Origin of the sequence: Pantoea sp. A4 (assembly GCF_000295955.2) — a bacterium.
GTDB lineage: Bacteria > Pseudomonadota > Gammaproteobacteria > Enterobacterales > Enterobacteriaceae > Pantoea > Pantoea multigeneris.
Genome location: NZ_ALXE01000025.1, coordinates 1 through 217,108 on the forward strand (window position 1 = coordinate 1; position 217,108 = coordinate 217,108).

General features: G+C 54.0%; 200 protein-coding genes, 2 tRNA genes, 1 pseudogene and 1 riboswitch. Of the genes and pseudogenes, 116 read left to right on the plus strand and 87 right to left on the minus strand.

Translation table 11 applies throughout. The features are described from left to right. The 3 genes from B880_RS0111070 to B880_RS0111080 all read left to right on the plus strand — a co-directional run. Nucleotides 1-1,172 (plus strand): N-6 DNA methylase (locus B880_RS0111070; RefSeq protein WP_017347475.1); only part of this gene is annotated, 1,172 nt, incomplete at its 5' end. Next, nucleotides 1,172-2,524: a restriction endonuclease subunit S gene (locus B880_RS0111075; protein ID WP_017347476.1), complete on the plus strand. Its 1,353-nt coding sequence runs from the start codon at nucleotides 1,172-1,174 to the stop codon at nucleotides 2,522-2,524. The genes B880_RS0111070 and B880_RS0111075, both read left to right, overlap by 1 nt. Beyond that, entirely contained in the window at nucleotides 2,521-5,769 is a 3,249-nt protein-coding gene (locus B880_RS0111080) for a type I restriction endonuclease subunit R (RefSeq protein WP_017347477.1), read from the plus strand. Before B880_RS0111075 ends, B880_RS0111080 begins: the two co-directional genes overlap by 4 nt. 395 nt (nucleotides 5,770-6,164) lie before the next feature. On the opposite strand, the gene B880_RS0111085 is transcribed toward B880_RS0111080, so the two are convergent. Both B880_RS0111085 and B880_RS0111090 read right to left on the minus strand, forming a co-directional pair. Further along, nucleotides 6,165-6,240: transfer RNA gene (locus tag B880_RS0111085), tRNA-Ile, on the minus strand. Between the two features lie 202 nt (nucleotides 6,241-6,442). Then, nucleotides 6,443-7,225, minus strand: a complete 783-nt coding sequence (locus tag B880_RS0111090; protein ID WP_017347478.1) for an SDR family NAD(P)-dependent oxidoreductase — start codon at nucleotides 7,223-7,225, stop codon at nucleotides 6,443-6,445. Nucleotides 7,226-7,360: 135 nt separating this feature from the next. Here B880_RS0111090 and B880_RS0111095 point away from each other — a divergent pair, with 135 nt between their 5' ends. Further along, nucleotides 7,361-7,948 (plus strand): TetR/AcrR family transcriptional regulator, encoded by a 588-nt coding sequence (locus B880_RS0111095; protein WP_026042576.1) that lies wholly within the window; start codon nucleotides 7,361-7,363, stop codon nucleotides 7,946-7,948. After that, nucleotides 7,945-8,463, plus strand: a complete 519-nt coding sequence (gene mug / locus B880_RS0111100; RefSeq protein ID WP_017347480.1) for a G/U mismatch-specific DNA glycosylase — start codon at nucleotides 7,945-7,947, stop codon at nucleotides 8,461-8,463. The genes B880_RS0111095 and mug overlap by 4 nt, the downstream gene beginning before the upstream one ends. A gap of 57 nt (nucleotides 8,464-8,520) precedes the next feature. Here the strand turns inward: mug and rpoD are convergent, their stop codons facing one another. The 3 genes from rpoD to rpsU form a co-directional block, all read right to left on the minus strand. After that, nucleotides 8,521-10,365 (minus strand): RNA polymerase sigma factor RpoD, encoded by a 1,845-nt coding sequence (gene rpoD, locus B880_RS0111105; protein ID WP_017347481.1) that lies wholly within the window; start codon nucleotides 10,363-10,365, stop codon nucleotides 8,521-8,523. A gap of 299 nt (nucleotides 10,366-10,664) precedes the next feature. Further along, a complete protein-coding gene (dnaG, locus tag B880_RS0111110) occupies nucleotides 10,665-12,410 on the minus strand; it encodes a DNA primase (protein WP_017347482.1) in 1,746 nt (581 codons plus the stop codon). Nucleotides 12,411-12,520: 110 nt separating this feature from the next. Beyond that, nucleotides 12,521-12,736, minus strand: a complete 216-nt coding sequence (gene rpsU, locus B880_RS0111115; RefSeq protein ID WP_001144069.1) for a 30S ribosomal protein S21 — start codon at nucleotides 12,734-12,736, stop codon at nucleotides 12,521-12,523. A gap of 279 nt (nucleotides 12,737-13,015) precedes the next feature. On the opposite strand from rpsU, the gene tsaD reads away from it, so the two are divergent. Continuing rightward, on the plus strand, nucleotides 13,016-14,029 hold the full coding sequence (gene tsaD, locus B880_RS0111120) for a tRNA (adenosine(37)-N6)-threonylcarbamoyltransferase complex transferase subunit TsaD (RefSeq protein WP_017347484.1): 1,014 nt from the start codon (nucleotides 13,016-13,018) through the stop codon (nucleotides 14,027-14,029). A gap of 36 nt (nucleotides 14,030-14,065) precedes the next feature. Here tsaD and plsY read toward each other — a convergent pair whose 3' ends face one another. After that, nucleotides 14,066-14,677, minus strand: a complete 612-nt coding sequence (gene plsY, locus B880_RS0111125; protein ID WP_017347485.1) for a glycerol-3-phosphate 1-O-acyltransferase PlsY — start codon at nucleotides 14,675-14,677, stop codon at nucleotides 14,066-14,068. A 106-nt stretch (nucleotides 14,678-14,783) separates the two neighbouring features. Here plsY and folB point away from each other — a divergent pair, with 106 nt between their 5' ends. Both folB and bacA read left to right on the plus strand, forming a co-directional pair. Then, nucleotides 14,784-15,143: a bifunctional dihydroneopterin aldolase/7,8-dihydroneopterin epimerase gene (folB, locus tag B880_RS0111130; RefSeq protein WP_017347486.1), complete on the plus strand. Its 360-nt coding sequence runs from the start codon at nucleotides 14,784-14,786 to the stop codon at nucleotides 15,141-15,143. A 196-nt stretch (nucleotides 15,144-15,339) separates the two neighbouring features. After that, entirely contained in the window at nucleotides 15,340-16,161 is an 822-nt protein-coding gene (gene bacA, locus B880_RS0111135) for an undecaprenyl-diphosphate phosphatase (RefSeq protein ID WP_017347487.1), read from the plus strand. Here bacA and B880_RS0111140 read toward each other — a convergent pair. Both B880_RS0111140 and B880_RS0111145 read right to left on the minus strand, forming a co-directional pair. Further along, nucleotides 16,158-17,384, minus strand: a complete 1,227-nt coding sequence (locus B880_RS0111140; RefSeq protein WP_017347488.1) for a multifunctional CCA addition/repair protein — start codon at nucleotides 17,382-17,384, stop codon at nucleotides 16,158-16,160. The genes bacA and B880_RS0111140 overlap by 4 nt on opposite strands. Before the next feature lie 153 nt (nucleotides 17,385-17,537). Further along, nucleotides 17,538-18,158, minus strand: coding sequence for a TIGR04211 family SH3 domain-containing protein (locus tag B880_RS0111145; RefSeq protein ID WP_017347489.1), 621 nt, complete (start codon nucleotides 18,156-18,158; stop codon nucleotides 17,538-17,540). 205 nt (nucleotides 18,159-18,363) lie between these two features. On the opposite strand from B880_RS0111145, the gene B880_RS0111150 reads away from it, so the two are divergent. From B880_RS0111150 to hldE, 3 genes are all read left to right on the plus strand, one after another. After that, nucleotides 18,364-19,668 carry a CYTH domain-containing protein gene (locus B880_RS0111150; protein WP_017347490.1) on the plus strand — a complete coding sequence of 435 codons (1,305 nt, stop codon included), beginning with the start codon at nucleotides 18,364-18,366 and terminating at the stop codon, nucleotides 19,666-19,668. A gap of 39 nt (nucleotides 19,669-19,707) precedes the next feature. After that, the gene (gene glnE / locus B880_RS0111155) at nucleotides 19,708-22,545 is read left to right on the plus strand and encodes a bifunctional [glutamate--ammonia ligase]-adenylyl-L-tyrosine phosphorylase/[glutamate--ammonia-ligase] adenylyltransferase (RefSeq protein WP_017347491.1); all 2,838 of its coding nucleotides are present in this window, start codon (nucleotides 19,708-19,710) and stop codon (nucleotides 22,543-22,545) included. Between the two features lie 82 nt (nucleotides 22,546-22,627). After that, complete coding sequence (gene hldE / locus B880_RS0111160) at nucleotides 22,628-24,055, plus strand: bifunctional D-glycero-beta-D-manno-heptose-7-phosphate kinase/D-glycero-beta-D-manno-heptose 1-phosphate adenylyltransferase HldE (RefSeq protein WP_017347492.1); 1,428 nt, start codon at nucleotides 22,628-22,630, stop codon at nucleotides 24,053-24,055. 47 nt (nucleotides 24,056-24,102) lie between these two features. Here hldE and ubiK read toward each other — a convergent pair whose 3' ends face one another. Further along, nucleotides 24,103-24,405: a ubiquinone biosynthesis accessory factor UbiK gene (gene ubiK / locus B880_RS0111165; protein ID WP_017347493.1), complete on the minus strand. Its 303-nt coding sequence runs from the start codon at nucleotides 24,403-24,405 to the stop codon at nucleotides 24,103-24,105. Nucleotides 24,406-24,575: 170 nt separating this feature from the next. Continuing rightward, nucleotides 24,576-24,724: riboswitch (FMN riboswitch) on the plus strand. 109 nt (nucleotides 24,725-24,833) lie between these two features. Between ubiK and ribB the strand changes: the two genes are divergently transcribed. Continuing rightward, entirely contained in the window at nucleotides 24,834-25,490 is a 657-nt protein-coding gene (gene ribB, locus B880_RS0111170; RefSeq protein WP_017347494.1) for a 3,4-dihydroxy-2-butanone-4-phosphate synthase, read from the plus strand. A gap of 8 nt (nucleotides 25,491-25,498) precedes the next feature. Here ribB and B880_RS0111175 read toward each other — a convergent pair whose 3' ends face one another. Continuing rightward, nucleotides 25,499-25,909 carry a cell wall hydrolase gene (locus B880_RS0111175; protein ID WP_017347495.1) on the minus strand — a complete coding sequence of 137 codons (411 nt, stop codon included), beginning with the start codon at nucleotides 25,907-25,909 and terminating at the stop codon, nucleotides 25,499-25,501. 270 nt (nucleotides 25,910-26,179) lie between these two features. On the opposite strand from B880_RS0111175, the gene ygiD reads away from it, so the two are divergent. Beyond that, entirely contained in the window at nucleotides 26,180-26,965 is a 786-nt protein-coding gene (gene ygiD, locus B880_RS0111180; protein WP_017347496.1) for a 4,5-DOPA dioxygenase extradiol, read from the plus strand. Nucleotides 26,966-26,969: 4 nt separating this feature from the next. On the opposite strand, the gene B880_RS0111185 is transcribed toward ygiD, so the two are convergent. From B880_RS0111185 to tolC, 3 genes are all read right to left on the minus strand, one after another. Further along, entirely contained in the window at nucleotides 26,970-28,130 is a 1,161-nt protein-coding gene (locus B880_RS0111185; protein WP_017347497.1) for a glutathionylspermidine synthase family protein, read from the minus strand. A gap of 8 nt (nucleotides 28,131-28,138) precedes the next feature. Further along, nucleotides 28,139-28,801: a DUF1190 family protein gene (locus B880_RS0111190; RefSeq protein ID WP_017347498.1), complete on the minus strand. Its 663-nt coding sequence runs from the start codon at nucleotides 28,799-28,801 to the stop codon at nucleotides 28,139-28,141. A 146-nt stretch (nucleotides 28,802-28,947) separates the two neighbouring features. Next, entirely contained in the window at nucleotides 28,948-30,411 is a 1,464-nt protein-coding gene (tolC, locus tag B880_RS0111195) for an outer membrane channel protein TolC (RefSeq protein WP_017347499.1), read from the minus strand. Between the two features lie 212 nt (nucleotides 30,412-30,623). Here tolC and nudF point away from each other — a divergent pair, with 212 nt between their 5' ends. Genes nudF through parE form a run of 5 tightly spaced genes read left to right on the plus strand, consistent with a single transcriptional unit; the run spans nucleotide 30,624 to nucleotide 35,080 of the window. Further along, nucleotides 30,624-31,259, plus strand: a complete 636-nt coding sequence (gene nudF, locus B880_RS0111200) for an ADP-ribose diphosphatase (RefSeq protein WP_017347500.1) — start codon at nucleotides 30,624-30,626, stop codon at nucleotides 31,257-31,259. After that, nucleotides 31,256-31,681, plus strand: coding sequence for a DUF1249 family protein (locus B880_RS0111205; protein WP_017347501.1), 426 nt, complete (start codon nucleotides 31,256-31,258; stop codon nucleotides 31,679-31,681). The genes nudF and B880_RS0111205 overlap by 4 nt, the downstream gene beginning before the upstream one ends. Before the next feature lie 43 nt (nucleotides 31,682-31,724). Continuing rightward, nucleotides 31,725-32,552, plus strand: a complete 828-nt coding sequence (cpdA, locus tag B880_RS0111210) for a 3',5'-cyclic-AMP phosphodiesterase (protein WP_017347502.1) — start codon at nucleotides 31,725-31,727, stop codon at nucleotides 32,550-32,552. A gap of 2 nt (nucleotides 32,553-32,554) precedes the next feature. Further along, on the plus strand, nucleotides 32,555-33,136 hold the full coding sequence (gene yqiA, locus B880_RS0111215) for an esterase YqiA (protein ID WP_017347503.1): 582 nt from the start codon (nucleotides 32,555-32,557) through the stop codon (nucleotides 33,134-33,136). 48 nt (nucleotides 33,137-33,184) lie between these two features. After that, a complete protein-coding gene (gene parE / locus B880_RS0111220) occupies nucleotides 33,185-35,080 on the plus strand; it encodes a DNA topoisomerase IV subunit B (protein ID WP_017347504.1) in 1,896 nt (631 codons plus the stop codon). 189 nt (nucleotides 35,081-35,269) lie between these two features. Here parE and B880_RS0111225 read toward each other — a convergent pair whose 3' ends face one another. The 5 genes from B880_RS0111225 to ptsJ form a co-directional block, all read right to left on the minus strand. After that, the gene (locus B880_RS0111225) at nucleotides 35,270-35,548 is read right to left on the minus strand and encodes a hypothetical protein (protein WP_017347505.1); all 279 of its coding nucleotides are present in this window, start codon (nucleotides 35,546-35,548) and stop codon (nucleotides 35,270-35,272) included. Nucleotides 35,549-35,800: 252 nt separating this feature from the next. Next, nucleotides 35,801-36,283, minus strand: a complete 483-nt coding sequence (locus B880_RS25645; RefSeq protein ID WP_017347506.1) for a pentapeptide repeat-containing protein — start codon at nucleotides 36,281-36,283, stop codon at nucleotides 35,801-35,803. After that, nucleotides 36,283-40,962: an RHS repeat-associated core domain-containing protein gene (locus tag B880_RS24955; RefSeq protein WP_017347507.1), complete on the minus strand. Its 4,680-nt coding sequence runs from the start codon at nucleotides 40,960-40,962 to the stop codon at nucleotides 36,283-36,285. The genes B880_RS25645 and B880_RS24955 overlap by 1 nt, the downstream gene beginning before the upstream one ends. Nucleotides 40,963-41,426: 464 nt before the next feature. Continuing rightward, nucleotides 41,427-42,146 (minus strand): type 1 glutamine amidotransferase, encoded by a 720-nt coding sequence (locus B880_RS0111240; RefSeq protein WP_017347508.1) that lies wholly within the window; start codon nucleotides 42,144-42,146, stop codon nucleotides 41,427-41,429. Nucleotides 42,147-42,170: 24 nt separating this feature from the next. Beyond that, complete coding sequence (gene ptsJ, locus B880_RS0111245; RefSeq protein ID WP_017347509.1) at nucleotides 42,171-43,478, minus strand: MocR-like B6 salvage transcription factor PtsJ; 1,308 nt, start codon at nucleotides 43,476-43,478, stop codon at nucleotides 42,171-42,173. A 66-nt stretch (nucleotides 43,479-43,544) separates the two neighbouring features. On the opposite strand from ptsJ, the gene B880_RS0111250 reads away from it, so the two are divergent. Further along, nucleotides 43,545-44,357, plus strand: a complete 813-nt coding sequence (locus B880_RS0111250; RefSeq protein WP_157060547.1) for a YggS family pyridoxal phosphate-dependent enzyme — start codon at nucleotides 43,545-43,547, stop codon at nucleotides 44,355-44,357. A 27-nt stretch (nucleotides 44,358-44,384) separates the two neighbouring features. On the opposite strand, the gene B880_RS0111255 is transcribed toward B880_RS0111250, so the two are convergent. From B880_RS0111255 to B880_RS24960, 3 genes are all read right to left on the minus strand, one after another. Then, a complete protein-coding gene (locus B880_RS0111255; RefSeq protein ID WP_017347511.1) occupies nucleotides 44,385-45,209 on the minus strand; it encodes a sugar phosphate isomerase/epimerase family protein in 825 nt (274 codons plus the stop codon). Then, nucleotides 45,206-46,672 (minus strand): sugar porter family MFS transporter, encoded by a 1,467-nt coding sequence (locus tag B880_RS0111260; RefSeq protein ID WP_017347512.1) that lies wholly within the window; start codon nucleotides 46,670-46,672, stop codon nucleotides 45,206-45,208. Before B880_RS0111260 ends, B880_RS0111255 begins: the two co-directional genes overlap by 4 nt. A gap of 65 nt (nucleotides 46,673-46,737) precedes the next feature. Then, a complete protein-coding gene (locus B880_RS24960) occupies nucleotides 46,738-47,595 on the minus strand; it encodes a helix-turn-helix transcriptional regulator (protein ID WP_017347513.1) in 858 nt (285 codons plus the stop codon). 315 nt (nucleotides 47,596-47,910) lie between these two features. On the opposite strand from B880_RS24960, the gene B880_RS0111270 reads away from it, so the two are divergent. Both B880_RS0111270 and B880_RS0111275 read left to right on the plus strand, forming a co-directional pair. After that, nucleotides 47,911-48,927, plus strand: a complete 1,017-nt coding sequence (locus tag B880_RS0111270) for a LacI family DNA-binding transcriptional regulator (protein ID WP_017347514.1) — start codon at nucleotides 47,911-47,913, stop codon at nucleotides 48,925-48,927. 156 nt (nucleotides 48,928-49,083) lie between these two features. After that, nucleotides 49,084-49,710 carry a LysE family translocator gene (locus B880_RS0111275; RefSeq protein WP_026042578.1) on the plus strand — a complete coding sequence of 209 codons (627 nt, stop codon included), beginning with the start codon at nucleotides 49,084-49,086 and terminating at the stop codon, nucleotides 49,708-49,710. A gap of 49 nt (nucleotides 49,711-49,759) precedes the next feature. On the opposite strand, the gene B880_RS0111280 is transcribed toward B880_RS0111275, so the two are convergent. From B880_RS0111280 to B880_RS0111300, 5 genes are all read right to left on the minus strand, one after another. Continuing rightward, nucleotides 49,760-50,698, minus strand: coding sequence for a sugar phosphate isomerase/epimerase family protein (locus B880_RS0111280; protein ID WP_017347516.1), 939 nt, complete (start codon nucleotides 50,696-50,698; stop codon nucleotides 49,760-49,762). A gap of 35 nt (nucleotides 50,699-50,733) precedes the next feature. After that, the gene (locus B880_RS0111285; protein WP_017347517.1) at nucleotides 50,734-51,162 is read right to left on the minus strand and encodes a PTS sugar transporter subunit IIA; all 429 of its coding nucleotides are present in this window, start codon (nucleotides 51,160-51,162) and stop codon (nucleotides 50,734-50,736) included. A gap of 36 nt (nucleotides 51,163-51,198) precedes the next feature. Further along, nucleotides 51,199-52,212, minus strand: a complete 1,014-nt coding sequence (locus B880_RS0111290) for a Gfo/Idh/MocA family protein (RefSeq protein ID WP_017347518.1) — start codon at nucleotides 52,210-52,212, stop codon at nucleotides 51,199-51,201. A gap of 26 nt (nucleotides 52,213-52,238) precedes the next feature. Next, a complete protein-coding gene (locus B880_RS0111295) occupies nucleotides 52,239-53,648 on the minus strand; it encodes a sugar porter family MFS transporter (protein WP_017347519.1) in 1,410 nt (469 codons plus the stop codon). Between the two features lie 409 nt (nucleotides 53,649-54,057). Beyond that, nucleotides 54,058-54,603: a YbhB/YbcL family Raf kinase inhibitor-like protein gene (locus B880_RS0111300; RefSeq protein ID WP_017347520.1), complete on the minus strand. Its 546-nt coding sequence runs from the start codon at nucleotides 54,601-54,603 to the stop codon at nucleotides 54,058-54,060. A gap of 97 nt (nucleotides 54,604-54,700) precedes the next feature. Here B880_RS0111300 and B880_RS0111305 point away from each other — a divergent pair, with 97 nt between their 5' ends. Next, nucleotides 54,701-55,600, plus strand: coding sequence for a LysR substrate-binding domain-containing protein (locus B880_RS0111305; RefSeq protein WP_017347521.1), 900 nt, complete (start codon nucleotides 54,701-54,703; stop codon nucleotides 55,598-55,600). 60 nt (nucleotides 55,601-55,660) lie between these two features. Here the strand turns inward: B880_RS0111305 and B880_RS0111310 are convergent, their stop codons facing one another. Together B880_RS0111310 and B880_RS0111315 are read right to left on the minus strand one after the other, a co-directional pair. Beyond that, nucleotides 55,661-55,969 (minus strand): putative quinol monooxygenase, encoded by a 309-nt coding sequence (locus B880_RS0111310; protein WP_017347522.1) that lies wholly within the window; start codon nucleotides 55,967-55,969, stop codon nucleotides 55,661-55,663. A 31-nt stretch (nucleotides 55,970-56,000) separates the two neighbouring features. After that, entirely contained in the window at nucleotides 56,001-56,582 is a 582-nt protein-coding gene (locus B880_RS0111315) for an NAD(P)H-dependent oxidoreductase (protein ID WP_017347523.1), read from the minus strand. A 148-nt stretch (nucleotides 56,583-56,730) separates the two neighbouring features. Here B880_RS0111315 and B880_RS0111320 point away from each other — a divergent pair, with 148 nt between their 5' ends. The 4 genes from B880_RS0111320 to ftsP all read left to right on the plus strand — a co-directional run bounded on the left by B880_RS0111320 (nucleotide 56,731) and on the right by ftsP (nucleotide 61,928). After that, entirely contained in the window at nucleotides 56,731-56,967 is a 237-nt protein-coding gene (locus B880_RS0111320; RefSeq protein WP_017347524.1) for a hypothetical protein, read from the plus strand. A gap of 354 nt (nucleotides 56,968-57,321) precedes the next feature. Then, nucleotides 57,322-59,595, plus strand: a complete 2,274-nt coding sequence (gene parC / locus B880_RS0111325) for a DNA topoisomerase IV subunit A (protein WP_017347525.1) — start codon at nucleotides 57,322-57,324, stop codon at nucleotides 59,593-59,595. Between the two features lie 42 nt (nucleotides 59,596-59,637). Beyond that, nucleotides 59,638-60,375, plus strand: coding sequence for a 1-acylglycerol-3-phosphate O-acyltransferase (locus tag B880_RS0111330; RefSeq protein ID WP_017347526.1), 738 nt, complete (start codon nucleotides 59,638-59,640; stop codon nucleotides 60,373-60,375). A gap of 122 nt (nucleotides 60,376-60,497) precedes the next feature. Beyond that, nucleotides 60,498-61,928, plus strand: a complete 1,431-nt coding sequence (ftsP, locus tag B880_RS0111335) for a cell division protein FtsP (protein ID WP_017347527.1) — start codon at nucleotides 60,498-60,500, stop codon at nucleotides 61,926-61,928. 71 nt (nucleotides 61,929-61,999) lie between these two features. Here ftsP and dkgA read toward each other — a convergent pair whose 3' ends face one another. After that, nucleotides 62,000-62,827, minus strand: coding sequence for a 2,5-didehydrogluconate reductase DkgA (dkgA, locus tag B880_RS0111340; protein ID WP_017347528.1), 828 nt, complete (start codon nucleotides 62,825-62,827; stop codon nucleotides 62,000-62,002). Between the two features lie 192 nt (nucleotides 62,828-63,019). On the opposite strand from dkgA, the gene B880_RS0111345 reads away from it, so the two are divergent. Then, nucleotides 63,020-63,925, plus strand: a complete 906-nt coding sequence (locus B880_RS0111345) for an AraC family transcriptional regulator (RefSeq protein WP_017347529.1) — start codon at nucleotides 63,020-63,022, stop codon at nucleotides 63,923-63,925. A gap of 10 nt (nucleotides 63,926-63,935) precedes the next feature. Here B880_RS0111345 and B880_RS0111350 read toward each other — a convergent pair whose 3' ends face one another. Both B880_RS0111350 and metC read right to left on the minus strand, forming a co-directional pair. Then, nucleotides 63,936-64,598, minus strand: a complete 663-nt coding sequence (locus B880_RS0111350; RefSeq protein WP_017347530.1) for a DedA family protein — start codon at nucleotides 64,596-64,598, stop codon at nucleotides 63,936-63,938. Between the two features lie 104 nt (nucleotides 64,599-64,702). Beyond that, on the minus strand, nucleotides 64,703-65,893 hold the full coding sequence (metC, locus tag B880_RS0111355) for a cystathionine beta-lyase (protein WP_017347531.1): 1,191 nt from the start codon (nucleotides 65,891-65,893) through the stop codon (nucleotides 64,703-64,705). Nucleotides 65,894-66,165: 272 nt separating this feature from the next. Here metC and exbB point away from each other — a divergent pair, with 272 nt between their 5' ends. From exbB to B880_RS0111370, 3 genes are all read left to right on the plus strand, one after another. After that, complete coding sequence (gene exbB, locus B880_RS0111360) at nucleotides 66,166-66,885, plus strand: tol-pal system-associated acyl-CoA thioesterase (RefSeq protein WP_026042580.1); 720 nt, start codon at nucleotides 66,166-66,168, stop codon at nucleotides 66,883-66,885. 4 nt (nucleotides 66,886-66,889) lie between these two features. Further along, complete coding sequence (gene exbD, locus B880_RS0111365; RefSeq protein WP_017347533.1) at nucleotides 66,890-67,312, plus strand: TonB system transport protein ExbD; 423 nt, start codon at nucleotides 66,890-66,892, stop codon at nucleotides 67,310-67,312. A gap of 264 nt (nucleotides 67,313-67,576) precedes the next feature. Next, nucleotides 67,577-68,899, plus strand: a complete 1,323-nt coding sequence (locus B880_RS0111370) for an MFS transporter (protein ID WP_017347534.1) — start codon at nucleotides 67,577-67,579, stop codon at nucleotides 68,897-68,899. On the opposite strand, the gene B880_RS0111375 is transcribed toward B880_RS0111370, so the two are convergent. From B880_RS0111375 to B880_RS0111395, 5 genes are read right to left on the minus strand one after another with little or no spacing between them, the layout of a single operon-like run. Further along, nucleotides 68,900-69,862 (minus strand): Csu type fimbrial protein, encoded by a 963-nt coding sequence (locus B880_RS0111375; protein WP_017347535.1) that lies wholly within the window; start codon nucleotides 69,860-69,862, stop codon nucleotides 68,900-68,902. After that, nucleotides 69,859-72,303: a fimbria/pilus outer membrane usher protein gene (locus B880_RS0111380; protein ID WP_017347536.1), complete on the minus strand. Its 2,445-nt coding sequence runs from the start codon at nucleotides 72,301-72,303 to the stop codon at nucleotides 69,859-69,861. The genes B880_RS0111375 and B880_RS0111380 overlap by 4 nt, the downstream gene beginning before the upstream one ends. A 10-nt stretch (nucleotides 72,304-72,313) precedes the next feature. Beyond that, nucleotides 72,314-73,012, minus strand: coding sequence for a fimbrial biogenesis chaperone (locus B880_RS0111385; protein ID WP_017347537.1), 699 nt, complete (start codon nucleotides 73,010-73,012; stop codon nucleotides 72,314-72,316). Between the two features lie 16 nt (nucleotides 73,013-73,028). Beyond that, nucleotides 73,029-73,511 carry a Csu type fimbrial protein gene (locus B880_RS0111390; protein ID WP_026042581.1) on the minus strand — a complete coding sequence of 161 codons (483 nt, stop codon included), beginning with the start codon at nucleotides 73,509-73,511 and terminating at the stop codon, nucleotides 73,029-73,031. Between the two features lie 40 nt (nucleotides 73,512-73,551). After that, complete coding sequence (locus tag B880_RS0111395) at nucleotides 73,552-74,118, minus strand: spore coat protein U domain-containing protein (protein ID WP_017347539.1); 567 nt, start codon at nucleotides 74,116-74,118, stop codon at nucleotides 73,552-73,554. A 531-nt stretch (nucleotides 74,119-74,649) separates the two neighbouring features. Here B880_RS0111395 and B880_RS0111400 point away from each other — a divergent pair. Then, nucleotides 74,650-76,743 carry a putative bifunctional diguanylate cyclase/phosphodiesterase gene (locus tag B880_RS0111400; RefSeq protein ID WP_026042582.1) on the plus strand — a complete coding sequence of 698 codons (2,094 nt, stop codon included), beginning with the start codon at nucleotides 74,650-74,652 and terminating at the stop codon, nucleotides 76,741-76,743. A 141-nt stretch (nucleotides 76,744-76,884) separates the two neighbouring features. Further along, a complete protein-coding gene (locus B880_RS0111405) occupies nucleotides 76,885-78,963 on the plus strand; it encodes a putative bifunctional diguanylate cyclase/phosphodiesterase (protein WP_017347541.1) in 2,079 nt (692 codons plus the stop codon). A 105-nt stretch (nucleotides 78,964-79,068) separates the two neighbouring features. On the opposite strand, the gene B880_RS0111410 is transcribed toward B880_RS0111405, so the two are convergent. The 7 genes from B880_RS0111410 to B880_RS0111440 are packed head-to-tail and all read right to left on the minus strand — an operon-like array spanning nucleotide 79,069 to nucleotide 85,291. Then, nucleotides 79,069-81,171, minus strand: coding sequence for a flagellar biosynthesis protein FlhA (locus B880_RS0111410; protein WP_017347542.1), 2,103 nt, complete (start codon nucleotides 81,169-81,171; stop codon nucleotides 79,069-79,071). After that, entirely contained in the window at nucleotides 81,164-82,291 is a 1,128-nt protein-coding gene (gene flhB, locus B880_RS0111415; RefSeq protein WP_017347543.1) for a flagellar type III secretion system protein FlhB, read from the minus strand. The genes B880_RS0111410 and flhB overlap by 8 nt, the downstream gene beginning before the upstream one ends. After that, nucleotides 82,291-83,064 carry a flagellar biosynthetic protein FliR gene (locus B880_RS0111420; protein WP_017347544.1) on the minus strand — a complete coding sequence of 258 codons (774 nt, stop codon included), beginning with the start codon at nucleotides 83,062-83,064 and terminating at the stop codon, nucleotides 82,291-82,293. Before B880_RS0111420 ends, flhB begins: the two co-directional genes overlap by 1 nt. Nucleotides 83,065-83,066: 2 nt before the next feature. Continuing rightward, a complete protein-coding gene (gene fliQ, locus B880_RS0111425; RefSeq protein ID WP_017347545.1) occupies nucleotides 83,067-83,339 on the minus strand; it encodes a flagellar biosynthesis protein FliQ in 273 nt (90 codons plus the stop codon). Beyond that, a complete protein-coding gene (fliP, locus tag B880_RS0111430; RefSeq protein WP_017347546.1) occupies nucleotides 83,336-84,076 on the minus strand; it encodes a flagellar type III secretion system pore protein FliP in 741 nt (246 codons plus the stop codon). Before fliP ends, fliQ begins: the two co-directional genes overlap by 4 nt. Then, on the minus strand, nucleotides 84,073-84,438 hold the full coding sequence (locus B880_RS0111435) for a FliM/FliN family flagellar motor switch protein (RefSeq protein ID WP_017347547.1): 366 nt from the start codon (nucleotides 84,436-84,438) through the stop codon (nucleotides 84,073-84,075). Before B880_RS0111435 ends, fliP begins: the two co-directional genes overlap by 4 nt. Then, nucleotides 84,431-85,291: a hypothetical protein gene (locus B880_RS0111440; protein WP_017347548.1), complete on the minus strand. Its 861-nt coding sequence runs from the start codon at nucleotides 85,289-85,291 to the stop codon at nucleotides 84,431-84,433. The genes B880_RS0111435 and B880_RS0111440 overlap by 8 nt, the downstream gene beginning before the upstream one ends. Nucleotides 85,292-85,570: 279 nt before the next feature. On the opposite strand from B880_RS0111440, the gene B880_RS0111445 reads away from it, so the two are divergent. From B880_RS0111445 to B880_RS0111475, 7 genes are read left to right on the plus strand one after another with little or no spacing between them, the layout of a single operon-like run. Continuing rightward, complete coding sequence (locus B880_RS0111445; protein ID WP_237761010.1) at nucleotides 85,571-86,566, plus strand: sigma-54 interaction domain-containing protein; 996 nt, start codon at nucleotides 85,571-85,573, stop codon at nucleotides 86,564-86,566. A 2-nt stretch (nucleotides 86,567-86,568) separates the two neighbouring features. Continuing rightward, the gene (locus B880_RS0111450; RefSeq protein WP_017347550.1) at nucleotides 86,569-86,892 is read left to right on the plus strand and encodes a flagellar hook-basal body complex protein FliE; all 324 of its coding nucleotides are present in this window, start codon (nucleotides 86,569-86,571) and stop codon (nucleotides 86,890-86,892) included. 9 nt (nucleotides 86,893-86,901) lie between these two features. Further along, nucleotides 86,902-88,494 carry a flagellar basal-body MS-ring/collar protein FliF gene (gene fliF, locus B880_RS0111455; protein WP_017347551.1) on the plus strand — a complete coding sequence of 531 codons (1,593 nt, stop codon included), beginning with the start codon at nucleotides 86,902-86,904 and terminating at the stop codon, nucleotides 88,492-88,494. Further along, entirely contained in the window at nucleotides 88,469-89,509 is a 1,041-nt protein-coding gene (locus B880_RS0111460) for a FliG C-terminal domain-containing protein (protein ID WP_017347552.1), read from the plus strand. The genes fliF and B880_RS0111460 overlap by 26 nt, the downstream gene beginning before the upstream one ends. 3 nt (nucleotides 89,510-89,512) lie before the next feature. After that, complete coding sequence (fliH, locus tag B880_RS24965) at nucleotides 89,513-90,187, plus strand: flagellar assembly protein FliH (RefSeq protein WP_017347553.1); 675 nt, start codon at nucleotides 89,513-89,515, stop codon at nucleotides 90,185-90,187. Next, nucleotides 90,165-91,493, plus strand: a complete 1,329-nt coding sequence (locus B880_RS0111470; protein ID WP_026042586.1) for a FliI/YscN family ATPase — start codon at nucleotides 90,165-90,167, stop codon at nucleotides 91,491-91,493. Before fliH ends, B880_RS0111470 begins: the two co-directional genes overlap by 23 nt. Next, complete coding sequence (locus tag B880_RS0111475; protein ID WP_017347555.1) at nucleotides 91,483-91,908, plus strand: hypothetical protein; 426 nt, start codon at nucleotides 91,483-91,485, stop codon at nucleotides 91,906-91,908. The genes B880_RS0111470 and B880_RS0111475 overlap by 11 nt, the downstream gene beginning before the upstream one ends. Here B880_RS0111475 and flgN read toward each other — a convergent pair. Together flgN and flgA are read right to left on the minus strand one after the other, a co-directional pair. Further along, nucleotides 91,896-92,327, minus strand: a complete 432-nt coding sequence (gene flgN, locus B880_RS0111480; RefSeq protein ID WP_017347556.1) for a flagellar export chaperone FlgN — start codon at nucleotides 92,325-92,327, stop codon at nucleotides 91,896-91,898. The two genes, B880_RS0111475 and flgN, sit on opposite strands and share 13 nt — an antisense overlap. A 107-nt stretch (nucleotides 92,328-92,434) precedes the next feature. Further along, nucleotides 92,435-93,190, minus strand: coding sequence for a flagellar basal body P-ring formation chaperone FlgA (gene flgA, locus B880_RS0111485; RefSeq protein WP_017347557.1), 756 nt, complete (start codon nucleotides 93,188-93,190; stop codon nucleotides 92,435-92,437). 86 nt (nucleotides 93,191-93,276) lie between these two features. Here flgA and B880_RS0111490 point away from each other — a divergent pair, with 86 nt between their 5' ends. From B880_RS0111490 to flgL, 11 genes are all read left to right on the plus strand, one after another. Beyond that, nucleotides 93,277-93,627, plus strand: a complete 351-nt coding sequence (locus tag B880_RS0111490) for a flagellar basal body protein (RefSeq protein ID WP_017347558.1) — start codon at nucleotides 93,277-93,279, stop codon at nucleotides 93,625-93,627. Nucleotides 93,628-93,629: 2 nt separating this feature from the next. Then, nucleotides 93,630-94,055, plus strand: a complete 426-nt coding sequence (gene flgC, locus B880_RS0111495; RefSeq protein WP_017347559.1) for a flagellar basal body rod protein FlgC — start codon at nucleotides 93,630-93,632, stop codon at nucleotides 94,053-94,055. Continuing rightward, nucleotides 94,055-94,744 (plus strand): flagellar hook capping FlgD N-terminal domain-containing protein, encoded by a 690-nt coding sequence (locus B880_RS24970; RefSeq protein WP_017347560.1) that lies wholly within the window; start codon nucleotides 94,055-94,057, stop codon nucleotides 94,742-94,744. The genes flgC and B880_RS24970 overlap by 1 nt, the downstream gene beginning before the upstream one ends. 12 nt (nucleotides 94,745-94,756) lie before the next feature. Next, nucleotides 94,757-95,947, plus strand: a complete 1,191-nt coding sequence (flgE, locus tag B880_RS0111505) for a flagellar hook protein FlgE (protein WP_017347561.1) — start codon at nucleotides 94,757-94,759, stop codon at nucleotides 95,945-95,947. 2 nt (nucleotides 95,948-95,949) lie between these two features. Continuing rightward, nucleotides 95,950-96,681, plus strand: a complete 732-nt coding sequence (locus B880_RS0111510) for a flagellar basal body rod protein FlgF (RefSeq protein WP_017347562.1) — start codon at nucleotides 95,950-95,952, stop codon at nucleotides 96,679-96,681. A gap of 14 nt (nucleotides 96,682-96,695) precedes the next feature. Continuing rightward, nucleotides 96,696-97,481 (plus strand): flagellar basal-body rod protein FlgG, encoded by a 786-nt coding sequence (gene flgG / locus B880_RS0111515; RefSeq protein ID WP_017347563.1) that lies wholly within the window; start codon nucleotides 96,696-96,698, stop codon nucleotides 97,479-97,481. An 8-nt stretch (nucleotides 97,482-97,489) separates the two neighbouring features. Then, nucleotides 97,490-98,137: a flagellar basal body L-ring protein FlgH gene (locus B880_RS24975; protein ID WP_051005701.1), complete on the plus strand. Its 648-nt coding sequence runs from the start codon at nucleotides 97,490-97,492 to the stop codon at nucleotides 98,135-98,137. Nucleotides 98,138-98,145: 8 nt separating this feature from the next. Continuing rightward, entirely contained in the window at nucleotides 98,146-99,240 is a 1,095-nt protein-coding gene (locus tag B880_RS0111525) for a flagellar basal body P-ring protein FlgI (protein WP_017347565.1), read from the plus strand. A 107-nt stretch (nucleotides 99,241-99,347) separates the two neighbouring features. Beyond that, the gene (locus B880_RS0111530) at nucleotides 99,348-99,551 is read left to right on the plus strand and encodes a rod-binding protein (protein ID WP_157060553.1); all 204 of its coding nucleotides are present in this window, start codon (nucleotides 99,348-99,350) and stop codon (nucleotides 99,549-99,551) included. After that, on the plus strand, nucleotides 99,548-100,912 hold the full coding sequence (flgK, locus tag B880_RS0111535; RefSeq protein ID WP_017347567.1) for a flagellar hook-associated protein FlgK: 1,365 nt from the start codon (nucleotides 99,548-99,550) through the stop codon (nucleotides 100,910-100,912). The genes B880_RS0111530 and flgK overlap by 4 nt, the downstream gene beginning before the upstream one ends. 11 nt (nucleotides 100,913-100,923) lie before the next feature. Further along, a complete protein-coding gene (gene flgL / locus B880_RS0111540; RefSeq protein WP_017347568.1) occupies nucleotides 100,924-101,829 on the plus strand; it encodes a flagellar hook-associated protein FlgL in 906 nt (301 codons plus the stop codon). A gap of 40 nt (nucleotides 101,830-101,869) precedes the next feature. On the opposite strand, the gene B880_RS26060 is transcribed toward flgL, so the two are convergent. Beyond that, nucleotides 101,870-102,406 (minus strand): winged helix-turn-helix domain-containing protein, encoded by a 537-nt coding sequence (locus B880_RS26060; protein WP_083482083.1) that lies wholly within the window; start codon nucleotides 102,404-102,406, stop codon nucleotides 101,870-101,872. 340 nt (nucleotides 102,407-102,746) lie between these two features. Here B880_RS26060 and B880_RS0111550 point away from each other — a divergent pair, with 340 nt between their 5' ends. The 12 genes from B880_RS0111550 to B880_RS0111605 all read left to right on the plus strand — a co-directional run bounded on the left by B880_RS0111550 (nucleotide 102,747) and on the right by B880_RS0111605 (nucleotide 116,341). After that, entirely contained in the window at nucleotides 102,747-103,604 is an 858-nt protein-coding gene (locus B880_RS0111550; RefSeq protein ID WP_071524397.1) for a flagellin N-terminal helical domain-containing protein, read from the plus strand. 284 nt (nucleotides 103,605-103,888) lie between these two features. Continuing rightward, entirely contained in the window at nucleotides 103,889-104,278 is a 390-nt protein-coding gene (fliS, locus tag B880_RS0111555; protein ID WP_017347572.1) for a flagellar export chaperone FliS, read from the plus strand. Continuing rightward, nucleotides 104,275-105,288: a flagellar hook-length control protein FliK gene (locus B880_RS0111560; RefSeq protein ID WP_017347573.1), complete on the plus strand. Its 1,014-nt coding sequence runs from the start codon at nucleotides 104,275-104,277 to the stop codon at nucleotides 105,286-105,288. The genes fliS and B880_RS0111560 overlap by 4 nt, the downstream gene beginning before the upstream one ends. Continuing rightward, nucleotides 105,289-105,756, plus strand: a complete 468-nt coding sequence (locus B880_RS0111565) for a flagellar basal body-associated FliL family protein (RefSeq protein WP_017347574.1) — start codon at nucleotides 105,289-105,291, stop codon at nucleotides 105,754-105,756. Further along, nucleotides 105,753-106,463 (plus strand): FliA/WhiG family RNA polymerase sigma factor, encoded by a 711-nt coding sequence (locus B880_RS0111570; protein WP_017347575.1) that lies wholly within the window; start codon nucleotides 105,753-105,755, stop codon nucleotides 106,461-106,463. The genes B880_RS0111565 and B880_RS0111570 overlap by 4 nt, the downstream gene beginning before the upstream one ends. 2 nt (nucleotides 106,464-106,465) lie before the next feature. Beyond that, entirely contained in the window at nucleotides 106,466-107,332 is an 867-nt protein-coding gene (gene motA, locus B880_RS0111575) for a flagellar motor stator protein MotA (protein ID WP_017347576.1), read from the plus strand. Continuing rightward, nucleotides 107,329-108,216: a flagellar motor protein MotB gene (locus B880_RS0111580; protein WP_017347577.1), complete on the plus strand. Its 888-nt coding sequence runs from the start codon at nucleotides 107,329-107,331 to the stop codon at nucleotides 108,214-108,216. Before motA ends, B880_RS0111580 begins: the two co-directional genes overlap by 4 nt. 195 nt (nucleotides 108,217-108,411) lie before the next feature. Further along, on the plus strand, nucleotides 108,412-110,136 hold the full coding sequence (locus B880_RS0111585; protein WP_017347578.1) for a lysophospholipid acyltransferase family protein: 1,725 nt from the start codon (nucleotides 108,412-108,414) through the stop codon (nucleotides 110,134-110,136). Nucleotides 110,137-110,206: 70 nt separating this feature from the next. Further along, a complete protein-coding gene (locus B880_RS0111590; RefSeq protein WP_017347579.1) occupies nucleotides 110,207-111,274 on the plus strand; it encodes an ABC transporter ATP-binding protein in 1,068 nt (355 codons plus the stop codon). Nucleotides 111,275-111,289: 15 nt separating this feature from the next. Then, on the plus strand, nucleotides 111,290-112,291 hold the full coding sequence (locus B880_RS0111595) for an ABC transporter substrate-binding protein (protein ID WP_026042591.1): 1,002 nt from the start codon (nucleotides 111,290-111,292) through the stop codon (nucleotides 112,289-112,291). Between the two features lies 1 nt (nucleotide 112,292). Further along, nucleotides 112,293-114,035 carry an ABC transporter permease gene (locus B880_RS0111600; RefSeq protein WP_017347581.1) on the plus strand — a complete coding sequence of 581 codons (1,743 nt, stop codon included), beginning with the start codon at nucleotides 112,293-112,295 and terminating at the stop codon, nucleotides 114,033-114,035. A 215-nt stretch (nucleotides 114,036-114,250) separates the two neighbouring features. After that, nucleotides 114,251-116,341: a sensor domain-containing protein gene (locus B880_RS0111605; protein WP_017347582.1), complete on the plus strand. Its 2,091-nt coding sequence runs from the start codon at nucleotides 114,251-114,253 to the stop codon at nucleotides 116,339-116,341. Nucleotides 116,342-116,380: 39 nt separating this feature from the next. On the opposite strand, the gene ftnA is transcribed toward B880_RS0111605, so the two are convergent. Next, nucleotides 116,381-116,893 (minus strand): non-heme ferritin, encoded by a 513-nt coding sequence (gene ftnA / locus B880_RS0111610; protein WP_017347583.1) that lies wholly within the window; start codon nucleotides 116,891-116,893, stop codon nucleotides 116,381-116,383. A gap of 738 nt (nucleotides 116,894-117,631) precedes the next feature. On the opposite strand from ftnA, the gene B880_RS0111615 reads away from it, so the two are divergent. The 3 genes from B880_RS0111615 to B880_RS0111630 all read left to right on the plus strand — a co-directional run bounded on the left by B880_RS0111615 (nucleotide 117,632) and on the right by B880_RS0111630 (nucleotide 122,159). After that, nucleotides 117,632-119,779 carry an ornithine decarboxylase gene (locus B880_RS0111615; protein WP_017347584.1) on the plus strand — a complete coding sequence of 716 codons (2,148 nt, stop codon included), beginning with the start codon at nucleotides 117,632-117,634 and terminating at the stop codon, nucleotides 119,777-119,779. Nucleotides 119,780-119,930: 151 nt separating this feature from the next. Further along, complete coding sequence (mrdA, locus tag B880_RS0111625) at nucleotides 119,931-121,838, plus strand: penicillin-binding protein 2 (RefSeq protein WP_017347585.1); 1,908 nt, start codon at nucleotides 119,931-119,933, stop codon at nucleotides 121,836-121,838. A gap of 245 nt (nucleotides 121,839-122,083) precedes the next feature. Beyond that, a tRNA-Phe gene (locus B880_RS0111630) sits at nucleotides 122,084-122,159 on the plus strand. A gap of 125 nt (nucleotides 122,160-122,284) precedes the next feature. Here the strand turns inward: B880_RS0111630 and B880_RS27365 are convergent. After that, nucleotides 122,285-122,353: pseudogene (locus B880_RS27365) on the minus strand (IS1 family transposase); the annotation flags it as partial. 254 nt (nucleotides 122,354-122,607) lie between these two features. Here B880_RS27365 and B880_RS0111635 point away from each other — a divergent pair. From B880_RS0111635 to B880_RS0111675, 8 genes are all read left to right on the plus strand, one after another. Next, nucleotides 122,608-124,155 carry an ABC transporter substrate-binding protein gene (locus tag B880_RS0111635; protein ID WP_017347586.1) on the plus strand — a complete coding sequence of 516 codons (1,548 nt, stop codon included), beginning with the start codon at nucleotides 122,608-122,610 and terminating at the stop codon, nucleotides 124,153-124,155. Between the two features lie 154 nt (nucleotides 124,156-124,309). Next, nucleotides 124,310-125,035, plus strand: coding sequence for a hypothetical protein (locus B880_RS0111640; protein WP_017347587.1), 726 nt, complete (start codon nucleotides 124,310-124,312; stop codon nucleotides 125,033-125,035). Continuing rightward, a complete protein-coding gene (locus tag B880_RS0111645; RefSeq protein ID WP_237761011.1) occupies nucleotides 125,023-126,069 on the plus strand; it encodes an ABC transporter permease in 1,047 nt (348 codons plus the stop codon). The genes B880_RS0111640 and B880_RS0111645 overlap by 13 nt, the downstream gene beginning before the upstream one ends. Next, the gene (locus tag B880_RS24985; protein WP_017347589.1) at nucleotides 126,066-126,932 is read left to right on the plus strand and encodes an ABC transporter permease; all 867 of its coding nucleotides are present in this window, start codon (nucleotides 126,066-126,068) and stop codon (nucleotides 126,930-126,932) included. Before B880_RS0111645 ends, B880_RS24985 begins: the two co-directional genes overlap by 4 nt. Next, nucleotides 126,929-128,605, plus strand: coding sequence for an ABC transporter ATP-binding protein (locus B880_RS0111655; protein WP_017347590.1), 1,677 nt, complete (start codon nucleotides 126,929-126,931; stop codon nucleotides 128,603-128,605). Before B880_RS24985 ends, B880_RS0111655 begins: the two co-directional genes overlap by 4 nt. Nucleotides 128,606-129,015: 410 nt before the next feature. Further along, nucleotides 129,016-129,468, plus strand: coding sequence for an STM2901 family protein (locus B880_RS0111660; RefSeq protein WP_017347591.1), 453 nt, complete (start codon nucleotides 129,016-129,018; stop codon nucleotides 129,466-129,468). Then, on the plus strand, nucleotides 129,465-129,785 hold the full coding sequence (locus tag B880_RS0111665) for a DUF1493 family protein (protein WP_017347592.1): 321 nt from the start codon (nucleotides 129,465-129,467) through the stop codon (nucleotides 129,783-129,785). Before B880_RS0111660 ends, B880_RS0111665 begins: the two co-directional genes overlap by 4 nt. A 646-nt stretch (nucleotides 129,786-130,431) precedes the next feature. After that, a complete protein-coding gene (locus B880_RS0111675; RefSeq protein ID WP_017347594.1) occupies nucleotides 130,432-131,685 on the plus strand; it encodes a condensation domain-containing protein in 1,254 nt (417 codons plus the stop codon). 78 nt (nucleotides 131,686-131,763) lie between these two features. Here B880_RS0111675 and hepT read toward each other — a convergent pair whose 3' ends face one another. Next, complete coding sequence (gene hepT, locus B880_RS0111680) at nucleotides 131,764-132,189, minus strand: type VII toxin-antitoxin system HepT family RNase toxin (RefSeq protein WP_017347595.1); 426 nt, start codon at nucleotides 132,187-132,189, stop codon at nucleotides 131,764-131,766. Nucleotides 132,190-132,383: 194 nt separating this feature from the next. Here hepT and B880_RS0111685 point away from each other — a divergent pair, with 194 nt between their 5' ends. The 4 genes from B880_RS0111685 to B880_RS0111700 are packed head-to-tail and all read left to right on the plus strand — an operon-like array spanning nucleotide 132,384 to nucleotide 134,951. Then, nucleotides 132,384-133,097, plus strand: coding sequence for an SDR family oxidoreductase (locus tag B880_RS0111685; RefSeq protein WP_017347596.1), 714 nt, complete (start codon nucleotides 132,384-132,386; stop codon nucleotides 133,095-133,097). 10 nt (nucleotides 133,098-133,107) lie between these two features. After that, nucleotides 133,108-133,782 carry an energy-coupling factor ABC transporter ATP-binding protein gene (locus B880_RS0111690; RefSeq protein WP_017347597.1) on the plus strand — a complete coding sequence of 225 codons (675 nt, stop codon included), beginning with the start codon at nucleotides 133,108-133,110 and terminating at the stop codon, nucleotides 133,780-133,782. Next, entirely contained in the window at nucleotides 133,779-134,408 is a 630-nt protein-coding gene (locus B880_RS0111695) for an energy-coupling factor transporter transmembrane component T family protein (protein ID WP_017347598.1), read from the plus strand. Before B880_RS0111690 ends, B880_RS0111695 begins: the two co-directional genes overlap by 4 nt. Nucleotides 134,409-134,417: 9 nt before the next feature. After that, nucleotides 134,418-134,951 carry a biotin transporter BioY gene (locus tag B880_RS0111700; RefSeq protein ID WP_017347599.1) on the plus strand — a complete coding sequence of 178 codons (534 nt, stop codon included), beginning with the start codon at nucleotides 134,418-134,420 and terminating at the stop codon, nucleotides 134,949-134,951. Here the strand turns inward: B880_RS0111700 and B880_RS0111705 are convergent, their stop codons facing one another. Then, nucleotides 134,952-135,944, minus strand: a complete 993-nt coding sequence (locus B880_RS0111705; protein ID WP_017347600.1) for a zinc-dependent alcohol dehydrogenase family protein — start codon at nucleotides 135,942-135,944, stop codon at nucleotides 134,952-134,954. It abuts the gene before it with no gap. Between the two features lie 56 nt (nucleotides 135,945-136,000). Between B880_RS0111705 and B880_RS0111710 the strand changes: the two genes are divergently transcribed. From B880_RS0111710 to B880_RS0111720, 3 genes are read left to right on the plus strand one after another with little or no spacing between them, the layout of a single operon-like run. After that, complete coding sequence (locus B880_RS0111710; RefSeq protein ID WP_026042594.1) at nucleotides 136,001-136,417, plus strand: acyl-CoA thioesterase; 417 nt, start codon at nucleotides 136,001-136,003, stop codon at nucleotides 136,415-136,417. A gap of 5 nt (nucleotides 136,418-136,422) precedes the next feature. Further along, nucleotides 136,423-137,886, plus strand: a complete 1,464-nt coding sequence (locus B880_RS0111715; RefSeq protein WP_017347602.1) for a class I adenylate-forming enzyme family protein — start codon at nucleotides 136,423-136,425, stop codon at nucleotides 137,884-137,886. Beyond that, on the plus strand, nucleotides 137,883-139,088 hold the full coding sequence (locus B880_RS0111720) for a thiolase family protein (protein ID WP_017347603.1): 1,206 nt from the start codon (nucleotides 137,883-137,885) through the stop codon (nucleotides 139,086-139,088). Before B880_RS0111715 ends, B880_RS0111720 begins: the two co-directional genes overlap by 4 nt. A gap of 14 nt (nucleotides 139,089-139,102) precedes the next feature. On the opposite strand, the gene B880_RS0111725 is transcribed toward B880_RS0111720, so the two are convergent. Together B880_RS0111725 and B880_RS0111730 are read right to left on the minus strand one after the other, a co-directional pair. After that, nucleotides 139,103-139,882: an enoyl-CoA hydratase/isomerase family protein gene (locus tag B880_RS0111725; protein ID WP_017347604.1), complete on the minus strand. Its 780-nt coding sequence runs from the start codon at nucleotides 139,880-139,882 to the stop codon at nucleotides 139,103-139,105. Between the two features lie 21 nt (nucleotides 139,883-139,903). Continuing rightward, nucleotides 139,904-140,791: a LysR family transcriptional regulator gene (locus B880_RS0111730; RefSeq protein WP_026042596.1), complete on the minus strand. Its 888-nt coding sequence runs from the start codon at nucleotides 140,789-140,791 to the stop codon at nucleotides 139,904-139,906. 101 nt (nucleotides 140,792-140,892) lie between these two features. Here B880_RS0111730 and B880_RS0111735 point away from each other — a divergent pair, with 101 nt between their 5' ends. From B880_RS0111735 to B880_RS0111780, 10 genes are all read left to right on the plus strand, one after another. After that, nucleotides 140,893-141,489 (plus strand): short chain dehydrogenase, encoded by a 597-nt coding sequence (locus B880_RS0111735; RefSeq protein ID WP_017347606.1) that lies wholly within the window; start codon nucleotides 140,893-140,895, stop codon nucleotides 141,487-141,489. A 337-nt stretch (nucleotides 141,490-141,826) separates the two neighbouring features. Next, a complete protein-coding gene (arnB, locus tag B880_RS0111740) occupies nucleotides 141,827-142,963 on the plus strand; it encodes a UDP-4-amino-4-deoxy-L-arabinose aminotransferase (RefSeq protein ID WP_017347607.1) in 1,137 nt (378 codons plus the stop codon). Nucleotide 142,964: 1 nt separating this feature from the next. After that, nucleotides 142,965-143,951, plus strand: a complete 987-nt coding sequence (gene arnC / locus B880_RS0111745) for an undecaprenyl-phosphate 4-deoxy-4-formamido-L-arabinose transferase (protein ID WP_017347608.1) — start codon at nucleotides 142,965-142,967, stop codon at nucleotides 143,949-143,951. Continuing rightward, entirely contained in the window at nucleotides 143,948-145,930 is a 1,983-nt protein-coding gene (gene arnA / locus B880_RS0111750) for a bifunctional UDP-4-amino-4-deoxy-L-arabinose formyltransferase/UDP-glucuronic acid oxidase ArnA (protein ID WP_017347609.1), read from the plus strand. The genes arnC and arnA overlap by 4 nt, the downstream gene beginning before the upstream one ends. Beyond that, nucleotides 145,927-146,829, plus strand: a complete 903-nt coding sequence (gene arnD / locus B880_RS0111755) for a 4-deoxy-4-formamido-L-arabinose-phosphoundecaprenol deformylase (RefSeq protein WP_017347610.1) — start codon at nucleotides 145,927-145,929, stop codon at nucleotides 146,827-146,829. Before arnA ends, arnD begins: the two co-directional genes overlap by 4 nt. Continuing rightward, nucleotides 146,826-148,478 carry a lipid IV(A) 4-amino-4-deoxy-L-arabinosyltransferase gene (arnT, locus tag B880_RS0111760; RefSeq protein WP_017347611.1) on the plus strand — a complete coding sequence of 551 codons (1,653 nt, stop codon included), beginning with the start codon at nucleotides 146,826-146,828 and terminating at the stop codon, nucleotides 148,476-148,478. The genes arnD and arnT overlap by 4 nt, the downstream gene beginning before the upstream one ends. Beyond that, a complete protein-coding gene (arnE, locus tag B880_RS0111765) occupies nucleotides 148,475-148,798 on the plus strand; it encodes a 4-amino-4-deoxy-L-arabinose-phosphoundecaprenol flippase subunit ArnE (protein WP_017347612.1) in 324 nt (107 codons plus the stop codon). The genes arnT and arnE overlap by 4 nt, the downstream gene beginning before the upstream one ends. After that, the gene (gene arnF / locus B880_RS0111770; protein WP_017347613.1) at nucleotides 148,795-149,178 is read left to right on the plus strand and encodes a 4-amino-4-deoxy-L-arabinose-phosphoundecaprenol flippase subunit ArnF; all 384 of its coding nucleotides are present in this window, start codon (nucleotides 148,795-148,797) and stop codon (nucleotides 149,176-149,178) included. Before arnE ends, arnF begins: the two co-directional genes overlap by 4 nt. A 230-nt stretch (nucleotides 149,179-149,408) precedes the next feature. Beyond that, nucleotides 149,409-151,277: a PTS beta-glucoside transporter subunit IIABC gene (bglF, locus tag B880_RS0111775; RefSeq protein WP_017347614.1), complete on the plus strand. Its 1,869-nt coding sequence runs from the start codon at nucleotides 149,409-149,411 to the stop codon at nucleotides 151,275-151,277. Nucleotides 151,278-151,292: 15 nt separating this feature from the next. After that, nucleotides 151,293-152,687, plus strand: coding sequence for a glycoside hydrolase family 1 protein (locus B880_RS0111780; RefSeq protein ID WP_017347615.1), 1,395 nt, complete (start codon nucleotides 151,293-151,295; stop codon nucleotides 152,685-152,687). Between the two features lie 32 nt (nucleotides 152,688-152,719). Here the strand turns inward: B880_RS0111780 and licT are convergent, their stop codons facing one another. The 4 genes from licT to aroP form a co-directional block, all read right to left on the minus strand. Next, entirely contained in the window at nucleotides 152,720-153,583 is an 864-nt protein-coding gene (licT, locus tag B880_RS0111785) for a BglG family transcription antiterminator LicT (protein WP_017347616.1), read from the minus strand. A gap of 167 nt (nucleotides 153,584-153,750) precedes the next feature. Next, a complete protein-coding gene (locus B880_RS0111790; protein WP_017347617.1) occupies nucleotides 153,751-155,028 on the minus strand; it encodes an acid phosphatase in 1,278 nt (425 codons plus the stop codon). A gap of 164 nt (nucleotides 155,029-155,192) precedes the next feature. Beyond that, on the minus strand, nucleotides 155,193-155,378 hold the full coding sequence (locus B880_RS0111795; RefSeq protein WP_017347618.1) for a tautomerase family protein: 186 nt from the start codon (nucleotides 155,376-155,378) through the stop codon (nucleotides 155,193-155,195). A gap of 244 nt (nucleotides 155,379-155,622) precedes the next feature. After that, nucleotides 155,623-156,978, minus strand: coding sequence for an aromatic amino acid transporter AroP (gene aroP / locus B880_RS0111800; RefSeq protein ID WP_017347619.1), 1,356 nt, complete (start codon nucleotides 156,976-156,978; stop codon nucleotides 155,623-155,625). 521 nt (nucleotides 156,979-157,499) lie between these two features. On the opposite strand from aroP, the gene pdhR reads away from it, so the two are divergent. The 4 genes from pdhR (at nucleotide 157,500) to lpdA (ending at nucleotide 164,294) form a co-directional block, all read left to right on the plus strand. Further along, the gene (pdhR, locus tag B880_RS0111805; protein WP_017347620.1) at nucleotides 157,500-158,264 is read left to right on the plus strand and encodes a pyruvate dehydrogenase complex transcriptional repressor PdhR; all 765 of its coding nucleotides are present in this window, start codon (nucleotides 157,500-157,502) and stop codon (nucleotides 158,262-158,264) included. A 103-nt stretch (nucleotides 158,265-158,367) separates the two neighbouring features. Continuing rightward, nucleotides 158,368-161,034, plus strand: coding sequence for a pyruvate dehydrogenase (acetyl-transferring), homodimeric type (aceE, locus tag B880_RS0111810; RefSeq protein WP_017347621.1), 2,667 nt, complete (start codon nucleotides 158,368-158,370; stop codon nucleotides 161,032-161,034). 14 nt (nucleotides 161,035-161,048) lie between these two features. Beyond that, nucleotides 161,049-162,665, plus strand: coding sequence for a pyruvate dehydrogenase complex dihydrolipoyllysine-residue acetyltransferase (gene aceF / locus B880_RS0111815; RefSeq protein WP_017347622.1), 1,617 nt, complete (start codon nucleotides 161,049-161,051; stop codon nucleotides 162,663-162,665). A 204-nt stretch (nucleotides 162,666-162,869) separates the two neighbouring features. Next, nucleotides 162,870-164,294, plus strand: coding sequence for a dihydrolipoyl dehydrogenase (gene lpdA, locus B880_RS0111820; protein ID WP_017347623.1), 1,425 nt, complete (start codon nucleotides 162,870-162,872; stop codon nucleotides 164,292-164,294). A gap of 127 nt (nucleotides 164,295-164,421) precedes the next feature. Here lpdA and B880_RS26070 read toward each other — a convergent pair whose 3' ends face one another. The 3 genes from B880_RS26070 to B880_RS0111830 form a co-directional block, all read right to left on the minus strand. Next, on the minus strand, nucleotides 164,422-164,685 hold the full coding sequence (locus tag B880_RS26070) for a Txe/YoeB family addiction module toxin (RefSeq protein WP_071524398.1): 264 nt from the start codon (nucleotides 164,683-164,685) through the stop codon (nucleotides 164,422-164,424). Then, nucleotides 164,682-164,927: a type II toxin-antitoxin system Phd/YefM family antitoxin gene (locus B880_RS0111825; protein WP_017347624.1), complete on the minus strand. Its 246-nt coding sequence runs from the start codon at nucleotides 164,925-164,927 to the stop codon at nucleotides 164,682-164,684. The genes B880_RS26070 and B880_RS0111825 overlap by 4 nt, the downstream gene beginning before the upstream one ends. 369 nt (nucleotides 164,928-165,296) lie before the next feature. Beyond that, entirely contained in the window at nucleotides 165,297-166,205 is a 909-nt protein-coding gene (locus B880_RS0111830) for a LysR family transcriptional regulator (protein ID WP_017347625.1), read from the minus strand. Between the two features lie 98 nt (nucleotides 166,206-166,303). On the opposite strand from B880_RS0111830, the gene B880_RS0111835 reads away from it, so the two are divergent. From B880_RS0111835 to yacL, 5 genes are all read left to right on the plus strand, one after another. Further along, on the plus strand, nucleotides 166,304-167,302 hold the full coding sequence (locus B880_RS0111835) for an aldo/keto reductase (RefSeq protein WP_017347626.1): 999 nt from the start codon (nucleotides 166,304-166,306) through the stop codon (nucleotides 167,300-167,302). A gap of 242 nt (nucleotides 167,303-167,544) precedes the next feature. Then, on the plus strand, nucleotides 167,545-170,142 hold the full coding sequence (gene acnB, locus B880_RS0111840; RefSeq protein ID WP_017347627.1) for a bifunctional aconitate hydratase 2/2-methylisocitrate dehydratase: 2,598 nt from the start codon (nucleotides 167,545-167,547) through the stop codon (nucleotides 170,140-170,142). Nucleotides 170,143-170,339: 197 nt separating this feature from the next. After that, entirely contained in the window at nucleotides 170,340-171,089 is a 750-nt protein-coding gene (locus B880_RS0111845; protein WP_017347628.1) for a hypothetical protein, read from the plus strand. 33 nt (nucleotides 171,090-171,122) lie between these two features. Further along, on the plus strand, nucleotides 171,123-172,511 hold the full coding sequence (locus B880_RS0111850) for a hypothetical protein (RefSeq protein WP_017347629.1): 1,389 nt from the start codon (nucleotides 171,123-171,125) through the stop codon (nucleotides 172,509-172,511). A gap of 158 nt (nucleotides 172,512-172,669) precedes the next feature. Next, a complete protein-coding gene (yacL, locus tag B880_RS0111855; RefSeq protein ID WP_017347630.1) occupies nucleotides 172,670-173,044 on the plus strand; it encodes a protein YacL in 375 nt (124 codons plus the stop codon). A gap of 41 nt (nucleotides 173,045-173,085) precedes the next feature. Here yacL and B880_RS0111860 read toward each other — a convergent pair whose 3' ends face one another. From B880_RS0111860 to B880_RS0111900, 9 genes are all read right to left on the minus strand, one after another. Further along, nucleotides 173,086-173,769, minus strand: coding sequence for an SDR family NAD(P)-dependent oxidoreductase (locus B880_RS0111860; RefSeq protein WP_017347631.1), 684 nt, complete (start codon nucleotides 173,767-173,769; stop codon nucleotides 173,086-173,088). Further along, the gene (locus tag B880_RS0111865; protein ID WP_017347632.1) at nucleotides 173,766-174,956 is read right to left on the minus strand and encodes a sialidase family protein; all 1,191 of its coding nucleotides are present in this window, start codon (nucleotides 174,954-174,956) and stop codon (nucleotides 173,766-173,768) included. The genes B880_RS0111860 and B880_RS0111865 overlap by 4 nt, the downstream gene beginning before the upstream one ends. Nucleotide 174,957: 1 nt before the next feature. Beyond that, nucleotides 174,958-176,379, minus strand: a complete 1,422-nt coding sequence (locus B880_RS0111870; RefSeq protein ID WP_017347633.1) for a sodium:solute symporter family protein — start codon at nucleotides 176,377-176,379, stop codon at nucleotides 174,958-174,960. A 100-nt stretch (nucleotides 176,380-176,479) separates the two neighbouring features. Further along, nucleotides 176,480-177,523 carry a cyclase family protein gene (locus B880_RS0111875; RefSeq protein ID WP_017347634.1) on the minus strand — a complete coding sequence of 348 codons (1,044 nt, stop codon included), beginning with the start codon at nucleotides 177,521-177,523 and terminating at the stop codon, nucleotides 176,480-176,482. Beyond that, nucleotides 177,520-178,854 carry an MFS transporter gene (locus tag B880_RS0111880; protein ID WP_017347635.1) on the minus strand — a complete coding sequence of 445 codons (1,335 nt, stop codon included), beginning with the start codon at nucleotides 178,852-178,854 and terminating at the stop codon, nucleotides 177,520-177,522. The genes B880_RS0111875 and B880_RS0111880 overlap by 4 nt, the downstream gene beginning before the upstream one ends. An 83-nt stretch (nucleotides 178,855-178,937) precedes the next feature. Continuing rightward, complete coding sequence (locus tag B880_RS0111885) at nucleotides 178,938-180,257, minus strand: MFS transporter (protein WP_017347636.1); 1,320 nt, start codon at nucleotides 180,255-180,257, stop codon at nucleotides 178,938-178,940. Between the two features lie 135 nt (nucleotides 180,258-180,392). Further along, nucleotides 180,393-181,346 carry a phosphoglycerate dehydrogenase gene (locus tag B880_RS0111890; protein ID WP_017347637.1) on the minus strand — a complete coding sequence of 318 codons (954 nt, stop codon included), beginning with the start codon at nucleotides 181,344-181,346 and terminating at the stop codon, nucleotides 180,393-180,395. Nucleotides 181,347-181,401: 55 nt separating this feature from the next. Continuing rightward, a complete protein-coding gene (locus tag B880_RS0111895; RefSeq protein WP_017347638.1) occupies nucleotides 181,402-182,283 on the minus strand; it encodes a dihydrodipicolinate synthase family protein in 882 nt (293 codons plus the stop codon). Between the two features lie 14 nt (nucleotides 182,284-182,297). Next, nucleotides 182,298-183,446: an iron-containing alcohol dehydrogenase gene (locus tag B880_RS0111900; RefSeq protein WP_017347639.1), complete on the minus strand. Its 1,149-nt coding sequence runs from the start codon at nucleotides 183,444-183,446 to the stop codon at nucleotides 182,298-182,300. A 207-nt stretch (nucleotides 183,447-183,653) separates the two neighbouring features. Here B880_RS0111900 and dtnK point away from each other — a divergent pair, with 207 nt between their 5' ends. The 12 genes from dtnK to deoD all read left to right on the plus strand — a co-directional run bounded on the left by dtnK (nucleotide 183,654) and on the right by deoD (nucleotide 196,336). After that, nucleotides 183,654-184,952, plus strand: coding sequence for a D-threonate kinase (gene dtnK / locus B880_RS0111905; protein WP_017347640.1), 1,299 nt, complete (start codon nucleotides 183,654-183,656; stop codon nucleotides 184,950-184,952). Further along, nucleotides 184,945-185,925 carry a D-threonate 4-phosphate dehydrogenase gene (locus tag B880_RS0111910; RefSeq protein WP_017347641.1) on the plus strand — a complete coding sequence of 327 codons (981 nt, stop codon included), beginning with the start codon at nucleotides 184,945-184,947 and terminating at the stop codon, nucleotides 185,923-185,925. Before dtnK ends, B880_RS0111910 begins: the two co-directional genes overlap by 8 nt. 6 nt (nucleotides 185,926-185,931) lie before the next feature. Further along, entirely contained in the window at nucleotides 185,932-186,699 is a 768-nt protein-coding gene (locus B880_RS0111915) for a DeoR/GlpR family DNA-binding transcription regulator (RefSeq protein WP_026042597.1), read from the plus strand. A 167-nt stretch (nucleotides 186,700-186,866) separates the two neighbouring features. Further along, a complete protein-coding gene (gene prfC / locus B880_RS0111920; protein WP_026042598.1) occupies nucleotides 186,867-188,456 on the plus strand; it encodes a peptide chain release factor 3 in 1,590 nt (529 codons plus the stop codon). Nucleotides 188,457-188,920: 464 nt separating this feature from the next. After that, a complete protein-coding gene (gene osmY / locus B880_RS0111925; RefSeq protein ID WP_017347644.1) occupies nucleotides 188,921-189,517 on the plus strand; it encodes a molecular chaperone OsmY in 597 nt (198 codons plus the stop codon). A gap of 101 nt (nucleotides 189,518-189,618) precedes the next feature. Then, nucleotides 189,619-189,780 carry a DUF1328 domain-containing protein gene (locus B880_RS26075; protein WP_017347645.1) on the plus strand — a complete coding sequence of 54 codons (162 nt, stop codon included), beginning with the start codon at nucleotides 189,619-189,621 and terminating at the stop codon, nucleotides 189,778-189,780. Between the two features lie 223 nt (nucleotides 189,781-190,003). Then, nucleotides 190,004-191,053, plus strand: a complete 1,050-nt coding sequence (locus tag B880_RS0111935) for a patatin-like phospholipase family protein (RefSeq protein WP_026042599.1) — start codon at nucleotides 190,004-190,006, stop codon at nucleotides 191,051-191,053. Then, complete coding sequence (locus B880_RS0111940; RefSeq protein WP_017347647.1) at nucleotides 191,050-191,823, plus strand: metal-dependent hydrolase; 774 nt, start codon at nucleotides 191,050-191,052, stop codon at nucleotides 191,821-191,823. Before B880_RS0111935 ends, B880_RS0111940 begins: the two co-directional genes overlap by 4 nt. Before the next feature lie 141 nt (nucleotides 191,824-191,964). After that, nucleotides 191,965-192,744 (plus strand): deoxyribose-phosphate aldolase, encoded by a 780-nt coding sequence (deoC, locus tag B880_RS0111945; RefSeq protein WP_017347648.1) that lies wholly within the window; start codon nucleotides 191,965-191,967, stop codon nucleotides 192,742-192,744. A 56-nt stretch (nucleotides 192,745-192,800) separates the two neighbouring features. Further along, on the plus strand, nucleotides 192,801-194,123 hold the full coding sequence (deoA, locus tag B880_RS0111950; RefSeq protein WP_017347649.1) for a thymidine phosphorylase: 1,323 nt from the start codon (nucleotides 192,801-192,803) through the stop codon (nucleotides 194,121-194,123). Nucleotides 194,124-194,356: 233 nt separating this feature from the next. Next, nucleotides 194,357-195,589 (plus strand): phosphopentomutase, encoded by a 1,233-nt coding sequence (deoB, locus tag B880_RS0111955; protein ID WP_017347650.1) that lies wholly within the window; start codon nucleotides 194,357-194,359, stop codon nucleotides 195,587-195,589. Between the two features lie 33 nt (nucleotides 195,590-195,622). Then, the gene (gene deoD / locus B880_RS0111960; protein WP_017347651.1) at nucleotides 195,623-196,336 is read left to right on the plus strand and encodes a purine-nucleoside phosphorylase; all 714 of its coding nucleotides are present in this window, start codon (nucleotides 195,623-195,625) and stop codon (nucleotides 196,334-196,336) included. A 94-nt stretch (nucleotides 196,337-196,430) separates the two neighbouring features. Here the strand turns inward: deoD and B880_RS24990 are convergent, their stop codons facing one another. The 5 genes from B880_RS24990 to mutY form a co-directional block, all read right to left on the minus strand. Then, nucleotides 196,431-196,646, minus strand: coding sequence for a hypothetical protein (locus tag B880_RS24990; protein WP_017347653.1), 216 nt, complete (start codon nucleotides 196,644-196,646; stop codon nucleotides 196,431-196,433). After that, complete coding sequence (locus tag B880_RS0111975) at nucleotides 196,646-197,548, minus strand: Rpn family recombination-promoting nuclease/putative transposase (protein ID WP_017347654.1); 903 nt, start codon at nucleotides 197,546-197,548, stop codon at nucleotides 196,646-196,648. The genes B880_RS24990 and B880_RS0111975 overlap by 1 nt, the downstream gene beginning before the upstream one ends. 135 nt (nucleotides 197,549-197,683) lie before the next feature. Next, nucleotides 197,684-198,763, minus strand: a complete 1,080-nt coding sequence (gene mltC / locus B880_RS0111980) for a membrane-bound lytic murein transglycosylase MltC (protein WP_017347655.1) — start codon at nucleotides 198,761-198,763, stop codon at nucleotides 197,684-197,686. Nucleotides 198,764-198,814: 51 nt separating this feature from the next. Then, nucleotides 198,815-199,087, minus strand: a complete 273-nt coding sequence (locus tag B880_RS0111985; RefSeq protein ID WP_017347656.1) for an oxidative damage protection protein — start codon at nucleotides 199,085-199,087, stop codon at nucleotides 198,815-198,817. Next, nucleotides 199,084-200,160, minus strand: a complete 1,077-nt coding sequence (gene mutY / locus B880_RS0111990; RefSeq protein WP_017347657.1) for an A/G-specific adenine glycosylase — start codon at nucleotides 200,158-200,160, stop codon at nucleotides 199,084-199,086. The genes B880_RS0111985 and mutY overlap by 4 nt, the downstream gene beginning before the upstream one ends. Before the next feature lie 153 nt (nucleotides 200,161-200,313). On the opposite strand from mutY, the gene trmB reads away from it, so the two are divergent. Both trmB and B880_RS0112000 read left to right on the plus strand, forming a co-directional pair. Next, on the plus strand, nucleotides 200,314-201,033 hold the full coding sequence (trmB, locus tag B880_RS0111995; protein WP_017347658.1) for a tRNA (guanosine(46)-N7)-methyltransferase TrmB: 720 nt from the start codon (nucleotides 200,314-200,316) through the stop codon (nucleotides 201,031-201,033). A 42-nt stretch (nucleotides 201,034-201,075) separates the two neighbouring features. Beyond that, nucleotides 201,076-201,792, plus strand: coding sequence for a DUF2884 domain-containing protein (locus B880_RS0112000; protein ID WP_017347659.1), 717 nt, complete (start codon nucleotides 201,076-201,078; stop codon nucleotides 201,790-201,792). A gap of 34 nt (nucleotides 201,793-201,826) precedes the next feature. On the opposite strand, the gene B880_RS0112005 is transcribed toward B880_RS0112000, so the two are convergent. The 7 genes from B880_RS0112005 to B880_RS0112035 all read right to left on the minus strand — a co-directional run bounded on the left by B880_RS0112005 (nucleotide 201,827) and on the right by B880_RS0112035 (nucleotide 208,139). Continuing rightward, complete coding sequence (locus B880_RS0112005) at nucleotides 201,827-202,699, minus strand: ABC transporter permease (RefSeq protein ID WP_017347660.1); 873 nt, start codon at nucleotides 202,697-202,699, stop codon at nucleotides 201,827-201,829. 4 nt (nucleotides 202,700-202,703) lie between these two features. Next, nucleotides 202,704-203,543 (minus strand): ABC transporter ATP-binding protein, encoded by an 840-nt coding sequence (locus B880_RS0112010; protein WP_017347661.1) that lies wholly within the window; start codon nucleotides 203,541-203,543, stop codon nucleotides 202,704-202,706. Between the two features lie 19 nt (nucleotides 203,544-203,562). Beyond that, nucleotides 203,563-204,606, minus strand: coding sequence for an ABC transporter substrate-binding protein (locus B880_RS0112015; protein WP_017347662.1), 1,044 nt, complete (start codon nucleotides 204,604-204,606; stop codon nucleotides 203,563-203,565). A 518-nt stretch (nucleotides 204,607-205,124) separates the two neighbouring features. After that, nucleotides 205,125-206,264, minus strand: a complete 1,140-nt coding sequence (hemW, locus tag B880_RS0112020) for a radical SAM family heme chaperone HemW (protein WP_026042600.1) — start codon at nucleotides 206,262-206,264, stop codon at nucleotides 205,125-205,127. Then, entirely contained in the window at nucleotides 206,257-206,850 is a 594-nt protein-coding gene (locus tag B880_RS0112025) for an XTP/dITP diphosphatase (RefSeq protein ID WP_017347664.1), read from the minus strand. The genes hemW and B880_RS0112025 overlap by 8 nt, the downstream gene beginning before the upstream one ends. A 14-nt stretch (nucleotides 206,851-206,864) precedes the next feature. Next, nucleotides 206,865-207,419, minus strand: a complete 555-nt coding sequence (locus B880_RS0112030) for a YggT family protein (protein ID WP_017347665.1) — start codon at nucleotides 207,417-207,419, stop codon at nucleotides 206,865-206,867. Between the two features lie 12 nt (nucleotides 207,420-207,431). Then, nucleotides 207,432-208,139 carry a YggS family pyridoxal phosphate-dependent enzyme gene (locus B880_RS0112035; protein ID WP_017347666.1) on the minus strand — a complete coding sequence of 236 codons (708 nt, stop codon included), beginning with the start codon at nucleotides 208,137-208,139 and terminating at the stop codon, nucleotides 207,432-207,434. Nucleotides 208,140-208,154: 15 nt separating this feature from the next. Between B880_RS0112035 and B880_RS0112040 the strand changes: the two genes are divergently transcribed. Next, nucleotides 208,155-209,156 (plus strand): type IV pilus twitching motility protein PilT, encoded by a 1,002-nt coding sequence (locus B880_RS0112040; protein ID WP_017347667.1) that lies wholly within the window; start codon nucleotides 208,155-208,157, stop codon nucleotides 209,154-209,156. Between the two features lie 210 nt (nucleotides 209,157-209,366). Here B880_RS0112040 and ruvX read toward each other — a convergent pair whose 3' ends face one another. The 5 genes from ruvX to B880_RS0112065 all read right to left on the minus strand — a co-directional run bounded on the left by ruvX (nucleotide 209,367) and on the right by B880_RS0112065 (nucleotide 212,893). Beyond that, a complete protein-coding gene (gene ruvX / locus B880_RS0112045) occupies nucleotides 209,367-209,786 on the minus strand; it encodes a Holliday junction resolvase RuvX (protein ID WP_017347668.1) in 420 nt (139 codons plus the stop codon). Further along, nucleotides 209,786-210,349 carry a YqgE/AlgH family protein gene (locus tag B880_RS0112050; RefSeq protein WP_026042601.1) on the minus strand — a complete coding sequence of 188 codons (564 nt, stop codon included), beginning with the start codon at nucleotides 210,347-210,349 and terminating at the stop codon, nucleotides 209,786-209,788. Before B880_RS0112050 ends, ruvX begins: the two co-directional genes overlap by 1 nt. Before the next feature lie 92 nt (nucleotides 210,350-210,441). Further along, nucleotides 210,442-211,386, minus strand: a complete 945-nt coding sequence (gshB, locus tag B880_RS0112055; RefSeq protein ID WP_017347670.1) for a glutathione synthase — start codon at nucleotides 211,384-211,386, stop codon at nucleotides 210,442-210,444. A 70-nt stretch (nucleotides 211,387-211,456) separates the two neighbouring features. Continuing rightward, nucleotides 211,457-212,188, minus strand: a complete 732-nt coding sequence (gene rsmE / locus B880_RS0112060; protein ID WP_017347671.1) for a 16S rRNA (uracil(1498)-N(3))-methyltransferase — start codon at nucleotides 212,186-212,188, stop codon at nucleotides 211,457-211,459. 132 nt (nucleotides 212,189-212,320) lie between these two features. Beyond that, nucleotides 212,321-212,893 carry a GNAT family N-acetyltransferase gene (locus tag B880_RS0112065; protein WP_017347672.1) on the minus strand — a complete coding sequence of 191 codons (573 nt, stop codon included), beginning with the start codon at nucleotides 212,891-212,893 and terminating at the stop codon, nucleotides 212,321-212,323. Nucleotides 212,894-213,263: 370 nt separating this feature from the next. Here B880_RS0112065 and B880_RS0112070 point away from each other — a divergent pair, with 370 nt between their 5' ends. Further along, the gene (locus B880_RS0112070) at nucleotides 213,264-213,719 is read left to right on the plus strand and encodes an Hcp family type VI secretion system effector (protein ID WP_017347673.1); all 456 of its coding nucleotides are present in this window, start codon (nucleotides 213,264-213,266) and stop codon (nucleotides 213,717-213,719) included. Nucleotides 213,720-213,728: 9 nt separating this feature from the next. Further along, a complete protein-coding gene (locus B880_RS0112075; protein WP_017347674.1) occupies nucleotides 213,729-214,439 on the plus strand; it encodes a hypothetical protein in 711 nt (236 codons plus the stop codon). Between the two features lie 986 nt (nucleotides 214,440-215,425). Here B880_RS0112075 and endA read toward each other — a convergent pair. Both endA and B880_RS0112100 read right to left on the minus strand, forming a co-directional pair. Next, nucleotides 215,426-216,136 carry a deoxyribonuclease I gene (gene endA, locus B880_RS0112095; RefSeq protein ID WP_017347678.1) on the minus strand — a complete coding sequence of 237 codons (711 nt, stop codon included), beginning with the start codon at nucleotides 216,134-216,136 and terminating at the stop codon, nucleotides 215,426-215,428. 180 nt (nucleotides 216,137-216,316) lie between these two features. Beyond that, entirely contained in the window at nucleotides 216,317-216,844 is a 528-nt protein-coding gene (locus B880_RS0112100; protein WP_157060551.1) for a SprT family zinc-dependent metalloprotease, read from the minus strand. Nucleotides 216,845-217,108: the final 264 nt, after the last annotated feature.

The window sequence follows — 217,108 nt, forward strand, 5'->3', positions numbered from 1 at the left end:
ACACCGGCATTGCCACCTACGTCTGGATTATCTCCAACAAGAAAGCGCCTGAGCGTAAAGGCAAAGTACAACTGATTGATGGCACCAACCTGTGCGGAAAAATGCGTAAATCTCTGGGTTCCAAGCGTAATCTGATGGGCGAAGACGACATCAAACTGATCACCCAGACCTTTGGTGAGTTTGAGGTGGTGGATGCCACAACTCTGGAAGAGTTGGGTCTGGAAAAAGCCGCCGAGCAAAAGTCTAACCGTGGCCGCCAGCCTGCTACCGCCAAAACCGAAGCGCCGAAAACCTTCGCCAGCAAAATCTTTAACAGCACCGACTTTGGCTATCGCCGCCTAACCATTGAGCGTCCGCTGCGTTTATCTGCTCAGGTGACGGATGAGGCGATTGCGACTCTGCGCTTCGCGCCGAAGCCGTTCAACGCGCCAATGGAACGTCTGTATGAAGAGTTTGCAGCCCAATGGCAAGTGGATAACTTTGGTGATTTTTCCGAACTGGAAGCAGAAGCACGCGCCATCATTAAAGCCGAATTTGCTGAATTAAAAGAGAAACAAATTAAAGATCTGCTCGATAGCAAACTGTGGCTGGCGCAGCGCGCCTTAATGGAAAAAGCACAGCAGATTCAAACTGCGTTGGGTACGCAGGCAGGTGGCAAAACGCAGGTGAGCAATGACTTTAACCAGTTCCAGTTGACCCTGAAAGGGGCCATCAAAACCGCTGAGGTGAAGCTGGATGCAAAAGAGAATAAGCAGTTTATCGATGCCATCACCACGAAAAACCCGGATGCCGAGCCGGTGGTGAAGAAGGTGTTGAAAGAAGCCGCCCAGCCGCTGTACGGAGCATTTGAGTATAAAGGCAAGGTTGTTGAGTTTGAACAGGACGGCGAGCTGCGTGATAACGAAAACGTGCCGCTGAATCCGGCAGAGTCCACCAGCGACCTGATTGAAAACTACTTTAAAGCGGAAGTGCTGCCGCATGTGAATGACGCGTGGATCAACGCCGATAAGCGCGATGCGAAAGATAATGAGGTGGGGATTGTCGGCTACGAGATTCCGTTTAACCGTCATTTCTATATCTATCAGCCCCCGCGCCCGTTGGAAGAAATTGATGCCGATCTGGATGCGGTCAGCGCCGAGATTATGAAGCTGCTGCAGGAGGTACATTCCTGATGGCTAAGTATAAGGCGTATCCGGAGTATAAAGAATCTGGAGTTGAGTGGTTGGATAAACTTCCACTAAATTGGTCCACAGAAAAAACAAAAAGAATGTTTTCTTTAAAAAGAAACTTGGTTGGACATCTATCTAGTTCTTTTCAACTTCTTTCATTAACTCTAAATGGGGTAGTCCCTCGCGATATATCTTCTGGAGAAGGGAAAATTCCTGCAAGTTTTGATACATACCAGTCAGTACAAGCCGGTGATTTGATATTTTGTTTATTTGATATTGATGAAACACCCAGGACTATCGGTCTTGCAGAACAGGATGGGATGATCACTGGTGCTTATAATGTGTATAGTTGCATGGATAAATGTTTACCAAACTATGCATATTATTATTTTTTACACATCGATTCATTTAAGGGGTTAAAGCCTTTTTATACTGGATTGAGAAAAGTTGTGAGAGCAGAAACATTCGGGTGTATTGAAATGCCGAATCCTTCACTTTCAGAACAAGAAAAGATTTGTATATTCCTCGATCACGAAACCGCAAAAATCGATAACCTTATCGAGAAACAGAGTCAACTGATTGATATACTTAAAGAAAAACGACAGGCAGTGATTAGCTATGCCGTTACCAAAGGACTAAACCCTGATGTGCCGATGAAAGATTCTGGTGTTGAGTGGTTAGGGGAAGTGCCGGATCATTGGAACAAAATAAAGCTTAAACATATTACCATTCAAATAATTGATGCCGAACATAAAACCGCAGAATATTTTGATGATGGTGAATATTTAGTTTGTCGCACAACAAATGTAAAAAATGGGAAGCTTCATTTAGATGGAGGTCTATATACAAACGCGGATACATATAAAAAATGGATAAAGAGAGGTAAGCCAGAAGCTGGGGATATTTTATTTACAAGGGAGGCTCCAGCTGGGGAAGCATGCGTTTACTCGGGCGAGATACCACTTTGCCTAGGGCAAAGGATGGTGTTGTTTAAGTTGGATCTAGCTCGTGTTATTCCTGAGTTTATTTTATACTCTATTTACTCAGGTTTGTCTGATGACTTTGTAAAACAGTTATCACAAGGTAGTACTGTTTCACATTTTAATATGTCTGATATTCAGAATATACCTCTTTATGAGCCGCCATTCAGTGAACAGAAAGAGATAGAAAAATATCTAAAATATCATTTATCTAAACACGATGTTTTAATTTCATCTGTGCAAGATATGATTTTCCTGATGCAAGAACGCCGTACCGCCCTTATCTCAGCCGCCGTCACCGGAAAAATCGACATCCGCGACTGGGTTGCCCCTGACAAGCAGGACATTCAGGAGCTACAGGAGGCCAACGCATGAGCATGGATAGCACCAAAGAACTGATTTTTCAGGATGAAATGATTGCGCAGATGGTCGATCGCGGCTGGATTGTTGGCAAAGCTGACGGCTACGATCGCGAACGTGCGCTGTATTCGCAGGATGCACTAACCTTCGTGCAAACCACGCAGCCGCAGGAGTGGGAGAAATTTGCCAAAATTTACCCTACCGATACCGAACGTCATTTCCTCGATGCGCTGGTGGCGCAGCTGAAAAAAGCGGATATCAACGCCACCGATGTTTTGTCTCGCACTTACGGCACGCTCGGCGTGCTGCGTCATGGTATCAAAAGCCATAATGCGCGTTTTTCCCTGTCCCAGTTTAAGCCGGAGCATAACCTCAATCCGGAAACCCTGACACGCTACAAACAGAATATCTGCCGCATCGTGCCGGAGCTGGTTTACAGCCCGCACGCCTCGAACGCCGCATTTGAAGAAACGGGCGTTAAGGCAAAGAAATGGCGTATCGACCTAGTGTTGTTCGTTAATGGCTTGCCGATAGCGACCCTGGAACTGAAGTCTGAATTTAAGCAGACGGTACAAAACGCCATAACGCAATATAAGAAAACGCGTTTGCCAAAGGATCCTGGCACCAATAAACCTGAGCCGCTGCTGACCTTCAAACGCGGCGCGCTGGTGCACTTTGCTGTCAGCCAGTATGAAGTGTTTATGGCGACCAAACTTGATGGCGATAAAACCTTCTTCCTGCCGTTTAACAAAGGCACCCATGACGGCGGCGCGGGTAACGACATCCCGGAAGACGCCAACGACTACGCCACCAGCTACCTGTGGAATGAGGTGCTGCTGCCGGACAATCTGCTGAAAATTCTCGCCAGCTTCGTGCATCTGCAAATCGTAGAAAAAGAACATGCCAATGGCCTGAAGTACAAAAGCGAAAGCCTGATTTTTCCGCGCTATCACCAGTGGGATGTGGTGAACAAACTGATTACCGCTGCCACGGTGGAAGGCACTGGCTATAAATACCTGATTCAGCACAGCGCGGGGTCGGGCAAATCAAACTCTATCGCCTGGACGGCCCACCAGATTTCCCGCCTGTATGATGAAAATGGCGAGAAGCAGTTCCACTCGGTGATTGTGGTGACGGACCGCACCGTGCTGGACGACCAGCTGCAGGACACCATCTATCAGTTTGAACATCAGGATGGCGTGGTCGGGCGTATCAATAACAAAGAGGGTGACGGCTCTAAATCGGAGAAGCTGGCCAGCGCGCTGGAAAACTCGCAGCCGATCATTATCGTCACCATTCAGACCTTCCCGTTTGTCCTGAAAGCGATTGAAAACAGCGTCAGCCTCAAGCAGCGCAAATATGCGGTGATTGCTGATGAAGCGCACTCCTCGCAGAGCGGCTCTACGGCGCGTCAGTTGAAAGAAGTGCTGATGACCGAAGAAGCGGATGACGATGTGGAGATATCTTCAGAAGATATTCTGGATGCCACCGTCGCCGCGCGTAAAGGCAGCAATAACCTCAACTATTACGCCTTCACCGCTACACCGAAAGCCAAAACGCTGGAGCTATTTGGCCGTCGTCCTAATCCGCAGGAACCGGCTTCAAAAACCAATAAGCCGGAAGCGTTCCACGTCTACTCCATGCGTCAGGCTATCGAAGAAGGCTTTATTCTAGATGTGCTAAAGAACTACACCAACTACAAGGTGGCTTACAAGCTGCTGCAAAAGCTGGACGATCCTGACCGGGAGGTGGACAGCAAGAAAGCGAAGATCAAACTGAACCAGTGGGTTTCGCTGCATGATCATAACGTGTCGCAGAAAGTGAAAGTGATTGTTGAGCACTTCCGTAAGCATGTGATGCACTTACTGGCTGGTCAGGCGAAAGCAATGGTCGTAACCAGTTCGCGTAAAGCGGCGGTGCGCTACAAGCTGGCGTTCGATAAATATATCGCCGAGCATAAGTACGACAAGATAAGCGCAATGGTGGCGTTCTCCGGTGAAGTTGAGTTCCATGAAGATGACCACAATAGCCTTGCGCTGCTTCACCAGAAGTTCACTGAAATCAATATGAACCCAGGGCTGAAAGGCCGGGATATGCGCAAAGCATTTGATACCGATGACTACCAGGTGATGCTGGTGGCTAACAAATTCCAGACCGGTTTTGACCAGCCCAAGCTGTGCGCCATGTATGTGGATAAAAAGCTGGGCGGCGTTGAGTGCGTACAGACCTTGTCGCGCCTGAATCGTACCTATCCGGGGAAGGCACAGTCCGGCACGTTTGTGCTCGATTTCTACAATGAACCCGACGAGATTTTGGGTGCTTTCCAGCCGTACTACCAGACAGCGGAACTGACGGATGTCAGCGATCCGCAGCTCGTCTTTGAGCTGTTTGAAAAGCTGCGTACCAGCGGTATTTTCCTGTGGAACGAAGTCGAGCAGTTCTGCGAGGCGTTCTTCAGCAAAAACAAATCTAACGCGGCCATCAGCAATATTTGCAAGCCTGCGGTTGAGCGCTGGAAGCATCGCTACAACTCTGCGATTGATGCGTATGTGCTGGCCAAAGAGATGTTTGAACGCACCAGGAAGACCGGTGATGTCGTGCTGATCACCAATGCGGAAAACATCTTTAAGGACTGCGAGAAAGAAAAAAGTAAGCTGGATATCTTCAAGAAAGATCTCGGCAGCTTTGTCCGCTTTTACGAGTTTATGTCGCAAATTGTCGATTACGACGATAAAAACCTGGAAAAGTTGAGTCTGTTTGCTCGTCACCTGCGTCCGTTGCTACATGAACAGCGTATCGAAGAAGATGAGATTGATTTAAGCAACGTAGAGATGAGTCATTATCGCCTGTCGAAGCTTCACGAACAGCACCTACAGCTACAACAGGATGCTGAAGAATACAAAATCACGCCGGGGAATGATGTCGGTACGGCGAAGCCGAAGGACAAGAAAGAAGAGTTTCTGTCGAATATTCTGTCTCGCCTTAATGAGCTATTTGTCACCGATAATCTCACTGATAAAGACATGATCAATTATGCCTTCGCGGTGCGCGACAAGCTGTCAGAAAACCAGGCGGTGATGACCCAGATTGCGAATAATACGCGCGAACAGGCGATGTTGGGTGATTTCCCGAAAGCCATTGATGATGCCGTGATGGACAGCAACGACGCCCAGCAAGAGATGATGGTGCAATACCTCTCTAACCCTGAACTGGCGAAAGGCTTTGCCCGCGTGGTGTTTGATATGTTGAAAGGGGCTTAATTGGTGTACTGATTTGGAGCAACAAGGCAGGTAATCACCGAGAACAGATGATGTGCCTGCTTTGTTCCTTCTCACTTGTTGAGTTAGTTGGGCTCATTAGTCGAGCTTAGCCAACATGAACGCCTTCATCCTGTTGCGAATTCTATTCTGGCCATCGAGGGATGAGAGGTTATGGGAGCCGATAGCAGATAATCCATTCGCTAATGAAAAAGAGGCGTAGCAAGCAACATTTCAGGACTGGGAGCAGCGACAAGAATCATGCTGGTTGAACCAAAAATCCGGAAGAGAAAAACTTAGGGGACAAAAAGGGGACACTTTTGCGACACTCCGTACATCACCAACAAAAAAGCCACCCATTAAGGTGGCTTTAATCTGCTGATTTCACAGCTAAATTTTGGTGGCCCCTGCTGGGCTTGAACCAGCGACCAAGCGATTATGAGTCGCCTGCTCTAACCACTGAGCTAAGGGGCCAGCGGTGCGGGGATTATAAGGTATCTCTACCGGGTGATCCAGCCTTCGCCAGTTGATTGGTGAAAATAAGAACAATTCGTGAGTTATTGATCTCAAAACAAAAATCCCTTTCTGTTATTGATGATTGCCCAATCACTACGCAGTCATTGCTGGTTTTTGAGACAAGGCTGGTTTGCTGCCTTGTCTCCGCAGCGCTCAGGCTCTACAGATAGCGTGAAGCGGGCTTATTCAGGGAGATAAACGGCAGCAGCGCGCCACGGGCTTCATCCAGCTTCTGCCACAGCCCCATATCTTCCACGGAGGGGAGGGTAATCAGCTCGCCATTGTCCAGGCCGCGCAGTGCCGCAGCCACCAAATCATCCACTTCCATCATCTTCTCTGCGGGGATATCGCTCATCGATTTTCCAGCACGATCAAAGATTTCGGTGCGGGTAAAGCCGGGTAGCACGGCCTGTAGGACTACGCCGCTGCCTGACAGCTCACGATCCATATTGCGCGTCAGCGACAGCACATAGGCTTTACTGGCGTTATAGGCACCATTCATTGCCTCGTGTACCAGTGCGACCACAGAGGCGATGTTCACGATGGTGCCCCGTCCACGTGCGCGGAAGGCCTGCGCGGCGCTGTGGGCCAGTTCGGTTAGTGCAATGATGTTCAGCGATAGCATGGTTTGCAGCGGCTGAATGTCGGCATCAGTAAACTCACCTTCTACCACCATGCCGGCATTGTTTACCAGCAGGGTGATGTCGTGGTTATCACGCAGTTCACGGGCCACTTTTGCCAGGTCATCCGCTTGAGTGAGATCCGCTGTCAGCACGCTGACGTCTACGCCGTGTGCCTCCCGCAGAGAGTGTGCCAGCTGGTTGAGGCGTGCTGCATCGCGCGCCACCAGAATCAGATTGCTGCCGCGCGCGGCCAGTTGTTTTGCGTAAGTAGCCCCAATACCGCTGGAGGCTCCGGTGATCAACGCCAGTTGTTGTGTCATGGTCGGTTCCTGTAAATGATGGTTGTCATATCTGATGCTCTTAATATGACGATCATCATATTTTTCGTCAAGCTGGTATATGATGATCGTAATAATTACACTAATTGCCATTAACGATGAGCAGGATGAGAAATGATGGAACAGCTGAGCCACAAAGCGCGTACGCGGCAGCGCATACTGGATGAAGCCGCGGTGGTGATGCGCGAACACGGCACCGAAGGTATTGGCGTAGCGGCGCTGATGAAGCGGGCGGGTTTAACGCACGGCGGTTTCTACGCGCACTTTGCTTCACGTGAAGCGCTGGTAGAAGCGGTGATTGCCGAAATGTTTGCCGATTCTGCTGCGCGTTTCGCGGCCATCACCAGTCTGAAAGATCCCGCTGAGCGGCTGACCCAGCTCATCGATAACTATCTCTCGTTGCATCATCGCAACGCGCCGGGAGAGGGATGCCCCATGCCGGCTTTGGTGAGTGAGATGGCCCATCTACCGCTGGAAGCACGCACGTTGTTTTCTCAGCGCCGTAATGCGGTGCAGCAGCTGCTGGCACAGGCACTGCATGAACTCAACCATCCTCAGGCGGATGAGGTCGCTGTCAGCATATTGGCGGAGATGGTCGGCGCAGTGGCATTGGCACGAGCTTGCCCGGATGAGGACGAAGCAGGTACCCTGTTGGCAGCCAGCCGCCGTGCGGTAAAACAGCGCGCGGGCCTGGAGGGCGCATGATCGAACACGATATTCAGGACATCATCGCGCCGGATTTACAGGTGCTGTTCTGTGGTATCAATCCGGGTAAATCTTCGGCTCACACCGGTTTTCATTTTGCGCATCCCGGTAATCGCTTCTGGAAGGTGATTCATCAGGCGGGATTTACCCAGGAACAGCTCAAACCAGAGCAGGAACAGCGTCTGCTGGAAACCGGCTGCGGCATCACCATGCTGGTGGAGCGGCCCACGGTGCAGGCGAATGAGCTGGAGGGCGATGAGCTGCGTGATGGCGGGGTTCGCTTGCAGCAGAAAGTCTTGCAGTGGCAGCCGCGTGCGTTAGCGGTGCTGGGCAAAGATGCGTTCAGACGCGCTTTTGGGCAGCGCAAAGCGGAGTGGGGCAAACAAGCGGTGATGCTGGGCGAGACGGAAATTTGGGTGCTACCCAATCCCAGCGGGCTGAACCGGGCTTCGTTAGAAGAGATGGTATGGGATTACCAGAAGCTGTGGCTGGCGTTGCATTCGGAACAGCGCTAAGCGGCGCAAACAAAAATGGCCTCACAAGGAGGCCATTTACACTCAACAAAGCAGCGATTAGTCGTCGAGGAAGCTACGCAGCACTTCTGAACGGCTTGGGTGACGCAGTTTGCGCAGTGCTTTGGCTTCGATCTGACGGATACGCTCACGCGTTACGTCAAACTGTTTGCCTACTTCTTCCAGCGTGTGGTCGGTGTTCATATCGATACCGAAACGCATACGCAGCACTTTTGCTTCACGTGCAGTCAGGCCAGCCAGAACGTCGTGGGTGGCAGAACGCAGGCTCTCAGAGGTGGCAGAGTCCAGCGGCAGCTCCAGCGTGGTGTCTTCGATAAAATCACCCAGATGTGAATCTTCATCATCACCAATCGGCGTCTCCATAGAGATCGGCTCTTTAGCGATTTTCAGCACCTTACGGATCTTATCTTCTGGCATCAGCATCCGCTCAGCCAGTTCTTCCGGCGATGGCTCACGGCCCATCTCTTGCAGCATCTGGCGCGAAATACGGTTGAGCTTGTTGATGGTCTCAATCATATGCACCGGAATACGGATGGTACGCGCCTGGTCAGCGATAGAGCGGGTGATAGCCTGACGGATCCACCAGGTTGCATAAGTTGAGAACTTATAACCACGGCGATATTCAAACTTATCAACGGCTTTCATCAGGCCGATGTTACCTTCCTGAATCAGGTCGAGGAACTGCAGACCACGGTTGGTGTATTTCTTCGCGATAGAAATAACCAGACGTAAGTTTGCTTCCACCATCTCTTTCTTCGCGCGACGTGCTTTCGCTTCACCAATCGACATGCGACGGTTGATGTCTTTTACCTGCTCGATAGTCAAACCGGTTTCAGTTTCGATCTGAACCAGTTTCTGCAGGCAACGCTGAACGTCTTCTTCAACTTCTTTCAGTTTCTCTGACCAGGGTTTATTCATGGCCAGTGCCGCTTTGAACCAGCTCTCGCTGGTTTCATTACCGGTGAACAGGGTAATGAAGTTTTTCTTCGGCATTTTGCAGATTTCAATACACAGCTTCATGATGATGCGTTCCTGAGTACGGACGCGCTCCATCATTTCACGCATATTGTTTACCAGGTAATCGAACTGCTTCGGTACCAGGCGGAACTGCTTGAAGACATCAGAGAGATTCTGAATTTCAGCTACGGCATCAGCGTGGCTGCGGCCTTTGCTCTTGATGACGTTACGAGTCTGTTCGTACTGCGTACGCAGCTCGACGAATTTTTCGCGTGCCAGCTCTGGGTCGATGCTGTTGTCATCGTCCGAGCTGTCGTCGTCGCCATCTTCATCTTCGTCTTCGTCGTCATCACGATCTTCTTCAGCCAGTTCTGAACCCACGTGGGTTGCAGTCGGGGCCAGATCTTCTTCAGCGTTAGGATCGACAAAACCGGTGATCAGGTCGGAAAGGCGTGATTCGCCCGCTTCCACTTTGTCATACTGATCCAGCAGGTATGTGATCGCTTCCGGGTATTCAGCAACAGAGCACTGGACCTGGTTAATACCGTCTTCGATGCGCTTCGCGATGTCGATTTCGCCTTCGCGCGTCAGCAGTTCAACGGTACCCATCTCACGCATATACATGCGCACAGGGTCAGTGGTGCGACCAATTTCAGATTCAACGCTGGATAACACCTGAGCGGCGGCTTCCGCTGCATCTTCATCCGTATCGGTGCTGTTTTCATTCAGCATCAGATCGTCGGCATCAGGGGCTTCTTCAACCACCTGAATACCCATGTCGTTAATCATCTGGATGATGTCTTCGATCTGATCGGAGTCGACGATATCTTCCGGCAGATGGTCATTGACCTCAGCATAGGTCAGATAGCCTTGCTCCTTACCACGAGTGACAAGAAGTTTGAGCTGTGACTGCGGGTTTTGCTCCATAAGACGGTATCCACACTTCTGTTAATAAGATTGGTGTCGGTCGGCAGCAAGCCAACAATAGCAGTGGAAGGCGTTGATTCTTGCCGCGGCCTTCAAACGCGGCTGTGGGGTCTTCCCACTATATATCGGCACTCAAGCCGCTTAAATTTAATACAGCATGGCGGATTGTTCCGTCATCGCCGTTTTGCGGCAGCGCTCGCAAGTAAGTTAAACAACTAACAAGCCGCATCTGCCTTGTTCAGTTTGTCCGGTCTGACATAATGCCGTTTCCACGGGGTAGATGCCGAACAGACACAGATCTATTTCTTTGCCAGAGCCTGGCTCAGCGCCCAGTATTCACGGCGCTCTTCGGCACTCAGGCCCTGCGTTCGCTCCTGCGCCAGCAGCGTTTCAAGGCGTTGCTCAAGGGCGGAGTCATAAATACTGGCCAGCGAATCCTGAAATACAGATTCTGCTTCCTCATCCACTATCATGTGGTCCCAGGTTGCCAGTGTTTCAAGCGTCTGAATAAAATTTGTTCCGCGATATAACTCTAGTAGCTGACCGGTGGTCAAGCCAGGGTTCTCGTTACATCTCACAACTAACTCTACAAACAGCGGTAAACCCGCCATTTTTGACTGCGTCAACCCATCCAGAGAAGGCACCAGTTCCGCCATCTGCGGATTCTGGACCAGTAACGCTACCACAACGCGCATCGTAGTCCGCTTTAACGCTGGCGCGGCCGACGGTTGATTGCTGGCGGCCTGCTTTGGCATCAGCTTATCTAACTGCGCATCATCCAGAATACCCAGCTTATTGCCTAACGTCTGACGCAGATAAATGCGTAGCGTTTCGCCGGGCACTTGCGTAATCAGCGGCAGAGCAAGGGCACTTAAACGCGCCTTACCATCACGCGAACTCAGATCAACCTGTGGCAGCAGCGTTTCAAATAAAAACTCGGAGAGCGGCATTGCCTGCTCCATCCGCGCTTCAAACGCCGCTTTCCCCTCTTTACGCACCAGCGTATCGGGATCTTCGCCATCGGGTAAAAACATAAAGCGTAGCTGACGACCGTCATTCATGTAAGGCAATGCGGTTTCCAGCGCACGCCATGCTGCTTCTCTTCCGGCGCGGTCGCCGTCATAACAGCAAATGACCTGCTCGGTCGTGCGGAACAGCAGTTGGATGTGTTCCGCCGTGGTCGAGGTTCCCAGTGAAGCAACGGCATAATCGACGCCAAACTGTGCCAGGGCCACCACATCCATGTAACCTTCCACCACCAGCAAACGTGCTGGCTGAGGATGGCGTTGATGCGCTTCATACAGGCCGTAAAGCTGACGACCTTTATGGAAAATAGGGGTTTCTGGTGAGTTCAGGTATTTTGGCGTGTCGTTCGTCAGAACGCGTCCACCAAAACCAATCACCCGACCACGTTTATCGCGAATCGGGAACATTACCCGCTCACGGAACCGGTCGTAGGTACGGCCTTTATCATTCGACACCAGCATCCCGGCTTCCATCAGCGATTCGCGATCTTCGCGCTGCTGACCAAAGCGTTTCAGGACGTTGTCCCAACCTGGCGGCGCGTAACCAATCGCAAAGTGACTAATCACTTCTTCGCTCAGCCCTCGATGGACGAGGTAATCACGCGCAGGCTGTGCCTGACTCTGTTGCAGGCTCTGCTGATAAAAACCATTGAGCTTGTCCATCAACTGATACAAGCTTTGACGCTGATGGCGCTCCATCTGGTTTGGACCGTTACCCGCTTCATAGGGCACTTCCAGACCGTTCATGGTTGCCAGCTCTTCGACGCTCTCAACAAACTCCAGTCGATCGAAGTTCATCAGGAAATCGATAGCGTTACCGTGTGCACCACAGCCAAAACAGTGATAAAACTGTTTATCGCCGTTCACGGTGAACGAAGGGGTTTTCTCATTATGGAATGGGCAGCACGCGTGGTAGTTCTTACCCTGCTTCTTCAGCTTAACGCGGGCATCGATAAGATCCACGATGTCCGTGCGGGCAAGTAAATCACTAATAAATACGCGTGGAATTCGTCCAGCCATAAGCCCCGGATGTTCAGCTCATAAACGGCAATAAGCCGCGCTTCCTTTCGGAAAGCACGGCCTCTTACTTTACTCGTTGCTGAAGACCAGGCTCCAGCCAGAGCAATAACTTAGTACAGACGAGTGCGGCGTGCGTTTTCGCGAGCCAGTTTCTTGGCATGACGCTTAACAGCAGACGCTTTAGCGCGCTTACGCTCTGTAGTAGGTTTTTCATAGAACTCGCGACGACGAACTTCTGCCAGAACGCCTGCTTTTTCGCAAGAACGTTTGAAGCGACGCAGTGCTACGTCGAAAGGCTCGTTTTCACGTACTTTGATTACCGGCATGTAACTCTTACCTCGATAAAATTCGGTTTTGCTGCTGACTGCGGCGCCAGCACATTTCAAAATGGTGCAGCATTTTACCCCAACGGGCGTTGGAATGTAAAGCACCATGCGCAAATAGAAACCAGCGGCGGCGTGCGCCGTTGCGACTGCCGGTTTTTCACTGGGCGCAGAGTATAGCGCAAGATTTATGCCGCAGAAAATCACTTTTTGCACAGTTGCGGCTCTCCGTCGCACCAGTTTGCTGTGATACACTGCGCGCCGCAAAAAGAGGTAAGCATCATGCGAATTCTGGGTATTGAAACGTCCTGCGATGAAACCGGCATCGCAATTTATGATGATGAAGCCGGGCTGTTAGCCAATCAGCTTTACAGCCAGGTCAAAGTCCACGCCGACTACGGCGGTGTAGTGCCAGAGCTGGCATCGCGCGATCACGTGCGTAAAACCGTGCCGCTGATTCAGGCTGCGCTAAAGCAGGCCCAGTTGGCACCGGAACAGATTGATGCAGTGGCGTACACTGCTGGCCCTGGATTGGTTGGGGCGCTGTTGGTTGGCGCAACCGTCGGGCGCGCGCTGGCCTTTGCCTGGGGTGTGCCTGCTGTGCCGGTGCATCATATGGAAGGGCATCTGTTAGCACCGATGCTGGAAGACAATCCGCCAGAGTTTCCGTTTGTCGCGCTGCTGGTTTCCGGTGGGCACACGCAGCTGATTAGCGTAACGGGCATTGGCGAGTACGTGCTGCTTGGCGAGTCCATCGATGATGCGGCGGGTGAAGCGTTCGATAAAACCGCGAAGCTGCTGGGGCTGGATTATCCGGGCGGGCCGATGCTGGCGAAAATGGCGCTGCAGGGTACGCCAGGGCGTTTTACTTTCCCGCGCCCAATGACCGACCGCCCAGGGCTGGATTTTAGCTTCTCTGGCCTGAAGACCTTTGCGGCAAACACCATTCGTAATAACGAAGCCGATCCACAAACGCATGCTGACATTGCGCGTGCCTTTGAGGACGCAGTGGTGGATACGTTATCGATCAAGTGCAAGCGCGCGCTGGAACAGACCGGTTTCCGCCGTCTGGTGATTGCAGGTGGCGTGAGTGCTAACCGTACGTTGCGTGAAAGAATGGCGGTGATGATGCAGTCACGCGGTGGCGAAGTGTTTTATGCCCGTCCTGAATTCTGCACCGATAACGGCGCAATGATTGCCTATGCGGGGATGGTGCGACTGAAAGGTGGCACGCGTGGAGAGCTGGGTGTAACGGTTCGCCCTCGTTGGCCGTTAGCAGAGCTGCCTGCTATTTGATGGTTGTTCCAGGCAAGCCGCGCGGTGCGGTTTGCCTTAATCCTGCTGCTTTTGCTTCTTCTTCCTGCGCCAGATTTTACTCTCTTGCCCGCGCCACAGACGCTGAATATTGTCGTGATGACGCAGTAAAATCAGGCAGGAGAGCATAGAAACGGGAAAGGTAAACTGTGGTTTAAACCACCAGACGTAAAACGGGGCGATCAAGGCGCTGACAATCGCGCCGAGAGAAGAGTAGCCACTTAATAAAACGGTCAGTAGCCAGGTGCCCGTCATCAGGCCGGTAAGATCCCAGCCGATGGGTGCAATAGCGCCGAAGGCGGTTGCTACCCCTTTGCCACCGCGAAAACGAAAAAACAGCGGATAGATATGACCGAGGCAGGCACCGATGGCGGTTAACCCTAAGGCCAGTGGCGGTAGGTTCATCCAGTAGGCCAGCCACACCGGCAGCATTCCTTTAACCACATCAAACACCAGCACCGCCAGTGCGGCGAGTTTTCCGCCAACACGCAAGACGTTCGTCGCGCCCGGATTGCCGGAACCCTGCGTGCGTGGATCGGGCAGGCCCGCCAGCTTACACACCAGAATTGCACTCGATATCGAGCCGCAAAGATACGCGAAAATAATCATACCAAGCGCGATAGCACTCATATACCGTACCGTTCCTGTGGGGTCGTTTTGTTCTCGTTAACCGTGGATAATACGCATAAAGCGCCGGAAGTGGTATCCGGCACAGGCAAAAACAGAGACCAACATCATGGATATTGTATTTATTGATCAACTCACGGTGTTCACCACCATTGGCGTTTACGACTGGGAACAGGGTATCCAGCAGAAGCTGGTGCTCGATGTCGAAATGGCATGGGATAACCGCCAGGCGGCGGCTAGCGATGATGTGAACGACTGTCTGAGCTATGCCGATGTTTCCGAAGCGATTCTGAATCATCTGACCGGGCAACGCTTTGCGCTGGTCGAACGCGTCGCTGAAGAAATTGCCGACCTGTTGATGTCCCGTTTCAAAACGCCAGGCGTACGCATCAAAGTCAGCAAACCGGGCGCGGTAGCGCAGGCAGCACAAGTCGGAGTAAAAATTGAGCGGGGGATGATTCCGAAATAATTTTTCTGTGATTGCCATCACGATGAAACCAAACCAAATTATTGTGTGTCTTATCACGTGGTCGTTGCGAATTTTCTTGCTACGGCCATGCCGAATCTTAAGGTTATATTCAGGCTTTTTAAGGCAAACTCTTTCAGGCGGAAGCACCAGGCGACCGCCTTTTTAACGGTTTAAAACGGACAGAGGATGACGTTTGATGGCAGATATTCACCAGCTTTGGATCGCCGCGATCCTTGGGGTTGTGGAGGGGTTAACCGAATTCTTACCGGTCTCTTCCACTGGCCATATGATTATTGTTGGACACTTGCTTGGGTTTGAAGGTCAAACCGCAGATACGTTTGAAGTAGTCATTCAGTTAGGTTCGATTCTTGCTGTCGTCGTCATGTTCTGGCGTCGTCTGTTTGGCCTGATTGGCATCCATTTCGGTGAAGTTAAGCATGAAGGCACCGGGAAAGGGCATCTGACGCTGATCCACATCCTGTTAGGCATGGTGCCTGCGGTGGTGTTGGGGCTGCTGTTGCACGATGTCATCAAGTCGCTGTTCAATCCGGTTAACGTCATGTACGCGCTGGTGGTCGGGGGCGTGCTGTTGCTGGTGGCTGAAAAGCTCAAGCCGAAAACGCCAAAAGCCGTGGGTCTGGATGATATTACCTATCGCCAGGCGTTTATGATCGGATGCTTCCAGTGTCTGGCGCTGTGGCCGGGCTTTTCCCGTTCAGGATCGACGATCTGCGGCGGGATGCTGATGGGCGTCAGCCGTTTTGCCGCCTCTGAGTTCTCCTTCATTCTCGCCGTTCCAATGATGATGGGCGCTACGGTGCTCGACTTGTGGAAAAGCCGCGAGTTCCTCACCATGGGCGATCTGCCGATGTTTGCCGTCGGTTTTGTGGTGGCGTTTATTGTTGCGCTGATCGCGATTAAAGTCTTCCTTGAGCTGATCAAACGCATCTCCTTTGTCTCTTTCGCCTTCTATCGCTTCGCGGTGGCGATTGCCGTGTACTTCGTCTTCGTGCACTAAGACAGATTCAGTCCCTCTGCCACGGCGGCAATACGTCGCCGTGTCAGCTCTTCCCGCACCGCCGCCCCTTTGAATCCTGCTTCAACCACTGCCTTGGTCGGTACCGATCCCGCTAGCGTGAATGCACGACGCAGGTAATCCCCCTGCGGATAAGGCTGATGCTCCAATCCGGCTCGTCCACGCGCATCCGCTTCGCTGGTCAGCGCTACCTGCTCAACGCGATGAGGCTTGCGCCACGCATCTATCCGGTCGAACAATCCGACCAGCGCTTCAGCGCTCAGACGTTCAATGGTGTGCACCATGTCGTGGAATTCCGTGACGATCAGCGCCAGATCGCGAATATGATTCGGCACGCGTAGCCGCTGGCATAACGCTTCTACGAGCGGAACTCCAGCCAGGCCGTGTCCATGATGGCTGGGCCATTTCTCGGGCGGCGTCAGCGCCTTACCCACATCGTGGAAGAGTGCAGCAAAGCGGATATCCACTTCGTCTGAGAGCGTTGCGGCCATCTCTAGCGTCATCAGCGTGTGAATGCCGGTGTCGATCTCCGGGTGCCAGCGGGCAGGGGCAGGAATGCCAAACAGGTTGTCGATCTCCGGGAACAGCACGGCCAGTGCGCCACAGTCGCGCAGAACCTGGAAGAAGACCTGCGGACTGTGTGACAACAGGGCATTTTCGGTCTCTTTCCACACACGTTCTGCGGTGAGATGCGCCAGTTCGCCACTGCTGGCCATTTGCGTCATCAGCGCCATGGTTTCATCGGCCACGCGAAAACCGAGATGAGCAAAGCGGGCAGCAAAACGCGCTACGCGTAACACGCGCAGAGGATCTTCGTTAAAAGCAGGGGAAACATGGCGCAGCAGGCGCTGTTCTAAATCGGCTTCGCCGTGGTAGGGATCGAACAGTGCGCCGCTCTCTACATCACGCGCAATGGCGTTGATGGTCAAATCACGCCGCTGTAAATCTTGCTCCAGCGTGACATCCGGTGCGAACCAGGTGACAAAGCCGGTATAGCCATTGCCACTTTTGCGCTCGGTGCGTGCCAGCGCATGTTCTTCCCGCGTCTGTGGATGGAGGAAAACCGGAAAATCCCGTCCCACCTGTTGATAACCCAGCGCCAGCATCTCTTCAGGCGTTGCGCCTGTCACGACCCAGTCTTTATCCTTTACCGGCAAATTCAGCAGATCGTCCCGCACTGCGCCGCCAACCAGAAAACGTTTCACTCAACAACTCCAGCTTAAAACCCGCAAAAAAGGGCGCACCCTGATGTGCGCTTGTTGACATAGTGTTACACAAATCGGTGAATTGCGGGCAGAACAAAAGGGGCATCTGTCGATCCCCTCATAAAAAATGGTGTAAAGCCGGGATGTAGCGGCTTAGTTCATCCAGCGATCTTTCTTCTTACGACGCGGCACCATGTGCGGCAGAACCAGACCTAACACCAGGCCCATTCCGAGCACGCCGCCGCCGTACATAAACCACTGCATGATGATGGCGCGTTGCTTATCATCGAGCTGTACGTTGGCAGCATTCACCTTTTTCTGCGCCACGATCAGCTCGTTCTTCAGCTTCTGGTTTTCATCTTTCAGGCCATTGATTACGCTGTCGCTACTGGAGACTTTGTTCTGCATGTCTGAAGTGCGCTGGTTCCAGCTGTTATCAATGTTGGCCAGCTTGTCGGTGAGGTCTTTAACCTGCTGCTCAAGCTGCGGCACACGGGTACGCAGGCTAGGATCGGCACTCAGTTGTGACAGCGGAATCCAGTTGGTTTTGCCTTCAGAGTCGCGGATTTCGCCATAGTGGGAGTCATTATTGACCTGAAGCAGGGTGACTTGTTCGCCTGCATTAAGTTTGCCAACCAGGCGATACTGGTCGCCCGGACCGCTACGTACCCAAGTAGAAAGCTCATCGGAAATATAGCGTGTTTCATCGGCATGGGCAGGCGCAAGGCTGGAGAGCGCCAGCAAAGTAAGTCCAGCGAGAGTGATTTTTTTCATTCGATCTCGATTTACGTGATGTCTAAAAATTTACCGGCACAGTCTGGAGAGGCTTCGCAAAATTCTGAATAAGAACTATCCTGGTCTCATTTCGATGTGAAAAGAGCCGGGAAACCGTAAGAAAGCGAAGACAGTAAGCGGCTTCGTGCATTACTCTTCGACTGAATAACCTCTCAAGTGCCAGCAGCGATTGAATTAAGAAATTATGACCATTGAAATCGAACTAAAGTTCATTGCCACTCCTGAAGCGGCAGAAAAACTGGGTGAAGCCCTGACTCGTTGGCCACATCAGCATCAGGCTGCCCGTGAGCTGACCAACATCTATTTCGAGACAGAGGATAACCAACTGCGCCGTTGGGACATGGGCCTGCGTATCCGGGGCGTTGATCAGCGCTTTGAAATGACGCTGAAAGCCGCAGGTAAAACCATCGGCGGCCTGCATCAGCGACCAGAATATAACGTGGATCTGGAACAGCCTGAGCTACAACTGGCACAGCTCCCGCAGGAGATCTGGCCAGAAGGTACCGATGTTACCGCACTCCAGGCGCGCTTGCAGCCCTTGTTCACCACGCATTTCCAGCGTGAGCAGTGGCTGGTCACTTATGCGGGCAGCGAAATCGAAGTGGCATTTGACCGTGGCGAAGTCACGGCGGGTGAATTAAGTGAGCCGCTGTATGAGGTTGAACTGGAGCTGAAGCAGGGCAGCCGCGATGATTTAATGCAATTTGCCGCCGAACTAGGCGCTATTGGTGGACTGCGTCTGGGAAGCCTGAGCAAAGCAGCACGCGGTTATCAGCTGGCGCAGGGGAATCCTCCACGCCCATGTCAGCCATTCCCGCTGCTGAAAGCCGGGGCTAAGGCGCAGGTGGAAGAGGGGATGGTGGCTGCGATGTCTGCCGCCATGACGCACTGGCAATATCATGAAGAAGTGTGGCTGCGTGGAGATGCGCAGGCACAAGCGAGCGTGACGGAAGCGCTGGAGGCACTGCGTCAGGCATTTGCCCTGTTCGGCGCCCTGGTGCCGCGTAAAGCGAGCAGTGAACTGCGCCAGCAGCTCACCACGCTGGAAGAGTATTTAAACGAAGAGCCACGTGTTGCAAGTGAGAGTGTGTTCTCAACGCTTTCAGTGACCACCCAGTTAGCACTTACCAACTGGATTGTGGCGGCTCAATGGCAAAAATGGCTAGATGATAAGAGCCGCGCTAAGCTGCAAAGTTCGTTTAAACGCTTCAGCGATATCATGCTGAGCCGCCTCAATGCCGATCTCAAAGAGACGTTCGTCGACGTGCAGTTGGCGAATGAGTTCTATGACAAGTCCACCCGACTGACGCGCCAGCTGTTAGCGGCACATCTGCTTTCGGGTGCCTACCCGGCAGACAAAGTGCATGACTGGCTGTCTCCGTGGCAGGCATTGCAAACCGCCATTGCATCAAAACGTGAGCATGAGCTGCGTGCGCTGGCAAAGCTGGCAGTAAAACAGCCGGTATTCTGGTTGAGTAGCCAGAAATAACGGATATTGCATCGCTATTCATCAGGCAGGACAAGGACTATGACCGTATCTCTCCCGGCCCTGTTGCGCGCTCAGGCTGAGCGTGCCGCAGAGCAACTGGCGTTATCTGTCACTGAACTGAACGAGCAGCAGGTGGCTGCACTGGCGTTCAGTGACTTTATGGTAGAAAACCTGAAAACCCACCCGGAATGGTGGCAGCGGCTGCAACAACAGCCCGCTGAGCCTGATGAGTGGCAGCAATATGCTGACTGGCTGGCCGAAGAGATGACGCAGGTCAGTGATGAAGCAAGCCTGATGCGGGTGTTGCGTCTGTTCCGCCGCCACATGCTGGTGCGTATTGCATGGATGCAGTGTCTGGCGCAGGCCAGCACCGAACAGAGCCTGCAACAGCTGAGTGTGCTGGCGGAATTGCTGATCAGCACCGCGCGTGACTGGGTATATCAGGAGTGCTGCCGTGACTTTGGCACCCCCTGCAATGCGGCGGGTGAAGCGCAGCCCATGCTGATTCTTGGCATGGGCAAACTGGGCGGCGGTGAACTGAATTTCTCCTCGGATATCGACCTGATCTTTGCCTGGCCAGAAAATGGCACCACGCGCGGCGGCCGACGTGAGTTGGATAACGCGCAATTCTTTACCCGAATGGGACAACGGCTGATAAAGGTTCTCGATCAGCCCACGGTGGATGGCTTCGTGTATCGCGTTGATATGCGCCTGCGCCCATTTGGTGACAGCGGCCCGCTGGTATTGAGCTTCGCAGCACTGGAAGATTACTACCAGGAACAGGGACGTGACTGGGAGCGCTACGCGATGGTTAAAGCGCGATTAATGGGGCCAGAGCAGGATAGCTGGAGCCAGGAGTTGCAGCAGATGTTGCGCCCATTCGTCTATCGCCGCTACATCGATTTCAGCGTTATTCAGTCACTGCGTAACATGAAAAGCATGATCGCCCGTGAAGTGCGTCGTCGCGGGTTAACCAACAACATTAAGCTCGGCGCTGGCGGCATCCGCGAAAGTGAATTCATCGTGCAGGTGTTCCAGCTCATTCGTGGCGGACGTGAGCGCTCGCTACAGTTGCGTGCCTTGCTACCCACGCTGGATGCTATCGGCAATCTGGAATTACTGACCGCACAGCAGCTCTCAGATTTGCGCGCTGCATATCTGTTCCTGCGTCGGCTGGAAAATCTGCTGCAAAGCATCAATGAAGAACAGACACAAACCCTGCCAGAAAATGAGCTGGATCGTACGCGTCTTGCCTGGGCAATGGGCGCTGCCGACTGGGCCGCGCTCTGCCAGCAACTTGAACAGCACATGGCGGCGGTACGCGCGATTTTTGATGAGCTGATCGGCGAAGATACCCCGGAAATCGACGATCAACGTGGCATCAATGATTTCAGTGGCTTGTGGCAAGATACGCTGGAAGAGGCTGAGTTGGCACCGCTGGTGCCACAGCTGACGGAAGCGCAGTGCAGCGCGCTGTATCAGGCTCTGAACGCGTTTCGGCAGGATATCAGCCGACGCACCATCGGCCCGCGTGGACGCCAGGCACTGGACCAACTCATGCCGCGTTTATTAACCGAAGTTTGCCCACGGGAAGATGCTCCTACCGTGTTAGAGCGTTTAACGCCGCTGCTGCTGGGGATTATGACGCGCACCACCTATCTTGAGCTGTTGACGGAGTATCACGGTGCTCTGCGTCAACTGATTCGTCTGTGTGCTGCCTCCCCCATGCTGGCTGAACAGCTGGCGCGCTATCCACTGCTGCTGGATGAGCTGCTCGATCCTGCGACGCTGTATCAACCGACCGCAACGGATGCCTACCGTGATGAACTGCGTCAGTACCTGCTGCGTATTCCGGTTGACGATGAAGAGCAGCAACTGGAAGCGCTGCGCCAGTTTAAACAGGCGCAGATGCTGCGCATTGCCGCTGCCGATCTTGAAGGCACACTGCCGGTGATGAAGGTCAGCGATCATCTCACCTGGCTGGCTGAGGCGATGCTCGAATCGGTGGTGCAGCAAGCGTGGCATTTAATGGTGCAGCGCTATGGCCGCCCTTCTCATCTGCAGGATGAGCACACCCGCGGATTTGCCGTACTGGGTTACGGTAAGCTGGGCGGTTGGGAGCTCGGCTATGGCTCTGACCTTGATTTAGTCTTCTTACATGATTGCCCGGACGATGCAGTGACCACTGGTCAGCGCAGCATTGATGGCCGTCAGTTCTATCTGCGCCTGGCGCAACGCGTTATGCACCTGTTCAGTACCCGCACCTCTTCGGGCGTGCTGTATGAAGTGGATGCACGCCTGCGGCCTTCTGGTGCAGCGGGCATGTTGGTCAGCACCTTTGATGCCTTTGATGACTACCAGCGCAAAGAAGCCTGGACCTGGGAACATCAGGCGCTGGTGCGGGCGCGCGTCGTGTTTGGTGATGCCACGCTCTGTGAGCGATTCTCCGCGATTCGACGCGGTATTCTGTGCCAACAGCGCGACTTAGTTGGGCTGCAAACTGAGGTGCGCGAGATGCGTGAGAAAATGCGCCAGCACCTCAGTAACAAACACAAAGGACGTTGGGATATCAAAGCGGATGAAGGTGGTATCACAGATATTGAATTCATCGCGCAATATCTTGTCTTAGGCTACGCCGCCGAACAGCCTGCGCTCACACGCTGGTCTGATAACGTGCGTATTTTTGAACTGATGGCGCAGTATGATCTGATGCCAGAAGCAGAAGCGCAGGCACTGACTAAAGCGTATGTCACGCTGCGAGATGCGTTGCATCATCGGGCGTTGCAGTCTTTACCTGGCCACGTGGAGCCAGAGACGTACAGTGCTGAACGGCAAACGGTCGTGCAAAGCTGGCAGCGCTGGCTGGTAGCACCATAAACTCACAGCGCGCGGCGGCTGATGTTTTCTAAGCTTGTGGTATCATCCGCGCATTATTTTGACTGTAGTCTGGAGTGTCTGAATGAAAGTAACTCTACCCGCCTTTGGCAAGGCCGAAGTGCTGGTTGTTGGCGACGTAATGTTAGATCGCTACTGGTATGGCCCGACTAGCCGAATCTCACCTGAAGCTCCAGTGCCTGTGGTGAAGGTGGATACAGTGGAAGAGCGCCCTGGCGGCGCGGCCAACGTGGCGATGAACATTGCAGCACTGGGCGCGGCTTCACGCCTGATTGGTCTGACTGGTGCAGATGATGCGGCCCGTGTATTGGGTGAAACGCTGAAAGACGTCAACGTGGAGTGTGATTTTGTAACGGTGGCAAGCCACCCGACGATTACTAAGCTGCGCGTGTTGTCCCGCAACCAGCAGCTGATCCGCCTCGATTTCGAAGAGGGATTTGATCAGGTTGATCCTGAGCCGATCCACCAGCGGATGCGTAACTCCCTGGCCTCAGCCGGAGCGTTGGTGCTGTCAGACTATGCGAAGGGCGCTCTGAGCAGCGTTGAGAGCATGATTAAGCTGGCGCGTGAAGCTAACGTGCCCGTGCTTATCGATCCGAAAGGAACTGACTTTGCACGCTATCGTGGCGCGACCTTACTGACACCTAATTTGTCTGAATTCGAAGCGGTGGTGGGCAAGTGCAAAAGCGAAGATGAGATTGTCAGCCGCGGTATGCAAGTCGTGGCAGATTACGATCTGTCAGCACTGCTGGTTACCCGTTCTGAACACGGTATGACCCTGCTGCAACCGGGCAAAGCCCCGCTGCATCTGCCGACTCAGGCGCAGGAAGTTTACGATGTCACCGGTGCCGGAGATACGGTCATTGGTGTGCTGGCCGCTGCGTTGGCCGCAGGGAATTCGCTGGAAGAAGCGTGTTTCCTGGCAAACGCTGCTGCGGGTGTGGTCGTGGGCAAACTGGGCACGTCAACGGTCAGTCCAGTCGAACTGGAAAATGCCATTCATGCCCGTCCCGATCGTGGTTTTGGTGTGATGGATGAAAGTGCATTGAAAGCGGCAGTCGCACAGGCGCGTCAGCGCGGCGAAAAAGTGGTGATGACCAACGGTGTGTTCGACATTTTGCACGCGGGGCACGTCTCTTATTTGGCTAACGCGCGCAATCTTGGCGACCGTCTGATTGTGGCCGTAAACAGTGATGCTTCAACCAAACGCCTGAAAGGGGAAAGCCGTCCGGTTAACCCACAGGAAAACCGCATGATTGTGCTGGGTGCACTGGAGTCAGTGGACTGGGTAGTGATGTTCGAAGAGGACACACCGCAGCGTCTGATTGCCGAAGTATTACCCGATCTGCTGGTTAAAGGTGGTGATTACAAACCAGAAGATATCGCGGGCAGTAAAGAAGTCTGGGCGAACGGCGGTGATGTGCAGGTGCTGAATTTTGAAGATGGCATCTCAACCACCAATATTATTAAGACCATTCGCAGCCGCGACTAAAACAATCAGCGAGGCGTAAGCGCCTCGCTTTTCTTTCGCAACGCCGCTTACTGTGCGTTGTCGCTTTCCGCCGGTGCAGATGCCGCCGCCGCAGGGTGCAATTCTGCTGCCTGAGCACTTTCTAACTGCGCCAGACGTTGTTCCAGAGCCGCCAGCTTTTCACGGGTACGCAACAGCACCTGGGTCTGCACATCGAACTCTTCACGGTTGACCAGGTCCATACGCGTCAGCTGCGCCTGAAGAACCTGACGAATTTTCTTTTCGACATCGTCGCCAAATTCACGAATACCTTTTGGCATCGCGTCGTGGATTTGACGTGCAACTTGTTCAATTTTTTTCGTGTCGATCATGATGTTTTCCTGGTTACGTGTTGCCGGTGACGCTAAGCACAGGCGGATACATCCCTAAGTGTAATCCCAGAAACGAAAAGGTTAAACCTCAAATGCGTATCGCAAAAAATGCAAAAGCTTTTTAAGTCTTGATGATTGCCGCTCCTGGGGATTGGCGTTATAGTGATTTTGCTTATTCTCAGGGCGGGGTGTAATTCCCCACCGGCGGTAAATCAGCTTTCGCTGAAAGCCCGCGAGCGCTTCACAGTACAGCGTGAAGGTCAGCAGATCCGGTGTAATTCCGGGGCCGACGGTATAGTCCGGATGGGAGAGGGTAATGATATCAGCCCGGGCTTTGCCCGCGTCACGTTATTGCTATGTCTTTTAGACATCACTCCTTAAACACGCCCTGATTCTGGTAACTCATAGTCAATATAAGGTTTTTTACCATGAATCAGTCTCTATTATCTGAATTTGGCACGCCGGAAGAACGCGTTGAGCGTGCTGTTGCTGCGCTACGCGCCGGGCGCGGTGTTATGGTCCTGGACGACGAAGACCGGGAAAACGAAGGCGATATCATCTATGCAGCGGAGAATATGACCGTTGAGCAGATGGCGCTAACCATTCGTCACGGCAGCGGCATTGTGTGCCTGTGCATCACTGAAGAGCGTCGCCAGCAGTTGGATCTGCCAATGATGGTTGAGACCAACACCAGTTCCTACGGTACCGGTTTTACCGTGACCATTGAGGCGGCTGAAGGGGTGACTACCGGGGTTTCTGCGCAAGATCGCCTGACCACCATCCAGACGGCGATTGCCGATAATGCCAAACCCACCGATCTGAATCGTCCTGGTCACGTATTCCCACTGCGCGGGCGTGCGGGTGGCGTGCTGGAGCGTGGTGGCCACACTGAAGCCTCTATCGATCTGGCCGTGTTGGCCGGGCTGAAGCCCGCAGGTGTGCTGTGTGAACTGACCAACGATGATGGCAGTATGGCGCGGGCGCCGGAGTGCATCGCTTTTGCGAAGCTGCATGATATGCCGGTGATGACCGTTGACGATCTGGTGGCTTACCGCCGCCAGCATGAGACGCGTCAGGCGAGCTAATCGTGAGATTACGGGCCGGTTTTCCGGCCCGTTTGCATATAGGGGCCACGGTAAAAGATGTGGTTGCCAATCACGACGGTGCGACGCATTGATAAGCGCCACGGTGGGCTGACATGTTGTGCGTGGTAATGCGTGGAGCCGCGCGTCACATCCCGAACGCCACCCTGAATCGCATATTTCGCAATGAGCTGCGCGCGCTGCCAGCTCGGATCGCTGGCAGATGGGCGAAAGTGGGGGCTTTTCGTCAGGGTCCATGAGAACTGTTTCGGTGCATAAACAACGCTGCATACGGCACTGCTATCCTGCTCTGCACGATTCATAGTGACATTCGCTACCGCAACCTGTCCGATTACCGGCTCCCCGCGTGCCTCATGATAGATATTCAATGCCAGACAGAGCATTGCGGACTGCGCCAGCATACAACTCACCCTTTGTCTTTTTCAAAGAGCAGGGAGTTTAGGGAGAGTCGCGCGGGGAAAGTATCTGATGCGTCCTGATTAATCTGTAATGTTTTTCACACTGTCTGATTGCTCCCTTTCAACAGGAATGTTGTTGTTTCCTGCTTCAGTCGTACGGCAAATCTCTTATTCAAATTCTCTGATAATCATCATCACGCTTATCTGCGTTTTTCATTGGGCAAAAGCGCGTATCCTGGAATGAGTAATCACTTTCATCACTGGGGATGTCCGATGCTGTATCCAACTATGCCCGCTCTGTTCTTAGGCCACGGTAGCCCAATGAACGCGCTCGAAGAGAACCATTACACCGCTGCCTGGGAAAAACTGGGACGCGAGCTGCCACGTCCGCGTGCCATCATTGCGGTTTCAGCACACTGGTATACACGCGGTACCGCAGTGACGGCGATGAGCATGCCGCGCACGATCCATGATTTTGGTGGTTTCCCGCAGGCGCTGCACGATGTGCGTTATCCGGCACCCGGCTCACCTGAGCTGGCCCAGCAAATTGCTGAGCTACTGGCACCGATAGCGGTTCGCGCCGATCATGAGTGGGGACTCGATCACGGCTCATGGGGCGTTCTGGTGAAAATGTATCCGCAGGCCGATATTCCGGTGGTACAGCTCAGCGTAGATGCCACCCAGCCGCCACAGTGGCACTTTGAGTTGGGGCAAAAACTCGCAGCGCTACGCGATCAGGGCGTGATGATTGTTGCCAGCGGTAACGTGGTACATAACCTGCGTATGTTGCGTTGGGATGGCAAAGGGGATGTGTTCCCGTGGGCCAATGAATTCGACCACTACGTGCGGGATAACCTTAACTGGAGCGGCCCGATAGAGCAGCATCCGCTAGTGAACTATCTCGATCATCCGGGAGCAAAACTGTCGAACCCGACGCCAGAGCACTACCTGCCGCTGCTGTACATTCTCGGCACGCGTCAGCCAGGGGAAAGCATCTCAATACCGGTAGATGGTATTGAGATGGGTGCGATCAGTATGCTTTCGGTACAGGTTGGCTAAGGGATTAGCCAATAAAGCTGTGAGGATAGAAGCGTGACAGATCCTGAGTGATCAGCGCGCGATCCTCACGCAAGCCAATGCCTGCGGGTTGATCGTTGATCAACCAACTGCCGATCAGCGTGTAGCTGTCACCAAATTTTGGCAACGGATGGAACTGCTGCACGATCATGCCTTCTTCGCCATAGGGGCCGTCAACGCGAGCGATCTCCTGGCCGTGTTCGATGATGTGAATGTTCGCCCCTTCACGGGAAAACAGTGGCTTCACCACGTACTTTTCCATAGGGGGGAACTGATCTTCAGCGAAGTAAGCAGGAAGCAGATTTGGGTGATTCGGGAACATCTCCCACAGCAGCGGCAGCAGCGCTTTGTTTGAGATGATACTTTTCCACGCGGGTTCCAGCCAGCGTACGCCAGCGTCAGCCAGTTTGGTGGAGAACACTTCGCGCAGCATGAATTCCCAGGGATAGAGCTTAAACAGGTTGCCGATCACCTGATCCTGCGGATCGGTAAACTGGCCTTTCTCACCCAGGCCGATCTCTTCAATAAACAGAAATTCATTCGGCACGCCCGCTTCTGTGGCGCAATCCTGCAAATATTGCACGGTGCCACGATCCTCTTCGGTATCGCGGCAGCAGGCTAAGTGCAGCAGATTGAAGCCATGTTGTTGATGCAGCGTAGCAAAGCGCTCAATCAGCTTCTCTTGCAGGCTATTGAACTGGTCACTGCCCGCCGGAAGGTTGCCCGCGTTAAGCTGATCTTCCAGCCAGATCCACTGGAAGAATGCCGCTTCATACAGCGAGGTGGGAGTATCGGCATTGTTCTCTAACAGTTTGATATCACCCTTGCCATCCCACGCCAGATCAAGACGGGAATAAAGCGAAGGCTGCTGCGATCGCCAGGAATCGCGCACAAAATCCCAGGTGTGTTTTGGGATGCGGAATTTGGTTAGCAGCGCTTCGCTGTTAACCACTTTTTCCACCACCTGCAAACACATCTGGTGCAGTTCAGCGGTGACATCTTCCAGCTTTTCAATTTGTGCCAGGGAAAACTGATAGTAGGCATCCTCACACCAGTAAGGCTCGCCATACATGGTGTGAAATGCAAAACCGTATTCAGTGGCTTTTTCGCGCCAGTCCGGGCGTTCGTTTATCGCAACTCGTTGCATGCTATGGCTTAACCTCCGAGTGAGCGGCCGCTGCTGTGTGAGCTGGCGCTACTGCGTTGCATGCTGTTCTGTTTGGCGACCGTTTCACCAAAGCCACCGCGTGTGATGGTGTTGGTGGTGGCGGGTTTCGGTGCCATAGCGCTTTTTGGAACGTCCATGGTGCGGCCCGGCGTAGCATTGCCGTAGTTACGGCCAGATGCATCAACAAATTTGCCGTTAGCCGGACTGTTAGGCGTGCGCGGACTGAAGAGTGGCTGCTGAGCAAAGCCTGCGCCGCCGCCCATCATTCGGCCCATCATATAACCGGCCATCAGCGGCATCCAGAAGCTACCGCTCTGCTGCGGCTCAGCGCTGGTGCTGGCTTGTGCTGGCGCTTGCTGGCACTGGTTTTCACCAAATTCAGCGACGCAGTCAGCACGTGAAGCGTACTTAGGTGCCGTACGTTCCGCCTCTTTTAAGGCGTTGTTATAAGCCGTGGTGCACTGGGCGCTCTGGCCTGGATTGGCTTTGCTACAGTCATCTGCGTTTTGGTACAGCGTGACGGTTTCATCGGTTTTTTCACAGCCTGCCAGCATAAATGCAGCAGAAAGCGCCAGTGCCACAGGGGTCAAATGGCGTGCCTGCCAGCTTTTACGAAAAGCGGCATGACGGATATGTTTTGTCCGTTTCATTTATCTTTCATCCTTAGCCCAAAGGTGAGGCACAGGATAGGGGAAGGATGGTGAAAATTGAAGCAAATGGCGGGATAACGCGGGGATCTTTACGTTGCTATACGTTGAAAACAGAGACGGGCCGCAAAGCAGCCCGTCTGGGGATATCAGTGACCGAGCAGACGCGAAGAAGAGCGTGCTGCCGCCGGGCGAGCAGTCGCGGTGCCGCTGCCGGTTGGGCCATTGTCTACACTGGCTTCCTGCTGCGGATTTTCAGGTGCTACCGCATCTGGTGAGGTTGGCACTGGTTTGCCTAGCTGGCTGTTGAGCAGTTGCAGATCCTGTTCGTTCAACGTACCCAGCGCATACTTGATGTTCAGCTGGTTGATCAGGTAGCTGTAGCGCGCATCAGAGAGTTCCTGCTTGGCGTTATACAGCGTAGTGGTGGCATCCAACACATCAACGATGGTACGCGTCCCCACCTGATAGCCCGCTTCCATGGCATCAAGGGAGCTTTGCGCAGAAACCACGGCCTGCTTATAAGCGTTGATGCTGCTAATGGAGGCATTGACGTTGTTAAACGACGAACGCACGGTCTGTACTGCGCTGCGGTGTGCGCTTTCCAGCTGTTCGCTGGCGCTGACGAAGCTGTACTGTGCTTGTTTCACCTGTGAGCTCACAGAACCACCGCTGTACAGCGGCAGAGAGAAGCTCAGGCCAACCTGGTTAGAACCGCTAATCGAGTCACTGGTGCTTGAACTCTGATTGGCACGGCTGCCGCCGTATTTGCTGTTTGACAGGCCGGTTGAGGCGGTCAGAGAGAGCGTTGGCATATGGCCAGTTTCTGCTGAACGAATCTGCTCGCGGGCCAGATCCTGATTCAGACGCGCAGAGAGCAAGCTCAGGTTGCGGTTTTCCGCCTCTTTCAGCAGAGCGGCAACAGCATCGGGTTTGCTGGTTTTAAAGCGGTCAATATTCAGTGAAGCCAGGGCGAGGTAATCGTTCCCGGTGATCTGACGCAGTGATTCAACGCTGTTATCCAGCGTGTTGCGCGCCGTCACTTCATTTGCCAGCACGCTGTCATACTGCGCACGGGCGTTCTGTACATCGGTAATCGCGACCAGACCAACATTGAAACGCTGAGTGGTTTGATCCAACTCACGGTAGATCGACTGTTTCTGCGCTTCGGTGTAGGAAAGAGTATCGATCGCTTTCAACACGTTGAAATAGGCGGTGGCGGTATTCAGCAGCAGGTCCTGCATCGCAACCTGATAAGTCACGTCCTGAATGCCAGCGGTCTTTTCCTGGAGCGTCAGCGCGCGCCATTTTGACATATCAAAAATGGTCTGCGTTAATTGCAGCGAAGTACTGGTCGTGTTGGAATGAAGGCCACTACTGTCGCGATAGCCGCCGTTGTAGGTATAATCTGCACCCAGCCCCAGTTGAGGCAATAATGGGCTACGAGCTTCATTGATCTTCTCAAATGCTGCGTCGCGGTCAGCGGCGCTGCTGCGCAGATCCGGGTTGCTCACACGGGCTTGTTGCCATACCTGCAGCAGATCTTCGGCCTGGCTATTCAGGCTAATCGCACTCAGGCTGAGCCCAATGAGTAACGGGAGCAGTTTTTTCATTTGCATTCCTTTTGTAACAGCATGAAGCGTTGGTAGCGCTGCCGGTAAGCTGAAAAGTAATCGCCGATTCTAGCAGAGCGGGGCCGAGTCATAATGTGGCTGAATGTGCCTTCTGTACCTAATTTACGGAAATAATTCAAAAAGAACCACTCACAGCGAACAGCGGGTTTGGCTTTCCGTGTTCCATCCCAATCTACATAAGGACTCAGACGATGGCGGGTGAAAAAAAATCCCCTGTGACTTTCACAAAAAACGATGTAGAAATTATTGCACGTGACACATGTTATAACGGTTTTTTTCAGGTTGTACGTTACCGTTTTCGTCATCGTCTGTTTAATGGTGGAATGAGTGGTGAAGTGGTGCGTGAAGTTTTTGAGCGCGGGCACGCTGCCGTGCTGCTACCCTATGATCCTCAGCGTGATGAAGTGGTGCTGATTGAGCAAATTCGCATTCCCGCTTACGACAGCAGTCCAAGTCCGTGGTTGCTGGAGCTGGTGGCCGGTATTATCGAGCCAGGCGAGAGCACCGAAGAGGTGGGACGAAGGGAAGCGATGGAAGAAGCGGGGCTGAATGTGGGCCGCGTGAAACCGATACTGAATTACCTCTCCAGTCCAGGCGGCACCAGCGAGCGTCTGTCGATCATGGTAGGGGAAGTGGATGCCAGCCAGGCAGGAGGATGCCATGGTCTGGAGGAAGAGAATGAGGATATTCTTGTCCGCGTGGTGAGCCGTGAACAGGCCTGCCAGTGGGTGGAAGAGGGGATTATTGATAACGCTGCGTCTGTCATCGCCCTGCAATGGCTGGCGTTGCACCATAAGAAAATTCGTGAAGAGTGGAAGGTAAAATGAGACAGCGCTACACCCCTGATTTCCCTGAAATGATGCGACTGTGCGAAACCAACTTTGCCCAGTTGCGCCGTTTGCTACCGCGTCAGGATGAAGCAGGTGCTGCTGTTGTTTATCAGGTGAACGGTGCGCGTTACCAGATCACTATTGAAGAGTCGACCCGCTATACCACGTTGGTGGAGATCCGCCAGGTGGCTCCTGCTGTGAGCTACTGGAGCCTGCCTTCGATGTCCGTGCGGTTGTATCATGATGCGATGGTGGCTGAAGTGTGTTCCACGCAGCAGATCTATCGCTTCAAAGCGCGCTATGATTATCCTAATAAAAAACTGCACCAGCGTGATGAAAAACACCAGATTAACCAGTTTTTAGCTGACTGGCTGCGTTATTGTCTGGCGCATGGTGCCGTCGCTGTGGCAGTTTGCTAATGGTGTATCAACTCACAAATGGCGTGGAGAGTAAGGAATCGCTTTGGAAAGCCAGCTAACCCTTCCGGTGGCGCAAGGAGAGAGCATCAGCCTCCTGCAAATTACGGATACACACCTGTTCGGCGGAAAGCATGAATCGCTGCTTGGGGTAAATACCTGGGCTAGCTACAGTGCCGTGCTGGAGGCTATTACGGCACAGCAGCGTGATTATGCGCTGATTCTCGCGACCGGTGATTTAGCCCAGGACCACTCAGCTGAAGCCTACCAACATTTTGTTGAGGGGATTCAGCGTCTGCCTGCGCCTTGCGTCTGGCTGCCTGGCAACCATGATTTTCAGCCCGCGATGGTGGATACCCTGGCGGAAGCAAAAATCAGCCCGGCGAAGCATGTGTTGCTGGGGGATAACTGGCAACTAGTGTTACTGGATAGCCAGGTGTTTGGTGTGCCACACGGCATGCTGAGCGAGTATCAGCTGGAGTGGCTAGAGAAAGTACTGAGCCAGGATCTTCATCGCCACACGCTTATTTTGTTGCACCATCATCCGTTAGCCTCTGGCTGTACCTGGCTTGATCAACACAGCCTGCGTAATCCTCATCAGCTTGATGCCGTGCTACAGCACTTCCCGCTGGCGCAGACGCTAATTTGCGGCCATATCCATCAGGATATGGATGTAGAGTGGCGTGGCCGCCGCGTGCTGGCAACACCGTCTACCTGCGTGCAGTTTAAGCCACACTGCACCAGTTTCACCATTGATTCGCTGGCCCCCGGCTGGCGCTGGTTAACGCTCCATCCCGATGGCAGAATTGAAACCGAAGTGAACCGTCTGCAAAGCACCGCTTTCCGCCCGGATCTCGAGTCTGAGGGCTATTAAACATGGCGGCTCTGCTCTATCTACATGGTTTCAACAGTTCGCCAAAGTCTGCTAAAGCGACGCTGTTCGGTCACTGGCTGCGTGAGCATCATCCTGATATTGAGTTGCTGGTCCCGCAGCTTCCGACGTTTCCAGGCGATGCCGCAGAGATGTTAGAAAATTTAGTGATGGCGCAGTCAGGGTCGCCATTAGGGATCGTGGGCTCTTCGCTAGGGGGCTATTATGCCACCTGGTTATCGCAATGTTTTGTGTTGCCCGCCGTGGTGGTGAACCCAGCAGTAAGGCCGTTTGAGCTGCTAAGCAATTATCTGGGGGAAAACCGGAATCCCTACACCGGCGAGCAATATGTGTTAGAGTCACGCCACATTTATGATCTGAAAGTGATGCAGATTGACCCGCTGGAAGCACCCGATTTACTCTGGCTGCTACAACAAACCGGCGATGAAGTGCTCGACTACCGCCAGGCGCTCGACTACTACAGTGCGTGCCGTCAAACGGTGGAAGAGGGCGGCAATCACGCTTTTATCGGATTCGAACGTCACTTCTCACAAATGATGGATTTTCTTGCTCTGAACCGGGCGTAGTCCAGTGAGGCGTGTCATCATTTTCACACTTCAAATCAGACAGTTACCATGAGTCAATCTAGCTATAACGCCGATGCCATTGAGGTTCTGACTGGCCTTGAGCCCGTCCGCCGCCGCCCTGGCATGTATACCGATACTACGCGCCCGAACCATCTGGGCCAGGAAGTGATCGATAACAGCGTCGATGAGGCGTTGGCTGGCCATGCCAAACGGGTCGAAGTGATCCTGCATGCCGATCAGTCGCTGGAAGTCATTGACGATGGCCGTGGTATGCCGGTGGATATCCACCCGGAAGAGGGCGTACCGGCGGTTGAGCTGATCCTCTGTCGCCTCCATGCCGGGGGCAAATTCTCCAATAAAAACTATCAGTTCTCGGGCGGCCTGCACGGCGTAGGGATCTCGGTAGTGAATGCTTTGTCGACGCGTGTGGAAGTTAACGTGCGTCGTAACGGTGAAATCTACACGATCGCCTTCGAAAATGGCGATAAAGTGCAGGATTTAACCGTGACTGGCACCACCGGAAAGCGTAACACCGGCACCAGCGTGCATTTCTGGCCGGACGAACGTTTCTTCGATAGCCCACGCTTCTCTGTTTCACGCCTCAGCCATTTGCTGAAAGCAAAAGCGGTGCTGTGCCCAGGCGTCGAAATCATCTTTAAAGATTTGGTCAACAGCACTGAACAGCGCTGGTGCTACGAAGATGGCCTTAAAGATTACCTGTGTGAAGCGGTTAACGGCCTGCCAACCCTGCCAGAGAAGCCGTTTATCGGCAGCTTTGCCGGTGATGTGGAAGCGGTAGACTGGGCGTTGCTGTGGCTGCCGGAAGGCGGCGAACTGCTGACAGAAAGTTACGTCAACCTGATCCCAACCATGCAGGGCGGTACGCACGTTAACGGTTTACGTCAGGGTCTGTTAGACGCGATGCGTGAGTTCTGCGAATACCGCAATATTCTGCCACGCGGCGTGAAGCTGTCGGCGGAAGATATCTGGGATCGCTGTGCATACGTGCTGTCCGTCAAAATGCAGGACCCGCAGTTTGCCGGTCAGACAAAAGAGCGCCTCTCTTCACGTCAGTGTGCTGCGTTTGTTTCCGGTGTGGTGAAGGATGCTTTCTCGCTGTGGCTCAATCAGAACGTGCAAGCGGCTGAACAGCTGGCGGAGCTGGCGATTGCCAGTGCACAGCGTCGTCTGCGTGCCGCGAAAAAAGTGGTGCGTAAGAAACTGACCAGCGGCCCTGCGCTGCCGGGCAAGTTGGCGGACTGTACTGCGCAAGACCTGAATAAAACCGAGCTGTTCCTGGTAGAAGGGGACTCCGCAGGGGGTTCTGCGAAGCAGGCACGCGATCGTGAATATCAGGCCATCATGCCGCTCAAAGGCAAGATCCTGAACACCTGGGAAGTATCCTCAGACGAGGTGTTGGCTTCGCAGGAAGTGCATGATATTTCGGTGGCAATTGGTATCGATCCAGACAGTGAAGACCTGAGCCAGCTGCGCTACGGCAAAATCTGTATCCTCGCGGATGCGGACTCCGATGGCCTGCACATCGCCACGCTGCTGTGTGCGCTGTTCGTCCGCCATTTCCGTTCGCTGGTGAAAGGCGGTCACGTTTATGTCGCAATGCCACCGCTATACCGTATCGATCTCGGCAAAGAGGTCTATTACGCGCTGGACGAAGATGAGAAAGAGGGCGTGCTGGAGCAGTTGAAGCGCAAGAAGGGTAAACCTAACGTGCAGCGGTTTAAAGGGCTGGGCGAGATGAACCCATTGCAGCTGCGTGAAACCACCCTCGATCCAAACACTCGCCGTCTTGTACAGCTGACGATTAATGATGAAGATATCGATCAGACGCTGAAAGTGATGGATATGCTGTTAGCCAAAAAGCGTTCGGAAGATCGCCGCAACTGGCTACAGGAGAAAGGGGATACAGCGGATCTGGAAGCCTGATTATTCGGTTAGTCTGAAAGCGTGTCCTTAAGAAAAATGCCTGAGATTTCTCGGGCATTTTTTTGCTTTGGTATGGAAATAGTTAATAATACCAGTATAAAATCCATCCATAAATTTTACTTTTTTTTCTATGGGTTTTATTTTTCAGCATCGTAAGGCTGGAAGGGCTAACTCCAATTTTGCCATATTTCAATCACCATCTGCGATTATAACTTCATCATTTTCAATGGCATGATTGAAATATTCAATCAAGGAAAAAATTTCTTTGTCTTTAAAGGATTTTAGAGCATCTATTAGCATTTTTTGATGATCTGGATAAATTCTTGTTTTGCCATACGGATCAATATATACACCAGTATTATTTTTTAAATATAAAAATGCAATCTCTATTTTCTTAATTGTTCTATCATTCAGAATAAAAGATGGCTTAGTTCCATCATTGTCTGACAGATATGATAAGTCCAACATAATTAATCTCCTAGAGCTACCGGGTAAGATGTAATGACATTTTCTTTTGCTTGATTAATTGGCCCATGCTGCGTAACACCTTAAGGCCTTGGTGATCTTTCTCAAAAGTTGCCATTGGGGTGTTACGTCATCTTTCTCAGTAGGCCACTTGTTTAGGCATACCACTTTACTAGTGGTGAATTTATAAAATCATCGACTATGGAAATAACATTATGATAATAAACTTTTATTAATTCAATTGTATAGTGTCTTCTATGCAAGTATTAAACCCTTAAGGTCTGCTGAGAAATTTTCAGGCCAAATCGTGCTGTCATCATAAAGTGCCTTGTCAAAATAAGCGCTGTCAAAACGTTGTGCACCAGAAAAATTAGTGCCTCTTAAATCAGCACCATTGAATTCGGTATTAAATAAGTCTGCATGAGAAAAATTAGCCATCCTCATGTCAGTTTTAAAGAAACATGCCCCTGATAATTTTGAATAAGAAAAATCAGAGCTTATCAATACCGAATATGCTAAGTTGGCATTCATCAATAAAGCTCCCTCAAAAACTGCTCCTTCTAGATAGCACCTGGATAATTCAGCACTTCGTAGGTTTGATTTAATAAAGCTGGATTTATATAAGGAAAATCCACTTAATATTGCTGTATGCAATTGAGTGTTATCAAAGTTAACCATGTCAAAACCATTAAAGTCGAATTCTTTTTCTTCGCCTGTTTTAAATTTTATAGAGATCATTAGTAATTTCCCCAATCGAACTCATCTACTGTAGTTTCTGACATCGGTTTAATATGTTGTGCTTGGCTTGGTGACAAATTCCCTGGAACCGTTTCTGGCATTTTTCCAGCCACTTTACCTGCAACATATCGATGATTACCTTCGACAACGATATTACCATCAACTTTTATAGGAGGTGCTACATCACCTTTAAGTAATCGATCTACATAACGTTGAATAGCAGGAAGAGAAACACTGGCTTGTAGTGTTTGCATAGTGTCACCTTTCAATGATTCACGAACTATATCAGGTGTTACATCTGCACCACTATTGACTTTGCACAACCCCAGCGGATCGATCCAGCTTAACGCATTCGGCGCATACTGATACGGATTGATCCCGCCCAGTAGCCCGATCGGATCCGGCTGGGTAAAGCGGCCCGTCAGCGGGCAGAAGTACCGATGAAGATTGTAGTGCAGTCCGGTTTCATGATCCACATACTGGCCCTGCAGCGCCAGATTTTGCTGTAGCCAGGGACGGCGGTGGCGGCTGCCCATATCCTGTTCCAGCGCCATGCCGCCCCAGCCGCGCGGGATCCCCCACCAGGTCACGCGACCATTCGCATCGGTCAGCATTTCCGGGCGACCGTTGAGGGCGCAGTGATACCATTCCACGTCCTGTCGGCTGCCCTCACATACAATACGGGCCAGCGGCTCGTGGCTGTATTCGTGATACAGGTATTTCACCGCCGTGTCCGGCCAGAGGCTGCTGCGCTCCTCAGCCAGTCGCATGCCCTGCCAGACAAAGGTCACGGTTTCCGGCGGGATGGTTTCCCGCCCCGGCGGCGTGTGGCGATGCAGTATTTTGTGGCTGCGGCGGCCCAGCGCATCATAAAAGTAGTCGGCGTGGCTGAAGGTGCGGTCGCCGCTGAACTGCACCTGGCTGAGCTGATGTTCTGCGTTGTAGAACAGCCGCTGGCGGATGCCGCCGGGCAGGGTGCGCTGCCACACCCGGCCAAAGCCGTCGAAACGCTGTGCCACATTGCCCAGCCGGGTCAGCAGGTTGCGCCACACGCGCTGGTCGGCGCGTTCGCTCTGGTTGCCTGCCGCATCGTAGGCAAAACGTTCGTCCTCCTGCGCGCGGTAGTGCAGCAGGTCACCATCGGCACTGTAGCGGTAGCTGCGGTGCTGGGTAATACCGTCGATCTCCACCATTTCCGCGCTGAGGATATCGCCGGGATGCCAGTCGCTGCTGCGCATGATGGCCGGACTGTCGCGCCGCACGGTATGCCCGTCCATGTGATAGCGGGTGCGCTGGGTCAGCTGGCCCATGCTGCGCGATACCTCACGATGCAGCTGATCGCGCTCAAAGGCGGCTGTCTCCAGCTTTCCACCGTCATGCTCCAGCAAGCGCGTCAGCAGGTGGCCGCTTCCGTAACGCTGGAAATGCTCGCGGTCACCGTTTGGATGCTGCAACTGCGTCATATTGCCCAGCACGTCACGGTCGGCGCGCCATGCACCGTGCGGGCCGGACTCTTCCAGCCACTGCCCGGCGGCGTCATAGTTGAAGTACTGGGTCTCTTCCCATTCAGGTTCGTCGTGCTGCGGTAGCCCGGACTGCCGCACGCGCTGAATGCTGACCGCGTTACCGCTGTAACCGTAACGGGTATGGTGATCGGCGCTGTCTCGCGTGGTCAGCCGACCGTCGGCGTCATAGCCAAACCGCAGCGTGAGCGACGTCATGGCAGGCGGAAGCGCGTCTTGCCAGCCCGCATACTGCGGTGGTGGCGGCTCAGGACAGACAGGGCGCGGGGCTAGCGGTTCCTGCGTCCAGGCCCAGGGATCGGGCGGTGGCTCGGCCCCGGCTTCAATGGCGGCGCTGGAGGGTAAATCCGTCACTTCAGTGACGCGCCCGCAGGCATCGTAGTGCAGCCGCTGGCCGATACCGGCGTAATCGGTCTGCCCGCTGAGGCGTCCGGCCGCGTCACGCTCCAGAGACCAGCTTTCCTCATTAGGATTAACCACGGCGCTGAGTTCGCCGTTGCTGTCGTAGCGCCAGCGGGTAATGCGCCCGGCCGGGCTGGTGTGAGACGTCACCTGGCCGCGTGCGTTGTGAGTCAGAGCGGTGACCAGCAGATAGGTCTCTTCGCCGCAGTAGCGACCGCAGCCGTCGTAGCGGTAATGCGTCTTGATATGCGAGGGTGTTTCAGCTACCTGCAACCGGCCGGCCGTGCTCCACTGCCAGGAATGAATATTCCCGGCCTCATCGCAGGCGGCGATCAGCCTGCCGCGTGCGTCATAGCGCCACCAGGCGCTGTCACCCGAACAGTTGGTGCGCCGGGTCAGGCGGCCACAGCTGTCGTAGCGATATTCACGCAGGTTGCCTACCGCATCGGTCTCGGCTTTTACATCGCCGTAGTGGTTGACGGTAAAAGTGGTGGTGGCATCCCGCGCATCGGTCATGCTGATCATGTCGCCTTTGGCGTTGCGCTCACAGCGCCAGGTGCCACCGGCTTCATCTACTTCACTGACTGGCAGCGCCCACAGCGGATGCCAGCGGGTGCTGCGAGTGCGACCCAGCGGGCTGGTGATATCTTCCAGCCTGCCTTGCGTGTCGTAGCCATACTGCCAGCACGCGCCGTCTGGCATACGGGTGCTCAGCAGCAGTTCGTCGTGCGCGGCCCAGGTATAGTGCCAGGCGTGCTGCCACGGATCAACGTAGCGGGTGATGCGCTGGTGTTTATCCCACTCGTGACGGGTCGTGGCACCGCCCGCCTGCGTCACGGTGGCCCAGCGAGCCTGTTCATCCACGACGATGTACCAGCTTTCCAGCAGGCCACTACTGCCGGGCAGTGCGCCGGGGCCGGTCAGGGTGGCATCATTCGCTGAATCAGTAACTGAAGGGGGCAGCGGGCAGGCAGCGGCTTCAGCACGCCAGGCAATCTCCTCGTCTTGCGGCGTATCGTCATACACGCGATAGCCGCATACCCGCCAGTTCGTACCGGGCTGCCAGTCATAGCTGACGCGCAGCCCGCCCGCATAGCGGTGCGAGGACAGCAGGCCGTTGTGATGCCAGCCAAAGGCGCGGGTCACCACCAGGTCCGCATCGGTAACGCGCAGCAGCTGACCGGCCTCGTCGTAGTGGTACGCCACCAGCAGGTGCTCCGAGCCATCATCAACCACTACCTGATGCACTGTAGCCAGCCTGCCGCTCTCAGGGTGATAGCGCAGCCGGACTTTCATTGCCTCGTTATCGCCGGAGATGAATTCCAGCTGCCCGGCGCTGTTCCAGTCGAGGTACTGCACGTTGCCGTGCCGGTCGTGGATCTCCACTATGCGCCATTCGCCGACCCGCAGCGGGTCCGCCGCATAGCGCTGGCTTTCGCCCAGCTCGTTCTGCAACAGCAGCACGCCGTTGATGCTGCAGAACAGTGTCAGCCCGTCGACGGGGAACTGCACCACATCACCGGGCTCTACGGCACCCAGGCCGCATTCGCGTCCGCTCTGGTCGCGCCAGCGCAGGTACAGCGTGCCGTTTGCGTTTCTTTCGCCTAGCAGCCGGGTTTCCCAGGGTAGCATCCAGCCGCGCCCGAGCATGCCCTCGGCCGGGTTAAGGCTGTGGTAGATACGCTGCCAGCGCAGCGGGATTCGGTCATCAAGGATGAAGTCGAGCTCTTCTTCGGTGGCCAGCAGTTTGGCACCGGTGGCGAGGTTCACCGGGTGAGCTGTCTGCATGGCGCGGGCCGGAAGTTGCCCGAACCTGGCCGCAGTGCCCGCCGCATGGCCGCTGGCGTAGAGTGGACAGGGGATGTTTTTCAGCATGCGCGCGGTACGCACCCGGCGGTAGAGATGCTGCGCCAGCGCGGTGGCCCGTTGCAGCGCTTTGCCGCCCGACAGGGAGCCGATAAACCACGCCAGCGTGTTTTTGCCGCTGCGGATGTCGCGCACCACCACCGGGTCGCCGCCGATACGCACCCGATGATCCTCCAGCACTTTAATCATGGCTTCACAGGTGCTGCGGTCGCCGTGGCGTGCCGCAGGCTGGCCGTTGATAAACACCTTGCTGGAACCTTCTGCCAGCCACAGCGGGCCGGGAGCCAGGTGCAGTTTGCTGCACAGGATCTGGTCTTGCCCGGCGGGGGTGCTATGGGGCGCGGCGCTGGCCACCAGCGGCTGGACCATTTCGCTGAGCAGGGATTCCAGCAGCGCGGCGCTGTCAATGTCGCTCAGGCCCTTGCCCATCGCCGCCAGCAGCGGCTGCGGGTTCATCACCACTGCGCTTATCGTGGCCGCGATGGCCAGCGCCTGCTGTAGCGCGCTGCCACTGTCTGCAACGGCGGGCTGGTTGATCCAGGCTGGGTCGACAGTGCCCGCCGCACGGGCGGCCGGTTTGCCGCCAATCATCACGTCGGGTGAGCCGCTGACGATCAGACCATCGGGCGTGGGCGTCAGTCCGAGCAGGTCGGCCACCGCCTCCCCGGCGGCATTGCCCCAGCGTTCAGGAAACCCGTCCACCGCTGCGCTGACCACCAGCGCCACGCCAATCGCGGTGCCGACACCGCTGGCGGCCAGGGCGGTACCGCCAATAAAAGCGGCGGCGTAGAGTGCGCCTTCGGTGATGCCGCTGACGAAATCAGCCAGCACCGAAGGGTGCTCAAGCACATCACCAGCGCGCGCAGCTAGAGGGGCGTTACTGCTCATAGCGGACTCCGCAGGATAATTTTCCCGGGGCAGGAATATAAATCGGGCGCACAAAAAAAACGTGCTGCCTGAGCGTCAGGCAGCAAAAAGGAATATCAACGGGCATAGTTAATCCAGCGAGATTATTATGAACGTGAAAAAAGGTAATATTGATGAGGCGCTGAGTCTGGCAAAATAATAATGTTGTCGCCAGTGTTATTTTTCTGCCAGAAATGCATAGTGAAACAGCTAATTGCGTGAAGTCCTTGTGTGACAAGGGATTGATGGCAATAAGGCGTGAAATTAAAGATGGCGGGAATGGTCTGGGTTTTGTTTTTACTTCAATCGCTAATTAATAAGCTAACTTTCCGATGGAATAAATAAAAAGTTCACCTAAAAAATAATTATTTATTGCGGGAGGACACACAAATAATAGCTAATGGCCCCGCCACGATGAATTATTCACGTAACGGGGCCATTTAACATCAGGCTGTCTGGTAGCGAGCGATCAGTTTATCGAGGAAGGTAAACAGCAGCTGATTCATCTCACTGTAATCATGGGCGCGCAGTTGTTCTGGGGTATCGACGAAGCGAAACTCAGCAGCGCGGCTCAAATCACTTTGCGAATGAGCAATCAGCAGTTCAACCACCTCTGGCGTCAGCTCCATATGACACTGGAAGCCATAGACCCGGTCGGAGTAGGCGACGATTTGACGCGGACAGCCTGCACTGGCGGCGATGATTTTCGCGCCGGGTGTCAGGCCGGGCATGTCGTTGTGCCAGTGGCCCACCTCCAGAACGGCGGGGAAGTGGGAGAACAGTGCGTCGTGCTGTGCGTCTTCGGTCAGGGTTATCGGGAATTTGCCAATCTCTTTCTCTGGGCTATGGGCAAACGGCGCGCTCAGCGCTTCACCGATCAGCTGCGAGCCGAGGCAAATGCCCATCACCGCTTTACCGGCTTTTACTGCTGCGGCAATCACCGCCTGTTCGGCTTTGCTGTCAAAGTGCGCGCACTCTTCCAGCGTTGTCGCAGGGGACTGTGGACCGCCCATCACGATCAACAGATCGATATCGTTGACCTGCTGCGGCAGTGCTTCCCCTGCATAGACGCGCGACCAGCTGATGTGATGGCCTCGCTGGTTAGCCCAGGCTTCATAGGCACCGGGAGCTTCAAAATCTTCATGAACGATGAAATGGACCTGCATTGCGGATGACTCCATAAAATTAAATTAACCCCGGTGTGTTGCCAGCACGCTGGCAAGGGCGTGGGCGAAGTGGGAGATGTCTTGGTAATCGAGCTCAGCAACGGTGATACGGAGGCCAGAAGAGGAGCTGCCAAGGGTGAAAGCATCACCGCCGCGCACCAGCCAACCGCGCTGCGCCATTTTCAACACCACGTCGCTGCTGCCGTTTGCCAGTGGCACCCAGATATTCAGGCCGTCATGATGTTCAGAGACGCTAACCCCCTGTTGCATCAGGGTTTGTGTCATCGCCTCGCGCTGTTCGCAGTAGCGTTGACGTGTGGCTTGTAGCTGAGTTTGAGCCTGTTCGGCGATTAAAAACCCGGCAGCCATATCTTGCAGAATATGACTGACCCAGTTGGTGCCCGCGTTAAGTCGCTGGCGCAGGCGGATTGCGGTTTCGCTGTCACTGGCGATAACCGCCAGGCGTAAATCTGGCCCAAGGAATTTAGAGGTAGAGCGGATCAGCGCCCAGTTGCGGCTGCTCTCCGGCACAATGTGGTGGTAATCCTGGGTGGAGAGCAGCGAGAAGTGATCGTCCACCAGTACCAGCACTTCGGGATAGTGGCTGAGTAAGGCGCGGATCTGCTGTGCGCGGCTAGCGCTAAAGCCAAAACCCGTTGGGTTGTGCGCGCGTGGAGTGACGATCACGGCCTGAACGCCGCTAGCCAACTGGGCCGCCAGTGCGTCTACCAGCATGCCCTGTTCATCCATCACCACGGGAGCTGCGACAAGGCGGCTGTGTTGCAGCGTACTGATACTACTCAAAAAGCAGGGATCTTCGACCGCAACGCGATCGCCTGCGATCAAATAGCTGTTGAGTAACCGCTCGACGGCATCCACGGCACCGTGGGCCAGATTAAGCTCGAAGGGAACGGTTAAATCAGGCGCTAGCCACTGATGTGCAGCAGCGGCCAGATCTGGCCGGATCGGCGGTTCACCATACAGCGCAGGCGTACTGCGAATATGTCGAGCCAGTTCACTCAGTGCGGGCAGCGCGGACGCCGCCGGATTGCCGCTGGCAACATCATGCAGCACAGCATGCGGAGCGCTGCCTTCAACTTCCACGGGGCCGTTGCTGGCGCGGATCACCGTGCCATTTCGCCCGCGCGACCGGGCAAAACCCGCATCGGTCAGGCGCTTATACGCGAGGGCCACCGTGTTGCGGTTCACGTCCAACTCACCCGCCAGTTCTCTGACCGAGGGGAGAAGATCGCCCGCCGCCAGCTCGCCGGAATGGATCAGTGCGCGGATCTGGTCGAAAATTTCACCTGCGGTTTTACCGATTATCTTCATTGATCTGTGACAAATTAAAGTTTAGCCTAGGACAATGTTAAGCCAGCGGGGAGACCTTGTCCAGTGATGATCAAATCCACTCAACCAGTTGCATCAGACACAGCGTCTGATGCGCCAACCCAGCCTCGTCATGAAATGCACAATCGCTGGCCGCGCGCAGAGAGCGTCAGCGATTTTCAAGCCAATCTGGCGGCAGTGCAGGCGCGGATCGATGCTGCCTGTTTACGCGTAAATCGTGATCCGGCGCAGGTTCGCCTGCTGCCGGTGAGTAAAACCATGGATGAGGCGCACATTCGGCTGGCGCATCAGGCGGGCTGTTTCCTGCTGGGGGAAAACAAAGTGCAGGAAGCATGGGGGAAAGCGCAGGCAATGGCGGATTTAACGGACCTCCGCTGGTCGGTGATTGGTCACCTGCAATCGAATAAGGCGAAGCTGGTGGCGAAGTTTGCCAGCGAGTTTCAGGCGCTGGATAGCCTGCATACGGCGGAGATACTGGATCGTCGCTTGCAGGCCGAGGGGCGAACGCTGGATGTGTTTGTGCAGGTGAATACCTCAAACGAACCGAGCAAATACGGTCTTGCGGCTAATGAAGTGGCGGCTTTTATGCTGAAACTGCGGCCGTTTAGCTGCCTGCGTGTGCAGGGATTAATGACGCTGGCAGAGTTCAGCACCGATGCGGTGCGCGTGCGGGCCTGCTTTGTACGGCTCAGAGAATTAAGCCAGCAACTTGCGCAACAGCATGGTGCTTTGCAGCTCTCAATGGGCATGTCCGGCGACTTTGAGATTGCAATCGAAGAGGGGGCGAGCGTGGTGCGGGTGGGCCAGGCTATTTTCGGCGCGCGGTCGCTGCCAGATGACTATTTCTGGCCAAGCCGCTAAGCCCGGCCAAGCCGGGCCGTTACAGGTTCAACCGGTATAGTGACTCATATTCTGGTGGACGCGACGAGCCAGTTCCAGGTGATCCATCTCCCAACAGGCCGGGCTGAAGAGTTCGGCTGACCAGACGCCGTCGAATCCGGTCGTTTTTACTGCGTCAGTCCAGGCCTGAATATCAATCTGGCCTTCCCCTGGCATGTAGGCACGTAGCACCGTTTCCGCCCAGGCTTCGCCGGGTTCAGGCTTGCGGCCGTCACAGAAGTGCACGCCAAAAATCAGTTCTTTATTCAGTGCGGCGATGTCCGTTGGCGTACTGGCACCGGTAGCGAACAGGTGCCAGAAGTCGATGACCAGGCCGACGTTGCTTTTCCCCACGCGCTTAATCACTTCCAGCGCCTGGTTCAACGTATTGAACTGGGTGTGGGCAATCACTTCAATCTGATAACGCACGCCATACTGTTCACCAATCTGGGCAATTTCGCCGATGTTGTCGGTCATAATATCCATAATCTGCGCCTGCGGCAGATGATCGATGCCGTGTTGCGCCAGAATCTGAATGGTTGGGCACTCCAGCTCGGCGGCAACCTGTGTTAAGCGCAGCGCTTCTGCCAATAGCTGCTGTTTCTGCTTGCCCTGATAACGCTCAATATCGATCAGCGCATTGAGGCAGGAGGTCTCTAAGCCGTAGCCAGAAACGATTTTTTTCAGTGCGGGGGTGCTGCCGCCGTTATCGAGGTAACGCAGCAGTTGATAGTGCAAAAACTCCAGGCCATCGTAGCCCGTTTCTGCCGCAATACGACTTTGCGTAACCACATTACAGTGATGAGTGGAGATACCATGCAGGGCTTTGATCATGAGGAACTTCCTGGGGTTTTAGGATGAGTAAGTACGTCGGTGTGGGGCTGTGTCGCACCGGATAATTTTGCTAACCGCTGTGCCAGCAGTGCTTCTATCTCCTCCAGTGCGACGCCACGCGTCTCAGGGATATAGCGCGACAGGAAAAAGAAGCAGCAGATATTCAGCACCACAAAAATCCACATCGCGAACGCGCCGTTGAAATGCTGTTGCAGCAGCGGGATTTCGTTGATCATCGGGAAGAACTGAGTGACTAACACGTTGAACAACCACATAAAACTGACCGCCATTCCCATCGCATAGCCTTTGATGCGCGGCGGGAAAATTTCGCCAATCAATACCCAACAGCCAGACCCCCAGCTGATGGCAAACATAAACATAAAGACCAGCACCGCCGTGACCGCGACGTAGCCAGTAGAGTGGGTGTACATGCTCCAGGAGAGTGCCAACAAGCTGAGAATGGCACCAACAGTGCCGATTTTCATGACCGGCAGACGACCAAACTTATCAAACAGATTCATGGCAATAAAAGCACCGATCGCGTTCAGTAAGCCGATAAAGATGGTCTGGAACAGAATCACTTCTTTGCTGACATCACCGGTTTGTAAAATCAGCGGTGCGTAGTACATCACGATAATGGCCCCGGTCAGCTGTTGCAGTACCGCGACCATACAGCCAATCACCAGTGCGAAGCGCAGCGTACGGTTTTGCCAGATAAAGCGCAGGTTGATCGCATTGCTGCCCGCTGTGTGCGTTTTCTTGAGGCTAAAGACCTGGCTCGCCTCTTCGGCGTTGATTCCCGGATAAATTTTTCCGTAGATGCGCAACGCTTCTGTTTTACGGCCGTGGTTGATACACCACTGTGGCGATTCGGGCAGAATAAAAGTGCTAAAAATCATCAACGCCACTGGCACCAGCTGTGCGCCCATCATCCAGCGCCAGCCTTGTTCAACCAGCCAGGCGTCACTCATGCCTTTAGCTATCAGGAAGTTGACAAAGAACACCAGTGTTTGTGAACCCACAAGAGACAAGTTGAAGATGCCAGAAGCTTTACCCCTGATTGCTGCCGGTGAAATCTCGCTCATATAAATCGGGATAACGGTACCGGCCAGGCCAATGCCTAATCCGGCAACAATGCGTGAAAGTGAGAACAGCAGAAAAGAGTCAGCAAAGGTGCTGCCTAGTGAGGAGAGGGCAAAGGCCAGCGAAGCCAGCATAAGTGCCGGTTTACGCCCCAGTTTATCGGCGATACGCCCGGCAAACAGGGAACCAACAATACAGCCGACAAAAATACTGGAAACCAGCCAACCGGTGGCGGCAGAATTTAAATGGAAATAACCTTGAATCGAGTCAACCGTCCCAGAAATGACCCCGGTTGAGTAGCCAAACATCACGCCACCGAGCGTTGACAGGCAACAAAGCCCGTAAACGTATCCCGCATTAATTCGACTCTGTACAGACATCTGTTGTTCTCCTGAGTTTGTAGTGATGCTTAATGCGGTGAAATATCCCCAAAATTAAATCGGTATTACTGGCAATGCTTTATGTTTTCATCGAGCCAAAACTTGCGGTATTTGACGGGCGGTATCCCGACCAGTTTGCTGAACATCCGGTGGAAATTGTTGACGTTGCTGTAGCCCACGCTGTTGGCAATATAGGTCACGCCAGCATCTGTACCGAGCAGCAGCGACTGTGCTTCACCAATGCGCAGGCGCGCCTGATACTGTTTCGGTGAATAACCCGAAAATTTCTTAAATACGTGCACCAGATAAAACAGGTTCATGTTCAAGGCGCGCGTAATGGCATTAAGTTCAATTTCTTCACGGTAGTGGTTTTCGAGGTATTGCTGAATGCGATGCCCCAACACAAACTCCGAAGCCGAGAGCGTGGCGGGTTCCGCGTTAAACAGATCTTCCGCAATACACACAATCGCCTGTAACAAGGGTGCCGTCAGGCTGCTGACCCCGGCATCGTTATGCTGTAAGTGCTGCCACAGTGCATTAAACAGATGGAACACCTCCGCCTGGCGCACGCCACAGTTCCTTACTGCACGGGTATCACCCCGAATCAGATGATTTTCAGGCCGTCCCGCGAGCGACAACCCATTGATGCCACAGCTAAACGTATGGAGTTCCTCACTGGCTGTCGGGCTTTCGTCATGCCAGCTCCCGGCGTTGAAGATCAGCAGGTCTCCCTGTTGCACTGCATAGCGATGTCCGTCGATGGTGTAATGGCCAGATCCCCCGGCAAAAAACATCATCTCTAACCGCTCAGTATGGCGATGCATCACGCGGGGTATCGCTGCACAGGCCCCCTGTGCCTGGCAGAGAAACAGTAACTCCGGCGTTGAAGCGCCATTTTTTTCACTGTGGCCACGTATTAACATCGTTTTCCCTTCTCTGTGACGGCTATTTTTACATTGGTTTCTGGTAGGGTAGTCATGTGGTTTGCTTTTTTTTATTTATTATCGTATTGAATTTAAAGTGATTTATTTAGAGGTGATAACCCTGAATGATCCATCTTGCTTTCACAATGCTTAAGCCAGGCTCAGGGGTTGATGCAGTTCACAATTTTGCATACCCGCAACCCGAATAGTACAGGTTATGCTCTCGGGTGCATGGTATTCTCGCCAATGCTCGTAGCAAGGCAGAGAGTGGGGTAAGCCGGTTATTGTTTTCAGCCAGGGCAGGAAAAAATCAGTATGAAGAAGAGTGATTCTGAAAACGCGCGGATCAAAGCCACCGCCAGCGACGTTGCGAAGCTGGCAGGCGTCTCTAAATGGACCGTGTCGCGCGCATTTATTCCCGGTGCGCCGATCCTGAGCGAAACCCGTGAACGCATTCTCGCCGCCGCAGATTCACTGGGGTATCGCCCCAATTTGCTGGCGCGCAGCCTGTCACAAAAGCGCACTCATATTATTGGCGTAACGGTGGATGAAACTAAAAACCCGAATATGACGCTGCTGCTGGATGAAGTGACCCGGCAGCTGCAGGAGCGCGGCTATATGGCGCTGCTGCTCAATATCTCTGATAAGCAGAAATATAATGATGTGATGTCGCTGGCTTACCAGCTTCAGGTGGATGGCATTCTGTTTATGGCGACCTGGCTCACCGCCGAGCTGGCGGACGTTGCGCGAACCATGCATCACGTACCGCTGGTGCAGATTGGGCGCAGCACGGAAAATCCGGGTATTGATATCGTCAGCATCGATGGTCATCGTGCGGGCAGCGAAATTGCCGATCTGCTGCTGGCGCAGGGTCATCAGCGCTTCGGCTATATGAAAGGGCCAGACACTGCCAGCTCGCACCTGATGCGTTTTGACGGCTACCGGGATCGCCTGGTGGAGCGAGGAAAAGCGCTGGATGTGCATCTGATTGTCGGCAGCTACGACAAAATTCGTGGCTACCAGACGATGGTGAGCTATCTCGATTCAGTGCCGCCCGGGCAGTGGGTGGAAGCGATGTTCTGCGAGAATGATATTTTAGCCATTGGCGCATTGCAGGCGATCCACGATCGTCCAGGCTGTAACATCGCGATCGTTGGCTTTGATAACATTGATGAAGCGGCAGATCCCCATTGGCAACTCACCAGCTACGATCAGCGTAAAGATCGGCTGATTCACGAAGCGATCAACCGATTGATTAACAAAAAGCGGACCGATCAGGGTGCCTGGCGCTACGGCGAGCTGATCGTACGCGGATCTCATCGCAAAGCTTAAAGTCCTGTACGGCGAAAAAAACGCAGATCTGTACCTGTTATCGGCCACAACCTCATGTTGAACTAACCTCCAGCTTTTTCCGCTTAAAGCGGGCTGTTGGCGGGAAGCCAGTTACCACTGGTACCTCAGGGAAACACAGGATAGAGGGTAGGGATGATGTGGGATATGTCTTCGTTTTTTGCCGCCTTGCTGGTGTATAGCATTGGCACGGTTTCGCCAGGCCCCGGCAACTTATCCATTGCCAATACTGCCATGCACTATGGCCGCAGGGCCGGTTTTGTTCTGGCTACCGGGGTCATCTCCGGTTCAATTTGTTGGGGTATGCTCACTGCGCTGGGGATTTCAGCCATTTTGGTCTCGTCACAGAGTTTTATGGTGTGGCTGAAACTTTTAGGTGCGGCTTATCTCCTCTGGCTCACGGTGAAAGCTGTGCGCAGTGCCTTGCGTTCTGGCGATCTCGCGGCACGCCCAACCCGGCAGCATCAGCGCTTGCGGGGTTATTACCTGCAAGGATTTGGCCTGCATCTGACCAATCCCAAAGCGGCCTTAACCTGGTTTACCGTGACCAGCGTTGGGCTGAGCGCGAGCGCTCCGCAGTGGCGTGTTTATCTTCTGGTCGTGACCTGTGCGCTGCTGGGGGTGCTGATTTTCAGCCTGTACGCGCTGATCTTCTCGTCGCGCTCGGCGGAGAACTACCTCAATCGTGCCCGACGCAGTTTCGATGTGATCTGTGCGGGATTCTACGCGCTGGTCGCGATCGGCTTTCTGCTGTCATTGAGATAAAAAAACGCCCCTCTGCTGAGGCAGAAGGGCGCTGTTATTCAGGCGTTGATTAACGGCTCAGGGTGGCATTCAGCGCATCAATCGAGGTCTGCAACCCGGCTTCTACGCTCATGGTCAGGTCTTCCATCTCCAGAGAGACATAGCCGTCATAGCCGGTCATCCGCAGCACGGAGAAGAACTCTTTCCACCACAGCAGGTCTTTACCGCAGCCCACCGCCACGTAGTTCCAGGTACGGTTTTTGGTATCGGTGACGGGCTTGTATTCCAGCAGGCCATCCACGTCCGCCAGACCACGCTCAATACGCGCATCTTTACCATGCACATGGAATACCGCGCCTTCCAGTTTACGCGCCGCCGCAATAGGATCGGCACCCATGGCGATCAAGTGAGAAGGATCGAGGTTCATGCCGATCATCTCATCCACTTCACGCAGGCGCAGCAGTGTGGAAGGGTTGTACACCAACTGGCTCGGGAACTCTTCGATGGCGATCTTCTCTACGCCATGTTTACGCGCGTGTTGCGTAAACGCTTTCCACCAGGGAATAGCGACTTCGTTCCACTGATAGTCGATCACCCCTGGCATGTAGTCCGGCCAGGAAACGGTAGAGGTGATCCAGTTCGGGATCTTATCCTCTTTGCAGCCGCCCGGCAGGCCGCTCATCATGACGATTTTTTTCACGCCGAGTTTGCCAGCCAGCTCAACCGCTTTGTAGCTGCTTTCGCTGTGCTTCGCGCCCAGTTCGCCGGGTGCCAGCGGGTTACCGGAGCAGTTCAGCGCCACAATTTCAATATCACGCTTTTCCAGCTCAGCGCGGAACTGTGCCAGTTTTTCTGGCGAAGCCAGCAGCTCATTGGTATTGACGTGTGGGCAAGGAGACCAGCCACCGGCCGTCATTTCAACGCCAGAAATGCCGTAGCTTTTTACGCGATCTAACATCTCCGGGAAGGAGAGGTTGGCTAATACATCAGTACAGAGTGCGAGTTTCATTTTTGATCCTTATGAGCGTTGCCTGGCGCTGGTGTTTAGCGCTCGTGCAGAATGTCGAGAAATTGTTTGATCTCTTTGATCTGGCGTAAGCGTTCGGTTTTCACTTCATCACTGAACAGATCTGCCAGGTCCGCGATCACATCAATGTGATCGTTGTTATGCGCCGCGACAGCGACCACCAGACATGCCACTTTGCCTTCGCCCCAGCTGACACCCGCAGGGAATTGCAGGATCTGAAAGCCGGTCTTGAGCACCATTGACTGGCCTTGTTTGGTGCCGTGTGGCATCGCCACGCCAGATCCCAGATAGGTCGACAGGGCCTTTTCACGATCCATCATTGAGGTGAAGTAATCCTCAGTGACATAACCGTTCGCCACCAGTGAAGCCGCTGCAATCTCCAGCGCTTTGCGCTTGGAGTTGGCGCTACAGCCTAAAAAAATGTCTTGTTCTGCTACCGTTAACATAATCATGTCCTCACGCCGCCCTGAGGTGACGTCAGATTACTGACGATATAAGGCCGGGCATTCCGGGATGTTGACCGCGTGTTTTTCACCATCTTTCAGTGAAGCAAGACCGGCGTCGCACACCAGAGCCACGACGTAGCCATCCCATGATGAAGGGCCGGTCATTTCAGCGCCTGCACTCACCTGATCGACAAAGTTCTGCACTTCACGATCGTACGCGGTGGCAAAGCGTTCCATGCAGGTGGTGGTAATGTGGCGGCTGTTGCCGTGCTGGGTACGGGTGGTGGTCAACGCTTGCTCTGTCAGCGCAGTGATGCCATCTTCCCCGATCACTTCACAGCCGATGTCGTAACCGTAGTTACAGTTCACAAACAGCTCGTCATCAATACGCACGCCAGATTCGGTTTCGAAAATCACGATCAGCGGATCTTGCAGATGCGGCAGGGCACGACGTGTTTTCTTCGCGGGTTTATCAACGCGCACCGACACAATGTTTTCATCCAGCAGGTAGCGAATGATGTCGATTTCATGGGTAGCGGAGTCGTTAACCGCCATTTCCAGCGTGTAGCTTTCGGGCACGGAAGCGTTGCGGTGTGCGCAGTGCATCAGCAAGATTTCACCCAGTTTGCCGCTGTCGATGGTGGCTTTCAGGGCGTTGTAGCCTGGGTCGAAACGGCGCATAAAGCCAAGTTGCAGCAGGCGTTTGCCAGTGCGGACCTCGGCTTCAATGATCTCTTTGGCTTCAATGGCGGTTGGGGTCAGGGGTTTTTCACAAAACACCGGCTTACCGGCGTTAAATGCGGTGAGGATCTGCGCTTTGTGCACCGGGCCAATCGAGCAGATGAACACAGCATCCACCAGCTCAGAGTTGATCATCTCTTCGGCGTCGTAGAACGCGGTTGCGTTGTACTCTGTGGCAACGGCGTCGGCGGCGTTTTTATTGATGTCACAGACCGCTGTGACTTTGGCATTTTTAATGACGCTGCTAAAACGTTGCAGGTGATCGCGGCCAATCATACCTAAACCGATAAGACCAATTTTTACTGTCATGTCTGCTTCCTCAGGGATTCTCTGGTTCAAAAACGGAATTTCTTTTCAATCTGTTCAAGTGACAGGCCACGGGTTTCCGGCAGGTATTTCACCAGCAAAATCAACATCACGATGTTGGTCGCAGCGAAGAAGCCGAAGGTCATACCTCCGCCATAGTTGCTCAGTAGCAGCGGGAAGATGGACTGGATAATGAAGTCGAAGATCCACAGGCCGAAGACCGCAAAGCCCATGCCCAGCCCGCGCATCCGCAGCGGATAAATTTCAGCCAGCATCAGCCAGAAGACCGGTGCTATCCATCCCTGCATAAAGACCAGGAATACCAGCATCAGGCCAAGGATCACGTAGCTGGCACCGTCAAAGTTCGCGACCAGTGTTTCAGTGCCGTTGATCATTTCGTTATGGAAGAAGAACTTGAAGGCAAGGCCAATCAACACCAGGCTTAAGGTCACGCCTGACTGCCCAATAAAGAACATGCTGCGACGCGAGCATTTGCCGATCAGTGACATGCCGAGCAGGGTGGCAAGAATCGATACCACGCCGTTGGCCACGGCCCCAGTGACAGCCGCTGCATCACCCAGTCCGGTCGCTTTCAGTACCGTTGGTGCGTAATACATGATGGTGTTTACGCCGGTGACGCGGGTCGCGAGGACGATCATCAGGCCAATCAGAACCAGCTGGATCACCCAGGGCTTCTTCAGCTCCTGCGACAGCTTCAGTTTGTCCTTATCGATATCAATAACCTGTTGGATCTCTTTGATCTCGCGATCCACTTCTTCAGGCAGGCGCACCGTTTTCAGGACTTTGATCGCTTTGTCCGTCTCTCCACGGCGCATAAAGAAGCGTGGCGATTCCGGCATCGCCAGCATGCCAAACCACAGCAGCGCACCAGGGATCGCGGGGATCGCCAACATGATGCGCCAGTTATGCGACATATCTGGGTAGAAGTTGACGATGGCCGCATTGACGGAGTATGCGAGGAACTGACCGGTTACAATCATCAGTTCGTTGACGGTCACCAGGCTTTCACGCTGCTGCGGACGAGCCAATTCGGTGATGTAAACCGGCACTGTAACCGAGGCGCAGCCTACCGCCAGCCCGAGTACAAAACGGGCTACAATCATTGACTGAACGTCCCATGCCAGCGCAGTCCCCAACGCGCCGAAAATAAAGATCACCGCGACCCACAAAATGTTTTTGCGTCGACCCTGGCGATCCGAGAGATAGCCGCCAAGCAGTGAGCCTAAAGCCGCACCAAACAGCAGGAAGGAGGTGATAAACCCTTCCTGGACAGGTGTCAGATTGAGATCGTACTTCATGAAAATCAGCGCACCGGAAATTACGCCGGTGTCATAACCGAAACAGAGCCCCCCGAAGGTCGATACAAGGGTAATCAGTTTGATCCTGTTAGGGTTTTGCAGGTTCGTTTTGTTGTACATGTAACCATCCATTCTTGTGACGTATTATTGGATTAAGATGTTCTGTACTGCCTGAAATAACTTGTTATTCAAATATTTATAAATAATCCCGATGGGATGAATCGGGGTTTTGCCTGGTGGTTTGTGTCGCCATGCACCCAGGTGCATGGAAAGGCGGATTGCTATGCACCCAGGTGCATGGCCTTCCCAACGTTATACTCAAACGAAAAAAAAACACCATAATGATTAAAAGTGAAATTTCAATTTCGTGTCGCAGTTCAAATTTTTATCGCATTTGTCGCGGGTGATGTGACCCTGTGCACACTGCAAAAAAGTTGCGGTTGAATTCCCTAACTTGTTGTTAAGTTTATGGTGTGCGGGTTTGCGCGAGGGAGAGGTGCCGCATCTGAGCTCGACGCGGCATGCTGTGTTATGGATTAGCGAAGCTACCCACCAGAGTGGTCGCGGCCAGGGCATGGCCTTTTAATTTGCCGAACAGCTCGGGCTGGGTTAGTCCTGCGGGCAAGCTATTGGCTGGCAGGTCGGTTGCAATCAGCACAAAGTTATAGTGATGCAAGCCACTACCTGCGGGCGGACAAGGGCCATAATATTTATCGGTCCCTGGGGTGTTTTTACCGCCGGTGTAACCGTTACCCTGGGCCAGATCGCCCTGCGCGAAACTGCTGCGATCGGCCGCGATATTGTAGGCAACAAGGTGGGTTACGCCCAATCCTTTCGCACCGACCGGATCGGTGATCACCAATGCGAAACTTTTTGTCTCGGCTGGCGCATGTTGCCACTGTAGCTGCGGCGAGATGTTTTCGCCGGTGCAGGAAGGGTTGTTTTTGTTGTTACCTGCAAAGCGTTGTTGCAGTACGGTATTGTCTTTAAAGTCTTGGGATTGCAGGGTGAAAATCGGTGCAGCCAGAACGGGCAACGGTAGCAGCGCTGCGAAGAGCAGAGAGTTGAGTTTCATTTTCCGTGATCCTGTCGCAATAAAAAGGAAACGTCCCAGAGACGGGCATAACATCACCCGCGCCTTTAACTATAGGATCCACTGAGGAGTTGTCAGAGTGAAAATAACGCTGGAAGAGTTGCGTGCCTGGGTAGCGGTGGTGGATACCGGTTCGATCACCGCCGCAGCGGAGTTGCTGGATCAGACCAGTTCTGGCGTCAGTCGTGCATTAACCCGGCTGGAAGGGAAACTACAGACCAATTTGCTGAACCGCACGACCCGGCGGCTGGCATTGACGGAAGAGGGGCAAATCTTCCTTGAACATGCGCGGCAGATCCTGGCCTCAGTCGAGCAGGCGGAAACGCACATCGCCCAACGGCGCGAGATGCCCTCGGGTAAATTGCGGATTAACGCGGCTAGTCCGTTTATGTTGCATGTGATTGTGCCATTGGTGGATGAGTTTCGCCGCCGTTACCCGCTGATTCAGCTGGAGTTGAATACCGATGATGTGGTGATTGACCTGCTGGAGCAGCAAACCGATATTGCGATCCGTATTGGACAGCTGCGCGACTCCACGCTTCATGCCCGCCTGCTGGGCAGCACGGTGAGCCGACTGATGGCCAGTCCCGGCTATGTGGCCCGCTTTGGCGATCCGCAAACCGCCGCAGAGTTGGCACAACACACGTTAATTGGCTTCAGTGCGTCTGAAGTGCACAACCGTTGGCCGGTTCGCCATCAACAGCAAGATGTGTTGGCGATTAAACCCGATCTGGCGGCTTCCAGCGGGGAAACCATCCGCCAGTTGGTGATTGCCGGACAGGGCATTGGTCGGCTGTCTGATTTCCTGACGCGTAAAGACAGGCAGGAGGGCAAAATGGTACAGGTGATGATCAATAACACCAGCGAACAGCGTTTGCCGGTACATGCCGTGTTTTACCGCAACAATACGCTGGCGGCACGTACCCTCTGTTTTCTGGATTTTTTGCAGGAAAAGATTGTCGAGCAGGGGCTGTTATAACAAGGCAGGATGCCCCGAGGCGATAAATGCTCTGCCTCCGGGGACTCAATGGTGCAGAAATTACTTAGCGGCTTCCAAAATCAGGATTTTTACGTCCTGCACATCATCTTTAATACGGGCGCGATGGGTTTCCATATGCGCAGCCTGCTGATGTTGCTCAAGATGGCGTAAAGAGGTCCACTGCTCCAGCATGAAAATAGAGTCCGGTGAGTTATGCTTCCACGGCACCTGCGCCTGGTGATCCACCAGCGCGTCATACTGATGACAGCCCTCTTCGGCTAATACCAGCGGGATTACAGTGTTAATCGCATCCAGCACCGCCTGACGGCGGCCTGGCTTAATGCAAATCTCGGCAACAACAGTCAACATAACAGCATCCTCATAGGGTTCCTGCTTTCAGTTAAGCAAAAATTTCGTTCAGATGAGTCTGTAAACGTGCGATATCTTGCGGGATATCGGGCTGTTTAATCACATCATTACAGATGAATGTTGGCAGCGCTTCCATTCCCAGGAACTGATTGGCTTTGTGGAAGTGCAGATACAGCCCGTCGACGCCGTAGCCTTCGAAGAACTGGTCCGGATCGGTAAAGGCTTCCAGAGGTGCGTTCCAGGTCAGGGAGAGCATATATTTTTTGCCCTGTAGCAGGCCGCCAGAGCCATACTTTTTGCTGGCATCACTGCGCGAGCGCCCGTCGCTGGCATATAACGCACCGTGGCCTGCGGTGAAGATATCATCGATATACTTTTTCACCGTCCAGGGCTCACCCATCCACCAGCCAGGCATTTGCCAGATAATCACATCACTGTTAAGGAACTTCTGTACCTCATCGGCAATCACATAATCATCATCTGCGATGGTTACGCTTACCTGATGACCCAAATCACGTAGCTGGGCAGCAGCCACTTCTGTCAGTGTATGGTTGAGTTCACCTTTGGAGTGGGCAAACGTTTTTCCGCCGTCGATGATTAAAATGTTGCTCATGTTTTCTCTCATTCAATTGCATAATATGCGTTGCACTCTACCTGGCTGGCGCAGAGAGAAAAAGGTCGAGTAAAGCAGAATACTTTTGCCTGGCAGGCAACAATGCCTGACTTTTGTTAACCTGAAGTAACTGAAAGGACCTTCCGGGATGATGATGAAAAGCTACCCCCTGTTAGCACTTTTGCTGTTGGTTTCTACTCTGGCGCAGGGTCAGGATCGCTTCGGGCAGAGTGGACATTCTTTGCTGAAATGCAGAGAAAAAGCCTGCATGGTGACGCATACGCAAAGTAGCTGGCGGCAGGGGTTGGCCCCATGGAACCACCTGGGAGATTCCACCAGTGAGTTCGCACATATCGCGCGGCAGTGGATGGGCGTAATGAAATAGGGACCAATAGTCTTTCTTTCAGCTTCAGGCTGCGCACGCAAAGCTCAGCCGACGTAGTGTAACGTTACTGTGACGCTACTTTTTATTGTCGCTTCCTGGCTGAAATCCCCCTCCCAAAGACCCTCTGTACATGGCCACCTTCTCCTGCTGATTACGGGCTGCATAACTCCTTATCAGGACGATACAGAGGCAGTGAGTCCGAATCCCGGAGGGCGCTTATGACTCGCGTAAAAGTTGCTTTGATCGCAGGATGCAGGCCAGCCTGTGACTAAGCTCGTTGAATAGGTTACTATCCTCGCCAAACCACCGCAGGGTGGCTCGCACCGCGAGACACGAAGTGAGGACGAGAGATTAATGAGCGAATTGACGCAGGATGGTGCAGAGCGCCTTGCCCTGCACAAATTTACTGAGAACGCGTACCTGAATTACTCCATGTACGTGATCATGGACCGTGCTTTGCCCTACATCGGGGATGGCCTGAAGCCGGTACAACGCCGTATCGTCTATGCCATGTCAGAACTGGGCCTTAGCGCCAGTGCCAAATTTAAGAAGTCAGCCCGTACCGTGGGTGACGTATTGGGTAAATACCACCCACACGGTGACAGCGCCTGCTATGAAGCCATGGTGCTGATGGCTCAGCCATTCTCTTACCGCTATCCGCTGGTGGATGGTCAAGGGAACTGGGGGGCACCGGACGATCCGAAATCGTTCGCCGCGATGCGTTATACCGAATCACGCTTGTCGAAATATGCTGAAGTACTGCTCGGCGAGTTAGGTCAGGGAACGGTAGACTTTGCCCCGAACTTTGACGGCACCCTGCAGGAGCCGAAAATGCTGCCTGCACGCTTGCCAAATATTCTGCTCAACGGCACCACCGGCATCGCCGTGGGTATGGCGACGGACATTCCGCCACACAATCTGCGCGAAGTTGCGCAGGCCGCGATTGCCCTGATTGATAAGCCTGAGACGACGCTGGATCAGCTGCTGGATATCGTCCAGGGGCCGGATTATCCAACAGAAGCCGAGATCATCACCCCGCGTGAAGAGATCCGTAAGATCTACCAGAATGGTCGTGGATCGATTCGTCAGCGCGCTGTCTGGAAGAAAGAAGAGGGCGATGTGGTGATCACCGCATTGCCGCATCAGGTTTCTGGTGCTCGCGTGCTGGAGCAAATCGCCACCCAGATGCGCAACAAAAAGTTGCCGATGGTGGAAGATTTACGTGATGAGTCTGATCACGAGAATCCAACACGCCTGGTGATTGTACCGCGCTCTAACCGTGTGGACCTGGAACAGGTGATGAACCACCTGTTTGCCACCACCGATCTGGAAAAGAGCTACCGCGTTAACCTCAACATGATTGGGCTGGATAATCGCCCGGCGGTGAAAAACCTGCTGGAGATTATCAGTGAGTGGCTGGTATTCCGCCGTGATACCGTGCGCCGTCGTCTAAATTACCGTCTGGATCGGGTACTGCGCCGTTTGCACATCCTTGAAGGCTTGCTGAAGGCTTTCCTCAATATCGATGAAGTGATCCACATCATCCGTAGTGAAGATGAGCCGAAGCCAGTACTGATGGCGCGTTTTGAGCTGAGCGAAACTCAAGCCGAATCGATTCTTGAACTGAAACTGCGCCATCTCGCCAAACTGGAAGAGATGAAAATTCGCGGTGAGCAGAGTGATCTGGAGAAAGAGCGCGATCAGCTGCAGGCGATTCTGGCTTCAGATCGTAAGATGAGCAACCTGCTGAAGAAAGAGCTGCAGGCGGATAGCGCGGCTTACGGTGACGAGCGTCGTTCACCGCTGCGCGAGCGCGAAGAGGCGAAAGCCCTGAGTGAAACTGAGCTGACGCCTTCCGAGCCTGTCACCATTGTGCTGTCACAAATGGGCTGGATCCGTAGCGCAAAAGGTCACGATATCGATCCAACGGGCTTGAGCTACAAAGCGGGGGATAGCTTCCTCGCGGCGGCGCGTGGTAAGAGCAATCAACCGGTTGCCTTGCTGGATTCAACCGGCCGCAGCTATACCCTTGATCCTACTTCGCTGCCTTCGGCACGCGGCCAGGGCGAGCCACTAACCGGCAAATTGACGCCACCACCGGGTGCGCTGATGCAGCAAGTGCTGATGGAAGCGGATGAGCAGAAGCTGTTAATGGCTTCGGATGCGGGTTATGGCTTTATCTGTACCTTCAGTGATTTAGTGTCACGCAACCGTGCGGGTAAAACGCTGTTAACCCTACCAGAGAATGCCAGCGTGATGACGCCATTGGCGGTATATCACGAAGATGACATGCTGTTAGCAATTACCGCCGCCGGAAGAATGCTGATGTTCCCGGTGGGTGAGCTGCCGCAGATGTCCAAAGGCAAAGGCAACAAGATTATCTCCATTCCGGCGGCAGAAGCGGCATCGGGTGTGGATAAACTGGCCTGGCTGGTGATCTTGCCTGTGGGGAGCAGTGTGACCCTGCATGTTGGTAAGCGTAAGCTGATTATGCGCAGCGAAGAGTTACAAAAATTCCGTGCCGATCGTGGCCGCAAAGGGACGTTGCTCCCGCGTGGTTTGCAAAAAATTGACCGGGTTGAGCTGGATGCACCGCAGCGTGCGGGTGATGCTGGCAGCGACCAGTAAGCCACAGGCAACGCTTCTCAGGAAAGGGATAAAGAGGAAACTATGTTACTCGTTTTGCGCACATTGATTGTTGTGCTGTACTCAATCTTAGTCTGTGTTTTTGGCTGTGTCTGGTGTCTGTTTACGCCGCGCGATCCACGGCATGTTGCGCGTTTCGGCCATATGTTTGGCCGACTTTCCACGGTCTTTGGCGTGAAGGTTGAGCTGCGTAAACCGGCGGATGCAGAGCAGTATGGCAATGCGATTTACATCGCGAATCACCAAAATAACTACGACATGATTACCGCAGCCAAAATTGTGCAGCCGTATACTGTGACCGTAGGGAAGAAGAGCCTGTTCTGGATCCCGTTTTTTGGCCTGCTTTACTGGCTGACGGGTAACCTGCTGATTGATCGTGATAACCGTGCTAAAGCACACGGCACCATCGGTGAATTAGTCGATCAGTTTAACAAAAAGCGCATTTCCTTCTGGATGTTCCCGGAAGGAACGCGCAGCCGTGGTCGTGGCCTGCTACCGTTTAAGACCGGAGCATTTCATGCTGCTGTCGCTGCGGGTGTACCTATTATTCCAGTGGTGGTTTCAGATACCCACGGTAAAGTGAAGCTGAATCGCTGGAAGAACGGCCTGGTGATTGTCGAGATGTTACCGCCGGTAGATGTGAAGCAGTTTGAAACGGCTTCGGTACGTAAGCTGGCGACCCATTGCCGTGAGTTAATGGCAGCCAAGCTGGAAGAGCTGAATGCGGAAGTCGCCGAGCGCGAAAAAAGCGGTAAGATTTAACCCAGTGTCTACCCGGAGGTCACTCCCGTTGCCTCCGGTTTCCTGCCCAGTTTTACAGCAATAACAATAGCAATAAGCAAGGGATGGCGCAGATGCGCCCCGCGTAAAAGGTCGGATGTTTTATGTCTTTTAGCAGACGTGAGTTTATTCAGCTTTCCGCTGCCGCCGCGTTAGGCAGCACACTCTCCACCCCGGCAATGGCTGCTGTGGGTGGCGATACGCCATTGCCGATCCCGCCGCTGCTGGAGTCGCGCCGTGGTCAGCCACTGTTTTTGACGCTGCAACGCAGTAACTGGTCGTTCAGTGGCGATAGCAACAAAGCCCCGGTCTGGGGCATTAATGGCATGTATCTTGGCCCGACGGTGCGCGTCTACAGCGGCGATGATGTCAAACTGGTTTACAGTAATCGCCTGAGTGAATCGGTAGCGATGACCGTGAGTGGCTTGCAGTTGCCGGGAGCGCTAATGGGCGGCGCGGCGCGCCAGATCAGTGCTGGTGTTGACTGGGCACCGGTACTTCCCATCCGTCAGGGTGCTGCCACCTGTTGGTATCACGCCAACACCCCCAATCGCATGGCGCCGCACGTTTACAATGGCCTGGCGGGCATGTGGCTGATTGAAGATGATGTCAGCAAAGCGCTGCCACTGCCGAAACATTATGGTGTGGATGACTTCCCGCTGATTATTCAGGATAAACGCCTCGATAACTTTGGCACCCCCGTATATGACCCGCCGCAGGATGGCGGTTTCATCGGTGATACGTTGTTAGTGAACGGGGTGCAAAATCCCTTTATCAACGTCTCGCGCGGTTGGGTGCGTTTGCGTCTGTTGAATGCGTCGAATGCCCGTCGTTTCGAGCTGTCACTCAGCGATAACCGTCCGTTTACCGTGATTGCCAGCGATCAGGGCTTTTTGCCTGCGCCGGTCGCGGTACAGCAGCTTTCTCTGGCACCGGGTGAGCGACGTGAAGTGCTGATTGATATGTCACAAGGGGATGCTGTTACCGTGACGGCCGGTACTGCCGCAGGCTTGATGGATCGCCTGCGCGGGCTGTTCCAGCCGTCCAGTATTTTGACATCCACCCAGGTGCTGACGTTACGCCCAACCGGCTTACTGCCCCTGGTGACGGATAATTTGCCGATGCGACTGCTGGCCGATCAGATCCTCGATGGCATGTCAGCCCGTACCCGCGAATTCCGTATCGGAGACGCTTCTCCTGGCATTAACGGCGCGGTATGGGATCTGAACCGCATTGATACCACGGTGCAGCAGGGCAGCTTTGAGCGCTGGATCCTGCACGCAGACCACCCGCAGTCATTCCATATTCAGGGCGCGATGTTCTTGATTAAGCGAGTGAACGGTGCACAACCGATGGGTGAAGATCGTGGCTGGAAAGATACCGTCTGGGTCGATGGTGACGTTGAGCTGTTAGTGACGTTCCCGCAAACCTCGTCGGAACACTTCCCGTTTGTCTACTACAGCCAAACGCTGGAACTGGCCGATCGCGGCACTGCTGGACAGATGATGGTCTTGCCCACAGCGGGATCGTTTTAAGTCTGATACCCGCAAGTAAAAAAAGCCCGGCAAACCATGCCGGGCTTTTTTATGGATGAGCGGGGGCGATTTTAACCGCTAAAACTGTCCGGGTCCGGGCCGAGGCGTTTGCCCTGATCCAGTTTAGTGATTTCACTGATTTCTGGTTTTTCCAGACGGAAATCAAACACGGCAAAGTTCTCTTCGATACGTGATGGCGTGACAGATTTGGGAATGACGACCAGGCCACTGTCCAGATGCCAGCGAATCACAATCTGTGCCGGGGTTTTGCCATACTTCTGCGCCAGGTGCTTAATGATCTCCTGATCAAATACCCCTTCGCCCCCCTGAGCCAGCGGGCTCCAGGATTCGGTCTGAATCTGGTGTAGGGCATTCCAGGCGTGCAATTCTCGCTGCTGCAACAGTGGATGTAGCTCAATTTGGTTAATCACCGGTTTAACCCCGGTTTCATTCGCGAGCCGCGTCAGGTGTGGCTGGTTGAAATTACACACGCCGATGCTTTTGATTTTCCCCTGCTGCTGCAACTTAATCAGCGCTTCCCAGGCCTGCACATAGTGATCCTGCTGCGGCACTGGCCAATGGAGGAGGTACAAGTCCACGTAGTCCAGCTGCAGTTTTTTCAGGCTTTCATTCAGTGCCTGTTCCGCATTCTGCTGCTGGTCATTCCACAGCTTGGTGGTAACAAAAATCTCTTCGCGCGGTACGCTGGTGTTTTTCAACGCCAGGCCCACACCCTCTTCATTTTTGTAGATTGCGGCGGTATCGATGGAACGATAACCGACCTCAAGTGCTTTTAGCACTGCTTGCTCTGTATCCTTTTGGCTGGCCTGCCAGACACCCAGACCCAACTGGGGCATCTTATTTCCATCATGCAGTTTGATAATCGGCTGATCTGCCATAACAACTCCTTTCTTTTGCAGTGGGCTAACAACGAGTAATTCTAGTCAACAAACGGCGCTGCTGGGGGAATTGTGCCGCAAGAAGTGTAAGGACATGCTGCCTGTTTCTACTGCTCTCTTGCCTGATCCTCCAGAACGATGGTGATTTGTACTGTCTGCTGGCAAACTGAATTTTTCGCGAGGAGCAGCGCTATGGGCAACGAAGAACTCTGTCAGCAACTGGCACAGCAGGTGATAAGCCTGATGACACAGCAACGGGAACAGTTGTGTGCCGTCAGCAATGTCAGCCTGATTTATGCCAACCAGCACTGCCCGCGCACGCCGCTGATGTACCAGCCCGGCATTGTGATTCTGTTTCAGGGGCGAAAAACCGGCTATCTCGGCAGCACGGTTTTTCATTACGATGCCACCAAATATCTGATGCTTACCGTGCCTTTACCGGTGGAGTGTGAAACCTGGGCCAGCCCAGAAGCACCCTTGGCGGGAATGTGCGTTAGCGTGGATATTGCCGGTGTGCAGGATCTGCTGATGGAGATTGGCCATGATGAGAGCTTCCAGCCCCAGCCGCAAACGTCAGGCATTCACTCCGCTTCCCTGAGCGCAGAAATGCTCTGTGCCGCCGAACGCCTGCTGGATGTGATGACTCACCAACGCAATGCCCGCGTGCTGGGGCCACAGATCGTGCGGGAAATTATCTACCATGTACTCACCGGGCCGTGCGGCGGCGCGCTGCTTTCACTGGTGAGCCGCCAGACGCAGTTTAGCCAGATTGCACGCGCGTTGCGGCGTATTGAAGCGCACTTTGCGGAAAACCTCAGCGTGGATCAACTGGCAGCCGAAGTGAACATGAGCGTGTCGGCATTCCATCATAACTTCAAGGCGGTAACGCAAACGTCGCCGCTGCAATACCTGAAACGCTATCGGCTACATCAGGCCCGTTTGCTGTTACTGGAAGGGGTTCGTGCCAGTGTGGCGGCGGTACGTGTCGGTTACGAAAGTCCTTCGCAATTCTCGCGTGAGTTTAAACGTTACTTCGGCGTGACGCCGGGGGAGGAAGCAGGGCGGGTGCGCCAGACGCTGGCAGAACCAGCGAACTGACGCACTGAAATCAGGCGGTTTTTTGGCGACGTTTACGCCAGATAACCACAATACTGCCGGTCAGACCGAAGAACAGCATGCACATCGGCAGCACCATCAGGATGGCCATCACCTGATCTTCATGGCGTTTGATAAACGGTACCTGGCTGATGCCATAACCGAGCGCCACCAGTATGCCTACCCAGAGTGCGCCACTCAGCCAGTTAAACAGCTGAAAACGGCCATTCTTCAGGCCTGAAATACCCGCCAGCGTTGGCAGCAGCGTGCGGACAAATGCCAGAAAACGGCCAACCAGCAACGCCATCAGACCGTGGCGGTTGAACAACTGCCACGCACGCTGGTGATACTGTGCCGGTAGGTGCATCAGCCAGCCTTTCACTATTTTTGAGTTACCCAGCCAGCGCCCCTGTAGATAGCTCAGCCAGCAGCCGAGACTGGCGGCAGCGGTGAGGATTATCATGGTCGGCACAAATTCCATCACGCCCTTGGCGATCATCGCGCCCGCCAACAGCAACAGGCTATCGCCCGGCAGGAAGGCGGCCGGCAGTAAACCATTTTCCAGAAACAGCGTCAGGAACATCACGCCGTAAACAACCCAAACCACTTCTGGATTGGCCAGCGCAGCGAAATCCTGATGCCACAACGCGCGCACAATCTCGTGTAAAACACCCATCTGTTATTCCATCGAGTTTCAAGGATTCTATTTTAACCGGCACAGGGCTTATGCAGCGGATTGACCGCCCACAACCCTGGCCGTGGTTGAGCTTATATTGATGTTTACTGCTTTAGTCGTGCAAACCCGGCCGCCAGATCGGCGATCAAATCGTCTACGTGCTCCAGGCCAATGTGTACGCGCACCAGCGTGCCAGTGAAATCCACACCTCCCGCAGGACGGATAGCGGCTAACTCTTCCGGCTGATTCGCCAGAATCAGCGATTCATAGCCGCCCCATGAATAGGCCATGCTGAAGTGATGGAAGCCATCGAGGTAGTGTGCGAGCTGCTCACGGCTCAGCTTCTGGTGAAGAATAAAGGAGAACAACCCACTGCTACCGCTGAAATCGCGCTGCCAGAACTGATGCCCTTTACACTGCGGCAGAGCCGGGTGATTGACGCGCGCCACTTCCGGCTGCTGTGCCAGCCACTCAGCAACTTGTAAGCCACTCTCTTCATGCTGACGCAGACGCACGGCCAGGGTACGCAAACCCCGGCTGGCCATATAAGCCGTATCTGCATCGACCATCTGGCCCATCAGGTAGGAGTTCTCACGCAGTTGCTCAAGGCAGCGGGCGTTGGCGACGGCGGTGCCGATCATGGCATCGCTGTGGCCGATAAGGTATTTGGTTCCCGCCTGGATCGAGATATCGATGCCATGCTCCAAAGCGTTAAACAGCACGCCTGCGCCCCAGGTATTATCAAGCATGATAATGGCTTCTGGCGCTTTGGCTCTGACGGCTGCAACGATGGCAGGAATATCCTGCACTTCCATGGTGATGGAAGCGGGTGATTCAAGGAACACCACGCGGGTATTAGGTTGGATCAGCGCCGCGATCTCACTGCCGATGCAGTGGTCAAAATAGGTGGTGCTGACGTTCATTTTGCTGAGGATTTTGCTACAAAAATCCTGCGTGGGTTCATACACCGCGCCGCTAACCAGAATGTGATCGCCCGCAGAAACAAAGGCCAGAATGGCATTGGAAACCGCGGCAGCACCGCAAGGGTAGAGAACACAACCGGCACCGTTTTCCAGCTCGGTCATGGCATCCTGCAAGGCGAAGTGGGTTAGCGTGCCACGGCGACCATAAAAGAGTTCACCTTTAGCGCGACCGGCAGTGGCCCGTTTCTTATCCGCTACGGTATCAAATACCAGAGAAGATGCGCGTTGAATGACGCTGTTAACCGAGCCCTGGGTATATCGCTTGCTGCGTCCTGCACTGACCAGCGTCGTATCAAGTTTTTTGGTTGTCATCACTGCCTGCTTTTGCCGCTACTCACAAAGTCTTCACGTTATCATGAAACCCCGCCTGACGTGAGTCTGATTCATTCTCAACCGTATGCCTTTTATGGCTACCCTCCACAAAAAATGCCAAATGCAGAGAATTGAGAAGGAAAAGCGCAGCATTTGATTGTAAATAGTAATGAGAACGACTATCAATTCGCTGTCAGTCTGCTATTATTTTGCCCTGATTCGGGAACTGTGCATGACAAGGTTGGAGACGCAGCGTGGTAGCCAGTGATTTGATGCAAACGGACCTCTCCGTTTGGGGCATGTATCAACATGCGGATATCGTGGTAAAAGTGGTAATGATTGGCCTGTTACTGGCTTCAGTTGTTACCTGGGCAATTTTCTTCGGTAAGTATGCTGAGCTGAGCGCTGCTAAACGTCGCCTGAAGCGTGAGCAACTAGCGATTGGTGAAGCACGTTCGCTGAAAGAAGCAGAGCGTATTTCAGCGGAATTCAGTGCAAACAGCCACAGCCTGGTGCTGTTGAATGATGCTAAGAATGAGCTGGAGCTTTCCGCCGGTGCCGAAGACACCAACGGTATTAAAGAACGTACCAGTTTCCGCCTTGAGCGTCGTGTGGCTGCCTTCAGCCGCCATGCAGGTCGCGGCAACGGTTTCCTCGCCACTATCGGTTCTGTTTCCCCGTTTATCGGCCTGTTCGGTACGGTGTGGGGCATCATGAACAGCTTTATCGGCATTGCTAAAACGCAGACCACTAACCTTGCTGTGGTTGCACCAGGCATCGCAGAAGCGCTGCTGGCAACCGCCATTGGTCTGGTAGCGGCAATTCCAGCCGTGGTTATCTATAACGTGTTTGCACGTATGATTGCCAACTACAAAGCCTCTCTGGGTGACGTAGCGGCACAGGTTCTGCTGCTGCAAAGCCGCGATCTCGACCTGGGTAACTCCAAAACTGAGGCTCCGCACGCAGCGGCTCAGAAATTACGCGTAGGTTGATCTCATGGCGATGCATCTCAACGACGGCACCGAAAGTGATGGTGAAATGCATGAAATAAACGTCACACCGTTTATCGATGTGATGTTGGTTCTGCTGATTATCTTCATGGTGGCTGCGCCGCTGGCAACGGTTGATATTCGTGTCAACCTGCCTGCCTCGACCAGCACGCCACAGCCGCGCCCAGACAAACCCGTTTATCTCTCTATCAAGGCAGATAATCAGCTCTACGTGGGCAACGATCAGGTCACGAGCGATAACCTGGTGAATGTGCTGAACGCACAGACACAGGGCGATAAAGAAACCACTATCTTCTTCCAGGCAGATAAGTCAGTGAGTTATGAAACCCTGATGAAAGCGATGGATGAGCTGCGTGGTGCAGGCTACCTGAAGATTGGTTTAATGGGCATGGAGAGCGTGCAGAAATAACGCTCGCATCCGCCAGAAAAAGCTCCCTTATGGGGGCTTTTTTTATGCCTGCTGTCAGGGGAATTTGTGGTTTTCCGTAAAGAAACTTCATTTGGTATTTAAAAATGTTATTTGCTGTAAATGCCAGTGGTTCATGCTAGTTGAGATGAACTGTTAATTTCTTGTTACTTTTAGCAGGGTGGTAGTGCGGCGAACAGTGAGGGTGGTCACGGTAATAGGGCAAATAGCAGGCTACAAGGGGGAAAAAATATAAGGAAAGCCAATATGAGCCAAAGTGAGACCGTGCCTAAACCACAAAAAAGCGCCGCGAGGACAATCTTCAATGTCACCAGCGGTAACTTCCTCGAAATGTATGATTTTATGGTGTTTGGCTACTACGCCACCGCCATTGCCAAAACCTTTTTCCCTGGAGATAACCCCTTTGCGTCGTTGATGCTGACGCTCATGACCTTTGGTGCAGGCTTCCTGATGCGTCCTCTGGGTGCCATCGTGCTGGGTGCTTATATTGACCATCATGGTCGTCGTAAGGGATTACTGCTGACGCTGGGACTGATGGCTATCGGTACGCTGACCATCGCGCTGGTGCCGGGTTACGCGACCCTCGGCGCGGCTGCGCCAGTACTGATTCTGCTTGGTCGTTTACTGCAAGGCTTCTCCGCAGGCGTTGAGCTGGGCGGGGTATCTGTTTATCTCTCCGAAGTGGCACCTCCGGGCCGTAAAGGCTTCTTTGTGAGCTGGCAGTCTGGTAGCCAACAGGTTGCGGTGATCTTCGCGGCGCTGTTAGGTCTGCTGCTCAACCACCTGTTAGATAAAGAAGCGGTCAGCGATTGGGGCTGGCGCATCCCGTTCTTTATCGGTTGTATGATTGTGCCGTTCCTGTTCTGGATCCGTCGTATGCTGGAAGAGACGGAAGCGTTTAGCCAGCGTAAGCACCACCCTTCCATGGGAGAGATCATGCGTTCAGTAGCCAGCAACTGGGCACTAATACTGGCAGGCATGCTGATGGTGGTCACCACCACGGTGATGTTCTACATGATCACCGCGTTTACCCCGACTTTCGGCAAAACCGTGTTGATGATGAGCGACAAAGAGAGCTTCCTCGTGACGCTGGCGGTTGGGGTTTCTAACCTGATCTGGCTGCCGTTGATGGGATCACTGTCTGACCGTATTGGCCGTCGCCCACTGCTGATCACCTTCACCATCCTGATGATTTTGACTACCTGGCCGGTGCTGCACTGGCTGGTGGGCAATGCCACCTTTATTCACCTGCTAGAGGCTGAGCTGTGGCTCTCCTTCCTGTACGGAAGCTATAACGGTGCGATGGTGGTTTACCTCGCCGAAATTATGCCTGCTGAAGTCCGGGCTTCCGGTTTCTCTATGGCGTACAGCCTGGCAACCGCGCTGTTTGGTGGCTTCACCCCGGCGATTTGTAGCTACCTGATTCATGCCACGGGTGACAAAGCGATGCCGGGTGTCTGGCTGACCTTTGCGGCGGTGTGCGGCCTGATTGGCACCCTGCTGATTGGCCGGATGCTAAAACAGTATAAAGTGCGCCACGCCGGGTCACCGGCCAGCGCCTCACTGTAGTCAGAACGAAAGATCCACAGTCACGCTATCGGTGTAACTTCCCACCGCTGGCGTGGTCTGTGAAGTCAAAATCTGAGCGGTGTAAGTAAAGCCGCTCACCGTCCCGGTTGTGGCTGGTGTGGTTGCAGATGCACTGCTCCAGCGCTCAGTTCCCAGCGGCCCCCAACGGCTGGTGCCCGTGGTCCCCTTGTAAATCTCATACGCCAGCCGGTTAGTGCCGGATGCCATATTGCGCGTGGTGGTGTAGTAGCTGCCATTGCTCAGCCCCACGGTATAAGTGCTGCCTTTACTGCAAGTGACGTTGATGGTCTGGCTGACGCTGGAAAAACTGCTCACCAGCGGGGCACTACCAAAGCTCAGCGCGGGCGCGGCAATGGTTGAACAGTCGTTACTCAATATATAGGTCAGCGTGATGGGAATACTCAGCGTCCCGGTTTGCAGGCCAATACATAAACTACCGATGCCGATAAGTGTGCAAACACGATAGGTCGCGGTCAGGGTAATTTGTACGGTGTAGGTGCCTGCTGCCACGGTTTGGCCAGCCACTGTGGTGAAGTAGAGCGGGATGGAGAAGTTAGAGTTGCCGCCGATGCCTAATAAACTCAGGGCACTGTAGTTATAGGTGTAGCTGGCACCGTACTTCAGTTCGGTGACGCAGCCGCTATCAATACACATTTTTACCGGGATGTTGTCCGTGGTGGTGTCTTTTTTCAGCGTGGCCTGCGTTCCCGAAAGATTGGTCGCGGTGGTGAACTGATAAATGATGTAGTTATCGCTGCCGAGTGAGAGCAGTGAAGCGCCCCCGCAGTTGACGGCAGTGGTTGCAGACGTCGGGTTGGCGGCAGAAGCTGCTGTCAGGGTGCTGGTGGCCGGGAAGGTTCCGCTGGCGGCCGCCGTGGTGCAAGCGGCATAGCCTAAAGCGGGAAACAGAAACAGCAGAAGCATCAGAACCAGGTTTTTCATGGGGTAATCCCTGACATGGCGTTATCGCTCGAAGGCACCGCCGATCCCGCAGGCAGTGGCGGTAGAGCGCAGATGACTGGGCCATAGGTTTGCAGCGCTTTGGGCTGACCATTGGCAATCTGTAAAGCGGTGTGGCAGCTACGCCCATCCGGTGTGACCACCTCAATGGGGTTCTCTGCGGTTAAATCTTCCAGCCAGGCAATACCATCCCAACCGACATATTCAGTGGCATGATCCGGGCGCAGAATCTGGCTGGAGAGCGGTAATGGCTGGCCGTTTTGATCGTGCAAAATCACGCTGGCGGCACGCAGCCGTTCGACAGGCATGTTGAGCAGATACCCACTCTGGCGCTTCACGGCAAAGCGCTGTTCCACTTTCGGCGCTGTCATATCGGCAGGTAGGTCGAGCGTGTCGATAGCATATCTGGCGGCGTAGTAGCTGCTAATGGAGGGCACCAGCAAATAGCCATGTTTATCGGTGCGTCCCATGGGCTGGTTTTCATAGCTCACAGTGACATCAGGATAGTCAGTCTTCACTAACACAAAGGCATCATTAATATTGTTCGCCGCGAACAGGCTGCTATCCATCCACACCAAAGAGCCCGTCACATCCGCCCACTCGGTGGTGTAAGTGCGGTCGCCATAGAAACCGGCCGAGGTATCGATGCTGTTATTGCGATAGCGCAGGCTCGCCTGACGATAGTCACCACGGTCGCTGCTCTGATTAGCCCATGAAGCATCAGCCGAGAAGCCCCCATCGCTTGGCATGGCGCGCGAGAGAGAAACGCGCTGCGAATTGCCGCCCTGCTGATCGTGCTCAACGCTGAAGGCGGCAGACGAACGCTCGCCAAACGGAATCATCAGCGAAATGGCTCCGCTCCATTCGCCGTTACTCTGGTCGCGGCTGGCAGAGACGTAAATACTGCTGTTGCCCCACAGGTTTTTACTCCATGACAGGTTCAGCAGGCGCGTTCGCTCACCGTCAGAAGAGGAGATATCAATGTAGGCGGCACCGATGCTGCCATAATCAGCCAGTGAAAGGCTGGCGTTATACTGACTACTGCGGCGAGCGAGGGTGTAACTGTTGTTGGTATTGTCATAGCCCTGGCTGCTGGTCAATGCCAGATCGCGGTAACCGGTGCTGCGCAGCGTTTGCTGCATGCCAAGGTTGAGCCAGTTGTTGTTGTACTGATAGCCCCAGCTGTACTGGGTACCGGCTTTGCCTGACATCTGGCTTTGCGCCACCGAGCCGTTCACCACCCCAAGGCTGCCGATACGCACCACGCTGCCCGCGCCCCCGGCGGCGATATCGTTACTGCCTTCCGCGTGGCCTTCCACCGTCAGCCAATCCAGCAGTCCATAGCGCCAGGAGCCACTGGCGGCAGCGGCACCGTAATCAAAACTGCGGTAACCGTAATTCCGGCGCAGTGCCCCAGCGGCCACGGAGTAATCGGACAGACCGCTTTTAAGCAGCGTGCTGGCAACGTAGAACGGCAGCGTGGTGGTAACCTGACGGCCCAGTGCATCCGTGGTGGTGACAACGGCATCACCAGCACCGTTAACAAACGGCACATTGGTGATGGACCAGGGGCCAGCTTGTACCTGGTTTTGACTGGAGCGATAGCCATTAATAAACAGGTCCACGGTGGAAGGAACAGCGGCTTGTCCGGCGAAGACCGGCAGTGGATAGGTGATCAGGTCAGGACGCAGGCCAAAATCACGGCCAAACTGCACTCCACCAAGACGTACACTGTTACTCCAGTTGAGTGCATCAGTAGTCAGGTCGCCCACACGCCAACTGACCACATTATTTTCATCTTCATTACTCCACCAGGTGTCGTAGCGGGTGTAGCCTTTATTCGACGCGCTGGCTTCTCCCTCTAACTGCTGTTGCCAGATACCGGTACTGGAAAGCTGGCCGTGGCTGCCAAAGAAACGCAGTTCATTCCAGCCGGAAAGGCGGGAACCGCTGGAGCCGGTGCGGGTGGCATAGAGATCGTAGTTAAACAGCACGCCGCTGCTGGTGCGGCCTGGATAACGAGGGCCGTTTTTCACGCCACCAAGCGCCTGGTCGGGCAACCATGCGGGCGGAACATCCAGCAGCAGACGCTGGCGCTGATCGTCATAAACCACTTTACTCCCGGCCAGTTGGTTAACGTCCACTAACGTCTGGCCGTTGAGCTTCTCCTTCGCGATACCCGCCTGTTGTAAATCGGCACTGCGCACCCAGTAATCCCCGCGCTGGAGATTCACCGGCACAATTTGCCCACGCGCCTGTTGGTTAACCACCAGCTCCAGCAGCAGTTGCTGCCCATTGGCGTTGTTTTCCAGCGTCGGCGGTGGGGGCAGTTCCGAGAAGGACTCTGCCATCGCGATAGCGGGCGTCAGGCAGCTGAGTACGCTGCCAACGGCAAGGGCACAGGGTGAGAGAGTCAGGCGCATAAGTGTGCGCTTACTGACTAGCTAAACTACGCCAGTGGCTCTTATTCATCTCCGCTTGTAGCTCTCCGCTCACCGTGCTGTTCAGCGGCCAGCGGTTACTACTGTGTGCCAGCACATAGCCAAACAGGCCCTGGCCGAGTGCGCGTCCACCAATGGTGAGATTACTCAAACGCGCATGGCCGTTACCCTGATTATTGAGCTGGAGCCAGTGGCGGCCTCCGCTGCTGACCTGCTGCCAGCTCAGCTGTGGTTTGGCACTGTCTGCCGTCACGCCGCTGCCATAGGTGAACAGCGGCACCGAATAGCGCATCTGGAAGTTCAGCCCGGCCTGATTAGGTGCAGGCGCTTTGGGCGTGGGGATTTCATCTAACACCACACGATAGGCCAGCTCTTGCCCGGCTGGCGTTGGGTTAAGGCGAATCAGACGAATCAGCTGTTTTTGGCCGGGATCAATGCGTACCACAGGTGGGCTAGCCACCACGCCTTGTTGCGTCTGGTACTGCTCATGTTCGGCCACTTGCTGCCAGCCAAAAATACGTACCTGCATCATCGTGGTGGCGTTGCCCCGATTTTCCAGCCACAGCTCGGTGGCTTTATCGTCGGGATTGATGACCGGGTCGATGGGCCAGATCATCACGGAATTGGCCGCATGGGCCAGCGGGGTCAGGAGAATGAACAGGGTGTAGAGTAGGGTTGCTAGCACGCGCATGGTCTGAATCCTTCATTTACCAGCTCAGGGTCACGGTAAGAGTATCGGTATAACTCCCGGCTCGAGTGGGGCCAGGTAACTGTAATAAGCCGTAGATCGGCAATGTAATATTATTGGCATTGCTAAAACTCAGTGCCACGGCCTGATTGACCGGAATTGCTGTGGTGCGGGCGGCATTACTGTAAAGGTAATAGGCGACGGTATTGGTGAAGCTAGCCAGTTTCAGGTTACGGGTAGTGGTGTAATTACTCCCCCCGTTGATGCTCATGGTGAGGCTGGTGCCGGGCGTACAGGCGAGCGTAATGGCGCTGTTCTGTACAAAGCTGGCACTGACGCTACTGCTGGAAAGTCCGGACTGCGTGCCAAAATCGAGCGTACCGAATACGCCAGTATTGGTACCCGAAATGACGCAACCGGCCACAATGGAGGCAGTGACCTGGAAGGTTGCGGTTGGCAACCCCCAGGCCGATGCACTACACAGCAGTAGAACAGCGGTCAACGTTAATCGCCGACGGACTAACTCCACTCAGGCAACCGACTCAATAGTTTACTGAGACGTTGATCGTGTCGTTATAGGTGCCCGCCGGGATAACCGGGTTGTAACCGCCACCCACGATACGCCCATAAATGGCGTAGTTGGTCCCCAATGTCGCATCAGTGACACCACTGGCTGCAATATTGGTATTGTTGGCGATAGCGGTGGTGTAAGCGGAGTCGCTATACAGGGTATACGCGATACCTTGGGTATTATCCGAGGACAGGCGCAGGTAACGCGGCTGTGTACTTGCCGTGCCATAGACGGTTGCTGGTGCGGTGTTACTGCCGGTCACCTGCACGTTGAACGTTTGGCCGGTGGTACAGCGAACATAAATACCGTTACCCGATGAACCCACCAGTGTTGCTCCCAGAGTGTCAAAAGTAGCAGCGCTAGTACCGAAGTTAAGGGCACCGAAGTTAACCCCAGTGGTAGCAGACTGGCCATTAACCAGACAGCCAGTGGTCAGCGTCAGGGTGGCAGCAATGGTCCCGGTGGTGGAGGCGGCTTGAGTGACAACAGGTACAGCGATACTCAGGCTGGTTGCCAGCAGAAAAAGCTTAAGTTTCATAATCAATCCTTACTGATTATACGGAGTCTTTGCTTTTTCACCTGGTGATACATTGATAAAAACAACCAAAATAAGCCTAAGTATTTATCCTGTTTATATCTCTCTTTCCTATGATTTACAGGATAATTCTTAGTGATGCTGTATATATTTTGTATCAGTTTTCTTTACTATAGATCAAGCTCTTATCGTCAGGTTAGCAGAAAGTTCACTTTTCACTTATTAATTGCACGCAGTTAAAATAAATTGTTTTTAACCAATGGTTTGCAGTGTAAAGAAAAAAACAAAGCGTGAATTATTCCTGCCTCTACCGCCACACCTGCATCAATGGTATGTTCGTGCATTCTTCACACGGGCCGCCACTCTGACGCACTTTTCTGATGTTTTTAAGACAAATCAGCGCAATTTGGCTCCGGCTGAGAGGGATTGTCAGCGGCGGTAAAAAATTTTTAGCACAGAAACGTGGTGTCTATTTTTCTGTGCTGGTTTGTTACCGGGTGGGCTATGACTCATCACGGTTTTTGAGGAGTACAAATAATGCAGGTTAGCTGGGACACCGTTCTGGTTAGCGTTTCGCTGATTGTGGCATTTATCGCGTCTTTTACCGCGTTAGACACGGCGGGTCGTGTTGCGGTTTCGCAGGGTTGGTTGGCTCGCCTGTGGCTGGTTGCAGGGGGGACGGCATTGGGGATTGGTGTCTGGGCGATGCACTTTATTGGCATGCTCGCGCTGATGATGCCAATGCGTATGCATTACGACACCCATCTTACCGCGCTGTCGCTGGTGGTTGCCGTTGTGGCTTCCATTCTGGCGCTGGCGCAAGTGGTGCGCGGGGCCGCATTACATCGCCAGCGCTGGCTGCTGGGTAGCGGTTTGCTCGCACTAGGGGTAGTGGCGATGCACTATCTGGGGATGGTCGCGCTGATGATTACTCCACATCCTCGCTGGAATGTCTGGCTCGTGGCGCTGTCGGTGGTGGTGGCTTTTGCGGCCTCTGCGGCGGCGCTGTGGCTGGCTTTTCATTTACGTCAGGGCGAACGCAAACTGTTGTTGATGCGCGCATTGGCGTCACTGGTGATGGGGTGTGCGATTGCGGGTATGCACTACATTGGCATGGCGGCGGCTTCCTTCAGCCTTGAGAGCCAGATTTCCTCACCCGGCGTCAGCGATGAAGGACTGGCGGTCTGGGTAACGATTGTCACGCTGTCGATTCTCGGGCTCACCCTGTTGGCATCGATGCTGGACGCGCAATTACGCGCAGCACGGTTAGCCACCCGACTTAAGCGCGCCAATAGCGAGCTTCAACAGTTGGCGATGTTCGATACCTTAACCCGCTTGCCGAACCGGGCGCAGTTGGATCAGTTCCTGACCGCAACCTTACGCAACGCCACGCTTAACGACCAACGCTTCAGCGTGATGTATATGGATTTGGATGGCTTCAAAGCGGTGAATGACAGCTGGGGGCATCATGTGGGCGATCGGCTCTTGCTGGCGGTGACAACCCGTCTGGCGGGGAGCCTGTCAGCGGACATGCTGCTGGCCCGACTCGGCGGGGATGAGTTTGTGCTGGTCTATCCCGAAAGCGATGAGGAACAGGCCATCGCGTTTGCACAGCAGCTCGTGACCTTGATTGATCACCCCTTTGAGCTGGAACGCTACCGCCTGCGGGTTTCGCTGAGCATCGGGATTGCCCTGTTCCCACAGCACGGGAAAAGCCTGCAAACCCTGCTATTTAATGCCGACTCGGCGATGTATCACACCAAACACAGCGGGCGTAACGGCTGGTGTCTGTTTGAGCCGGAGATGAGCACGTTAGCGCAGCATCAGTTGCAGTTGGCGAACGACTTGTGGCTGGCGCTGGAACGCCAGGAGATGCGGCTGTTCTACCAGCCGAAGTTTCGATCCAGTAGCAATACGTTAATGGGGTTTGAGGCGTTGTTACGCTGGCAGCATCCTGCGCGTGGCTTACTGATGCCGGATATCTTTTTACCGCGCGCGGAGAAAACCGGCCAGATCGTGGCATTAGGTAACTGGGTCATTGACGAAGCCTGTCGCCAGCTGCGCGCATGGTATGACGCGGGCCACGCAGACTGGACGGTATCGGTCAATTTGTCTTCGCTGCAGTTTCAGCAGCGTGACTTAACCGAAACGATTAGCCAGGCGCTGAGCCGTCACCGTTTATTGCCGCAAGGGGTGATTCTGGAAGTCAGCGAAAACATCGTGATGCGTGATATTCCGTTTAGCCAGCAGCGTATCAGTGAGTTGCAGCGGCTGGGCATCAGCGTCGCCATCGACAACTTCGGTATCGGTTACGCCAACCTGCTACAACTGCGCCATCTTGAAGCGACTGAACTGAAAATTGATCGCAGTTTTATCAACAGTCTGCGCGCCGACAGTGAAGATGCCAGCGTGGTGAGTGCCATGTTGCATCTGGCTCAGAGCCTGAATTTACGCATGGTGGCGGAAGGGGTAGAAACGGAAGAGCAACAGCACTTACTCAAACGCCTGGGCTTTGATGCTATGCAGGGGTATTTGCTAGGCATGCCTAAACCGGCGGAGCGCATCAGCGAGTTGGACTGGCAACCGGCTCCCGCTAGCACAGCGATGGAGCCACAGCCAGGCGTCTGAACCGGGATTAAAATCAGGCAAATATTGTCTGTTTTATCTGCATTAATGGCAGCGGCTGCCGATAGGATCAGCTGCTGTTAATGGTATTTCTGTCATCCCTTATTGAGCAGCGGTGGCCCTGCTGCTTTCTGGAACCTCGTGATGTTAGTGACTTCTTATGACGCCTTTACCGTGATTGTCTCGGTACTGGTGGCGATTCTGGCTTCATATACTGCGCTTGATATGGCAGGGCGTGTCACCACCTCTACCGGAAGAGTAGCCCTGGTGTGGTTGTTTGGCGGCGGTTTCTCCATGGGCGTTGGCATTTGGGCGATGCATTTCATCGGCATGCTGTCGATGGAGCTCAATATGGTGATGAGCTACAACCCGGTGCTCACTGCGGCTTCCATGGTGATTGCTGTCTGCGCCTCGATTTTTGCGCTGTGGTTAGTCTGCCAGGGGGAGTTGCCGCTCAGCAAACTGCTGTCCGGGGCAGTGGTGCTCGGCACGGGCATTGTGGCGATGCACTATACCGGCATGGCGGCGCTGATGTTTTCTCCCGGCATCACCTGGGACTACTGCTGGGTGGCGTTGTCGGTGTTGATTGCTTTAGTGGCTTCCTGCGTTGCACTGTGGCTGGCTTTCCATCTGCGTGAAGGCAGTGGCCGACTCACGCTGTGGCGTATTGGGGCGGCGATCGTCATGGGGATTGCCATCGCCGGTATGCACTACACCGGTATGATGGCGGCGGATTTCCCGATGAGCAGTCATGCCACGCACGCAGGGGTAAATGGCAACTGGCTGGCGCTATTGGTGACCGTGGTGACACTCTCGGTGCTGAGCATTACGCTGCTGGTCTCTATGTTGGATGCGCGCATGCAGGCCCGAACGTCACTGCTGGCACGCTCGCTGGCGGAAGCGAACCGCGAGTTAGCCCAGCTGGCGCTGCACGATAACCTGACCCGTTTGCCGAACCGTATTTTGCTGGAAGATCGACTGGAGCAGGCGATCAGCAAAGCCCGGCGCGAAAAGAGCCATTTCGCGCTGATGTTCATGGATTTAGACGGTTTTAAAGCAGTGAACGATGCGTTTGGTCATCACATTGGCGATAACCTGCTGGTGGCGGTGAGTGAGCGCATGCGGGCAGAGATGAAAGGGCATTTTACCCTGGCGCGCATGGGTGGTGACGAATTCGTCCTCTTAATGGAGATTGGCGATCCCAATGATGCCGCTGCCGCCGCAGATGCCTTGATTAAGGCGATCGATCGGCCCTTTGATATTTCTCGCTATGAACTGGTGGTGTCGCTCAGTGTCGGCATTGCGGTGTATCCGGGCGACGGTGAAGATGAGCGTGAGCTGATGTTTAACGCCGATGCCGCCATGTATCACACCAAGAATAATGGCCGTAACGGCTACACCTTCTTCCAGCCTTCGATGAATATTCTGGCGCAGGCGCAGTTACAGCTGAATAACGATCTGTGGCACGCGCTGGAGCAGGGTGAGCTGCGCCTGTTCTATCAGCCAAAATATTGCGCACCCAGCGGGCCGATTATTGGCTTTGAGGCGTTGTTACGCTGGCAGCATCCAGAGCGCGGTTTACTGACGCCCGACCTGTTCCTGCCCTTGGCAGAAAAGACCGGCATGATTGTGCAAATCGGTAACTGGGTGATTAATGAAGCGTGTCGGCAGTTGCACTGTTGGCATGAGCAGGGCCATCAGGAGTGGTCAGTGGCGGTGAACCTGTCGGCGTTGCAGTTTGAACAGAGTAATTTGGTGGAGACCGTGCTGACCGCGCTGAATACCCATCAGATTCCGGCGCACCAGCTAACGCTGGAAGTGACCGAAACCACGGCGATGCGTAATCCGGACGAGAGCGTGCGCATTCTGACGGAGCTGACCCAACTGGGGGTGAAAGCCTCAATCGATGACTTTGGTACTGGCTATTCCAGCTTGCTCTATCTGAAGCGTTTGCCGGCCAGTGAGCTGAAGATCGATCGCGCTTTTGTTAATGAACTGGATCGTCATTCGGAAGATGCCACTATTGTTTCGGCGATTGTGGCGCTGGCACAGTCGTTAGAACTGCGAGTGGTAGCGGAAGGTGTAGAGACGGAAGAGCAGCAGGCGTTTCTCACCGGGCTGGGTTGCCATACTTTACAGGGTTATTTACTGGGCAAACCGTTGCCACCGGAGCGTGTTGGAGAGTTACGCAATTTCCCCGGTAAAGAGGATGTGATGGCCTGAAGGTAGGGCAAATATCGCTATAGAACAGAGGGACGATCGGCGCTGCATCGCCTCCAGCGTGATCTGCCCTACCTGTATCTCTTACCCAACTGGTCTGGCAAAAAGCTAGCTCAGCTGGCCCACCAGGCGCAGATCGGCATCGTCTGGCACCTCGTTGTAAGATAAAACGGCCAATCCCGGCGCAAACTGACGGGCATAACGCGCCAGCAGGGGCCGCAACTGCGGCGTCACCAGTAATACCTGCGTCAGCTTTTGCTGTTTAAGCTGCTGATTAATTTCCGGTAAGGTGGTTTGCAACTGGGTCAGAATATTAGGATCGACCGGGAAGCTATCCAGCGCCACTTTCCCCGTTTGCTGGGCGTTATTCAGGGCCGAAAGCAGCAGATTTTCTAATTCTCCGTTTAGCGTATAAGCACTTAATGGGCGGCCCGGTGATGTAATGGTGCTGTACAACGCGCGACGTAGCGCAAAGCGAACGTCGGCAGCCAGCAACAGCGGATCTTTCGTAACCGGAGCGCCCTCAACCAGTGCCGTTGCCACCGTCACGATATCCTTCACCGGCACCTGCTCCTGCAACAGCAATCGCAACACTTTGAGTTGCAGGCTAAAGCTCAATTGTGCGTTCAACTCTTCCGTAAGCTTCGGAGCCAGCGTGCTCAGGCGCTCCTGCAACTGCGTAATATCATCGTAATTAAACAGATCGGCTAACTGCGCGAGTGCCAGCTTGTGCATATGTATGGCGATCACGCTGGCGCTATCTACGACCTGAAATCCCAGGCCAATGGCGTGGGACTTTTCATCCGGTGCTATCCAGGTCACGTCCATGCCCCACGCCGGATCGTGTGCCACCAGCCCCTCAACTTCGCCAAACTGCTCGCTACCGCCAATCGCCATTAAGCGATCGGGATAGACTTCGCCAACCGCCAGCGCAACGCCATTGAGTAAAACGGCATATTGTGTGGGATTGAGTTTGAAATCTTCACGCACCGGGATGGCAGGCAGCAGAATGCCCATCTGCTCGCTAATCACCTGACGTACGCCACGAATACGCTGCGTGAGTGGACTGTTGCTCTCTTTATTCACCAGACCAACCAGTTGATAGCCGAGATTCAGGCCCAGCGGTGCGGTAATCGGTAATGTTTGCCAGCTCAGTGCGTGCTTTTCCTCTTCTACCTCCAGCGTCTGTTTCAGAGCCAGCAGCTGCTCGTGGCTTTGTGGCGCAGGGCGAGCCTGTCGCTGCTGATGCCTGGCGGCAAATAGCAGCAGGGCACTGAAGCCAAGGAACACCCAGTGCGGCATCCCCGGTACTATCGCCAGTACGAACATCACCAGTGCAGCAGTATAGAGAGTGTTAGGTTGTGCCAGCAGTTGGGTGCGAATCTCGCTGCCGATATCGCTCCCGTCGGTGACGCGCGTGACAATAATCGCGGCGGCGGTCGAGAGGAGCAAAGAGGGGATTTGCGCGACCAGGCCATCACCAATCGTCAGCAGTACATACTGCTCAAAAGCCTGACCGGCAGGCAGATGATGGCTAAATACGCCAATCAAAATACCGCCGGTGACGTTGATCAGTAGGATCATAATCCCGGCGATGGCATCGCCGCGGACAAACTTCGAGGCCCCGTCCATTGCGCCATAGAAATCCGCTTCACTGGCGACCTCTTTACGCCGGTCACGCGCCTGTTGTTGGTTAATCAGCCCGGCATTGAGATCGGCATCGATAGCCATCTGCTTGCCTGGCAGTGCATCCAGCGTAAAGCGTGCGGAAACTTCAGAAATACGCTCCGCTCCTTTGGTCACGACGACAAAGTTGGCAATCATCAGGATAATAAACACCACGAACCCGACGACAAAATTACCGCCAATCACCACGTTACCAAAAGATTCAATCACCTTACCGGCGGCACCCGGCCCTTCGTGACCGTTAAGCAGTACCACGCGCGTCGAAGCCACGTTAAGCGCGAGGCGCATCAGCGTTACAACGAGCAGCAGCGTGGGAAACACCGCAAAGTCGAGGGGGCGTTGGCTATTGACGCAGGTCAGTAAAATCATGACCGACAGGACGATATTGAAGGTGAACAGAATATCCAGCACCAGCGGTGACAGTGGCAGCATCACCATTGCCAATACGCTAAGCAGTAGCAAAGGGACACCGAAGCGGCTATGGCGTAGCAGCGAGAGCCACTGACGAGGATTGATTCTATCCATCTTGATGTTGTACCTCGTTTATTACATGGAGTTGAGTATTCAGCGTTGGGCGATCGCGCTGACCGGAGCGCCAGGCTTTCAGTTGCAGCACATAAGAGAGCACTTGCGCCATCGGACGAAACAGTTCAACCGGGATCTGCTGATTAACGCGCGTGCTGTGATAAAGCGCGCGAGCCAGCGGAGGAAAGGTCACCACTTCGATTTTGTGCTGACCCGCGACCTGGCGAATGTACTGCGCCATCTCATCCTGGCCTTTGGCAACGATCCACGGCGCGGCCGCCTTTTTGACGTCATATTTAATCGCTACGGCGAAGTGCGTGGGGTTAGCAATAATCACATCCGCTTTAGGGACGCTGGCGCGGATCGCCCCCTGTGAAAATGATCGTTGGATCTGCCGCACGCGTTGTTTAATTTGCTGATTACCTTCATGGTTTTTATGCTCCTCACGTACTTCATGGCGGCTCATGCGCATTTTTCGTTGAAAGAAAAAGCGGCTCAGGGGGAGATCAATTAAAGCAAACAGCACCAGTGCAAATAAAAAGTACTGCAGGATCTCCCACAGTAGCGCAATCCCATGGTAAATGGCCGGACGGAGAAAGGCCGATTGCAGCGCAATCATTTCAGGTAAGTAGTGCATCAGAACGCCGCACAGCAGGCCCATCAGCAGCAGGCATTTGAGCACCATTTTCACGACATCACCGGCATGTTGTGCTGAGAACAGCCGTTTAATGCCGGAAACAGGGCTCATTTTTTTCAGGTCCGGTTTGATACGTCCCAGGGCGAAAATCCAGCCGCCGGGCAACAGGCTGGTAAAAATGATGACCAGAGGAACCGGCAGAAGTGTAATGAAAATCTTAGCCAGAATGACCAGGTGGAGGCTGAGATAGCGTATCAGGTGGCCCTCATCCTCAAGGGTGGCGGCAAACTGTGGCAGCGTATTGAAGGCTTCCTTTATCAGGCTCAGATACCAGGGAAAAAACAGCGTTACACAGCTCAGGGTGGTCAGCAGCCCGACAGCGAGTGGGACATCCTTTGAACGCGGCACATCGCCTTTTTTGCGTGCTTTGGTGACTTTGGTCGGCGTGGCCTTTTCGCTTTTATCTCCCTGACTCTCAGCCATCAGCGCACTCTCAGCCTGGCTAACTCTGCCAGCAGACTATAACTTAACTTCAGATAGTGATCGCTCAGGCTATAGCTCAGTAGCCCGATACAGAACAGCCCAAACAGCATGCTGATGGGAAAACCAAGCGAGAACAGGTTTAAGGTGGGAGAAACGCGATTCAGCAGACCGAACACAGCTTGAACCAGCAATAAAATCAGCAACGCAGGCAGCGCCAGTAACAGCGCACCGGCGATGATAAAGCCCACCCCACCGCTGACTTTCTCCAGCATCGACACACTAATGGCCTCGCCAATCGGCCACCAGAGAAAGCTGTGGTGCAGAATCGTCACCAGTAGCAGATGCCCGTCCATAACAAAAAACAGCAGCACGGCATAGATATTAAGAAACTGGGCGATGGCCACCGTGGGTGTGCCGTTCGCGGGATCGTGCATGATGGACATGCCCAATCCCATGCTCATGGCCAGCATGTGACCCGCCGTTTGTAGCACCCAGAAAACCCACCACAGCATATGACCAAACAGCCATCCCCAGAGGATCTGTTCGCCGGTCAACATCAGCATCGCAACGGACATCAGATCGGAGACGGGGCTGGGGACGATAGGCTGTGCAGTGAGTACGACGCTCAGTAGCAGGGCCAGCATGATTTTGGCCTTGCGGGAAAATGCCGGGTTATCCAGTACTGGGCAGAACAGTAACAGCGACAGAATGCGAACCAGCGGGAGCCAAAGCTGGAGCAACAGTGAGTACAGCTGTTCAATTGTAAACGCCACGCTTATAACACCAGTTGAGCGGCCTGCTCGAACAGTTGGCGGGTAAAATCGATCAGTTCGGTCAGCATCCATTTACCAGCGAAAATCAACATCAGTAAGGTGACAGCCATGCGCGGCAAAAAACTCAGCGTCTGTTCATTGATTTGGGTCGTGGCCTGAAAAATGCTCACCAGCAGGCCGGTCAGCAAGCTGGGCAAAATGGCCAGGAGGGCGATAATCAAGATGAGGCGAAAGGCGGAGCCCATAACATCACCCACGACCTCAATGGTCATCATAGCGCCAGCCCCTGTACACTCTGTGTCAGTGTACCGACAATCAGTGACCAACCATCCACCAGGACAAACAGAATCAGCTTAAACGGCAGCGAGACGATCAGCGGTGACAGCATCATCATCCCCATTGCCATTAAAATACTGGCCACCACCAGGTCAATGACCAGAAAGGGGATGTAAATTAAGAAGCCGATTTTAAAGGCGGTTTTCAGTTCGCTCAGAACAAAAGCGGGCACGATAATGGTCAAATCCTGCGCCTCAGCGGCACCACTGCTACCCGCGATCAGCATGATCTGCTCCAGTGCGCTGGTGCTGGTCTGCGACAGCATAAAGGTTTTCAGCGGGGCCGATCCAGCGGTTAGCGCCTGCTGGAGCGTCATGCGATTTTCCTGATAGGGTACCACCGCATTCTCATGGATATTCAGCCATACCGGACGCATCACCAGCAAGGTTAAAGCCAGTGCAATCCCGGTCAGCACCTTATTCGGCGGCGCTTGCTGGAGGCCAATCGCCTGACGTAACAGCGCCAGCACAATAATAAAACGCGTAAAGCAGGTCATCATCAGCAGTGCGAGGGGCAGCATGCCGAGCAGCGTCATCAGGATCAGTATTTCGACCTTAACGCTGTACTCTACGGCTCCGCTCTCGTTGGGGAGGGCTGAGATCAGCGTCAGCCCGCTCTGTTGAGCAGAAACGGGCAGGGCGAGGGGCAGCAGAAGCCATAGCAGGCGGGTTGTCATCGCGCCAGCTCACTCAACTCGCTGCTATCGAATTCAATCACCCGTAGCGCGTATTTATCGTTGACCACGACGACTTCAGCGGTGCCGAAGGAGACGCCGTTGATTTTGATATCCAGCGGCTCTCCGGCTAGTTTATCCAGCTCTATCACGCTCTCTTCGTTGACCTCAAGCAGTTCAGCCAGAGTCACTTCCACTGAAGCGACCTCCAGCGTTAGCGTGACCGGAATACGGCTAAACAACGCCAGATGACGCTGCTTGTCTGAGGATGCGCAGGTGTCCTGCGGTACTGGATTAAAGGCAGCCTCCAGTGAGGCAGCCAGCGCGATCTCCTCAGGAGAGTCAGAGGCGTGGCGTTCAGTCATCGGTATGTTCCCGGTTACGTATTAAGTCGCAAAAGTAGAGCTTGCCGCGATCCTCACAGACCGAAGCGCTAAACAGTGAGTTACTGCCGATGTAAAGCGGCACGGATTCGGCCAGAGCAATAGGTAAAATATCGCCTGCCTGTAACGTGGACAGGCGGGCTGTTGGGAGCGAAAGCGTGGTCAGACGGCCCTTCAGGCGCAGCGGTAGCGTGCTGAACAGTGGCCGGGTAGGAAGGCGCTTCGGGCGGTTTTGGTTCTGTTTTGCCCGCAGGTTTGCCAGCAGGAGATCAACATGGCTGGCATCCAGTAGTAGCGAGAGCTTCCCCCCTTGGTAGCTATCTAAAATGAAATCCACCCGATAAGCCCACTGTGTCATGAGTGCGGCATAATCAGCAGATAATGTAAGAGGCTGGCCAAACAGCGTATCGCTCAGCAGCAGTTGAATCAGATCGCTGCTGATTTTGCTCTGTAAGCGTTCTTCAGTGCGCGACAGTGGCCCATCGTTCAGCGGCTTTTCAGTGAGTTCCTGGCGCTTTAACCCATAATAATCGTAGAGTATTTGCAGCAGAAAATGGCGGTCGATATATAACGCCAGGTGACCTGATTCGCTACTGAATATCTGCGCTTTTTTTTGTATCACATCACTGTGACACTGAATATCAATCAGGGTGGTATTCACGCGGAGTTTTTTCAAAAAGTAAACGTTTAATCGGGTATCAATCTGATCGCGAAGATTCTTAAAAATAGCCGGAATCTGATTGTAGGGTTTTCCCAGTTGGTGCGTTTCGATTTTAATCACCTCTTCAACCTCATTGGCTGAATAGACGCGCCGCCTTTTTTTATGAATTAGCATTCAGAAGTTCTTTGTCTGACTTTAATGTCTTTATTTTATTTTCATCTTAAGGTTTTTAGCCAGATATTAATGATTATTAATATCTCAACAGGAAGGATTTTATTTATTAAATCATTGTTTACAATGGATTTATTATTTAATAATTTTTTATATCTGGTATGGATTCAACAATGGCTATATTCTTTTCTCTATATAAAAAATCAACCTTTGCTTAACATCCTAAAGGGTAATGCTATGAATACCACTGAGGCAGTATATTCTGAGGCAATGAAGAGCAGCATGAGCAAGAAATTTATTTCCCACGATCCCATCTCCATTGCCCTTTACTCCTCTGCTGAAAAGGTTGCGAAGTTTAATGTGCCGGTCATGATTTCAGGTGAAACCGGAACCGGGAAAGAGTGTATTGCCCGACATATTCATCAACACGCCTTTAACCAGCCGGCACCTTATGTCGCCGTCAATTGTGCAGCGATACCCGAAAACATGTTGGAAGCCATACTGTTTGGCTTTGAAAAAGGGGCATTCACCGGTGCGGTTCATAGTCAGCCGGGTAAATTTGAGCTGGCCAATGGCGGGACACTGCTGCTCGATGAAATCGGGGATTTACCCTACGGCTTGCAGGCGAAACTGCTGCGGGTGCTCCAGGAACAGACCGTGGAGCGGCTCGGAAGCCATAAATCGATCGCGCTAAAAGTGCGTCTGTTGACGGCGACCAATAAAGATCTGCAAGAAGAGGTCAATCGTGGGCGATTCCGGGAAGATCTCTACTATCGACTCTCGGTGATCAACCTTGAGATACCACCCTTGCGTGCCCGGCGGCTGGATATTTTGCCGTTAGCGAACCTTTTCCTGCAACGCTACAGCCAGGGTTTGCCAGCGTTACTGCGCTTTAGCGCTGAGGCCCAGCATAAGATGTTTGAGTACGAATGGCCCGGCAACGTGCGAGAGCTGGAAAACCGCGTACAGCGTGGCATTGTTCTGAGCAGTGGTGACACCATCAGTGCCGCCCTGTTAGGGCTGGATGAGAAAAGTGTCACCTGTATCTCAACCGCCGATCTTCCTCACCCCGTTCCACCGTCGCGCACTCGTAGAATTCGTGAACATGGTCGCGCTGCTGAAAGCCAGTATATCCTCGATCTGCTCAGTCGCCATCAGGGTAACAAAACCAAAACTGCCGAGAGCCTTGGCATCACGACGCGCGCCCTGCGTTATCGCCTTGCTTCTATGCGCCAGCAGGGAATAAGCACGGAAAATCTTGTTAATTCAGGAAGATAAATATGATTGTTACTGCCATTGAGCCGAATTTAATCCGTTCCATTCGACCTGGCCCAACGCTGTCGCCAGCACCGGCTAGCCAGATGACTACCGGGGCGACATCCCACGTCTCTTTTTCTGCCCTGCTTGAGCAGGGAATTCATCACGTTGATGCCTTACAACACAGCGCTTCAGCGCAGCAGCGCGCTATCGATTTGGGTCTCAGCGACGATCTGACAAACACGGTGTTGGCGGGGCAAAAGGCCAGTATTGCGTTTTCTGCGATGGTGCAGGTGCGCAACAAGTTGACGCAAGCGCTGGATGATATCGTCAGTATGCCGGTTTAAGGAGGTCGGGTGTTACAGCAACTCTTAGCCCGTTTTCCTGCGGATAGCGTGATAATCGTAAAAAAGTGGCTGCTGCCACTCGGGGGATCTTTGCTGATTACCGCGCTCATCGTGGCGATCCTGTGGCACAACAACAATCGCTACGTGCTCTTGTTCGGCAGCGAGCAGCAGATCCCCGTTGCGCAGGCGGTGGAAGTGTTAGGGAGCGAGGGAATAGCCTATCGGGTTGAACCGCGAAGCGGTGCTTTGTTGATCGCTGAAAGCAAGGTTCCGCAGGCACGCATGTTGCTGGCTGCACGTGGCATTACGGCCCAGGTGCCGCCAGGCTATGGATTGATGGATAGCGAAGCGCTATTTGGTAGCAGTCAGTTCATCCAGAACGTACGCTTTCGCCGTAGCCTCGAAGGTGAGCTGGCGCAAAGTATTATGACGCTGGATAGCGTGGCTTCGGCGCGCGTCCATCTCGGCATGGTGGAAAAGCGCAGTTTCGTGCTCAGTAGCCAGCCGGACAGCACGGCTTCGGTGATATTGCGTCTGCATCCGGGACGTGAATTAAGCGAAAGCCAGGTGGTTGCGGTGACAGGCCTGGTAGCAGGCAGTATGCCGGGCATGAAGGCGGAACAGGTACAAGTTGTTGATCAGGGTGGAAGACTGCTCTCTGCGCATCTTCAGGGGCAGGGCGCAGAAATTTCGACTGCCCGGCAGACCGATGCGCTACACCGCTTGCGTCAGACCACGGAACGTAACATCAGTACGCTGCTCATCCCCCTGTTGGGCCAGGAGAATTTTCGCGTCAGCGTGGTGCCGCAGATCAGTTTTGATCGGGTAGAAGAAACGCAGGAGCGCTACCTTGGCGATCCGCGTACCGCCAGTGAAAATCTGTTGCAGGAAAACCTCTCCGAGCAGATGGCGGTAGGCATCCCTGGCTCATTAAGCAATCGCCCAGCCAATGCCCCGGCGGCAGCGGGCGAGATGCAAGGATCGTCACGTGACCAGTCACAGCGGCAGTTCCACTGGGATCGGGATATTCGCCAGATTCGCCATCAGTCGGAAAAACTGCAAAAGCTCAGCGTCGCCATTGTGCTTAATCAGAATGTTGCAGCGCTAAGTCAGTGGAACGAAGAACAGCACGCGCAGCTGGCCGCTCTGCTGAGTCAGGCTGCGGGCATTGATAGTACGCGCGGCGACCAACTCACTATCTCGCGATTAGCCTTTATCCCTGCCGAGGCCGTAGAGGATGAGAAAACCCCCTGGTGGGAGAGTGAAACCACCTTCCGCTGGGCCGAGCGCGCCGCGATGGCGCTGCTGATCTTGTTGATCACCCTGTTTGGCCTGCTGCCGATGCTCCGTCGTGTTGGACAACCCGCCCCCGCTGGTGTGCCAACCGATCCGGCTTTAACCCAGGAGACGTTGATGGGCGAGACGCTGGCGACCTTACCTGATTCAGCGGTGAGCAACGACGATCAACTCCCGCCACAAAACTCCGGCCTGGAGACCAAAGTGGCCTTTCTGCAAACCCTGGCACGCAGTGAAACCGATCGCGTTGCTGAGGTATTAAAACAGTGGATTAGCAGCAATGAGCGAAACAACAGCAAAAAGTAAACCCGCACGCCCGGATGAGGCAAAAAGTGGCCGCTCCCGGCTGGAGCAGGCCGCAATTCTGCTGCTGAGTATTGGTGATGAAGCCGCTGCGACTGTGATTGCACGATTAAGCCGTGAGGAGGTGCTACGCCTGAGTGAAGCGATGGCGCGGCTGCACGGTGTGAAGGTGACGCATGCCCGGATGGCAATGAATAACTTCTTTCAGGACTACCGTGAGCAAACCGGCATTAATGGGGCTTCCCGAAGCTATCTTGCGGGATTGCTGGAAAAGGCGCTGGGCGGTGAGATCGCTAAAAGCGTGGTGAACGGGATCTATGGCGATGAGATCCGTTACCGCATGGCGCTGCTTCAGTGGGTTGACGTACCCCAGCTCACCGCGCTGATTGCGTATGAGCATCTGCAATTGCAGGCGGTGTTTCTCGCCTTTCTGCCGCCGGATGTCTCAGCGCTGGTGCTGGCGCAGTTAGATACACAGCGCCAGGAAGAGCTGCTGTATCGGATTGCCCGGCTGGATGACATCAATCGTGATGTGGTCAGCGAGCTGGATCGGCTGATTGAACGGGGGATTGCGGCGATTTCTGAGCATGGCTCGAAAGTCTCCGGGCTGCGCCAGGCGGCCAATATCGTCAACCGGATCAGCGAGAACCAGCAACTGCTGCTGGAGCAGTTAAAGCAGCGCGATGAGCAGATTGCCGATGAGCTGAAGAGTGAAATGTACGAGTTCTTTATTCTCAGCCGCCAGCCGCAGGCCACACTGCAACGGTTACTTGAGGAAGTGCCGATGGATCAGTGGGCGCTGGCATTAAAAGGCACCGAGCCGATGCTGCGTCGCGCAATTTACGACGCTATGCCCCAGCGCCAGGTTCAGCAGCTACAGAATGCCGGCAACCGCCTTGGGCCCGTGCCCGTCAGTCGTGTTGAGCAGGTGCGTAAAGAGATCATGCAGTTGGTCCGTGATCTGGCGGAAGAGGGAGAAATCCAGGTGCAGCTGTTTAGCGAGCAGACAATGGAGTAACCCATGAGGCAGAACAGTGAAATGATCCGTCTTTATCAGTTCCCGCCGCTACGTCCTCCGGGTGGGCGGGCGCACCATAACGCCCAGCAGCAGGCTGAATTCCAGCAGAATGTCACTGATGGTTTTAATCAGGGGCTGGCTCAGGGGTTGGCGCAGGGTGAGGAGCAAGGTTATCGAGAGGGTCTAAAGAACGGGGAACAGGCTGCGCGTTTGCAGGTTTATGCTGAGCTTCAGGAAGGCGCTAAGCCGCTGGAAAATCTGATTGAGACCCTGCGTCATTACCTTGGTACGCTGGAGCAGCAGCGCCGTCAGGAATTGCTGCAACTGGTAGAAAAAGTGGCGCATCAGGTGGTGCGCTGCGAGCTGGCACTTCAGCCCACGCAAATGTTAGCGCTGGTAGACGAAGCGCTCAGTAGCCTGCCGGAAGTTCCTCAGCAGTTTAAAGTTTGGTTAAGCCGTGAAGAGTTTGGCCGCCTGAACGAACTGGCGCCGGATAAAGTCGCGCAGTGGCATCTGCATCCCGATGACGAAATAGTGAGTGGGGAGTGCCGTATCACTACGCCACAGGGTGAGATGGATATTGGCTGCCAGCAGCGGCTCAGTCAGTGTCTTGAGGTGATCCAGCACAGCCTTGATGAAGGCGAGGAGGCGCAGGATGAGGAGAGACAGGACGCTTGATCGCGCTTTGAAATCGCTGGAGAACGTATCACTGGCACGCGTCTCTGGCCGGTTGGTACGGGTGAGTGGAATGCTGCTGGAGTGTACGGGTTGCAACATAGCGACCGGCCAGCGTTGTCAGATTGAACAAGCTAACGGGCAACTGTTGGATGCAGAAGTGGTTGGCTTCAATCGTGATCTTACCTGGCTGATGGCGTTCAAACCCCCGCTCGGACTGAAGAGCGGGGCGCGGGTGTTCCCTTCGCGAAAACACAGTGAGCTGCGTATTGGCCCGGCGTGGTTGGGCAGAGTATTCAACGGCCTGGGGGAAGTAATTGATGGCAAAGCCCCGCCTGGAGGTGACGCCCTGTTGCCTCTTATTCCTCCCGCTTTGCATCCTTTGCAGCGCAAACCCGTCAGTGAGGCACTAGATGTGGGCGTCAGTGCCATTAACGGCCTGCTGACCATTGGCAAGGGGCAACGCATTGGGTTAATGGCGGGCTCTGGCGTGGGTAAAAGTATGTTGTTAGGCATGATGACACGCGGTACCACGGCGCAGGTGGTTGTAGTCGGGTTGACCGGTGAACGAGGCCGCGAAGTGCAAGAATTTATCGAGCACGTATTGCAGGCTCAGGGGATGGCGAAAGCCGTGGTGATAGCCGCGCCTGCCGACGAATCGCCACTGATGCGCCTGCGCGCGACTGAGCTGTGTCACGCCATCGCCGCCTGGTTTCGGGATGCCGGACAAGATGTCTTGTTACTGGTTGACTCACTCACTCGCTACGCAATGGCACAGCGGGAGATCGCTCTGTCGTTAGGAGAACCGCCAGCCAATAAAGGTTATCCACCGTCCGCTTTTGCTATGTTGCCACGTCTGGTAGAGACGGCGGGTAACAGCGATGGCTGCGGAACCATGACAGCCATCTACAGCGTACTGACTGAGGGCGACGATCAACAAGATCCCATCGCGGATTGTGCGCGTGCGGTGTTGGACGGGCATATTGTCCTGTCGCGTGAGTTGGCGGAGGCAGGCCACTATCCGCCGATTGATATCGGGCAGAGTATCAGCCGCTGTATGCAGCAGATCACCACTCGCCCGCAGCAACAGGCGGCCCAACGTTTGAAGCGCTGGCAGGCAGACTACGCGGCGATCAAGCCATTGATATCATTGGGAGGCTATGTGCCAGGTGCCGATCTCGCCGTTGATGAAGCGCTACGGCAGCAGCCAGCCATCGCGCATTTTTTATGCCAGGATGCGGGTCAGCCGGTATCGCTAAGTCAGGCGCAGCAACAATTGCATCAACTGGCGCAACGCGATGAAGCCTGAGACCGCGAGGCTGCTGGCGCTAACGCGATTACAGCAGCTGCGTCAGGCCGAAGTTGAGCAACTGATGCAACAACAGCATGCCCAGCAACAGCAGTGTCTGCGCATCAGGCGTAATCTCATCGACCTGCAACAGCTACAGCAGAGTATTCCTTCGGCACACCAGCCCGGTCACTTCGCCAATCTGGTGTTATATCGCGCGGCTCTACATCGGGTCGTGGTATGGCAACAACAGTTGCTGCAACTGGAAGAACAACGTCGTCTTGAGCTAAGGGAGAGATTGCAGCAGGCTGCCCGTCAGGCGCAAAGCTATGCGCTGGTATTGAAACGTGAGCAGCAGCGTCAACGGCAGCAGAACCAACATCGGGAAAATGCTGAGACACAACAGACGGCATATCGTGGCCGTCAAGGCTGGTAGAGGAAGCTCTGAGGAGTCTGAAGTTGTAATGTTGACAGCGTTTCCAACTGAAGTGATAACAGTACGCCATTACGGCTGTTTTGCTGCTGGCATTGTGCTGCCAGCTGTAAAAGCTGCTGCCACAACGCGCTAACCTGATGGCGTAGCGAGACAGGTAATAACGCCATAAATTGCTGCATTCCTTGCGCATTAGTAGCCAGGTGCAGGGTTTTCAGCCGCTGGCTGCGCAAGCGGGCAGATGCCGTCAGCACTAGATACAGCTCATGCAGCCGATCGGAAATCTGTAGCGTCAGGCGCGAATCCGCCGCCAGCAGCGCCCGATACTGTTGCTGCAATAAATCCGCAACCTGCTGGTAATCACGGCGATCCTGCTGTAATTCACGCAGCAGTTGCAGCACTTGAGTCGTGGCGCTACTCACAATCGAGATGCCTGTTTAGAGCTGAGCGGCGCATGGCTGAAAAGCATATTTCACACCTTAAGTTTGGGTCTCTGTTTCTGTTCACAGCGGCCAGAACGGCCGCTATTTTAAGGCGGAGTTAACAGCTCAACCGTCGCCGGGCCGGTCACTCTGGCGCTGAATAGCCGCTGCGAGGTGAGATTTTTAATGCTGATGACCTCATCTTTACGGCCACGCTTTTGCGCTTCTCCCACCATACGGACTTCACTACTGCTGAGCTGCGCGATCACTGTGACCTGCTGCCCCCGCTCAACCATAACCGGTTGCTCAATATCTGCCGGCGCAATCACCTGGGATTCACGGAGGCGGCGGCGGGTGCTTAGCCCGTTGACCCGATCTATCTCGGTGAAAAAACGCTGCTGCAGATGGCTAATGTTGCGTTTTTTCAGCACGACTAATGCCCCTTCCAGCGCAGTTCCACGATCTACAGCCTGGCGCGCAACCACTACCGGCATCACCACGTCGGCCTTCACCGTCACACTGAGTTCCCACTCCACAGGGCTTTCACAGCGCAGGTCATAGCGTAGCCGCGTCAGCTCCCGGCTGGTCCCGGCAGGCTGGATCACGTTAAGGGGGTGAGAACAGCGCGGCAGTCGGCTGGCATCTCCCGGCATGTAAATGTGCAGCTTGCTGCTGTAATCACGCCAGCCGAACTGACTGGCTCGCTGGCGGATTTCAGCGCTGGCAGCGTTAGTTACTGCTGTGTGCAGCTGCGATCTTGCCGTTGTCGGCTGCACGGCGGCCAGCAGTGAAGGGGCGGAAATCAAAGCGGAAGAGAGCACAACATAGCGGAACAGTTGTTTCCCGAATTTTGCGGGGTTCATAAGATTAATTCCCATTTTATCAATGTGTTAAGTGTTGGTATGCGAATTGCTAACACCAACGGTACACCGGGATAAAGGGGGACGTAATGGCACTGAGTTTTGAGCGGGTACTGGATATTCATCCGGCGGCCTTACAGCTTAGACTTTCGCGAGCAGAGCTGATTAGCGCCAATCTGGCGAACGTAGATACGCCAAAATTTCAAGCTAAAGATATTGATTTCGCGGCAGAGATGCAACGCATAACCCGTCAAAGTGATTTCTCTACGTCACCTGATGTTCGTTACCGCATTCCCTATCAACCGGCTACGGATGGCAACACCGTAGCGCTGAACGTTGAGCAGGCCGCCTTTGCGCAGAACATGTTGGATTACCAGGTCAGCCTACAGCTGTTGCAGGGCAAGTTGAGTGGCGTCCGTCAGGCGATTGAAGGGAAATAATCATGTCATTTAACGCGATTTATCAGGTGGCGGGATCGGCGATGACGGCACAAACCGTTCGCCTCAATACCATCGCCAGTAATCTGGCTAATGCTGAATCACCCGCGTCCAGTGCTGCCACCACCTATAAAGCACGGCGCCCGGTGTTCGCGGCGCTTTATCAGGCTGCCGGATTTTCTTCTGCATTAGCTTCTTCTTCTGCCCGCGTCCAGATCCTCGACGTGGTGGAGACCGGTGGTGCTATCCCGCGCTACCAGCCAGGCCATCCGCTGGCTAATGCCCGTGGGCAGGTGTTTTATCCCGATATCAATAGCGTGGAGGAGATGGCAGACATGATGTCAGCCACGCGTAACTTTGAAACCAACGTTGAGGTGCTGAATAACGTGAAAAGCATGCAGCAGAGCCTGCTGAAACTGGGAGAGAACTGATGAATCTGACGTCACTGACCAAGGTTGAACCCTATCGGCCTGATGCTGCTGCGGTAACGCCTGCCGGGGAGAAGGAGCCACTGAATGACATGTTTCTACAGCTGTTAGTTGCTCAGTTGCAGTATCAGGATCCCAGCCAGCCGGTAGACAGCAGCCAGTACGTGCAGCAACTGGCGCAGATGGCGCAAATGGAGTCGATGAGTCAGATAGGCACGCAGCTCACCCAGATTGGCACCATGGTGGAAGACCTACAGCGCTTCAACACCCACACCCTGACCGGCCAACAGGTCATGGTGCAGAGTGACACCATAGAACTCAATGCAGACGGCACCGTCGTGGGCGAGTTAAAGCTGACGACCGCCGCGCGTGAGGTCCGGCTTATCCTGCGTGATAACCAGGGGAATGACACCACGATATCCCTTGGGAGCCAACAGGCGGGCGACGTGCCTTTTAGCTTTGAGGCGGCTGAACTTGGCCTGGCCGCCGGAAAATACCAGGTTTCTGCGTGGCAGGACAGCCAGCCACTGCCGGTACTGCTGAGCGGCAGAATTGATTACCTACGCCCCGATTTTAACCGTGGAGAAACGCGAGTTCATGTTGCTGGTGTGGGTGAAGTCGATGCGGGAAACATTCGCCAGTTTGGGGTGAGTGAGCGTCCAGTCTCTGGGCAACAAGCAATGCAATTTTAACAGGAGCCTTTCATGAGTTTTAGTATTGCAACTTCGGGCCTGGATGCCTTCAGTAAACAGCTGGGTGCCATCAGTAACAATATCGCCAACAGCAACACTGCGGGTTATAAGTCGATGCGTGCTGAGTTTGCCTCGCTCTACGGTGGTGGCCAGCCGCAGGGGGTCAATGTTTCCGATATCAGCCAAAGTGTGGGCCAGAGTGGTACCGTGACCAATACTTCCCGAGCGCTGGATCTGGCCATTACCGGCAAGGGTTTTTTCGTCAGCAAAGATGAAAATGGAGCCACGACCTACTCTCGTGCGGGTTATATGGCGCTGGATGCAGAGGGCAAGCTGGTCAATAACCTCGGCGCACGCCTGCAGGGCTACAGTACAGATGACAGCGGGGCGTTGCAGACCGGAGCCCTGGGCGACTTGCAGGTCAAAGTGGGGGCTATTCCGGCCCAGGCCACCGATAAACTGGGGTTCGTCGCCAACCTTGACGCCGGGGCGATCCCTCCTGTGGAAAGCCGTTTTAGCCGTGATGATCCGCAGAGTTATAACAATGTCTTTAGCAGCCGGGTCTATGACTCACTTGGCCAGCCGCACAGCGTTGAGCAGTACTTTGCCAAAACCGGTGAAGGTAGCTGGGATGTCCATTTTTTCGTTGATGGTGCCACAGCTTCACCGGCTAAAACGCAATTACGCTTTGATAACAGCGGCAACCTGCTGCCTTCCACCACCACTCCACAGTTGACCAGCAGGCTAAACGGCGTAGATCCCCTGGCGATCACAGTGGATTACAGCGGTACCAGTCAGTACAGCAGCAGCTTCAACGTCATGAATAACACCAGCAATGGTTACGCGGCAGGCGAGATGGTCAGCGAGCAAATTGACGACGATGGCAAGATCTACGCGACTTACACCAACGGTGAGCGCCTGTTACAGGGGCAATTGGTGCTGGCAAACTTCCGTAATCCGCAGGCGTTGAAGTCAGAAGATGGCACTGCCTGGAGTGAAGCAAACGGCAGCGGCCAGCCGCTGTATGGCACGCCAAAAAGCGGTATGAACGGCAGCATCAAAGCCTTTGCACTGGAGTCTTCTAACGTTGATCTCACCAGCGAGCTGGTGGGATTAATGGGGGCCCAGCGCAGCTATCAGGCTAACACTAAAGTCATCTCGACCAACGATGCGATGATGAACGCACTGTTCCAGGCGCTGTAATTATGGATCGCCTGATATTTACCGCCGCCAGCGGTGCGACGCGAAACCTGGTACAGCAGCAGATTCAGGCCAACAACATGGCTAACGCAAGTCATCCCGGATTTCGGGCCGACCTTGAGCGAGCCAGCAGCTGGGAAGTGCCGGGTTTTGGCTATAGCAGCCGCTTTCAGGTGAACAGCGCCAGTGGTGGGGTAGATTTAAGCCCCGGTGCGCTGCTGGAAACCGGCCGCGATCTGGACATTGCGCTACAGGGGCCGGGTTTGATTGCCGTACAGAACGGTCGGCGCGAGGTGTATACCCGAAACGGCAATATCGATATCGACAGTGCCGGTCGTTTATCGATTGGGGGCAAACCGCTGCTGGGTGATAACGGTCCCATTCAGCTTCCCCCCTTTTCCCAGTTGGAGATTGGCTCTGATGGCACGATCACGATCTACCCCGCAGGCGGAGATGTGATGGCGGCCCAGGAGGTGGATCGGGTCCGTCTGGTCAATATTCCCGCCGCACAGTTGACCAAAAACGAACAGGGCTGGTTAGTGAGCTCCCGTAATCGCGTCCCGCGAGACGAAGGGGTGAAAATCGTCAATCGGCATACTGAATCCAGTAGCGTCTCAATGATGGATGGCATGATTGAAACCGTGGCGTTGAGCCGTCAGTTCGAAACGCAAATCAAAATGATGAAAGCGGCTGAAACCCTGGCTCAGGCGGGTAATCGCCTGCTGCGTGGTGGTTAACACAGGAGTTGAGTATGAATCCCGCACTGTGGGTAAGTAAGACCGGCCTTGAGGCGCAAGACGCCAAAATGAGTGCTATTGCCAACAACCTGGCGAACGTTAACACACCTGGTTTTAAGCGCGATCGGGTGCAGTTTGAAGACCTCTTCTACCAAACCGCACGGGTGGCAGGTTCGCCATTGGATCAGAACACCACAACGCCGGGGGGGATTCAGTTTGGTAGCGGCGTGAAAGTCTTGGGCACGCAAAAGCAGTTTACCCAAGGCGCGGTGCAGAATACCGGACAGGAGTTGGATGTAGCGATTGCCGGCCAGGGTTTCTTTCAGCTGGAAGCCACTGATGGCGACCTCGCATACACGCGTGCGGGTAATTTTCGTATCAATGGGGAGGGCGTGCTGGTGACTGCGCACGGCCTGCCGCTGGTGCCCGCGATTGAAGTCCCTGCCAATACGCACAAGCTGACCATAGCAAAGGATGGCACCGTCAGTGCCACGGTGGCTGGCGAACAAGATCCGGTGGCGCTGGGGCAACTAACGCTGGTGAACTTTATCAATCCCGCTGGCCTGGAGGCCCTGGGCAGCAATCTCTACCGACAGACGATTGCCAGTGGCGAAGCGGTAGAAGGGACGCCGGGTGAAGATGCTCTGGGTCACCTGAATCAGGGCGTACTGGAAGGCTCGAATGTGCAGGTCGTGGAAGAGATGGTGGAGATGATCTCCGCTCAGCGGGCCTACGAGATGAACACCAAAATGATCTCGGCAGCGGATGACATGCTGAAGTATCTCAACCAGCAGGTATGAATAACGTGATGGTTCTTAAGTCCTGCTTGCTGCTGCTTTCCGTGATAGCGCTCATCGGCTGTAAGGGGTTGCAACAGCAGAAAATGCGTGAAGATTCAGTGCACTATTTCCCGAGCGATCCGCCGCCAGTGGCGGGCGGAGGCCTGTATCAAAAAGTGGCTCATCAGCCATTACTGCAGGATCGGCGTGCCTATCGCATCGGCGATCCCCTCACCGTAAGACTGGATGAACAGACGCAAAGTAGCAAACAAGCCAGCACCCAGTTTGGCAAAGACGCGTCAGCCGAAATCAAGCCACCGACGCTGTTTGGCCGTCCCCTCGATCGCCTCTCTGGATCGGTTGAAGGTAGCCAGAGCTTTAAAGGGAGTGCGACCTCGGCACAGCAAAATCGACTGAGCGGGGTACTCACGGTTCAGGTGGTGGATGTTAGCACCACTGGCCTATTGCTGGTGAAAGGCGAACGCAGGTTAACGCTCAATCAGGGAGATGAGGTGGTGATGCTGTCAGGCATTGTGCGCCCGGAAGATATTGATCCAGACAACTCGGTGTCATCGCAGCGTATTGCTAACGCCCGTATCACTTTTTCTGGCGAAGGTATGCTGCATGAGGCTAACCAGCCCAGTTCGCTGTTTGGTCTGTTGGGACGGCTATTTTGAGGCTGACTATGCGCACACTACTTCTGCTACTGACGCTGGTCTCCGCCAGTGTGGCAGCCGCCACTATGCCGCTGGGTGAACTGGTGGATATTCATGGTATTCGCGGCAACCAACTTACGGGTTACAGCCTGGTGGTGGGACTGGATGGGACCGGCGATCGCAATCAGGTCAAATTTACCAGTCAGTCACTGAATAATCTGCTGCGCCAGCACGGCGTACAGCTCCCGGCGAAAGTTGATCCTAAAGTCAAAAACGTCGCCGCAGTTGCCCTTAGCGCCACGCTACCTCCGCTGTATGCGCGCGGTCAGACAATCAACGTCACGGTCTCGTCAATTGGCGATGCCAGAAGCCTGCGTGGTGGCATGCTGCTACTGACCGAACTCCGTGGGGTCAACGGTGAAGTGTACGCGTTGGCACAAGGCAATGTGGTGGTCGGCGGTGTTTCAGTACGCGGAGAAGATGGGTCGAGCGTGACGGTCAATACGCCAACCGTGGGTCTGGTGCCTAACGGCGCGATCGTCGAGCGGGAAATTCCGAGTGATTTTCAACGCAATAATACCGTGATCCTCAATCTGAAGCGTCCCGGCTTCACGCTCGCAGACACCATTTCGCGTGCGCTCAATCTTAAGTTCGGCGCCAACACCGCCAGCGCCGCCAGCGCAACGCAGGTGACGGTTGCGGCTCCAGCCGATCCCGCAGCACGCGTGGCGTTTATGTCGGTGCTGGAAACGCTGCCGATTGAAACCACACGTCCTCCGGCGCGCATCATTTTTAATGCTCGTACCGGCACGGTGATTTTAGGTGAGGGGATACGCGTGAGACCGGTTGCGGTAGCACATGGCAACCTGACGCTGACCATCCGTGAACAAACCAACGTCACACCCGCTGCACCCTTTACCGAAGCTGAGAGTGTGATTACGCCAGCCAGTGATGTCAGTGTTGATCGTGGCAGTGGCCAGCTGACGTTGCTGGAAGGCGGCGAAACGCTCGGCAGTATTGTGGCTTCGCTCAACGGTATGGGCGCTGCTGCGGATGACATCATGGGTATTTTGCAGGCTCTGCATGCGGCAGGTGCGCTTGATGCCGAACTGATTGTGATTTAAGGAGGCTAACCATCAATATCACCGGGAATAGCGCGGTCAGCCAACCGCCAGCACAGGTGCAAAATCTGGCACAGGCGGCAGAGCAGTTTGACGCCTTGTTTCTCCGCATGTTGCTGAAAGAGATGCGCCGTAATGCAGATCTGATTAACAGTGACAGCGGCCTGTTCAGCAGTCGCGAATCAAAACAGCTGCGTGATTATCATGACGACATGCTCGCGCAGACTCTGGCAAGCCAGCGAAGTACTGGCATTGCGCAGCTACTGGAAAAGCAGCTCGCGGCAGCCGGTAGTACCACGAGGAGTGTGACATGAGTGTGCAGCTTATCGGCGGCAGTGCCCTGAATACGGCCCGCAAGGGCATGAGTACGACGGCAATGAATATCGCCAATGCAGCTACGCCGGGCTATAGCCGCCAGCGTCTCGAACAGGCCGCGTTGGCACCCGCCAACCCGCAGCGCCTGGCGAGTGGTCAAGGGGTAGAGACGGTTGGCATTCGGCGTATGGCTGACCAGTTTCTCCAGCAGCAAGTCTGGTACGGCACGACCCGCCAGCACTACGCGCAGCAGTTACAGTTGGGGCTAAACGCGCTGGAAAAAACCGTGAGCAGTGAACAGAGCGGCATTGCCAGTGGGCTGGACAACCTGTTTCAGTCGCTGAGTGCGGCGACTGAAAAACCGGATAACCAGGCGCTGCGGCAGAATGTGTTAAGCAACGCGAAGGGGATGGCATTGCGTTTCAACACCTTGCAGCACTACCTGCAAAAGCAGCACAGCGATATTCGCCTTCAGCAGCAAAGCATCATGACTCAGGCCAATAGTCTGCTGGCGCAACTTGCGGGTCTTAACGAAAAAATTACCGCAGGGCAAGCGCTTGGCCATCTGTCACCTGAACTCCGCGATCGGCGCGATGAACGGGTCAGCGATCTGAGCGAGTTGATCGCGATTCGCATCAATGAGCAACCGGATGGATCATTACAGATCAGTCTGCCGGAGGGGCATCCGCTGGTCAGCGGATCCTATCCGGCTCAGCTAGTGCTCGATCATGAGGCCGCAGGGGGGATCACGATCCGGTTTAGTGGCAGTGAGTGGAAAACTGGGCTGGCAAAAGGCGGGGAGCTAGGGGCGCTTCAAGACTTTTTGACCCAGACGCTTCAGCCGGTTGAGCAAGCCAGCAGCGCGATGGCGGAGGCGCTGGCAACCCATATCAACCTACAGTTAGCCTCCGGGTTCGATCTGCGTGGGCAGCCGGGGGCTGCGCTGTTTGATTTCAACGCGCAGCGTTCAACGGGCATGATGCAAGTGACCGATCTCGGCTGGGAAGGGCTAGCATTTTCTCAGGATGCGCGGGCAAATGGTGACAATCGCAACCTGCTGCAACTGAGCAATATCAAACATCAACGGTTTCCGTTTGCACACCTTGGTGTCACCACGCTGGACAATGCCAGCGTTTCGCTCAGCGGCGAGTTAGGTATTCAGAGCCAGCAAAACCAACATGAGCTGGACTCAGCCAGACTGCTGTTACATGAAGTGAAAACGCAGCGAGACAGCTACAGCGCGGTCGATTACGACGAAGAGTATATTGATCTGACGCGTTATACCCAGGCCTATCAGGCGGGCATGCAAGTGGTAAGTACCGGCGATCGGCTGTTTGGCGATCTCTTAGCGTTATTTTAAGGAGCATGAGTATGCGCACGCCTGGCGTAACGTTTAGCAATAACATGCAGAACCTTCTGGGCAATAACCAGATGCGACTCAACAAACTGATGACGCAGATTGGCGAGCAGAAGCGCGTCACTGTGCCTTCAGACGATCCGGTAGCCACTACGCACATTGGTCTGCTCCGCCGCGAGTTGGCAATCAATAGCCAGTTTCAGCAGAACATCAACCGTTTAGCGAGTAACCTTTCTCTGCAAGAGACGCATATCAACGCGATTAATCAGCAGCTCCTGTCGTTGCTGGACCGGCTGCGTGAAGCGAACAACAGCACGTTGGGCGCCGGGGATATGCAAGGGTATGCCAGTATGATGCGCGCGCAGTTGTCTGCAATTGTCGGGCAGATCAATGCCAGTGATGAGAATGGGCGCTATTTGTTTGGTGGCACGCGCACCGATCGGCCACCGCTGGTACAGGACGCGAGCAGCGGTAGATGGTTCTATCAAGGTAACGAAGAATCGCGTGCTACGCAGGTCGGTCATGGCGTGGAGATGCCGGTCAACACCGCTTTGCAGGGGGTGTTTGGTCCCGATTTTACCACGCTGAACCAGTGGCAGGCATTGATTGAACAGATGGATAACAGCACGCTGGACCCGACCCGTTATATGGCAGAGATTGGTGAGTTACAGCAGGCAATCCAGTTGAGTTCTGACAGGGCCGCAGCGCTGTACAGCGATCTCGGTGGTCGACAAAACAACCTGACGCTGCTGGCGAATGCGCATGTGGATAACAGCACGATTAGTCAGCAAGTGATTGGCGAGTTGGAGGCATTGGATATGGGAGAAGCCGTCATGCGCCTGAACCAGCATCAGTTGGGGACGCAGGCGTCGTACAAATCCTTCAATCAGATTGCCGGATTATCGCTGTTTCAGACATAAAAATGTGGGCAACGTCAGGTGACTAACGCTGCCCACCAATTTATATCAGTGCCGCAACCACCGCTGCGCAGAGGAAAAACTGAATCAGGCAGAGCCCTTTCCACATATCGCTATTATTATTCTCCATCATTAAACAATCTGAATTCATCGTAGGATGTGGTGTGGCATGAATTGCATGTGTTTGCGATAAATAGGTTGTCATATCTATTAATTTATCGGCGTCGTTATGAGACGCGGCTTCTGTTTTTACATTAATGGATTGACAATATTTTTCATCCAGAAGATATCCTTTTCGTGGAATGGTCTTTATGATTTTCTGCCGTCTGCCATCATCTTCCAGCGCATGGCGTAGTGCATGAATTGCATTAGGCAAACTGTTATTTCCGACCACTCTATTTCCCCAAACAAGTTCATGTAACTCTTCACGGGTCATCGGTTTTCCCGCGTGTTCGGCTAAGACGTAAAGTAAACGGAACTGGTATTCGCCCAGGCGACGGAGTTCGCCGCTCTGGTCATGCATTATGGTTCCAGCGGCAGCATCGAGTTGCCAGTGGTGCACGCGGTAAGCTCTGGTCATGACTTGTCTCACTCTGTTCGAAAATATTATCCGGAGTGCCAGTTAACTTTATTACTTGCACTATTATTACTAGGGGAATTAATGATATCAATCACTATTTTTTTTCATCGCGAATTATGTGCGGTGACATTAATCTCGTCGGTAATAATGTTACTTTAAGACCAGTCTTGTTGCTAATCTTGCAATTAATAAACTCATTTTTTAATGTGATTCATAAATATTTTTCATTCATCATGGAAGAGCAATCCAATGCCTGGGTTAATAGATAATGTCGAGGCGTCGCTATTTTCTCAGGCATACAAGCAAGCATCATGAATCTTTAATAAGGAGAACCATTATCATGTTGTCTATATTTACTAACCCAGCGGCAATGTCGTCAAATAACTCACTGAACCGTGCTACAGGCGAGTTGAATACCTCCATGGAGCGCCTTGGTACAGGTAAACGTATTAATGCCGCAAAAGATGATGCAGCGGGCCTACAGATCGCTACCCGACTTCAGGGGCAATCTAACGGGATCTCGGTTGCGAAAAGTAACATAAACAAAGCCTCGGCCCTGTTGCAAACCGCTGAAGGCGCCTTTGATGAGGTGAGCCAGATTCTGTTCCGCATGAAGGATCTGGCGACTCAGGCCGCAGATGATACCAACTCCGCTGAAGACCGTAAGTCACTGCAATCAGAGTTCAGTGCGCTCAACAGCGAATTGAACAACATCATGAGTAACACCTCCTATGGTCGTGAAAAACTGCTGAAAAGTGTGAGTGATAACTCAGTCACAGGCAAACTAACCCAGGAGATGCAGTTCCAGATCGGTGCTTCGAAAGATGAAGCGCTGAAAATCAATATGGGGGAAACGCTGAACTCGGTCACTACCTCACTGGCAGATCTGACCGCTTCAGATATTCAGACCAGTGCTGCGGCGGGTAATGCCATGCTGGAAAAAATAAATCTGGCGCTGGATGACGTCGGTACTATGCGGTCGGAACTCGGCGCTGGCGTTAACCGTTTGGGACATACTGCAAAGAACCTGGCAAACATGAAAGATAACAGTGACCAGAGTATCGGCATTATTCGCGATGCAGATTTTGCTGCGGAAGCATCAGAGATGAATCGCCAGAATATGCTGGCGCAGAGTAGCCAAATGATGTTGAAACAGTCCAACCAGATGAGTGGGTTGGTGATGGGCATGCTGAGCTGAACCCGTTCTACCCTTAAAAATGGAAACACCGCTTTGGCGGTGTTTTTTTTCCGCCGCATCTGTCTTTTTTCTTCCGTAATACGGAAGCATGCATTCCTTATTTAAATTTATGCTATTGAATTTAAAGGTTTTATATTCTGGCATGCTGATTGCTAATTATAAATGGCTCAACGAACTATTTATAAGGCTATTTCGATGTACTGGATGAAACAGGAAAAATTGATCTCCTCGATCACTTCGCGCTTGTCGAGTGCTCTTTCTCACTCATCGGCGAGAAATTTCTCGTGACGCTACCGGATTACAGTACGTCCACGCATGGCTGGCAGGAAACCGATCTGGAAATTCAAACGGCCGCTGCCACACCGCAGCAACTGGTATTGATTCTGTTTAATGGTTTCGATGATGAGCTACAGCGCTTAAAAGGCCACATTAGCCAGCGTCGTATTGAACATAAAACCCTGTCGGTTGAAAAGTGCGTCAATATTTTGCAGGCGCTTACTAGTGCGCTGGATTTTGAACGCGGCGGCGAACTGGCGCGTTCACTGGCTAGCCTCTACGACTACTGTATTTTCCGCCTCTACGCGGCCAGCCTTGAGCTTTCGGTCGCGGCGATTGACGAGGTGGAAAAGATGATGCGCACGCTGCGTGCAGGTTGGGAGGAGATGAAGCCGTGAATCTACCTGTTGCTCATGCTGGCGCGGAAGCAAGCCTTATGCTGTCAGGGCTGGAGACTGGCGTGATTCTACCGCCATCACTGATGCCTGGCCCGCAGCCTGCGCCCGTGTTTACCGTCGCTGTCGAAGAGTGGCAGCCCACCGTGACAGGGGGAGAGTCTGACTTGGTGGCAGAGGATTTACCTGCCAGCGATCTGCAACTACAGCTCATTATGCAGCAGTGGCTTCCTGACAGCACACCTGCCGTTTCAATTCAGAACGGAATCCAGGTTGCTGAATCGCCGTTTGCGGTGTCTGGTCCGGTGATCAATACAGCGCAACCGGTGATTGCAGGTTCAGTAATGAATACGCCAGAGCGTGCTGCTGATGCCCCAGCGATAGCTGCTGTTACCGTTCCTCAACCACATACCGCACTCCCGAATGCCCTATTGCCGGTGGCAGCATCTTCAGGTGAGGAGCCGGTTTATCGTGCATCAAAAATCTTACCGACCTTAGTGGACAAGCTACCTGTTGAGGGTAAACCGCAAGTGATATCGGCCGCAGAACTGTCACCCGTAAGGGAACCCCTCATCACTGCTTCAGCACCGGTGGTACTTAAACACCTGACGCATGAACAGTCGCACCAGCTTCGACAATCGGTGGGTACCCATTTGCAGTGGCAGATCGACAGTCACACTCAGCAGGCGCGACTCAAGCTCACGCCCGAATCACTGGGCCAGCTGGAACTGGTCGTGCAGCGAGAGCCGGGCAAGTTACAGGTCGTTATTCATGCCACCCAGCCAGATGTCATGCGTCAGCTTCAACAGTTAATCCCTGAGATGCGTAGCACCCTGAGCGAGCAAAACGGTATGCAGGTTGATGTGCAGGTGGCGCAACAGCAGCAATCTGCACCACAGCAATCTTTACCCCAGCAAGAAAGCCACGCTGAGGGATTGGGCGAAGCGGGTTCTCAGCGTGAGCGCGCGTCCCCTGGGATTTGGCAGGATCAATCCATTTTACGCATGGTGTGAATGATGAAGATGAAAACGGTACTGCTGGTGGTGGTTATGGGGCTGCTCATGTCACTGCTGACCGCCGGTCTGGTGGTGGTGGGGAATGCCTGGATGAAGTCTGCCACTGAAGGCGGTGCGAACCCCTTTGCCACCCTGTTTAGCAAAAAAGAGGTGCCTTTGGTGGTGGGCTATGTGGAGCAGAAAAACATGATGATCACCCTCAAAGGCAATGGCGATCGTGAGCGCTACCTGATGCTGGATCTGGCGTTTGTTACCCACAGTGAGCGTGAGGCCGCACAGACCGAGCTGGATATGCCCAAGCTCAAGTTTTTGGTGGTGGAGATGTTTTCCGGCATGCAGTACGCCTCCGCTCGCCTCATGACGGTTGAAGAAATTCGTATGCAGATGATGTCTCGTTTTCAGAGTGCCTATGCGCAGCATCTGCCTTTCCAGGATGTTTTGATAGCTAAAATGGTGTATCAGTGAACCAGTTAATCTCCGCTAAAAAACCGATCAAAGCCCCCATCACCCCAGCTGATGAATGCCGTTATCTACAGCAGTGGTCCCCGTTAGTGAAACGCATCGTCCGACAGTTGCTGCCGCAAACCGACAGCGTGGTCGGAAGCGACGATTTGCAGCAAGTGGCTTTGCTCGGCTTATTACAGTCACTGCGCCGTTACGGTCATCCCGATGAGCAGTTTGGCAGCTATGCGCAAATGCGCGTGCGCGGCGCAGTGCTGGATTATCTGCGTCAGCATGACTGGCGGCCACGTCGATTGCGCCAGCGCACGCACAAAATTAACGATGGCGTCCGCGCATTAACGCGTGAGTTAGGCCATGAGCCGCGCGAAGAAGAAGTCTGCCAGCATCTCAACATCAGTCATGCTGCCTATCGCGATTACGTTCAGCAGGTCAACGCAAAAGAGATGGAAAGTCTGGATGAATTGCTGGCAAACACTAACGAACCGCAGTGGATTGATAGTGCCCACTGGGATGACGAATTTATGTTGTCGCGCAGTATGCAACAGGCACTTGCTACGCTTCAGCCGCGTGAAAAAATGGTGCTGTGTCTCTATTACCAATATGAGCGTAACCTGCGCGAAATCGCGCTGATGCTCTCGCTGACCGAGGCCCGCGTTTGCCAGATAAATAAACAGGCCGGACAAAAAATTAAGCGCTTTTTTGAGTACTGAATATGCAGAAAATTCTGGGACTACTGGTGGTGTTGGGTTGTGTCGCCGGGGGATATCTGCACGCAGGTGGATTGCTGTCAGCGTTTTGGCAGCCGGGTGAGTTATTGATCATTCTGGGGTCGGGGGCGGGTGCATTGATGATTGCCAATCCTCGTAGCGTGATTGTAGCAATGTGGCAGCAGATCCGACTGGTGATGAAAAAGGAGGCTTTTAACGACGAATTTCAGCGCCAGCTATTAATGCTGTTGTATGAGTTGCTTGAGCTGGTACAGAACGGCGGCCTGAAAGCGTTGGATGCGCATATCGACACGCCAGAAAACAGCGATCTGTTTCAGAAGTATCCCCGGGTGCTGGCGGACAAGGAATTTATCACTTTTATTTCGGATAACTTCCGACTGATGGCGATGGGCAAAATCAATGAACATGAGCTGGAAGGGATTCTGGAGCAGGAGCTTGGGGCGTTAGAAGAACAGATGCTGGTGCCCTCAAGGTCATTGCAGCGAGTGGCCGAAGCGATGCCCGGCTTTGGCATCTGTGCGGCGGTATTGGGCATCATTATTACCATGCAAAATATCGACGGTTCGATTGCGCTGATCGGCATGAAAGTCGCAGCGGCGCTGGTAGGCACCTTCCTCGGGGTATTTTTATGCTATTGCTTCCTCGACCCGCTGGCGAACTCTATGGAGCAGAGTACCAAGCGGCGCTTTGCGGTGCTGGAGTGCATTCGTACCGTGCTGGTGAATCAAGTGGCGGGTAAACCTACGCTTTTGGCGGTAGATGCCGGACGTAAAATGTTGCCGATAGAGAGTAAGCCGACCTTTGCAACGCTCGACAATTGGGTAACACAGCTCAATGAGGGCGGTGCATGAAAGCGGGGCAGGGGCACGCGACGATCATCAAGCGCGGGGGCAAAAAGGGGCATCATGCCCATCACGGTGGCGCATGGAAGGTCGCATTTGCCGATTTTACCCTCGCGATGATGGCGCTGTTTATGGTGCTATGGATTATCGCTTCTTCCACCAAAGATGAGCGGCGTGAGGTGGTGGCATCACTGCATGGAACCTCCGTGTTTAGTGGCTCGGCTTTTTATCCTTTTAACAACGCGGCCAGCAGCGGCACCAGTGCGGTAGGGCAACCCGAGGGGTTGGTCAGCACGGAGGGCAGTCTGCCGGTGGAAACCGCTGAAATCTCTGCGGCTGGCCCTGCCACTGAACAGATGATTGCATTGAGCGAAAAACAGCAGCAGTCACTGGAACAGTTGAGTCAGCTGTGGCAGAAAATCACCGAAGTTGCAGCGTTGTTGGACGCGCAGGGCCACGTCACCCTGGAAGCGATTCCGCAGGGGTTACGAGTACAGATCCATGACGATAAAAATCGCAATATGTTTGTGCGTGGTAGTGCCGTGCTGACGCCCTATTTTGCCACCCTGCTGCGCGATCTCGCTCCGCTGTTCGCTCAACTGGATAACCCGCTGATGATCTCCGGCCATACCGATGGCACCCGCTACCGCGCTGCCGCTCAGTACGATAACTGGAACTTGTCGGGTGAACGTGCTCTGGCTGCCCGCCGTACGCTGATTAGCGGAGGTCTACCTGAAACACGCGTGATGCAGGTGAATGGATTGGCCGATCGCATGCTGCTCGATCGTGAAAACCCGGCAGCGGACCGTAATCGCCGCATTGAGATTATGGTGTTGACGGATATGGCCGTGGAGAGTTTGTCGCAATTCTATGGTCAGTCAACAACCGGTTGAATAAAGTGGCGCAAGGTCCAGCGCTGCGCCTATTATTACGGGGTTGAACGAAAAGATATTCTGCTGCCAGACGCGTGGTTCGGTGAGTTAAGCGCTGTATTGTTTTTATCGCCTGTCAAACGTTGTCCTCTTCATAAAACTGAAAACAGCAGACGATACTTTCGGAGCGTAACCGTGATGGAGTGAGTGCTCTCTATGTTTTCGATTGAACAGGTGTTACAAGATTTACGCCCTAATCATACTCCAGCGGCCTGGCAACTCCGGTTGCTAAAATGGGCGCTGCGTGAACAGGAGTTTCAGGATTTCGCTGCCCGCCACCCGCATCTTAAAGGCGTGGATATGGTCGAGCAGATTCTGGACCATCTCAGCGTCCGCTGTGAGCTGGCCGACCGCGACCGGGAACAGATCCCGCCGCGTGGCCCGGCGATTATCGTGGCTAACCATCCGCTGGGCGCACTGGATGGTTTGGCGCTGCTGCTGGCCGTCTCTAAAGTGCGGCCTGATACCAAAATTGTCGCCAACCGCTTGCTGATGGCACTAGAGCCCATCAATTCCCTGATGCTGCCGGTCGATAACATGAGCAGCCGTACCAGCCGCGATCAGCTCCAGCAGATGCAAAACCACCTGGAAAATCAGGGCGTGCTGATTGTCTTCCCGGCCGGTGAAGTGTCCCGTATGGGAAGCCAGGGAATACGCGATAACAAGTGGCACCACAGTTTTCTACGCCTGGCCGCGCGTGCGCGTGCGCCACTGGTGCCCGTGCATGTAGCGGGGCGCAACAGCGCGCTGTTCTATGCCGTGGCGAAAATCATTCCGCCGATGGCACTCTTAATGCTGGTGCGCGAGATGTTTCGCAAGCGTGGCAGCGAAATCAACTTACGTATTGGCGAGCAAATTCCTTTCTCCTCATGGCACGATGGTCACACGCCGGGGAAAGAGTTAGCCAAACGGCTGCGTAAGCACGTGTATCGCCTCGGGCAGAATAAGCCGGGTCTGTTCCAGACGGAAAGCGCGATTGCGCTGGCAGAAGACCGCGCCGAATTGAAACAGGCGCTGAAAGCCAGTGAAAAGCTGGGTACGCTGCCGGACGGCAAAGAAATTTTTCTCTGGCGTCGCAACGGGGCGACCCGTGTTCCGCTGCTGCGCGAGTTGGGGCGCTTGCGTGAAATTGCGTTCCGCGCCGTTGGGGAAGGCAGTGGCCGACGCCGCGATCTCGACAGCTATGATGACGACTACTACCACTTAATTTTGTGGGATGACGCTGCGCTGGAGATCGTGGGGGCTTACCGCTTTATTCCTGGTGATGAGCAGCTCACTCGCCGTGGTCTGGAGGGCTTCTACAGCCACAGCCTGTTCCACTACGATGAGCAGATGATGCCTATCTTGCAGCACAGTATTGAGCTGGGCCGCAGCTTTATCCAACCGGCTTACTGGGGTAAGCGGGGCCTGGATTACCTCTGGCTCGGCATTGGTGCCTATCTGGCAAAATATCCGCAGACGCGCTATCTGTTTGGACCGGTCTCCATCTCCGGTGGTTTACCCCTTGCTGCGCGCGATTTGCTGGTGGCTTTCTATCGCCTCTATTTCCCGACCGAACTCCCACTGGCAACGTCACGTCGCCCCTATCCGGCTTCACTGCCGGAAGTGCTGGCGCAGTTCAGCGGTGATAACTATCAGGAAGATCTGACGCGATTAAAGCAGATGCTGAATAATCTCGGGACTGCGATCCCAACGCTCTACAAACAGTACTCCGAACTGTGTGAGCCGGGTGGCGTGCAGTTTATTGATTTCGGTAGCGATCCTGATTTCAACAACTGCATTGATGGCCTGGTACTGGTGGATATCACGCGGCTGAAGCCTACGCGTTATGCCCGATACATCGCGGTACATCAGGCGGAGAAAAAGCCAGAACAGGGTTGATTTGTCACCGCAGTGTCATTTGCTTTCGGTAGCCTCTGTCGCTGAATTCTGACGCCAGAGGCCCCAAAGCATGGCAGGCATAACCCTGACCGCACTGCACAAATCTTTTGCCGCCCAGCCGGTACTGCAAGATATCTCCTTACAGATCAATGCGGGTGAATTCATCGCCATTCTTGGCCCCTCTGGCTGTGGCAAAACTACGTTGCTGCGGTTGATCGCCGGTTTTGAGACGCTCGACAGCGGCGAGATCCACGTTGGCGATCGCCAGTTCGCTGGACACAAACACCACCTTCCTCCGGAAGCGCGTAACCTGGGCGTTGTCTTTCAAAGCTATGCGCTGTGGCCGCACATGACCGTGGCGGAAAACGTGGCTTACAGTCTTAAAGTCAGCGGTGTTGCCCGTGCGGAGCGTGAAACGCGGACTCAGCAGGCGTTAGCGCTGGTAGGGCTGGAGCCGTTTGCCCAACGCCAGCCTGCCGATCTCTCCGGCGGCCAGCGGCAGCGCGTGGCGCTGGCACGTTGCCTGGTGGCAAAGCCAACGCTGGTGCTACTGGACGAGCCACTCGCCAACCTGGATGTCCACCTGCGCACCACCATGGAAGAGGAGTTTCGCCGTTTCCATCAACACAGCCATGCCACGCTGATTTACATCACCCACGACCAACAGGAAGCGATGGCGCTGGCCGATCGCATCGTGGTGCTGGATGCCGGGCGTGTGATGCAGTTCGCCACGCCGCAGATCTTGTGGCGCGAGCCCGCCAACGCCATGGTGGCCCGTTTTATTGATGATGGCCGTATCTTGCCGGTCTCGGAGATAGAGCCACAGCATAACGGGCGCGCTTTTGTCACGCTGTGTGGTTTACGCACTTCACTGCGCTGCTCGCCACAACAGGGAGTACAAGCTGAAGCACAGGCCAGTTTTCATGCGGTGGATTTTGCCGTGGCTGCGCCCGGTGAGCCGCAGTTTACCGCTCTGGTTCAGCGGGTGATCTATCGGGGCAGCGGCTACCAGATCAATGTGACGCCCCTGGCGCACCCCGACGTCAGCCTGACGCTGATGCTCAATGACACTGTTTTGCCCGTCGCGGGGGACACACTGGGTGTGGCCGTGCGCGATGGCTGGATCCTTCCCTGTTAACCGATCGTTTACTCAATGGAAAAGGCGATGCGCACAACGCTTAATGCACTTTTAATCACCTCTGGCATCTTGCTCTCTGGCACGGCAATGGCTGACGACGCACCTGCGGGCACGCTGGTGGTTTACACCTCTCAGGCTCCCGAAATAGCCCAACAGACAATGGACGCGTTTAAAGCGGCCTATCCGAATATCAAGGTGGAGTGGACGCGCAACGGCACCACTCAACTGATGAATGTGCTGCACACGGAGATGCTGAGTGGAGGTGCGAAAGCGGATGTTCTGCTGGTCGCAGATGCGATCAACCTGGGTTCGCTGAAAGCCGAAGGGCAACTGTATGCGTACCCGGATGCGCCGGTGAGCCATATCAATCCCTCTTTCTACGACAAGGATAAAACCTGGTTTGGCACCAAAATTATCGCCACCGTTATTGCTTACAACACCGAACATGCCAAACCGGTGAAGAGCTGGAAAGCGCTGGCGGTAGCGGAAAATAAAGGGCAGATCGCCATGCCCAGCCCGCTCTATTCCGGGGCTGCGCTGTATAAGCTCCACACCGATATCAACACCCCAGCAATTGGCTGGAACTTCTATCAGCAACTGGCGGCGTTAGGTGTGGCGCCTCAAGGCGGCAATGGCCCGGCAATCAAGGCGGTCGCCAGCGGGCTGGATAAGTACGGTATCGTCACTGACGCCGATATTATTCTGGCGAAGAAAAAAGGCTCGCCCATCGATCTGGTCTATCCGCAGGAAGGGGTCTCCTACGTGACTGAGCCGGTTGCCATCCTGAAATCTGCCCATAATCTGCCAGCGGCCAAAGCGTTTGTGAATTTCCTGCTGTCAGAAAAAGGACAACAGCTAGTGGTTGAGCAGGGTAACCGTCCACTGGACGATCGTATTCCTACGCCAGCCGGTTTTACTCCGTTGGACAACATCAAGCTCCTGACGCCGGATATCGCCAAAGCGATAGCGGAAGATGCCAGCGTGCGTGACAAATTCACCGCACTGTTTGGAGGCTGAGATGAGCGTGCAGAGCGTAGAGTGGCGGCAAAAATCAGTGAAGTGTCTGCGGTGGCGACCGCGGGCCGAACCCCTGGTCTTGATGCTGCTGATTGTGATTATCGCTCTGCTCTCGGTCGCGCCTTTTCTCCGTTTGATCTGGACGGCACTGGCACCCCAGGGCACGCCTGAACTCGCGCATTTACTGCGCTTTCTCAGCGCGCCCATGGTCGTTTCTGCCACTTTGAACACGCTAGGCCTGGGGGTAGCGGCAACCTTGTTATCGCTGCTCCTCGGCACGCTGGCCGCCTGGCTGGTGGCGCTAAGCGATCTGCGTGGCAAAACGGTATGGGTGTTTGCCTTTATTCTGCCGTTGATGATCCCGCCGCAGGTGACGGCGCTGGCGTGGTTGCAGGGTCTGGCTCCAGGCAGCCTGTTGGCTACGCTGTTTCACTCTTTGGGGCTGCCGTGGTTTGCGCCTGGTGAACAACCGCTGTATTCGTGGTGGGGCATGGTGCTGCTGCTTGGTTTGCATAATGCCCCTCTGGTCTTTGTGACGGTACGCGCCGGACTGCGGCGTCTTCCGGCGGAACTGGTTGAGGCGGCACGCATCAGCGGGGCTTCGCCGTGGCAAATTGCCTATACCGTGATCCTGCCGCTGGCGCGTCCGACGATTTTTGCCGCCGCCGCCCTGACGTTTGTTGCCAGCGTGGGCAATTTTGGTATTCAGGCGATGCTGGGTATTCCGGCCCGCATCCCAACGCTGATTACGCTGGTCTATCAGCAGCTTAATGCTATTGGTCCCACTGCATTGCCAAATACCGCCGTCTATTCGCTGCTGATCGCAGCGATCACCCTGGGTGGCATGGGGATCAGTGGTTGGTTGGGTGGGCGGCGCGATGTGCGCGTCAGTGGGTCGTTACGGCCCTGGCACCAGCCGCTGGGACGCGCGCGGCTGCCGTGTGAAGCGATTGCCTGGCTGTGGATGCTGGTGACGCTATTACTGCCGCTTTCGGCTTTACTGACCACGGCGCTGACGCGTGGCTTCGGTCAGGCACTCACCTGGCAGACGCTGACCTTCGAGAATTTCCAGCAGGCATTATGGGGCTATCCGGCGATCCGCCAGGCCTTTCTCACCAGCCTGGCATTAACCAGCGTTGCAGCGGTAATCCTGACGGTGATGGCACTGTTTCTGGCGTTCTTCCTCAGTTGGCAGCGCACCCTGTTGGTACGCGGATTGTGGTTTGCCAGCGAACTGACTTATGCACTGCCAGGGATCGTGACTGGCGTTGCGGCGCTGCTGTTTTTCCTGCGCCCGCTGCCGCTGCTCAATGTTTCGCTTTATGGTACCTACTGGATAATCCTGGCCGCCTATCTGGCGAACTTTTTGGCGCTGGTTCTCCGCCCCACGCTGGCGGGATTTGCCCGTATTGAACCTGCGCTGGATGAAGCTGCACGTCTGGCGGGAGCCGGTTTTCTGCGCCGAATGTGGGATATTTTACTGCCGCTGGTGGCACCTCCCGCGCTGGCAGGAGCGCTATTGGTGTTTCTTACCGCGCTGAATGAAATTCAGGTCTCGGTGCTGTTAGTCACCTCGTCAACACAAACCCTGGGACCTATGATCATTTTCCTCGATGAAGGTGGTTCTGCTCCACTGGCAGCGGCGGTGGGCTGCCTGATGATTGGCGTTGTGCTGCTGCTGATGTGGCTGACGGCGCGCCTTTCCCGTCATCTGCCGCAAGGCATACTGCCCTGGCAGGCCTGATTCCAACAAGACGCCCCGCAATCGCCTGTTTTTCCGTCTTCTGGCTCTGAATATTTTTTAAACAGTGCCGATAATTGCTGCATGAAACTAGCATAACGGTTAATAATCACGCTAATTTTTTGTGAATGTTATGCTTAATGCTGACGGTAAGTTAGGAGTATTCTTAATGCATATCGCCGGTATCAAGGGCTACGCAGCAACAGGCAAGAAGAAGAATGGATAAAAACGCTGATATTATGTACCGCATGCTCGTTCAGAGCGTGATTGATTATGCCATCTATATGCTGGAACCTGATGGTACCGTAGCGAACTGGAATGCGGGTGCGCAACGTGCTAAAGGCTATGTGGCCGAGGAGATCGTCGGCAAAAACTTTGCCCTGTTTTACAGCGCAGAGGATCGCCAACAGGGTGTGCCACAACGCGGATTAGAGATTGCTGCGACCCAGGGGCGTTTCGAAACCCAGGGGCTGCGCTACCGTAAAGATGGCTCCGCCTTTTGGGCGCACGTGGTGATTGATGCCATTCACGATGACGACGGCACGCTGATTGGATTTGCCAAGATCACCCGTGATATTACCGAACGCCGCGCCTGGGAACAGGAGCAGCTCAAGGCCAAAGAGCTGGCAGAAAAGCAGAGCGCCAAAATGTCAGCGCTGTCGAAATTTCTCGACAATATCATCGCCAATATTCCCTCCAGCGTGATTGTGGAAGATGCTATTACGCGAGAAATTTTGCTGGTGAACGATAAAGCGTTGCAGCTGTTCAGTGTGCCAAAGTCACTGATCGTGCACCATCGTCCCCATGAATGCATGAGTGCGGAACTGAGTGACTATTTCAACAGCCTCGGGGATGTTGCGTTGCGCAATGAAGGGGTGCATGAGCGTGAGCAACTGCTACTCACCGCGCGAGGCGAGCGGATTCTGCACACCAAAGCTACCTCCATCAATGGCGAAGATGCGCTGCAAAACTACCTGATGCTGATCGTTGAAGATGTGACGGATCAGCGTGCCGCAGATGCCCGCATTCACCACATGGCGCACCACGATAACCTCACCAGCCTGCCAAACCGCATCCTGTTCCGCCAGCGTCTGAGCGAAGCGCTGCGCAGCGAAGATCGGCGCAGCAACGCTACGTTATGCCTCGATCTCGACAACTTTAAAAACGTTAACGATGCGTTGGGCCATCAGGTTGGCGATGAATTGCTGCGCGCGGTGGCGAAGCGCTTGCGCAATACCCTACGCGATCAGGATACCCTGGCACGTATCGGCGGCGATGAGTTCGCCATCGTTCTGCCCTGTGTCCAGAGTGAAGCAGAAGCCAGCGTGGTGGCACAGCGTCTGATTGAGGTGATCCGTCCGCCGGTTAATATTGAAGGCAATAACCTCTCAGTGGGGCTGAGCGTCGGGATTGTGCTCAGCACCCCGGATATCAACACGCCAGAACAGATGCTGCGTTGTGCAGACATGGCGCTGTATGAGGCCAAGCGTAACGGGCGTAACCGCTTCGAGCACTTTACGCTGGAGATGGATGATATTGCGCGCAGCCGACGTTTGATTGAAAACGACTTGCGCGATGCGCTGAGCAATCGCCAGTTAAAACTCTATTATCAGCCGATTACCAACGGCGACCAGCACACCATTATTGGCTATGAAGCGCTGATGCGTTGGCACCACCCGGTTAAGGGCGTGATCATGCCGAATGACTTCATCCACGTTGCCGAAGAGACCGGCTTAATTCATATGCTCGGTGCCTATGCGCTGTATGAAGCCTGCCGTGAAGCCGCCAGTTGGGAAGGGCAGCAGTCCGTCTCAGTCAACCTCTCGCCACTGCAATTTAAAAACAGTTCGTTGCTCTCGGTGGTGGAAGGGGCGTTACGCGAATCGGGCCTGGAGCCACAGCGTCTGGAACTGGAGATTACCGAGTCGGTATTGCTGGACGATAACCTCGGCAACATCCGCACGCTGAATAGCCTGAAAGCGCTGGGGGTGAAAATTGCGCTGGATGATTTCGGCACCGGTTACTCTTCACTGAGCTACCTGCGTTCATTCCCGTTCGATAAGATCAAAATCGATAAGTCGTTTATCAACGACATGGGCGATAGCCGCGAGGCGTTAGCGATTATCCGGGCGATTACCGGCATGAGCCGTAGTCTGGATATTCAGATCACCGCGGAAGGGGTAGAAAACAGTGAGCAGTTTGCGAAGCTACAGGAAGAGGGATGTACGCTGTTTCAGGGCTATCTGTTTGGACGCCCGCAGCCTTCGGAGCAGCGCTTAAAAAAGCTGGATAGCGACGAAAGTGAATAAGCAATAAGAAAACCGGCCCTGAGAGGGCCGGTTTTGCTATCAGGAGGCGCTGCCGTCCTGATGGGTTTCCATGCGGCCCAGCTCTTTGTCGAGCAGGAACAGGCCGTCACCGCTGTTACCGACGATAGCCAGTTTATCCAGCACGGTTTTGAACAGCTTCTCTTCTTCGTGCTGCTCTGCCACGTACCACTGCAGGAAGTTAAAGGTTGAGTAGTCCTGCGTGGTGATGGCGGCGTGCGCCAGTTCATTGATGCGCGCAGTGATCAGTTTCTCGTGGTCCAGCGCCTGCTCCAGCAGTTGCTTGATCGAGTCCCAGGCGATAGGTGGTGCTTCGATTGCGCCTAACAGTGGCAGCGCACCGGTATCGCTCAGGTAGTCGAACAGACGATGCATGTGCTGCATCTCTTCGCGTGAGTGCTCTTTCATAAATGCCGCTGCGCCTTCCAGACCTTTGTCAGCACACCAGGCGCTCATTTGCAGGTAGAGGTTGGCAGAGAAGAACTCAAGATTCAGTTGCGCGTTCAGGCGTGAAATCATGTCAGGCGTCAGCATGGGCATTTCCTCAAATTTGTCTATTTTATGTGCAGTAAGCAGTGGTGGAATTATGCACCATTACGGCGAAAAAGAGAAAGAGAAATAAGAAAAAAACTTCACGATATATTATTGATTTAACTGTAATTATTCCACTAATTGAATGCGAGCGATTATCATTATTGTCCGCTTTTCACTCAAGTGATACCCGGCAATGCCAGGTGTGGGATTTTGTGCAGCTGCACAGCAGTAGTGAATGAGGTAAAAGTGCATAATTTTGCGTAAGTTAAAGATAAATAAACACTTTTGGTTTCGCTGTTAAGATTAAGTGTTTAATTATCAATGTGTTGCATTTTGTGGAATGTGATAACTATTTGCCGTGCAATGGGTTGTTCGACTAAAAAAAAGATGACATCATTGCGCCTGTTTTTTTACTGTCATCCACCCTTCACAGAGGACGCCGCTATGTCCGGTACAATGCTTGTTGTCAGCACTTGTTGCCGAGCTGTGCTTCGAAAGCGCATCGGGCGTCCTTCTGGCTGTAATCCAGCGATCCCCTTTCTCACCATGCGGTGAGGCCAGCCTGACGTTCTCTGTTGGACATGAGTAAAGACAGAGCTGTTCTGGCTTTACTGATGTCTATCGGTTGCGGCTGCCATTCTGTTACGCACGCTGCCTTGTGACGTTATTCGCCGGGGAATCTTCCTCATTGCTGTGCCATTGGCACCCACTCATCCTTGACCGCTAGGGATTTGTGCTATGAAACCACTGAAAATTGCCGCCAGCGTCCTGGTGGCGCATGAACTGATTACTGCACGCCAGGTTGTAACGCTGGATAATACCGACTTCACGGATGTGGCGGCAGTTGTCGTCTCTCTGGCCGATTCGCGCAGCGGCGTGCTGGCGCTGTTACGCCATACCGGTTTTAATCTGCCGGTATTTGTTGCTCTTGCTCACCCGGAACAGTGGCCAGTCCTGCCTGAAGGCTGCCAGGCTTACAGTGGTAGTGCGGCCGATGTTGCCGCACTGGAAGCGGCTGCTCATGCTTATGAAAGTGCGCTGTTGCCGCCGTTCTTTGACACGCTGACCAAATATGTGGCGATGCAGAACAGCACCTTTGCCTGTCCTGGTCATCAGGGCGGCGCGTTTTTCAAAAAGCACCCGGCAGGCCGCCAGTTCTTTAATTTCTACGGCGAAAATGTCTTTCGTTCAGACATGTGCAACGCCGATGTCAAACTGGGCGATCTCCTCATCCATGAAGGCTCCGCCAAGGATGCGCAGAAATTTGCCGCGAAAGTGTTTAACGCCGATAAAACCTATTTCGTGCTCAACGGCACTTCCAGCGCCAATAAAGTGGTGACCAACGCCCTGCTGACGCGTGGCGATCTGGTGCTGTTTGACCGCAACAATCACAAGTCGAACCACCACGGTGCGCTGATTCAGGCAGGCGCTACGCCGGTTTATCTTGAAGCGGCGCGTAACCCGTTTGGCTTTATTGGTGGCATTGATGCGCACTGTTTCGATGAAGCCTATCTGCGCAAGCAGATTGAGGCAGTAGCGCCACAGCGCGCCACCGAGGCTCGCCCGTTCCGCCTGGCGATTATTCAGCTCGGCACCTACGACGGCACGGTGTACAACGCACGCCAGGTGGTCGATCGCATCGGCCATCTGTGTGACTACATCCTGTTTGATTCCGCGTGGGTGGGCTATGAGCAGTTTATTCCGGTGATGGAAGCGGGTTCCCCGCTGCTGCTCGATCTCAATGAAAACGATCCTGGCATTTTTGTGACGCAGTCCGTACACAAACAGCTGGCGGGTTTCTCGCAGACTTCGCAGATCCACAAAAAAGATAACCACATTCGTGGGCAAAAACGTTTTTGCCCGCACAAGCGGTTGAACAATGCCTTTATGCTGCACGCCTCCACCAGCCCGTTCTATCCGTTGTTCGCTGCGCTGGATGTGAACGCCAAAATGCATCAGGGCCCGGCAGGACGTCGTTTGTGGCATGAGTGCGTTACGCTGGGGATTGGCGCGCGTAAAGCGATTCTTTCCCGCTGTGAAATGATCAAACCTTTCTTGCCAGAACAGGTTCATGGCAAGCCGTGGCAGGATGCGGACACGGAAACTATCGCTGCCGATCCTGCGTACTTTAGCTTCGAACCTGGGGCAAAATGGCACGGATTTGAAGGCTATGCGCGCGATCAGTATCTGGTTGATCCCTGCAAGCTGCTGCTCACCACGCCGGGTATTGACGCCTCCAGCGGCAAATACACCGAGTTTGGTATTCCCGCCACCATTCTGGCGAACTACCTGCGTGAAAATGGCATTGTGCCGGAAAAGTGCGACCTCAACTCGATCCTGTTCCTGTTAACCCCTGCCGAAAGTGCCGAGAAAATGGCGCTATTGGTAGCGAAACTGGTGCAGTTTGAGCAACACGTGAAAGACGATGCGCTGTTGGAAGAGGTGCTGCCGACCGTGTACCGCAAAAATGCGGCGCGTTATCAGGGCTACACATTACGTCGTCTGTGTCAGGAGATGCACGATCTCTACGTCAATCATGACGTGAAAGATCTGCAAAAGGCGATGTTCCGCCAGGAGAGCCTGCCAGCGGTTAAGGTGAATCCTCAGGATGCGCATCAGTCCTACATTCGCGGTGACGTTGAGCTGGTCGCCATTGCGGATGCCGCAGGGCGTGTGGCGGCGGAAGGGGCGCTGCCGTATCCGCCGGGTGTGTTGTGCGTGGTGCCTGGTGAGGTTTGGGGCGGGGCGGTGCAGCGCTACTTCCTCGCGCTGGAAGAGGGCATCAATCAGCTACCTGGCTTCTCGCCGGAGTTGCAGGGCGTATATAACCAGGCCGATGAGCAGGGGAATATCCGCTTAGTTGCCAATATGTTGTTGCAGGATTAATCCGTCGCAGGGGGCATTTTTGCCCCCTCGTTGATATTGCGTCTCAACAAAATGTCACACTTTTCCCCGCCCTTAAGCATCTTCCTGCTGTCTGCTGGTGGCCTGAGTCCGTATCATTGGCGCGACAACGAAGAATCAAATAAACATTCCAATGAATTTCCGTAATTTTGAAGCCGAAGAAAAGCTGTTCATCCGCCGTGCGGTGGTGGCTTTTATGCTGGTGGTAAGCTGTTTCACTATTCTGGGCGTTAACCTCTGGCGGTTACAGGTACGCGATCACAGCTATTATCAGACCCGTTCTAACCAGAACGACATCAAAATGATCCCTATCGCGCCGACGCGTGGGTTGATCTACGACCGTAATGGCATCCCGCTGGTGAAAAACGTCACCTGGTATGCCATTTCGCTGATGCCGTACAAAATCACCGATATGCAGGCGTTGCTGAAACAGCTAACGCCGCTGGTCGATCTCACGCCCGATGAGATCGATACCTTTATGCACACCCTGAAGCAGAGCAGCCGCTATAAGCCCGTGGTGCTGAAAGAGGAGCTGACGGATGAAGAAGTGGCGCGTTTTGCCATTAATCAGTTCCGCTTCGAAGGCGTCAGCATCGATAGCTATCAGGATCGTGAGTACCCTTACGGCGCTGATTTGGCACACGTGGTGGGCTACGTGTCGAAGATCAACGATAACGACTTTAAGCGTCTGAATGCTGAGGGTATCGGTGAGGAGTATGCTGCGGACCACAACATTGGTAAGCAGGGCATTGAAGGCTACTACGAAAGCCTGCTGCACGGAAAACCCGGCTATAAAGAAGTGGAAGTGGACAACCATGGCCGCGTAGTTCGGGTTCTGAAAGAGGTGCCGCCGGTGGCCGGGAAGAACATCACCCTGACGCTGGACCTGCATCTGCAACAGTATATTGAGAGCCTGCTGGTTGGGCAGCGTGCGGCGGTTCTGGTAGAAGACCCTCATGATGCTTCGGTGTTGGCGATGGTTTCCGCGCCGAGCTACGATCCGAATCCGTTTGTGAAGGGGATCAGCTACAAAGATTACAAGAGCCTGTTGCAGGATAAGAACCTGCCGCTGATCAACCGTGTGACGCAGGGTCTCTACCCACCAGCGTCGACGGTGAAACCGTATATGGCGATGTCAGCGCTGCTGACCGGCGTGATCACGCCACAAACCAGCTTCTTTGGTGCGCCAACCTGGACGCTGCCGGGCACCGATCGTAAATATCGCGACTGGAAAAAGAGCGGCCACGGCATGCTGGATGTGACCCGGGCGATTGAGGAGTCGGCGGATACCTTCTTCTATCAGGTGGCCTACATGATGGGGATCGACCGTATCCACACCATGTTAAGCCAGTTTGGCTATGGTCAATCCACCGGCATCGATCTGCATGAGGAATATAACGGCCTGCTGCCAAGCCGCGAGTGGAAGATGAAGGTGCATAAAAAGGGCTGGTATCAGGGTGATACTGTTTCGGTGGGGATCGGCCAGGGTTACTGGATCGCCACACCGATTCAGATGGTTAAAGCCATGGTGGCGTTAATCAACAACGGTAAGGTGATTACGCCGCATCTGCTGGAGAAAGCGCAGTTAGGTAACAGCGTGGAGATGTACCAGCCGAAAGCCGCTGAACCACAGATTGGCGATCCGAAATCGCCTTACTGGTCCCTGGTGCGTCATGCAATGTTTGGCATGGCGAATGCGCCAAACGGGACCGGCTATAAGTATTTCCACACCGCGCCTTACGGCATTGCCGCGAAGAGTGGAACCTCGCAGGTGTTTAGCCTGCGACAGAACCAGGTGTATAACGCGAAGATGATCCCGATTCGTCTGCGCGACCACATCTTCTATACCGCCTTCGCGCCGTTTAACAGCCCGAAAGTCGCCATCGCCCTGATTCTGGAGAACGGCGGTAGCGATGGCGTCACCGCAGCGCCGCTGATGCGTCAGATTATGGACCACATTTTCTTACCGCCACAGGTCGCGCCAGCGGATGCGAGCCAGCCCGCAACGCCGGGAGATGACTCCACCACCAGCGATCAGTAAGCGAACTCCTGCGCAGCACTGAACTCTGTTCTGCTTATCAACAACGCCACCGTAGAAACACGGTGGCGTTGTTTTTGGTGGGGGATCATGCTGCAAGCTGCCTGAGCTAGTGGCAATTCTGAGCGCAGGGCATGGTGGGTTTTTGAACCATTTCGCGCCAGTTTGCTGTAAAAGAGAGCAGTCAGCGCAGAACTGACGAAAAGCGTTTGACGCTCCCGGCCAGTTAGGGTTTAATGCGCCCCGTTGCCCGAATAGCTCAGTCGGTAGAGCAGGGGATTGAAAATCCCCGTGTCCCTGGTTCGATTCCGGGTTCGGGCACCAAAATTTGAAACCCTCGCTTCGGCGGGGGTTTTTGCATTTTGGGGTTTGGGATTTTTGCGGCTCTGCCAACGATCTGTAAAGGAAAATCCGTTTAAATATCAAACCCTGATAAATTTGATTCAGGATTACTCCTGAGCTTCAAGGTTATGCCGCTCGATACGCTGCGTATAATGCTTACTTATTACGTGCAGTTTCCCTTCAGACGTTACTCATACTACGGCCATTCGTCCGTCATCAACTGAATCAATAGGTTGGCAGCATTACCATTTCTGGCACAAATACCATCACACTTTTTCGGTAATCCAAATCCATTTTAGTTAATAGTCAAATTTCAACCCGCCTGCTAATTTCGCTAAGCCTGTAACATACTTATTATTTTCAACAAAGGGTTGGCACAATGAACATATTACGGCGATTAACTCCGTTTTTATTTATTACACTAATGGGAATGCTTAGTATTATTTCAGTGGAAGCTGAAACGCCACAAAAAGGTGGCACATTAACGTTGATTTTACCCAGTGAACCTTCTGCATTAGTGGCGTTAGCCACCGTAGCGCAGCCAGTTATCGCGACCAGTGCTAAAGTCAATGAAGGTCTACTGACCTACGATTATAACCTCCATCCCCTGCCACAGTTGGCGACTTCATGGGAGATAAGTCCTGATGGCAAGCGTTATACTTTCCATCTCCGCAAAGGCGTGAAATGGCATGATGGCCAGCCCTTCACCTCAGCCGATGTCGCTTTTTCACTGGACTTGCTGAAGAAGACCCATCCGCGTGCCAAATCCACCTTCGCCAACGTTGACCACATCGAAACGCCAGACGATCTCACGGCGGTGCTGGTGTTAAGCCATCCTGCACCCTATCTGATCACTGCATTTGCCGCAGGTGAAACTCCGATTTTGCCTAAACATATTTACGAAAATGGCGATGTGCTAAAAAACCCGAATAACAATGCGCCGATTGGTACGGGGCCGTATATCTTCGAGAAATGGGAGCGTGGCAGCTACATTCTGTATAAGCGCAACCCCCATTATTGGGATGCGCCAAAACCTTATATAGATCAGTTAGTAGTGAAATTCTCCACTGACCCCACCGTGCGATCTCTCGCACTGCAAACAGGACAAGCTGATATCGGCTACCGTACCCCGGTGGCGCTCAGTGAACTTAAACGCCTGCAGGCAAATCCGAAATTAAACTTTGAAACTCAGGGCTATAACTACTCCAACAGTGTGGCCTCCATCCACTTCAATTTGGATGACAAAGTGTTCAAAGATCTGCGGGTGCGTCAGGCCATTGCGCACAGTATCAATCGTAAGGCACTGTTGAACGTGGTCTATTTTGGCTACGCCACCCCAACGGAAACCCCGATTGGCCCTAACCTTAAAGCCTTCCACAGCAATAAACCTTCGCCCTATCAGTATGACCTGGCGGCAGCGAACACATTGTTAGATGAAGCGGGCTATAAAAAAGGTGAAGACGGCGTGCGTTTGCGCGTCACGCTGGATTACAGCACTTTTGACGACACATTCCGCCGCAATGCTGAATTTGTGCGTTCCGCGCTGGCACGTGTTGGTATCGCTGTCACGCTGCGATCCCAGGATCTCTCCACCTATGCCAACCGCGTGTTTACCCAGCGCGATTTTGCCTTCTCTATTGACCAGTACGCCAACTTGTACGATCCGACCGTGGGCGTTCAGCGTCTGTATTGGTCAAAAAATTATCGCCCAGGCGTGCCTTTCACCAATATTTCACACTACCAAAACCCTGAGGTTGACCGACTGTTGGAAGCAGCGCAGACCGAAAACGATCCAGCAAAGCGTGCTGCCGAATTCCAACAGTTCCAGGATATTGTACAGCGCGAATTACCTGATATTAGTCTGGCATCTCCCCAATTCATTACTATTCGCAGTATACATGTTCACGATGATTCCCCCACCGCCGATGGCTTAGAGGGAAATTCATCCAGTGTCTGGTTAGACAAGTCAGAAAAATAATGTCGCCCAGCGTCAAAAGCCGTCAATAATTTTTGCCGGCTTTCTTTTTCTAAGAAACGGGAAAGTTTTGCGAATTTAATTCATTTTGCATACTTCTCCCCTTTGTTAACGTCAAATCTCATCATATCTTCAGCGCTTTTCAGGGAACCAACGTATGGCCCACTCCGTATTCCAACCGGCGACCATTGGCATTTTGATGGTCAAAACGGCATTTCGTCGCTATCAGGGTGACATTGGTAACCCACAAACCTGGTCGTTTCCGGTTCGGTATCAAGTGGTTGAGGAAGCTATTCCACAGCGCATGGGACACCTGGGGGAACATCAATTACTCGAGCCCTTTAAACGTGCGGCGCAAACGTTGATTGACCAGGGCGTTGACGGGCTAACCACCAGCTGCGGCTACTTGTCCTGGTACCAGCAAGAGCTGGCTGCCTGGTCTCCCGTGCCTATCGTCACCAGCAGCCTGTTGCAATACGTGAGCCTGCGTCAGATTCTCCCGGCCAATCGTCCACCACTGATTTTGACGTTTGACGAGAGCACCCTAAAAGCCGATTACCTGACTCGCGTCGGCATTCCCGCTGATGCACAGGTTGCGGGCATGCCACCTGATTCTGAATTTGTCCGATCTATACGAGAGGGAGACAGTAGCGTGCGCTGGGAAACGTTGGCTGATGAGGTGATTAGCGCCGCATCCGCAGCACTCCAACGCTTTCCCGCCAGCGGCGCACTGCTTCTGGAATGCACCAACCTGGCCCCTTTCAGCGCACTGTTACAACAGCACTTTGGCTTACCGGTCTACGATACCCTTACCCTGGTGAACGGTTTTCAGGCCGCACTGCGACCGCCGCATTGGGATCGGGGGGCACAATGGACCCTTTGATGTCACGCGGCCATGCTACAGACCATCAAACCACGCTTGCACTATCGCGCAGCACTAAACGTGTCCTCGTTGCCTTGCGGGGCGCACTTATTCAGGCGGTTCCAGCTGCACTGGGTATTGTGCTAGTGGTGTTTATATTACTGCAATGTGTACCGGGTGATGTGGTGGATGTGATGGCGAGCCAATCTGGTAGCGCATCCGCCGAAACCATGGCCTGGCTGCGGGCTGAATACGGCCTTGACCAGCCCGTGTTAACTCAATTTTGGAACTACCTTTGGCACCTGGCGCACCTCAGCCTCGGCTACTCGCCACGCTTTGGTACTGATGTGACCACACTGATTCTCGGACGCCTGTCGGATACGCTGTTGTTAATGATACTGGCGCAGGCGTTGGCTCTGCTGGTGGGCATTGGCTTCGGCATCATAATGGCTGTGTGGGCTAACAAATGGCCGGACCGCTTACTGACACTGGTGAATCTGCTGCTCTACTCACTGCCTGGCTTTTGGATTGGTTTACTGGTGCTACTGCTTTTCTCTGTTCAACTCAATTGGTTACCCAGTGGCGGGAATCAGACCATAGGTGCCCATCTCTCCACTGGCGCCGCATTGCTGGATAAACTCAAACATGCCTTGTTGCCGGTTCTGGCACTCAGCAGCTACTTCATCGCTATCTATGCACGCCTGACACGCAGTGCTTTGCTGGATGTTGCCGATCAGGACTTTATCCGTACCGCACGGGCGAAAGGCCTGACTCCCTGGCGCATTGTCATCCGTCATATGTTGCGATGTGCCTTAACCCCAGTCACCACTGTAGCAGGCCTTTATTTTGGCAATTTGCTCGGGGGTGCCGCAGTGATTGAGACGGTATTTAGCTGGCCGGGGTTGGGTAGCCTTGCCATGGAAGCAATAGTGGCACGTGACTTCAACGTGGTGCTGGGCATTCTCTTGCTGTCGGCATTTATGGTGGTGATCGTCAATGTGTTAGTGGACGTGCTGCAAAGTCTGATTGATCCCCGAATGGAGGGGCGTGGATGAGAGCTCTGACCTTATCCCTGTCGGGACTAATACAGTGGCGTGGTTTCTTCCGCTCGCTTGAAGCCTGGGTCGGTGGTTTGTTACTGGCAAGCGTACTCTTGATGGCTCTGCTGGCCGGTACACTCTATCCCGGCGACCCACTGGAGATGGTGGCACAACCGTTTCTCTGGCCGGGTGATGACCCGCAATTTCCCCTTGGTACTGACTCGCTGGGCCGCGATGTGGCCGCGGGCATTTTCCACGGTGCACGTGTATCCCTGCAGATTGGTGTCATCGCGGTGATGGTGAGCCTGGTGCTGGGTTTAATCGCGGGTGCCAGTGCGGGCTATTTCGGCGGTAAAACTGACCGCATCATCACGCGTATCAGCGAACTGTTTCAAACCTTCCCAGCCTTTCTGCTGGTTGTGGTGTTAGTCGCGATAGGCCAACCCAGCGTGAACTATATTGCCGGTGCCATTGGCGTGGCCAGTTGGCCAATGATCGCCAGGTTAGTACGTGCAGAATGCCGTTTGCTGCGCCATCAAGAGTTTATTCTGGCGGCGCAAACATTGGGCTATGGCCCGGTGCGTATTCTGTTCCGCGAACTATTACCCAACCTGCTGCCCACGCTGATTGTGACGCTGTCCGTCATGATGGCTAGCGCGATTCTCACTGAGTCCTCGTTGGGTTTTCTTGGCTTTAGCGATCCCAACCGCATCAGTTGGGGGGGCATGATTGGTGATGGTCGTCAGTCACTACAAAATGCCTGGTATCTGGCTGTATTACCCGGAAGTGCACTGGCCGCCACCATTTTAGCCTTAAACCTGTTGGGGGATGTACTCAATGACCGGCTGAATCCCCGTCGTCAAGGAGCGGCAAAATGAGCGCCATTCTGGAATATCGTCATTTTTCCGCCCGCTTTGGATCGCATTATGCGGTACAAGACCTCAACCTTAGTGTACAGCCCGGCGAGATGCTGGCGCTGGTGGGTGAGTCCGGCAGCGGAAAATCAATCAGTGCCTTGGCCGCTCTCTGTTTGACGCCGTCATCAGCCGTGCTGGAAGGGGAAATTCACTATCAAGGGTTGAATTTGCTGGCTCAGCCGGATGCGACATTACGCAAACTGCGTGGCAAATCGATCGCTATGATCTTTCAAGACCCTATGACGTCACTGAATCCAGTGCTGACGGTAGGCCAACAGCTGGCCGAGACGGTGCAGTTACATTTAGGTGTTGACAGGTACTCAGCGCGACAACGGGCCATTACGCTGCTTGAACAGGTCAATATCGCCAATGCTCAACAGCGAATTGATGATTATCCGCACCATTTTTCCGGTGGGCAACGCCAGCGCATTATGATCGCTATGGCCATCGCTTGTGAGCCAAAACTGCTGATTGCTGATGAACCCACCACGGCACTGGATGCTACGGTTCAACGCCAGATTCTCGAATTGTTGCATAAACTGCGACGCGAACTTGGCATGAGCGTGCTGTTCATTACCCATGATTTAGGATTGGTCGAGCAATATGCCGATCGGGTGGCTGTAATGTACCGGGGTGTCAAAGTTGAGGAGAGCAGCAAGACTGCACTGTTCCACCAGCCGCAGCATCCTTACAGCCGTGGCTTACTGGCCGCCTCTTTACATGCTGGAGAGACACCGCACTATCGACAGCGCCGCTTGACCGAAATCGTGCATCAAGTTGAGGGACCACCCCGTCTGATCACACCCGATGCATTAACATTACCCGCCGTCGATACACAGGCCGAGCCGCTCCTGGTGCTGGATAAGCTCTGTTTCCGTTACCCTACGATGCCACCGGGCAGCGCTTCTGTACGTGATGTTTCATTGCACATTCGCTCAGGTGAAACGCTGGGACTGGTGGGTGAATCGGGCTGCGGGAAATCGACACTGTCACGCCTGCTGTTGGGATTGCTTAAACCTGATAGCGGAGAAATTCACTTTTCCGGTCAACGCATGGACTCGCTCAATCATCGGCAGCGTGCAACATGGCGTTCTCGTATCCAAATGATTTTTCAGGATCCGTTTTCCTCACTGAATCCACGTCATTCGGTTGAAGAAATTTTGCGTACACCGCTGAAAGTTCATGGCCGAGGCTCACGAGCCGAGCAGCAGCAAGCGGTAAAAGAGATCATCGATCAAGTGGGGTTATCCTCGCGAGCACTGACGCGCTATCCCCATGAATTTTCTGGCGGCCAGCGTCAGCGCATTGGTATTGCACGTGCGTTAATACTGAATCCGGACTTACTGATATGTGATGAACCGGTGTCAGCTTTGGATGTGTCGGTACAGGCGCAGATACTGAATTTACTTGTCAGCCTTAAACAACAACGCAACCTATCGTTGCTGTTTATTTCGCATGATTTGGCCGTGGTGCGCTACATCGCTGACCGGGTCATGGTGATGTATCAAGGCGAGATGGTGGAACAAGGCGATCACCAGCAAATCTGGCAGCGCCCTGTACATGCTTACACCCAGCAGTTATTGGCGTCAGTGAAATTGAAAACAGAGTCAGAGTTACTGACAGGAACGGGTTAACACGCGATTGAAAATCCCTGTTTTTTTGGTTCGATTCTGGGTTTGGGCACCAAAATTTGAAAACCCTCGCTTCGGCGGGGTTTTTTGCATTTAGTGGATTGGGATTTTTCTCAGCTTTGTAAAATATGTTTCTTTTTAATACGTCTATTTTTGTTTTAAATCATGATTTCTACTTAGAGTTAAAAATTAAATTAGTATGTTTAATATAATTACCACTCGCGAATTTCATGGATTTTTTGATATAAAACAATGGTTTTTTTAATTGTGATTAGCACTAGAAACCTAACGAAAACTATTAAGTAGAACCCCTAAAAAACTACAAAATTTACCATTATGCTTCGTTGTTAAATCTAGACATGGTATTTTTTATTCGAGTAAGGTTAATCACCTTAATTTACTAAGGGTATAACATGGATACTTTTGAAGGTTTAGGAGATGGTAGTTACTTTTTTGCTGGTATGTTTAATCTAACGGAAGGTGAACTAGCATTCTGGATTGTGGTTGACGAGGCGAGCAAACAACTTAATGTTCAAGATGTTTTTGCATTAGCCTTAATTATTGGCGGCATGCCGTTAATAAAGACCAGAGGGAAACTGGATGCGAAGAGAACAACTAAAGGTACTAGTGCGTTATCTTTAGCAATGAGAACAATGATTAAACACCGCTTAAGTTCGAGCTGGAGATCACCAACATGGAAGACTATGCTAAATGGTCAATGGGCCAGGACCAACAGCCTTGGCGGACTAATCGGGCGCTGGCTACCATGGCTCGGTGTTGCTATAACAGCATATGACGTAACTAAAATTACCTGGAATAGCATCAAACGATTCAATCTCATCGTAAAACCGGAGCATAGAGTATGAACCTGGATAACGAAATACTGGCCTTTATACAAAAAGAACTCTCTGCCAAAGATCTGACTTTAGACAGTGCTCTAAATATCGGAAAGCAAGCCACAGTGCCAGAAGATGTCTGGGATCTGTTAGAAAAAATCGCGGACGTTTATAGCATTGATTTTACGCGTATCGAGTGGAACAAATACTTCCCACAGATCGGTATCCCATTTTTGCCTAACTTTATTCTACCGCGTAGTCTGAAAACGGATTATTCCACCCCTGAGCCGCTAACGATAAAAATGATTGTAGAAGCTGCAAGGACAGGAGTATGGGGCTATGACTGATGATAAAAATCAGATTATATTTCCGTTTTAAATATGAAATTTTGTGATGATGATGTCTAAATTGATTAAATTGCTGCGAAAAGTCCTTTCAGAACTGGAGGGCATTGACGATTTTCATCACTATGCTTGCCATATACCCCGCGTTCTTGCTCAGGACCGGCTCAGCTGGCTCATCGCACCCCCACAACATCGCCCCTGACCGGTACAGATTAGCGAAGCTAACCCGCTAAAACCAAACCCACGCCGGGTAAAATCCGAAAAACATCCGCTTACATCCGACGCTATCCGATTTTAATACCTACATTATCGAAGTGAATAAAACCTTCTATTAAAATAAACAGTTACACCAGTAATTATTGAAATTGCATTTCATCAGCAAAGAAATGTTTATTAACATCAGGCAGCGGCTTGAGATATAAACCCTATAAGTATCAAGCCAATGAAATTAATAAGGTACCTCTTAATTAGATAATGAATGATTTGATGTTGGTATTATCACCAAATAAAAAAATTAAAATAACTTGTCGCTTAGTGCAAAACAGGATTAGTATTAATTTCGTATTGCAACGGGTTACAGCTCATATATCAGTTATCTCTGTATACAGCTGTTGTATGTTTAAATTTAAACATTCATGTGGACAGATAAATGGTAAATACATCGCAAGACGAGTTAATTTCTCACCCTTTGCGCCCGCTCGGCGCACTGGAAAATTATGCCTGGCAAGTTGATACCACCAGCCCGAAACACTTCTCGATTACCGCTGAAGTCAGCGGGGAAACCTCGGTAGAGGAGTGGGCCAATGCGCTGAAAAAAGTCCAGGCCCGGCATCCTTTAGCGAATATTCGTGTTGATAAGCACAATGGCGATCGGCTGCATTTCTTTCACGATCCCCACGTCACTATTCCCCTGCGGGTTGCGCGGTTAAATAAAGTCACCTCCATCGAGCGTGAGCTGGAGCGCGAATTCGCCGCACCCTTTGGTTTTGGTGATGTGGCGTTATTGAAGGCAACGCTGTTATATAGCGAAGATCGCTGCGTATTGATTATGACTGCGCATCACTCTATCGCCGATGGCCGCTCGCTGACGTATTTCATTCACGATGTGCTGGAGACATTAGCCGGAAAAAATCTGCCTGCGCTGCCCTTGTTGCCTTCGATTGAAGATATTTGTCTGCAACCTAATGAGCCTGCGGGAAATATTAATCCGCCAGCGCTGCTGCCAAACCCCATGCCTTATGCGGAGCGCAGCTTAGCGCAGCTGAAAATTCAACGGCTGAAATTGTCGAAGGAACTGTCTCAGGCAATTCGCACCCGTTCCAAACAGGAGCACACGACGGTACATGGTGCACTGTCTGCGGCGGTGGCTATTGCACTCCATAGCTCACCAGGGTGGAGCGGTTTACCGGTAAGGATTTGTACACCCATCGATGCGCGTAAATATGCCGATCTCGACTATGGGCTGAGCTTCCTCGCGCTGTTTCCGACCTACGATTATGCAGCGGGCAATGCGGCAGAGTTTTGGAACATTGCCCGCGCGGTCACGGACGATCTCAATGCCTACCGTGAGCGGCCAGGTATGGCGGCATTAATCCATCTGGTGCAGGAGATCATGGAAAATAATCATCTGCCGGATAAGGTGAAATTTGACCGTGAAATTTGCGCGCCCGACATTCTGATTTCGAATCTTGGCGTGTTGCCATTCGCGCAGGAGTTCGGCCACGTCAAACTGGAATCCCTGTGGGGGCCAAGCGTATTGATCGGCACAGAAGGGGAGCAAACTGTGGGAGTGGCGACCATTAATGGCGCAATCCACCTGATTCATACTTCTTACAAACCGGCTCCTGATTTCCTTGCCACAGCGGAGAAAGCACTGGCTGTGGCGGCGGGACTTTCCGCTTAAAACTGAAAGGCATCCAGCGAACAAACTTGCCGGGTGCCTGCTCGACATTTAAGGCACTGATCCTCGAAATCTTTCTCTTTACTGAGCTTGTGCCAGCCAGTCTATTCCTTGTTCAGCGAATGTGAATAACTGCTCGTAATACCCCTGTCCGATAACGCTACGCACAATCTCAGGATCAGTATTCAGGTAGTCATGCACCAGTGCATTACGTAAACCGATAACTTTTCGCCAGGACGTCAGGCTCTCCATAGGCTGATTTCCTTTCTGTACCAGTATCTCAAAAGCCTGGTAAGCATCTTGTGGAGCAAACCAAGCTGGCTTCTTTGCCCAGTGTTTGGCTATGCCCAGCGCTGATAGGATTGCCAGGTATAACACCCGTTCTGCTGCACGCTGTTCCAGAGCAGACAGTGCTCTGTTTTCGACTACTATTCTCAGTTGTTCTAATTCCGCGTAGAGTTGCTTATTCTTTACTACTATCTGATCCAAATATTCTGTACTGGGCATTAAACATCCTGTTTTTACTTAACTTACTGCTCAGTTCATGCCAAAAAGGCACATCTTTTCTCGGGTTTTCTACGCACATATTTTATCAATATCCCCCGTTCACATTGCCTGTTTTTTACCAAAACCCCCTGCATCCCCGCCACGGTTAACGTATTATGGTCCACTTTGGTTGACAACTTAGCGCCGGAGGGGCGATGAGTAAGAAAATGGCCCTGATAACCGGGGCGAGTCGGGGTATTGGCGCTGCGGTGGCACGCCATTTTTGGGCGCAGGGCTATTCGCTGCTGCTGGTGGCGCGTGACGATCAACGGCTTGAGCGCTTTGCTGCCAGCCTGCATGAGCAGTTGGGACAGCAAGTCACCCTGCTGGCCGTGGATCTCAGCGATCCGGTGGCGACGGCGGAAGTGCTGACGCCAGCGCTGAGCCAGCTGCACAAAATTGATGTGCTGGTTAACGCGGCGGGAATTTTCCGGCCCGGATCGAGCAAGGCGCTGCTGCCCGATTTCAGCGCGATGCTCGACGTCAACGTCACGGCGGTACATCACCTGTGTCAGTTGGCCCTACCGGCGTTACGTCATGCTGGCCGGTCGCATATCTTCAATCTCTCTTCGCTGAGCGGCGTGCAAGCCTATGGCAGCATCGCCGGGTACGCGGCCAGTAAACATGCGCTGGTGGGCTACAGTTTGTCGCTCAGTCGCGAGCTGGCCGGGCAGGGGATTAAAGTCAGCGTGCTGTGCCCGGACGTGGTGGACACCGACATGTCCGCAGGCTCCGGGCTAACAGCAGAAGAGATGCTGCAACCGGAAGACATCTGTAAATCTATCGCCTTTATTCTGTCTCTGTCGCCAGCGGCACACATCGAGAAATTAGTGCTGGGACGGGTCTATCGTCCGGCGGTGAAAAAGTAGAAATCCTGAAATGATTGAGATTAAAGACGTCAGCCACAGCTTTGGTGAGCGCAATGTATTGCGCAACCTGTCGCTGAATATCGATGAAAAGCGCGTCGGGATTGTCGGCAGCAATGGCTGCGGTAAAAGCACCTTTGTCCGCCTGCTCAATGGCCTGTTGGTACCGCAGCAGGGCGATGTGGTGGTGGATGGTCTGAACACCCGTAAAGCAGGCAAAGCGGTACGACGTAAAGTGGGGTTTGTCTTCCAAAACCCAGATAACCAGATAGTGCTGCCGCTGGTGGAAGAAGATCTCGCCTTCGGCATGAAAAATCTTGGTCTCAGCAAAGCGGTGATTGAGCAGCGCATTGAGGCGGTGCTGGCGCGTTACGATATGCAGGACTTCCGTCAGCATCCGGCGCATCTGCTTAGCGGCGGTCAAAAACAGCTGATGGCAATTTCTGGCGTACTGGTTATGGAACCAGACTACATCGTGTTTGATGAGCCGACGACGCTGCTCGACCTGCGTAATAAACGACGCATTGCTCAGGCTATTGATGAGCTGGATCAGAAGGCGATTGTGGTTTCACACGATCTCGAGTTCCTGCAACACTTTGACCGCGTGCTGGTCTTCGAACAGGGCCAGGTGGTAGTGGATGACGTTCCCGCCGTGGCCATACCGGCTTATGTGGCGCGCATGTCATGACCAGCAGCGACTATCAACCGGGTCACACCCTGATTCATCGCACGCCGCCGGTGATCAAACTGCTGCTGCTGGCGTGCACCGGTACTGCGCTGTTCCTTCTGCCGCAGCTGTGGCTGACCGGGGCGGTAGCGCTGCTGGTGGTGCTGCTCTATCTCCTGGCCGGGCTGTCATGGCGTTTGCTGCTGCGTCAGGTGAAACCACTGTGGCCGGTGCTACTGCTGCTGTTTGTGGTACAGGGCTTATTAGTGAGCTGGCCAGCAGGTGTGCTGGTGGTGGTACGGCTGGCGGCACTGATCCTCGCAGCGGCATTAATCACGCTGACCACGCGCAGTTCGGCGATGATCGCCGCGCTGGAAAAAAGCCTGGGCTGGCTGCGCTTTCTTGGCATTAATCCGGCGAAAGTCAGCCTCGCGCTGGCGCTGGCGATGCGCTTTATTCCGGTGCTGGCGGCGATCACGGTCGACGTGCGGGAAGCGCAAAAAGCGCGCGGGCTGGACCACAGTATTATCGCCATCGCCGTGCCGGTGATGGTGCGCACGTTAAAGATGGCTGAGGATATTTCCCAGGCTATTGAGGCGCGGGCCTATGATGCCGCGCCAGATTCTAATGATAATCCGCGAGCCTGAGGAAAAAGCGTGACCACGAAAGATATCGTATTGATTGCCCTGTTTGCCGCACTGACCGCGGCAATGGGACTGTTTCCGGCGTTTAACATTCCCATGATTGGCGTGCCGATCACCGTCCAGACCTTTGGCTTTATGCTGGCGGGCGCGCTGATTGGGGCCAAACGTGGCGCACTGGCGATGCTGCTGTTTGTCTTGCTGCTGGCGGTGGGCTTCCCGTTGCTGTCCGGTGGACGAGGCGGCTTAGGGATTTTCCTTGGCCCGAGCGGTGGCTATATCCTTGCCTGGCCGCTGGTGGCCGGACTGATTGGCCTGCTGTACAGCAAGCTAAAGCAGCCTACGCCGTGGCAGGAGTTTTTGATCATGGTGGCGGGCGGGATTGTGCTGGAATATGCGATTGGCATTCCCTGGGTGGCGATGGCGGCGAATCTGCCGCTGGCGAAAGCGGCGCTGGGTAGCGCCGCATTTATTCCCGGCGATATCGTGAAGATTGTGCTGGCGATCCTGATTATTCGCCCGGTGCGGCGAGCCTTTCCGGGCTGGTAATCAGCGCAGATCAATCACCACTTTGCCCTGATGATCAGGATCGCGCAGCGCAGTGATGGCGCGATCAATCTCCAGCAGCGGGAATGTCTCTCCCAGCTCGGTGTAGATGACGCCGTCGCGGATCAGGGCCATCACTTCATCCAGCCGCGCCTGCACCTGCTCGCGTGGCTGGCTGTGAACCCACTGCCGCAGGTGGAAGTTGCTGAAACGAATATCAGGCCGTGAGCGCCAGAACTGTGGCGGCACCGCTTTACCAGACAGCAGACCATAATGAATAAACTGACCGTTTGTGCGAATCACATCGCCATAAATCAGCGACTCATCACCACCAATACAATCCAGTACGGCATTCACGCCACCGCTATTTTTTACTGACTGCATCTGCTGAAGGAAATTAACGTCGCTGGAGTTAAGCACGGCCTCAGTATTAAACTCAGAGAACAGATTCATATTCTCTTTTTTACGCACGACCACAATCGGATTTATTCCGCGCAGGTTAGCCAACCCAATTAGCATTTTACCGATGGCCGAGTTGGCGGCATTAATAAGAATGCGCATATCAGGGGTGAAAGTTAATGCCTCGGTCAGCATTAACCAGGCAGTCATCGGGTTAACGTAGCTACAAACGGCCTGTAAATCACTAATAAAATCGGGCAGGGTAAAACACCAGGCGGCATCGGTATCTTTAAGGGTTTGCCAGTTGCCCATACTGCCAATCGGCAGAACGCGCTGGCCGGGTTGTAATGGGCTGTCTGGGTGGGCTTCGCTAATCACACCCACCCCTTCAAATCCCGGTACGAAAGGCAAAGAGATACGCGAGCGATAGGCACCAGAAAGGGTAATAACATCAGAGGGATTGATGGTGGCATAGACCATTTTTACCCGAACCTGGCCCGCCGCCAGCGGTGGCAACGGAACATTTTCCAGTTCAACCACCTCGCTGATATCGCCAAATGCGCGGACCATGGCTCTGGTGCAGGTATTATTTTTCATGTAAAATTTCCGCCATTCGGTTATTCTGGAGTCGTATTTTTGTGACTGGTGACGTTATTATTAAAACATTCCGGGTATCCATGCGGGATATTGATTTAAACGGACATGTTCATAATTCAGTATATCTGGATTACTTTGAAGATGCGGTTGTCGAACAGTTGCGCGCCTTTAATTTAATCCCGTTATTTCGCCCGGCCACAGCTGGCGTATCCTATCATGTGAAAAAAAGTGAGGCAACGTACCACCTGCCGCTGGCAGTGGATGATATTGTCACGCCAAAAGTGATGCTGGAGAAACTGGGTAATTCCAGTCTGACCTTCGCGATTGAATTGCAACGTAATAATGAAACGGTCATTTGTGCCAGCGGCAAACTGGTGTGGGTGTGCGTCGATCTCGACGATCACAAACCGCGCCCGATTCCGGAGGCCACCCGCCAGCAGTTGATCGCCTGTTTTCAGCCTGACGGAGCCTGAATAGCGTGCCCGTTCATGACAAAGTCGCCGGCTACGCACGGCAAAAACCGCACCAGATTGCCATCACGCACGATGAGGGCTGCCTGAGCTGGCAGCAGCTGTGGCGCTGGTCAGTGGCGCTGTATCAGCAGATCCGTGCCGATACTGAGCACGATCGGGTGATTGGTCTTGCCTGTGGTAATCATCTGGCTTTTGTCCCTGGCTGGCTGGCGGCTACCGCCAAACGCCATACCTGCGCGGTGTTTGACCCGGATCTGCCCGCTGCCCGGCTGGATGAGCTGCTCAGCAGAGTCAAACCCGATGAGCTGCTGCTCACGCGCGAGCAAACCACACTGGCACAACGGGCGCAGCAGCTGGATATCGCCATCCGCTATCTCGACGATTTGCGTGAACAAGAAGTGGAGGATGATGCTGAATTCTGTGCCGGGGTAAATGCACTCACGCCGTTTCTGATCAACTTCACCTCGGGCACCACCAGCCTGCCAAAAGCCTTTACCCGCCAGCGCCGCTCCTGGTGGCAAAGCCTGCGTGACGGCTACGCACTGTTTGGGCTGGGTGAGACCACCTCCACGCTGTTTCCCGGCCCGCTGTTTCACGGTATTGGGCTGTATGCACTGAATGAGGCGCTGGATGCCGGGCATCATTTTTACTCTCTGAGCAAATGGTCTGGCGCGGGCACGCTCGCGCTGTTGGCGGAGCAGAAGATTGACCGGTTGGTTGTGGTGCCAACCATGCTGGCGGCCTTTGCGGAGCTGCCTGAGCAGCCGTTAAATCAGGTGAAGCGGGTATTGAGCGCCGGAGCCAAAATGCAGTATCACCACTTTGCCAGCGCCCGTAGCCGTTTTCCTGCTGCACAGCTACAGGAATATTATGGCGCATCCGAACTGGGCTTTATTGCGGTCTCCAGCCTCACGGATGAAAACGTCGACGATCAACTCCTGACCGTAGGCGTAGCTTTCCCCGGTACAACGCTCAGCATCCGTAATCAGCAGGATGAATGTGTGGCACCCGGCGTGACGGGCACTATCTGGCTGCAAAGCCCGCAAATTTGCGGCGGCTATTTGTGGGGGGATGAAAGTCACGCGTTCCGCCACACCGCCGCGGGAGCCACGGTACAGGATCTTGGCTATCTTGATGCGCAGGGGCGGCTGGTGGTGATGGGGCGCAGCGGCGATATGGTCACGGTGGGGGGCAACAATGTCTATCTGGCGGAGATTGAGGCCGCGTTGAAAACCCTCGATGATGTGCAGGAAGTGGTGGTGCTGGCCGCAGATGACCTGCGGCTGGGGAAAAAACTGCTGGCGTTTATTCGTGGTCAGCACACTGACTTTGCTTCTCTGCCGCAGCGCAGTCGCCAACTGCTGGCGAAGTATAAAATTCCCCATCATTTTATTGCTGTTTCACACTGGCCTCTCACCGTCAGCGGTAAGATTGATCGTCGAGCCTTGTTACAGGAATTCACTCCATGAACCGCGATAATTTTCAGCCTGCCGAAGACAACCAGCCCGTGATTGTTGCTGCGTATCGTACGCCGGTAGGTCGGGCGTATGGGGCGTTATCCAGCCTGAGCCTGAGCGAGCTACTGGCACCGCTGTTCGGCAAAATAAGCGCGGATGCCCGGTTCTGCGCAGATCAGGTGGACGAAGTGATTATCGGCAATGCCACGGGCGGCGGCGGTAATATTGCCCGCCTGGCGGCGTTAAGTGCTGGGTTGCCACTGAGCATTCCGGCAGTAACGATAGACCGGCAGTGTGGTGCCGGGCTGGAAGCGGTGATGCAGGCTTGCCGTTTGATTCAGGCACAGGCCGGTGACTGTTATCTGGCTGGCGGGGTGGAGAGCGTCAGTACCGCACCGTGGCGGGTGGAAAAACCGGCCACAGCGAAACAGCTGCCGCGCTTTTTTTCCCGCGCGCAGTTTTCGCCAGAGGAGATTGGCGATCCGGAAATGGGCGTGGCGGCGGAGAACGTTGCCAGCAAGTACGGTATTAGCCGCGAACGTCAGGATGCCTTCGCGTTGCGTAGCCATCAGCGGGCGGTTGCGGCTCAGCAAAAGGGCCTGTTTAACGCGGAGCTGGTGCCACTGAGGGCGGGCGAGCAGTGGGTAAACCAGGATGAGTGTCCAAGGCCTGCGACCTCACTGGAAAAACTGGCAGCACTGCCAGCGGCCTTTGTGGCGCAAGGGAGCGTTACTGCGGGTAACTGCTGTCCGCTGAATGATGGTGCTGCACTGGTGCTGATCATGAGTCGCCGTAAGGCTCGGGAAGCGGGTTTTAGCTCTGGTTTGCAGTTTGTTGATGGTTGTAGCGCAGGGGTTGATCCTCACTATCTTGGCATTGGCCCGGTGCCTGCGACGCAAAAGCTGATGCAACGTCAGCAAATGGCCGATCTCTCCGACGTTGGGCTGATCGAGTTTAACGAGGCTTTTGCCTCGCAGGTGTTGGCTTCCCTTGATCTCTTAGGCGTCGATGAACAGCGCGTCAATCAGCAGGGTGGGGCGATTGCTTTGGGCCATCCTTATGGTGCTTCCGGGGCGATTCTGGTGACGAGGCTGTTCCACCAGCGAGCGGCGTCAGGCGAAAACAGCGATTATGCGCTGGCAATGCTCGGCATTGCCGGTGGCCTGGGATTGAGTGCGTTGTTTAAACACGTTGAGTTATCACCCACCGCGTAAAAGCGTGGCGGGGGTTAGCGTCCGCGCCACTGTGGCTTGCGGCGTTGTTGCCAGGCCTGCTGGCTCTCCTGCGCATCTTCACTCTGGGCTAACTGCATAAGTGCCTGTTCCTGCTGTTGCTGCAAGCTGCTGCGGTCGCCGTCTAAGGCGATGTTTGCCAACGCATTACAGGCCTGCACGGCCAGCGGTGCGTTAGCCGCCACCTGTTCAGCCAGCGCCAGCGCTTCCCTGGCGACATTTTCTGCGCTCACGACCCGATTGATTAAACCCAACACCTGCGCGCGGGTTGCGGAAATGGGCAGGCCAGTGAGCAACATCTCACGGGCAATAGCAGGCGGGAGCCGCGTCATTAGCCGTTCAATACCGCCACCTGCGGGCAGCAGATTGTGACGCACCTCTGGCAGCATCAGTTGGCAGCCTTCGGCGGCGACGATCATTTCGCACTGCAACGCCAATTCCAGCCCGCCCCCTGCGGCAGTGCCATTCAGGGCCGCGATCCAGATTTTACGCCGGGTCAGATACTGAAGCGGGCTAAACCCACCGTGCCGATTACGCAAGGTATCGCCGCCGTTCACCAGCGCTTCGTTGAGATCGGCCCCGGCGCAGAAGCTTTTCTCCCCTTTACCGGTCAGGATCACCACCCGCAGTGCGGGCTGTTGTTCACAGTGATCAACCACCTGCGCGAGTTCTGCCACCATCGCGGCATTATAGGCGTTGTGCTGCGTCGGACGGTTCAGCGTCACCTGCGCGATTTCCGGGCTTAACAGGGTGAATTCCAGCGTGGTCAGAAGCATACACAATCCTGAATGTGGTGTTTATAGCAGTGCCTGTGGGCACTGTTCGCTTACCCAACTGATAAAGCTGCGGTATTTGGCGCTGGCCTGAAGATCCTGTCGCCACAGCAGATGGACCGGGCGCGAATCGGGCAATTGGTCGTCCAGCAGGGTGACTAGCTTGCCTGCGGCAATATCTTCCTGCAACAGCAAATCGGATTGCAGAATCAGGCCCGCGCCCGCCAGCGCTGCCCGGCGAAGTGCCTGGCTATCGTTACAGCTGAACGTTACGCTTTCCGGCCAAATCAGCTGTTCGCCGCTGCGCCACGCATTGCGTTTGTTCCAGTTACTGTAACGCAGGCAGCGATGGCGCGGCAGGTCATCAATGGAGGCAGGGGCACCGTGTGCCGCAAGGTAGGCAGGCGCGGCGGCAATCACCATGCGATATTCACCGAGATAGCGCGCCACCAGCGGGCTGTCCGGCGGAATTTCGCCCACGCGCAAGGCAAAATCGAATCCCTCCGCCAGAAGGTCGACAAAACGATCGCTCAGGGTGAGTTCAATCCGCACTTCCGGAAACTGCTGCTGAAATTCACTGCACAGGCGGGCGACCACACAAGCCCCTAATGTGAAGGGGGCGCTGATGCGCAGGCTGCCTGCCGGGAAACGGCGCAAGCTGCCGATTCGCCCCTCTGCATTGCGCAGCGCCTGAAGCATCGCCTGGCTCTCCTCGTACCATGCCTGTCCCGCTTCTGTCAGTGTCTGGCTGCGAGTATTGCGCTGCAACAGCCTCACCTGTAGCTGTTGTTCCAGTTGGGCTACGCTTTTGCCCACCATCACCGCTGAGATCTCCAGCTGTTTTGCCGCCTCGGTAAAACTGCCTCCTTCCACGACCGCGACAAAAATCTCCATAGCACGCAGTTTATTCATGATTGCAAACCAAAAGTTAGGAATGACTTAATAGATGGCCTGTTTTTCTCGGGATTGCAATACGAGAGGATGGATTCACACCCATTCAGGAGGATTTTAAGATGAAAGTGATCATTATTGGTGCCAGCGGCACCATCGGAAAAGCGGTCGCTGAGCAGTTACAGGCAGACCACGAGATCATTCGCGTGGGGAAAACCCAGGGCGATTTTCAGGTGGATATCACCGATGAAGCCAGCGTGGCTGCACTGTTTGCCCAAACTGGCAAGGTCGATGCGATTATCTCCACCACCGGCGGTGTGCACTATGGCCCGCTAAGCGAAACCACTACCGAGCAGTTCAACAGCGGGTTACAGAACAAGCTGCTGGGCCAGGTGCGTCTGGTGCTGTTGGGGCAGAAAATCCTTAATCCTGGCGGATCGTTCACCCTGACCACCGGCATTTTGGCGCAACAACCGATCCGCACCGGGGTGAATGCCACAGCGGTCAACGGGGCGCTGGAAGGCTTTGTGCTGGCAGCGGCCAATGAGCTGCCTGGACTGCGCATTAATGCCGTCAGTCCTACTGTGCTCACCGAGTCATTGGGTAAATATGGCGCTTTCTTCCCGGGGTTTGAAAGTGCAGATGCTAAGCGCGTGGCACTGGCCTATCGCCGCAGTCTGGAAGGCATCGAAACCGGCAAAGTGTATCGCGTCTGGTAGTCCCCTACACGGGGATCCGTGCCCTGCGGCTCCCCGCTACAGTTAAACCCATCATCAATCAATCGCATAATTCCCGCCATATTCACTACAGTTTAATGTTCCCTTAAGGTTTGTGATTTACCCTTCACGCATCAAAACCATCCAGAGGTGCTTAAGATTTTTCTAAGGTATTTCTAACGGTAAAGCGCAGTAATTATTGATTACATATTGAACTTTCATTTAGCTTTTGTTGAGCTTTATAAAGGTTTGTTCGTCATAACAAAAAAGACCCGGCTGGCTTTTGCTGTGCGCACTTTTTGCTAAAATTATCGACGTCAAATATTAAGGAATCTTTACAATGCCATTCCTTCCCTTTTCGCGCCCTTCACTGGGTGAGTTAGAACTTGAAGCGGTAAAAACGGTATTTGCTTCCGGTTGGATCACCACCGGGCCAAAGTGTGCGGAGCTGGAAAAAGCGTTTTGTCAGCTTACCGGCAATCAGCACGCCATTGCAGTCAGTTCGGCGACCGCCGGTATGCATGTCACCTTAATGGCGCTGGGCATTGGGCCAGGTGACGAGGTGATTACCCCCTCACTGACCTGGGTTTCGACCCTGAATATGATTACGCTGCTCGGCGCAACGCCAGTCATGATTGATGTTGATCGCGATACGCTGATGGTCACGCCAGAGCAGATTGCCGCGGCCATCACCCCGCGTACTCGTGCCATTATTCCGGTTCACTATGCTGGCGCTCCTGTTGATCTGGAGCCGATACGCGCCCTTGCCCAGCAGCAGAATATCCCCCTGATTGAAGATGCCGCTCACGCCGCCGGGACTTACTACCAGGGCCGTCACGTGGGCGATCGCGGTACCGCAATCTTCTCCTTCCACGCCATTAAGAATATGAGCTGTGCTGAAGGCGGATTGATCGTCACCGATGATGCCGCGTTGGCAGACAAAATCCGCAGCCTGAAATTCCACGGTCTGGGCGTCGATGCCTACGATCGCGATACCCACGGACGCCAGCCGCAAGCGGAAGTCATCACTCCCGGCTTTAAGTACAACCTGCCGGATATCAGCGCGGCCATTGCGCTGGTGCAGCTCTCACGGCTGGAGCAGATCAACCAGCGGCGAGCCGCTATCGCCCAGCGTTACCTTGAAGGCCTGGCGGACACCCCGTTTTTACCGCTGACGCAGCCGGAATGGCCGCATCAGCACGCATGGCACCTGTTTATTATCCGCGTAGATGAAGCCCGCTGTGGCATCACGCGCGATGCACTGATGCAGGCGCTAAAAGCACAGGATATTGGCACTGGCCTGCATTTCCGTGCTGCACACACCCACAAGTATTACCGCGAGCGTTACCCGGATCTGTCGTTGCCCAACAGCGAGTGGAACTCTGCACGTATCTGCTCGATCCCCTTGTTCCCTGATATGAGCGACGATGATGTTGAACGCGTTATTGCGGCGCTCCGCCAACTGGCCGGAGTCTGACATGTTAAATGAAAAACCGATTGAAAAGATTTCGGTGGTGATCCCGGTCTATAACGAGCAGGAGAGCTTGCCGGAACTGATCCGCCGTACTTCAGAGGCCTGTGAACGGGTCGCTTTACAGTATGAGATCGTGCTGATCGATGACGGCAGTCAGGATCGTTCGGCGGAGATGATCGATGCGGCCGCCAGCGAACCGGGCAGTCATGTGGTTGGGGTACTACTGAATCGCAACTATGGCCAACACTCGGCGATCATGGCGGGCTTTAGCCACGTCAGCGGGGATCTGATCATCACACTGGATGCCGATTTGCAAAACCCACCGGAAGAGATCCCGAACCTGGTGGCTGCGGCGCAGCAGGGGTATGACGTGGTCGGCACCGTGCGTCAGAACCGCCAGGATAGCTGGTTCCGCCGTCGCGCTTCTCGCACCATCAATCACCTGATTCAGCGCGTGACCGGTAAAGCGATGGGGGATTACGGCTGCATGCTGCGTGCCTATCGTCGTCACATCATTGAGGCGATGCTCAACTGCCACGAACGCAGCACGTTTATCCCGATTCTGGCAAACACCTTTGCCCGTCGCACCATTGAACTGCCGGTTACCCACGCAGAACGTGAGTTTGGTGAATCGAAATACAGTTTCATGCGCCTGATCAACCTGATGTTTGATCTGGTCACCTGCCTGACCACCACGCCACTGCGCCTGCTGAGCGTGGTCGGCAGCATGATTGCGCTGGCCGGTTTTGCTTTTGCGCTGGTGCTGCTGGTGTTGCGGTTGTTCCTGGGGTCTGAGTGGGCCGAGAACGGCGTGTTCACGCTGTTTGCCGTGTTATTCATCTTTATTGGTGCGCAGTTCGTCGGTATGGGACTGCTTGGCGAGTATATCGGCCGAATTTATAACGATGTGCGGGCGCGCCCGCGTTACTTCATCCAGCGTGTGATTAACCCACAACAACAAAAGCTGTCCGTAGAGGAAACTGAGCAATGAAAACTGTCGTCTTCGCCTATCACGATATGGGCTGTGTGGGCATTACTGCGCTGCTGCAAGCCGGCTATACCATTAGTGCCATTTTTACCCATGCGGATAATGCCGCTGAGAATCACTTCTTTGGCTCAGTTGCCCGTCTGGCGGCGGATCACGGCATTCCGGTGTACGCGCCGGAAGAGGTTAATCACCCACTGTGGGTTGACCGTATTAAAGCGTTGCAACCTGATGCGATCTTCTCTTTCTACTACCGCAACTTGTTGAGCGACAACATTCTTAACAGCGCGAAGCAGGGCGCATTCAATCTGCATGGCTCACTGCTGCCGAAATACCGTGGCCGTGCTCCGCTGAACTGGGCGCTGGTGAACGGTGAACGCGAAACCGGTGTGACACTCCACCGTATGGTGAAGCGCGCGGACGCAGGCGAGATCATGGCGCAGCAACGCGTCGCGATTGAAGAAACCGATAATGCACCCTCCCTGCACCGTAAGCTGCTCCAGGCCGCTGAAAGCCTGCTGGCGCAGAGCCTGCCAGCGCTGAAACAGGGCGAATTGCACGGTAAGGCGCAGAACGAAGCTGAAGCCACCGTGGTGGGGCGTCGCATCGCCGAAGATGGCCGTATCGACTGGCAGCAGCCAGCGCAAACCATCAATAACCTGGTTCGCGCCGTGACAGACCCGTGGCCGGGCGCGTTTGCGTTTGCCGGTACGCAGAAATTCATCGTCTGGCGTGGCAAAGTGCAGGCGGAAAATAGCCAGGCACGCGCAGGCACGGTGCTGTCGGTTGATCCTTTAGTGGTCGCCTGTGGTGAAGGTGCGCTGGAGATTCAAACCGGGCAAACTGAGAACGGCGTCTACATGAACGGTGTTCAGCTGGCGCAAAGCCTGGGTCTGGTGCCGGGCGCACTGCTCTATTCACAGGCGGTCGCGGCCATTAAACGTCGCACGCGCGTGCTGATCCTCGGTGTTAACGGCTTTATCGGTAACCATTTGACCGAGCGCCTGTTGCAGGATGATAACTTCGAAGTTTACGGGCTGGATATCGGCTCTGATGCGATTAGCCGTTTCGTTGGGCACAACCGCTTCCACTTCGTTGAAGGTGACATCAGTATTCACTCTGAGTGGATCGAGTACCACATCAAAAAATGTGATGTGATCCTGCCGCTGGTGGCGATCGCCACGCCGATCGAATACACCCGTAACCCGCTGCGCGTGTTTGAGCTGGATTTCGAAGAGAACCTGAAGATCATCCGCGACTGCGTTAAATACCAGAAGCGCATTATTTTTCCATCCACTTCCGAAGTGTACGGCATGTGTACAGACAGCAACTTCGATGAAGATCACTCCAATCTGGTGGTGGGGCCAATCAATAAACAGCGCTGGATCTACTCGGTTTCGAAGCAGCTGCTGGACCGTGTGATCTGGGCTTACGGTGAAAAAGAGGGGCTGCGCTTTACCCTTTTCCGTCCGTTCAACTGGATGGGGCCGCGCCTGGATAACCTTAATGCGGCGCGCATCGGTAGCTCTCGTGCGATTACCCAGCTGATCCTCAATCTGGTGGAAGGCTCACCGATCAAACTGATTGACGGTGGCCGACAGAAACGCTGCTTTACCGACATCAAAGACGGCATTGAAGCGCTGTTCCGTATTATTGAAAACCGCAATAGCAACTGCGACGGGCAGATCATCAATATCGGTAACCCGGAAAACGAAGCCAGCATTCGTGAACTGGCGGAGCAACTGCTGGCGAGCTTTGAGCGCCACCCTCTGCGCGATCGCTTCCCACCGTTTGCCGGTTTCCGTGAAGTCGAGAGCAGCAGCTACTACGGCAAAGGCTATCAGGATGTTGAGCACCGCAAGCCTTCCATCCGTAATGCGCGCCGCCTGCTGGAGTGGAAACCCGATGTGGCCATGGAAACCACTATCGACAATACCCTTGATTTCTTCCTGCGCACGGTTGAGCTGCAGGATGAGCATCAATGAAAAAAATCGGTCTACGCATTGATGTAGATACCTGGCGTGGCACGGCTCAAGGCGTGCCCGCGCTGCTGACGCTGTTGCGCCAGCATCAGATACGCGGCAGCTTTTTCTTCAGCGTGGGACCGGACAATATGGGACGCCACTTGTGGCGTCTGATAAAACCGCGCTTCCTGTGGAAAATGCTGCGCTCGCGCGCCGTCTCGCTGTATGGCTGGGATATTTTGCTGGCAGGCACCGCGTGGCCGGGCAGGCAAATTGGCCAGGGGCTGGCGGACGTGCTGCGTGCAACAGCGCAGGAGCATGAAGTCGGTCTGCACGCGTGGGATCACTTTGCCTGGCAAACCTGGGCGGGCGTCTGGTCTGAGGCGCAGCTGCGCCAGCAGATTGAACGCGGCCATGAGGCGCTAGAGGCGATCATTCAGCAACCGGTGCGCTGCTCAGCGGTGGCGGGCTGGCGGGCGGATGCTCGAGTGGTCGCGGCCAAACAGCCTTTCGCCTTCCATTACAACAGCGACTGCCGTGGCACCACGCCTTTTCGCCCCCTGCTCGCCAACGGTCACGCGGGTACTGTACAGATTCCGGTAACGTTACCGACCTGGGATGAAGTGGTGGGGCAGCAGGTCAGTGCACGGGATTTCAACGATTTTATTCTCGCAAAAATGCACGCCGATACCGGCACACCGGTGTATACCATCCATGCTGAAGTGGAGGGGATCAGCGGGCTGGCGGCATTTGATGAGCTGCTACAGCGCATGGCGGCGGAGGGGCTGACCTTCTGTCCGTTGATTGAGCTGTTACCGCAGGATATCAGCCAGCTCCCGTTAGGGCAGATTGTGCGCGGCGAAATCCCAGGGCGCGAAGGTTGGTTAGGCTGTGAGCACATTACAGGTGAGTCTGCATGAGTAAAGCTGCTAAGGGGACGCTGCTCGGCGTCCTTTTTGTTCTCTATTATCTGCTGCCCTTAGCGTTTCGTGACTTATGGCAGCCAGATGAAACCCGCTATGCGGAGATCAGCCGTGAGATGTTACAAAGCGGCAACTGGATCGTGCCGCACTTCTTCGATCTCCGTTATTTCGAAAAACCGATCGCCGGTTACTGGATCAACAACATTAGCCAGTGGATCTTTGGTCACAACAACTTTGCCGTACGCTTCGGATCGGTATTCTGCGCCAGTGTCAGCGCCTTGTTGATCTACTGGCTGGCGCGTCGCCTGTGGCAGGATCGTGCTACTGCGCTATTGGGTGCGGTTATCTTCCTGACGTCGTTGCTGGTGTATGCCATCAGCACCTATGCGGTGTTGGACCCGATGCTACTGCTGTGGCTGACTGCGGCGATGTGCTGTTACTGGGGAGCCACGGAAGCACGCAGCCGCGCTGGGCGGTTGGGTGGGTTTGTCCTGTTTGGTTTTGCCTGCGGTATGGGCTTTATGACCAAAGGTTTTCTGGCGCTGGCGGTGCCGGTACTGGCGATTGTGCCCTGGGCGCTGATGAGCGGGCGGATGAAACAGCTGATCTGCTATGGCCCGCTGGCGATACTCAGCGCCGCAGCCATCAGTGCGCCCTGGGCGCTGGCGATAAACCAGCAAGAACCGGACTTCTGGCACTACTTCTTTTGGGTTGAGCATATCCAGCGCTTTGCCGAAAAAGATGCGCAACACAAAGCGCCATTCTGGTACTACCTGCCGGTGCTGATTGGCGGCACCCTGCCGTGGCTCGCCTTCTTGCCAGGGGCATTAAAGCAGGCATGGCAGCAGCGTCAGGAACAGCGCGGTGGGTTGTATTTACTGAGCTGGGTGGTGATGCCACTGCTGTTCTTCAGCGTGGCAAAAGGCAAGTTACCGACTTACATCTTGCCTTGTTTCGCCCCGCTGGCACTGCTGTTAGCGCATTATGCTCGCCATCTGACCGGGACTGCGGTATTACGCTGGAACGGCTGGATTAACCTGCTGTTTGGTGCGCTCACTGCGGCGGTGGTACTGGTGGTGCTGGCCCCCTGGGGCGTAACGCATCGCCCGGTTTATCATGAGAATGAAGTCTGGCGAGTGGTGCTGGCGGCAGCGGCATTTCTGGGTTGGGCGTTGGTGGGGTACTTCACCCTGCGCCAGCCGGAAAAACACTGGAAACTGGCAGCACTTTGCCCGCTGGTGTTGGCGTTAGTGGTGGGTTCAGCCATTCCTGAGAAGGTGCGGGATTCGAAGCAGCCACAGGAATTTGTGGCGGCTACGGCGAGCCATCTGGCTGGCAGCCGCTATATCCTTGTGAACAATCCGGGCGTGGGATCAGCGGTGGCCTGGCATCTGCAACGCAGCGACATTATGTTCTGGTCGCAGAAAGGGGAGATCGAGTATGGCCTCGGCTATGCGGATGCAAACGGCCGGTTTGTCTCAACGCAAGAGTTCCCTGGTTGGTTAGCCACACACCGCAAGCTGGGTAAGGTGGCGCTGGTGCTCCTGTTGCCATCGGATAAGGACCTGGCGGATTCGCTGCCCAAAGCGGATTACCACTACCGCCAGGGGCGCTTTGACTACCTGCAATACGATCAAACGCCATGATGTGGCTGTTGATTGTGTTGGTCAGCCTGCTGAGCTGCGCGGCACAACTTTGTCAGAAACAGGCGGCGCACAGCGTTCAGCGCCGCCTGCTGTTGCGCTGGCTGGCGTTAAGCGTGCTGTTGCTGGGTATTGGCATGCTGATCTGGCTGGTGGTGCTACAGCGTGTGCCGGTGAGTGTTGCTTATCCGATGCTCAGCATTAACTTTGTGCTGGTGGCGCTGGCGGCGCGGATTATCTGGCGCGAACGGCTGAACGCGGTGCAGCTTTTTGGCACGTTGCTGATTGTGGCCGGAGTGGCGTTGATGGGAGTGCATGTGTGAAAGGCTATCTGTTAGCGCTTTGCAGCGTGCTGCTGGTGACGCTGGCGCAGCTGTTACTGCGCCATGCGATGACGCAACTGCCGGACGTGATGTCCCTCTCTTTGCTGCTGAGTGCCTTGAAAATCAGCTTCAAACCGCTGTTGCTGCTGCTGGTAGGGTTTCTGGCTTATGGTTTGTCGATGCTGTGCTGGACGCTGGCGTTACGTTCAGTGGCGTTGAGCCGCGCTTATCCGCTGCTCAGCCTCAGCTACGTATTGGTGTGGCTGGCGGCGATTAGCCTGCCTGGTTTTCATGAAGCCTTTAGCTGGACTGCGTTGGCCGGTATGGTGCTGATTTTGACTGGGTTGGTCTGTATCTGCCTGCCACGTCGGCCGGTGTGAGCGCCGGGAAAAATTCGATCTCGCTCGCAGTTTTGCATTAATGCCCAAGGAGGGGGTTGTTAATTTCCCGGCAAGAGAGCCATCATAAACGCGATTAAGGATTGTTACTGGTCGCAGGCAAAACCTGAATCACACCCCACTCGTTTACCCGAGTAGGGCGTGATTCAGGTTTTTTTTTGCCTTCAATCCGTAACGGCATCAAGACGTGTGGCATTGATGGGAGTGTGCTTATGAAGTATCAACAGCTGGCCGATGAGATCATTGCCGGAGTAGGTGGCAGAGAGAATGTGCTGAGTGTGGTGCACTGCGCCACCCGCTTGCGTTTCAAGTTGCAGGATGACACCAGGGCGCAAACCGAGGCACTGAAAGCCAATCCGGGCATTATTATGGTGGTGCAGAGCGGCGGGCAGTATCAGGTGGTGATCGGTAATCACGTCAGTGAAGTCTATGCACAGCTGGTGGCAAACCATAACGTGGGACAGGAGGGTGAACCCGCCGTTGCGGTTAAAAAAGAACCGCTGTTCGCCCGCTTTATCGATATGGTTTCCGCCATTTTTACCCCGTTTATCGGTGTCATGATCGCCTCAGGTATCATTAAAGGCCTGTTAGCGCTGGCGCTGGTGCTCGGCGTAATGCGGCCAGAGACCGGCACTTACCAGCTGCTGTTTGTCGCCAGCGATGGCCTGTTCTACTTCCTGCCCATTTTGCTGGGCTACAGCGCGGCAAAAAAGTTTGGTGGCAATCCGTTTGTGAGTATGGCCATCGCCGCGGCACTGGTGCATCCGATGATGATTGCGGCGGTGGACCAGAAAGCGTCGTTGCGCTTTCTCGGTATCCCACTGGAGATCCTGAATTACAGCTCTTCCGTTATTCCCATTGTCTTTGCTGCCTGGGTCGCCAGCCGCATCGAATCCTGGGTTCATCCGCGAACGCCTGGGGCAGTGCGTAATTTCACTACGCCGCTGATATGCCTGATGATCACCGTGCCACTCACTTTCCTCGCGATTGGACCTGCGGCCACCTGGCTGAGCCAGATGCTGGCGCAGGGCTATCTGCTGGTGTACAGCCTGAGTCCCGCTATTGCCGGTGCCGTGATGGGCGCTATCTGGCAAGTCTGTGTGATGTTTGGCCTGCACTGGGGGCTGGTGCCGATCATGCTGAATAACCTCGCCACGCTGGGCCAGGACACACTACTGCCACTGCTGATGCCGGCGGTGATGGGGCAGGCGGGGGCAACGCTGGGTGTGATGTTACGAACCCGCGACATCAAAACCAAAGCCATGGCCGGTTCAGCTTTTTCTGCCAGCCTGTTTGGTATTACGGAACCGGCGGTCTATGGCGTGACGTTACCGCAGCGGCGACCGTTTATTTTGGGTTGTCTTGGTGGCGCGCTGGGGGCTGCCGTACTCGGTTTCTGGCACACCACCATCTACTCATTTGGTTTCCCGAGCGTGTTTACCTTTATTCAGGTGATTCCGGCGAGTGGCTTTGATACCAGCGTCTACGCGGCTTTTGCCGGTGCGGCGATCGCGCTGGTGTTTGCCACGCTCACCACCTGGGCATGGGGCTGGCCGGCTGAAAAACCTGCACAGCCAGCGGTGGCAGCGGAAACCTCCGAAGTCAGTGCAGCGGCACCCCTGATGCAAAAAGATGTGGTCTACAGCCCGATGAGCGGCAGCCTGCTGCCCATTGAACAGGTCGCCGATGAAACCTTTGCCAGCGGATTACTCGGCAAAGGTGCCGCGATTGTGCCCACCTCAGGCCGGGTCGTCTCACCCGTAAATGGCGTGGTCTCTTCGCTGTTCCGCACCGGTCATGCCATTGGCCTGACGGCAGATGATGGCACTGAAGTGTTGATTCATGTCGGTATAGACACGGTGAAACTGGATGGCCAGTTTTTCACGCCGCGTATCGCGACCGATGACCGCGTTGCGGTGGGCGATCTGCTGCTGGAATTTGACATGGTTGCCATTCAAGACGCGGGCTATGACCTCACCACTCCGGTGCTGGTCAGCAACAGCGACGACTACATCGATGTATTAACCCTCACCTCTCATTCCGTAACGGCCTGTGCGCCGTTGCTTAGCGTGCTGAAGTAAATAAGGAGCCAGAGTATGAATAAGCGTTTCCCGGATAGCTTTTTATGGGGCGGTGCTGTCGCCGCAAATCAGGTCGAAGGGGCTTACCAGACCGACGGTAAAGGCCTGTCTACCTCAGATTTGCAGCCACAGGGGATTTTTGGTCAGCGCGTGACGCGCACCGAGGGTGATTTTGGCATTAAGGACACGGCGATCGACTTTTACCACCGTTTCCCGGAAGACGTTAAGTTGTTTGCCGAAATGGGCTTTACGGTGCTGCGGACGTCCATTGCCTGGACGCGCATTTTCCCCGAAGGGGATGAAGCCGAGCCTTGCGAAGCCGGGCTGGCCTATTATGACCGCCTGTTCGATGAAATGGCGAAGTACAATATCCAGCCAATGGTTACGCTTTCGCACTATGAAATGCCGTGGGGCTTGATCAATAAATATGGTGGCTGGGCCAGTCGCACCACCATTGACTGCTTTGAACGTTACGCGCGCGCAGTGTTCCAGCGTTTCCAGCACAAGGTCAAACTGTGGCTGACGTTTAATGAAATCAATATGTCGCTGCACGCCCCGTTCACGGGTGTGGGTTTGCCGGAAGAGAGCGATCAGCAGGCGGTTTATCAGGCGATCCATCATCAGTTAGTAGCGAGTGGCCGGGCCGTGAAAGCCTGTCATGAGATTGTGCCTGAGGGCAAAATCGGCAACATGCTGCTTGGCGCATTGCTCTACCCGTTAAGCTGTCGCCCGGCAGATGTAATGGAGACGCTGCAACAGAATCGTGAATGGCTGTTCTTTGGCGATGTGCAGGTGCGCGGTCGCTATCCGGCCTACATGAAACGCTTCTTTGCTGAGCGCAATATCAGCCTGCAAATCAGTGACCAGGATCGGCTCGATCTGCAAAATCCTGTCGACTACATCTCTTTCAGTTACTACATGACCGGTTGTGTCACCACTAACGAAGAAGAGAACCAGAAGGCACGCGGCAATATCCTGTCTATGATCCCTAACCCGCATCTCGCCAGCTCTGAATGGGGATGGCAGATCGATCCGGAAGGGCTGCGTATTCTGCTTAACCTGCTGTATGACCGTTATCAAAAACCGCTGTTTATTGTGGAAAATGGTCTCGGAGCGAAAGACACGGTGGAAGCCGATGGCAGCATCAATGATGACTATCGTATTCAATACATTAACGACCACCTGGTTCAGGTGCGTGAAGCGATTGAAGATGGCGTTGAAGTGCTGGGCTATACCAGCTGGGGGCCGATTGATCTGGTGAGCGCCTCCAAAGCGGAGTTTTCAAAACGCTATGGCTACATCCACGTTGACCGTGACGATAGCGGCAACGGTACGCTGGCGCGTACGCGCAAGAAAAGCTTCTTCTGGTATCAGCAGGTGATTAGCACCCACGGCGAATCGCTGAGCTAACGGTACGGTGCCGCACTCCGGTGCGGCGCTCTTTAGGCTTCGTCATCTTCAGTTCGCAGGGAAAGCGTCTCTTTCCGTACGCGTTCGATATGAATCGTGAGAAACATCCGCTCTTCACCTGACAGCGCATACGCGTATTTCTGCTGAATATGCTGGTCGATTTTCACGCTGCACGCATAGGCAAGCGGATAGCGATCGCGCACGACGTCATGCAGTGACTGATCGTCGCTGTCGACGCCGCGCTTGCCTAACATCCGCTGGGCAAAGAACTTCAGGTGGCTGACAAAGCGGTTATAGCTCAGGCTCTCCAGCCGGTAATCCAGCGCCAGGCGATACTTCACAATATGCAGTATCTCCTGCATAAACTGAGTAATGTGCGAAACATCGGACATATTGCTTTCTAGCTGCGCATTGACCAGATGCAGGGCGATAAATCCGGCTTCATCTTCCGGTAGGCGTATGCCCACGCGTTTCTCGATCAGGTCCAATCCTTCCAGGCCGAGTTGATACTCCGCCGGATAGAGCGTTTTGATTTCCCACAACAACACGTTGCGAATCGGTAACTGCTGCTTATGCCGTTCAAGGGCAAAATGGCAGTGATCGCAAAGGGCTACTGACACACTTTCATGCAGCTTATTACCCAGCTGCTGCCGCGCGCGGTCAATAATCAGTTCACAGGTGGTGATCACCTCCAGCGGGATTTCTGCCAGTAACTCACTCAACCGTTGCGTGAGCGCGTGGTTTTGCAGGGTGAATGTCTTCTCAATCAACTGCGGATCAAGCTCATCGCCCACCCGTTTCTGGAACGCCAGCCCACGTCCCATCACGACCTGTTCTTTTTGCTGTGGGTCGAGAATGACCACAACATTGTTATTCAGTATCTTCGCGATCTTCATGACATACCCTGAAAATAAAAAAACCTGACCCCCCGCCGAAGCAGGTGTCAGGTTTTGCCTGTGGAAACACAGTAACAATCCGCGTCTATAGTAATCTGCTGGTGGCTAACAGCAAGCGCCTGAAGCGCTAAATGTGACGCAACGCGGACGGAACAACCTAGCCGGTATTAATGATGCCCTTTAGCCTGAGCGTATGCCGCTGGCAGATTCAGACGCTGCCAGAAAGCCTGATCCGGCGTTGAACCAGAAAGCGGGTAGCCAGCCGGGGCCGCCGTTTGTACCATCAGTGCGCGACGCTGTGCCGCCGAGAGGTTCGGCAGGGCAAATTCCAGCAGCACTTCCGCACCCTGCGGCACTTTCACTTTGGTATTGGCGACTTTTTGCTGTGGCAGGCCATAGCTCATGGTGTAACGGTAGAAGGTTTTCATCTCTGGTGAGCGATACGGATCGGCTGCGCGATCGTTCTGTGCGCACTGGGCCAGTGATGCGCCACACTCTTTTTCCAGCGCAGCACGCAGTTGGTCACGGGCTTCAATAAACAGCGCGCGGTATTTAGGATCGTTGAGGTAGTGCGCCACGTTACGCTGGGTCAGCATACGTGAGCCCATGATATCCAACGGATAGTGCACGCCCAACACGATGCGTGAATAGCCGTAGCGTGCGCCGCGTTCAACAATGGCATCAAAGCGTTCCGGAATCATTTCCGCTAATAACAGCGCGTCGGTGTAACCGGTATTGGTGTGGCCGCTCGGGAACGAGCCACCATCGGAACCGTAAGGTTTGCCATCTTTCAGGATCACTTCATCTGGCACCAGGTGAATGCTGTTACCTTTGATCAGGAACGGACGCAGGTAGTTGAAGTGTTTTTTGGCCGCGCTAGTGCTGACTTCAGAGGCTTTTAACAGCGCAGCAGCTTTGCTCAGCTCGCCTTTGTCGTAGGCGGTAATAAACGCCTTACCGAGACGAGGGCCGAGGGAGTCGGCGAGGAAATAGAGGTAGCTGATACCATCAGCGTCCGCGACCGCCTGGTTACGCGCACCCTGTGTTGCATTCAGGTTGATGGCGGTAACGGTTTTCAGGCTTTCATCTAATACGCTTTGCGGTAATGCGCTAAAGCCTGACAGCAGCTCAATCCCCGCCTGCTGATTGGCTTTGGTCTGGAAGTCATAGCCGCTGGCTTTCAACCAGGCGTAGTCGGCCTGGGTTTTGCTCTGCTTTGCCTTATCAACCTGTTCCTGGGTTAACTTGCTGCTGTCGCCCTGTAATGCGCTGCGCAGCGCTGCTACGGCTTGCGCATCCAGTGCCTGATAAGCCTGAGAGGCGTTAGCCGGGGAAGTGGTGGTCGCGACAGCTTCCGCCTGCATCAGTGAAGGTTGCTGATCTTTAGCATAGCTGTGCTGCGCCAGTAGAAGTGCCACTGCCGTTAACGCGAAGCGAACTTTCATTTATTTTTCCTTGCAATCAATAAATTAAGTAGTTTTTTTCCACGCTAGCACTCGGCTGTGACATTTTTATTACGGTTACAAATAGAAAGCATTGTCTGGAAAAATGCATTGACCTCCTTCTCTAGAGTGATTTTCACCGGCCATCACTGACCGGTGAAAATCAATTAACGCTCGTCAAACGGTACGCCGCCGCGTGATTTATGCTTTTTGGGGGTTTCTTGAATAGAGACGATCACGCTCTCTTTATCGACGCCAAAGCTTTCAACAACCGCTTCGGTGATTTTCTTCAATAACGTTCTCTTCTGCGCATCGCTACGGCCTTCTGCGGCAAAGACTACGACTTCTGGCATGATGATTCCTCGTGATTAACAGCAGTACTGTCGTCCTCAGACGGTAGAGGTTGACCTTAACCCAGCATCGGCAAGGCGTCAGTGCCTATTTGTAACCTTTAACCCGCCAGTGGCTGTGGTGTGCGCTGGATATTAACAGAGGGAATGGTCGGCGGAGTGAATTTGAATCGCTTAGCTTTTGCCGCCAGCAGATAAAGAGGAGGGGAAAGAAAACCCGCCAACATAGGGCTGGCGGGTTAGGCGGTTAGGCCTTCTGGCTACGCGACTTAATAAAGAAGCCAACGGCCAGAATCAGCAGCCACACTGGGATCAGGTAAACCGAAATCGCCATGCCAGGCGTCATCAGCATGATCACCAACACAGCCACCATGAACAGCAGGCAGACCCAGTTTCCTAATGGATAGAAGAACGCCGGGAAGCGGGTGGTGACACCTTGCTGATTTTTCGCTTTACGGAACTTCATGTGCGCCAGGCTGATCATCGCCCAGTTGATCACCAGAGCAGAGACCACCAGCGCCATCAGCAGGCCAAAAGCTTCGCCTGGCATCAGGTAGTTGATCACAACACACAGCGCAGTGGCACAGGCTGAGACGAAAATCGTGTTAACCGGCACGCCGTTGCTATTCACTTTCAGCAGCGCTTTTGGCGCGTTACCCTGCTCAGCCAGGCCGAACAGCATACGGCTGTTGCAGTATACGCAGCTGTTGTAGACCGACAGTGCCGCCGTCAGGATAACCACGTTCAGTGCATTGGCTACCAGGCCATCACCCAGTTCGTGGAAAATCAGAACGAACGGGCTGGTTTCCGCGGTGACTTTGGTCCACGGCATCAGCGACAGCAGAACCGCCAGCGAGCCCACATAGAAGATCAGAATACGCCAGATAACCTGGTTGGTTGCTTTCGGGATGCTCTGCTCTGGGTTATCCGCCTCTGCTGCGGTAATCCCCACCAGCTCCAGTCCACCAAACGAGAACATAATGATGGCCAGCATCATCACCAGCCCGGAGAAGCCGTGTGGCATAAAGCCGCCTTGCTCCCACAGGTTGCGCACGGTTGCCTGTGGGCCGCCGTGGCCGCTGAACAGCAACCAGCCACCAAACAAGATCATACCAATCACGGCCACAACTTTAATAATGGCGAACCAAAACTCCATTTCGCCGAACATTTTAACGTTGGTCAGGTTTATAGCATTTATCACTACAAAGAAGATGGCGGCGGAAGCCCAGGTCGGGAAGTCGGGATACCAGAACTGAATGTATTTCCCTACGGCGGTGAGTTCAGCCATCGCGACCAATACGTACAGCACCCAGTAGTTCCAGCCTGAAGCAAAACCGGCAAAGTTGCCCCAGTATTTGTAGGCAAAGTGACTGAAGCTGCCAGCAACGGGCTCTTCAACCACCATTTCACCTAACTGACGCATAATCAGAAAGGCAATAAAACCGGCAATGGCGTAACCGAGAATCACTGCCGGACCCGCAGCTTTGATTACCGATGCGCTACCAAGGAAAAGGCCGGTGCCAACCGCACCCCCTAATGCGATTAGCTGAATGTGACGATTTTTCAGCCCTCGGTGTAGCGTTTCGCCCTGTTGTTGTTCCATAAAAAACCTCGTGACGTTGTTTCTCTTCATTATCAGCGCAGGGCACTGTCAGGAAGGGGTTGCTATAACTTGTTGTTTTTTTTAGGGTTAAAGGTCACTGTGTGTAAGCAGATGTAACCCTGGCGTCCAGAATAGTAGTAAGTCCGATTCATTGCATCCGCTTTCGCTTTTTGTGCTAAGAGTTGCCTGAAAAAACATCATTTTACACACTCTGTTCGCGCGGCCATTTCTGCCACAGATTTCACTCAATGACGAATAGCATATTCTTATGAGCAATCAGACACGTAGCGCACTAAATATGCGATTACGCTACATAAAACCAATCAAAATTAACAAAAATTTATCATGTCATTTTCATCTGAAATTACGGTGATTTAGCGTGATCCCGCGCGCATTTGCCGCTGGAGTGTGACCGCCGTCATATAGACACAAGGTGAATACTTTGTTACTTTACCGCCACCTAAAGATAATTGGTATTACCAATTTACTCCGGACGAAGCAGCGACCTTATGGAAGGGAAGATGGCCTACAGTAAGATTCGCCAACCTAAGCTCTCCGATGCTATCGAGCAGCAGCTGGAAGCCCTGATCATGGAAGGGACGCTGCGCCCAGGGGAGAAACTCCTTCCCGAGCGCGAGCTGGCTAAACAGTTTGATGTTTCTCGTCCTTCACTGCGCGAAGCCATTCAGGGACTGGAAGCTAAAGGTCTGCTGTTGCGCCGCCAGGGTGGCGGCACCTTCGTACAAGAAAACCTGTGGCAAAGCCTGAGTGACCCGTTGGTCAGCCTACTGGCCGAACACCCCGAATCCCAGTTTGACCTGCTTGAAATGCGCCATGCCCTTGAAGGCGTGGCGGCTTACTATGCGGCGTTACGCGGGACGGACGAGGACATTCAGCGTATTCGCGATTGCCACATCCTCATTCAGACAGCGCAGGACAGCGGCGATCTCGATGCCGAATCGAACGCGGTAATGCAGTATCAGATCGCTGTCACGGAAGCCGCCCATAATGTGGTGTTGCTTCATCTGTTGCGCTCAATGGGGCCGATGTTACAACAGAACGTTCGTCAGAATTTTGAATTGCTCTACTCGCGCCGGGAGATGCTGGCAAAAGTGAGCGAGCACCGCGCCAGTATTTTCGCGGCGATTGTGGCGCGTGAGCCGGAACAGGCTCGTGAAGCATCACACCGTCACCTGGCGTTCATTGAGGAGATATTGCTGGACAGAAGTCGGGAGCAGAGTCGTCGTGAACGCTCTCTACGCCGGTTACAGCAACGTAAGGATTAACGCGCGACAAAGAGCGTGCGGACTATAGCGACGGGCCTGTCCCCTTACTCTTTACAGGTTCCCGAATATTCAACGTATTAGACACAGATAAGGAATTAACCCCATGTCAGAACGTTTACACAATGACGTGGATCCGATCGAAACTCGTGACTGGCTACAGGCGATCGAATCGGTCATCCGTGAAGAAGGTGTTGAGCGTGCGCAGTATCTGCTTGATCAGGTGCTGGATGCTGCCCGTAAAGGTGGCGTGAAAGTGGCGGCGGGATCGTCAGCCATCAGTAACTACATCAACTCCATTGCCGTTGAAGATGAGCCGGAATATCCGGGTAACCACTCTCTGGAACGTCGCATCCGCTCAGCGATCCGCTGGAACGCGATTATGTCGGTGCTGCGTGCGTCGAAAAAAGATCTGGAGCTGGGTGGTCACCTCTCGTCCTTCCAGTCTTCTGCCACTATCTATGAAGTGTGCTTTAACCACTTCTTCCGCGCGCGTAGCGAGCAGGATGGCGGCGATCTGGTTTACTTCCAGGGTCACATTTCACCGGGCATCTACTCACGTGCGTTCCTGGAAGGCCGTCTGACCGAAGATCAGATGAACAACTTCCGTCAGGAAGTACACGGCAACGGTCTCTCTTCTTACCCGCACCCGAAACTGATGCCAGAATTCTGGCAGTTCCCGACCGTATCCATGGGTCTGGGTCCATTGAATGCTATCTATCAGGCGAAGTTCCTGAAGTACCTGGAACACCGTGGCCTGAAAAATACCGCTAACCAGACCGTTTATGCCTTCCTGGGCGATGGCGAGATGGATGAGCCAGAATCTAAAGGTGCGATCACCATCGCCACCCGTGAAAAACTGGATAATCTGGTGTTCATCATCAACTGCAACCTGCAGCGTCTGGATGGCCCGGTCACCGGCAACGGCAAAATCATCAACGAGCTGGAAGGCATCTTTGCCGGTGCTGGCTGGAACGTGATCAAAGTTATCTGGGGCGCACGTTGGGATGAACTGCTGAAGCAGGACACCAGCGGTAAGCTGATCCAGCTGATGAACGAAACCGTTGATGGCGACTACCAGACCTTCAAATCCCGTGATGGCGCGTATGTGCGTGAGCACTTCTTCGGTAAATACCCGGAGACCGCAGCACTGGTGAAAGACTGGTCAGACGAAGAGATCTTCGCCCTGAACCGTGGTGGTCACGATCCGAAGAAAATCTACGCAGCACTGAAAAAAGCGCAGGATACCAAAGGTCAGCCGACCCTGATCCTGGCACATACCATCAAAGGTTATGGTATGGGTGACACTGCGGAAGGTAAAAACATCGCTCACCAGGTGAAGAAGATGAACATGGATGGCGTTCGCTACATCCGCGATCGCTTCAATGTGCCAGTGACTGATGAAAATATCGAAAGCCTGCCGTATGTGACTTTCGAGAAAGGCTCAGAAGAGTACAACTACCTGCACGGTCAGCGTGAGAAGCTGGGTGGCTATCTGCCAACCCGTCAGCCGAACTTCACTGAAAAGCTGGAAATGCCAACGCTGGAAGAGTTCAAGCCACTGCTGGAAGAGCAGAGCAAAGAGATCTCAACCACTATCGCGTTTGTACGTGCCCTGAACGTTATGCTGAAGAACAAGTCGATCAAAGATCGTCTGGTGCCAATCCTTGCGGATGAAGCGCGTACCTTCGGTATGGAAGGTCTGTTCCGTCAGATCGGTATCTACAGCCCGAACGGCCAGCAGTACACCCCGCAGGACCGTGAGCAGGTTGCTTACTACAAAGAAGACGAGAAAGGTCAGATTCTGCAGGAAGGGATCAACGAACTGGGCGCAGGTTCATCCTGGCTGGCCGCGGCGACCTCTTACAGCACCAACAACCTGCCGATGATTCCGTTCTACATCTATTACTCGATGTTCGGTTTCCAGCGTATCGGCGATCTGATGTGGCTGGCGGGCGACCAACAGGCGCGCGGCTTCCTGGTCGGTGGTACTTCGGGTCGTACGACGCTGAACGGCGAAGGCTTGCAGCATGAAGATGGCCACAGCCACATTCAGTCACTGACGATTCCTAACTGTATCTCTTACGATCCTTCATACGCATATGAAGTCGCGGTGATCATGCAGGATGGTCTGGTGCGTATGTACGGCGAAGCGCAAGAGAACATCTACTACTACATCACCACGCTGAACGAAAACTACCACATGCCAGCAATGCCAGAAGGCGTTGAAGAGGGTATCCGTAAGGGTATCTATAAGCTGGAAACTGTGGCGGGTAACAAAGGCAAAGTTCAGCTGTTGGGTTCAGGTTCTATTCTGCGTCACGTGCGTGAAGCGGCACAGATCCTGGCTAACGACTACGGCATCGGTTCTGACGTCTACAGCGTAACCTCGTTCACCGAACTGGCGCGTGATGGCCAGGATTGTGAGCGTTGGAACATGCTGCACCCAACCGAAACCCCACGCGTACCGTACATTGCCCAGGTGATGAGCGAAGCGCCAGCGGTAGCCTCTACCGACTACATGAAGTTGTTTGCTGAGCAGGTGCGTAGCTTTGTTCCAGCCAGCGACTACCGCGTACTGGGTACTGATGGCTTCGGTCGTTCTGACAGCCGTGAAAACCTGCGTCACCACTTCGAAGTGGACGCGTCCTACGTTGTGGTTGCAGCGCTGGGTGAATTGGCTAAGCGTGGCGAAATCGATAAGAAAGTGGTGGCGGATGCGATCACCAAATTCAACATCGATGCCGATAAAGTTAACCCGCGTCTGGCATAAGAGGTAAAAGAGTAATGGCTATCGAAATTAAAGTGCCGGATATCGGGTCCGATGAAGTTGAAGTGACCGAGATTCTGGTCAAGGTTGGCGACACCGTTGAAGTTGAACAGTCGCTGATCACCGTTGAAGGCGATAAAGCCTCAATGGAAGTACCTTCACCGCAGGCCGGTGTCGTGAAAGAGATCAAAATCAATACTGGCGATAAAGTGGAAACTGGCTCGCTGATCATGATCTTCGAAGCGGAAGGCGCAGCAGCAGCTCCAGCTCCTGCGGCAGCACCAGCACCAGCGGAAGAGAAAGCCGCTGCACCGGCATCAGCACCTGCTGCAGCGGTGAGCAAAGAAGTTAACGTACCTGACATCGGTGGTGATGAAGTTGAAGTCACCGAGATCCTGGTGAAAGTAGGCGATAAAGTCGCTGAAGAGCAGTCGCTGATCACCGTTGAAGGCGATAAAGCCTCAATGGAAGTGCCAGCACCGTTCGCAGGTACCGTTAAAGAGATCAAAATCAACACCGGCGACAAAGTCAGCACCGGTTCTCTGATCATGGTCTTCGAAGCAGAAGGCGCAGCACCTGCTGCTGCCGCACCAGCCGCAGCGCCTGCACCTAAAGCAGAAGCTGCGCCAGCACCTGTTGAGCAGAAAGCCGCGGCACCAGCCCCTGCTGCTGCACCAGCAGCCGCAGGCAAAGATGAGTTCGCGGAAAACAGCGCTTACGTGCATGCTACGCCGGTTATCCGTCGTCTGGCGCGTGAGTTCGGTGTGAACCTGGCGAAAGTGAAAGGTTCAGGCCGTAAAGGTCGCATCGTGAAAGAAGACGTACAGGCGTACGTAAAAGATGCGGTTAAGCGTGCTGAAAGCGCACCCGCTGCTGCTGGCGGCGGTATTCCGGGCATGCTGCCTTGGCCGAAAGTGGACTTCAGCAAGTTTGGCGAAATCGAAGAAGTGGAGCTGGGCCGCATCCAGAAAATCTCTGGTGCTAACCTGAGCCGTAACTGGGTAATGATCCCGCACGTTACGCATTTCGATAAAACCGATATCACCGATCTGGAAGCGTTCCGCAAACTGCAAAACGCCGAAGCGGAAAAACGTAAGCTGGATGTGAAGTTCACGCCTGTCGTGTTCATCATGAAAGCCGTTGCCGCTGCGCTGGAGCAGATGCCGCGCTTCAACAGCTCCCTGTCTGAAGATGGCCAGAAGCTGACGCTGAAGAAATACATCAACATTGGTGTTGCGGTAGATACCCCGAACGGTCTGGTTGTTCCGGTCTTCAAAGACGTGAACAAGAAAGGCATCACTGAACTGTCACGTGAGCTGATGGCGATTTCGAAGAAAGCGCGTGATGGCAAGCTGACTGCCGGTGATATGCAGGGTGGTTGCTTCACCATCTCCAGCCTGGGTGGCCTGGGAACCACGCACTTCGCGCCGATTGTTAACGCGCCAGAAGTGGCGATCCTCGGTGTCTCCAAGTCTGCGATGGAGCCAGTGTGGAACGGTAAAGAGTTTGCACCACGTCTGATGATGCCAATCTCACTCTCCTTCGACCACCGCGTGATCGACGGAGCTGATGGTGCACGCTTTATCACCATCATTAACAACCTGCTGGCAGATATTCGCCGTCTGGTGATGTAAGACAATCCGGGCCGGCAAATGCCGGCCTTCTTGTTGGCATTGATGGCACCGTGGTTTGCAGTTTTTTAACAATTCTGTAAACTCTTGCGGTGAAAATGTCCCGGTGGATGAAGGGCATGAAGAGCCTATTCCATTAGGCCTGGTGATAGCCTAATGGGATAGGCTCTACGTCTGACCCGCCGGTAATACAATAATGAGGTCATGATGAGTACAGAGATTAAAACTCAAGTCGTGGTATTGGGAGCAGGCCCTGCAGGTTACTCTGCTGCCTTCCGTTGCGCTGACTTAGGTCTGGAAACCATTATCGTTGAACGTTACAGCACCCTGGGTGGTGTCTGCCTTAACGTTGGCTGTATCCCGTCAAAAGCGCTGCTTCACGTTGCGAAAGTGATTGAAGAAGCCAAAGCGTTGGAAGAGCACGGCATCGTCTTCGGCCAGCCTTCTACCGACATCAACAAGATCCGTTCGTGGAAAGAGAAAGTCATCAACCAGCTGACCGGCGGTCTGGCAGGTATGGCTAAAGGCCGTAAAGTGCAGGTAGTGAACGGTCTCGGTAAATTTACCGGTGCTAACACCCTGGTGGTTGAAGGCGAAGGCGGTACTACTACCATCAACTTCGAAAACGCCATCATCGCTGCGGGCTCACGTCCAATCGAACTGCCATTCATTCCTCATCATGATCCACGCGTGTGGGATTCCACCGATGCGCTGGAGCTGAAAGAAGTTCCTGAACGTCTGCTGGTTATGGGCGGCGGTATCATCGGTCTGGAAATGGGCACCGTTTACCACGCGCTGGGTTCAAAAATTGATGTGGTCGAGATGTTCGACCAGGTTATCCCGGCGGCGGATAAAGATGTGGTGAAAGTGTTCACCAAGCGCATCAGCAAGAAGTTCAACCTGCTGCTGGAAACCAAAGTCACCCAGGTAGAAGCCAAAGAAGACGGCATCTACGTGACGATGGAAGGCAAAAAAGCGCCAACCGAAGCACAGCGTTATGACGCAGTCCTGGTGGCAATTGGTCGCGTACCAAACGGCAAAAACCTCGATGCAGGCAAAGCCGGTGTGGAAGTGGACGATCGTGGCTTTATCCGTGTGGATAAACAACTGCGTACCAACGTACCGCACATCTACGCTATCGGTGACATCGTTGGTCAGCCAATGCTGGCGCACAAAGGCGTGCATGAAGGCCACGTAGCGGCAGAAGTGATTTCTGGTCTGAAGCACTACTTCGACCCGAAAGTGATCCCTTCTATCGCCTATACCGAGCCAGAAGTTGCCTGGGTTGGCCTGACCGAGAAAGAAGCGAAAGAGAAGGGCATCAGCTACGAAGTTTCCACCTTCCCGTGGGCTGCTTCTGGTCGTGCAATCGCTTCTGACTGTGCAGACGGTATGACCAAACTGATCTTCGACAAAGAGACTCACCGTGTTATCGGTGGTGCGATTGTCGGCACCAACGGCGGCGAGCTGCTGGGTGAGATCGGTCTGGCTATCGAGATGGGCTGTGATGCAGAAGACATCGCCTTGACCATCCACGCACACCCAACGCTGCACGAGTCAATCGGTCTGGCAGCAGAAGTGTTCGAAGGTAGCATCACCGACTTGCCAAATGCCAAGGCGAAGAAGAAGTAATTTCTCTTCGTAATCATCTTATTAGAAGATGATTAGGCATAAAAAAACAGCAGTCATTTATGGCTGCTGTTTTTTATTTTTCATTCAACATGTAAAGAGGCAACTGTTAATAGTAAAAAATTTCAGATTAAATTTCGTAATGGAATCGGCAGGCGATGACCGTCAGTTCACCCTCGTTGACGCTATAAACTAATCGATGCTCTCTGTTTATTCTTCGTGAATAAAGTGCAGGGTTTTTGAAGTGCCTTAGCCGCTCTGGTTTTCCAATTCCCTCAAAAGGATTTTCCTGACAAGCTTTAATCAGTTCTCTTATCCTTTCTATTAATTTAGGATCATTATCTTTCCAGTAATTAAAGTCTGCGGCCGCTCTTTTAGTAAAGCGAATTTTCAAACGTCAATTTCCACAATATCGCCGTTATCTAACTCATCTAACGAAGCATTGAGATGAGCAGCGTTAGCAGGGTTACTGAAAAGGTACAGGGTTTCAATCATTGCGTCATACTCCGCGGCATCGATCATAATCACATCCGGTGCATCACGACGAACAATGCGGACAGGCTCAGCATCGTCTGAGACTCGCTGCATTGTTTCGGCAAAGTGTTTCCGGGCATCGGTGAATGTTAAGACCTGCATGGTGTACTACCCCTGATTTAAGACAGTGTATAAACAATATACACATGTACCAGTTTAAGTACAAGTTTTGTGCGCAGGCCGGTTTAATTGCTCTTCGTACAGGAGCCGAATTTGTCTCCTTGATTTATGGCAAGCACAAAGCTACTCTTTTCACCGTGTCTAATGAATAGGGTAGCCCAACGCCTGCATTGTTATAATGCTTGATGAGTACTACCGGCTATTCGTTTCAACGGCTAGGTTGAGACGAAATAGCCTCAAGCGGCGGGTTATATTCTACTTAAAATAGTGCCTCTGGCACTATTTTTTTTGCTTTTATTTTATGGTCTTTTATTTAGGTGTTTATTTAAGGTGATTAATTAAATTGATATTCTAATTTTTAGAATTGTTGTGCGCCTTTAACCAGTCAATAAAACAGCGTAGCGGCGTAGAGATATAACGGCGGCTGGGATAATAGAGCCAGAAGCCTTCTGCGTAATGCGTATATTCACCCAGTAATTCAACCAAACGGCCATCAGCCAGTGCTGGCGCTGCGCTATCTTCATGCACAAAAGCAATGCCCACACCGGCCAGTGCAGCTTCAACAATGCGTTCATTGTTGTCCAGCGTCAGCGAACCGCGCACGGCGACTTCCTGCTTATGTCCTTCCTGCCAGAACTCCCAGCGATAGCGGCGGCCGCTGGGAAAGCGGCGCTCGATGCAGGGGAAACGCAGCAGATCTTCCGGTTGCAGTGGCACGCCGTGGCGCGCAATAAACGCCGGGCTGGCAACGGCCTGCGCACGCACCTCCGGGCCAAAGGGGACCGCAACCATATCCTGAGCCAGCACGTCGCCGTAGCGCACGCCCGCATCAAAACCCGCATCAACGATATCCAGCAGGGCATCATTGCTGTCGATTTCAACGCTGATTTCCGGGTAGTGCAGCACAAACGGCAGAATCAGACGCGAGAAAAACAGCGCTTCAGCAGAGCGCGGCATACTGAGTTTCAGGGTGCCACGGGGTGAGTCACGCCAGTTGTTTAACTCATCTACCGCCTGCGACAGATCCAGCAGCGCGGGCTGAATGCGCAGCAGAAAACGTTCCCCGGCTTCCGTTAATGAGACCGTCCGTGTGGTGCGATTCAGCAAGCGGACGCCAAGGCGCTGCTCAAAATGGCGCATCGCGTGGCTGAGGGAGGAGGGCGTGAGATTGCGCTCCTCAGCCGCTTTACGAAAGCTGCGGTGCAGGGCAATCGCAGTAAACATCTCCAGCTCTTGCAGTGTGGCGCGGTATTGGCTCATTAGTGAATTTTACTCAGTAAATAGGCGAATTAACGCCAATTGTTGCCGTGATTGTTGAGGTTTATAACATTAACATCAACTGAGATGAGGATGAAATAATGCAACAACGTCAACTGGGTAATCAGGGATTACAGGTCTCGGCGCTGGGTTTGGGCTGCATGGGAATGACCTTTGCCTACGGCAAAAATGATGAACAGCAGGCGCTGAACACGCTGGCCAGGGCGTTTGAACTGGGCGTTGATTTCCTCGATACGGCGGAAGTTTACGGCCCGTTTACTAATGAAGCACTGCTGGCAAAGGCGATTCAAGGACGAGGCGACAAAATTAAAATTGCCACCAAATTTGGCTTTCGTATTACTGAGCACGGTGAGGGGTGGGAACGGATTACCGGCGTCAACAGCGATCCGGCACATATCCGCCAATCGGTAGAAGCATCCCTTAAACGCCTCGGAGTAGAAACCATTGAACTGCTGTACCAGCACCGCCTCGATCCTGCCGTGCCCATTGAAGATGTGGTCGGCGTGATGAGTGATCTGGTGCGTGAAGGAAAAGTACGCTATCTCGGACTTTCAGAAATTTCTTCCCATACGCTACGTCGTGCCCATCAGGTGCATCCGATTTCAGCGCTACAGAGCGAATATTCGTTGTGGAGCCGCGATCCTGAACAGGACATTCTCGCCACCTGTCGCGAACTCAACGTCGGTTTTGTGCCTTACAGTCCGCTGGGGCGCGGCTTCCTGACCGGGAAATTCCCGGCAGCAGAAATGCTGGCTGAAGATGACTTCCGCCGCTATCTACCGCGTTTTCAACAGCAGGCGCAGGAGCATAACCAGAAGTTAGTGACTGAGCTAAATAGCATGGCACAAAGTTATGACGCCACCGCAGCTCAGCTTGCGCTGGCGTGGGTTCTGGCGAAGGGAAATGACATCGTGCCTATTCCGGGAGCCAGTAAAATCAACCACCTGGAAGACAACTGTGGTGCAGTCAAACTGGCGCTGAACCCTGCTGATGTCGCAAAACTCGACCGCTTGTTTAACCCACAAAAAATTTATGGAGAACGCTACACCGAAGCCGAATTTTCTCTGGTTGATAAATAAACAATACTGCGTAATAACCACGCAAAGCAGGCCGATTATGGTCTGCTTTTTTGTTATATGGCATCCGTTCAGCGTAATCCACTGTCAGCAAAGGAGATGTTGCTTTTTTGTAAACAGATTAACAAACAGGCGGAATCCTGCTATGCTGGCCAACGCGGAACCGGGCACCTTACCCTACTTCATGGAATGCTTTGTCATCGGGGTGCACCGGAAACCCATACAATGAGAGCGAGGAGAACGTCGTGCTAGAAGAATACCGTAAGCACGTTGCTGAGCGTGCTACCCAGGGGATCGTACCTAAGCCGTTAGATGCTTCCCAGATGGCCGCGCTGGTAGAACTGCTAAAAAGCCCACCCGAGGGCGAAGAAGAATTTCTGACCGATCTGTTGGTCAACCGTGTACCACCAGGTGTTGATGAAGCTGCTTATGTAAAAGCTGGATTCCTTGCCGCTGTCGCCAAAGGCGAAGCGACCTCTCCTCTGGTCACCCGTGAAAAAGCCGTTGAACTGCTGGGCACCATGCAGGGCGGTTATAACATCCATGCGCTGATCGAGGCGCTCGACGAAGAAGCGCTGGCACCGATTGCCGCTGAAGCGCTGTCTCACACGCTGCTGATGTTCGACAACTTCTATGATGTTGAAGAGAAAGCCAAAGCAGGCAACCCTCACGCGAAAAAAATCATCCAGTCATGGGCGGATGCTGAGTGGTTCCTGAAGCGTCCGAAACTGGCAGAAAAAATCACCACCACCGTGTTCAAAGTGACCGGCGAAACCAACACCGATGACCTTTCACCGGCACCGGATGCATGGTCACGCCCGGATATTCCACTGCACGCGCTGGCTATGCTGAAGAACGCCCGTGAAGGTATCGAGCCTGATGAGCCAGGCGTGATTGGCCCAATCAAACAGATCGAAGCGCTGCAGCAGAAAGGCTTCCCACTGACTTACGTGGGCGACGTTGTGGGTACGGGTTCTTCCCGTAAATCTGCGACTAACTCCGTATTGTGGTTCATGGGGGATGACATCCCTTACGTGCCTAACAAGAAAGGTGGCGGCCTGTGCCTCGGCGGTAAAATCGCACCTATCTTCTTCAACACCATGGAAGATGCTGGCGCACTGCCGATCGAAGTGGACGTTGACCGTCTGAACATGGGCGATGTGATTGACGTTTACCCGTACAAGGGTGAAGTGCGTAATCACGAAACCGACGAGCTGCTGGCAACCTTCGAGCTGAAAACCGAAGTGCTGCTGGATGAAGTCCGTGCCGGTGGCCGTATTCCACTGATCATTGGTCGTGGCCTGACCACCAAAGCACGTGAGTCTCTGGGTCTGCCGCACAGCGATGTGTTTGTGAAAGCCAAAGACGTTGCAGAAAGCACCCGTGGTTACTCACTGGCGCAGAAAATGGTTGGCCGTGCCTGTGGCGTTGAAGGTATCCGTCCGGGTGCCTACTGTGAACCTAAAATGACCTCTGTAGGTTCTCAGGACACCACCGGTCCAATGACCCGTGATGAACTGAAAGACCTGGCGTGCCTGGGCTTCTCATCCGATTTAGTCATGCAGTCATTCTGTCATACCGCAGCCTATCCTAAGCCGGTTGACGTGACCACGCACCACACCCTGCCTGACTTCATTATGAACCGTGGCGGTGTCTCACTGCGTCCGGGTGACGGCGTTATCCACAGCTGGCTGAACCGTATGCTGCTGCCAGATACCGTGGGTACCGGCGGCGATTCACACACCCGTTTCCCAATCGGTATCTCCTTCCCGGCAGGTTCTGGTCTGGTGGCATTTGCTGCTGCGACCGGCGTGATGCCACTGGATATGCCTGAGTCAGTGCTGGTGCGCTTCAAAGGCGAAATGCAGCCGGGCATTACCCTGCGCGATCTGGTGCATGCGATCCCGCTGTACGCTATCAAAGCAGGCCTGCTGACCGTTGAGAAAAAAGGGAAGAAAAACATCTTCTCTGGCCGCGTACTGGAAATCGAAGGTCTGCCGAAGCTGAAAGTGGAGCAGGCGTTTGAGCTGACGGATGCATCTGCTGAACGTTCTGCGGCAGGCTGTACCATCAAGCTGGATAAAGAGCCGATCATTGAGTACCTGAACTCAAACATCGTACTGCTGAAGTGGATGATCTCTGAAGGTTACGGCGATCGTCGTACGCTGGAGCGCCGCGTTGAAGGTATGCAGAAATGGCTGGCCGATCCGCAACTGCTGGAAGGCGATGCGGATGCAGAGTACGCCGCGGTGATCGATATCGATCTGGCGGAGATCAAAGAGCCAATTCTGTGTGCACCAAACGATCCAGACGATGCGCGCTGGCTGTCTGACGTGCAGGGTGAAACCATTGATGAAGTGTTCATCGGTTCCTGCATGACCAACATCGGTCACTTCCGTGCAGCAGGTAAACTGCTGGATGCGCACAAAGGCCAGTTGCCAACGCGTCTGTGGGTGGCACCGCCAACCAAGATGGACGCAGCACAGCTGACGGAAGAGGGCTATTACAGCGTCTTCGGTAAGAGTGGTGCGCGTATTGAGATCCCTGGCTGTTCACTGTGCATGGGTAACCAGGCGCGCGTGAAAGATGGCGCAACGGTCGTTTCTACCTCAACGCGTAACTTCCCGAACCGCCTGGGTACGGGCGCTAACGTGTTCCTGGCTTCAGCCGAGCTGGCTGCCGTGGCCTCACTGTTAGGCAAACTGCCAACGCCGGAAGAGTATCAGCAGTATATGGTTCAGGTGGATAAAACCGCTGATGACACCTATCGCTATCTCAACTTCGATCAGCTGAATCAGTACACTGATAAAGCAGATGGTGTGATTTTCCAGACCGCAGTCTGAGTCTGAATTCCGCCGAATAAGCCACCTTCGGGTGGCTTTTTTTTGCCTGAAAATCAGCGTGAAAACTTTATTCTGCGCGCCTCTAAACTCATGACGACTGTTGCCCACTTATAGCCTGAAAATCTCAAGCCGGGTCGTGCTGTTCACTGCGGTGGGCAGGAGGCCTGAACTCTGCGTTTTATACAGGAAGCTTAATTATGGCGATCGTCATTCACTCTCCCGCTGCGGCGGCACTGGCAACACACGCTTATCCGATTGGCGCAGGTAAAAATCAGGAGCGCTACACAGAGATCATCCAGCACAGCCAGCACCCCGGTGTCTGGCATAGCCCACTTGCCGCGCAGCTGATGCCGTTTATGGCTCAGATCCCGCAGCTTAAAAATCACAATCTGGTACTGGGTTACTTTGATGCTGCACAGGCAGAGCCTCTGTATCTCGACTCTGCCACCGGGCAGTCGCTGACACGCCAGGATCTCCAGGAGAATCCCAGAGATGTGGCGGCCATCGTCAAATTTGACCATCACTTCGAACCGTTGTTTATTCGCGGCCAGCATCCCGAGCCCTATCACAACAAACTTTTCAAAGTCAGTGAGATGACCTTGCCTCAGGCACTGGCCGTCGCGGCGCAACCGAAAAAACTCGCGAATGCGCCAGGCCACTGGATCCGCCATGAGGGGGATAACATCAGCCAGCAGTTCAACGATCTACTCCAGCAGCGCAAAGCCAGTAATGCGCCATTCCCGGCCACCAGTGATTTAAATCGGGCTTTACTTCAGGTCGAGCAGCAGCAAAGAAAACAAGCGCAGGATATAAGCGGAGAGCCGCTGCGTAGCCAAAAACTAAACCAGAAGCCGAGCAGATTTTGGCCCGCTAATCTTTTCTCGCATAAATCCCCAAAACCGGTGGTCTCTACGGAGACATGGCGTCCGTTAAAAGATGTGTTTTAAGCCAATGTAACGCCTAACTGTAAGGAGATCGCCATGGGAATCAATGCGGTACAACCTACCATTACTGGCGCTACACCACCTGCCAGCGCGGTGGGAACAGAGGTGGTAGACAAAGCCAGACAAACCTATCAGCAGCTTATTGCCACATTAGATCACCCGGCATTATGGACCAGCCGGATGTCAGGGGCGTTGGTCTCTGAACTGGCGAAAACACCCCTGCTGAAGGGCCGGGCCGCAACGCTGATTGTGCTGGATCGTCAGCAAAATATTTTCAAGGCGGTCGACTTACGTAGCGGCAGAGAGCTGGATGCGGCCAGCGTCAATCTGAGTAAAAGTCAGCAGTTGATCATTGAACGTAGTGAGCAGGAAGCGGATGGCTGCTTTCGGGTAATCCACAACGACAGGGGGTATGTAAAATTTGATCGACATCCTCAGGGTGGGTTTGGCATCCGTAATGACCCGCGCAATCCCACTTTTACCACCCCGGCCTCGTTCCCGTTTCTGGATTCCCTGGCGCTGGCGCTGTTCAGTCATAAAAAGAGCCGCAGCGCGATGGCGATTGCAACCCACCGTGAGATGTTACGTCAGCAACTGCGCGCTGTTATACAGGAGAAAATCGCGGCTATGGGGCCAGGCCTGACTAACGATGCCCATGCACCGCGTATTATCGCCCCTCATCCCAAACGGCCACTCACAGCACCTTCACTTTCCGCGCCCGGTTTTAACTCCGTACCTGTCGTGCAACCGCTCAATAACGCGCACATTGCCGCTACGCTCCATGACAATACTTTCTGGCAGAGTAAGAATGCGGAGCCAATGTTGCCGCTGTTGGTCCAAACGGAAATGATGCGATCACAGGATAGCGTACTGGTACTGCTGGATCGCGCAGGTAAAAAGTTTCACGCCTGGGATTCTCGTACCGGGCAGCATGCGGATTTAAAACAGGCGATTCAGGACAAACGTCATCAGATCACCATCGAGCGAAGCGGTTCTGGTTACCGTGCGCTTCGCGATACACAGGTCGATAAGCTGTTGAGCACGACCCATTCTCAGGATGATTTAGCTGCACACCCTCTGATCTCCTTACCGGAAGCGATCGCTACCGGGCTTTACCCCCTGAATCTTACGGGAAACAGGACGCTGAGCGCCAAAACCACTCGGCTGCTACAGCAACAGGCGTACCAGTTAGTGGCTGAGCGGCAGAAAGAGGCTGGGTGGCGTACGGAGAATGCTCAGCCTTTGCAGCTGATAAGCAGCCATAAGCCAGTAATCGATTCGGATTCGCTACCGCAGTCGAAAAAACGTCATGGGGTAAAACAGATGATTCCTGCTGCTATATCCTACGTTGTCCGAACCGCAACGCAGATTACGCAGGCTGTTTCAGCCGGGATCGGTTCACTGTTTAATCGCCATCACTCATAACGTTCAAGCCATTCCGGCAGCGGCGGTTTCCCGCCGCTGAGGCTGATTTCCTCGCAGATTACGGGCATAATGCGGCCACGATCACATATCACTTTCCGGTTGTGCACAACACTGAAGCTATGCCGCATAACCGCCGCGTTTTGTTTGAGGAAAACCCTATGGAATATGAATTTCTGCGCGATCTGAGCGGGCAGGTCCGCGTGCGTATGTCGATGGACCATGAAGCCGTAGGGCACTGGTTCAATGAAGAAGTGAAAGACAATTTCGGCCTGCTGGAAGAAGTTGAAGCCGCGATTGCGTCAGTGAAAGGCAGCGAGCGCCAGTGGCAGCGGGTGGGTTGTGAATACACGATCTGGCTGGATGAAGAAGAGGTGATGATTCGCGCCAACCAGCTGGAACTGGAAGATGACGGCATCGAAGAGGGCATGAACTACTACGACGAAGAGAGCCTCTCTTTCTGCGGCGTCGAAGACTTCCTTGCGGTGATCGCCGCCTATCGCCAGTTCATGCAGCAGTATGGTGCTAAGCGCTAAGCGCTAAGCGCTGAGCGTGAAGTCACGCTCAGCCCTCAAGATTATCCGAGCGAAGCTCCCCCGCACAGCACTAGTTGCTGGCCGGTAATCGGCGCGGCGCTGGGTGAAAGCAGGTAACTCACCAGGTCTGCCACCTCCTGTGGCTGAATGTAACGACCCATTGGCGGCAGCTTCGGCGGTGAACTTTCTCGTCCTGGCTGTTTTAGCATCGGCGTTTCGGTGGCTCCAGGCGCGACGATATTGGCGGTAATGCCGCGCGGAGCCAGCTCTGCCGCCCAACTGCGCACCATTCCCACCATTGCGGCTTTGGTTGCAACATACTGACTGCGGCCCGCGGCGCCCGTGGAGGTTCGGCTGCCGATCAGCACAATGCGCCCGCCAGCCTGCATTTGCGGCGCGATGTGGTTTGCCAGTTGCTCAGCGGCGCTGATGTGCAGCGCCCACAGACGTTGGCTCGCCGCCAGATCGAGCTGCCCCAGCGGGGCTGCCTGCATCATCCCTGCCGCATGAATTAAAGCCTGCGGTATCGGCAGGTCATCCAGCACGCGCTGTAAGGCGGTGGCATCACTGATATCCACCTGGTAGGTGTGCAGCGCGGGGTGGGTGTTATCCACCGCCGAGCGGCTCAGGCCGATCACCTGCCAGCCGGAGGCCAGCAGGTTTTGCACTATCGCCTGGCCGATGCCGGAGCTGGCTCCGGTGACCAGCGCGGTATTGGCTTTCACGCAGCACCTCCAGTAGCCCAGCTCTCTTCAACACACACGTATTTGATCGCCTGGCGGAAATAGGTGTAGGCGATATGCAGCTCGCCATTAATGCCCTGTTTAATACTGGGGTAAGAGAATTCACGGTTGAGTTTCTGCTGTGAATTGTTGGTCATGCAGTAACCGTCGCCCTCATCAAGATTACGCTGCCACGGCCAGCTCAGGCCGCCGTCGGTAGAAATGGCCAGCGTCATCGGCGCGCGAGGCGCTCCCCAAAACGCAGTACGCCCGGTATGCACCACCGGCTCGACAGCAACGGCAACCTCATCTTCTTCATCTTCAATTTCATCGTACAGTGACAGGCGACGCTCGGTGGCATCCGCAGCGCTCATGGCATTAAACACCAGCGCAAGGTGGCCGTTGCGCAGCGTTGTCACCTGAATGGATGAGTTGTTGTTCGGCAGGTTCAGTGGTTGTGGCGCACTCCAGCTCTCGCCGCCATCCTGTGAACGGCTTTGATAGATGTGATCGGCCCAGCGGCTGCGATACAGCGCCAGTAGCGAGCCATCTGCCAGCAGCGTGATGTTCATGTGCACGCAGCCAAGGCTGTCCGGCACGGCAACGTCACGCCAGCTTTGGCCCTTGTCGCTGGAGATTTTCACGGCGCTGGTATCGTGGTTGCCAACCCATTTTTCTCCTGGGTTAATGGTGCAATAGAACACTGGCAGCAGCCAGTTACCGTTTGGCAGTACCACCACAGGCTGGCGAATAAAGGTGCCGGGCTGATCCAGTAAAGTGGCAATTGGCCCCCAGCTGCGACCAAAGTCCGATGACTGGCGGAAGCGCACAATGGCGGTATCCTGATTGCCAGATTTTTGCGCCGTCCACATCAGCCACAGGATGTTGTCCGGGTCGAGGAACAGTACCGGATTCTGCTCAGAGCGGGTCGGATCGTCGGAAAGTTTCTCCGCCGCTGACCACTGCTGGCTCCCTTTGCTCAGGCGTGAACACCAGACGGAGATATCGGCAATCCCTTCCTGCGTACCGCCAAACCAGACGCACAGTACATCGCCATCCGGCAGCGGGAGCAAGTTAGCTGCATGGTTCTGCGGGCAGCCGGAAGGTAACATCGCTACCTGCTGTTGCGCATCCTGGGGGTGAGCCGCGACAACGCCACTACGTTCAACGGTTACGGTTTCCTGAGACATATTAAACTCCACTTTTCTGAATATTGTGACGCGGCTGAGTGTGCGTCCTGGTCTGACGGGAAGGGATACAGCGATCGATAACCATGATCACAGCCGGTGTAATCAGGGCAATGTACATATTGTCGATGCCAAACGGGTTGCCCAGCAGGAACCACACGGAAGTGACGACACAGGCCCCAATCAGGCCGGCGTTGGCACCGCGTGTGCTTTTAAACCACGGCAGGTAAAAGGCCATGATGGCCACCACGGTAATCGACAAGCGAATGGCGCGGGTGAAGAACGACAGCTTCAGCACTTCCGGGAAGAACAGCACAAACAGCAGCGGGAAGAAGCCGATACCAATCGAGATCCAGCGCGTCATGCGGAATTCACGTTCTGGCGTTGGGTTGCGGTACGGCACGTAAAAATCTTTAACCACCAGCGAAGCGATAGCCAGTGCCACCGTTCCCACGCTGACAAAAATCGACGCCACCAGCGAGGTGGTCACAATGCCCGCCAACCACGGTGACATATCCTGTAAAAACACCGGCAGGGCATAGAGGCTTTTGATTTCCGGGTGGACGAACTTCGCCGCCACGCCAATCAGCGCCATCGCCAATCCAATCGGCAGGCAGAAGAAGAAGGCGACCCAGGTTGCGCGCTTAGCCGATGCCACATTTTTAGTGGAGGAGATAGCCTGAATCACAAACTGCGTACAGAAGATGGAACCCACGGTCCCGATTAACCAGGCCACAATGGTGCTGGCACCCACGTGCCCATCCCACGTCCAGTAGAAATCAGGCATCTGTTTGATCATCGGCGTAATGCCTCCGGTCATTTTCAGTGCCACAAACAGAATAATCAGGATACCGGCATATTTCAGCGCACTGTGCAGCATCGTCACCCATGCCACGCCTTTCATACCACCAAAGGTGAAATAGAAGGTGCTGACAATAGCGGTGATAAAGGCGGCCTGGGTCAGATTGATCTTCAGGACGGTAGAGATGGCCGCCGCACCGCTGATGTAGTTACCCACATTAACCAGCAGCAGGGCGTAGATCATGATGATCGAGATAATATTGCGGGTAGATGTGCCATATTTCTCAGCAATTGCGCCGGAAATGGTGATCTTCCCGGTGTTATAAATGCGCTTAACCAGCAGCAGGCCAAACAGCGGGAAGCCGATGGCTGCGCCAATCACTGACCAGGAGGCAGCAAAGCCATCTTCAAACGCGGCCTGTGCTGTACCAATGGTGGATTTTGCGCCGATATATTCCGACATCAGCATGATCCCGACAATTAACGCCGGCATCGCGCGGGAACCCTCCATAAAGTCGCCGCTGCTCTTACTGCGTAAACGCCACGTAAGCCAGGTGGTAAAAAGTATGTAGGCTATCACCATGCCAACAATCAGCAGGGTATTTTCGGTAGAGAATGCGTTCATCTTAACCTCGTTGGTGTGCTGGCGGCGGCCTTAGGGCGCGTCTCACACAGCTGTAGGGAACAAAGGAGATGTCCAGTACCTGCCACTGGCAGGTCCGGGTTTATACCGTGGCAATTGGCGTCGCGGGCGACCCCACTGCACCAGGTAGCCGAAGCGGCGGTGCTGTTAATAAAAAGGCATAACGCTGCTGCCCGGCCAGCCAGTCGGCGAGGGGGCTCATCAGCCAGAGCTCGCCGAGGTAAACCCCCAGACGGAACAGGCAGAGATCGTGCAGCGGGTGAGAAGGGTAAAAGTCGGCGTTGAGCGGCGTCGCGGGGAGGATCTCCACCGCCGGATTATCCGCCAGTAGAGCCACCACACCGCTGTCATGGATCCACTGGCGTAGCTCCGCATCGCTGCCGTCTAAGCCAGCAAAATGGGTGCTGAGAAATGCCATATCCGGCTCACCGTTCATCGCAATGATCGCTTCGTCCATCCCGGTGCGGAAGCAGATGAGATCGCCGGGGCGGATCTCGATCCGATCCGCCTCGATGATCTGTTGCAGATGGCGATAGCCAAAAGCAAAGCGTTTAATACCGAAGTGACGTTTGATATCGATCATCACCGCACGTCCCTGAATACCGTGCTGGGCCATATGTTCAATCCCTAAGCGCTTGGCACCAAGGTGTGTGCCTTGATCGCAGCCACAGCCCGCGCGGTAGTCGGTTTCTCCGACGATATCCACGCCCGCTTTATAGCCGTTGTAGAACACCATCTCCGGCTTGCCGTTATCGTTCACGTCAAACCACTGGCCCATGTGCGCCAGGCTATCCCACTGGGTGGAATATTGCAGCGCCAGCGTCACGCTATCGTCACAGATGACATCACTCAGGCGCGCATCATCCCGCGACAGGGGATAGGTCATATTGGCCAGCTCGCCGCGTCGGGTGGCATTAAGCTGTGGTGGCAAACGACGTGGGTTCATCGCGGTGCCACCGGGCAGATCGAGCGGCAGGCTGAGGCAGAAAGTCCGTCCTTCCTGCACTTCTGCCACTCCCTCCCGCACCTTGGCGGCGGTCAGCAGGTTGAGGCGACCGAGCTGATCGTCCGGGCCAAAATCGCCCCAGGTTGAGAGCGGAGGACGTTTTTTCCAGCGAGCGGTCATACGCCACTCCTTACATGAGAGGTATCAGACTGCGATTGTGGCAGCGACATACGCTGTACGCGCGGTAGCCAGAAAGCGTAGACCAGCGCGCCAAGAATGCCGACAACGCCAGCAATCTCCAGCGGCACGGCAAACGAGTGGGTGTACTGCATTAATACGCCAATCAGGATCGGCGAGATAATCCCGGCCATGTTCGCCGCCATGTTCTGGATCCCGCCAATGGTCGCGACGTTGGCGCGGTTAGGAGCCACATCCGAAGGTAGTGCCCAGAGTGGTGCAGCAGCAAAAGTGGCACCGAAGTTGGCGATGCACAGTGCGGTCAGCGCGAGGCCAACGTTGGGTGCAAATGCTGCCAGACCAATGGTGGCGCTGGCGATCATTCCCGCCGCCAGCGGAACTTTACGCGCCACGCTCAGTGAGTAGCCCCGGCGTACCAGCCCGTCGGACAGTAAGCCGCCACACCAGCCGCCAATAATCGCCGCGATTCCCGGCAACATGCCAAGAACGCCAAATTGCATCAGCGACAGGTGGAAGGTCTCAACCATGTAGGTCGGGAACCAGGTGAAAAAGAAGTAGGAAACGAAATTGACGCAGAAGAAACCGACCATCATCGCCTGTACCGCCCGCTGGCTTAACAGCTGACGGACGCTCATCGGTGCACCGGTTTCGGCATCCTGATTCTCTTCAATCAGGGCGATCTCTGCGGCGCTGGCGGAGGGGTGCTGGCGCGGATCGCGATACCAGAAGTACCACAGCAGCGCCCAGCCCACGGCGACCACGCCGGAGATGACAAACGTCATACGCCAGCCTACCAGCGCAATCAGAAATGAGATCAGTGGAATCGCCAGCGTGCCGCCAATTTTACTGCCGTTATTGAAGGTGGCGGCGGCGAAGCTGCGTTCCTGGCGCGGGAACCAGCGCGTCACGGTAGAAGAACTGGCCGGATAGGTTGGCGCTTCGACGGCACCCAGTACAAAGCGGAAGCCCACCAGCGCACCTACGCTGCTGGCAAGGCCGCAGGCGGCGGTTGCCAGGCCCCAGCCCAGGCTACTTAGTGCAAAGGTAATGCGTGGCCCGAGGCGATCCACCAGCCAGCCACCAGGCAGCTGGAACAGGACATAGCTCCAGAAAAAAGCTGACAGCAACAGGCCACTGTCAGTCGGCGAGAAGTGGAGATCTTTCCCCATAAATGGGATCGCCACGCTCATCGCGGCGCGATCGATATAGTTAATCGCCACGCCGATTGAGAGTACGGTAAGGATTACATAGCGAAACTTGCCTGTTTTTCCCCCGGCGTCAGGCGCGGGGATTCCCTTGGAATTAAGCGACATCATCGCCTCCAGGTGATTGTTATAAGTTGGCTACAAGAGGGTGCCGTGCAGGTCATCCCACACGGCACAGATACCAGAGGCGATCAGTGTACGCTGGCTGCCCCGTGAGGATGCTTAACCTGTTCCTCATCCACGATAGGCTCAACTTTACCCATCAGGAACAGATAGTTAAGGATGCCAATCACCACCAGTACGGCTGAGAAGACCAGCGCCCAGGTAAAGTGGCCGGTGGCACCGACGATAGCGCCCGTAATAATCGGACCCACTGCACCGCCCATGTTGGAAACGGTGTTCTGTAATCCGGCAACAATAGACACGCTGTTCTGCGGAGCCACGTCACCCGGTAAAGCCCAGACCTGAGAGGCGGCAACGGTAGTCCCCGATTTGGCGATGCACAGCAGCAGCACGGTCATGAATACGGAGTCAGTGAAAGGTGCAAAACCGATGCACAGCGCCATCAGCAGACCAATGGTCAGGAACAGCTTGCGGGTTGCCGTCAGAGAGAGCACTTTGTTGTGCACCATACGGTCAGAAGCCCATCCCGCCAGCACTTCAATCACCATGCCGCAAATCAGTGGCAGCGCAGCGACCATCCCCATTTTCAGGAAGTCCATGCCTTTATCTTTCACCAGGTAGGTCGGCAACCAGGTGATAAAGAAGTAGGAGGTGTAGTTAATGGTGAAGAAACCAATGCACATCGCCCAGATATTGCGATAGCGCAGCAGTTTGTACCACTTCATTGGGCGTACGCTTTTATCGCCATGTTTCTGCGCCTGACCGTCACGGATCAAACGTACTTCAGTCTGGCTGATCGACTTATGATCTTCCGGATTCTCGGAGTAGATAAAGTACCAGGCGATCACCCAAATCAGGCCGATCGCACCGATCGCCAGGAAGGTCAGACGCCAGTCGAACATCGCGATCATAAACACGATCAGCGGCATGGCGACGGCACCGCCAAATTTTGAGGCGCTGTCGAACAGGCCAGATACGGTGGCGCGTTCACGGTCCGGGAACCAGCGCGCGGTGATCCCTGCATTGCTTGGGTAAGCTGCCGCTTCACCCACACCCAGCGCCAGGCGCAGCGCCAGCAGGGATTTAAAGCCGGTTGCCAGTCCCATCGCCATCGTCGCCACGGACCACCAGGCAACCGCAATACCCAGGCCTTTCTTTTGGCCGAAGCGATCGGCAAACCAGCCCGCCGGGATCTGCAACAGCGCGTAAGACCAGAAGAAGGCGGCCATGATAAAGCCCATCATCTCTGGATTAATGTTCAGTTCTTTGATCAGATGCGGAGCCGCAGCGGAAAGCACCGTGCGATCAATATAGTTAATGGCGATCGCCAGCCACATCAGGCCTGCGATCCACCAGCGAATACGTGTAGAGGACAAGGTGTTGTTCATAATAATAATCACCTAAAAAAGGGCGCATCTCTCTGCAGATGCATCGGCCTGAGACTGCCGGATCGCGTAGGGTAAACGATCCGGTTTCCTGTTATATGCCGCGATCCTGCAGCGAAAGTCGGGACCTGGCTGGCGTTATGCCAGTCCGTTCATCACGTTCACCGGGCGTTCTGCCTGGCGAAGACATTGAATAATCTGTTGTACGCAACGCTCGCCGATGGCGCTGATCGCCCCGTCGGTGTAGCCCGCGATGTGGGACGTAGGGATAAAGTTGCTTAAGGTAAACAGCGGGTGTTGCGCCAGCGGTTCCTGTTCGAAGACATCCGCCGCGGCACCGGCAATCACGTTATCTTGCAGGGCGTGGAACAGATCTTGTTCATTCACCACACCACCGCGAGAGACGTTGATCAGGAAGGCGCTTTTCTTCATGCGGCTCAGACGGGCGCGATCAAACAGGTTGCGCGTCTCATTGGTGAGCGGCGTGTGCAGCGTAATAAAGTCGCTGCTTTCAGTGAGTCGATCGAGGCTGACAAATTCAATGCCGTGTTCGGCCGCAAACTTCTCATCCGGGTAGAAATCAAAGGCAATCACGCGCATGTTGAAGCCTTTAGCGCGCAGTGCCACCTGCTTACCGATATTGCCAAGGCCAATAATGCCCAGGGTTTTGCCATAGACATCGGTCGCGAAGATGCGAGGCCAGTTACCCGCGCGAGTCTCGACAGCGGCCTGCGTAACCTGACGGGCGCTGTTGAGGATCAGGGCAAAGGCGAAGTCTGCTACTGCGTGTTTGTTGGCGTCTGGCACGTTGGTGACATAGATCCCGCGCTCGCGGGTGGCATCCAGATCGATGTTATCCACGCCCACGCCATGTTTGCAGACGATTTTCAGCTGTGGTGTTTTTGCCAGCAGCTCGGCATTTACCTCGGTGAAGGCGACGATCATCGCTACGGTTTCAGCCAGATGCGGCTCCAGCGCGGACAGCGGCGCATCGGCTGGCAGCGTGACCAGTTCAAAGCCGTGAGATTTCAGGGTTTCAACCGGCGTAGCATCATATTTGGCAAACGACGGTGAGGTGCAAATCACTTTCATAACGGTTCCCGGTGTCAGGCTAAGTAGCCCGGATACAACGATCCGGGCAGAAAAATCACAGGTACTGGCTGATGATCTGGCGGATCTTCTGCTCTTCGGCAGCACTGAACTGCACCGCGTAGCGGCTGTCACCCACGTCATAGCCTTGCAGGGCTACCGCTTTCTTCACCGCAGCAGGGGAGAACGCCACGCTGTAGAGATCGGTACGCAGCCCGGTAACGTTTTCCTGCGCCTGGCGCGAGCCTTCGATATCGCCGGCGTTGAAGCGTGCCCAGATGGCGTTAATCGCCTCTGGTGCGGCGTTGGCAAGACCAGAGATACAGGCTGAGCAACCGTCCACGAAGCCCTGATGGATCAGTGAGTCTGGACCGTTCAGCACGTCGAAACCGTCGATGTCTTTTACCGCATTGATATAGCCGCTCAGGCTCTCGTAGCTGCCTGCGCTGTCTTTAATGCCGATAATGTTCGGGTGCGCTGCCAGCTTACGCACGGTTTCTGGCAGCAGGGTGTTGCCGGTACGTGCCGGGATGTTGTAGAGGAACAGTGGCACGTCCAGGGCGTCAGCCACGTTCAGGTAGTGGTACTCCAGCTCTTCCTGTTTTAGTGGTACGAAGTACGGGGTAATTACCGAGACGGCATTCACGCCCAGCGCCGCAATCTGCTTGCCGAGGCGAATCGTTTCACGGGTGGAGATCTCGCCAATGTGTGCCACTACTGGCGCGGCCCCGTTGACTTCTTCCATGCAGGTTGCGGTGACGGCGACTTTTTCCTGTTCATTCAGAACGAAGAATTCGCCGTTGGTGCCGCCGCAGAAGATGCCGTTGCCCGCATTCAGCTGACGACGTACCTGCTCACGCTGAGCGACCGGGTTGAAAGCGCCTTCTTTATCGAAGGTGGTAACGATGGCGGTCAGTACGCCGTTAATTTTTTTGCTCATAACAAAACCTCAAATTAAGCCTGGTGAGAAGGGAACAGCGTCAGATAAACCGCGCGCACATCTTCGGCGCTGACGGCAGTTGGCACGTTTTTCATTAAACGCTGCACGTCTAACGCAGCTTCCACTAAGTAGGGCAGGTGATCGGGGCCGATGCCCAGCGCTTCCAGGCTGTCTGGCAGCTTCAGGCGCTGTACCAGAGCGGCAAAATAGTCGACCAACGCATGGGATTTGGCTTCTTCATCCAGTGAAGCATCCGCGTCTGGCAGTAAATCGTATGCCTGAGCAAATTTGCTCACGACTGCCGGGCGCACAAAGCGCATGCAGGAGGTCAGCAGAATGGCATTGGCAACACCGTGTGGCAGGTGATATTTGCCACCCAGCGGGTAAGACATCGCGTGAACCAGATGCGTACCGGCGTGGGCAATGGCTGCGCCGCCATAGTAAGAAGCCCACAGCATATCGAGACGCGCTTCAAGATTGGTTGGCTCGTTAACCGCAGTTTCGATGCTTTTAAACAGCTTTTTCATACCAATCAGCGCGTAATTGTCGCTGACCGGGTTGGAAACCGTGGCGGTGAAGCACTCAATCAGGTGGCACAGGGCGTCAATGCCGGTAGAAGAGGCGATATGCGCTGGCATGCTGGTAGTCAGTTCTGGCACTAACGCAACGTAATCCGGCAGCATCACCGGGGAAATGATACCGACTTTGGTCTCTTTTTCCGGGATCGCTAAAATCGCATTCGGCGTGGCTTCAGAGCCGGTACCGGCGGTGGTCGGGATCAGCAACGAGCAGGTGCGCGACTGCGGTTTTTCACCAGCCAATAAAGCATCCAGCGTTGGCGCGCCTGCTACGCAGAGTACCGAGAGCAGTTTGGCAACATCCAGTACGCTACCGCCGCCGACGCCGATCACGATATCGACATCTTGCGTTGGCAGAGCAGCAACAATTGCCGCGACATCATGCTGGCTCGGCTCTGGCGGCACGCTGTTAACAACCGCAACGCTGGCAACATGCTGCTTAAGCTGAGCGATCAATGCCTGTACCGCCGGGATACCTTCAATATTTTTATCGGTTACCAGCAGGGCTTTGCCCTTGCCTTGCAGGAGGTAGCTAATGTCGTTCAGCGCCTGGTAGCCGCTAATCACCGTGCTGTTGATATTCATCACATGCCCTTTATTACAGTTTACTGACTGAATGATTAAATTTGCTCACTGCCTTGTTTGCAGCGGTTACAGTGGGTGTGTTCACTGCCTGTGGACTAATTTATAGGTCAAATTGATTTCAAATAATTTGATCTTGCTCACATATAATCAATCATGATTGAATATAATCATAAACGTAATCTGATGGTGCAGCGAACAGGAGAAACGATGGCGCAACCCACATGGCAAACCCCGGTTCTGGTGATTGCCGATGACTTTACCGGTGCCAATGATGCAGGCAGTGGACTGGCTCAGGCCGGAGCCCGAGTGCATGTATTGTTTGACGCCGCGACGGCAGCCAGTACACAGGCTGCTGATGTGTGGGTGATCAGCACTGACAGCCGGGCTGTAGCCCCCGGTGAAGCCGCTCGCCGCGTGACTGAAGCGCTGCATCACCATCAGCAGGCTGCGGATCGCGGCTGGATCTTCAAAAAAATCGACTCCACGTTGCGCGGTAATGTCGGCGTTGAAATCACCGCCGCACTCAGCAGCAGTGGCAAACAGTTAGCGCTGGTCGCGCCTGCGGTGCCCAAACTGGGGCGGATTACTCGCCACGGAGAAGTGCTGATTGATGGCGTTGCGCTGACCGAAACGGAATTTGCCAGTGATCCGAAAACGCCAGTAATCAGCAGCCGGGTACTGACTCAGCTCCAGCTTCCGGGCGAGGTGCTCTCACGTGCACAGTTAAAACAGCCGGATCTCTTCCAGTGGCTTTCCAGCCAGCAGGGTGTCGTGGTCGTGGATGCCGAAGACGAAGCCGATCTCTCGTTGCTTATTGCCGCTGCGGCGCAGTTATCTCCGACGCCACTATTGGTCGGGGCTGCGGGCTTAAGCGATGCGCTGGCGCGGCAGTCAGGCCAGGCCGCTGTACGACCTGCCACTGCTCAGCCCGTGGCCGCAAAACAGCCACAACCGGTGCTGGCGGTGATTGGTTCTATGAGCGTCAGTGCGCAGCAGCAGATTGCCCAACTGGCCGGGCAACGCGAAATCACGCTAGTGGATATCGATATCACTCAGTTATTTGCACAACCGGCGTGGCCGGATAGGGCGCACTGGTTTGAGCGCAGCCTGAGCGCGCTACGTCAGGGCCAGCACGTGGTGATCCGTACCTGCCAGCAGGCAGAGCAACGCCACCAGATTGATGCGTTGTGCCAGCAGCACCGGATCACGCGCCAGCAGTTAGGTGAGTCTATCTGCCAGTTTCTTGGCGAATTGAGCCAACAGTTATGTCACGCATGTCTGCCTGCGGCGCTTTACCTGTCAGGTGGCGATGTTGCCATTGCTGTCGCCCGGTCATTGGGTGCCAGCGGATTTCAAACAGAAGGGCTGGTGGCGGGATGTGTTCCCCACGGGCGCTTACTTAACAGTGAATTTACCCTGCCGGTGATGACCAAAGCGGGCGGCTTTGGTGATGAAAATACCCTGGTAGAAGCCATTCGTTTTATTGAGGAGAAGTCGAGTGAGTAAAATTATTGCGGTGACCATGGGCGATCCGGCGGGAATCAGCCCGGAGATCATTATTAAATCACTGGCTGAGGGCGATCTCTCTGGCGCTCCGGCGGTTGTGGTTGGCTGTGCCAGCACACTGCGCCGCATCCTGGCGCTGAACATCACGCCACAGGTTGAACTGCGCGTGGTAGATAATGTGCAGCAGGCACACTTTGCGCCAGGTATTCTGAACGTTATCGACGAGCCACTGGCCAATCCTGAGGCGTTAAAGCCTGGCGTTGTGCAGAAAGAAGCGGGCGATCTCGCCTGGCGCTGCATCAAGCGTGCTACGGAACTGGCCATGGCCGGTGATGTGCATGCCATCGCGACTGCGCCGCTGAATAAAGAAGCGTTGCACTCTGCCGGCCATATCTATCCAGGGCATACCGAGCTGCTGGCGCATCTGACCAACACCAAAGATTACGCGATGGTGCTGTATACCGATAAGCTGAAAGTGATTCACGTCACTACGCATATTGCACTGCGCAAGTTCCTGGATACGCTGAACTGCACCCGTATTGAAACCGTGATTGGCATGGCGGATGCGTTCCTGCGCCGCGTCGGTTTTGAAAACCCACGTATCGCCGTGGCAGGGGTCAATCCTCATGCCGGTGAGAATGGCCTGTTTGGTGATGAAGAGATCACCATCGTAGGACCTTCTGTGAAGGCGATGCAGGCCAAAGGCCTTAATGTTTCTGGACCTTGCCCGCCAGATACGGTGTTCCTGCAATGCCAGGAAGGACAGTACGATATCGTGGTGGCTATGTACCACGATCAGGGACATATCCCACTGAAATTACTTGGTTTTTATGACGGTGTAAACATTACTGCTGGCCTGCCATTTATCCGTACTTCTGCCGATCATGGCACCGCTTTCGATATCGCCTGGACAGGAAAAGCGAAGTCTGAGAGCATGGCAATCTCCATCAAACTCGCGATGCAGCTTGCTTAAGGATATATGAAGGGACAAAGTCGCCTTGACCAGATTATGGACTATTTAAAGAGCCATAATCTGGTGACCGTTGACCAACTGGTGAGCGCAATTTCTGCCTCACCAGCGACCATTCGACGGGATTTGATTAAGCTGGACAAGGAAGGTGTCGTTAGCCGCAGCCACGGCGGTGTAACGTTAAACCGGTTCATTCCCAATCAGCCCACCACGCAGGAAAAATCCCAGCGTCACCTGGCAGAAAAGCACGCTATTGCAGTAAAAGCCGCCAGCTTTGTGCGTAGCGGTGATGCGATTGTGCTGGATGCCGGTACCACGATGCTGGAGCTGGCGCGGCAGTTGACGCACCTGCAATTACGGGTGATCACCGCGGACCTGCACATTGCGCTGTTCTTGTCTGAATTCAAACAGATTGAAGTGACGATCATTGGCGGGCGCATTGATGACTCCAGCCAGTCATGCATTGGCGAACATGGTCGCCGCATGCTGCGCACCATCAATCCGGATATCGCGTTTGTCAGCTGTAACTCCTGGAGCCTGGAGCGCGGCATTACTGCGCCAACCGAAGAGAAAGCGGGACTGAAACACGATCTGCTGATGAACGCCCGGCGGCGTATTCTGCTGGCGGACAGCAGCAAATATGGCTCGTGGTCGCTGTTCCGTGCGGCTCCGCTCGATCAACTCACGGATATTGTCACTGACTGCCATCTGGATGAAACGGTAGGACGTAGCCTCAGCGAGCGCGGCATCGCGCTGACCCTGACGCGCGAAGGTTGAACAATTTAACGTCATAGTGATCCGGCACTAAATCTTGTATCATATGCCGCCTCAATTGTGCCGGGCAGCTGGGTGAGCGCGCCCGTGCTCCTGTCGGTTCGTCATACCGGCTACGTGAATTATCAGCAGTGCCGCCTGCGGCGCTGCCCCAACTGAAGAACTCACTGATGTCTATTGCTCTCTTTTTAGAAGAGGTGGCTCGCCGCCGCACCTTCGCGATCATATCGCACCCGGATGCCGGTAAGACCACCATCACCGAGAAGGTGCTCCTGTTCGGACAGGCGATTCAGACCGCCGGAACGGTAAAAGGCCGTGGCTCCAACCAGCATGCAAAATCTGACTGGATGGAGATGGAGAAACAGCGTGGGATCTCGATTACCACCTCGGTGATGCAGTTCCCGTATCGTGACAGCCTGGTTAACCTGCTGGATACCCCAGGGCACGAAGACTTCTCCGAAGATACCTACCGTACCTTAACGGCGGTTGACTGCTGCCTGATGGTGATCGATGCCGCGAAAGGCGTCGAAGATCGTACCCGTAAGCTGATGGAAGTTACCCGTCTGCGCGATACCCCGATCATCACCTTCATGAACAAACTTGACCGCGACATCCGCGATCCGATGGAGCTGCTGGATGAAGTTGAAAGCGAGCTGAAGATCGCCTGTGCGCCAATCACCTGGCCTATCGGCTGCGGCAAGCTGTTCAAAGGGGTTTACCACCTCTACAAAGATGAAACCTATCTTTATCAGACCGGTAAAGGTCACACCATTCAGGAAGTGCGTATCGTTAAAGGGCTGAATAACCCGGATCTCGATGCCGCAGTGGGTGAAGAACTGGCTAGCCAGCTGCGTGATGAGCTGGAACTGGTACAGGGTGCTTCCCATGAGTTTGATCACGAACTGTTCCTGAGCGGCGAAATTACCCCGGTATTCTTCGGTACCGCATTGGGTAACTTTGGTGTCGATCACATGCTGGATGGCCTGGTTGACTGGGCACCGACTCCAATGCCACGCGTAACTGATTCGCGTACCGTTGAAGCGAAAGAGGAGAAGTTCTCTGGTTTCGTCTTCAAAATTCAGGCCAACATGGACCCGAAACACCGCGACCGCGTAGCGTTTATGCGTGTGGTGTCAGGTAAATATGAAAAAGGCATGAAGCTGCGCCAGGTGCGTACCGGTAAAGACGTGGTGATCTCTGACGCGCTGACCTTTATGGCGGGTGACCGTTCACACGTTGAAGAAGCTTTCCCGGGCGATATCATCGGTCTGCATAATCATGGCACCATTCAGATCGGCGATACCTTCACCCAGGGTGAGAACATGAAGTTCACCGGTATTCCGAACTTCGCCCCAGAGCTGTTCCGTCGTATTCGCCTGCGCGATCCTCTCAAGCAGAAACAGCTGCTGAAAGGCTTGGTACAGCTGTCGGAAGAGGGTGCGGTTCAGGTATTCCGTCCGGTACATAACAACGACCTGATCGTTGGGGCCGTCGGTGTGCTGCAGTTTGATGTGGTCGTGGCGCGTCTGAAAAGCGAATACAACGTTGAAGCGATTTATGAAGCGATCAACGTTTCAACCGCACGTTGGGTTGAGTGCAGCGATGCGAAGAAATTCGACGAATTCCAGCGTAAAAATGAGGTTAACCTCGCGCTGGATGGCGGCGATAACCTGACTTACATCGCGCCAACGATGGTGAACCTGAACATCACCCAGGAACGCTATCCCGATGTAATATTCCGCAAAACCCGCGAACACTAATCGGCCGTCATCCTTCGCGCCACAGGTGCGTTGGCTGTCCTCGCTCACCCCGGTCACATACTAAAGTATGCTCCCGGGGATTCGCTGCGGAGCCGCCTTCCTGTGACACGAATGATTTAGGCTGATGATGCTTGTGGGTTAAGGCATATAAGGCATAAATGACTGGGGCAATGGGCTAGGGTTGTTGGTGTCAAAGCGGCGTTAAGCGGTGCCAAAGTTAAGCATAACGGGCTATTCAGTAATGAATGGCCCGTTTTTTATTCCGATACAGACTGTTCCTAAAACCGCTGCACTTTCCCCTTTTTGGCGAGTTTTCAACCACTCTGGCCAGCAAAAAAACCAGTAGCATCTATGATTAGTTCTGTCGGGCGGCAAAAACGCTGCCGACCAGTAACGCAGTGACGCCGTTTGTCGCTGCCGCTTTCAGCTTGAAAGCCAATAACACTGACAGAAGGAATTTATCGATGAATAAGACCAAAATTACTCAGACTCTGATGGCCGTGATGGTAGGTAGTGCATTGCTGAGCGGAAGTGCGCTGGCAGCAACCGAATCCACCTCTAGCTCACTGGGAAATAAAATCGATAGTTCAGCGAATAAAGTCAGCAGCTTTATGGGTGATAGCTCTGTCACCGCAAAAGTTAAAGCCGCGCTGGTCGATGATAATGCGATTAAAAGCACCGACATTTCGGTAGCCACAGAAAAAGGTGTGGTGACCCTGAGCGGATTTGTGACGTCGCAAAGCCAGGCAGAAGCGGCGGTAGCCGTAGCGCAAAAAGTTGAGGGCGTGAAATCAGTTAGCGACAAACTTCACGTGCGTGACAGCAAATCGTCCTCGTTGAAAGGTTATGCGGGTGATGCCGCAACAACCAGCGAAATAAAGGCTAAACTTTTAGCTGATGACATCGTTCCATCGCGCAACATCAAAGTTGAAACCACCGATGGCGTCGTACAGTTGTCAGGTACTGTTACCACTAAAGCACAGTCGGACCGTGCAGAAAGCATTGCCAAGGCCATTGAAGGCGTGAAAAGCGTTAAAAATGACCTGACGGTGAAATCTTAACGGTGTGCAGGTGCGCCAGGTTCTGACTGGCGCACCATTACAGAAAACCCATGTCGGGGATGGAATAAGCAATTCAATTCCAATAGGTTAAGGAGAAGCTTATGTTTCGTTGGGGTATTATCTTTTTGGTTATCGCTCTCATCGCTGCGGCATTAGGATTCGGCGGACTGGCGGGCACAGCAGCATGGGCAGCTAAACTTGTCTTTGTGGTCGGTATTATCATATTCCTTATCAGCCTGTTTACCGGGCGCAAAAGACTCTGACTAACCACTTCCGCCTCACTGCATTAAGCATACAGCGGAGACCAGTTATCGGCAGCCACTTCTCAAGTAACAAGGCCGTTACGCTATTGGCTGCGATGGAAACCCGCGCTTTACTGCGCGGTTTCCGGTCTGAGGGATTAAATAACTGGTTCTCCGGGATGCTTAACCTCACCTGATCTGTTATCAGTATCCCCGAGAGAGCCCGCATGATTAGGGGATGATCTTGGGTACTCGCATTCCAGTAACGCTGGGGGCTATTGAGCCTCTGGCGCTGTTACCGTTTAAAGCCAGAAAAATAGCGTTAGTGTGTGAAGGCGGTGGGCAGCGCGGTATTTTCACCGCAGGGGTGTTGGATGAGTTTCAGCGCGAAAAATTTAATCCCTTTTCCCTGTTTATCGGCACTTCGGCTGGCGCACAAAATCTCTCGGCCTTTGTCTGTGGCCAAAAAGGCTATGCCCGGCGCGTGATTACGCGTTACACCACCAACAAACTTTTTTTTGATCCCCTGCGTTTTGTGCGTGGTGGGCATCTGATCGATCTCGACTGGTTGGTGGATATCACCAGCAATGAGCTACCGCTGGCAGTGGATGTCGCGCACGGTCATTTTGATGCGGGACGTGAGTTCTACATGTGCGCCTGTCGCAGTGATGATTACACGCCAGCTTACTTCTCGCCGCATCAGGGAAACTGGCTGGATTACATCCGCGCGTCCAGTGCGATTCCGGGTTTTTACCGTTCGGGCGTTGAGCTCGAGGGCGTGAATTATCTGGATGGAGGGATCAGCGATGCTATTCCGGTGCGAGAAGCGGCGCGACGGGGTGCAGATACCATCGTGGTGATCAGAACCGTCCCTTCCCAAACGTTTTATACGCCCAAATGGTTTAAGCGCATGGAGCGTTGGCTAGAGAGCAGTATGCTGCAACCGATGGTGCGCATCGTGCAGCAGCATGAAGAGAGCTACCGTGAGATTCAGCAGTTCATTGAGGACCCGCCAGAGAATCTCCGCATCATTGAGATCTATCCGCCGCACCAGTTGGCCAGTAGTGCGCTGGGCAGCCGTGTGAATGCGCTCAATCATGACTACCATCTGGGGCGGCGCTGTGGACGCTACTTCCTCGCGACCATGGGGCAGTGGTTAAGCGATGCGGAAATTGCCCCGTCAGTACGAGTTACACCGCCTGCGCCCGTTGCTAATGCACCGGATAATCGGCCAATTATGACGCCGCAAGTGGCAGATAACGATGCTGACTTCGATGCAGGTTCGCTGGCATGAGGTTTATCGATACCCACTGCCATTTTGATTTCCCCCCGTTTATCGATGATGTCGCTGGCAGCATCGCCCGAGCTGCCGCAGCCGGCGTCGAACGGATTATTATCCCGGCAGTAGAAGCCAGCCGTTTTGCCACGGTCAGCCAGTTAGCACAGCAGCACGATGCGCTCTACGCCGCGCTGGGGCTGCATCCCATCGCGATTGCGCGCCATCAGGACAGCGACCTCGACGAGCTGGAAACCTGCTTGCAATTCCCAGACAGCAAGCGGGTAGCCATTGGCGAAGTTGGGCTGGATCTGTATATGCCGGAGCCGCAGTTTGAACGGCAGAAATGGCTGCTCGAAGTGCAGCTAAAACTGGCGAAAAAGTATGATTTACCGCTGATTTTGCACTCGCGCCGCACGCACGATCAGCTGGCACTGTTACTGCGCCGCCACAATGTTGCGCGTTGTGGTGTGGTGCACGGTTTCGCGGGCAGTCTGCAACAAGCCCAGGCTTTTATCAAACTGGGCTATGCCATCGGGGTGGGGGGCACCATCACTTATGAACGTGCCAGCAAAACCCGTCAGACCATTTCGCAGTTGCCGCTCTCAGCCCTGTTGCTGGAAACCGATGCACCAGACATGCCGCTAAATGGCTTCCAGGGAGAACCGAATCGGCCAGAACGGGCGCGCAATGTGTGGCAAACGCTGTGTGAGCTGCGCCCGGAAGCCCCAGAGGTGATTGCCGAGGCGCTGTGGCATAACAGCCAGCGGCTGTTTACGCTGTCATGAAAAATGCGATGAGTTGTGATAAAAATCACATATAATTGAATCATATTACGCTGATTTACCGTCTCGTGTGATTATGATCGCAAAATATATGCGGTAAATTGTTAGAATTATCACATCTCGTTCTGCTCTGTGGAGAGTTTCATGACTGATATTACCGCCGCCGCGCGCCGCGCCCTGCAACTGATGGATTTGACCACCCTGAATGAAGACGACACCGACGAAAAGGTGACGGCGTTGTGCCATCAGGCCAAATCTGCGGTCGGCAATACCGCGGCCATCTGTATCTATCCACGCTTTATTCCCCATGCGCGTAAAGTGCTGCGTGAACAGGGTACGCCGGAAATTCGCATTGCCACCGTTACTAACTTCCCGCACGGCAACGATGATATTGAGATTGCGCTGGCCGAAACCCGGGCGGCGATCGCCTATGGTGCCGATGAAGTGGATGTGGTGTTCCCGTACCGCGCCCTGATTGCCGGTAACACGCAGATCGGTTTCGATCTGGTTAGCGCCTGCAAAACGGCCTGTGCCGAAGCGGGCGTGCTGCTGAAAGTGATCATTGAAAGCGGCGAGCTGAAACAGGAAGCGCTGATTCGTCAGGCGTCGGAAATCGCGATTGAAGCCGGCGCTGATTTTATCAAAACCTCCACCGGGAAAGTGCCAGTTAACGCGACGCCAGAAGTGGCAGAGATCATGCTGACGGTGATCCGTGATAAAGGTGTCGCGCAGCAGGTCGGTTTTAAGCCTGCTGGCGGCGTGCGTACCGCAGAAGATGCCGCACTCTACCTGCAACTGGCCGACCGTATCCTTGGCAGTGAGTGGGCAGATGCACGTCACTTCCGCTTTGGCGCTTCCAGCCTGTTGGGCAGCTTGCTCAAGACTTTGGGTGTCGCCACCGAAACCGCTCAGAGCGGCTACTGATTGACGGCGCGGCAACGGTGCCGCGCTAACCTCTCCTTTGCAACCAGGGGGCAACCTTGTTCCTGCCGCAAGAAATTATTCGGAAAAAACGCGATGGACAGCCATTAAGTGAAGCCGAAATCCGCTTCTTTATTAACGGCGTGCGTGATAACAGCGTGTCTGAAGGACAGATCGCCGCGCTGGCCATGACCATCTTCTTCCATGATATGAATCTGGAGGAGCGGGTCGCATTAACAATGGCGATGCGTGACTCCGGCCAGGTGCTGAACTGGCAATCCCTCCACCTGAACGGACCGGTCGTGGATAAGCACTCGACGGGCGGCGTAGGCGATGTCACTTCACTGATGCTTGGGCCGATGGTCGCCGCTTGTGGTGGCTACGTCCCTATGATCTCGGGCCGTGGTTTGGGCCATACCGGCGGTACGCTGGATAAGCTGGAGTCGATTCCTGGTTTTGATATCTTCCCCAGCGATGAGCGTTTTCGCCAGATCATCCAGCAAACCGGGATTGCCATCATCGGGCAAACCAACTCGCTGGCTCCAGCGGATAAACGCTTTTACGCGACGCGTGACATCACCGCCACAGTGGATTCTATCCCCCTGATCACCGCTTCTATCCTCGCGAAAAAACTGGCCGAAGGGCTGGATGCGCTGGTGATGGATGTGAAGGTCGGTTCGGGCGCGTTTATGCCGGACTTTGCCTCCTCCGAACAGTTGGCGCAGGCGATTGTGGGGGTGGCGAACGGCGCGGGTTGTAAAACCACCGCGCTGCTCACCGACATGAACCAGGTGCTGGCTTCGAGTGCCGGTAATGCGCTTGAAGTGCGGGAAGCGGTCGCGTTTCTTACCGGGGCTTACCGCAATCCTCGCCTTGCTGAAGTCACGCTGGCACTGAGCAGTGAAATGCTGATTTCGGGTGGCCTGGCAGCGGACGAGCAACAGGCGCGATCTCAGTTGCAACAGGTGCTGGATAATGGCCGGGCAGCGGAAGTATTTGCCGAAATGGTGGCGGCGCAGAAAGGCCCAAGTGACTTTATTGAGCGTATCGACAGCTATTTGCCAGCACCGGTAATGAGCAAAGCGGTGTACGCCGATGCGCCAGGTATTGTCTCAGGCATGGACACCCGCGCGTTGGGGATGGCGATTGTGGCGCTCGGCGGTGGCCGCCAGCGTGCCAGTGACAGCATCGATTACAGCGTTGGCCTGAGTGACATCATTGCGCTGGGTGAGCGTGCAGATAACCAGAGACCTCTGGCCGTGATCCACGCCGCCAGTGAAAACGCCTGGCATGAAGCGGCGCGCGCGGTGAAAGCGGCTGTGAAGCTGAGCGAGCAGCCACTCGCTGAACAACCGGTTATCTATCGCCGAATTACCGCCTGACGGCTGGCGTTTAAGCCTCATCTGCTGGGGTGACGTTAACTAACAAAATCCATCGTGATCTGCTAATGCAGGAACACCTGTTATCTCAGTTGGTTAGCGTCATTTTCATCCGGTTAATGTGGTGCAGCGGTACCCTGACTCAAGCGGGGAACGTGCCAGGCAACAGCCATTCGGGTATACTGATCTGATCGCTTTTTTTTGACTTGTCACGCGCGATCGCGCAGGAGACTTGCATGAAACGTGCTTTTATCATGGTGCTCGATTCCTTTGGAATCGGCTCCAGCAAAGACGCCGCTAAATTCGGCGATGAAGGTTCCGATACGCTTGGACATATTGCGCAAGCCTGCTTTGACGGGCAAGCGAATGTGGGGCGTCAGGGGCCGCTACACCTGCCTAATCTGACTTCTCTCGGGTTGGCGAAAGCCGCTGAGCTGTCCACCGGAAGAATCCCGGCGGGCATGGATGCACAGGCTGAAATCAAAGGGGCTTATGCTTATGCCCGTGAGATCTCCTCTGGCAAGGACACGCCTTCTGGACACTGGGAAATCGCCGGTGTTCCGGCGCTGTTTGACTGGGGTTACTTCAGTGATAAACAAAACAGCTTCCCGCAAAAACTGCTGGATGAGCTGGTAGAGCGGGCGGAGTTGCCGGGCTATCTCGGTGACTGTCACGCTTCCGGTACGGTGATTCTGGAACAGCTGGGCGAAGAGCATATGAAAACCGGTAAGCCGATTTTCTACACCTCTGCCGATTCGGTGTTCCAGATTGCCTGCCACGAAGAGACGTTTGGCCTCGATCGTTTGTATGCACTGTGCGAGCTGGCGCGTGAAATTCTGACGCGTGACGAAGCGGAGTATGGCTTGATTGGCCGTGTGATTGCTCGTCCGTTTGTGGGCACCGGTGCCCATGATTTCCAGCGCACCGGAAATCGCCACGATCTGGCAATTGAGCCGCACTCGCCTACCATGATGAAGAAGCTGGTAGATGAGCAGGGGGGCGAGGTGATCTCGGTGGGGAAAATTGCCGATATCTATGCCGAGCAGGGCATTACCAAAAAGGTGAAAGCCACCGGGCTGGATGCGCTGTTTGACGCCACCATTGCCGAGATGAAAACGGCACCGGATCAGTCGATTGTTTTCACTAACTTCGTGGATTTTGACTCCGCATGGGGCCATCGCCGCGATGTACCAGGCTATGCGGGTGGGTTAGAGCTGTTCGATCGTCGTTTGCCAGAGCTGATGGCGCTGGTAAAAGAGGGGGATATTTTAATCCTCACCGCCGATCATGGCTGTGACCCAAGCTGGCCGGGCACCGAGCATACGCGTGAGCACGTACCTGTGCTGATCTACGGCCCGCAGGTGAAGCCCGGATCGCTGGGAGAGCGCGAGACATTTGCTGATATCGGCCAGACCGTTGCGCACTACTTTGGCCTGTCCGCGATGGACTACGGCACCAACATGCTGTAAAACAGCCCACCAATTTTTATAAGGAACAATACAATGGCAACTCCGCACATTAATGCAGAACTGGGTGACTTCGCGGACGTAGTACTGATGCCTGGCGATCCGCTGCGTGCTAAGCACATCGCAGAGACTTTCCTGGAAGATGCGGTTGAAGTGAACAACGTGCGCGGCATGTTGGGCTACACCGGAACTTACAAGGGCCGTAAAATCTCAGTGATGGGTCACGGTATGGGTATCCCATCTTGCTCTATCTACACCAAAGAGCTGATCACCGATTTCGGCGTGAAGAAGATCATTCGCGTGGGTTCTTGTGGTGCAGTACGCGCTGACGTGAAACTGCGTGACGTGGTGATCGGTCTGGGTGCCTGCACCGATTCCAAAGTGAACCGTATGCGTTTCAAAGACCACGATTTCGCGGCAATTGCGGATTTCGATATGGTGCGTCACGCGGTAGATGCGGCGAAAACCTTGGGCGTTGATGCACGCGTGGGTAACCTGTTCTCTGCCGATCTGTTCTACAGCCCGGATCCAGAGATGTTCGACGTAATGGAGAAGTACGGCATCCTCGGCGTCGAGATGGAAGCAGCGGGCATCTACGGCGTTGCCGCTGAGTTCGGTGCGAAAGCCCTGACCATCTGCACCGTGTCGGATCACATCCGCACCCACGAGCAAACCACCGCAGCAGAACGCCAGACCACCTTCAACGATATGATTAAAATCGCGCTGGAGTCGGTGCTGCTGGGCGACTAATCTGCCCTCTGAGCCCTGAAAAACCCCGTGATCTTCGCTGATTGCGGGGTTTTTGTTGGCAGTGATTTGGCCAATGGAAATATCAGCAACGTAATCATTTTTGGTGATGCTGGCTTAGCAGCTCCTGATAACAAAGGTCGATCAGGGCTTTGAGATCATCGATATCCATGCCTTCGGGTAAATGCTCCGGAGCTATTTTCTGCAGAATCTCCTGCCGGGCAAGTTCAAGACCTTCTCTATAACCTTCTCTATAACCTTCTCTGTAGCCTTCTCTATAACCTTCTGCAATGAGTTGTTCGGCAATAGTCATCAGTGCTTAATCTTTTCGATATCGCTGTCTGAGAGGCCGATAAGGTCCTGGATGGTACTCATATCCTTACCCTGGCGTAAGAGCCGTTGTACTATTTTCTCCATAGTCTCCAGTTTGCCTTCTTCCCGACCTTCTTCCCAGCCTTCCTGTTTTAGCTGCTCTGCAATAGTCATCAGTTGCTCCTTCTGTTCTGGTAATTTTTGCGACAACTTCTGGATAAACACCTGAGCATTCGAGGTCTCTCCGGTATGGAACATGTAGTGTAGCAGCGAAATTAGTTGCGGCGAAGAGAGATAGCCAGCGGTCAGTACGGTAAACAGCTTGCTGCTTATTTCGCTGAGATCGCGCTGCAGGATGTGTTTTTGCAGCAGCGTCAGTGCTGCCATATGGCGGTGTTCCATAATCTCTTCGTCGGGAATCGTGGTGACATCAATCAGTGCAAACGCATTGCCATAAATTTGTGCCGCCAGTTCTGGATCTTCAAACTCATCCAGCCAGCAGGTGCTGTGAGGGTAGGGGCTACTTTTCCCGGTATAGAACAGCAGCGGAACAACAATCGGCAGCTTTTTATTTCCTGCCTGCAGATGACGATGCATGGCGGCGATAGCATAGCGGATCATGCGAAAAGCCATATGAGCATCAGGGGAGGATTGGTGCTCAATCAGCACATGAATATAGCTGGTGTTGCCTGCTTTGTTCTGCATGCTGTAGAGCACATCACTGCAGTATTGTTGTAAATCTTCATCAACGAATGAAATGGGTTCAGGACGTAGCGTGCTGAAGTCGCACAGCTTACGTAACCCTGTCGGGAGATGGATTTCCAGGAAGGTACGAGCAACCTCAATATCCGTAAGGAACAGGCGAAAGGTGGCATCATGAGGATTATGACACGGCTTTTTCATGGTTTTCCCCAGCTGTAAAAGCCGCAGACATTACCAATAAAAACAGATGCATACATTAGCGGAACGCGTAAGAAAGGCTGCAAACAAGACGGGTCTTGCCCCCTTTTCGCGCGTGGCGAAAGGGGGCAGAAACGATCAATAGCGGTGGTAACTGCGCTGTGCGCTGGTGACTTTAGACAAGTAGCGGCGCGACTCAGCGGAAGGGTGCTGGTCAATCAGGGTTTGATAAACCGTGCCTGGCGGCATGCTGTTGATGGTGGCAAAGGCTTGCGCTTTATCGCTTGAGAACACGCGGAGCACGCTGCCTGCGCCGCCGTTGTAGGCGGTGATCATCGCAAAGCGTCGTGACGTTGGGTCCTGAATGCCGCTCAGATAGCTATTTTGCAGCAGAGAGAGATAGGCTGCACCGGCATCAATGTTATTGGCCGGATCGAGCAGGTAGCTACGGCTTGGCTGGCCCCATTTGCCTTTCATGCGGAACACATCAACGCCTGCGGTATGCTGCACCACCTGCATCAGCCCCAGCGCATCGGCATTACTGACCGCATAGGGGTTAAAGCTCGATTCGACCTGCATAATCGCCAGAATCAGTGAGGCATCAACGCCATACTGCTCAGCGGCTTTACGCACCAGCGGCAGATATCGGTGTGCTCGCTTATCAAGGTGGTTTGGCACCATCGCAATGGTGACAGAGTAGATCACATGCAGCCCAACGGTACGGCGTTGTAGCTTGTTCTGAATCAAATAGTCAGCAAAGTTGGCGGCTCGGCCCTGCCAGCGAATTGGCTGCCCAGTGTTATCCAACACTTCGCCATACAGCATCGGCTCTTTACTGATCTGAATATCGTTGGCGTCAGAATAGAGGTCAACGTTGCCGGGGTTATCACCAATCAGCAAGGTGGTGACAATTGCCTGGCGCAGGCTGGCCATAGGGTCAGTGCCCGAAATGGTCTCAATGGTGATGCTACCCGACTCAAAGTTGATGTGGCTGCGGGTGTAATAGTTATCGGAGTACTTAACGTAGTCTTTTGGTCCGGCGATCAGGACTTCGTTAATCCCCCAGATATTCTCAATGTTGTGGGCGAACTGGCCCATCAGGATATCGAAGCCGTTGGTATCCTTGACCCACTCTTCACTGTATTTAGGTTTTTTGTTGCCAGAACAGGAAACCAGTAAAGGGGCAATGACCATCAAAGCAATCAGTTTTTTATTCATTCGCAATGCGTGCCTGGCCTGAAAAGAGGGCCGCAAGCTGCGGCCCAGAAATTATGCTTCGGGTGGGGTATAGCCATCAATGTGAACGTCTTTACCCTCAAATAGGAAATTGACCATCTCCTGCTCCAGTACCTTACGGTCACCGGGGTTCATCATGTTGAGTTTCTTTTCATTGATCAGCATGGTTTGTTTTGCCATCCACTTCGACCAGGCTTCTTTCGAGATGTCGTTGTAGATGCGCTTGCCGATATCACCAGGGTAGAGCTGAAAATCCTGGCCTTCAGCTTCACGTTGCAGGTAGGTACAGAAAATGGTGCGACTCATAACTCTTCCTCTTCGGTCATGCCCAGTTGCAGGGGATGACGTAGTTCATTTAACAGACGTTCAACCGGCGCGGCCAGCCCAACTGACGGTGGTTGCGCTAAGTTATACCAGAGCGCGTCCGCTTCATCCATCAGCGACCCGGCAGAAGGCCATGACAGCCACATTGGGACGATATCGAGATGGAAATGGCTAAAAGTATGGCGAAACGCAGTGAGCTGCTGTGGCCGCGAATGAATGCCGTGCGCGTGCAGCCAGTCATACATGGCTGCTTCGGTACTGAACTGCGGGAAACAGAACAGTCCACCCCACAGGCCGACCGGTGGGCGCTGCTGCAACCACACTTCGTCTTCATGTTGAATCATCAGGAACCAGCCGCTGCGCTCGGGCAGCGTCTGTTTCGGTTTCTTGCCGGGATAGTTCGCCCAACTCTGATTAGCATAGGCGACACAGCCGTTGCTCAGGGGACAGATTTCGCACTTAGGGCGTGAACGGGTGCACACCATCGCCCCTAAATCCATCATCGCCTGATTAAACTGGCTGACACCTTGTGCTGGGGTGACCTCTTCACTGATGCGCCACAGGCGGTTTTCCACTTCTTTTTTCCCGGGCCAGCCAGCAACGGTATAGCAGCGAGCCAGCACGCGTTTGACGTTGCCATCGAGAATCGGGAAGTGTTGCCCCATAGAGAGCGAAAGCACCGCTCCGGCGGTAGAGCGCCCAACGCCAGGCAGTGCGGCGACATCATCAAAATTACGTGGGAACTCGCCCTGATGCTTATCAACCACCTGTTTCGCCGCTTTATGCAGATTACGCGCGCGCGCATAATAGCCAAGGCCGGTCCACAGGTGCAGCACTTCATCCAGCGGCGCTGCGGCCAGATCGGTGACAGTAGGAAAACGCGCCATAAAGCGTTCAAAATAGGGAATGACAGTAGCCACCTGGGTCTGCTGCAACATCACTTCGGACAGCCAGACTTTATACGGTGTTTTTTCCTGCTGCCACGGCAGGGTTTTACGGCCAAAGCGCTGATACCAGTCCAGCACCTGTTGCGCGAACTGCGGCGCTTGCATCATAAGTAGGAGTTTTTCCGTGGTTTATCTACACTCAGGCAGGCATTCCAGCACAGACCACTACAGGAGTAAACCGGAAGAGTGCCAGGACTTGCTTCTGTTCATTAACTTTGCATAATGCCCGTTTCCAGATCGGGTTAACCAGCAGGCTTGAAGATGATTAATGACGTTATCACCCCAGAATATGATGAGAACGGGCGGCCATTACGCCGTATCCGCAGCTTTGTACGCCGTCAGGGACGTTTAACCAAAGGGCAGCAGCAGGCGCTCGATCTCTACTGGCCAGAAAAAGGGGTAGAGTTTCAGTCGGAGCCGCTGGATATTCCCGCGCTGTTTGGCCGCGAGGCACCGTTGGTGCTGGAGATCGGTTTTGGCATGGGTGCCTCTTTGGTGACCATGGCGCAGAACAATCCGCACCAGGATTTTCTCGGACTGGAAGTGCATCTGCCAGGCGTAGGTGCCTGCTTAGGCTCAGCAAAAGAAGCGGGTGTTGAGAACTTGCGTGTGATGTGCCACGACGCGATTGAAGTGCTGGAGAAAATGATTCCAGACAACTCACTGAATATGGTGCAGTTATTCTTCCCGGACCCGTGGCATAAAGCGCGCCACAATAAACGCCGCATTGTGCAGGTGCCTTTTGCCGATCTGGTGAAGCGCAAGCTGAAACTGGGTGGGGTATTCCACATGGCAACGGACTGGGAAGATTACGCGACCCATATGCTGGAAGTGATGAGCAGCATTGAAGGCTACCACAATCAGTCTGCCACTAAAGACTATGTGCCACGCCCAGACAGCCGCCCACTGACCAAATTTGAGCAGCGTGGCCATCGCCTTGGGCACGGCGTATGGGATCTGATGTTTGAACGCATTAAGTGATTCCGGGTCTAACGCTCACCGCTGAGAGTTAAAGGAGAGACCATGGTTCGTAAAGCGTTAGTTGTTGGCCTGCTGCTGGTAGCCGCGCAGGCGCAGGCGGCATATGAGTGTCCGGTGAAGCCACAGGATGATGTGGTGATCAAACCGGATAGCGTGCAGGTGGTAGGCGCGAACGGCAATTTGCAGATTTCTCCGCGTGGTGATGTGCGCTTCAACGGCCAGCCGGTGAATATCAGTCCGGCAGCACGTCAGCAGGCGTTAGATTATCAGGATGGGTTGCGTCGCGACCTGCCCTGGATTGATAACGGGGCCAAATCACGGCTGGAGAAAGGCCGCATCGCGCTGGATCGGGTGATTGTCGAGAAGCTAGGGCCGAACAGCCATGTCCGTGAGCGCTTAAGTACGTTGGATGGTCAGCTGAAGCAGCAGATGAATCGTATCATTGAGCAGCGCAGTGACGGCCTGACATTCCACCACGCTGCCATTGAGCAAGTGCGTGCGGATGGCGAACGCCTGGTGCAGAGCACCATGGGCGGTGTGTTACAGGACAGCCTGAATGAGATGGGCACCCGTCAGACCGCCAGTGGAGATAATCCGCTGCAGGCCATCATGGGTAACCTTGGCGGCTTGCAGCAGTCGATTCAGGCGGAGTGGAGCAATCAGGAGCAGGATTTCCAGAATTTCGGTCATGAGGTGTGTAATCGCGTGACGCGACTGGAAGATCAGCGCAAAGGATTGATGCGCGCTATCCCGCGTTAATATAAACGGCCCGTTAAACCGGGCCGTTTGCTTTTCAGCGCTGCATCCCCCAGCGTTTAATCGTCAGTTTTTCCAGCGTAGAGAACACCAACGCATCAACCAGCAACCCGATAATAATCACCGCAGCCAGCCCGGCAAAGACGCGGTCGGTATACAGTTCGTTGCGATTTTGGAAGATGTACCAGCCCAATCCTCCCTGCCCACTGGATGCGCCAAACACCAGTTCTGCGGCAATCAGCGTACGCCATGAGAAGGCCCAGCCAATCTTTAGCCCTGAGATAATCGAGGGCAGCGCCGCAGGAATCAAAATATGCCAGACATAACGCAATCCACTCAGGCCGTAGTTGCGTCCAGTCATGCGCAGGGTTTCTGACACGCCCATAAAGCCGGTGTAGGTGTTCAGCGCCATTGGCCACAGTACCGAGTGAATAAGCACAAAAATTAGGCTGTTGGTGCCCAGGCCAAACCACAGCAGCGCCACGGGGAGCAGTGCAATGGCAGGCAGTGGGTTAAGCATGGCGGTGAGTGAGGAGAGCAGATCGCGTCCAATACGTGTTGATACCGCCAATGCGCTGAGGCTCAGTGCCAGTCCCGTGCCAATCACATAGCCTTTGATTAAGGTGCTAAGCGAGATGGCGACTTTGGCGGGCAGCTCACCGCTGAGGGTATCTTCCACAAACGCGTGGATCACCTGCACCAGGCCTGGCAACATCAGATCGTTGTTCTGCCAGCGAGCGCCCGCTTCCCACAGCAGCGCGAGCACCAGCAGCAGTAGGGTTTTGCGCAGCGGTGCGAAGTTCCACAGGCGTTGTGTGAGGGGCAGCGGTTGTGCGAGTTGAATGTCGCCAATCGGTTCCAGCTCTTTGAGATATTCCGGGCGAACCGGCGTATGTGAATGTTCAGTCATAGGATTATCCGTTAACCGAGGCCAGCGACACCGTGCGTGGTGCGTTGGCGGTGTTGATAGCGGCTGGTGGCGTAAACAGTAGATCGTGAATACGGCGCGCAGCGGCCTGGAAGTTCTCACTTCCCTCTTCATGGCGATCAAACTGATGGCTGTTGAGTTCAGCTCGTACCCGCCCAGGATGGGGCGAGAGCAGGAGAATGCGATTCCCGACCAGCAGCGCCTCTTCAATGGAGTGGGTCACGAACAGCAGCGTAAAGCGTACCTCTTCCCAGAGTTCCATCAGTTCGAACTGCATTTTTCTGCGCGTCAGCGCATCCAGCGCGGCAAAGGGTTCATCCATCAGCAGGATGCTGGGTTTCATCGCCAACGCCCGGGCGATAGCCACGCGGGCTTTCATACCGCCTGACAGCGTATGCGGCCAGGCATCAGCAAAATCGGCCAGCCCGACTTTTTCCAGGTAGTGAAGCGCCTGCTCTCTGGCCTCTTTTTTGCCGAGTTTACCAGTGACGCGCAGCGGGAAAGCGACGTTGTCAGCCACACTTTTCCACGGGGGAAGTTGGTCAAACTCCTGGAATACCATCATGCGGTCAGGGCCGGGAGCCGTAATGGTTCGGCCCTCCAGCGTGATATCCCCGCTAACGGCAGGTAAGAAGCCAGCCACGGATTTCAGCAGGCTGGATTTGCCGCAGCCTGAGGGCCCGAGTAGCACAAAGCGGTCTGCCGGGTAGACGTCAAAACTGACGTCATGGGTGGCACGTACCCGCCGTTCTGGCGTGACGTACTCCAGGTTTAGCTGGTTGACGCGCAGCAGCGGGTGGCTGTTTTCATTGTTTTGAATGTTCATGGTAGTTCCCCTGACTGGATCAGCTGCCGTTAACGAGGTGCGGGTCTGCGAAGAAATAATCTTTCCAGGATTGTGGGTTGTTTTTGATGGCCCCCACGCGATAGAGGAACTGCGCCATCGAGAGAGTATTTTCCGGCTCGATGGTGAATTTCACTTCCGGGTTTTTCAGGATTTTGATCAGCAGATTGCGGTCGATTTTCGAGTTGTTGACGCGAATAAAGGCATCAGCGGCTTCTTCCGGGTGAGCGGCACTCCATTTTGCTGCTTCATCCAGTGCGGCAACAAACGCGCGATAGGTGCGTGGGTTCTCGTCATGGAATTTTTGCGTGGTGTAGAGCACCACGGGGGTTGTCGGGCCACCGGCTACGGTGTAGGAGTTGAGTACGATGTGTGCTTTCGGATTAGCCGCCAGTTCCTGTTCCTGGAAAGGGGAGTTACCGAAGTGCGCATTGATTTCGGTGCCGTTGCTGATGATGGCGGCAGTGGCATCCGGGTGTGGTACAGCGACCTGAAGTTTATCGAGGCGGTTGTAGTTCTTGTCACCCCAGAGCTGGGCTGAGGCCATTTGCAGCGTACGAGATTGTGCTGAGACGCCCACCGCCGGAATAGCGATGCGATCTTTTTCCGTGAAGTCGGCGATGGTTTTAACTTTCGGGTCGGTGCTGATCAGGTAGTAAGGGAACTGTCCGGTGGTGGTAATCGCACGGACGTTCTGACGGCCTTTGGTACGGTCCCACAGGGTGAATAGCGGGCCTGTGCCAGCACCCGCCACATCTACCGATCCTGAAAGCAGCGCTTCATTTACGGCTGCTCCACCCGAGAGCTGACGGTAATCGACTTTAATATCCAGACCTTCGGCCTTGCCCTGTTTTTCAATCAGGTGTTGATCCTGTGCCACGTTAAGCAGCAGATAGACAATACCGAACTGCTGGGCAATGCGAATTTGACCTTCCGCATTGGCGGAAAAAGGCAGGCCGAGCGTCGTTAATAACAGGCCGGCTGCGGTGAATTTAGTTGCCAGTTTTTTACCTAAGCCTTGCGGCTGTTTATTTTTATTTTTCATATTGCATCTTCATTTTTAATTGGTGAGATATTCAGGTCTGCACCTGATGTTTTTAAGCAACACAGCACCTGCCCAAGGTGGGCAATGGAAACAGGTGGTTAATGAGATGCAGCATAGGAAATTGGCGTTTTCAGGTAAATACTGTTTGCCTATAACTTATATGTGGAAGTTATGTGCTTCTGGCAATCATTTATTGATGGATTTAGTTTTTCTTCTTATATGCGCGTAAATAAAGGCGGCAATGGAATTCCCATTAAATAGATATGCTTAATATGAGAATGGATTTCCGAATTAGTTGTTAGTGGTGGCAGTGAATGCCGCTTCCAGCTCGGTGGTAAGGTCAGACAATGGGGGTTATGACTGCTCGGAAAGATCGCTCCATGCCGATCTGGCCCGACGTCCATGTCGGGCAAGCACTCGCTGTCATAACCCCCATCATCTTCCCGCCTGGCAGCAGTATTGCTGTCAGAAGCCCGTGCGGTTTGAGGTTATTGCGAGGGCATTTCAGGCTACTGGGCTTACTCTTCCGCCAGGAACAGCTCCAGCAGCGAGTTCAGGAACAGCTTGCCTTTATGGGTAATCTGCCACTCTTCGGCGCTCTCGCTGATATAGCCAGCGTGTAACGCTTCATCTAACTGAGGGCGAATCACCGACTCATCCAGCCCGGTATACAGTGTAAACTCGGCGCGTGGGGCGGCTTCCAGCAGGCGGAAACGGTTCATAAAGAACTCGAACGGCTTATCGGCATCAGCAACGTCATGCTGCTTATCCATATATTTACCCGCCATAAACCCACGCGGATGCCGTGTCTTCACGGTGCGTACAATCCGGCCATCGGGCTGAGTTAACTTACCGTGTGCGCCACAGCCAATGCCGAGATAATCGCCGAAACGCCAGTAGTTAAGATTGTGCTCGCAGCGATAACCCGGTTTGGCATACGCAGACGTCTCGTACTGTTCGTAACCCGCGGCTGTCAGCAACTGGTGGCCCTGCTCAAAAATATCCCACAGCGCATCATCATCCGGCAGCACCGGCGGGCGCGAGGCGAACAGCGTATTCGGCTCAATGGTCAGCTGATACCACGACAGATGCGGGGGATTCAGGGCGATCGCTCGACGTAAATCGTCTAGCGCTTCCTCAATCGACTGATCCGGTAAACCGTGCATCAGGTCGAGATTGAAACTGCGCAGGCCCAACGCGGCGGCAAGATGCGCAGCCCGTATGGCTTCATCCGGGCCGTGAATACGTCCCAAACGCTCCAGTTTCTGCGGGCTAAAACTCTGCACACCAATGGAAATACGGTTAATTCCAGCCTGTTGATAGCCGCTAAAACGATCGGCCTCAACGGTGCCAGGATTGGCTTCCATCGTGATCTCAGCATCCGCCGCCAGTGGCAGACGTGCACGCACACCATCCATCAAAAACTGCATGGCGTTGCTGCTCAGCAGGCTAGGCGTGCCACCACCGATAAAAATGGTGCGCACTTCCCGGCCCTGTGTCAGCGGCAAATCCTGCTCCAGATCGTCCAGCAGGTGCTGCACATATTCCATGTGCGGCACCTCACCTTTCAAGGCATGGGAGTTAAAATCACAGTAGGGGCACTTCTGAACACACCACGGAATGTGAATATACAAACTTAACGGAGGTAACTCAGGCATTGCGCATCGCATCCAGTAACAGCGTCAATGCTTTACCCCGGTGAGAAACGGCCCGTTTCTCATCTTTAGTCAACTCTGCGGCGCTTTTACCCAACGCAGGTACGTAGAAAACAGGATCGTAACCGAAACCATCGGAACCGGCTGGCGTGCGGGCAATCTCACCTTCCCAGCTGCCGTGGAACACCAGCGGAGTAGGATCAGCCGCATGGCGCACATACACCAGAACACAGTGGAACTGTGCCTGGCGTTCGCCATCTGGCACGGTTTCTAATGCGTCCAGCAACTTCAGCAGATTCTGCTCATCACTGGCATCTTCACCGGCATAGCGCGCGGAGTAGATACCCGGCGCGCCGCCAAGCGCATCAACAGCCAGACCAGAGTCATCGGCAATCGCCGGTAAGCCAGTTTGCTGCGCCGCGTGACGGGCTTTCAGGATCGCATTCTCAATGAAAGTCAGGCCGGTCTCTTCAGCGGATTCAACGCCCAAATCGGTCTGCGCGACGATATCCAGACCAAAGGCGGACAGCAGGTCCGCCAGCTCACGTACTTTGCCGGGGTTTCCGGTCGCAAGGACTACTTTTTGCATAACAGTTCCAGACATTACAGCGCTAACCACAGGCCCTGGAACAGGTCCATGCCGAGGTAGTTCAACGCATACAGAATCAGAATCACCACCATCGCGGAAAAATCGATACCGCCCATGGCAGGTAACACGCGACGAATCGGTGCCATTAACGGCTCCGTCAGTTGGATCAACACATAGTCAATTGGGCTACGGCCCTGGCTGATCCAGCTCAGCAGGGAGCGGATGATAATTACCCAGAACACCAGACTACCGGCGGCTTTCAACAGGGAAATCAGGCCAAACAGCAGGTTATAAACCGAAATGGCAAAGTCACCGGACTGCACCAACATCAGCACTGGGTACTTAATGGTGGTCAGGACAAAGGCTAACAGCACCGAGGCGGTGTCAATTGGACCGATGGCCGGAATAATACGGCGCAGGGGTTTGATCACCGGTTGGGTCAGTTTCACCACAAACTGGGCGAGGGGATTATAAAAGTCACAACGCGACCACTGCATCCAGACTCGCAGCAGTAAAACCATCACATAGAGATCGATCAGCGTCTTGACTAAAAACGTCAGTGTTAACATGGATGTCCTCAGTTATTGTTGTACGGAGCCCGTATAATCACGAGCGCCAAAAATAGCGGTGCCGATACGCACCATCGTGCTGCCTGCGGCGATGGCGGCATCCATATCGTCGCTCATGCCTAATGATAGCGTGTCAATGGTGGCAAAATCCTGTTTCAGGGCGTTGAACGCGGCGGCCATTTGTTGGCAGACCGCCAACTGACGCTCGTAATCACTCTCCGGTGCGGGAATGGCCATCAATCCACGTAAACAGAGGTTAGGCAGGGCTGCGACCTGCTGAGCCAGCGCCGGTAGCTCCTCGAGCATGATGCCAGATTTGCTGTTCTCGTCACTGATATTTACCTGAATTAACACATTCAGCGGTGGCAGATGTGACGGGCGCTGATCGCTCAGACGCTGGGCGATGCGCAACCGGTCTACGGTATGACACCAGGCAAAATTCTCAGCCACCAGGCGGCTTTTATTGGACTGTAACGGCCCAATAAAATGCCACTCAATGCCTTGAGATGCGGCCAGCGCCTGCACTTTTTCAACCCCTTCCTGCACGTAATTCTCGCCAAAGGTCTGCTGCCCGGCGGCAATCGCTTCTACGACCGCGCTCGCAGGTTTGGTTTTGCTCACGGCAAGTAAAGTTATTTCCTGCGGATCGCGCCCGCAACGCCGCGCAGCGGCGCTAATACGCTCGCGCAGATGCTGTAAGTTGTGCTGGATTGAGGTCATAGTCAGGAGAACATTATGCAGCTGGATGAAATAGTGGCGCTTAGTGTAAAGCATAACGCCGCCGATCTGCACCTTTGTAGCGGACATTTGCCGTGGTGGCGCTGCGGTGGAACGCTTAAGCCGGTGCCAGACCGGGTAGAAATTAGCGCACAGGCACTGGAAGCCGCCATAGAGCCCTGGTTGGACAGCCTGCAGCGTGAACAGCTAGAAACCGAAGGGCAGTTGGATTTTGCCATCACCTTGACCAGCGGGCAGCGGCTGCGCGCTAATCTGTTTATTCAACGCCAGGGGCTGTCACTGGCGCTGCGTATCATCAGCAACCGTTTACCGGTGATGGAAAATCTCTTGCTGCCTGCACAACTGCCGCAGCTGATGCTGCGGGAACATGGGTTGATGCTAGTGACGGGGGCGACAGGCAGTGGCAAAACGACCACGCTGGCGGCGTTGGTCGATGCTTTGAACCGGCAACAAGCGCGGCACATCATCACCCTGGAAGATCCGATTGAATTTCTACACCACAGCCAGAAATCTTTGATCCAGCAGCGTGAAATAGGCCAGCACTGTCAGAGCTTTAGCCTGGGGTTAAAAGCCGCATTGCGTGAAGACCCGGATGTCATTCTCATCGGCGAGCTACGCGACAGTGCCACGATTCGCCTGGCATTAACCGCCGCAGAAACCGGGCATTTAGTGCTGGCCACGCTGCATACCCGAGGGGCCGCGCAGGCGATTGAAAGACTGGTGGATGTCTTCCCGGCTGAGGAGAAAAACCTGGTGCGCACTCAACTGGCGGGAAGCCTGAATGCGGTGCTGGCGCAAAAGCTGGTTGTCGCGAAAGCGGGTGGGCGGGTTGCGCTGCATGAACTGTTAGTGAACACCCCGGCGGCAGCCAATCTGATTCGTGAAGGGAAGTTACATCAACTACCCGGCGTGCTGGAAACCGGGGCACAACAAGGCATGCAAACTTTTGCTCAGTCTCAGCAGCAGCGTATTGATCAGGGGCTGATAACGACAGAGTAATGTTGGCGTGCCAGGCACAGAATCACTCTGGCTGGTACAGCGCAGTGTCGATAATGTTGTGCTGAGATGCTGAGATGCTGAGATGCTGAGATGCTGAGATGCTGAGATGCTGAGATGCTGAGATGCTGGGATGATCAAGTGCTGAGATGTGGAGGTGCTCAGGTATTGAGGTGCTGAAAACGTGCCAGCAGTAACGGCTGGCACGGCTGTTCAGTAATGCGTTTCAAACCAGTCTTCAAGGATAATCACTGCGGACTGTGAATCCACCTGGCCTTTATTCAACGCGCGATAACCACCGCGCTCAAACAGAGTCGAGCGCGCTTCAACGGTGCTGAGGCGTTCATCCTGAAGCTCAACCCGCACGCCAAAACGGCCATGCAGGCGGTTAGCAAACTTGCGTGCGCGTGCGGTTAATGGCTGTTCGGTGCCATCCATATTCAGTGGCAATCCGACTACCACGAAATCAGGCTGCCACTCTTTCAGGAGTTTCTCGATCAGTTGCCAGTCGGGCGTACCTTCCTGGGCTTTCAGCGCTGCCAGCGGGCGGGCAGTGCCGGTAAGTTGTTGGCCGACAGCAACACCAATACTTTTGGTGCCGAAATCAAAACCGAGTAGTGTCTGGCTGCTCATCAGGCGTGTCCGGCATCGTTAGTCATGTTATGCATATCTACACCCAGTGAGCGAGCGGCTTCACGCCAGCGGTCAGCAATCGGGGTGTGGAACAAAATGGTGCTATCAGCGGGAGTGGTTAGCCAGGCGTTGTCCAACAGCTCCTGCTCTAACTGATTACTCTCCCAGGCACAGTAGCCGAGCGCCATTAAAACCTGCTCGGGCTGTTGCTTGCTCCCCATGGCTTCGAGGACATCTTTGGAGGTGGTAATCACGGTGGTATCTGAAATGCGAATGCTTGAGTTAAACACTCGCGGCCCGGAATGTAGGATAAAACCACGATCTTCAGCCAGTGGCCCACCGGAAAAAACCGGTTTATCCAGACTAATGGCGGGATCGCGTTCATTAGAGGTAATTTTAAGTTTCTGCAGAATCCCTTCTACCGACAGGTTTTCCATGGGCTTATTGACTATCAGCCCCATCGCGCCTTCAGCATTATGCTCACAGATATAAACCACTGCGCGCTTGAAGAATGGGTCCTGTAGCGAAGGCATCGCTATCAGAAAGTGATGCTGTAAATTCATCGTCACTGTGCTACCAAAATTTTTAAACCGGTGCGGGCGATCGCACCGGTTGCGGGTGGAATGCTGTGCCTTATCTGGCACATGCATTAAACTCAGCCCAGGCGTTTCTCAATCGCGTCCATCAGCATACCGCTGATGGAGATTGGAAACGCTGCCTCAATCTCACGTACGCAAGTTGGGCTGGTCACATTCACTTCGGTGAGCTTATCACCGATGATATCGAGACCGACGAAGATCAGCCCTTTGGCTTTCAGCGTCGGTCCAACGCGGCGGGCAATTTCCCAATCTTTCTCGGTAAGTGGACGCGCTTCACCACGCCCACCCGCAGCCAGGTTGCCACGGGTTTCACCCGATTTCGGAATACGTGCGAGGCAGTAAGGCACAGGTTCACCATCAACCACTAAAACGCGCTTATCACCTTCGGTAATGGCGGGCACATAGTTCTGCGCCATGCAGTAGAAGTTGCCGTAGTTGGTCAGAGATTCAGTGATCACCGAGAAGTTAGGATCGTCCTGCTTCACGCGGAAAATCGAGGTACCGCCCATCCCATCCAGTGGCTTCATGATGATGTCACCGTGCTCCTGCCAGAACGCGCGCAGCTGTTCTTTGCTGCGTGTTACCAGAGTGTCTGGCGTCAGGTCGGCAAACCACGCGGTATAGAGCTTCTCATTACAGTCACGTAGGCTTTGTGGTTTGTTCACAATCAATGTGCCTTGCTCTTCTGCGCGCTCAAGAATATAGGTCGCGTAGATGAATTCGGTATCAAACGGTGGATCTTTACGCATCAGAACCACGTCCAGATCGGCCAGTTTGATCACCTGCTCACTGCCAAACTCGTACCATTTATCATAATTCTGCTCAACGCTGAGCAGACGAGTGCGGGCGTAAGAAACGCCGCCACGCAGGGAGAGATCGGCCATCTCCATGTAGTGAATTTCATAACCACGGCGCTGTGCTTCCAGCAGGAAACCGAAGCTGGTGTCTTTTTTAATATTGATGGATGAAATCGGGTCCATCACGATGCCAAGCTTAATCATTACTCTCTCCTTCAAGAGACCTGTTGTGTGCAGCGTTCGCTGTGGGGGGACTGTCGCGAGTGATTATCCCTTAACCCAGATCGCCAAACCTCACCTGGAGTGCCGTGATCACGGTTAATGCCGTGGTTTCTGTGCGCAGTACGCGTGGCCCAAGCAAAATATCGCTGAATCCTTGTTGTGCCGTCATGGCAATTTCATCTGCTGACAGGCCACCTTCCGGGCCAATCAGGAGCCTTACGCGCTCAACTGGCAGCGGCAAGGTGTTGATACTCTGGTTAGCGCGCGGATGCAGATTGAGTTTTAAACCGTTTTCCTGCTCAGCACACCACGCTTCCAGCGTCATTGCCTCGCGAATTTCCGGTACGCGATTACGTCCGCACTGTTCACAGGCGGCAATGGCAATTTTTTGCCACTGCTGGATCTTCTTAGCCAGCCGTTCTGCATCCAGCTTTACGCCGCAGCGTTCGGAAAACAAGGGGGTAATGACATTTACACCCAGTTCAATCGATTTTTGGATGGTGAATTCCATTTTTTCGCCACGGGACATCACCTGGCCTAAGTGCAGGTGCAGCGGAGATTCACGATCGTCCAGTTGGCTGGACAGCACAGAGACTCTGACACGCTTTTTATCGGCTTGTGCGATTTCTGCTTTGAAAGTCAGATTACTGCCATCGAACAATTCCAGTTCTTGTCCCGCCCCCATGCGCAGTACGCGGCCAACATGATTGGCGGCATCTTCCTCAAGGAAAATGTCACTGCCAACGGTAAGAGGTTCGGGGTGATAGATGCGAGGTATACGCATGTGGTTCCTGCCTGGATCGCGCCGTGATCGGTCACGGCTAACGGAAAAAGGGTAGTTTAGGTCAGTGATTTCCTGGCTGGCAAGGGGAAAGGGCAAAACGGCCAGGCAAGGTAGCCTGGCCGGGCTTGGGGATTATGCGGTGAGAGGGCGGAGATCCAGCGTCATCAGGTGATATTGATTGTTATTGAATCCAAAGGAGCCGCTGTCATCCAGCTGTAACTTGCGGGTATGGGCGGCATAGGAACGGCCATTGATCTTATTAATGAACGTTACCAGGTAAGCAAAGCGCTGCGCCATAATCTGCGCTGAGCAGTCAAACAGCTGATTAGCGAGGCCGTTGCCGCGATAGGCGCTGTCGATGCAGATTGGCCCGTACTGATAGCTGTTGTTGCTGTCTAACTGCTCGCCGTAAGGGGTGTACTTATGCAATTCACCGGTCATGTATTCGAACATGGGCCAGCGCTGCAGGAACTGCCAGGAACCGGCAATAACAAAGCCCACCACCAGGTCGCCATCTTTCGCGACAACTAATCCATTTTCGCTTTCAATCAGCTCAGCCAACTGCGCCGCATCGATGTTGGTTGTGACGAAACCGTCTTTGCGGTCTTCATCACTGATGCTGTTAGCGTGATATTTTTTTAGCAACGCCAGCACGCCTTCGATATCGCTGTGTTGTGCAGCATTTACGGTAAGATTTCTGTCCATGGTTTTACTTTTTCCTCAACATTGCTTGTCTACGTAATCCACCTGAGCGTATCACGCTTTTTTCTCCGGCGAGGTGAAATTGATTCAGAGACAGGGGCGGGCTTGAGTGCCGGGTAATACCGGCTGTGGACGTTAACAAGCTGAACACGCCTGCTGCGCTGTTTCGTACCCAATAACATATCGGAACCTGATTTTAACTGAGGTATTTGCGACATATTGTGTCGCTGGGTAAATTATTGGCGGATGTTTATTTAGCGGTTCAATTAAGTTCATTTAGATATTAATTTTATATTTTTTCTATTTTTGTAAAGTTGGTTTTCTGAATAGGGGGAATTTCTTACACTCCGGCGAAATAAAAAGGAGTAAAGGAATGAATGCACTCTATTTACAAATATCCCACATCAACGGCTCCAGTCAGGATGCACAGCACAGCGACTGGTTAGATGTCATGGACTACCATTGGGGCGGCCAGCGAGACAAGCGCTTTGGCGGCACAGTGAATTTTCGCAACCTACGTGTTAACGCCATGCTGGATAAAGCCACACCGCCGCTGGTGCTGCACGCCGCCAAGGGTAATCCATTGAGCAAGGTCGTGCTGGCAGCATGTAAAGCTGGAGGGGAACAACAGGAGTTCTACCGTATTACCCTCGAAGGCGCTCGTGTTGTCGCATTCAGTCTGGATGAAACCTCAGAAGGCACGTTGGCGGAGTATGAGTTTGAAGCCGACTGTTTCAAAATCCAGTACTGGGATCAACGACCAGATGGTGGCCGAGCTGCCGAAGTTCGCGCCGGTTGGAATGTAAAAAATAACGTTTCTGTGTTCTGAGGGGATGAGATGAATCATTCGGATTACTTGAAATGGAAGCTGGATGGAGAGCGACATCTGGCGATGAGTCTGGAGGGCGGGATTCGCAATTTGCCGCAAGAGGTGAATAATGCGTTGGAAAACCTTGCGGGTGGTTTCGAACGATTGAGCTGGTATTCATCATGCTTTACATCTAAATATCAGGGAGTTTGTGAAGAGTTAAAGCATGAAGATAGTAGGATGTTGTTATCTTTAAAAGCGCTAATTGAAAGGTCGAACGTTATATTCGATATGATTGCACTTTATATAGAGTGCGTATTGCAAGATAATCCTAAAAAGACGGTGGAGGATTCAAAAACTGCCATTGTCATGGGAACTAACCTGGCAAGAAAAATTGCAGTAGGATCTACGGTTAATGCCGGTATCGCCTATACTATGGCCAGAGAGATTACACGTAATACAAAAATAGAACTGCGAATGCGAAAAGTTTTAAACCAAAGGGCTGAAAATTTTTTTAGCTTTATGGCAATTTACGGGTATGTGCACAAGGCTGCATTATCTGCCAGAAGATTGAGGCTGCTTTATCCTTTTTATTATCAGGCTCTTTGTGTTTTTAATCTTGAAATGTTGTATTTTTTCATAGAGCCATTTTTAAAGTCTGTTATAAATAAAATGAAGTTTTATGTGACGTATACTCTAAAAGAGAAGGAAAAGCACTTAAGAGAGGCTTTTGGTTTATGAAGATAAATCTATGGGGGGTTTTTATTTTTATTCTTAAGTGCATTTGTTACCTGCCATGGAAGTTTTTACGCGCATATGAATTTCCAATTATGATTATAACTTCAGCAGTGATATTTATGACGATCATTCCATCATGCTGGTGGCAATTAACTTTATTCACGTCTTTTTTTTATTTCTTTTTCCCTTTCTATAAAGCATATAAAGATAAATAAAATGATTTCTTACTGTAAGCAAGATTTTTGGTGGTGGAGTCGTCTGCTGATAAAATAATGCTAATTAAGCTACAAGAGGGCTTTGGCATGAAGGGATTTATAACCTATGTCTTAACAAAGCTGCTTTCGGTAGTGAAGCGATTTATTGGAATCGTTTCATATCAAATTTGCATTTGGTTAATTATGATTGTTCCAGGTGTGTTCTATGTTAAGTTCTTCCCTGATTACTGGTGGCGACTTACTGTGGCAACAATAATTATTTTATTTGTGTTGTTATGGTTTTTTTATCCGGACAAATATAAGTGATGGAGTTGATGGTTAATGCATTCAGCATAATATATCATTGATTTTATACTCATGGGTAATGTATCTTGCGATATGTTTTAACATGGATGCTGATCTAACTAAGAAAACGGATTCGACTAATGGGTGATTTCCTTGGGTATGTCTTCTTCGCTATGATAATAGCTAAAGAGGTTTTTCTTTACTATCTGTATGAGTGGTGGTGGTTGTGGCTATTCTTAGTGAGTTTTTTTATCTGCGAAGTTGTTGTCTGTAAAATCCAGTCCCGCCGTTTTAGTTTTCTGACGCTCATTAAGAAGCTGATTAAGTGTGTTTATAACATCATTCGCATCATAGCGAATGTAATAAGTAGCATCTTCGACTATTTAACGAGTTGGCATCATTGATGCCTGACTTTTTAACCATGATAGATACTCCATCCGGACTCTCATCATGCATTAAGGCGACGCTTGCGCATCGCCCTAATAATTATCAGCGCTGAGCGCAGGCTTGCTGTACGTAAGGATTATGATTGCCCTGTACGCGTGCAATGCGCTGGTCGCGTTCGCACTCCCAGGCGGTGACCGGGTAGAGCTTGTTCCACGCGGTAAACAGCTGAGTTTGCTGACGTGAGATCACCAAGTGGTACTGGTCACGCATGTAGAAATAGGTGCGGGCAATGGCACCACGGGCGCGGGCCGGTGGTTCAGCACGTTTGCCAGCGAAGTCGATTTGCATTTCACATTTGCCATACTGGTTTTCACCCCCGTTCCACTGGCTGTAAGGGAAGTTATTGCGGTCACCGTTAACTTCACCAATTGCCGGTTCGAGGTTATGCAGGTCGCTCTCAATACGGCGATAGTCGGCATCTTTGGCGCAGTTTTTACGCCCACCGTTTTGCCAGCACTGGCGCTGGTGGCCGAACTCCCACGCGGGCATCACATGTTCCCATTCAATACGTTCCGCACGGTTGGTATTTTTACGTACCTGATAGCCACAGCTTTGCAGATCTGGCACGCCTTTCTTACCTTGCCAACTGATTTTGCAGCCACAGTAGAAGCTGCCCGGCGCATCGGCATTGATCTCTGCTGCGTAGGTTTTTGCCTGCTGAAAATTGTTTTGATGGTAGTTGTCGAGGTTCAGGCTCCATGCCATCAGCGGGGAGAGTAACAGAGGGGCTGCCAGTAAAATTTTGCGAAACATATTCCATACTTACGAAAAATTATTCAGGCGCGGGAGGTTAGCAGAACCCCGCAGCCGGTGGTATGAGAATATTGGTCAGTTTCGCACTGGCTTGAATAGCGCGGATGTACGGGTGATATCAAAGGCCATGATTATTTAGCTGAGTGCCGTTTTATCTGAGTTTGCAGCCAGTGATGTGCGTTAAGGTGCTGAGCTGTCATCTGGCTGGAACTCACCGGGTTTCAGCACAGTGCGGCAATGGACGCAGCGGTATTCCGTCTCACCACGCACCACTCTGTTGTGGCGGCGAACCGTGAGGTTGTGCTGTTGGCACTGGCAACGATAAGCGAACGTGGCACTACGCACTGAGGCGATTTCGAATTTGTGGGTACGTCGGGCAGGTACACCGAGCACCGTTTCCATCATCCATTTCCACTCTTTGCCGTGAGGCGCAACGCGACCAAACACTTTCCATACCAGCAGATGTGCCAGCTCATGTGGCACCACTTCATCCACAAAGGCTTGCTGATTTTCTTGCAGCAATATGGGATTAAGGCGGATTTCCCAACGTTCCAGCCACGCTGTACCGGCGCTGGTGCCACGTTGTTGGTAGATCAGGTTCGGCTCAGGAAACTCACGTTTAAAGTGCAGATTGGCGATGTGCAAATAGTGACGCAACGAGCGCATAGCGGCCTGTTGCAGAGCAATGGGGAGTCGGGGTGCTTTCATAGCCGCCAGCATAAGCGTCAGAGTTGTAGAACACAAGAGGGATAACTTTGCGGCACAGTTCCCCTGACAGGCCGAGGTATCTCGGTTTGTCAGGCGCGTGTTTTGACCTTTCTTTCTGTTTGTTGAGAAGCTGCGGTGGATTCAGGTGGCAGTTAGACAATGTGCTGGAAAGCTGCTGTGGATTCAGGTGGCAGGTCAGACAATGGGGGGTATGACTGCAAAGAAATCCGCATCCTGCGATCCGCTGGCACATCCATGTGCCAG

Coding starts and splice junctions, on each gene's coding strand:
- B880_RS0111075 (WP_017347476.1), top strand. CDS start 1,172: ATGGCTAAGTATAAGGCGTATCCGGAGTATAAAGAATCTGGAGTTGAG.
- B880_RS0111080 (WP_017347477.1), top strand. CDS start 2,521: ATGAGCATGGATAGCACCAAAGAACTGATTTTTCAGGATGAAATGATT.
- B880_RS0111090 (WP_017347478.1), bottom strand. CDS start 7,225: ATGACACAACAACTGGCGTTGATCACCGGAGCCTCCAGCGGTATTGGG.
- B880_RS0111095 (WP_026042576.1), top strand. CDS start 7,361: ATGGAACAGCTGAGCCACAAAGCGCGTACGCGGCAGCGCATACTGGAT.
- mug (WP_017347480.1), top strand. CDS start 7,945: ATGATCGAACACGATATTCAGGACATCATCGCGCCGGATTTACAGGTG.
- rpoD (WP_017347481.1), bottom strand. CDS start 10,365: ATGGAGCAAAACCCGCAGTCACAGCTCAAACTTCTTGTCACTCGTGGT.
- dnaG (WP_017347482.1), bottom strand. CDS start 12,410: ATGGCTGGACGAATTCCACGCGTATTTATTAGTGATTTACTTGCCCGC.
- rpsU (WP_001144069.1), bottom strand. CDS start 12,736: ATGCCGGTAATCAAAGTACGTGAAAACGAGCCTTTCGACGTAGCACTG.
- tsaD (WP_017347484.1), top strand. CDS start 13,016: ATGCGAATTCTGGGTATTGAAACGTCCTGCGATGAAACCGGCATCGCA.
- plsY (WP_017347485.1), bottom strand. CDS start 14,677: ATGAGTGCTATCGCGCTTGGTATGATTATTTTCGCGTATCTTTGCGGC.
- folB (WP_017347486.1), top strand. CDS start 14,784: ATGGATATTGTATTTATTGATCAACTCACGGTGTTCACCACCATTGGC.
- bacA (WP_017347487.1), top strand. CDS start 15,340: ATGGCAGATATTCACCAGCTTTGGATCGCCGCGATCCTTGGGGTTGTG.
- B880_RS0111145 (WP_017347489.1), bottom strand. CDS start 18,158: ATGAAAAAAATCACTCTCGCTGGACTTACTTTGCTGGCGCTCTCCAGC.
- B880_RS0111150 (WP_017347490.1), top strand. CDS start 18,364: ATGACCATTGAAATCGAACTAAAGTTCATTGCCACTCCTGAAGCGGCA.
- glnE (WP_017347491.1), top strand. CDS start 19,708: ATGACCGTATCTCTCCCGGCCCTGTTGCGCGCTCAGGCTGAGCGTGCC.
- hldE (WP_017347492.1), top strand. CDS start 22,628: ATGAAAGTAACTCTACCCGCCTTTGGCAAGGCCGAAGTGCTGGTTGTT.
- ubiK (WP_017347493.1), bottom strand. CDS start 24,405: ATGATCGACACGAAAAAAATTGAACAAGTTGCACGTCAAATCCACGAC.
- ribB (WP_017347494.1), top strand. CDS start 24,834: ATGAATCAGTCTCTATTATCTGAATTTGGCACGCCGGAAGAACGCGTT.
- B880_RS0111175 (WP_017347495.1), bottom strand. CDS start 25,909: ATGCTGGCGCAGTCCGCAATGCTCTGTCTGGCATTGAATATCTATCAT.
- ygiD (WP_017347496.1), top strand. CDS start 26,180: ATGCTGTATCCAACTATGCCCGCTCTGTTCTTAGGCCACGGTAGCCCA.
- B880_RS0111185 (WP_017347497.1), bottom strand. CDS start 28,130: ATGCAACGAGTTGCGATAAACGAACGCCCGGACTGGCGCGAAAAAGCC.
- B880_RS0111190 (WP_017347498.1), bottom strand. CDS start 28,801: ATGAAACGGACAAAACATATCCGTCATGCCGCTTTTCGTAAAAGCTGG.
- tolC (WP_017347499.1), bottom strand. CDS start 30,411: ATGAAAAAACTGCTCCCGTTACTCATTGGGCTCAGCCTGAGTGCGATT.
- nudF (WP_017347500.1), top strand. CDS start 30,624: ATGGCGGGTGAAAAAAAATCCCCTGTGACTTTCACAAAAAACGATGTA.
- B880_RS0111205 (WP_017347501.1), top strand. CDS start 31,256: ATGAGACAGCGCTACACCCCTGATTTCCCTGAAATGATGCGACTGTGC.
- yqiA (WP_017347503.1), top strand. CDS start 32,555: ATGGCGGCTCTGCTCTATCTACATGGTTTCAACAGTTCGCCAAAGTCT.
- parE (WP_017347504.1), top strand. CDS start 33,185: ATGAGTCAATCTAGCTATAACGCCGATGCCATTGAGGTTCTGACTGGC.
- B880_RS0111225 (WP_017347505.1), bottom strand. CDS start 35,548: ATGTTGGACTTATCATATCTGTCAGACAATGATGGAACTAAGCCATCT.
- B880_RS25645 (WP_017347506.1), bottom strand. CDS start 36,283: ATGATCTCTATAAAATTTAAAACAGGCGAAGAAAAAGAATTCGACTTT.
- B880_RS24955 (WP_017347507.1), bottom strand. CDS start 40,962: ATGAGCAGTAACGCCCCTCTAGCTGCGCGCGCTGGTGATGTGCTTGAG.
- B880_RS0111240 (WP_017347508.1), bottom strand. CDS start 42,146: ATGCAGGTCCATTTCATCGTTCATGAAGATTTTGAAGCTCCCGGTGCC.
- ptsJ (WP_017347509.1), bottom strand. CDS start 43,478: ATGAAGATAATCGGTAAAACCGCAGGTGAAATTTTCGACCAGATCCGC.
- B880_RS0111250 (WP_157060547.1), top strand. CDS start 43,545: ATGATCAAATCCACTCAACCAGTTGCATCAGACACAGCGTCTGATGCG.
- B880_RS0111255 (WP_017347511.1), bottom strand. CDS start 45,209: ATGATCAAAGCCCTGCATGGTATCTCCACTCATCACTGTAATGTGGTT.
- B880_RS0111260 (WP_017347512.1), bottom strand. CDS start 46,672: ATGTCTGTACAGAGTCGAATTAATGCGGGATACGTTTACGGGCTTTGT.
- B880_RS24960 (WP_017347513.1), bottom strand. CDS start 47,595: ATGTTAATACGTGGCCACAGTGAAAAAAATGGCGCTTCAACGCCGGAG.
- B880_RS0111270 (WP_017347514.1), top strand. CDS start 47,911: ATGAAGAAGAGTGATTCTGAAAACGCGCGGATCAAAGCCACCGCCAGC.
- B880_RS0111275 (WP_026042578.1), top strand. CDS start 49,084: ATGTGGGATATGTCTTCGTTTTTTGCCGCCTTGCTGGTGTATAGCATT.
- B880_RS0111280 (WP_017347516.1), bottom strand. CDS start 50,698: ATGAAACTCGCACTCTGTACTGATGTATTAGCCAACCTCTCCTTCCCG.
- B880_RS0111285 (WP_017347517.1), bottom strand. CDS start 51,162: ATGTTAACGGTAGCAGAACAAGACATTTTTTTAGGCTGTAGCGCCAAC.
- B880_RS0111290 (WP_017347518.1), bottom strand. CDS start 52,212: ATGACAGTAAAAATTGGTCTTATCGGTTTAGGTATGATTGGCCGCGAT.
- B880_RS0111295 (WP_017347519.1), bottom strand. CDS start 53,648: ATGTACAACAAAACGAACCTGCAAAACCCTAACAGGATCAAACTGATT.
- B880_RS0111300 (WP_017347520.1), bottom strand. CDS start 54,603: ATGAAACTCAACTCTCTGCTCTTCGCAGCGCTGCTACCGTTGCCCGTT.
- B880_RS0111310 (WP_017347522.1), bottom strand. CDS start 55,969: ATGTTGACTGTTGTTGCCGAGATTTGCATTAAGCCAGGCCGCCGTCAG.
- B880_RS0111315 (WP_017347523.1), bottom strand. CDS start 56,582: ATGAGCAACATTTTAATCATCGACGGCGGAAAAACGTTTGCCCACTCC.
- B880_RS0111320 (WP_017347524.1), top strand. CDS start 56,731: ATGATGATGAAAAGCTACCCCCTGTTAGCACTTTTGCTGTTGGTTTCT.
- parC (WP_017347525.1), top strand. CDS start 57,322: ATGAGCGAATTGACGCAGGATGGTGCAGAGCGCCTTGCCCTGCACAAA.
- B880_RS0111330 (WP_017347526.1), top strand. CDS start 59,638: ATGTTACTCGTTTTGCGCACATTGATTGTTGTGCTGTACTCAATCTTA.
- ftsP (WP_017347527.1), top strand. CDS start 60,498: ATGTCTTTTAGCAGACGTGAGTTTATTCAGCTTTCCGCTGCCGCCGCG.
- dkgA (WP_017347528.1), bottom strand. CDS start 62,827: ATGGCAGATCAGCCGATTATCAAACTGCATGATGGAAATAAGATGCCC.
- B880_RS0111345 (WP_017347529.1), top strand. CDS start 63,020: ATGGGCAACGAAGAACTCTGTCAGCAACTGGCACAGCAGGTGATAAGC.
- B880_RS0111350 (WP_017347530.1), bottom strand. CDS start 64,598: ATGGGTGTTTTACACGAGATTGTGCGCGCGTTGTGGCATCAGGATTTC.
- metC (WP_017347531.1), bottom strand. CDS start 65,893: ATGACAACCAAAAAACTTGATACGACGCTGGTCAGTGCAGGACGCAGC.
- exbB (WP_026042580.1), top strand. CDS start 66,166: ATGCAAACGGACCTCTCCGTTTGGGGCATGTATCAACATGCGGATATC.
- exbD (WP_017347533.1), top strand. CDS start 66,890: ATGGCGATGCATCTCAACGACGGCACCGAAAGTGATGGTGAAATGCAT.
- B880_RS0111370 (WP_017347534.1), top strand. CDS start 67,577: ATGAGCCAAAGTGAGACCGTGCCTAAACCACAAAAAAGCGCCGCGAGG.
- B880_RS0111375 (WP_017347535.1), bottom strand. CDS start 69,862: ATGAAAAACCTGGTTCTGATGCTTCTGCTGTTTCTGTTTCCCGCTTTA.
- B880_RS0111380 (WP_017347536.1), bottom strand. CDS start 72,303: ATGCGCCTGACTCTCTCACCCTGTGCCCTTGCCGTTGGCAGCGTACTC.
- B880_RS0111385 (WP_017347537.1), bottom strand. CDS start 73,012: ATGCGCGTGCTAGCAACCCTACTCTACACCCTGTTCATTCTCCTGACC.
- B880_RS0111395 (WP_017347539.1), bottom strand. CDS start 74,118: ATGAAACTTAAGCTTTTTCTGCTGGCAACCAGCCTGAGTATCGCTGTA.
- B880_RS0111405 (WP_017347541.1), top strand. CDS start 76,885: ATGTTAGTGACTTCTTATGACGCCTTTACCGTGATTGTCTCGGTACTG.
- B880_RS0111410 (WP_017347542.1), bottom strand. CDS start 81,171: ATGGATAGAATCAATCCTCGTCAGTGGCTCTCGCTGCTACGCCATAGC.
- flhB (WP_017347543.1), bottom strand. CDS start 82,291: ATGGCTGAGAGTCAGGGAGATAAAAGCGAAAAGGCCACGCCGACCAAA.
- fliQ (WP_017347545.1), bottom strand. CDS start 83,339: ATGATGACCATTGAGGTCGTGGGTGATGTTATGGGCTCCGCCTTTCGC.
- fliP (WP_017347546.1), bottom strand. CDS start 84,076: ATGACAACCCGCCTGCTATGGCTTCTGCTGCCCCTCGCCCTGCCCGTT.
- B880_RS0111435 (WP_017347547.1), bottom strand. CDS start 84,438: ATGACTGAACGCCACGCCTCTGACTCTCCTGAGGAGATCGCGCTGGCT.
- B880_RS0111440 (WP_017347548.1), bottom strand. CDS start 85,291: ATGCTAATTCATAAAAAAAGGCGGCGCGTCTATTCAGCCAATGAGGTT.
- B880_RS0111445 (WP_237761010.1), top strand. CDS start 85,571: ATGAGCAAGAAATTTATTTCCCACGATCCCATCTCCATTGCCCTTTAC.
- B880_RS0111450 (WP_017347550.1), top strand. CDS start 86,569: ATGATTGTTACTGCCATTGAGCCGAATTTAATCCGTTCCATTCGACCT.
- B880_RS0111460 (WP_017347552.1), top strand. CDS start 88,469: ATGAGCGAAACAACAGCAAAAAGTAAACCCGCACGCCCGGATGAGGCA.
- fliH (WP_017347553.1), top strand. CDS start 89,513: ATGAGGCAGAACAGTGAAATGATCCGTCTTTATCAGTTCCCGCCGCTA.
- B880_RS0111470 (WP_026042586.1), top strand. CDS start 90,165: ATGAGGAGAGACAGGACGCTTGATCGCGCTTTGAAATCGCTGGAGAAC.
- B880_RS0111475 (WP_017347555.1), top strand. CDS start 91,483: ATGAAGCCTGAGACCGCGAGGCTGCTGGCGCTAACGCGATTACAGCAG.
- flgA (WP_017347557.1), bottom strand. CDS start 93,190: ATGAACCCCGCAAAATTCGGGAAACAACTGTTCCGCTATGTTGTGCTC.
- B880_RS0111490 (WP_017347558.1), top strand. CDS start 93,277: ATGGCACTGAGTTTTGAGCGGGTACTGGATATTCATCCGGCGGCCTTA.
- flgC (WP_017347559.1), top strand. CDS start 93,630: ATGTCATTTAACGCGATTTATCAGGTGGCGGGATCGGCGATGACGGCA.
- B880_RS24970 (WP_017347560.1), top strand. CDS start 94,055: ATGAATCTGACGTCACTGACCAAGGTTGAACCCTATCGGCCTGATGCT.
- flgE (WP_017347561.1), top strand. CDS start 94,757: ATGAGTTTTAGTATTGCAACTTCGGGCCTGGATGCCTTCAGTAAACAG.
- B880_RS0111510 (WP_017347562.1), top strand. CDS start 95,950: ATGGATCGCCTGATATTTACCGCCGCCAGCGGTGCGACGCGAAACCTG.
- flgG (WP_017347563.1), top strand. CDS start 96,696: ATGAATCCCGCACTGTGGGTAAGTAAGACCGGCCTTGAGGCGCAAGAC.
- B880_RS24975 (WP_051005701.1), top strand. CDS start 97,490: ATGGTTCTTAAGTCCTGCTTGCTGCTGCTTTCCGTGATAGCGCTCATC.
- B880_RS0111525 (WP_017347565.1), top strand. CDS start 98,146: ATGCGCACACTACTTCTGCTACTGACGCTGGTCTCCGCCAGTGTGGCA.
- B880_RS0111530 (WP_157060553.1), top strand. CDS start 99,348: ATGTTGCTGAAAGAGATGCGCCGTAATGCAGATCTGATTAACAGTGAC.
- flgK (WP_017347567.1), top strand. CDS start 99,548: ATGAGTGTGCAGCTTATCGGCGGCAGTGCCCTGAATACGGCCCGCAAG.
- flgL (WP_017347568.1), top strand. CDS start 100,924: ATGCGCACGCCTGGCGTAACGTTTAGCAATAACATGCAGAACCTTCTG.
- B880_RS26060 (WP_083482083.1), bottom strand. CDS start 102,406: ATGACCAGAGCTTACCGCGTGCACCACTGGCAACTCGATGCTGCCGCT.
- B880_RS0111550 (WP_071524397.1), top strand. CDS start 102,747: ATGTTGTCTATATTTACTAACCCAGCGGCAATGTCGTCAAATAACTCA.
- B880_RS0111565 (WP_017347574.1), top strand. CDS start 105,289: ATGATGAAGATGAAAACGGTACTGCTGGTGGTGGTTATGGGGCTGCTC.
- motA (WP_017347576.1), top strand. CDS start 106,466: ATGCAGAAAATTCTGGGACTACTGGTGGTGTTGGGTTGTGTCGCCGGG.
- B880_RS0111580 (WP_017347577.1), top strand. CDS start 107,329: ATGAAAGCGGGGCAGGGGCACGCGACGATCATCAAGCGCGGGGGCAAA.
- B880_RS0111585 (WP_017347578.1), top strand. CDS start 108,412: ATGTTTTCGATTGAACAGGTGTTACAAGATTTACGCCCTAATCATACT.
- B880_RS0111590 (WP_017347579.1), top strand. CDS start 110,207: ATGGCAGGCATAACCCTGACCGCACTGCACAAATCTTTTGCCGCCCAG.
- B880_RS0111595 (WP_026042591.1), top strand. CDS start 111,290: ATGGAAAAGGCGATGCGCACAACGCTTAATGCACTTTTAATCACCTCT.
- B880_RS0111600 (WP_017347581.1), top strand. CDS start 112,293: ATGAGCGTGCAGAGCGTAGAGTGGCGGCAAAAATCAGTGAAGTGTCTG.
- B880_RS0111605 (WP_017347582.1), top strand. CDS start 114,251: ATGGATAAAAACGCTGATATTATGTACCGCATGCTCGTTCAGAGCGTG.
- ftnA (WP_017347583.1), bottom strand. CDS start 116,893: ATGCTGACGCCTGACATGATTTCACGCCTGAACGCGCAACTGAATCTT.
- B880_RS0111615 (WP_017347584.1), top strand. CDS start 117,632: ATGAAACCACTGAAAATTGCCGCCAGCGTCCTGGTGGCGCATGAACTG.
- mrdA (WP_017347585.1), top strand. CDS start 119,931: ATGAATTTCCGTAATTTTGAAGCCGAAGAAAAGCTGTTCATCCGCCGT.
- B880_RS0111635 (WP_017347586.1), top strand. CDS start 122,608: ATGCTTAGTATTATTTCAGTGGAAGCTGAAACGCCACAAAAAGGTGGC.
- B880_RS0111640 (WP_017347587.1), top strand. CDS start 124,310: ATGGCCCACTCCGTATTCCAACCGGCGACCATTGGCATTTTGATGGTC.
- B880_RS0111645 (WP_237761011.1), top strand. CDS start 125,023: ATGGACCCTTTGATGTCACGCGGCCATGCTACAGACCATCAAACCACG.
- B880_RS24985 (WP_017347589.1), top strand. CDS start 126,066: ATGAGAGCTCTGACCTTATCCCTGTCGGGACTAATACAGTGGCGTGGT.
- B880_RS0111655 (WP_017347590.1), top strand. CDS start 126,929: ATGAGCGCCATTCTGGAATATCGTCATTTTTCCGCCCGCTTTGGATCG.
- B880_RS0111660 (WP_017347591.1), top strand. CDS start 129,016: ATGGATACTTTTGAAGGTTTAGGAGATGGTAGTTACTTTTTTGCTGGT.
- B880_RS0111665 (WP_017347592.1), top strand. CDS start 129,465: ATGAACCTGGATAACGAAATACTGGCCTTTATACAAAAAGAACTCTCT.
- B880_RS0111675 (WP_017347594.1), top strand. CDS start 130,432: ATGGTAAATACATCGCAAGACGAGTTAATTTCTCACCCTTTGCGCCCG.
- hepT (WP_017347595.1), bottom strand. CDS start 132,189: ATGCCCAGTACAGAATATTTGGATCAGATAGTAGTAAAGAATAAGCAA.
- B880_RS0111685 (WP_017347596.1), top strand. CDS start 132,384: ATGAGTAAGAAAATGGCCCTGATAACCGGGGCGAGTCGGGGTATTGGC.
- B880_RS0111690 (WP_017347597.1), top strand. CDS start 133,108: ATGATTGAGATTAAAGACGTCAGCCACAGCTTTGGTGAGCGCAATGTA.
- B880_RS0111695 (WP_017347598.1), top strand. CDS start 133,779: ATGACCAGCAGCGACTATCAACCGGGTCACACCCTGATTCATCGCACG.
- B880_RS0111705 (WP_017347600.1), bottom strand. CDS start 135,944: ATGAAAAATAATACCTGCACCAGAGCCATGGTCCGCGCATTTGGCGAT.
- B880_RS0111720 (WP_017347603.1), top strand. CDS start 137,883: ATGAACCGCGATAATTTTCAGCCTGCCGAAGACAACCAGCCCGTGATT.
- B880_RS0111725 (WP_017347604.1), bottom strand. CDS start 139,882: ATGCTTCTGACCACGCTGGAATTCACCCTGTTAAGCCCGGAAATCGCG.
- B880_RS0111730 (WP_026042596.1), bottom strand. CDS start 140,791: ATGAATAAACTGCGTGCTATGGAGATTTTTGTCGCGGTCGTGGAAGGA.
- B880_RS0111735 (WP_017347606.1), top strand. CDS start 140,893: ATGAAAGTGATCATTATTGGTGCCAGCGGCACCATCGGAAAAGCGGTC.
- arnB (WP_017347607.1), top strand. CDS start 141,827: ATGCCATTCCTTCCCTTTTCGCGCCCTTCACTGGGTGAGTTAGAACTT.
- arnC (WP_017347608.1), top strand. CDS start 142,965: ATGTTAAATGAAAAACCGATTGAAAAGATTTCGGTGGTGATCCCGGTC.
- arnA (WP_017347609.1), top strand. CDS start 143,948: ATGAAAACTGTCGTCTTCGCCTATCACGATATGGGCTGTGTGGGCATT.
- arnD (WP_017347610.1), top strand. CDS start 145,927: ATGAAAAAAATCGGTCTACGCATTGATGTAGATACCTGGCGTGGCACG.
- arnT (WP_017347611.1), top strand. CDS start 146,826: ATGAGTAAAGCTGCTAAGGGGACGCTGCTCGGCGTCCTTTTTGTTCTC.
- arnE (WP_017347612.1), top strand. CDS start 148,475: ATGATGTGGCTGTTGATTGTGTTGGTCAGCCTGCTGAGCTGCGCGGCA.
- bglF (WP_017347614.1), top strand. CDS start 149,409: ATGAAGTATCAACAGCTGGCCGATGAGATCATTGCCGGAGTAGGTGGC.
- B880_RS0111780 (WP_017347615.1), top strand. CDS start 151,293: ATGAATAAGCGTTTCCCGGATAGCTTTTTATGGGGCGGTGCTGTCGCC.
- licT (WP_017347616.1), bottom strand. CDS start 153,583: ATGAAGATCGCGAAGATACTGAATAACAATGTTGTGGTCATTCTCGAC.
- B880_RS0111790 (WP_017347617.1), bottom strand. CDS start 155,028: ATGAAAGTTCGCTTCGCGTTAACGGCAGTGGCACTTCTACTGGCGCAG.
- B880_RS0111795 (WP_017347618.1), bottom strand. CDS start 155,378: ATGCCAGAAGTCGTAGTCTTTGCCGCAGAAGGCCGTAGCGATGCGCAG.
- aroP (WP_017347619.1), bottom strand. CDS start 156,978: ATGGAACAACAACAGGGCGAAACGCTACACCGAGGGCTGAAAAATCGT.
- pdhR (WP_017347620.1), top strand. CDS start 157,500: ATGGCCTACAGTAAGATTCGCCAACCTAAGCTCTCCGATGCTATCGAG.
- aceE (WP_017347621.1), top strand. CDS start 158,368: ATGTCAGAACGTTTACACAATGACGTGGATCCGATCGAAACTCGTGAC.
- aceF (WP_017347622.1), top strand. CDS start 161,049: ATGGCTATCGAAATTAAAGTGCCGGATATCGGGTCCGATGAAGTTGAA.
- lpdA (WP_017347623.1), top strand. CDS start 162,870: ATGAGTACAGAGATTAAAACTCAAGTCGTGGTATTGGGAGCAGGCCCT.
- B880_RS0111825 (WP_017347624.1), bottom strand. CDS start 164,927: ATGCAGGTCTTAACATTCACCGATGCCCGGAAACACTTTGCCGAAACA.
- B880_RS0111830 (WP_017347625.1), bottom strand. CDS start 166,205: ATGAGCCAATACCGCGCCACACTGCAAGAGCTGGAGATGTTTACTGCG.
- B880_RS0111835 (WP_017347626.1), top strand. CDS start 166,304: ATGCAACAACGTCAACTGGGTAATCAGGGATTACAGGTCTCGGCGCTG.
- B880_RS0111845 (WP_017347628.1), top strand. CDS start 170,340: ATGGCGATCGTCATTCACTCTCCCGCTGCGGCGGCACTGGCAACACAC.
- B880_RS0111850 (WP_017347629.1), top strand. CDS start 171,123: ATGGGAATCAATGCGGTACAACCTACCATTACTGGCGCTACACCACCT.
- yacL (WP_017347630.1), top strand. CDS start 172,670: ATGGAATATGAATTTCTGCGCGATCTGAGCGGGCAGGTCCGCGTGCGT.
- B880_RS0111865 (WP_017347632.1), bottom strand. CDS start 174,956: ATGTCTCAGGAAACCGTAACCGTTGAACGTAGTGGCGTTGTCGCGGCT.
- B880_RS0111870 (WP_017347633.1), bottom strand. CDS start 176,379: ATGAACGCATTCTCTACCGAAAATACCCTGCTGATTGTTGGCATGGTG.
- B880_RS0111875 (WP_017347634.1), bottom strand. CDS start 177,523: ATGACCGCTCGCTGGAAAAAACGTCCTCCGCTCTCAACCTGGGGCGAT.
- B880_RS0111880 (WP_017347635.1), bottom strand. CDS start 178,854: ATGTCGCTTAATTCCAAGGGAATCCCCGCGCCTGACGCCGGGGGAAAA.
- B880_RS0111885 (WP_017347636.1), bottom strand. CDS start 180,257: ATGAACAACACCTTGTCCTCTACACGTATTCGCTGGTGGATCGCAGGC.
- B880_RS0111890 (WP_017347637.1), bottom strand. CDS start 181,346: ATGAAAGTGATTTGCACCTCACCGTCGTTTGCCAAATATGATGCTACG.
- B880_RS0111895 (WP_017347638.1), bottom strand. CDS start 182,283: ATGAGCAAAAAAATTAACGGCGTACTGACCGCCATCGTTACCACCTTC.
- B880_RS0111900 (WP_017347639.1), bottom strand. CDS start 183,446: ATGAATATCAACAGCACGGTGATTAGCGGCTACCAGGCGCTGAACGAC.
- dtnK (WP_017347640.1), top strand. CDS start 183,654: ATGGCGCAACCCACATGGCAAACCCCGGTTCTGGTGATTGCCGATGAC.
- B880_RS0111915 (WP_026042597.1), top strand. CDS start 185,932: ATGAAGGGACAAAGTCGCCTTGACCAGATTATGGACTATTTAAAGAGC.
- prfC (WP_026042598.1), top strand. CDS start 186,867: ATGTCTATTGCTCTCTTTTTAGAAGAGGTGGCTCGCCGCCGCACCTTC.
- osmY (WP_017347644.1), top strand. CDS start 188,921: ATGAATAAGACCAAAATTACTCAGACTCTGATGGCCGTGATGGTAGGT.
- B880_RS26075 (WP_017347645.1), top strand. CDS start 189,619: ATGTTTCGTTGGGGTATTATCTTTTTGGTTATCGCTCTCATCGCTGCG.
- B880_RS0111940 (WP_017347647.1), top strand. CDS start 191,050: ATGAGGTTTATCGATACCCACTGCCATTTTGATTTCCCCCCGTTTATC.
- deoC (WP_017347648.1), top strand. CDS start 191,965: ATGACTGATATTACCGCCGCCGCGCGCCGCGCCCTGCAACTGATGGAT.
- deoB (WP_017347650.1), top strand. CDS start 194,357: ATGAAACGTGCTTTTATCATGGTGCTCGATTCCTTTGGAATCGGCTCC.
- deoD (WP_017347651.1), top strand. CDS start 195,623: ATGGCAACTCCGCACATTAATGCAGAACTGGGTGACTTCGCGGACGTA.
- B880_RS24990 (WP_017347653.1), bottom strand. CDS start 196,646: ATGACTATTGCCGAACAACTCATTGCAGAAGGTTATAGAGAAGGCTAC.
- B880_RS0111975 (WP_017347654.1), bottom strand. CDS start 197,548: ATGAAAAAGCCGTGTCATAATCCTCATGATGCCACCTTTCGCCTGTTC.
- mltC (WP_017347655.1), bottom strand. CDS start 198,763: ATGAATAAAAAACTGATTGCTTTGATGGTCATTGCCCCTTTACTGGTT.
- B880_RS0111985 (WP_017347656.1), bottom strand. CDS start 199,087: ATGAGTCGCACCATTTTCTGTACCTACCTGCAACGTGAAGCTGAAGGC.
- mutY (WP_017347657.1), bottom strand. CDS start 200,160: ATGATGCAAGCGCCGCAGTTCGCGCAACAGGTGCTGGACTGGTATCAG.
- trmB (WP_017347658.1), top strand. CDS start 200,314: ATGATTAATGACGTTATCACCCCAGAATATGATGAGAACGGGCGGCCA.
- B880_RS0112000 (WP_017347659.1), top strand. CDS start 201,076: ATGGTTCGTAAAGCGTTAGTTGTTGGCCTGCTGCTGGTAGCCGCGCAG.
- B880_RS0112005 (WP_017347660.1), bottom strand. CDS start 202,699: ATGACTGAACATTCACATACGCCGGTTCGCCCGGAATATCTCAAAGAG.
- B880_RS0112010 (WP_017347661.1), bottom strand. CDS start 203,543: ATGAACATTCAAAACAATGAAAACAGCCACCCGCTGCTGCGCGTCAAC.
- B880_RS0112015 (WP_017347662.1), bottom strand. CDS start 204,606: ATGAAAAATAAAAATAAACAGCCGCAAGGCTTAGGTAAAAAACTGGCA.
- hemW (WP_026042600.1), bottom strand. CDS start 206,264: ATGCCTGAGTTACCTCCGTTAAGTTTGTATATTCACATTCCGTGGTGT.
- B880_RS0112025 (WP_017347664.1), bottom strand. CDS start 206,850: ATGCAAAAAGTAGTCCTTGCGACCGGAAACCCCGGCAAAGTACGTGAG.
- B880_RS0112030 (WP_017347665.1), bottom strand. CDS start 207,419: ATGTTAACACTGACGTTTTTAGTCAAGACGCTGATCGATCTCTATGTG.
- B880_RS0112035 (WP_017347666.1), bottom strand. CDS start 208,139: ATGACCTCAATCCAGCACAACTTACAGCATCTGCGCGAGCGTATTAGC.
- B880_RS0112040 (WP_017347667.1), top strand. CDS start 208,155: ATGCAGCTGGATGAAATAGTGGCGCTTAGTGTAAAGCATAACGCCGCC.
- ruvX (WP_017347668.1), bottom strand. CDS start 209,786: ATGAGCAGCCAGACACTACTCGGTTTTGATTTCGGCACCAAAAGTATT.
- B880_RS0112050 (WP_026042601.1), bottom strand. CDS start 210,349: ATGAATTTACAGCATCACTTTCTGATAGCGATGCCTTCGCTACAGGAC.
- gshB (WP_017347670.1), bottom strand. CDS start 211,386: ATGATTAAGCTTGGCATCGTGATGGACCCGATTTCATCCATCAATATT.
- rsmE (WP_017347671.1), bottom strand. CDS start 212,188: ATGCGTATACCTCGCATCTATCACCCCGAACCTCTTACCGTTGGCAGT.
- B880_RS0112065 (WP_017347672.1), bottom strand. CDS start 212,893: ATGGACAGAAATCTTACCGTAAATGCTGCACAACACAGCGATATCGAA.
- B880_RS0112070 (WP_017347673.1), top strand. CDS start 213,264: ATGAATGCACTCTATTTACAAATATCCCACATCAACGGCTCCAGTCAG.
- B880_RS0112075 (WP_017347674.1), top strand. CDS start 213,729: ATGAATCATTCGGATTACTTGAAATGGAAGCTGGATGGAGAGCGACAT.
- endA (WP_017347678.1), bottom strand. CDS start 216,136: ATGTTTCGCAAAATTTTACTGGCAGCCCCTCTGTTACTCTCCCCGCTG.
- B880_RS0112100 (WP_157060551.1), bottom strand. CDS start 216,844: ATGAAAGCACCCCGACTCCCCATTGCTCTGCAACAGGCCGCTATGCGC.